Raw genomic sequence first — 218,230 nt, forward strand, 5'->3', positions numbered from 1 at the left:
CGAGGAGGCCGTCTCCGCCGACCTCGCGGAGCGTGACGGTACGACGGTCCGTACGACGGACGAGATCGGCGACGCGCTCGCGGTACGAGTAGCCGGCTGACCTGACGGTTCCACTGAAGCCGCCGGGTCGCATCAGCACCCGGCGGCTTCTCCTGTGCGGCCTCCGGGTGTCACCATCAACCCTGGACCGCATTCACCCCGTTTCTTGCACGGCCCCACGCGAGCGATAATCGACGTGGGCCGCGGCATGCGGGAAAGCTCGGACGTCCTAGCAGTCGCAGCGGCGTGAGCGCGGTCCGTCACAAACAACCGGTGAAGGACACTGCACTCATGACGACGCCCACGATCGAGCTCAAGCCTTCCTCGCACCCGCTGTCCGACGCGGAGCGCGAGGCGATCCTGGCCAACCCCGGATTCGGCCGCCACTTCACCGATCACATGGTGACGATCAAGTGGACGGAGGGGCGCGGGTGGCACGACGCTCAGCTCGTCCCGTACGCGCCGCTGTCGATCGACCCGGCCAATATGACGCTCCACTACGCGCAGGAGATCTTCGAGGGCCTGAAGGCCTACCGCCGTCCCGACGGCTCGGTCGTCACCTTCCGTCCCGAGGCGAACGCCCAGCGCTTCCAGAGGTCCGCGGCCCGGCTGGCGATGCCGGAGCTGCCGGTCGAGACCTTCATCGAGGCGTGCGACGCACTGGTCCAGCAGGACACGGCGTGGGTCCCGGCGCACGGCGGAGAGTCCTCGCTGTATCTGCGCCCCTTCATGATCGCGACCGAGGTCGGCCTGGGTGTGCGGCCCGCCAACGAGTACCTCTTCATCGTCATCGCCTCGCCCGCGGGCGCCTACTTCCCCGGCGGCGTCAAGCCGGTCTCCATCTGGCTGTCCGAGGACCGTGTGCGCGCCGTCCCCGGCGGCATGGGCGACGCCAAGACCGGGGGCAACTACGCCGCGTCCCTGCTCGCCCAGGCCGAGGCCGCCGAGAAGGGCTGCGACCAGGTCGCCTACCTCGACGCCGTGGAGCACAAGTGGGTCGAGGAACTGGGCGGCATGAACCTGTACTTCGTGTACGGGAACCGCATCGTGACCCCCGAGCTCACCGGCTCGCTGCTCGCCGGCATCACCCGTGACTCGCTGCTCCGGCTCGCCAAGGATCTCGGCTACGAGTCCGAGGAGGGCCGGATCTCCATCGACCAGTGGATGGCCGACACCGAGAACGGCACGCTCACCGAGGTCTTCGCCTGCGGTACGGCCGCGGTCATCACCCCGGTCGGCCTGGTCAAGTCCGCGAGCGGCGAATGGAAGCAGTCCGGCGGCCAGCCGGGCGAGGTCACGCTGCGGCTGCGCAAGGCGCTGCTGGACATCCAGACGGGCAAGGCGGAGGACGTCCACGGCTGGACCCACCAGGTGGGCTGACGCCGACCGCAGCTCTGCGTACGAAGGCCCGCCCCGGTTCACACCGGCGGCGGGCCTCCGTCGTCTCCGCGCCGTCCGTCAGGCGGTGACGTCGACCGTGGACGGTTCCGCCGCGGCGCCCGCGGCCGGGACCGGAGCCCGCAGGGTCAGCAGCGTGTACGTCAGGCCACCGACCATGCCGGAGAGGATGAAGCTGCAGTCCACTCCGCCCGTGAGGGCGAGCAGCGGGCCTTCGTAGACCGTCGTGGAGACCGCCGTCAGACCGACCGCCGCGCCCAGCGCCCAGGACGCCGTGGCCCGCACGTTCCAGCCCGCCCGGTACCAGTAGATGCCACCCCGGGCGCGGCGGTTGAAGACCTGCAGCGCGTCCGGGTCGTACTGGCCGCCGCAGCGCACGTGTCCGATCAGCGTGATCACCGCCCAGGGGGTGCCGATGGCTGTCAGCAGCAGCACGAAGGACGTCATGGCCGACTGCGCGTCCCATGCGAACGAGCCGAGGAACACGAACGTGGTCGCGACGACGGCGGCCATCACGGTGGCCTTGGCGCGGGTGGCCTTCGGCAGGATCGCGTCCAGGTCGAGGCCCATCGAGTACAGCATCAGGCCGGAGTTGCCGACGGAACCTGCCGAGGCCGCGAGGAGCAGCGGTCCCAGGTACCAGAAGGGCGCGGCGTCGACGAGCGGTCCCGAGTACTCCAGCCCCGCGCGGGCGGCGAGAGCCGTGTACGTACCGAACAGCTGCGGCACCAGCAGGCCCAGGAGGAGACCCAGACAGCCGGCCCAGTACACCTTGCGGGTGCTGTGGCGGCGCGGCGAGATGTAGCGCGTGTAGTCACCGAGCAGCGTGATGAAGGCGACCGGGCCGCTCAGCCCGGCGGCGACGGCCGCGAGCAGCCAGGTGGGCCAGAAGGAGCCGAGCAGGTACGGGGTGTCGGGGGGCGCGGCCGTCGTGAAGTCGCCCGCGTAGGCGAAGACGCCGACCAGCAGCAGGATGACCATGCCGATGGACAGCACCTTGCTGAGCCGGAGCAGCAGCCGGTAGCCGTAGATCGCGCCGACGACCGTGCAGCCCGCGAGCAGCGTGTACATCAGGGCGCGGGTGGCCCCGCCGTCGGGCAGCCCGATCAGCCGGGACAGGGTGCCGACCATCACGTCGCCGCCGATCCACAGCGTGAGGGCGGTGTACCCGAGCGAGAGCAGCAGGCCGACGACCGAGCCGACGAGCCGGCCGCGTACGCCGAACTGGGCGCCGCTGGACGTGGAGAGGTTGGTCGCCGTGTGCAGGGAAATCAGCGCGAGCGGGGCTGTGACCAGGATGCCGACCAGCGTGCCGATGACGATCGAGGTCACTGAGGGCCACAGGCCGAGCCCGAAGGACGGCGGCAGCCAGCCGAAGACGATGACGCCCAGGCAGAGGTTCGAGCCCAGCAGGATCGAGATGAGATCGCGTGGCGTACTGGTGCGCTCCACATCCGGGATGGTGTCGACTCCGCGCTGTTCTATCGGCATAGGGGTGCCCCTGAGACTCGGCTGTTTGAGTGGCGCTCAATGTGACTCAGGCATCGGTCCTCCGTCAATGCTTCCGTGAAAAGAAACTCGCAGTTAGAGTGACGTTCAAACAGGGAGGTGTGGTGACGTGCGACTGACCCCGACCGAGCGCGACCGGCTGCTGCTCTTCGGTGCCGCCGAACTGGCGCGGGCGCGCCGGGCCCGTGGCCTGAGGCTCAATGTCCCCGAGGCGACCGCGCTCATCGCGGACACCGTCTGCGAGGCGGCCCGCGACGGTCGACGGCTCGCGGAGGCGATCGAGGCGGCCCGCAGTGTGCTGGGCCCCGACGATGTCCTGCCCGGTGTGGCGGATGTGGTCACCGAGGTGCATGTGGAGGCCGTCTTCGACGACGGTTCACGGCTCGCCGTGGTCTCCGAGCCGATCGGAGGCGGCGGACTCGGCGACGGCGCTCCCGGCGCCGTACTGCCCGCGCCGCCGCACACCGAGCCCGAGCCCGCACTCAGGCTCACCGTGCGCAACACCGCGGCCGTGCCGGTCAGCGTCACCTCGCACTTCCACTTCTTCGAGGCCAATCCGCGACTCGACTTCGATCGCACCGCGGCGTACGGCATGCGGCTCTGTGTCCCCGCCGGGTCCTCCGTCCGCTTCGACCCGGGCGGCGAGGCCGAGGTCGGCCTGCTGCCCATCGGCGGCGACCGGATCGCGATCGGTTTCGCGGGCCTGGTCGACGGCCCGCTGGACGCGCCCGGCGCGAAGGAAGAGGCGCTGCGGCGTGCGGCGGCGTGCGGCTATCTGGGAGCGGAGCGTTGAGCGCCGCCTCGCGCCGTACGCAGTGCCGCACGCAGTTCCGTACGCCGCGCTGCGCGGCGGGCACCGCCCCGCGCCCCGCGTCGTACGCCCACCACGAGCTGGAGGTCCGCTCATGACCGGCACCGACAGGACCGGAATCGATCCGTACGAGTACGCGTCCGTGCACGGCCCCCGCGCCGGGGACCGGGTCGTGCTCGGCGACTCCGGGCTCGTGGTCCGCGTCGAGTCGGACACGCAGAAGCCGGGCGACGAGTTCCTGGCCGGCTTCGGCAAGACCGCGCGCGACGGGCTGCATCTGAAGGCCGCCGCCGTACGCGAGACCTGCGATGTCGTCATAAGCAACGTGCTTGTCATCGACGCCGCACAGGGCATCCGCAAGGTGTCGATCGGCATCCGCGAAGGCAGGATCCACGCCATCGGGCGGGCCGGGAACCCGGACACCCTCGACGGTGTCGACGTCGTCGTCGGCACGGGCACGAGCATCGTGCCCGGCGAGGGCATGATCGCCACCGCCGGAGCCGTCGACACCCATGTCCATCTGCTCTCGCCGCGCATCATGGAGGCCTCGCTCGCCTCCGGTGTCACCACCGTCATCGGCCAGGAGTTCGGCCCGGTGTGGGGCGTCGGCGTCAACTCGCCCTGGGCACTGCGCCACGCCTTCAACGCCTTCGACGCCTGGCCGGTCAACATCGGCTTCCTGGCGCGCGGTTCGTCGTCCCACGACGCGCCTCTGGTGGAGGCGCTCGCCGAGGGCGGCGCGTCCGGCTTCAAGGTCCACGAGGACATGGGCGCGCACACGCGGGCTCTCGACACCGCGCTGCGCGTCGCCGAGGAGTACGACGTCCAGGTCGCGCTGCACAGCGACGGTCTGAACGAATGCCTGTCGGTCGAGGACACGCTGCGCGTCCTGGACGGCCGCACGATCCACGCCTTCCACATCGAGGGCTGCGGCGGGGGACACGTACCGAACGTGCTCAAGATGGCGGGCGTACCGAACGTCATCGGCTCGTCCACCAATCCGACCCTGCCCTTCGGCCGGGACGCGGTCGCCGAGCACTACGGGATGATCGTCTCCGTACACGACCTCAAGACCGATCTGCCGGGCGACGCCGCGATGGCGCGGGACCGGATCAGGGCCGGAACGATGGGTGCGGAGGACGTGCTGCACGACCTCGGCGCGATCGGGATCACCTCGTCGGACGCGCAGGGGATGGGGCGCGCGGGCGAGACCGTACGCCGCACCTTCGCCATGGCCGGGAAGATGAAGGCCGAGCTCGGCCCGATGGAGGGCGACGGCGCGCACGACGACAACGCGCGTGTGCTGCGCTACATGGCGAAACTGACCATCAACCCGGCGATCGCACACGGCCTCTCGCACGAGATCGGCTCGATCGAGGTGGGCAAGCTCGCGGACATCGTGCTGTGGAAGCCGCAGTACTTCGGGGCGAAGCCGCAGCTCGTACTGAAGTCGGGCTTCCCCACATACGGGGTGACGGGCGACCCCAATGCCGCGACCGACACCTGTGAACCGCTCGTCCTCGGCCCGCAGTTCGGGGCGTACGGAGCGACCGCCGCGGACATCTCGGTGGCCTTCGTGGCGAGGGCCGCGACCGAACTGGGCTCCGACCTGATGCCGACGCGCCGCCGCCGGGTCGCGGTACGCGGCACGCGCGGCATCGGCCCGGCCGATCTGCGGCTCAACTCCCGGCTCGGCGAGGTCGGAGTGGACGCCGGCAGTGGCCTGGTCACGCTCGACGGCGACCCGCTGCGGTCCGAACCCGCCGACTCGATCTCCCTCAACCGCCTCTACTTCCTCTAGGAGTCCGACGATATGACCTTCCGTATGCCGCCCGAGTGGGCCCCGCACGAGCGCACCTGGATGGCCTGGCCGGGCCCCAACGCCACCTTCACCGGGGACGATCTCGCCGAGTCCCGCCGGGCGTGGGCGTCCGTCGCCCGGGCCGTACGCCGCTTCGAGCCGGTCACCATGGTCGTGAGCCCGGGCCAGGCCGGGGGCGCCCGCGCACTCCTCGGCCCGGACATCGACATCGTCCAGCGCGAGCTGGACGACGCGTGGATGCGCGACATCGGTCCGACCTTCGTCACCGACGGAACCCAACTGGCCGCTGTGGACTGGGTGTTCAACGGCTGGGGCGCGCAGGAGTGGGCCAGCTGGGAGCACGACGCGAAGATCGCCCGGCTTGTCGCGGACCTCGTCGGCGTGCCCTCGCACAGCTCACCGCTGGTCAACGAGGGCGGCGGCATCCATGTCGACGGCGACGGCACGGTACTGCTCACCGAGACCGTGCAGCTCGGCCCCGAGCGCAACCCGGGCTGGACGAAGGAGGAGGTCGAGACCGAGATCCATGCCAAGCTCGGCACGACCAGGGCGATCTGGCTGAAGCGCGGCCTGACCGCGGACTATCCCCCGCACGGCTACGGCACGCTCGGCCATGTCGACATCGTCGCCGCATTCGCCGGCCCGGGGGTGATAGTCGCCCACAGCCAGCCGGACCCGGCCCACCCCGACCACGAGCTCTGCAAGGAGAACGTGGAGATGCTGAAGTCCCAGAAGGACGCACGGGGCCGCCGTATCGAGGTTGTCGAGGTCCCGGCGCCGACCGTCGTACGGGAGGAGGACGGCGCATGGGTCGACTACTCGTACATCAACCACTACGTCTGCAACGGCGGCGTGGTGCTGTGCGCCTTCGACGACCCGCGCGACGAGATCGCGGCGGGCATCTTCCGCAGCCTCTACCCCGGCCGTACGGTCACCCTGGTCGACGCCCGCACGATCTTCGCCGGTGGCGGCGGCATCCACTGCATCACACAGCAGCAGCCCAGGGTCTGATGTCCGAGGCCCTGTGCTCGCGCAGGGCCGAGGACCGCTGGATCGTCCTCGGCGGCGAGTGGGATCAGGTAGAACATACGGGTGAATGTGTTCCTCAACGCGAGATGCGGCCGCCCTCCGAGCGTGCCGGTGGCCGCCGTATGAGCCCTGCCGCGCGCCGCCGCAACATCGCGCCGCCACGGGAGTCCGTCCTCGTCGCCGCCATGGCGACCATTGCCGAGCGCGGCCTCGACGGGCTCACCATGGCCGGGCTCGGCCGTGAGGTCGGGATGAGCAGCGGGCATCTCCTCTACTACTTCCGCACCAAGGACGAGCTGCTCCTGCAGACCCTCGAGTGGAGCGAGGGCCGTCTCGGTGCCGAGCGCAGTGCCCTGCTCTCCCAGCAGGCCTCCGCCGCCGAACGCCTCGACGCGTACGTCGATCTCTACATCCCCGACGGGCCCCGCGACCCTCACTGGACGCTCTGGCTCGAGGTCTGGAACCGCTCACAGAACGCCGAGGCCGACGCCCGTGCCCGGCAGGCCGCCATCGAGGGCGCCTGGCACCGGGACCTCGTCGCGCTGATCGCCGAAGGCATCTCGCGCGGCGAGTTCCATGCCGTCGACCCCGACCGCTTCGCCGCCCGGCTGCGCGCCCTGCTCGACGGTTTCAGCGTTCATGTCGCCGTCGGAATACCGGGTACAGGACGCGCCCAAGTCCTCGCCCACGTGCGGGAATTCCTCGACGAGACGCTGCTCGGGCCCGCCCGCTGACCGACCTCCCGGGAACGCAACGTACGCAAGTACTCCCGATCGTTGCCGCACGCCGTCTTGTTGCGGTTGTGCCCCTCCGGCACGGTTTCACCTCATGGGACGAGAGCACTGGAAGAAGATCTGGGTCGGTTCCGCCGGCAACATGGTCGAGTGGTTCGACTGGTTTGTGTACGCGAGCTTCGCGACCTATTTCGCGGGGGCGTTCTTCCCCGAAGGGAACGACACCGCCAAGCTCATGAACACCGCAGGCATCTTCGCCGTCGGCTTCTTCATGCGACCGGTCGGCGGCTGGCTGCTCGGCCGGGTCGGTGACCGCAAGGGCCGCAAGGCGGCGCTGACTCTGACCGTCAGTCTGATGTCCGCATCCGCGGTCCTGATCGCGATCGCGCCCACCTACGGCGTCGCGGGCTACGGCGGCGCGGTGGTGCTGCTGATCGCCCGCCTCCTGCAGGGCCTCTCCGTCGGCGGAGAGTACGCGGCCAGCGCGACCTACCTCACCGAGGCCTCCGCCCCGGAGCACCGCGGCTTCGCCTCCAGTTTCCAGTACGTGTCGATGACCGCGGGCCAGATCGTCGGCCTCGGTCTGCAGATCATCCTGCAGCGCACCATGTCCGACGACGCCCTGCACAGCTGGGGCTGGCGCATCCCGTTCATCATCGGCGCGCTCGGAGCGGCGATCGTCTTCTATCTGCGCCGCAACATGCTCGAGACCGATGTGTACGAGGAGTCCGGCGACGACACCCCCGCCGGGGACAAGGGCACGATCAAGGCCCTGTGGGCGCACAAGCGCGAGGCGTTCCTGGTCATCGCCCTGACGATGGGCGGCACCGTCGCGTACTACACGTACACGACCTACCTCACCAAGTACCTCTCCAACTCCGCCGGGCTGCCCAAGCAGACCGCGACCCTGGTCTCCTTCTGCGCGCTGATCGTCTTCGCCTGTCTGCAGCCGCTCGCGGGCAAGCTCTCCGACCGGATCGGCCGCCGTCCGCTGCTGATCACGTTCGCGGTCGGCTCGACCTTCCTGACCGTGCCGATCATGACGATGCTCAAGCACGCGGGCTCGTTCTGGCCGGCGCTGGGGCTTGCGCTGCTGGCCCTTGTGGTGATCACCGGCTACACGTCGATCAACGCGTGTGTGAAGGCCGAGCTGTTCCCGACGGGTATCCGCGCGCTGGGTGTCGCGCTGCCGTACGCCATCGCGAACGCGCTGTTCGGCGGCACGGCGGAGTATGTGGCGCTGTGGTTCAAGGATGCGGGGCTGGAGTCGGGCTTCTACTGGTACGTGGCGGGCTGCGCGGCGGTGTCGCTGGTGGTGTACCTGTCGATGCGCGAGACGCGTGACATCGACCTGAACCGGGTGGCGGCGACGGCGCCCGCGCGCCGCGAGGAGGTCTCGGCGACGGCCCCGGCCCGGGTGAAGTAAGAGGGGCCCTTTCCTCGCCGGCGGGGCTGAATTATCGGCCCCGGGCCATGCGCCCAATCGCCGGCGGGGCCTCTGTTGGGGCTCCGCCCCAAGCCCCGCTCCTCAAACGCCGGAGGGGCTGAAATGTCCCGCCGACGAGGCTGGGCTCCCGCCCGGAGGACCCCAGCCCGTCCGGCGATTGAGGACACGCCCGAAGGGCGTACGGGGGCCAGGGGGCGGAGCCCCGGGGGAGGCTTGGGGCCCTGGGGTGGCGCTCCAGGACGAGCAAGCGCAGGCGCCCGCATGGTGAGACCCCATCCCGCCCGCCGCACGGCGTATGGCAGACTGCGACCGTGCTTTCGTTCGCCATGATTATGGGCAGCAGGCGCGCCGGTCCTCAGTGATCGCCTCGTACCAACAACTACGACGCGACCACCGTGCCCCAGACCCGCGCGCAGACCTCTCGCACCCGCGAGGGGTTTTTTCGTTTTACGGCCCCACCTCGGCCGGAAGCGACCAGCGCGCGATGATGGGGGCAAGTGGAGCCAGTAATTCCGGGAGCCACTCATCCGACAGGAGTCAACACAGCCATGACCACACAGGCCACGGACACGGAGACCGACGACAGCTTCCATGTCTTCGACACGACGCTGCGCGACGGCGCGCAGCGCGAAGGCATCAACCTCACCGTTGCGGACAAGCTGACCATCGCACGGCACCTGGACGACTTCGGCGTGGGGTTCATCGAGGGCGGCTGGCCCGGCGCCAATCCCCGGGACACGGAGTTCTTCTCGCGTGCCCAGCAGGAGATCACCTTCCGGAACGCACAGCTCGTCGCCTTCGGCGCCACCCGCCGCCCTGGCGCCAAGGCGTCCGAGGACCCGCAGGTCAGAGCGCTGCTCGAGTCGGGTGCACCGGTGATCACGCTGGTCGCCAAATCGCATGACCGGCATGTGGAGCTGGCGCTGCGGACCACCCTCGAGGAGAACCTGGAGATGGTCCGCGACACCGTCTCCTACCTGCGCGAGCAGGGCCGCCGGGTATTCGTGGACTGTGAGCACTTCTTCGACGGCTACCGCGCCAATCCGGAGTACGCCAAGTCCGTCGTGCGCACAGCGGCCGACGCGGGCGCCGATGTCGTCATCCTGTGCGACACCAACGGCGGAATGCTGCCCGCCCAGATCCAGGCCGTTGTCTCCACCGTCCTCGCCGACACCGGCGCCCGCCTGGGCATCCACGCCCAGGACGACACCGGCTGCGCCGTCGCCAACACCCTCGCCGCCGTCGACGCGGGCGCCACCCACGTCCAGTGCACCGCCAACGGCTACGGCGAGCGCGTCGGCAACGCCAACCTCTTCCCGGTCGTCGCCGCCCTGGAGCTCAAGTACGCCAAGAAGGTGCTGCCCGAGGGCGCGCTGGCCGACATGACCCGGATCTCGCACGCGATCGCCGAGGTCGTCAACCTCACCCCCTCCACGCACCAGCCGTACGTCGGCGTCTCGGCCTTCGCCCACAAGGCCGGACTGCATGCCTCCGCCATCAAGGTCGACCCCGATCTGTACCAGCACATCGACCCCGAGCAGGTCGGCAACACCATGCGGATGCTCGTCTCCGACATGGCGGGCCGCGCCTCAATCGAGCTCAAGGGCAAAGAGCTCGGTATCGACCTCGGCGGTGACCGTGAGCTCGTCGGCCGGGTCGTCGAGCGGGTCAAGGAGCGCGAGCTCAGGGGCTACACATACGAGGCGGCGGACGCCTCCTTCGAGCTGCTGCTGCGTGCGGAGGCGGAGGGCCGGGCCCGCCGTTACTTCCGTACGGAGTCCTGGCGGGCCATCGTCGAGGACCGCCCCGACGGCACCCACGCCAATGAGGCCACTGTGAAGCTGTGGGCCAAGGGCGAGCGCATCGTCGCCACCGCCGAGGGCAACGGCCCGGTCAACGCGCTCGACCGGGCGCTGCGCGTCGGCCTGGAGAAGATCTACCCGCAGCTCGCCAAGATGGAGCTGGTCGACTACAAGGTCCGCATCCTCGAAGGCCGCCACGGCACCGAGTCCACCACCCGCGTACTGATCACGACGGGCGACGGAAGCGGCGAATGGGCCACGGTCGGCGTCGCCGAGAACGTCATCGCCGCCTCCTGGCAGGCCCTGGAGGACGCGTACACCTACGGTCTGCTGCGCGCCGGCGTCGAACCGGCCGAGTAGCCCTCGCAGGTCAGGACTGGAGCCGCCACTTCTGGTTGGCGGCTCCGGTGCACGCCCAGATCTGTGCGCGGGCGCCGTTCGCCGAGGAGTTGTCGGAGACGTCGAGGCACTTGTCCGCCGGGACGTTCACCAGATCACCGCTCGACGGTTCGTAGCGCCACTGCTGTGCGCCGGAGCCGTTGCACCCGTACAGCTGGACCTTCGCGCCGTTCGCGGTCGAGCCGGCGGTCACGTCCAGGCATGTGCCGAGCGCCTGGACGGTGCCGTCCGCGCGGACCGTCCACTGCTGGGCGGCGGAGCCGTTGCAGTCCCAGAGCTGGACGGCCGTGCCGTCCGCGCCGGCGCCGCCCGCCACATCGAGGCATTTGCCCGCCAGGCCGGTCAGGCTACCGGTCGGGTCCGAGCCGCCGGCCTGTGTGCCGGACCAGGTGAAGGTCGCGGATGTCTTGCCCGGCAGTGCGTAAGTGGCGTGCTGACCGCCCCAGTTGACGGTGATCGTCTGTGCTGCCGAGCCGTCGTTGTACGCGATCAGCGCCTTCGAGCCGTCGGGGTTGCGCCAGGCCACGTTCGGCACGGCCGAGCTCGCCGTCGAGGCGATCCGGTGGGCGCCGGGCCGCACGAACTTGGTGAGGTGGCCCATCGTGTAGTACTCGATCATGTAGTCGACCTGGCCGTGGCGACCGTCGCCGTTGTGCACCGTGACGAGTCCGTCGCAGACTCCGCAGCCGCCGTTGTGCGGGCCCCGGTTCTGGTCGACGGCGAGGGACCACTTGGTCACCGACTTCGCCCAGTTACGGGTGTAGTCGATGATGTTGGTCATGTCCTCGCGCTGCTGGTTGGCGATCCAGGTGCCGCCGGAGTGCTCGGTCTGGAAGGCGTCCAGCTGCGGATACTGGTTGTGCACCTCGGTCTGCTTGGAGATGTTCCCGCCGTAGCCGTGCCAGGCGATCCCGCCGAAGTTCGGGTGGCTGCGGACCGCCGCGTCATTCACCGTCGGGGCGGCGTACGCGTCGTAGGTGTCCCAGTTCCAGTCGTGCGCCAGCACCTTGGTCGGCAGGCCCGCCGCCTGGAGCTTCGGCAACAGCTCGCTCTTGGTGAAGTACGCCAGACCCGAGCCGTTCCAGCTCATCGACGGGTAACTGTCGCAGCAGGTCGGCTCGTTCTGCGCGGTGACGTAGTCGACCGGGATGCCCTGGTCGCGGTAGGCCTGGAGATACTTCACGAAGTAGTTCGCGTAGGAGCCGTAGTACTCCGACTTCAGCCAGCCGCCGTTGAGCTGCCCGCTGTCCTTCATCCAGGCGGGTGCCGTCCATGGCGAGGCCACCGTGGTGAGCGCCGGATTGAGCTGCTTGGCCTGCTTCGTCAGCGGCAGTACGTCGGCGAGATCGTGCGCGATCGAGAACTTCGACAGCGCCGGGTCGCTCTGGCCGGCCGGCACATCGTCGTACGTGTAACCGAAGCGGGCCAGGTCCGAGCCGCCCATCGGATTGCGGACGAAGGAGAGACCGATTCCCTCGGTCGGCGAGAAGAGCTTCTTCATCGTCGCGTCACGGGTCGCCTGGGACAGCGCTCCGCTGCCCTTCATCAGCCAGGCCGCGGTGTCCGTGAAGGAGGCGCCGCCGCCGGTGAAGGTCTGGAAGCGGATGTTCTCGTCGACGGTGACGTTGGTGCCGCTGCCGCCGCTGCCCGCCTGGAAGTTGACGGATGTCTGCTGCTGGAGGCCGCGGGTGACATGGCGGCCGCCGGCGTCGTCCGTCGTGGTCAGCCAGATGTTCACCTGCTCGCCCGCGGCCTGCGCCGAGCCCGTCGTCAGACCGGTGAGTCCGGCGGCGGCCAGGGCCGATGCGAGCAGGATTCTGATCGTTCCGGTACGTCGTGCCATGGGCTGGGCCCTCTCCGGCAGTGGTGTGGGGGGACGAGGCGTGAGTGAACTGCCACCGCGTACAGCCGTCAAGGGTTTGCGCTTTCAGACCCTGAACGCACAACACCCCGCACATGCCCGGAACTTGGGATTCGGCCGATCTCGGTGTGAAGTCTTGACGACAGGACCCGGTACGAGTTGACTCGCCGCGCACCACCGGTACCGGTTCCGGCACCGGTTCCAGACCTCGACGCGGAGGCCCCGGAATGCCCGTCACGATCGCCGATGTCGCACGTGAGGCTGGCGTCAGCAAGACCACCGTGTCCCGCGTCCTGAACACCAGGGGCGAAGTCGACGCCGGCACAGCTGCCCGCGTTCGTGAAGTGATCGCAAGCCTCGGCTATGTGCCCAGCCTGGGTGCCGTCGGTCTGGCCCGCGGCAGCAGCCGTACGGTCGGCATGCTGACGCCCCCGCTCACCTGGCCCTGGATGGGCGAAGTACTCCAGGGAGTCGTGGACACCGTCGAGGCCGCCGGATACGGGCTGCTGCTCTTCACCTGCAACCGTGGCGCCGAGTCCGTCGAGCACTTCACCAGTCAGGTCTCCGCCCGCGCCTTCGACGGCCTCCTCGTCGTCGAACCCGAGAACACCCTCGACACCATCACCGCGATGCACCGCAAGGGACTCCCGGTCGTCCTCATCGACGACCGCGGCCACCACCCGGAGTTCCCGTCCGTCGCCACCACCAACCGCGAGGGCGGTGCGTCGGCCGCCGGCCATCTGCTGGCGGCGGGCCGCAGCCGCCCCCTGATCGTCACCGGCCGCCGGCACTTCGGCTGCGTACAGGACCGGCTCGAGGGGTTCCTCGAGGTCCTGCCGACCGAGCTGATCGCGGAGGGGGACTTCACCGAACTGTCGGGGCGGCTCGCTGTCGAGCGGCAACTCGCCACGGGCAGGCACTTCGACTCGGTCTTCGCGCACAACGACCTCAGCGCCGCGGGGGCACTGCGGGCGCTGCGTGCCGCAGGCCGGTCCGTCCCGGACGACATCGCCGTCGTCGGCTTCGACGACATCCCCATGGCCCAGCACACCGAGCCCCCGCTGACCACCGTCCGCCAGCCCATGCGGGAGATGGGCGAGACGGCGGCGCGGATGCTGCTGATCCATCTCGGCGGCACGGCCGCTCCCCATGAACCCGTCATCCTGCCCACCGAGTTGATCGTCCGCCGATCCGCGCCGTCGTCATGACGACGGGCTTATTGAGCCCGTCCGGCGATTGAGGACACGACCGAAGGCCGTACAGGACCGCACGCAACCGTGACCCGCACTGAAGGAGCCGCAATGCCACGCCTCAGAACCAGAGCCGGAAGCGGAACCAGAACCAGAACCAGAGCCGGAACCGCCGTGCTCGCCGCGACCGCCGTACTCACCGGTCTCCTCGCCGCAGCCGTTCCGAGCGCCGCCGCCGACGACCCTGCCCCTGTCACCGTCGACGCCTTCGAGGGGGAGGTCCCCTTCGCCAACCCCCCGGCCGAGGGGATCTTCACCTGGGGCAGCGACGCCGACGACCAGCCCAAGCTGGAGTTCAAGGAGCGTGCCGACGCCCCCGAGGGCGCCAAGGTCCTCGAAGGCACCTACGACATCAGTGGCTGGGGCGGACTCACCCATGACTTCGCCTTCGACAAGCCCGCCCACGACTGGACCGCGCACAAAGGCATCCGTTTCTGGTGGTTCGGCCAGAACACCGCCCCGTTGCCGCCCGGATCCGGCAAGCGGATCAACTTCGAGCTGAAGGACGGCGGCGCCAACGGCGAGGCCTCCGAGCTGTGGACCACGTCCTTCACCGACGACTGGGAGGGCTGGCACCTCGTCGAGATCCCCTTCGCCGACTTCGTCTACCGCGCCGACTACCAGCCGGTCGGCGGCATCGACCACATCCTCGGCCTCAACGCGATGTGGGGATACGCGCTCACCCTGCCCACCGGCGCGCCCGGCAGGTTCGCCATGGACGGCGTGCAGCTGTACGGCAAGGCCGACCCGGCGCTGAAGGCGAACGTTGTCACCGACGCCGCCGTGTACCCGGTCGCCGAGGGCGGCACCGCACAGGTGAAGATCTCCGTCGCCACCACCGGATCCGGCCCGATCGACGAGCCCGTCACCGTGGCGTACACGACCGAGGGCGGCACCGCCGAAACGGGCACGGACTACACGCCGGTCTCCGGCACGGTCACCTTCCCGGCCGGTTCTGCTTCCGGCACGTCCCGGACCGTCGCCGTGACCACGAAGAAGGACCGCACGGCCGAGTCCGCGGAGACGATCCCGCTGAAGCTCACGGTCACCGGCGCCAAGCCCCCGGCCGAGACCCCGCAGGTCGTCGTGGACGCCCACGGCCTGCCGTATCTCGACCAGCGCCTCCCGGTGAAAAAGCGCGTCGCCGACCTCCTCTCCCGGATGTCGCTCGCGGAGAAGGCCGGTCAGATGACCCAGGCCGAGCGCAACGCCCTCAAGTCGCAGGGCGACATCGCCGGTTACGGCCTCGGCTCGCTGCTCTCCGGCGGCGGCTCGGTGCCCACCCCCAATGCCCCCGAGGCATGGGCGAAGATGGTCGACGCCTACCAACTGCGCGCCCAGGCAACGCGGTTCCAGATCCCGCTGATCTACGGCGTGGACGCGGTGCACGGCCACAACAACGTCATCGGGTCGACGATCATGCCGCACAACATCGGCATCGGGGCCACCCGCGACCCGTCCGTCGCCGAGAAGACCGGCGCGGTGACAGCGAAGGAAGTACGCGCCACCGGCATTCCGTGGGACTTCGCGCCCTGCCTCTGCGTCACCCGCGACGAGCGCTGGGGCCGTTCCTACGAGGCCTTCGGCGAGGACCCGGCCCTGGTCAGCGCCATGGAGACGGTGATCAAGGGCATGCAGGGCGCACCGTCCGGCAAGGACCTCGGCCGCAATGACAAGGTGCTGGCCACCGCCAAGCACTTCGTGGGCGACGGCGGTACGGAATTCGGCTCGTCCTCCACCGGCTCGTACACGATCGACCAGGGCATCACCAAGGTCACCCGGCAGGAGCTGGAAGCCGTACACCTCGCGCCGTTCGCGGAGGCGGTGAAGCGCGGCACCGGCACGGTCATGCCCTCGTACTCCTCGCTGGACATCCTCGGCGACGACCAGGGCCCGGTAAAGATGCACGCCGGCGCGGAAATGATCAACGGTGTGCTGAAGAACCGTATGGGCTTCAAGGGCTTCGTCATCAGCGACTGGCAGGCGATCGACCAGATTCCCGGCGACTACCCGAGCGACGTCCGTACGTCCATCAATGCCGGACTCGACATGATCATGGTCCCGACGAACTACCCGGACTTCCACAAGACCCTGCAGGACGAGGTCGACGAGGGCCGTATCTCCGAGGCCCGGATCAATGACGCGGTGTCCCGGATCCTGACCCAGAAGTTCGCCCTGGGTCTCTTCGAGAAGCCGTACGCGGACACCTCCAACCTGTCGGAGATCGGCTCGGCCGCACACCGCGCCGTGGCGCGTGAGGCCGCCGCCAAGTCCCAGGTCCTGCTGAAGAACGACGGCGCGGTACTGCCGCTGAAGCCGACCCAGAAGGTGTACGTCGCCGGGTCCAACGCCGACGACCTCGGCAACCAGGCCGGCGGCTGGACCATCACCTGGCAGGGCTCCTCCGGAAAGATCACCACGGGTACGACCATCCTGGAGGGCATCAAGAAGGCCGCTCCCGACGCGGTCACCTACTCCAAGGACGCCTCCGCACCCACCGACGGCCATGACGTCGGCGTGGTCGTGGTCGGCGAGACCCCGTACGCCGAGGGCGTCGGCGATGTCGGCAACGGCCACGACCTGGAGCTGAGCGCCGCCGACAAGGCAGCCGTCGACAAGGTCTGTGCCGCGATGAAGTGCGCGGTGCTGATTGTCTCCGGCCGCCCCCAGCTCATCGGCGACCGCCTCGGCGACATCGACGCCCTTGTCGCCTCCTGGCTCCCGGGCACGGAGGGCGACGGCGTCGCCGACGTCCTCTACGGCAAGAAGGCCTTCACCGGACAGCTCCCGGTCACCTGGCCGAAGTCCCAGGCGCAGCTGCCGATCAATGTCGGGGACAAGGCGTACGACCCGCAGTACCCGTACGGCTGGGGTCTCACCACGCTCAAGAAGCCGCCGATGGGCGGGGAGCTCACCCTGAAGGCCCTCGCCGTCGCGGCAAGGATCCTTGAGGCGGCGGGCCGGGCGGACTCCCCGGAAGCCCGTGCGCTGGTCTCCCAGGCCCGCCTGATCGCCCAGGAGAGGATGGGCCAGCACATCACCGAGGGTTCGGCGAAGCCCTTCGCCGAAGCGGACCACCTTCTGCTGACCGGGGACCTGACGGGGGCGGTGGCCAAGCTGACCGCAGCGTACAAATTCAGCCCCTCCGGCGTTTGAGGAGCGGGGCTTGGGGCGGAGCCCCGAAATGAGCCTCGCCGGCGATTGAGGCGCGGTCCGGGGCTGAGCCCCGCATTGAGGCTCCGCGCTTGTCCCGATTCGCGCCTATTCAGGTAGCGTCGAGTGTATGAAGACCAGGCTGTTCACCGCAGTGTCCGGTCTGCTCCTTGCGTTCTCGGCGACCGCCCTCGTGGCGGCGCCGGGAGCGCAGGCGGCCACCGGCCCCGAAACCGTGGCCGCGGCGCTGAAGAAGGGCCCCGTGTACGTGGACCCGCGCGTCTCCGGCCAGCTGTCCAAGGCCGACGCAAACGCCCTCGCCAAGAAGATCAAGGACGCGGACAAGCCGGTCTTCGTGGCGGTCCTGCCCAACACCGCGGAGTTCCCGCCGGGCTCGGTCCTGCGGAACATCCGTACCGAGACCGGCGTCACCGGCCTGTACGCGATCCGCCTCGGCAATGGATTCAACGCGGGCGCGGACCGCAGCGTCATGAGCAACCAGGCCGTGCAGAACCTGGTCACGGCGGTCAAGACGCCCCCGGGCGCCGACGCCGTCACCCAGCTGAACAACTTCGTCGACCAGGCCCTGCCCCAGGCACGCGGCAGCGCCCCCTCCTCCTGGGGCGCGAGCCCCGACCAGGGCTCGAACACCGGCTCCCTGATCACGCTCGGCGTGGTCCTGGTCGCCGGCGGCGCGGGCGCCTACACCGTCGTCCGACGCAATCGCCGGAAGAAGGCCGAGGAGGAGCGGGCCGCCCTCGACAAGCTCCGCGTGGTCGTCGACGAGGACATCACGGCTTTCGGCGAGGAGCTGGATCGACTCGACTTCCACCCCTCGGAGAAGGGCGCGACCGATGTCATGCGCGCCGACTACGAGCGCGCACTCGACTCGTACGACAAGTCGAAGTCGCTGATGGGAGCCGCCGAGCATCCCAGTGATGTACGCGGAGTCACCCAGGCCCTGGACGACGGCCGGTACTCGCTGGCGGTCCTGGACGCACGCCGTACGGGTGTGGCGGTGCCGGAGCGCCGGGCGCCGTGCTTCTTCGACCCGCGCCACGGCCCTTCGGTCGCCGACGTCTCCTGGACGCCGGCCGGCGCAGCCACCCGTGACGTCCCGGTGTGTGCCGCCGACGCCGCCCGTCTCGAGGACGGCGAGGACCCGATGGCCCGCACGGTCGAGACGGATTCCGGCCGCCGCCCGTACTGGGAGGCGGGACCGGCGTACGGCCCCTGGGCCGGCGGCTACTTCGGCGGCGGAATCCTGCCCGGCCTGCTGGTGGGCACGCTGCTCGGCAGCATGCTCTCCACACCGGCCTACGCGGCCGACTACGGCGGCGGGGACTTCAGCGGCGGCGACTACTCGGGCGCCGACTTCAACTCCTCCGACTTCGGCGGTGGCGACTTCGGGGGTGGAGGCGGCTTCGACGGTGGTGGTGGCGGGTTCGACGGCGGCGGCGGCTTCTAGCGCCCCGACGGCTCAGCGGCACGGTGCCTCCAGGGGCCGTGCCGGTGCCATGCTGGAAGTGAGCCACGGAGGTCGCGATGGGGTTCTATGCCCAGCGAATCGTGCCGCGGATCGTCGACGTCGCCTGCGGGACGAAGCTGGTCCAACCACTACGACGCCGAGTCTGCGAGGGCCTGCAGGGCGAAGTGATCGAGATCGGATTCGGTTCGGGGCACAATGTGCCCTTCTACCCGGCGGCCGTCACCAGCGTGACCGCGGTCGAGCCTTCCGATGTCGGATGGCAACTCGCCGGGGAACGCATCAGGGCGGCAACCGTCCCGGTGCAGCGCGCCGGTCTGGACGGCCAGGCGTTGCCCTTCGAGGACTACAGCTTTGACGCCGCGCTCTCCACCTGGACGCTCTGCACCATCCCCGATGCGGGGGCCGCTCTGCGTGAGGTGCGGCGCGTCCTCAAGCCCGGAGGGACTCTGCATTTCCTCGAGCACGGGCTGGCCCCGGAAGAGGACGAAAACGTGCGCCGCTGGCAACGGCGGCTCGAACCGCTGAACAAGCGGATCTTCGGCGGATGTCACCTCACCCGGCCGACCGTCGACATGCTGGCGACCGCGGGATTCACGATTACCGAAGTCGATGTCTTCTACGAGAAGGGCGCACCGAAGCCCATGGGCGCCGACTCCCTCGGCATCGCCCTGTCTCCCTAGTCAGCGCTCGGCGACGAAGGCGGCCCAGGCGGCCGGAGCGACGGTGAGGACGGGACCGGTGGGGTTCTTGGAGTCGCGGATGTGCACGGCGAGGGGATGGGCGGCCACCTCGACGCAGTCGCCGCCTTCGTCACCGCTGTAGCTGGACTTGCGCCAGTCGTAGGCGACTTCGATGCAGTCGCCGCCTTCGCTGCCGCTGTAGCTGGACTTGAACCAGGTCATTGCTGCGGGATTCATTACTCTCCTGCCAGATCGTCCAGCAGGCCCATGCTCTCCTCAGGGGTGAGGGCCTGTGACCGCAGCATCCCATATTTCTGCTGGAGGACACTGACCTCGTCAGGGTCGTCGACGAGGAAGCTGACCCGTTGCCCCTCGATATAGGCCAGTTGATCGTGGTTGGGGGTTTCCAGCAGCACTAGTGGCCCATTGAGCCCCGCGTGCTTCTGGCGATTCGTCGGCATGATCTGCAGCCCCAGGAAAGGGAGTTCGGCACAGCGCCGAAGGTGCAGGATCTGTTCGCTCAGTACTTCCCGGCCGCCGATGGGCCGATGCAGGATGACTTCCTCCAGCAGGAAGTTCATCATCGGCGGCCAGGGCTTCCGCTCGAAGAACTTCTGCCGGTCGATCCGAGCGGACAGCCGTTCCTCGGCGTCCTCCGGGCTGATCGGCGGATAGAGGCAGGAGAACACGGAGCGGGCATAGTCCTCGGTCTGGAGCAGTCCAGGGACGACCTGATTCTGGTAGGAGAGTAGGGTCAGCGCCTCCTGCTCGTGGTCGATGAAGTCCTGCGCGAACGCCGGATACCGCTCCCGCTCCGGCACCTTGTCCACCGCCGTCTGCAACGCCCTCTTCGTATCGAGCAGTTCATCGAGCGCGATCGCGAGATCCAGCTTGAGCGCCCTGCGCCCCTGCTCGATCGAGGCGATCGTGTCCTCGCCCACGCAGAACTGTGTCGCCAGCTCGGCCTGGGTCATACGGGCCGCCTTGCGGAAGGTCGCGAGCTGGGCGCCGATCACATGCCAAGAGGTGATCCTCTTGGTCCTTCTGGCTGGGTGCATGCGCTCCCCCTTCCCGTCGCGGGACGCGTACGACCCGTCACGAGTCGTACAACTCGGCTGTACGACCTGACGCACTGATCCATAGTAGTGACTCCCTGTGACAGTGGCCGCATGAACGACGAACCCCAACTTCCGTACTTCCGCGAGGCGTTCTACCGACGGGACCGCCGGTCCGTCTCCGCGGCCAGGGAGTTCACCCGGCAGGCGCTGACCGACTTGGCCACGGCGGACAGGGCGGACAGGGCGGACAGGGCGGACGACGTATTGCTCTGCGTGAGCGAGCTGGCCACCAATGCGCTGATGCACGGTGTGCCGCCGGGCCGCGGCTTCCGGCTGCACCTGTTCCTGCATGCGGACGGCATCCTGCGCGTCGAGCTCCACGACAGCGGCGACGGGTGCGTACGGCTGTCGCCGACGCACCCGGACGACGAGGGCGGCCGCGGTCTCCTCCTCGTCGCGGCGCTGGCGGACAAGTGGGGAGTGGGTGAGCGCAGCCCGGGCAAGACGGTGTGGTGCGAGTTCGCCCTGGTGGCGGATCCGTCCCAAATCCGCTACAGAAAGTCGCGAATCGCTACGCTGGGTAATTGATTATGATCGTCTTTCTGTGTTTCCTCGTGCCCATGCGCAAGAGAACGAGGCTCACAGCCTTCGCGGCGGCCGCCCTCACCGCTGCCTTGGTGGCGGCCGGACTCATGTCCGCGTCTTCCCAGTCCGCCCAGGCGTCCGACGAGCATGCCGCCCCCGCCGCCCTGTACCGCTCGGCGAATGCCGTGCCGGGTCGCTACATCGTGACCCTCGGCAAGGGCGTCGACTCGGAGTCGATGACGGGCCGGGCCGGCGTGGAGCCGCTCTTCACCTACAGGTCGGCGATGCGCGGATTCGCCGCCGCGCTCAGCCCGCTTCAGCTCGACCAAGTGCGCTCCACCCCCGGGGTCGTGGCGGTCGAGGAGGACGCCGCGGTCTCGGTGCTGGGAACCACGGGCAGCGACACCCGGGCAGCGGCCCCGCCGACGACGGCCTTGTCTGCACCGGCGTCCTGGGGCCTGGACCGTATCGATCAGCACAACCTGCCGCTCGACAACCGTTTCACCGCGAAGAGCAGTGGCCGGGGCGCCACCGCGTACATCCTCGACACCGGTATCGACTTCGACCACACCGAGTTCGGGGGCCGCGCCAAGCTCGGCTACGACTCCGTCGGGGACGGATGGGAAGGGCGGGACTGCCACGGCCACGGCACCCATGTCGCGGGCACGGTCGGAGGCAAGACGTACGGCGTGGCGCGCGCGGCCTCCCTCGTCAGCGTCCGGGTCCTCGACTGCCTGGGCTCGGGCACCTGGTCGAGTGTGATCGCCGGACTGGACTGGGTGGCGGCCCACGCCAAGCATCCGGCCGTCCTCAACGCCTCCATCGGCGGTGAGAAGTCGGTCGCGGTGAACAAGGCCGTCACCGCCGTCTCGGACAGCGGTGTCCTGCCGATCGTCGCGGCGGGCAACGAATCCGCGGACGCCTGCGACGTCTCGCCCGCGTCCGCGGACCGCGTGGTGGCCGTCGGCGCGACCGACCGCGACGACGACGAGACCGACTTCTCCAACTTCGGCGAGTGCCTGTCGCTCTACGCGCCCGGCGTCGACATCGTCTCGGCCAACTTCTTCGGCGGCAGCGTCGCCCTGACGGGCACGTCCATGGCGTCTCCCCATGTCGCCGGTGTCGCGGCTCTCTACGCGGCGAAGCACCCGAAGGCGCTCCCGAAGGAACTGGCCGCCTGGCTCGAAGACGGGTCCACCAAGGACGTTCTCGGCAACGCCGGCCAAGGCTCGCCCAACCGGCTCCTCTACACCAACGGCCTCTGAGTGAGCGTCGCAGATCAGAGCCGACGCCGGGTCAGGGAGTGGCCGGGCGGATCAGTCGACGCACCCACGGTGGGGACCAAGTGAGCGGTGGTGGGGCTCTGGAACGCGGTCCCTGGGGTGGGTAGCCTCTGATCCCCAAGAACCGCGGATCGCGGCGGGGAGACCACAAGCGCACAGGGGGCACATGCGTACCGTCATTACGGTGTGGGCGGACGGGCGCCCGGACGGGGCCGAGGCGCTGCGCGGCTGGCTGTTGGACGTGCCGGAACTGCGCGGCCGTATCCATCGGGAGGAGCCCGCGACACCTCCGCCGGGCGCCATGGGACCGGCGACCGACGCGCTGGTCGCCCTGCTGGAGCCGGGTGGGGTCGCCGCGGTCTTCGCCGGGGCGACTGTCGCCTGGGTGCAGAGCCGCCGCAGCAACCACACCATCACCGTCACCCGTTCCGACGGAAGCAAGATCGAGATTTCGACTCGGCAGACCCGCAACCTCAGTCCGCAGGAGCTCGCCGAGTTGGCCGAACGGCTCGCGCGGCCGCCACGCGAGGACCCGCCGCAGGTGCCGCAGGAGGACCCGCCGCAGTGACCGGCGACCTGGCGACTCCCGGTGCCTGCGCGGTGCTGATCGGCACGGGCACGTACGTCCCCGGATCCGAGCTCTCCAACCTGCCCGCTGTGGACACCACGCTGGACGATCTGGAGAAGGCGCTGCACGAGGTCTGCGGCATGGCGCCCGGACGCGTGACGCGGGTCCCGGGCGGGGCGGACCCGGCCGAGGTGGTGGCCGCCGTCGAGGAAGCGGCCGCGCATGCGGCCGGGCCGCTGCTGCTCTACTACGTCGGACACGGCCTGCTCGGCCCCGGTGACGAGCTGTACCTGGCCACTCGCTTCAGCGTCTCCGAGCGGAACATCGCGCGCGCCGTCCCCTACCGCACTCTGCGCGACCTGCTGGGGGAGGAGGTGGCACAGGGCAGCCTGGTCGTCCTCGACTGCTGCTTCTCCGGGCGGGCCGGGGTGCCGCGGTCGGACGGCGGGGTACGGCAGCCGTTCGTCTCCGCCCGGCCCCGGGGCAGCTTCCTGCTCAGCTCGGCCTCGCACTACGAGTTGTCCTTCGCGCCCGAGGGCGAGCGGCACACCCTGTTCAGCGGGCGGCTGCTGGGACTGCTCACGGAAGGTGACCCCGCCGGGCCGCTGTGGCTGACGGCGGACCGCCTCCACGCGGCGCTGGACCGGGAGTTCGCCGACGACACGCGCGTCCACCCGGCCCGGCAGAGCGAGGGGACGCTGGGCGAACTGGTCGTCGCCCGCAACCGCGCCTACCACGCCCCCGACGGCCGCGGCGCCGTTGAGCCGCCCGCCGACGTGCCCTGCCCCTACCCGGGCCTGGCACCGTTCCTCGCGGAGGACAGCGGTCACTTCTTCGGCCGCGACGACCTGGTGGAGCGGCTGCTGACGGCCGTCGGGCGGCCCGCGAGCGAACCGGGTCAACCGGTCGTGGTGGTCGGCGCCTCGGGGGCGGGCAAGTCCTCCTTGCTGCGGGCGGGGCTGCTCGCGGGCCTCGAACGCGGCCACGCGGCCGGCGACAGCGAGGCCCCGTGGCCCGCGCTGCTGCTGCCGGCGCCCGGATCCCACCCGATGCGTGCGCTGGCCGAAGCGTGGGCCCGGGCCACGGGGCGCGAGGCGCGCGAGGTGCGCACGGCACTGGAGGCAGGCCGCTTCCCACCACCGCTGGACGGGCGCGAGGAGTGCCGATTACTGGTCGTCGATCAGTTCGAGGAGCTGTTCACGCACTGCCGTGACGGCGGGGAACGGGCCGCGTTCGTCGCGGCCCTGGCGGGCGCCGGCTCGACCCCCCGCCCCCGGGTCGTGCTCGGACTGCGCGCCGACCACTACGGCAGCTGCCTGGCCCACCCGGAACTGGAACGCGCCCTGGAGCGCGGCCAGTTGACCGTCTCGCCGATGCGGGAGGACGACCTGCGTGCCACCGTGGAGGAGCCCGCCGCCGCGGTCGGGCTGAGCCTGGAACCCGGACTGGCCGACCGACTGCTGCAGGACCTGAGTGAGGGCCGCTTCGGCGACGACGAGACCGGCGCGCTGCCGTTCCTGGCCCACGCCCTGCGCGAGACCTGGCTGCGGCGCAGCGGCGCCCGGCTCACCCTCGCCGGATACCAGGCCACCGGGGGCATCTGGCGGTCGGTGGCCACCACCGGCGAGGCCCTGTACCAGTCGCTGGACGAGGACGGCCGCGCGGCGCTGCGGGAACTGCTGCTGCGCATGGTGCACCTGCCTCCGGACGGCGCCGGCGCCCGGGCCGGGATCCGTCATCCGGTCCCGCTCGCCGCTCTGTTGGACGGCCTGCCGCCCGGCGCGCGGAGGATCCGCGACCGGCTGGCCGAGGGCCGGCTGATCACCGTGGGGCAGGACACCGCCCAGATCGCCCACGAGGCACTGCTGCGCGCATGGCCCCGGTTGCAGGGCTGGATCGAGCAGGACGCCGCCACGCTGCTGCTGCGGCAACAGGTGCGCACGGCCGCCGACGACTGGCACGCCGCCGAACGGGACGCCGCGTTCCTGTTCCTGGGCAGCCGACTCCAGGCCGCACTGGAGCTGCGGAACCCGAGCGGCCATGGGCCGATGACGGAGCGGGACTCGGAGTTCCTGGCCGCGAGCGAGGCAGCGGCCGAGAGCGCGCGCCGCCGCGAGCAGCGCCGGGTCAGGGTGCTGAAGACGGCAGTTGTGGCGCTGGTGGTCGGCCTGGTGGTGTCGATCGGGTCGGCCGTGGTGGCCGTACGGCAGGAGGAGAAGGCGCAGGAGCAGCGCAGGAGCGCGCAGAAACAGCGGGAACTGGCCACCTACCGGGCCTTGATGGCGGAGGCGGAGAATCTGCGCGGGACCGATCCGCGCAGCTCGCTGGACCTCGGACTGGCCGCGAACGCGCTGCATCCGTCCGCGGAGTCCCGGCGGGTCATCTTCGAGACGCTGGCGGAGAGCCCGTTCCGGAGCAGCAACGTGCTGCCGACGAACGCCGATGACGCCGTTCTTGGCCCCGACGGGCGGACACTCGCCGCGGTGGGGGACGACAAGGGCATGACGTTGTGGGACGTGGGCGGCGGGTCCCCTCGCCGCACCCCGCTGGCCCGGCTGGACTGCCGTCCCTCCTTCGCCGGGGACGTGTCCTTCGGCGGCCCGGCCGGCCGGATCCTCGTCGCCCGCTGCGCGGGGGCCGACCTGTCGCTCTGGGACCTCAGCGGCCTGCGCACCGGCACCCGGCCGCGACGCCTGACCACGCTGCACGCCGACGGTCTGCCGGGCACACCGGACGCGGTGGACCTGAGCGACGACGGCAAGAGGCTTGCCGCGACCGGCTGGTGGAGCGAGGACGAGGCCGTGGCGGCGAAGAACGGCGGCGCACTCGTCCTGTGGGACGTTTCGGACCCCCGGCGGGCGCGGCGCGTCTCGGTCACCAAGGGCGTGTACGAGGCGGACGGCGTGGCCTTCGGCCCGGACGGCCGTACGCTCGCCACCGCGGCAGGGATGGTCCGGGCCCGCGGAATCCTTGACGTGGGGAACGCCTACGTGGTCAGCGGTGTGCGCACCTGGGACGTCTCGGACCCGAGCCGGCCCCGACGCGGCGACCGGGTGATCGGGTCCGAGGGCGAAGTGGCGTTCAGCCCGGACGGCAAGCTCCTGGCCACGATCGACGACCGGGCCGCCAAGCTGATCGACATCGCCGAGCCGCTGGCCCCGGAAGAACTGGTCCATTGGCCCGTCCACACCGGCGATGTGCAGAGTTTTGCCTTCTCGCGGGACGGCCGCCGACTGGCCACCGCGGGCGCGGACGGAGTCGTCGCCGTATGGGACCTGAGCGACAGGCGCGCACCCAAACGTCAGGACCGCCTGGTGGGGCACGTGAGCGTGAAGGCCAAGATCGACCGAGGCGTGGACATCGGCGCCCTGGGGTTCGGGCCGGACGGCCGCTCCGTGGTCTCAGTGAGCACGTACGGCCGCGAGTGGGAGGTCATTCACTGGAACCTGGGACGCACCCAACGGGCCCATGTCGTGGGGAAGCTGGACAGCGGCGGAGCTCATGCGCAAATGGCGCTGACACCGGACGGCAAGACGCTGGCCGCCAGCGGAAACACCTCCGTCCGCCTGTGGGACCTGACCGACCACACCCACCCCGAGGCGGAGGGCACGCTGCACGGCCCCACCAGCATCGTCGCCGACATAGCCCTGAGCGCCGACGGCACGCTGCTGGCGAGCGCTCACGTCAACGGGACGGTCGTGCTGTGGAACGTGACCGACCGCACCCGGCCGCGCATCGTCGGCAGGTTCACCACGGAGGCGTCGAACGCGAAGGACCTCGCCTTCGCGCCCGGCGCGCCGCTCCTCGCGGTCCACGACGAGGATCTCGGCCTCTGGAACGTCGCGAACCCCGCCAGACCGTCGCGAATTGCTCACCTCCGTGAGGTGAGCCCCCTCACCGACATGTCGTCTCCTGACCTCAACGGGCCGGGTCGCCAAAGGCGTCAGCCTGTGGGACCTGAAGAGCGGCAAACAGGACTTCGTACCCCTGGGCTCACTGGGTATCGAGACGATAGGCCTGTACGGCAAGACGGCGTTCAGCCCGAGCGGCACGACGGTGGCGATCGCGGGCGCAGGCAGCAACCGCGACAACGGAGCCCTGGTCCTCTTCGACGTCAGCGACCGGCACCACCCTCGACGGGTGGGCAACGTGGCCCGTGAGGACGAGAAGGAGGTCTCCTTCGAGCACGCGGCCTTCCACCCCGACGGAAAACTGGTGGCAGCCGCCGGCAACGACGGCACCGCCTGGCTGTGGAGCGTGGCGGACCGCACGGCATCGCATCTGGCGACCGCCCTGGGCGGGCACCCGGACAAGGTGGACGACCTGCTCTTCGGACCGGACAGGCAGACCCTGGTCACCTCCAGCGGCGGCACCGTCTACATCTGGGACCTGGGCGAATACCCGCAGATCGCCGCGGACGCCGTCGGCATGGCCTGCCGCGTCGCCGGCGGCGGCCTCGTTGACTGGGAGTGGTGGGTTTATGCGCCCGATGTCCCGTTCCACACGTCGTGCCCTTCCGACTGAGAAGGTCATCCAGCGACTTGGTCGTTTTGAGGTGCCGGGGTTATGTCTCGTCGGGCACGCCGGCAAAGGAGACATGACCGAGCGCCCGCCCGGCCGTGGGGACGGCAGGACGGGCGCGCTCGTGGGGCAGACCGGTCGGGTCTACGGGGTCAGACCTGCGGGATCAGGCCCGCGGGGTCAGACCTGCGGCGCGGCCTTGATCGCCGAGATGTCGAAGGTGAGCTTGACCTTGTCGCTGACCATCACGCCGCCGGTCTCCAGCGCCGCGTTCCAGGTCAGGCCCCAGTCGGAGCGGAGGATCTCGGCGCTGCCCTCGAAGCCGACGCGCTCGTTGCCGTACACATCGGTGGCGGAGCCGTTGAACTCCAGGTCGATGGCGAGCGGGCGCGTGACGTCCTTGATCGTCAGGTCACCGGTGATGCGGTACGAGTCGCCGCCGAGCTGCTCCGCCTGCGTCGAACGGAACGTCATCAGCGGGTACTTCTCCGCCTCGAAGAAGTCGCCGCTGCGCAGGTGGCCGTCGCGGTCGGCGATCCCGGTGTCGATGCTGGTGATCTTGACGTCGATCTCGGCGGTGGAGTGGTGGGGGTCGGTGCCGTTCAGCTGCAGGCTGCCGGAGAAGTCGCCGAACGAGCCGCGGACATTGGTGACCATGGCGTGGCGCACCGTGAAGCCGATGCTGCTGTGGGCGGGGTCGACGCTGTACTCGCCGGTCAGGGCGGCGAGCGCCGGGTCCACCGCGGTGGTGGCGGTCGCGGTGGTGGTGGTGTCGGTCTTGCGGTTGAAGAGACCCATGACGCACTCCTTGGGGGACGTGGTGGCGTGTTGTTTAAGGTTCAACGACATCGACAGTAGACCTATTCCGTTCAAAGTTCAACATCTTCTCGAGAGGTTCACTCCACCGACGCGGCAGCCCTCTGGCGGACGCGCGTAGATCTCGGGCACCATCTCCCTGCGCCACCTGCACAGCCGTCCCACCGGAGAGCACGGTCACAACGGTCATCAGCAGGAGGGATCCCCCGCCATGAAAGTCCGCTCCGCTCTGAGCGCACTCGCGCTCGTCTCAGGTGCGCTCTTCGCGCCCGGATTCGGTGTCATCAGCGGCGCGACCGAAGCGAACGCCGCCACCAAGATCAGCCATGCCACGGCGACCTCGATGTTCCGCTCGTCCGGGATCACGTGGTCCTCGTCCGGAGGCTGCTCCGACCGCAACAATCCGACGTGTACGTCTTTCGAGCAGCTCAACCTCGCGACGGCGAAGGGAGCCCAGACCCTCAAGAGCGCGACCGGCTGTGCGCTCAACATCACCGGCGGCACCGAGACCGGGCACGCGGGTGGTACGTACTCGCACTGGAACGGCTACAAGCTCGACTACGCCAAGTCGACCTGCGTCACGAACTACATCAAGAACACCTTCAGCTACATCGGCGCGCGTCCTGGTGACGGCGCCCCGCAGTGGAGGTCCGGCTCCGGGAACGTCTACGCGGACGAGGGCAACCACTGGGACGTCATCTACTACAACTGCGGCGGCTGCTGAACCTGGGGCTTCGCCCGGGCAGGTGTCCGGCCGTCCCCCCATGGCGGCCGGACACCCGCACCTTCCCGTAACCGGGGCTGCGCCCGAGGTCTCGTACGCCCTTGAGGCGCGGGGTTCGGGGCGGAGCCCCGACGGGACCCGAGTCGTCAGGAACCGACCGTCAGCGTGAAGCGCCGCGGGTTGCCGTCGAACGCCGCGCCGGAGACATCCGGCTGGCCGTCCGGACGGACGTCGTCGTACGGGAAGGCGTAGCCGATCGGGGTGTTGGCGTGCAGCACGCGCGACCAGTGGTTGGTGGCCGGGTCCCGGTAGTAGTCGGCCGAGGTCGCGCTGTTCGGCTGGTCGGGGTGGGTCAACAGGGTCGTCCGGTTGAAGCCCGCGGCGAGCCTGGCCAGCAGGCCCTTCTTGTCGTCCGGGTCGCCGGGGTTGTTGGCGAACGGGCCGTGATTGCAGGTGAAGATGTCCTTCGAGGTCGGCTTGGCGAAGGTGTGGCCGCCGGTGAACGTCATGACGTCGCCGTTGACGCGCCCGGTGCGTACGCCCCGCCCGCCCTGCAGGTCGATCCGCAGATCGGTCGAGCGGTACTTCTGCCAGACCTGGTTGATGTAGTTGTCGAAGACGTTCCGGAAGGGCATCTCCGCCGGGCGGTCGAAGTACGGAGCCATCAGGTTCTGCGGTGAGATCACCCGCAGCACCTGGCCGTCGGAGCCGCGGATGACCAGCTTGTCCCAGGGCTGGCCGTCGCGGGCCGCCTGGGCGACAAGGCCGTCGGCGATCTTCTGCAGCGCACCGTTCGGGAGAGCCGCGACGTTGTGGGTGGCGTCGCCGGTCAGCGTGAGACCGATCGGGAGTGCGGTCACCAGGTCGACATAGCTGATGTTGGCGTACAACTGCGTCGGGTTGAAGGTGAACTCCGCGAAGGACCAGGTGCGGCCGTAGTTGGCGTCGGTGGGGGTCGCGAAGGCCGGCTCGACCAGGGCGGGGCCGGGGTTGACGAAGAAGTTCAGCTTGTTGTCGCGTACGAAGTAGACGCGGGCGCCGAACATCTGCGGCAGGGTCAGCACCACCGGGCCCGCGCCGGCCGGGCGGAGCGGGATGGCGCAGTCGACGGGGAGCGGGGTCTGCGGCGCGGACGGGGACTCGGGGTAGTAGACGCCGCCGCCCGGACGGAGCAGCACCCAGCGTCCGGTGCCCTGCTCATGGCCGGTGACGTACGCGTTGACCGTGCCGGGCAACGACTTGTTCTCCAGGGCCAGTTCGCAGGTGGGGGGAGCGGCCTTGGCGTGCGGGCTGAGAGCGCTTCCCCAGGTGGGGTAGGTGAGCGCTGTCGCGGCAGCCGCGGTGCCGGAAAGGAACATTCGGCGGGATATCACGGATGAACTCCTGTACTCGTGGGGGGTGTCCACCACTCTCGCCATGGCCGGGACGGGCGTCAATAGTTGTGACTGAGAGCGCTCTCAAAATCTTGGTCGATTTCATAAGTTGACGCTGCCGTGGGCGACTTGGACTAACGCGCCGGGGTTGTTGGACTACTGGTCGCCTCGGCGCACGACTTCGTTGACGGTCGTGAGAGCGGAGGACTACGCAGTCCCCATGCCACGAAGACTCCATGCGGCGTGCGCGCTCGTCGCCGCCTCATCCGCCGTGCTCGCCCTGGCCGGGCCCGCACTCCCGGCCGCCGCTGTCCCCGCGGCGGCGACGGCCGCGGCCGAGGACGAAGCCCCCGTCGTCATCGGCTCCGCCCAGCTCTCGGTCGCAGTAGCCAAGGACTTCCCGAGGGTGGTCTCGTACACCGACCGTGCCGGCGGAGCCGAGCTTCTCGGGAGTACGGCTCCGGTGACCGCGGTCACCCTCAACGGCAAGGCGTACACCGTGCGGTTGAAGGGCGAGCCCGCCGTCACGGCGTCGAGCGTCGCGTACACCCTCGCCTTTGCCGAGCTGCCCGGCGTCGAGATCGACGCGACGCTCTCCGTCTCCGGCCGGACCACTGCCTTCAAGGTCACCGCCGTCCGGGACACCGAGGCCTTTCGCGTCGGCACCATGGACATCCCCGGCCATGATCTGGTCTCGGTCGGCAGTACGGACGCCGGCGCCGAGACCGCCTTCACCCGGCTCGACCCGGACTCGACGAGGACCGCCGACGTCTTCGGCAAGGTGACGGCGGAGACGGCGCCGGACCCCGCACCGGTCGGGGCCTCGTACGCACTGGTCAACACGGGACGGCTGGCGGCGGCCGTCGAGTCCAACTCCAGCTACGACAAGCCGAGCGGCGCGACCGGCGGCGACGACGCCCGCTTCTGGCACCAGGCTCGCAAGGCAGTCGACGGCAGCACGCGCGTCGGCGTCTGGTCCGGACAGTGGACATACCGGGGGAGTGGCGCTGCGCGCCCGGAGAGCGGCAAGGACCTGCCCTGGGCGAAGGTCGTCGTCACGCCCGACGCCAACGGCGACCACAAGGTCGACTGGCAGGACGGCGCGGTCGCCTTCCGCGCGATCGGGGTCAAGGCACCGGGCAGCGGGCAGACGCCCGACCGCGTGATCACGCATATCCCCTTCAACTTCGCCAGCCAGGGCACGCACCCCTTCCTGCGAACCCTCGACGACGTCAAGCGGATCTCGCTCGCCACGGACGGGCTGGGGCAGCTGGCGGTGCTCAAGGGGTACGGCTCCGAGGGCCATGACTCGGCGCACCCGGACTACGGCGGCAACTACAACAAGCGCGCCGGCGGCCTCACGGACCTCAATACGCTGCTCAAGGACGGCAAGAAGTGGGGCGCGACCTTCGGCGTGCATGTGAACGCCACCGAGTCGTACCCCGAGGCGCACCACTTCAGTGAGAGCCTCGTCGACAAGACCAAGCCCGGCTGGAACTGGCTGAACCAGAGCTACTACATCGACCAGCGCCGGGACATCAACAGCGGTGATCTGGCGCGCAGATTCCAGCAGTTGAGGAACGAGACCGACCGCAATCTCTCCTTCCTCTACATCGACGTCTACTACACGCACGGCTGGATCGCCGACAGGACGATGCAGGCCGTGCAGGCGCAGGGCTGGAACGTCGGCACCGAGTGGGCCGACAAGTTCGAGCGGGCCTCGCTCTGGTCGCACTGGGCCAATGATCTGGACTACGGCGGGCCCACCAACAAGGGCCTCAACTCGCAGATCATCCGGTTCATCCGCAACGGTGAGAAGGACGTCTGGAACAACCATCCGGTCCTGGGCCAGACGGCCCTCGAGGACTTCGAGGGCTGGACCGGCGAGACCGACTGGAACGCCTTCTACGGCAATGTCTGGCAGCGCGATCTGCCCGCCAAGTACCTCCAGCATGAGCGGATCACCCGCTGGACCGGCAATGACCTGGCCTTCACGGGCGGCCTGCGCGGCACGGTCGAGGACGGCCGCCGCACGTTCTACGACCACGGCCGCAAGGTCCTGGACGGCGACCGCTATCTGCTGCCGTGGGACGGCGGCAAGAAGCTGTACCACTACAACAAGGCCGGTGGCAGCAGCAGTTGGGCCGTGACCGGCGCGGCGTCGTACACCGTGTACAAGCTGACCGACAACGGGCGCGTGAAGGCCGGCACCGTACGGCCCGTGGACGGCCGGATCACGCTGACCGCGGCCGCCGGACAGCCGTACGTCCTCTACCCGGACCGCGCGCCCGCCCCGCGGGACCCGCAGTGGGGCCAGGGCGGCCCGGTCGCCGACCCAGGCTTCAACGACGTCGGGACGGCCGCCTGGACCAAGCGGGGCACGGTCGCCCGCCACACCGACGACCAGGGTCGCAACAGCGGCGTACTGAGCGGCAGCGGCACTGCCTCCGTCTCCCAGCGGCTGACCGGACTCACACCGGGCGCCCGCTACACCGCGTCCGCCTGGATCGAGGTCCAGCCGGGCAAGGAGCGCCGTACGACCCTGTCCGCCGGAGGCGCGTCCGTGGCCGTCGAACGCTCGACCGCGAAGGACCAGGTCGCCGCCTCCGACCGGCACGGCACCTACTTCCAGCGCGCCAAGGTGAACTTCACCGCGCCGCGCGGTTCTGCCGCCACTCTCAGGATCGAGGCGGCGGGCGGCAGTACGGCGACCGTTCGCGTCGACGACGTACGCGTGGTCAGGAACGCTCCGGCGGCCGGACCGGGCACGGTCGCGTACGAGGACTTCGAGGCTGTCGACCAGGGCTGGGGCCCCTTCCTCAAGGGCGACGCGGGCGGCGTCACCGACCCGCGCACGCACATCGCGCAGAAGCACGCGCCGTACACCCAGGCCGGCTGGAACGGAAAGCTCGTCGACGACGTGCTGAGCGGCGCAGAGTCCCTCAAGTCCCACGAGGAGAACGCCGGTCTCGTCTACCGCACCGCGCCCTGGACCGTGCCGATGAGGAACGGGCACAGCTACCGGGTGGAGTACGACTACCAGTCGAGCCACGCGGGCGCGTACGAGTGGGTCACCGGCTACGACCGGATCGGCGCCGACGGGGTCCCGGCCACCGTCGAGACCCGCCGTACACCGATCGGACAGCAGGGGGCACCTCCCAGCGGTAGCCGGGGGGAGGCCACGGGCCACTTCACCGAGACCGTCACGGCGGGCTGTGGCGACACCTGGACCGGACTGCGCAAGCGCGGCGACGCCCCGGACGGTGCGGACTTCGTCCTCGACGGCTTCACCGTGACCGACCTCGGTCCGGCCGCCGAGCAGGCGGCGTGCGGGACGCTCACCGTCGAACCGGCCGCCGAGACGCTGGAACCCGGCCGGAAGAACGAGGTCAAGGCCACGTTCACCAACTACGAGGCGCAGCCCGCGACCGGTGTCGCACTGAGCCTCGCACTGCCCGAGGGCTGGACGGCCGAGCCCGCGGGCCCGGTCTCCGCCGACTCGGTGGCGCCCGGAGCCAAGGCCACCGGCAGCTGGCAGGTCACACCGCCGGCGGACGCCAAGTACCAGACGTACACGCTCGGTTCGCAGGCTTCGTACACGGTCGGCGGTACAGCGCGGAAGCTCGGCGCGGAGACGTCTGTACGCACCCTTCCGCCGCCGCCCACCGCGGATGTCTGGGCGAGCGACATCGACTGGACGGCCACAGAGAACGGCTGGGGCCCGGTCGAGCGCGATCTGTCCAACGGTGAGACGGGGACGGGCGACGGCAGCCCGCTGAGGATCGGTGGAGTGGCGTACGCCAAGGGCCTCGGCTCGCACGCCCCGGCGAAGGTCCGCTACTACCTGGGCGGGAAGTGCACCTCCTTCACGGCGGAGGTGGGCGTGGACGACGTCCAGACGGCGCACGGCAGCGTGCAGTTCAGCGTGTTTGCCGACGGCGCCGAGAAGGTGAAGTCGCCCGTCCTGAAGGCCGCCGACGCCGCCTGGTCGCTCACCGCGGACCTCACCGGCGCGTCCTATGCCGACCTGGTCGTCGGCGACGGCGGCGACGGGAACGGCAATGACCACGCCGACTGGGGGAGTGCGCGCTTCCGGTGCGGTAGGTAACTGAGGCGCACCGCGGGCTGGACCCTTCAGCCTCGCCGGCGATTGAGGCGCGGGTTCCGGGGCGGAGCCCCGGCGTGTCCCTTGAGCGGCGCTTGTCCCTCGTGTGGAATACGGAAACCGAGGGGCAAGCGCTTTCCATCTCTTCTGTCATGCCCATTGAATGCGCGGGGAAGTGCGTGCTAGACCAACGGGCAGCCGGTCTACGCCACTTCCGCTCCGGAGGCTCTCGTGCCGCTGCCGCCCGCATGGTCCCGCCGAATGTTTCTCGCCACCGCCGGAGCAAGCGCTCTTGCCTTCACCTCTCCGGGACACGCGATGGCCGACGAGTACGACGACGAGTACGAGACCCTGCGGCTGCGCTGGCTGGAGATCGGCCTCGGCACCGGCTACGACCCGACCGCCGAACCGTACGCCTCCCGCCTCGCCGAGACCGGAAGGCTCGCCGCCGGATTCCGCGCCTCCATGGCCCCCACCGACACCTCGCTGTGGCCCGGCTACCGCTTCAACCCGCCCTCCGGGATCACCCAGAGCTACAGCCGCCTGTGGACCATGACCCAGGCGTACGCGCAGCAGGGCACCGGCCTCACCGGCGACGCCGGGCTCCTCGCCGACATCATCCGCGGACTCGACCATCTCGCCGCGAGGATCTACAACCCCTCCACCACCCGCTACGGCAACTGGTGGGAGTGGCAGATCGGCAGCCCCCGCCTCCTCATGGACATCGTCGCCGTCCTCCTCGACCAGCTCACCGAGACCCGGCGGGCGCAGGCCTTCGCCGCCGTGGACCACTTCATCCCCGACACCGTGCTCGGCGACTACACCGGCACATCCACCGGCGCCAACCGCGTCGACCTCTGCCGCTCCGTCACCCTGCGCGGCGTCCTCGGCAGGGCCCCCGGGAAGATCGCGCTGGCCCGCGACGCCCTCTCGCCCGTCTTCCCTTACGTCATCAAGGGCGACGGCCTCTACGCCGACGGCTCGTTCGTCCAGCACACCTGGGTCGCCTACTCCGGGACGTACGGACAGGTCATGCTCGACGGCCTCGGCCGCCTCTTCGCACTGCTCGCGGGCTCGACCTGGGCCGTCACCGACCCGAACCGGCAGATCATCCTGGACAGCGTCGAGTACGCGTACGCGCCACTGATCTACAACGGGCTGATGATGGACAGCGTCAACGGCCGTGCCATCAGCCGCGGTTACCTCAAGAGCGACGAGCGCAGGATCATGCGCAGTGACCACTTCCACGGGCAGGGGCTGATCGCCGCCATCGCGCTCCTCGCGGGCGGGGCCTCCGCCGCCGAGCGGGACCGCTGGCACGCCCGGATCAAGGGCTGGATCGAACGGGACACCACCACGCCGATCCTCACCGGCCGGCAGTTCGGCGTCGCCGACCTCTCCCGGCTCCACGCGGTCGCCGCCGCATCCGTGCCCGCCGCGCCCGAGCCGGTCGGCCATCAGCTCTTCGCCTCGATGGACCGGGCCGTGCACCGCCGGCCCGGCTGGGCCGCGAACATCTCCATGGCCTCGGAGCGGATCGCGTACTACGAGTGCGGCAACGGCGAGAATCCGCGCGGCTGGCACACCGGCGCCGGAATGCTCTACTGGTGGCCGGGCGAGGCGGCGGGGGACCAGTACACCAACTGGTTCTGGCCCACCGTCGACCCTTACCGGTTGCCCGGAACGACCGTGTCGACCAAGCGACTTGCCGACCGGGCGGGTGGCGAATGGGGCGAGCCCAAGCCCGCCGCGAAATGGGTGGGCGGCGCGAGCGACGGCGAGTTCGCGGCCGTCGGCCAGCATCTGCTCGGCCTCGGCTCCACCCTGCAGGCCCGTAAGTCCTGGTTCTGCGTGGCCGACGCGGTCGTCTGCCTCGGCGCGGGCATCTCGAGCACCGACGGCGTGCCCGTCGAGACAGTCGTGGACAACCGCAACCTCGGCGCCGACGGTACGAACGACTTCACGGCCGGGCGCGGCTGGGCACACCTCGAAGGCCACGGCGGCTGGATCTTCCCGGACGGTACGGAGCCGCTGCGCACCCTGCGCGAGGACCGGACCGGCGCCTGGAGCGACATCAACACCACCAGCTCCACCGAGCGCGTCACCCGCCGCTACCAGACCCTCTGGCTCGACCACGGCACCGACCCGGCGGACGCGTCGTACGTGTATCTGCTGATGCCCGGCGCGAGCCGCCGCACCCTCGACGCCCGCGCCCGGGACCAGCACTGGCTGGAGATCCTCGCCAACACCCGGGCATGCCAGGCCGTGTCCGTCCGCTCCCTGGGACTGACCGCGGCGAACTTCTGGCAGCCCGGTACGGTGGGCCGGCTCACCTCAACGGCCGAGGCGAGTGCCCTCGTACGGAGTAATCGCCACACCGCAACCCTCCACATCAGTGAGCCGCCGCGTACCGGAGCGCCCGTGGAGATCACCTGGAATCATGCCGTGCGCAAGGTGACCAGCAAGGACGCGTCCGTCGAAGTGCTCGCCACCGGCCGGTCGCTGCGGCTGCGGATCGCTGCCGGGACCGCCGGAGCCACCCAGCACTGTGAGGTGGCTCTCAGGTGAACGGCTTGTTGAACCTCCACAAAGCTTGGTGGTCCTGAGCTGGTAGTTGGGCTGCAGTGCGAAATGGTTCTGTTCAAGGCCGACAGGAGATGGCTCCGGAGACTGTACGGAGTCGACGGCAGGGTTTTCTTGGTCGGATCCGTAGGGTCGATGCATGACCGTTTTGGACGAGACCTCCAGCGAGCCGAGCGACGCGCGTGGGCGTGTGGCCGAGCTGCACGATCTGCGCGAGCAGGCCCGGCGCGGGCCGAGCGAGCGTGCCACCCAGGCGCAGCATGCCAAGGGCAAGCTGACCGCCCGTGAGCGCATCGCGCTGCTGCTGGACGAGGGTTCGTTCAGGGAGGTCGAGCAGCTGCGCCGGCACCGGGCGAGCGGCTTCGGCCTGGAGGCCAAGAAGCCGTACACCGACGGTGTCATCACCGGCTGGGGCACGGTCGAGGGCCGGACGGTCTTTGTCTACGCGCACGACTTCCGGATCTTCGGCGGCGCGCTGGGCGAGGCCCACGCCACGAAGATCCACAAGATCATGGACATGGCGATCTCGGCCGGTGCGCCGCTGGTATCGCTGAACGACGGCGCCGGTGCCCGTATCCAGGAGGGCGTCTCGGCGCTGGCCGGCTACGGCGGCATCTTCCAGCGCAACACCCGCGCGTCCGGTGTCATCCCGCAGATCAGCGTGATGCTCGGCCCGTGCGCGGGCGGCGCGGCGTACTCGCCGGCGCTGACGGACTTCGTGTTCATGGTCCGTGAGACCTCGCAGATGTTCATCACCGGACCGGATGTGGTCAAGGCCGTCACCGGTGAAGAGATCACGCAGAACGGGCTCGGCGGCGCGGATGTGCACGCCGAGACCTCCGGCGTCGCGCACTTCGCGTACGACGACGAGGAGACCTGCATCGCGGAGGTCCGCTACCTGCTGGCGATGCTCCCCTCCAACAACCGCGAGAACCCGCCGGTCGCACACGCCGAGGACCCCGCCGACCGGCGCTCCGACGTACTCCTGGACCTCGTACCGGCGGACGGAAACCGCCCGTACGACATGCACAAGGTGATCGAGGAGCTCGTCGACGACGGCGACTACCTCGAGATCCACGAGCGCTGGGCCCGCAACATCATCTGCGCACTGGCCCGTCTCGACGGCCAGGTGGTCGGCATCGTCGCCAACCAGCCGCAGTCCCTGGCCGGTGTCCTGGACATCGAGGCCTCCGAGAAGGCAGCGCGCTTCGTGCAGATGTGCGACGCCTTCAACATCCCGATCATCACCCTTTTGGACGTCCCCGGCTTCCTGCCGGGCGTCGACCAGGAGCACGGTGGAATCATCAGGCACGGCGCGAAGCTGCTGTACGCGTACTGCAACGCGACGGTGCCGAGGATCTCGCTGATCCTGCGCAAGGCGTACGGCGGTGCCTACATCGTCATGGACTCCCAGTCCATCGGCGCGGACCTCACCTACGCCTGGCCGACCAACGAGATCGCGGTGATGGGCGCCGAAGGTGCCGCCAATGTCATCTTCCGCAGGCAGATCGCCGAAGCCGAGGACCCCGAGGCCATGCGGGTGCGCATGGTCAAGGAGTACAAGGCCGAGCTGATGCACCCCTACTACGCCGCGGAGCGCGGCCTGGTCGACGACGTCATCGACCCGTCCGAGACGCGCGAGGTGCTGATCGCATCCCTCGCCATGCTCCGCACCAAGCACGCCGACCTGCCGTCGCGCAAGCACGGCAACCCCCCGCAGTAACCCTGCGAAGAGTCTGGAGCCCGAACAGCCATGAGCACTCCTGCAGAGGCCTCTGCTTCCTCCTCCCTGCTGCGCGTGGAGAAGGGTCATGCCGACCCCGAGGAGCTGGCCGCGATCACCGCGGTGCTGCTCGCCCGCGCGGCGGCCCAGCCCGACGCTGTCCCGACCCACCGCGGCCGCTCCGCGGCCGGCTGGCGCCGTCTGGAGCGCCAGTCCGGCTTCCGCACGGCCCACAGCTGGCAGGGCTGATCCAGCCCCCTCGCCGCGTACGAAGACCCCAGCGCCCTGTGCGGGTGCTGGGGTCTTTTTCGTTCCCCCACCCCGCCCCTTCCCGAACTGGGGGCAAGCCCCCAGACCCCCGAACGCCCTTCGGGCGTGTCCTCAATCGCCGGACGGGCTGGATTTTCCCGCCCGTCCGGCGGGAAACCCAGCCTCGCCGGCGATTGAGGCGCGGGGTCTGGGGCGGAGCCCCAGTTACGGGAAGGGGCGGGTAGGGGACAAACCCACCCCCAGGCGCCCCGCACACGCGGAAAGCCCCCGCAACTCCCATAGGAGCGCGGGGACTTCCCCAGAGACAGGCGACCGCGGTACCGGCTACCGCAGGCGGGCCATCAGGGCGTGCTCGACCAGGGTGATGAGCGCGCTCTTGGCGTCCGCGCGGTGGCGGGCGTCGGTGGTGATGATCGGGGTGTCCGGGCCGATCTGCAGGGCTTCGCGTACTTCTTCGGGGTTGTAGGGCTGATGTCCCTCGAAGCCGTTGAGGGCGATGACGAACGGCAGCCCGCTGTTCTCGAAGTAGTCGACGGCGGGGAAGCAGTCGGCGAGGCGGCGGGTGTCGACCAGGACGATGGCGCCGATCGCGCCGCGGACCAGGTCGTCCCACATGAACCAGAAGCGGTCCTGGCCGGGCGTGCCGAACAGGTACAGGATCAGGTCCTGGTCCAGGGTGATACGGCCGAAGTCCATGGCCACCGTGGTGGTGGTCTTGTCCCCGGTGTGGGTCAGGTCGTCGATGCCCGCGGACGCAGACGTCATCACGGCCTCGGTACGCAGCGGGTTGATCTCCGAGACGGCGCCGACGAACGTGGTCTTGCCCACGCCGAAGCCGCCCGCCACCACGATCTTCGCGCTGGTGGTTGAGCGGGCTGCACCGCCGCTAGAGCTTGCGAAGTCCACTGAGCACCCTTTCGAGCAGTGTCACGGCTGGCTGGCCGCCGGCGGACTCGTCGCCGCCGGGCTGGTGAATGGCGACAAGTCCGGCCTCCGCCAGGTCGGCGACGAGGATCCGGGCAACGCCGAGGGGGATGGTGAGAAGTGCCGAGATCTCGGCGACCGACTTGATCTCGAAGCACAGTCGGCAGATCCGCTGGTGCTCGGGCAACTGCCCTTGCAGCCGGGCGGGATCGGCCGTGGTGCTGACCAGTGCCTCGATGGCGAGCTGGTAGCGCGGCCGGGTACGGCCGCCGGTCATGGCGTAGGGGCGCACCAAGGGGTTGTGCGCCGCGGGAGCGGGCTCCGGCGCCCGTCGCGGCTGCACCGGCTGGATGCGCGGCTGCGGCTGGTCGTACGACGGGTCGTACGGCTGCTGCGGCTGCTGGTAAGGCTGTTGGGTGCCCTGTCTGCTCGGCGTGGAGGGGAAGTTGAAGCGGTTCTGAGAGTGATCACCCGGCGTCTGGTGAGCACCGTCATACGGGCGTCCGCCTGGGGGTGTTGCCACGTTTCCTCCTCCGACTGCCGGTCGCCGGTCCATGTCCCTGTGGAGCCGCGCCACCGCACCCTACGATGCGGTGGCGTGAAACGCACTGTCTGCCTGTTAGTTGAGAAGACTTCCCTGGAGCTCTGCACGCAGGTCCGGGGTGAGCACACTGCCCGCCCGGTCCACGAGCAGAGCCATCTCGTAACCCACCAGACCGATGTCGGCCTCGGGGTGTGCGAGTACGGCCAGCGAGGAACCGTCGGAGACGGACATGAGGAAGAGGAAGCCTCGATCCATCTCCACCACCGTCTGGTTGACCGCGCCGCCTTCGAAGATCCGGGAGGCTCCCGCGGTGAGCGAGGTCAGCCCGGAGGCTACGGCCGCCAGCTGATCGGCGCGGTCACGCGGGAAACCGTCGGACATCGCCAGCAGGAGTCCGTCGGCGGAGACCACCACGGTGTGGGACACCCCAGGGGTGTTGTCCACGAAGTTGGTGATCAACCAGTTCAGATTCTGCGCCGCCTGGCTCATCGGGCTCACACTAACGCTCCTGGTTGTAGGTACTACTGCCCGGGCCGAAGCCCGATCCGTTCGTGTCCGTCCCCGCGTTGCGTCCCTGCTGGACACCGCGCCGCAGGTTGCTCAACCTGCCACGCACGTCCTCAGGGGCGCGGGAGACCTGAGGTCCGCCCTGCGGGGTCTGCTCAGCCGTGCCCTCGACGAGGTTCGCCTTGGGCACCCGCCGCGGAAGACCGGAGGAGGTGACCCCGCCCGCCTTCGGCTCGCGGAGCTTCTCCGCCCGCTGCCAGCGCTCGTCGTTGGTCGAGCGCCAGTCCTCGGAGCCGGCACCGTTGCTGCTGCTGCCGTCCACCTCGGCCTGAGTGCCCTGCGGAGCCTGTTGGGCCTGCTGGGCGGGCTGCTGCCACTGCTGCTGGGGCTGCGACTGCTGATTGCTGCCGCGCCGCGGCAGACCGGCGTTGGTCGTTGCGTGGCTGCTGCTCGGAGAGGGTCCCGGACGTTCGAAGCCTACGCGCTCGGAGACGTTCGTGGGGACGCTGGGTGCAGATTCCGGTTCGCTCCGGTAATCCGGCTCGAACCCACCCTGGTACGTACCTTGATTCGACCAGTCTCCCTGGTGGGACTGGGTGTCGAACTGGTCGTCGTACTGTGGCTCCGGGGTCTGCGGAGCCTGGTAATTGGCTTCCGCATATGCCGACTCGTGGTGCTCCTGGGGCTCCGGGTAACCGCCGGACTGCTGGTAGCCGTCGTACGCCTGCGGCTGCTCCTGGGCGTACTCCTGCGAGTAGTCCTGGCCGTACTCGGAGGCGTACTGCTGCTGCCCCTGCGAGTAGTCCACCTCGTCGCGGTAGAGCGGGTGCTCGCCGCCCTGTGCCTGCGCCTCCAGCGCGGCACGGCGCTCCTCACGCATCAGCGAGCGGCCCACCGGGTCGAGCTGCGGAGAGGCGTCCGAGGGATCGTCGTACCGGGAGTCGTCGAAGCCGAGTTCCGCGGCGGTGCGCATCGGCGCGGCCTGGATCGGGGCGGGCTCGAACGACTGCTGCTCCGGAATGATCTGGGAGACCGTGAAGTCGTCCTCGGGCAGCGCCTCGCCACCGCCACCGTGGGTGATGGCGTCGGGAAGCATGACCAGCGAGGTGGTGCCGGCCTGCTCGCCCGAGGGGCGCAGCTGGACGCGGACGCCGTGCCGGTCGGCGAGGCGGCCGACCACGAACAGGCCCATGCGCTGCGAGACAGCGGCGTCCACCGTCGGCGGGTTGGCCAGCTTGTGGTTGATGTCGGCGAAGTCCTCGGCGGTCAGGCCGATGCCCTTGTCGTGGATCTCGACCATGACGCGACCGTCGGGCAGCCGGGTGGCTGTCACGCGGACCTTGGTCTGCGGCGAGGAGAACGTCGTGGCGTTCTCCAGCAGCTCGGCCAGCAGGTGCACAAGGTCGGTCACGGCCTGGCCGTGGATGTCCGTCTCCGGGACGCCCGTCATCTCGATGCGCTCGTAGGACTCCACCTCCGAGGAGGCGGCGCGGAGCACGTCGACCAGCGGCACCGGCTGGTTCCAGCGGCGCCCCGGCTCCTCGCCGGCGAGGACCAGGAGGTTCTCGCCGTTGCGGCGCATACGGGTCGCCAGGTGGTCCAGCTTGAAGAGGTTCTCCAGCTGGTCCGGGTCGGCCTCGTTGTTCTCCAGGTCGGTGATCAGGGTCAGCTGGCCCTCGATCAGCGACTGGTTCCGGCGCGAGAGGTTGGTGAAGATCGCGTTGACGTTGCCACGGAGCATGGCCTGCTCGGCGGCGAGCCGGACGGCCTCGCGGTGGACCTGGTCGAAGGCGCGGGCGACTTCGCCGATCTCGTCCAGGGTGTCGATCGGGATCGGCTGCACACGGGTGTCGACGCGGCCCGGCTCCGTACGCGAGAGCTGGTCGACCAGCATCGGCAGACGCTGCTCGGCGATGCCGAACGCGGCGGTACGCAGCTGGCGCATCGAGCGGCTCATCTGGCGGGCCATGAGACCGGCCAGGATGAAGGCGGTGAGCAGGGCAATCACGACGATGGCGCCGTTGACGATGGCGTCCTGCTTGGCGTCGTCGGAGATCTGGGCGGCCTCGGTCACGGCCTTGTCGACGAGGTCGTTCTCGATCTCGGTGTAGCCGTCGAACTTGGCGGTGGACGCGCCCATCCAGGTCGTGGGCGTGACGTCGATCTTCTTCAGCTGCTTGGGGGTCAGCCCCTGGCCGATCTTGGCGGCCATGCCGGGCAGGACGTTGCCCTTCGGGTCCCGCGGCGGGTTGAGACCAGCGGCCTTCAGCTGCTTCTCGCCCGCGACGGCCTTGCCCGCCATGATCTGCTGCAGGTTGTCGGTGTCTTCCTGCGTACCGCCGGAGACGTACTCACCGAGCGCGATCTGCTCGAGGTAGTTGTACGAGTTGAACGCGATGGTCTGCTTGGCGCGGGTCGTGTCGTCCCCGCTGGGACGGATCAGCAGGTGCAGGCCGATGGAGCGCTGCAGCGACGCGGCGGCCTTGGCCAGCTGGATCGCGTAGACCGTACGGCCGTAGCTGGTGATGTTGCCGGTGCCGAGGCCGAGCTCGTTGGAGAACTCCATCAGCGAGTGCTGGACCTTGACGTAGCCCTCTTCGGTGCCGACCGCGGACTTGGACTCGATGCCCTCGATGTACGCGGTCTTGCGCAGGTCGGCGAGGCTGGGCTCCTCGGCCCGGAAGAGACTCAGACGGCGCTCCAGGCCCTGCTTCTCGGGCAGGTCCTGGACGGCCACGTCGAACTTCTGCTTCGCGTCGTCCGTGGTCGCGTACGCCTTGGTGACGGTCGGATGCTTGCGGGCATTGGCGAGCAGATACGGCGCCGTGAGGTCACGCTCGTTGAGCAGTGCCTGGCCGTACTCCGAGGCGGCGCGCACGATCAGCGCCGTCTTCTCGGCGTCCTGCGCCTCGTTCCAGGTGTTGATGGAGGACTTGACCTGGAAGCCGCCCATCACCAGCCCGACGAGCACGGGGATGAGGAGGATCGCGTTCAGGCGGGTGGGCACCCGCCAGTTGCGCGGGGACAGCCGGCTTGAGCTGCCGGCGGCCGGGGCCGGCGGACCGGGCTCAATCGCAGGCGACGCCGCTGCGCGCTGCGGCGGGGTGAAGTTGCCCCGCGCCTGCTGCTCTGCGGAGCTCGTCATGCTTCGCCTCACTCGACCAACAACCTCTCGGCGTCGGCACCTACGCTGTGCCGTGTGTTTCGTTCAGAGCTCTACTACTGGGGAGTTCGCCGAATTCCAGCACGTGGATGGGGTCCGTTCCAAACAGTTGGAATCAGCCATTCCGAGTGGCGTACGCCTCAGATAAAACGGGCATAAATGCCAAGTCGCATCAAATGGCTAGGCCAATATGAGCGCAGCGGTACCAGCCGTATGCGGCGGGTGTCCGAGGCGCGTTAATTCTCTCTCGAAATGTTATGAACACGAAGGCGGGCCGTGTCAAAGGACACAGCCCACCCCCATACAACTACGACAACTGCCGTATCTCGTCGTCTACTTGAGCCGGGCCATCAGGGCGTGCTCGACCAGGGTGATCAGCGCACTCTTGGCGTCCGCGCGGTGGCGGGCGTCGGTGGTGATGATGGGCGCGTCCGGGCCGATCTGCAGGGCTTCGCGTACTTCTTCGGGGTTGTAGGGCTGATGTCCCTCGAAGCCGTTGAGGGCGACGACGAACGGCAGCCCGCTGTTCTCGAAGTAGTCGACGGCGGGGAAGCAGTCGGCGAGGCGGCGGGTGTCGACCAGGACGATGGCGCCGATCGCGCCGCGGACCAGGTCGTCCCACATGAACCAGAAGCGGTCCTGGCCGGGCGTGCCGAACAGGTACAGGATCAGGTCCTGATCCAGGGTGATACGGCCGAAGTCCATGGCCACCGTGGTGGTGGTCTTGTCCCCGGTGTGGGTCAGGTCGTCGATGCCCGCGGACGCAGACGTCATCACGGCCTCGGTACGCAGCGGGTTGATCTCCGAGACGGCGCCGACGAACGTGGTCTTGCCCACGCCGAAGCCGCCCGCCACCACGATCTTCGCGCTGGTGGTTGAGCGGGCTGCACCGCCGCTAGAGCTTGCGAAGTCCACTGAGCACCCTTTCGAGCAGTGTCACGTCCGGCGTGCCGCCGGCCTCTCCGTTGCCCGGCTGATGGATCGCCACCATGCCCGCCTCCGCCAGGTCGGCCACGAGGATCCGCGCGACCCCGAGCGGCATCGACAGCAGCGCCGACACCTCTGCCACCGACTTGACCTCACGGCACAGGTGACAGATCCGCTGGTGCTCGGGGAGCAGGGTGCCGAGGTGCGCCGGGTCGGCCGTGGTGCTGACCAGTGCCTCGATGGCGAGCTGGTAGCGCGGCCGGGTACGGCCGCCGGTCATGGCGTACGGACGGACCAGCGGCTGATCGCCTTCAAATCCGTACGACGCGTCGACTGAGGCGCCGTACGGATCGTGAGAGGCGGGTGGCGGGGTCATGAATCCTCCGGGCGTGACAGCAAGTGGTCTGCGTGCCGTCTGACTGGGCCGGTGGGGGGCCTTGGCGACCTGACAGTGGCGGTGCGGTGGCGCGTACCTGAATTACCTGTGGGGGGAGGCGGTTCAGTGCAAAAGGCTTCCCTGAAGCTCGGCGCGCAGGTCCGGAGTGAGGACACTGCCGGCCCGGTCCACCAGAAGTGCCATCTCGTAGCCGACGAGGCCGATGTCGCAGTCGGGGTGCGCGAGCACGGCCAGCGAGGAACCGTCCGAGACGGACATGAGGAAGAGGAAACCGCGCTCCATCTCGACGACGGTCTGGCTGACCGGACCGCCTTCGAAGATCCGGGACGCCCCCGCGGTCAGCGAGGTGAGTCCGGACGCCACGGCCGCCAGCTGGTCGGCGCGGTCGCGGGGGAAACCTTCGGACATTGCCAGCAGTAGACCGTCGGCGGAGACCACCACCGTGTGAGACACCCCAGGGGTGTTGTCCACGAAGTTGGTGATCAACCAGTTCAGATTCTGCGCCGCCTGGCTCATCGGACTCAACTAACGCTCCTGCTGGTGAGTGGGGCCGAGATCGAAGCTGCCGGTCGTCGAGCTGTTCTGCTGACGACCCTGCTGAATGCCCCGACGGAGATTGGTCAGCCGGCCGCGTACGTCATCGGGAGCACGCGAAACCTGCGGACCGGCCTGGTGGTTCTGCTCCTGCGCGGTGCCCGGCACAAGGTTGGCGCGCGGGACCCGGCGAGGCAGACCGGAGGTGGTGACGCCGCCCGCCGCGGGCTTCCTGACCCGCTCGGCCTGGCGTACCAACTCGTCATTGGGCGAGGTGCGCCAGGTGGCACCACTCGCGTTGGGCGCGTTGCCCGGGGTCACCGGGGTCGGCGCCGGGGTGCGCTGCGGCATCGGCGGAGCGGGACGCTCCGTCGGCTGCGGCGGGACGGCGGGAGCCTGCGGCTGCTCGGCGGGCTGACCGCTCTGCGGGCCGTGGAACCAGTTCGTCTCAAGGGTGTCGTACAGCGGCGTACGGCCGTCGCCGGGACCGGCCGGCGGCAGTGCCTCCGGCTGAGGCTGCGGCGGCAGTGCGTTGTGCGCCGGACGCGGCACTCCGTAGTCGGCGGTGTCCCGGCCACCGCGCCGACGCGGGTTGGGGGAGGGGGCCGGCGGCTGCGGGGCGCCGGTGTTCGGACGGGCGAACTGACCCGAGGACGAGGAGTCCTGGGCGCCGAACACATCCGGACGTACGAACTGCCCGGTGGAATCGGCACCGGAACCTGCGCCCCGGTCACCGCCGCGCGGCGGCGGCCCGTTGAAGTCGGGCCGTGCGAACTCGGCCGTGGAGCCGGGACCACGGGTGGACTCGTTGTCCTCGTGGCCGCGCGGCGCATCCGCGGACGGACGCTGCTGCGGGGCGGGCGGCTGCTCGCTGCCCCAGCTGGTGGCCTGCGGACGCTGCGGCCGCTGCGGCTCCTCCCGGCGGTGCGAGGAGCTGCCACCGGGCAGCTCGGCGCGCGGGCCGCCGGAGGGCGGCAGCTGACGGCCGCGGTCACCCGCGCCCGGAGCACCCTGCTGGAAGCCGTTCTGGCGAGCCTCGTTGCGCACCGGAGCGCTCGGGGCGCCCCGGCCCGCGCCCGAGCCGAAGGCGCCGGCGAGACCGCCGCCCTGACCCTGGCTCTGACCGCCCTGCTGACCCTGACCCTGTCCCTGGCGGGGCGGCAGCGCGGCACGCGGAGCCGCGCCCGCACCGACCTGGCCGCGCGGCGCACCGGCGCCGAACCGGCCGCCGGCCGGAGCACCGCCCAGTCCACCCGCGGGAGTACCGCCGAGACCGGGACGGCCGCCGCCGTTCGCACCGGGACCGCCGCCCGGACGGCCGCCGAGTCCCGCGGGACCGCCGGGCGCCGAGGGAACGGCGCCCTGGCCGCCCGCACCGGGCATGTTCGGGACCTTCTTGCCGCCGTTGGCGACATCGACGGGCAGCATGACCAGCGCGGTCGTACCGCCGGAGTCGGAGGGACGCAGCTGGATACGGATGCCGTGTCGCAGGGACAGCCGGCCGACCACGAACAGACCCATCCGTCGCGACACCGAGACGTCCACGGTGGGCGGCGAGGCGAGCCGCTCGTTGATCGCCGCGAGGTCCTCGGGCGAGAGGCCGATACCGGTGTCGTGGATCTCGACGAGCACACGCCCGTCGGGCAGCGCGTGACCGGTGACACGGACCTTGGTCTGCGGGGAGGAGAAGGAGGTCGCGTTCTCGAGCAGCTCGGCGAGGAGGTGCACAAGGTCGTTGACGACGCGTCCCGCGACCTCGGTCGTCGGGACCGAGGCGAGTTCGATGCGCTCGTACTGCTCCACCTCGGAGGCGGCGGCACGGAGCACGTCGACGAGCGGGACGGGCCGGGTCCAGCGGCGGCCCGGCTCCTCGCCCGCGAGGACGAGGAGGTTTTCGCCGTTCCGGCGCATACGGGTCGCGAGGTGGTCCAGCTTGAAGAGCGAGGACAGCTGGTCCGGGTCGGCCTCGCGGGACTCCAGCTCGGAGATGAGCGAGAGCTGACGCTGGATAAGACCCTGGCTGCGGCGCGAGAGGTTGGTGAACATCGCGTTGACGTTGCCTCGCAGCAGCGCCTGCTCGGCGGCGAGGCGGACAGCCTCGCGGTGCACGTCGTCGAAGGCCGCGGCCACCTGGCCGATCTCGTCCCTGGAGTGCACACCGACGGATTCCACCGAGGTGTCGACGTCCTGCGGGTCGGCCTCGGAGAGCTGCTTGACCAGCTCGGGCAGCCGGTCCTGGGCGACCTTGGTGGCGGTGTCCTGCAGCCTGCGCAGCGAGCGGATCATGGAGCGGGCCACGACGAAGGCGCCGACGAGCGAGACGCCGAGGACGACGAGGATGAGCGCACCGTTGATGATCGCGTCGCGCTGCGACTGCTGGCGCAGCTCGCGCGCCTTGGCCTCCATCTGGCCGAGCAGTGTGGCCTCGATGGTGCCCATCGCCCTGATGCGGACCGAGTAGTCGTCGGTCCAGTCCAGGTGGGAACGCTTGGGCTGGGTGGCCAGACCGCCCTTGGTGTCGAGCACGCGCTTGGCGTAGAGCTCGGACGCCTTGATGGTGGGGTTGCCGTTCTCCAGCGGGTCGGTCAGTTCATCGGCGTTGCCGCCGATGGACGAGTAGATCGCCCTGAAGGCCTTGATCTCCGTCTTGCCGTTCTCCAGGTTGGCCAGACCGTAGAGCCGGTCGGGCTCGCTGAGGCCCGGGGCCTTCGCGTCAGCACCGCCAGGGAGAGCGGCGGCGATGACCGCACGCTGGATGGAGGCGAACTCCTTGGCGGAGGAGAAGGCCGCCAGGGCACGCGTCCTCTTGATCATCTCAGGGTTGCTGGTCGCCTGGGCCATGTCCTGAGAGAGGCTCAGCAGCGACTGGATCAGCCGGCTGTAGGCCTCGATGGTCTGGGAGTGCGGGGCGCCCGGGGCGTAGGCAGTCTCGCGGATCTTGGTCAGCGCGTTGACCTGGACGGCGATCTCGTTCGCGTTGGCGCGGATGCTCTCCAGCGCCTGATCGTTGTCCGTGTTGGGGATGCCGCGGGTGGTCTCGAGGAAGGAGGTCCTGGCCCGGTCGGTCGCCGCTCGTGGTTCCGAGACCTTGAAGTCGGCGACGCTCGCGCCGTTGGCCAGCGGGCCCGCGGACAGGTCGCGCTCCGCCTGGAGCTTCTCCGCCAGCGCGGTCGCCTGCTTGGTCATGTCCGTCAGCAGCTGCATGTGCTCCAGCTGCTTCATATCGTCCATGGACTGATTGATACGGAGTCCGCCCAGCGTGGTCGCCGCGACGACCGGCAGGGTGAGCAGGGACACCAGACGCGTGCTGATGCGCCAGTTGCGCAGGGCTATTCGCGAACCGGTGTCCGTGGGTCCCTTGGATTTCAGCGGGGGCTTGGGCCCGTCGCCGCCCGGTGCGGCCGCACCGGGGCGCGCGGCACGGTCACCGCTGTCGCCGGGCGCTGCCGATCCCTGGTTTTGGGTGTGCTGGGGCGAGGAACCGCGGTCGGTCCCGCCACGCGGCTCCTGTTCCGCCGCAGCGCTGCCATCCCTCTTGAAACGTCCCTGCACTAGCGTCGCAACCTCTGGACCAGGCGTCCCTCCGCGTGAACGGCGAGACGGTGTCGGCGTCGTGGGGCGAAGAACGCGCCCCATGGTGGTCGTCAGTGACCGGCGCTGATCCCCCTTCCCCGCCGCCACTCGGCGCTGCGTTGCGCCCTTGCGCGCCGGCCTGAAACCCGCGGCGGTGCGTGGAATTCCAGCACAGAGCAGGACCTCCAACAAGGGCCGCGTACCGGGCTGTGACCTGGGTGACACGGTGTGATCGTTGTGTCACAAGACGTAGAAAGAGGGTGCGGAGGAAACGGACTTTTCCTTACGAGTCACTCGGGGTGGGGGGTGTCCCAGTCGCCATGATCAGGAGCGGAATGATGGCTTCAGTGGGGCAATGTCCGTTTCCTTGAAAGTGGTTGCCCGTCTGGAATGACCGAATTGGCCGTCAACTCGTGAGGAAACTCACACGTAGATCGCTGAGTCTTCCGGGCTTTCGCAGGGAATTGAATGTTTAGCCTGACGCTTTACAGGGATGGGCAATCCGTCAACCGGCGCTCACCGAAGCGCCCGCACCCCGACAAGGTCTGAAACAACAGATGAAGACGACGATGATGTTCCGCAACATAGCCAACCCCCGGCGCACCACGCTGGCGCACCTCGAGGACGCCGACGAACTGCAGACGCCGGAGCAGCCGGAACACGCACTCGATCTTCCCACGCAGACGGCGAACCCGCGTCGTACGGTCCTGATGGACGCCCCCGCCCAGTAATACGCGAGGCGGTGCCCGCACCCGCGTTAGCCTGGAGCGTCAGACTCCAGCCAGCGCAATCAGCAGAGGGGCACCCGCATCCCGTGCGCATCGCCAGGTTCTCCATCGACGGCAATGTCGCCTTCGGCGCGGTCGAGGGCGAAGGCCCCGACGACCTCGTCCTCGACATCATCAAGGGCATCCCGTTCGCCGACTTCGAGCTCTCCGGTACGAAGGTCCCGCTGGCTCCGCAGTCGCAGGACCGGGTCCGGCTGCTGCCGCCCGTGCTCCCCAGCAAGGTCGTGGCCTTCGGCCGCAACTACGCGGAGCACGCGGCGGAGCTCGGCAACGAGGTGCCCGACGCGCCGTTCGCCTTCTTCAAGCCGTCCACCTCGGTGGTCGGACCCGGCGACCCGATCGCATACCCCTCCTTCTCCCAGGAACTGCACCACGAGGCCGAACTGGCCGTGGTCATCGGCCGGATGTGCCGCGAAGTGCCGCGCGAACGCGTCAAGGACGTGATCCTCGGCTACACCTGCGCCAATGACGTCACCGCGCGTGACGTCCAGAAGCGCGAGAAGCAGTGGGCCAGGGCCAAGGGCTTCGACAGCTCCTGCCCGCTCGGCCCCTGGGTGGAGACCGACCTCGACCCGAGCGACCTGGCCATCCAGTGCACGGTCAACGGAGAGCAACGCCAGCTCGGCCGTACGAGCCAGATGATCCACTCCATCGAGGATCTGATCGTCAACATCTCCGAGGCGATGACGCTGCTCCCCGGCGACGTCGTCCTCACGGGCACCCCGGCCGGGGTCGGCCCCCTCAACGTCGGCGACGAGGTCGCCGTCACCATTCAAGGCATCGGCACTCTCACCAACAAGGTGATCAAGCGTGGCTAACGCGAACGTCCGCGTACGTTTCTGTCCCTCGCCGACCGGCAACCCCCATGTGGGTCTGGTCCGCACCGCCCTGTTCAACTGGGCGTTCGCCCGGCACAACGGCGGCACCATGGTCTTCCGCATCGAGGACACCGACGCGGCCCGCGACTCCGAGGAGTCGTACAACCAGCTGCTCGACTCGATGCGCTGGCTGGGCCTGGACTGGGACGAGGGCCCCGAGACCGGCGGCCCGCACGCGCCCTACCGCCAGTCGCAGCGGATGGACCTCTACAAGGACGTCGCCGAGAAGCTCCTGGCCGGGGGTTACGCGTACCACTGCTACTGCACCGCCCTTGAGCTGGAGGCCCGCCGCGACGCCGCCCGCGCGGCCGGCAAGCCCTCCGGTTACGACGGCAAGTGCCGCGACCTGACCGCCGAGCAGAAGGCGGCGTACGAGGCCGAGGATCGCACCTCCATCGTCCGCTTCCGGATGCCCGACGAGCCGATCACCTTCACGGACCTGGTCCGCGGCGAGCTCACCTTCACTCCGGAGAACGTCCCGGACTACGGCATCGTCCGCGCCAACGGCGCCCCGCTGTACACGCTGGTCAACCCGGTCGACGATGCGCTGATGGAGATCACCCACGTGCTGCGCGGCGAGGACCTGCTGTCCTCCACCCCGCGGCAGGTCGCGCTCTACAAGGCGCTGATCGAGCTGGGCATCGCCAAGGAGATCCCGGTCTTCGGCCACCTGCCGTACGTGATGGGCGAAGGCAACAAGAAGCTCTCCAAGCGCGACCCGCAGGCGTCCCTGAACCTGTACCGCGAGCGCGGCTTCCTCCCCGAGGGCCTGATCAACTACCTCTCGCTGCTCGGCTGGTCCTACTCCGCCGACCAGGACATCTTCTCGGTCGCCGAGCTTGTCGAGAAGTTCGACATCGCGGACGTCAACGCCAACCCGGCCCGCTTCGACCTGAAGAAGGCGGAGGCGATCAACGCCGACCACATCCGCCGGCTCGATGTGAAGGCCTTCACCGAGGCGTGCCGCCCCTGGCTGCAGGCCCCGCACGCCAACTGGGCGCCGGAGCAGTTCGACGAGGAGGCCTGGGAGGCGATCGCCCCGTACGCCCAGACCCGGGTCACCGTCCTCTCGGACATCACGGCCAACGTCGACTTCCTCTTCCGGGACGCGCCGGTCGAGGACGAGGCGTCCTGGACGAAGGCGATGAAGGAGGGCTCCGACGCCCTGCTCCGTACGGCCCGCGAGAAGCTGGAGTCCGCGGACTGGTCCAGCGCGGAGTCCCTGAAGAACGCGGTCCTGGCGGCCGGCGAGGAGCACGGCCTGAAGCTCGGCAAGGCCCAGGCCCCGGTCCGCGTCGCGGTCACCGGCCGCACGGTGGGCCTGCCGCTCTTCGAGTCCCTGGAGATCCTGGGCAGGGAGAAGACCCTGTCCCGTATCGACGCGGCACTGGCGAAGCTCACGGCCTGAGCTCGCGGCATGCCGATCCGCGCGGTTCTCTGGGACATCGATGACACGATCTTCGACTACGCCAGCGCCGACCGCGTCGGCATGCAAAGGCATCTGAACGCCGAGGGCCTGCCCGACGGATACGACTCCGTCGGGCAGGCCCTCGATGCGTGGCGCGAACTCACCCAGCTGCACTGGGCCCGGTTCGCCGGCGGCGAGACCGATTTCCAGGGGCAGCGCCGCGACCGCGTCCGGTCCTTTCTCCATAGGGAGCTGAGCGACGCGGACGCGGACGCCTGGTTCGAACGGCACGTCGCCCACTTCGAGGCCGCCTGGTCCCTCTTCCCCGACACCGTGCCCGTCCTGGACGTGCTGGCGGACGAGTACCGCCACGCCGTCCTGTCGAACGCCAGCATTCACAACCAGGACCGCAAGCTGCGCGCCCTGGGTGTACGGGACCGGTTCGAAGCCGTCGTGTGCGCCGTCGAACTCGGGGTCTCCAAGCCCGACGCCGGCGCCTTCCACGCCGCCTGTGACGCGATCGACCTCACGCCGCAGGAGGTGGCGTATGTGGGGGATCATCCCGATATCGACGCTCGCGGCGCCGTCGCCGCGGGGCTCACCGGCATCTGGCTCGATCGCACCGGCCTCGGTGGGCACCCTGAGCTCACTCGTATCACCGGCCTCGACCAGCTTCCTGGCCTGTTGCGGGGCGATACCCGTTTTGGAGCGCCGGACACCTTCAGGTAATGTTCTTCCTGCGCCGCCCGAGAGGGCCGAGAGGTCCGGCCGGGAAGCGCAAACCAAACAAACCCCCACCTGGGGGTTGAGTTTTGGTGGGCTATGGTGTAATTGGCAGCACGACGGTTTCTGGTTCCGTTAGTCTAGGTTCGAGTCCTGGTAGCCCAGCGCAGATCTCATCTGTAACAAGCCCCCGTTGTGTAGCGGCCTAGCACGCTGCCCTCTCAAGGCAGTAGCGCCGGTTCGAATCCGGTCGGGGGTACAGATCCATCCCGTTGATCATCAGGGTCGCACCCGATGATCGTGCGGTGACATCACCCGGCTCTTGCCGGGTGGGATCGCTAGGGCCCCCGTTGTGTAGCGGCCTAGCACGCCGCCCTCTCAAGGCGGTAGCGCCGGTTCGAATCCGGTCGGGGGTACTGGTCTATACCATGGGCTATGGTGTAATTGGCAACACGACGGTTTCTGGTTCCGTTGTTCTAGGTTCGAGTCCTGGTAGCCCAGCGCGGTCGAGTGATCGACCTGCAAGTAGCTAGCCCCCGTTGTGTAGCGGCCTAGCACGCCGCCCTCTCAAGGCGGTAGCGCCGGTTCGAATCCGGTCGGGGGTACGCATCGAGAAGGCCCTTCGCGAACCGCGGAGGGCCTTCTCGCGTCTGTTGCCTTCCTCTGCCTTCCTCCTGCGGCCGCGTCGGCGGGATACTCCGCGTATGGATGCTGCCGGCGCGGAACCCCTCGTACGCACCGCGGAGTTACGCATCACGCGCATCCGCCGACCGCCGGGCCTGAGCATCGAGGGCGTGGTTGACGTCCACACCCACCGCCATCTGCGTACCGCGCTCGAAGCGATCGCCTCGACCGACGGCGATGTCCAACTCGAGCTCTCCGGGCTCGAGTTCCTCGATCTCGGCGGACTGCGCATGCTGATTGCCTTCGCCGGAACGCGAGATGGGGGCCACCATGTGGAGCTGACCGGCCTCGCCCCGCATCTGCGGAATGTGATTGCTCTGGTCGGCTGGGACGACACTCCCGGTCTTCGGCTGGGAGCCCACCGTGTCAACTGACGCCCGGCCCAACGGTTTTGTGCACCATGCCTGTCTGTACCACGACGACGAAGAATTCCTGGCGATGGCAGTGCCGTTCGCCGAGGAGGGGCTGGACGCTGGGGAGCCCGTGCTGGCCGCGACGACGCCCGCCAACATCCAACTCCTGGGGGACGCCCTCGGGGAGCGGGCACACGCACTCGACACCGCGGACAGCGCCTACTTCGGCCGTCGCCCGGTGGAACGGGTCTCCGCGCTCCTGCGGTACGCGGACCGCGGCCGGATGTCCGGGCGTCCGGTGCGGATGATCGCCGAACCGGTCTGGGCCGGAAAATGCGCGCGGCAGATCGCCGAGTGGAAGCGGATGGAGTCCGGGCTCAATGTGCTGCTCGCGCACACCGACTCCCGGCTGATCTGCCCGTACGACACCCGGACCCTGCCCGGCCATGTCGTGGAGGCCGCCTGGGCCACCCATCCCGGCCATGTGGTGGGCGATCTGGTGCTGCCCTGCGGGACGTACACGGACCCGGAGGCTTATGCGGCGGCCGGTGAGCGGCCGCTCCCGCCGCCGCCTGCGAGCGCCGCGCTGCTCGCGCTGCCCGTGTCACTCGCCGCGGTACGGCGCTTCGCGCGGCTGCGGGCCGAGACGGCCGGGCTGCCGGGGGAGCGGGTGGCGCTGGCCGAGACACTGGCGAACGAGGCACTGACGTGGCTGGTGGCGCGGGGTGCGGCGGCCGGTGCGGAGCTACGGGTCTGGGAGGAGCCGGGCGCGGTGGTGTGGGACGTGCTGGCCACGGGGGCGGGGGCGGCCCTGCCTGGCCGCTTCGCGGGCTTCGCGCCGCCGGGGCCGGAGTCGTCCGCGGACGACGCGCTGTGGCTGCTGCGGACGCTGTCGGAGTCGCTGGACGTCCGCGTGGAGCCTGGAGGGGGCTTGCGGTTGCGCGCGGTGTGCGCGGGCCCACGGGTGCTCACCCAGGGCTGAGGCCGTGACCTGGGGCTCCGCCCGCGCCTCAATCGCCGGCGGGGCTTGTTTTCCGGAGGGGCTGGAAAATTCAGCCCCTCCGGCGATTGAGGAGACGCCCGAAGGGCGTGCCGCTTCAGCTGGTCCGGCGGAGCGCCTCGCTCAGGCGGCCCGCCGCGTCGATGACCGCCTGGGCGTGCATGCGGCCCGGGTGGCGCGTCAGACGCTCGATCGGCCCGGAGACCGAGACGGCGGCGACCACGCGGTTGGACGGGCCGCGTACGGGCGCGGAGACCGACGCGACGCCCGGCTCGCGCTCGCCGATCGACTGGGCCCAGCCCCGGCGCCGTACGCCGGACAGCGCCGTCGCCGTGAAACGGGCGCCCTGCAGTCCGCGGTGCAGCCGCTCCGGCTCCTCCCAGGCCATCAGGATCTGGGCCGAGGAGCCGGCCTTCATGGTGAGCGTGGAGCCGACCGGCACGGTGTCCCGCAGTCCGGACAGCCGCTCGGCCGCCGCCACACAGATCCGCATGTCTCCCTGCCGGCGGTAGAGCTGCGCGCTCTCGCCGGTCACATCGCGCAGATGCGTGAGTACGGGTCCGGCCGTGGCCAGCAGCCGGTCCTCGCCCGCCGCGGCGGCGAGCTCCGCCAGCCGCGGGCCGAGAATGAACCGGCCCTGCATGTCCCTCGCCACCATCCGGTGGTGTTCCAGTGCCACGGCAAGGCGATGTGCCGTGGGTCGTGCAAGCCCTGTCGCCGCGACCAGCCCGGCGAGGGTGGCCGGACCGGACTCCAGTGCGCTCAGTACCAGAGCTGCCTTGTCGAGAACGCCGACGCCGCTAGAGTTGTCCATGCAACGATATTCACGTCTCACACTGTGAAACGCAAGTTCAATTTTCCCAGGAACTTGCGACGCTGTAGTTGCGGCCCGCGGACCAACGGGCTCTGCACGAGATCTCTAGTTGTGTCGGCGGACCAGTCGGCCGGAGGGAAAGCGATGGGTAGGACACTCGCGGAGAAGGTCTGGGACGACCATGTCGTCCGGCGCGCGGAGGGCGAGCCCGACCTGCTCTTCATCGATCTGCATCTGCTGCACGAGGTGACCAGCCCCCAGGCCTTCGACGGGCTCCGGCAGAACGCCCGCCAGGTCCGGCGCCTCGACCTCACCATCGCGACCGAGGACCACAACACCCCGACGCTGGACATCGACAAGCCCATCGCGGACCCGGTCTCGCGCGCCCAGTTGGAAACGCTCCGTAAGAACTGTGCCGACTTCGGTGTCCGTCTGCACCCGCTGGGCGACATCGAGCAGGGCGTTGTCCACGTGGTGGGCCCGCAGCTGGGCCTGACCCAGCCCGGTACCACCGTGGTCTGCGGCGACTCGCACACCTCCACGCACGGCGCTTTCGGCGCGCTGGCGTTCGGCATCGGCACCTCCCAGGTGGAGCATGTGCTGGCCACCCAGACGCTGCCGCTGGCCCGTCCCAAGACCATGGCCATTACGGTCGAGGGTGAACTGCCCGACAGCGTCACCGCCAAGGACCTGATCCTGGCGATCATCGCGAAGATCGGTACCGGCGGCGGCCAGGGCTACATCCTGGAATACCGCGGCTCCGCCATCGAGAAGCTCTCGATGGAGGCCCGGATGACCATCTGCAATATGTCGATCGAGGCGGGCGCCCGGGCCGGAATGATCGCCCCGGACCGCACCACCTTCGACTATCTGCAGGGCCGCGACCACGCCCCCAAGGGCGCGGAGTGGGACGCCGCTGTCGCGTACTGGGAGACCCTGCGTACCGACGACGACGCCGTTTTCGACGCCGAGGTGTTCATCGACGCCGCCGAACTGGCGCCGTTCGTCACCTGGGGCACCAACCCCGGCCAGGGTGCGCCCCTGACGGCGAACGTCCCCGACCCGGCTTCGTACGAGGATGCTTCGGAGCGGCACGCCGCCGAAAAGGCCCTGGAATACATGGGGTTGAGTGCCGGCCAGCCGCTGCGCGACATCAAGGTCGACACCGTCTTCGTAGGCTCCTGCACCAACGGCCGTATCGAGGACCTGCGCAACGTGGCCGCCATCGTCGAGGGCCGCAAAGTCGCCGACGGCGTACGGATGCTGGTGGTCCCCGGCTCCGTACGGGTCGCGCTGCAGGCCGTCGAGGAGGGCTTGGACAAGGTCTTCACCGCCGCGGGCGCCGAATGGCGGCACGCCGGCTGCTCGATGTGTCTGGGCATGAACCCCGACCAACTGGCCCCCGGCGAGCGCTCCGCGTCCACCTCCAACCGCAACTTCGAGGGCAGGCAGGGCAAGGGCGGACGCACCCATCTGGTCTCGCCCCAGGTCGCCGCGGCCACAGCGGTACTGGGCCATCTGGCCTCTCCCGCCGATCTGTCCGACGCCGACGCCCGTACGCCCGCTGGAGCCCGATAACCATGGAAGCTTTCACCGCACACACCGGCCGGGCCGTACCGCTGCGCCGCAGCAACGTCGACACCGACCAGATCATCCCGGCCCACTGGCTGAAGAAGGTCACCCGCGACGGCTTCGAGGACGGCCTGTTCGAGGCCTGGCGCAAGGATTCGTCCTTCATCCTCAACCAGCCCGAGCGCAAGGGTGCCACGGTGCTGGTGGCCGGCCCCGACTTCGGCACCGGATCCTCCCGTGAGCACGCCGTATGGGCCCTGCAGAACTACGGCTTCAAGACCGTCATCTCCTCCCGGTTCGCCGATATCTTCCGCGGCAACTCGCTCAAGAACGGCCTGCTGACGGTGGTTCTGGAGCAGAAGGTCGTGGACGCGCTCTGGGAGCTGACCGAGGCCGACCCGACTGCCGAAATCACCGTGGACTTGGAGAAGCGACAGGTTCTGGCCACGGGAATCACGGCTGACTTCGAGCTTGACGAGAACGCCCGCTGGCGGCTGCTGAACGGTCTCGATGACATCAGCCTCACCCTTCAGAACGAAGCAGACATCGCCGCTTACGAGGCGTCCCGACCGGCCTTCAAACCCCGCACAATTGACGTCTGAGCAGCGGTTTTCCTGTACTGCGCCCCCCACCGTCCGGTGGGGGGCGCAGTCGCTTGTTGAGACCCTGTCGGGCGACAACTCGCCCCAGATGGCACAATCGGTGCATGGAACGCGACAGCCAACTCGAGCTCTACGAGGCAGTCGCCGCCCGATTGAAGGAAGCGCACACAAGGGTGCGTGAACTGCAAGTCCCGGAGGGCGTAAGGATGGCGCTGTCCCGGAAGCTGCTGGTCGTCACGGCCGCGGCGAAGCACGATCTCCCGGATGCGGCAAGGCGTCTGGACCGCTTGATGAAGGACCTCGACGAGGGCCGATTCCCTGCAGGCGACTGACACCCGGAGTTCCGCGACGGTCGACTTCGTTGCGGCACTAGGGTGATTAGCCCGTTTCGTGTTTGATTTGCGGTATATATCTGCCTAACGTGCGAAAAAGCCTGGACGCATTCGTTCCGGCAATGTCTCCGAAGGGGAAGACGTGAACAAGGCGCAGCTCGTAGAAGCGATTGCCGACAAGGTCGGAGGCCGTCAGCAGGCCGCCGAGGCTGTCGACGCGGTACTTGACGCGATCGTCCGCGCAGTTGTCGGCGGAGACCGGGTTTCGGTCACCGGCTTCGGCTCGTTCGAGAAGGTCGACCGTCCGGCCCGTTACGCCCGCAACCCGCAGACGGGTGAGCGCGTACGGGTCAAGAAGACCTCCGTTCCGCGCTTCCGTGCGGGACAGGGCTTCAAGGACCTGGTGAGCGGCTCGAAGAAGCTCCCCAGGGGTGGCGAGGTCTCCGTCAAGAAGGCTCCCAAGGGAAGCCTCTCGGGCGGTGCTTCCACTCGTACAGCGGTCAAGAAGGCCGCCGCCAAGAAGGTCGCGGCGAAGAAGGTCGCGGCGAAGAAGGCGACGACGAAGAAGACCACGGCGGCAAAGAAGACGACCGCCAAGAAGACCACGGCGAAGAAGGCCACGGCGAAGAAGGCCACCGCCAAGAAGGCGGCTCCGGCGAAGAAGACCACGGCCAAGAAGGCGGCGGCCAAGAAGACCGCCCCCGCCAAGAAGGCCACCGCCAAGAAGGCGCCCGCCAAGAAGACGACGGCGCGCAAGACGACCGCCAAGAGGACCGCTGCCAGGAAGAAGTAAGCGGCAAAGGGTCACAGGGCCACTCACGCGCCGGGCCGGACTCCCCCAGGGGAGCCCGGCCCGCGGCGTTTCCGTGGCGTTCGCAGTGGTCAGAGGGTCTGCAGCGTCACCAGCGTGATGCGGAGGGACGTGCCCTCGCCCTCGGTCTCGATACGGACCCGCTGGCCCGGCCGGAGCAGTCGCAGACCGCCCGCGTCGAAGGCCGCGGCATCGAACTCCACCGGCGTGCCGTCGTCGAGCAGCACGCTCCCGCTGCGGGTTTCGGAGTCGTATGTGTACGAGGTCGCCTGCATACGCGCCAGCCTATCCGCCTCTTCGGCCGTCCACGGCGTGGGCTCAGCCGTCCATGACGTGGGCGCCGGACTGCCAGCGCTCCGCGGTACGCGGCCCCACGCCGAGCACGAGCGCGGCCTTCAGATCGTCCCCGGTGTCCACGTCCTGCCGTACCGAATCGACCCCGTCGAGCAGGATTTCCGCAGCCCCCGAAGCCCAGTGCCGGCGCCGCGAGCGGTCGCCGAAAGCAGGACGCAATTCCACGCCGGGCGCTGCCGAGAGGAATGTCGTGCCGATTCCGGCCGCATCCGTCAGAAATGCCCGGGGAAATACCGAAGCTGTCGCCAGGACCCGCGCCAATTCCGCGGGACGCAATGCGGGCAGATCGGCGTTGAGTGCGGCGACCGCCGCGGCGGGCCGTACCGCCCGCACCGCTTCCGCCCCGTGCGCCAGCGCCGCGTTGAGCCCCGCCGCAGGAGCGTCCGGCACGATCCGCGCACCCAGTGCGGCCAGCTCGACCGCCGCCGCGGGATCGTCCGTGACGACCGCCACATCCCGCACCGCCGGGCAGGCCAGCGCCGCCGCCACGGTGTCCTGGGCGAAAGCGAGTGCCAGATGCGGCCGCAGAATGTCGTCCGCCGCCTCCGCGAGCCTGCTCTTGGCCAGTACGAGGGGCTTCAGCGGGACGACCAGGGACCAGAGGGGCGTCGGGTCGGTGTTCGTGGCGGGCTCTCCGTCCGTGCGCATCGGGTGCCCATTGTCGCCTGAGCCCGCGAAGATCCGGAGGGCTGGGCCTGTGGCCGGGGCGTACGGTGTTCTCGACAGACCAGGGGCCTGGGGCGACACTTGACCCCCAGCAGCCAGGCAGCATGCCCGGTGATAGAGGAAGGTGTCCGAGTGTCCCGCCGTACAATCGGCTTCTGGTACCGCCTGGCGGCGGTCATCACTAAACCGCCGCTGTTGCTTCTGTTCAGGCGGGACTGGCGAGGAATGGAACACATTCCGGCTGACGGCGGATTTATCACCGCCATCAATCACAACTCGTATCTCGACATGTTCTCGTACGGTCACTTCCAGTACAACACCGGACGTGTACCCCGATTCCTGGCCAAGGCCGCGCTCTTCAAAGCGCCCGGTGTGGGGATCCTTCTGCGAGGTACCGGCCAGATTCCCGTCTATCGCGAGTCCTCCAACGCCTTCGGCGCCTTCCGCGCCGCCGTGGAAGCCGTGGAGCGCGGTGAATGCGTCGCCTTCTACCCCGAGGGCACTCTCACCCGCGATCCCGGCCAATGGCCGATGACTGCGAAGACCGGAGTGGCGCGTGCGGCACTGCTGACCAAGGCGCCGGTGGTGCCTGTCGCCCAGTGGGGCGCCAACTTGGCGATGCCGCCGTACGCCAAGGAGAACAAGGTCCGCTTCTTCCCCCGCAAGACGCTCCAGGTGAAGGCGGGGCCGCCGGTCGACCTCACGCCCTTTTACGACAAGGAGCCGACGCCGGAGGTGCTGAAGGAGGCGACCGAGATCATCATGTCCGCCATCACCGGCCTGCTGGAGGACCTGCGCGGCGAGCGGGCACCCGAGAAGCCGTACGATCTGCGCGAAATCCGCGCTCAGGAGCGCCGCAAGGCCGCCGAGGAGGGCACCAAGTGACGCGCGCAGCCGCCAGGGCAGCAGTATTCGGAACCGGCTCGTGGGGCACGGCGTTCGCCATGGTCCTCGCCGACGCGGGCTGCGAGGTGACCCTCTGGGCCCGCCGCCCCGAAGTCGCCGAAGCCGTCAACACCACCCGCACCAACCCCGACTATCTGCCGGGAATTGAGCTTCCGGAGTCGGTACGCGCCACCACCGACCCCGCCGAGGCCGCGGCCGGCGCCGACTTCACGGTCCTCACCATCCCCTCGCAGACCCTGCGCGGCAACCTCGCCGACTGGGTGCCCCTGCTGGCGCCCGACACCGTGCTCGTCTCCCTCATGAAGGGCGTCGAACTCGGCACCGCCAAGCGGATGAGCGAGGTCATCGAGGAGGTCGCCAAGGTCTCCGCGGACCGGGTCGCCGTGGTCACAGGACCCAACCTCGCCAAGGAGATCGCCCAGCGCCGGCCCGCCGCGGCCGTGGTCGCCTGCCGCGACGAAGCCGTCGCACAGCGCCTCCAGTCCGCCTGCCACACCCCGTACTTCCGCCCGTACACCAACACCGACGTCGTCGGCTGTGAACTCGGCGGCGCGGTCAAGAACGTCATCGGTCTCGCCGTCGGCATCGCTGACGGCATGGGCCTCGGCGACAACGCCAAGGGCTCGCTCATCACCCGCGGCCTCGCCGAGACCACCCGCCTCGGCCTCGTGATGGGCGCCGACCCGATGACCTTCTCCGGCCTCGCCGGACTCGGCGACCTGGTCGCGACCTGCTCGTCGCCGCTCTCCCGCAACCACACCTTCGGCACCAACCTCGGGCGCGGCATGACGCTCCAGGAGACCATCGCGGTCACCAAGCAGACCGCTGAAGGCGTCAAGTCCTGTGAGTCGGTGCTCGATCTGGCGCGCCGGCACGGGGTCGACATGCCGATCACCGAGACGGTCGTCGGCATCGTCCACGACGGCAAACCGCCGGTGGTCGCGCTCAAGGAGCTGATGTCACGCAGTGCCAAGCCGGAGCGCAGCTGACGTGGCCCGTTGTGCCCTGTGGGGGGAATCCCCCCGCGCCTTCCAAGCGGGTAGTCTCATCGCGATATGAGCAGCGAGAACCTCCCCCAGAGCCCTGAGCAGCAGCTCCGCAAGCCGCGCGTAGCCGTCGTCTTCGGCGGTCGCAGCTCCGAACACGGAATCTCCGTGGTCACCGCCGGTGCCGTGCTGCGGGCCATCGACCGTACGAAGTACGACGTACTGCCGATCGGCATCACGACGGACGGCCGGTGGGCGCTCACCGCCGACGACCCGGACCGGATGGCCATCGCCGACCGCAGGACGCCCAGCGTCGAGCAGCTGGCCGAGTCCGCCGACGGTGGTGTGGTGCTCTCCGTCGATCCGGCCAACCGCGAGGTCGTCTACAGCGAACCCGGCTCCGTGCCCAAGGTGCTCGGCGAGGTCGACGTCGTCTTCCCGATGCTGCACGGTCCGTACGGCGAGGACGGCACCCTCCAGGGCCTGCTGGAGCTCTCCGGCGTCCCGTACGTCGGCTCCGGCGTCCTCGCCTCGGCCGTCGGCCAGGACAAGGAGTACATGAAGCGGGTGTTCATCTCCTTCGGGCTGCCGGTCGGTCCGTTCGAGGTCATCCGCCCCCGCGAGTGGGAGCAGGACCCGTCCGCCGCCCGCAAGAAGATCATCGACTTCGCCGGTGAGCACGGCTGGCCGCTCTTCGTGAAGCCCGCGCGCGCCGGCTCCTCGATCGGCATCACCAAGGTCGACGACCTCTCCGGCCTTGACGACGCGATCGCCGAGGCGCAGCGCCACGATCCCAAGATCCTGGTGGAGTCGCTGCTGCGCGGCCGCGAGATCGAGTGCGGAGTGCTCGAGTTCGAGGACGGTCCGCGCGCCAGCGTGCCGGCCGAGATCCCGCCGGTCACGGCGCATGAGTTCTACGACTTCGAGGCCAAGTACATCGACTCGGCGGCCGGTCTCGTGCCCGCGCCGCTGACCCCGGAGCAGACCGCCGAGGTGCGGCGGCTCGCGGTCGAGGCCTTCGACGCCGCGTCCTGCGAGGGACTGGTCCGCGCCGACTTCTTCCTGCAGGAGAACGGCGAGTTCGTGATCAACGAGATCAACACCATGCCGGGCTTCACGCCCATCTCGATGTACCCGCGGATGTGGCAGGAGAGCGGCATCAGCTACTCGGAGCTGGTGGACAAGCTGATCCAGGCGGCACTGCGCCGCCCGACCGGCCTGCGCTAGGGCACGTTTGAGAAGGAGCGCCGCTTAGAGGCAGCGCCGCCCGACCGGCCTGCGCCAGAGGTCAAAGGCTGGCCGGGACCGTCTTCTTGACGGGCCCGGCCAGATCTGTGAGCGGTCCGATGTCATGGGCGTACTGCTTCCCCAGCGTGACCTCGACATAGGTCTTGCGGTAGGTGGTGGTGAACCGGGGCCCGGCTTCCCGCTGCTCCAGCAGCCAGTTGACCCCGTTCACCTCCACGCCCTTCGACTGGGGGTCGCTCATCTTCTCCGGCCGGGGGACGCCGCAGCGCAGTACGATCGCGGCATCGCCCCAGCCGGCGGTCAGTTCGGAAGCCGGTTCGGGGTCGTTGCGGTCCTGTCCGGCGACGGAATCGGGCAGCTCCTTGTGCAGCGCACGGCACAAGGAGGCCTCCTCCGGCGGGGGGCTGGGAACCGTGATCGACGCCGCTGCGTCCGTGGAGGAGCAGCCCGCGGCAGCCAAGAGCACAACGGCGGCTGCGGACAGGCAGAAGGGCCGGCGTCGGTATGAAGTCACCGGCCAAGCGTAGACGGGGGCTACAGGTGCACGACCGGGCAGGTCAGGGTGCGGGTGATGCCGTCCACTTGCTGGATCTTGGCGACCACCATGCGACCGAGATCATCGACCGTCTCGGCCTGGGCGCGCACAATCACGTCATAGGGACCGGTTACGTCCTCGGCCTGTATCACTCCCGGAATCTTGCCGATGGTCTCGGCGACGGTCGACGCCTTGCCCACCTCGGTCTGAATAAGGATGTACGCCTGTACCACGGAACCTCCAGGGCGGCCACGAGGATCATGTGGGGAGAGAAGAAACGCCACGGTATCGCGTCGCCGCGGGCTGCGGGGAGACCTGCGCGCCGGGCGATGTCCGCAGCGTGGCGTACGAAATGCAGAAGTTGGCGTATGTCTTGACGGTACGTACCGCGAAGACGGCTCGCGACCGCAAGCAAGCAGCACTGCCGGGCGTTCCGGCAGGACGACGGAGAGGTGAGACTCGGTGAAGGGCACTGTGGGCGAGTTGGGGGAGTTCGGGCTCATCAGGGAGCTCACCTCCCGGCTCACCTCCACCCCCGCGGTACGGCTGGGGCCCGGCGACGACGCCGCGGTCGTGGCCGCACCCGACCGCAGGGTTGTGGCAAGTACGGACATCCTGCTCGAGGGACGGCACTTCCGCCGCGACTGGTCGACGGCGTACGACGTAGGCCGCAAGGCCGCCGCCCAGAACCTGGCCGACATCGCCGCGATGGGCGCGGTCCCGACCGCGCTGCTGCTCGGCCTGGTCGTCCCGGCCGAACTCCCGGTCACCTGGGCCACCGAGCTGATGGACGGCATCCGGGACGAGTGCCAGGTCGCGGGCGCGGCGGTGGTCGGCGGCGATGTCGTACGAGGCGACCTCATCACCCTCGCGATCACCGCGCTCGGCGATCTGCGCAACCACGAGCCGGTCACCCGGGCCGGCGCCCAGCCCGGCGATGTCGTCGCGTACACCGGCTGGTTGGGGTGGTCGGCGGCCGGGCACGCGGTGCTCTCGCGCGGCTTCCGCTCGCCGCGCGCCTTCGTCGAGGCGCACCGGCGGCCCGAGCCGCCGTACCACGCGGGCCCGGCGGCGGCCGGCCTCGGCGCCACCGCCATGACCGATGTCAGCGACGGACTCGTCGCCGACCTCGGGCACATCGCGGATGCCAGCAAGGTCCGTATCGACCTGCGGTCCGGCCTCATCGACATCCCCAGCCAGATGAACGACATCGGCCAGGCGGTCGGCGTCGATCCGCTGCAGTGGGTGCTGACCGGGGGAGAGGACCATGCGATCGTCGCGACCTTCCCTCCGGACGCGAAGCTGCCGGCCCGCTGGAAGGTGATCGGCGAGGTGCTCAATCCCTCGGCGCTGCCACAGGTGACCGTCGACGGTGCGCCGTGGACCAGCAAGAGCGGCTGGGACCACTTCGGGGACATCGAGGACGGCAAGTAGATTCGGGGGCATGGACATACCCCCTCGCGTGCTCACCGTCGCCGGGTCCGACTCCGGCGGCGGTGCCGGCATTCAGGCCGACCTGAAGACCATGCTGGCGCTCGGAGTGCACGGCATGAGCGTGCTCACCGCCGTCACCGCGCAGAACTCCCTGGGGGTGCAGGGCGCGTGGGAACTGCCCGTCGAAGCGGTACGGGCCCAGTACCGCAGCGTCGTCGACGACATCGGCGTCCAGGCGGTGAAGACCGGCATGCTGGCGTCGGCGCCACTCGTCGAGACGGTCGCCGAGCTGCTGGCCGGCACGGACGCGCCGGTGGTCGTGGACCCCGTGGGCGTCTCCAAGCACGGGGACCCGCTGCTGGCCGCCTCCGCACTCGACTCCGTACGCACCAAGCTCCTGCCGCTGGCGACCGTGGCCACGCCCAACCTCGACGAGGTGACCCAGCTGACCGGCGTCGCGGTGAGCGACGAGGACGGGATGCGCCGGGCCGCGGACGCCGTGCTCGGTTTCGGACCGCGCTGGGCACTGATCAAGGGCGGGCATCTCGCGGGCGACGCGGTGGATCTGCTGACGGACGGCGTGGAGGAGCACTGGCTCCGCGCGCCTCGGCACGACAACCGGCATACGCACGGGACGGGCTGCACGCTGGCGTCCGCCGTCGCCGCGGGGCTGGCGAAGGGAATGGAGGTCCCTCGGGCCGTACGGGCCGCTAAGGAGTACGTCACGGGCGCGATCGCGGCCGGATTCGCGCTGGGAGGCGGGATCGGTCCTGTGGATCACGCGTGGCGTCTGCGCTGACGGGCGCGAGGGGTGCGCCGGATGCGGCGGGGCGGGGCGGGGAGTGCGCGGGAACGGCGAAAAGCCGGCCCACCGAGGTGGACCGGCTTTCAAGGCAACCGCAGGGGCTGCGCTACGACGAAACGTCGCGGTTAGCGCGAGACCTTGCCGGCCTTGATGCACGAGGTGCAGACGTTGAGCCGCTTCGGCGTCCGACCGACCACGGCACGCACGCGCTGGATGTTCGGGTTCCAGCGACGGGACGTACGGCGGTGCGAGTGCGAAATGTTGTTGCCGAAGCCCGGCCCCTTGCCGCAGACGTCGCAGTTGGCAGCCACGGGTCACTCCAAAGACTTCAGATGCACTTACAGTGAATTCCGGCGCACCGGATCAGTGATCTGATTTGGTGACTTTGCCGGGGGAATGGCCCGACTTTCATCGGGCAACCGGAGCAGCATACAACGACTGCGTCCGAGATACGAAACTACCATGGCTTCTCCCGCACCCGCCCCGGCCCTTGGCCCCGACCGGGGTCTACCCTGCGGTGCAAACCCCGCAGCCCACGGCCCTGTCCGGCCGCTCAAGGAGGATCACCAGGTGCCAGAGAAGGAGGCGCGGCCCGCGGGGCCTCCCTTGAGGGCGGCGGTGGGAGACGGGCGGGCCCTCGACGCCGCAACGGTGCGTGCCTGGTGCTCACTGGCGCTGGAGGCCCTGGGCCGGGAGCGCGAGGCGATCGACGCGATCAATGTCTATCCGGTCGCGGACGGGGACACCGGCACGAATCTGTACTTGACCGTGGAGTCCGCGGCCCAGGCCGTTGAAGCGGTCTTCGCCGCTCATGAGACCGGGTCCTCCCTGCCCTCGTCGGCCGATGTGCTGCGGGCGATGGCGCACGGGGCGCTGATAGGGGCACGCGGGAACTCGGGGACGATCCTGGCGCAGCTGCTGCGGGGCATGGCGGAGCGGATCGGTGACGGTGATCATCCGGCCGCTGCGCTGCGGCGGGCGGCCGGGCTGGCGCGTGAGGCGGTCGCGCATCCCGTCGAGGGCACGATCCTGAGCGTGGCCGGTGCGGCGGCGGACGCGGCGGAGGCCTCCCCGGACGATGCCGTGCGCGCGGCGTACGCGGGGGCGCGGGCCGCCCTGGACGCGACGCCGGATCAGCTCGAGGTACTGGGGCGGGCGGGAGTCGTCGACGCGGGCGGACGCGGGCTGCTCGCCGTGCTCGGGGCGCTGGTCGAGGCGGTGTCGGGCGAGGCCCCGGTGCTCCCGGCGCTGGCTCATGTGCGGCCGGAGCCGGCGGCCCGGACCGTGGAGCCGTGCGCCGACGGGGGCCCGGCCTTCGAGGTCATCTACCTCCTGGAGGCGGACGACGCGGCCGTGGCCCGGCTGCGGACCCGGCTCGACAAGCTCGGCGACTCGCTCGTCGTCGTCGGCGGCGACGGACTGTGGAACATCCACGTGCACGTCGACGACGCGGGCGCGGCGGTGGAGGCGGGCGTCGAGGCGGGGCGGCCGTACCGGATCCGTATCACCCACTTCGACACCGCGGCGGCGGTGATGCGCGAACAGGTACAGCGGGCGGTCGTCGTGGTCGTCCCGGGGGAGGGACTGGCGGGCCTGTGCTCCGAGGCCGGAGCGACCACGGTCCTCGCCCGCCCCGGCGAACCCCCGGCCAGCGGCGAACTGGTCGAGGCGATCCGGCACGCCCACGCGCGCGAGGTGGTCCTGCTGCCGAACTCCGCGGAGCTGCGGCACACGGCTGCGGCCGCCGCGGAACAGGCCCGTACGGAAGGTGTGCGGGTCGCTCTCATCCCGACCCGCGCCGCTGTCCAGGGCATCGCGGCGCTCGCCGTCCACGAGCCGGACCGGCGCTTCGACGAGGACGTGGTCGCGATGACCGCGGCGGCGGGCGCGACCCGCTACGCCGAACTGGCTGTCGCGGAACGGCAGTCGTGGACGACGGCCGGCATCTGTCAGGCCGGCGACGTACTGGGCCTGATCGACGGCGACGTGGCAGTGATCGGCGCCGACGTGCCGGCCACGGCGGAAACGGTCCTGGACCGGATGCTCGCGGCGGGCGGCGAGCTGGTGACGCTGGTACTGGCCGAGGAAGTACCGGACGCGGTGGCCGAACGCCTGGAGAGGTACGTCCGGGACGGCCACCTGGCCGTGGACACGGTGGTCTACCGGGGCGGCCGCCAGTCGTCGCCGCTACTGATCGGGGTCGAGTAGCGAGGCCGGCATGAGGCTCGCGGCACAGTTGTGACCAGGGGATATCCACAGGTACGCGACGACTGTCAGTGGTGTGGTGTGCAATGGATCGCGTGTCCGCGCTCGACGAACCCCTGACGAAGACGCTCGGTGCCGCCACCGCGAAGGTGATGGCCGAGCACCTCGACCTGCACACCCTCGGTGATCTGCTCCACCACTACCCGCGGCGGTACGCCGAGCGGGGCGAGCTCACACCCCTCTCCGAGCTGCCCCTGGACGAGCACGTCACGGTCGTCGCCCAGGTCGCGGACGCCCGCGTGCTCACGTTCAACCAGGGCCGCGGCCGACGGCTTGAAGTCACCATCACCGACGGCAGCGGACGGCTGCAGCTGGTCTTCTTCGGCAAGGGGGTCCACAAGCCGCACAAGGACCTGCTGCCGGGCAGCCGCGCGATGTTCGCCGGCAAGGTGTCGATGTTCAACCGCAAGCTGCAGCTCGCCCATCCCGCGTACGAGCCGCTGGGCGCCGCCAGTGCCGAGGACGCGGTGGACGCCTTCGCCAACCAGCTGATCCCGATCTATCCGGCCTGCAAGCAGCTGGAGTCCTGGAAGATCGCCAAGGCGGTGGACGCGGTCCTGCCGCGCGCCACGGAGGCCGCCGACCCGCTGCCGCCCTCGCTGCGTGAAGGCCGTGGATTCGCCACGCTCCCCGATGCCCTGCGCAAGATCCACCGGCCGCGCACAAAGGCGGACATCGCCGAGGCCAGGGACCGCCTCAAGTGGGACGAAGCGTTCGTGCTCCAGGTCGCGCTCGCCCGGCGGCGGTTCGCCGACAGCCAACTGCCCGCCGTGGCACGGAAACCCAGACCGGGCGGCCTGCTCGACGCCTTCGACGCCAAGCTTCCGTTCACTCTCACCGAAGGCCAGCAGAAGGTCACCGAGGAGATCTTCGACGACCTGGCGACCGAGCACCCCATGCACCGCCTGCTCCAGGGCGAAGTCGGTTCGGGGAAGACCGTGGTCGCGCTGCGGGCGATGCTCACCGTCGTCGACGCGGGCGGCCAGGCCGCGATGCTCGCGCCCACCGAGGTCCTCGCCCAGCAGCACCACCGCTCGATCACCGAGATGATGGGCGAGCTCGCGGAGGGCGGAATGCTCGGCGGCTCCGAGCACGCCACCAAGGTGGTGCTGCTGACCGGCTCCATGGGCGCGGCCGCGCGCCGACAGGCGCTGCTCGACCTGGTGACGGGCGAGGCCGGGATCGTCATCGGTACGCACGCGCTGATCGAGGACAAGGTGCAGTTCCACGATCTGGGGCTGGTCGTCGTCGACGAGCAGCACCGCTTCGGCGTGGAGCAGCGCGACGCCCTGCGCTCGAAGGGCAAACAGCCGCCGCATCTGCTGGTCATGACCGCCACACCCATTCCCCGTACGGTCGCGATGACCGTCTTCGGCGATCTGGAGACCTCGGTCCTGGACCAGCTGCCGGCCGGCCGCTCGCCGATCGCCAGCCATGTGGTCCCCGCCCAGGACAAACCGCACTTCCTGGCGCGCGCCTGGGAGCGCGTGCGCGAGGAGGTCGGGAACGGACACCAGGCGTACGTCGTCTGTCCCCGTATCGGCGACGGCGAGGACGAGCCGAAGAAGAAGTCCGCCGAGGACGACGCCGAGAAGCGCCCGCCGCTGGCCGTGGTCGAGATCGCCGAGCAGCTTGCCAAGGGCCCCCTGAGCGGCCTGCGCGTCGAAGTGCTGCACGGCAGGATGCAGCCCGACGACAAGGACGACGTCATGCGCCGCTTCGCCGCGGGTGAGGTGGACGTCCTGGTCGCCACCACCGTCATCGAGGTCGGTGTCAACGTCCCCAACGCCACCGCCATGGTGATCATGGACGCGGACCGGTTCGGTGTCTCCCAGCTGCACCAGCTGCGCGGCCGGGTGGGCCGTGGCACGGCACCCGGACTCTGTCTGCTGGTCAGCGAGATGCCCGAGGCGAGCCCTGCCCGGTCCCGGCTGGGTGCGGTCGCCGCCACGCTCGACGGCTTCGAGCTCTCCCGTATCGACCTCGAACAGCGCCGCGAGGGCGATGTGCTCGGCCAGGCCCAGTCCGGCGTGCGCTCCTCGCTGCGGATGCTCACGGTCATCGAGGACGAGGAGGTCATCGTGGCTGCCCGAGAGGAGGCCGTCGCGATCGTCAGCGAGGACCCGGAGCTGGAGCGGCTGCCCGAGCTGCGTACGGCGCTGGACGCGTTGCTCGACACGGAGCGCGAGCAGTACCTCGACAAGGGCTGAGAGACTGACGGCAAGAGATTCGCTCACCGAGCTCACGAGAAGGACTGAGATGACCCGCGTGATCGCCGGCGCGGCCGGCGGACGCCGCCTCGCCGTCCCGCCCGGCAACGGCACCCGCCCCACCTCCGACCGCGCTCGTGAGGGGCTCTTCTCCAGCTGGGAGTCGCTTCTGGGAACGCTCAGCGGCATCCGTGTCGCCGATCTGTACGCCGGCTCGGGCGCTGTCGGCCTGGAGGCGCTCTCGCGCGGCGCGGCCCACGCACTCCTTGTCGAGGCCGATTCCCGCGCGGTCCGAACCGTCCGTGAGAACGTCCGCGCGCTCGGACTGCCCGGCGCCGAGGTCCGTACCGGCAAAGCGGAACAAATCGTGACGGGTCCCGCTCCCGAAGTCCCCTATGACGTGGTTTTTCTCGACCCTCCGTACTCCGTCACCGACGACGATCTTCGCGAGATTCTGCTCACACTCCGCACTCAGGGCTGGCTCGCGGACGATGCGCTCGCCACCGTGGAGCGCAGCACCAGAGGTGGCGAGTTCGTGTGGCCACCGGGTTTCGAGCCACTGCGGGCCCGTCGTTACGGCGAGGGCACGCTTTGGTACGGTCACGCCGCCTCTACGTGCGAAGACGCACGATGACCGGACCGGAGAGCGAGGGACTTCAGTTGCGCCGCGCAGTCTGTCCGGGGTCATTCGACCCCATCACCAATGGACACCTCGACATCATTGCCCGCGCCTCCAAGCTGTACGACGTCGTATACGTCGCGGTGATGATCAATCAGTCCAAGCAGGGGCTGTTCACGGTCGAGGAGCGGATCGACATGATCCGCCAGGTGACCAGCGAGTACGGAAACGTCGAGGTGGAGTCCCACCACGGCCTCCTCGTCGACTTCTGCAAGCAGCGCGACATCCCTGCCATCGTCAAGGGTCTGCGCGCCGTCAGCGACTTCGACTACGAGCTGCAGATGGCCCAGATGAACAACGGCCTCTCGGGTGTCGAGACGCTGTTCGTCCCGACCAACCCCACCTACAGCTTCCTCTCCTCCAGTCTGGTGAAGGAGGTCGCCGCCTGGGGCGGCGACGTCTCCCATCTGCTGCCTCCCGTGGTGAACCAGGCGCTCACCAAGCGCCTCGCCGAGAAGTCACGAACTCAGTGACTACTCGGTGACGACTCACCGACGACGCGGTGACGCACTGAGTGACGAACGGGGTGGCGAGATGACAGTCCGTCACCCGGTGTCGGACGGGCACCGACTGCCCGTACAGTCGTCCACGTCCGTCTCCCATCAGCTGTAGAGAGTGGCGAACACACGGTGGACGTCCAGAAGAAGCTCGACGAGATCGTCGAGGCGGTCGGCAACGCCCGGTCCATGCCCATGTCGGCCTCCTGCGTGGTCAACCGCGCCGACCTGCTCGCCATGCTCGAAGAGGTCCGCCAGGCCCTGCCGGGCTCGCTGGCCCAGGCCCAGGAGCTGATCGGCGGCCGTGAGCAGCTGGTCGAGCAGGCCCGCCAGGAGGCCGAGCGGATCATCGAGACCGCCCACGCCGAGCGCGGCTCGCTGATCTCGGACACCCAGGTCGCCCGCCAGTCCCAGGACGAGGCCGACCGGATCCTCGCCGAGGCCCGCCGTGACGCCGAGGAGATCCGCGCCGAGGCCGACGACTACGTCGACTCCAAGCTCGCCAACTTCGAGGTCGTCCTCACCAAGACCATCGGCTCCGTCGACCGCGGCCGCGAGAAGCTGCTCGGCCGCGGCCCCGCGCTCGATCAGCAGGGATACATCGACCCGGCCGAGGACGACGCCCCCGAGTACAGCGCGGACCCGCAGACCCTGATCCAGCGCGCGGACGAGTACGTCGACGCCAAGCTCGGCGCCTTCGAGGCCGTGCTCTCCAAGACCCTCGACGCGGTGGGCCGAGGTCGGCAGAAGCTGCACGGCCGGACCACCAGCGACGCGCTCGGCGAGCACATGGCCGCCCAGGACGCGGCGGGCACGCAGCAGCACGCCAGCGACGCCGACTATCTGGCCGGCCTCGCGGAGCTGGCCGAGCCGCAGCCGCAGGTCCAGCAGCAGCCGCAGGTCCAGCCCCAGCACCAGTACCAGCCGCAGACTGAGCCGCAGCCCCAGATCCCGGCTCAGCTGCCGGCTCAGCAGGATCCGTACGCCTACCAGCCGCAGCAGCCGCAGGAGGTGTACGCCGCATATCAGCAGGATCCGTACGCCGCCTACCAGCAGCAGAGCTACGACCAGCAGCAGTACGCCCAGCAGGACCCGTACGCCTACCAGCAGCAGGTCCAGCCCCAGCATCAGCCTCAGCAGGCGCAGCAGCAGGGCGCCGCTCTCGACGAGACCAGCCTCTTCGACACGAGCATGATCGACCTCGAGCAGCTGCGCCGGTACGAGCAGGGCCGCTGAGTATCAGGCCGCCGAGGACCGGATTGGGTCTACGGCGGCCCGTCCAGTATCCTGGCTCTTCGGTCGCGCGTATTTTCGCGATCCCGGCTGCCCGCTTGGACTCCGAGTCGGGGCGGCCCCTCCCCACGATCCGAAAGCAGGAACAGCTCTGAACGCGCATCTCGACCACCGCAACCCCCTCGTGTTCGACACACACGAGCTGGGGCGGCGTCCTGGTGCGCTTCAGCGGCTGACCCGCACGGTCACGGCCCCCAAGGACTTCGGTATCGAAGGGGTCATCGGCGTGCCCTTGGGTGCACCGATAGAGCTCGAGCTCCGCCTCGAGTCGGTCATGGAAGGTGTGCTTGTCACAGGCACCGCCCGTGCATCGGTCGAGGGGGAGTGCGTAAGGTGTCTGGAGCCGTTGCACCAAGAGGTTGCGGCGGACTTCCAGGAGCTGTTCACGTACCCCGACGCCGACGACCGGGGCCGCACTGCGGAACCCGTCGACGACGCCGAGGACGAGGACAGGCTCTATCTCGAGGACGGCCTGTTCGACCTCGAGCCCGTGCTGCGTGATGCGGTGGTGCTCGCACTGCCGATGCAGCCGGTGTGCCGGGAGACCTGTGCCGGCCTGTGCCCCGAATGCGGGATCAGGCTGGATGAGAACCCGGACCACCACCATGACGCCGTCGACATTCGTTGGGCGGCGTTGCAGGGACTCGTCGGAACCGTCAAGGACGACGAGAAGGACAACATGGGCGGCGCCGAAGCGGGCGTCGACGAGAAGCAGGAGAAGTAGCCGTGGCTGTTCCGAAGCGGAAGATGTCGCGCAGCAACACGCGCCACCGCCGGTCGCAGTGGAAGGCTGCGGTCCCCACCCTGGTTTCGTGTGAGCGTTGCCAGGAGCCGAAGCAGCAGCACATCGCGTGCCCGAGCTGCGGCACCTACAACAAGCGCCAGGTCCTCGAGGTCTGAGCGGCTGGTGAGAGGCACGATGTCTGAGTTGTCCAACGCCAAGAAGCAGGCAGACAACGTCAACGCAGCCTCGTCCCACACGCTTCTGGAAGGGCGGCTCGGGTATCACCTCGAGTCCGCCCTTCTGGTGCGTGCGCTGACCCACCGTTCGTACGCGTACGAGAACGGCGGTCTGCCCACCAACGAGCGGCTCGAATTCCTCGGGGATTCAGTGCTCGGCCTGGTGGTCACCGACACGCTGTATCGCACCCACCCCGACCTGCCCGAAGGCCAGCTGGCCAAGTTGCGGGCCGCGGTGGTCAATTCGCGTGCGCTGGCGGAGGTCGGCCGTGGCCTCGAACTCGGTCTCTTCATCCGGCTCGGCCGGGGTGAAGAAGGCACGGGCGGCCGGGACAAGGCGTCCATCCTCGCCGACACCCTTGAAGCGGTGATCGGTGCGGTCTATCTCGACCAGGGCCTCGACGCGGCCTCGGAGCTGGTGCACCGGCTCTTCGACCCGCTGATCGAGAAGTCCTCGAACCTCGGCGCCGGCCTGGACTGGAAGACCAGTCTCCAGGAGCTCACCGCTGCCGAGGGGCTCGGAGTCCCGGAGTATCTCGTCACCGAGACCGGCCCGGACCACGAGAAGACCTTCACTGCTGCCGCCCGCGTCGGTGGTGTCTCGTACGGCACCGGCACCGGCCGCAGCAAGAAGGAAGCGGAGCAGCAGGCGGCGGAGTCCGCGTGGCGGGAGATCCGTGCCGCCGCGGACGAGCGCGCGGCTGCCGACAAGGCCGCCGCCGAGGTGGCAGCCTCCGCGGAGGCTGCCGCTGATGCGGCGACCGACGCGGCAGGCGAAGAGGCCGCCGACACCTCTTCGTCCACGGAGTCCGCGGACCGGGCCTCGGCCTGAGTCCACGCTTCCGCTTTCCGCCGTGAGGCCCCTCGCTCCCTGGGAGCGAGGGGCCTCACGGATTTCGGTGGTGGGCGGAGCGGTACGCTGCGGGCGTCGCCGCGAAAGTTCTGAAGGAGCCCCGTGCCCGAGCTGCCCGAGGTCGAAGTCGTACGTCGCGGACTCCAGCGCTGGGTCAGCGGACGCACGATCGCCGAGGTGCAGGTGCTGCACCCGCGTGCGGTCCGCCGGCATCTCGCCGGCGGCGAGGACTTCGCGGCCCGGCTCAAGGGTCACAGCGTCGGTGTGGCCCGCCGCCGCGGCAAGTACCTCTGGCTGCCGCTGGCGGACACGGACGCCTCGATCCTCGGCCACCTCGGCATGAGTGGCCAGCTCCTCGTGCAGCCGGAAGCCGCACCGGACGAGAAGCATCTGCGCATCCGTATCCGCTTCGACGACACCCTCGGCACCGAGCTGCGCTTTGTCGACCAGCGCACCTTCGGCGGGCTTTCGCTGCACGACAACACCCCTGAGGGACTGCCCGACGTCATCGCGCACATCGCCCGCGATCCGATCGACCCGGCCTTCGACGACGCGGCTTTCCACACCGCGCTGCGGCTGCGCCGTACGACCGTCAAGCGCGCGCTGCTCGACCAGTCGCTGATCAGCGGTGTCGGCAACATCTACGCGGACGAGGCGCTCTGGCGCGCGAAGCTCCACTACGAGCGCCCCACCGCGACCCTCACACGGCCGCGCTCGGTCGAACTCCTCGGCCACGTACGGGGCGTGTTGGTCGCCGCCCTCGCCGTCGGGGGCACCAGCTTCGACAGCCTGTATGTGAACGTGAACGGCGAATCAGGCTACTTCGCACGGTCGTTGGACGCGTACGGCCGCGAGGACGAGCCGTGCCGTCGCTGTGGCACGCCGATGCGCCGCCGCCCCTGGATGAACCGGTCCAGCTACTTCTGCCCGCGCTGTCAGCGGCCGCCGCGCACCTCGTCGTAGGTGTCGCGCGCCGCCAGTACCTCGGGCATCCGCCCCTCCACGAATCGGATGAGGGTCAGCAGCCGCTCCGCGACCTGGCGTCCCAGCGGGGTGAGTTCGTAGTCGACCCGCGGCGGATTGGTCGGCTGCGCGTCCCGCCGTACGAGCCCGTCGCGCTCCAGGGCCTGCAAGGTCTGGGACAGCATCTTCTCGCTCACACCGTCGATCCGCCGCCGCAGCTCGTTGAAGCGGAACGTGCCTTCGTGAAGCGCTCCCAGCGTGAGGCTGCCCCAGCGGCCGGTGACGTCCTCCAGCGTGTCGCGCGACGGGCACTGGCGGGAAAACACGTCAAAGGCGAGGTCGCGGTCCGGACAGACCCCGGTGCTCTCTTCCTGCGCACTGGTCTCCATGTCGACACCATACTCCGATGCAGCGCTAACCAGTGGGTTGCGCTAACTAGAAGTTAGTGCTTTTCTGGTGCCACCACCGACGAGCACACCGCTTTCGAGGAGACCCCTACCGTGACCACGCCTGTTGTCTCGATTGCCTACCACTCCGGCTACGGCCACACCGCCGTCATTGCCGAGGCTGTCCGCGAAGGAGCGGCCGCCGCCGGCGCCACCGTTCACCTGATCAAGGTCGACGAGATCGACGAGGCCCAGTGGGAGCTGCTCGACGGCTCCGACGCCATCGTCTTCGGGTCGCCCACCTACATGGGGACCGCGTCCGGCGCCTTCCACCAGTTCGCGCAGGACACCTCCCAGCGCTGGTTCACCGACTCCTGGAAGGACAAGCTGGCGGCCGGCTTCTCCAACTCCGCCTCCAAGAGCGGCGACAAACTGCACACCTTGCAGTTCTTCGCGACGCTCGCCGCCCAGCACGGTATGCACTGGGTGAACCTCGGGCTCAAGCCCGGCTGGAACTCCACCGAGGGCTCCGAGCACGACCTCAACCGCCTGGGCTTCTTCTCCGGCGCCGCAGCCCAGACCAACTCCGACGAGGGCCCGGAGGGCGTGCACAAGGCGGACATCGCGACCGCGGAGCACCTCGGCCGTCGGGTGGCGGAGACCGCCCGCACCTTCATCGCGGGGCGGGCAGCCGCCGCCTGACCCCGCATGACCTTGCCTCACCCGCCTGGCAAGGAAGAAGGCCCCGTCACCGAGGTGACGGGGCCTTCTCGCGTACGTACGACCGGCTAGAAGCCGAAGTCCTGCGTCCACCAGGGGCCGCCGGCGCCCAGGTGCACGCCGACGCCCATGGTCTTGTAGTCGCAGTTCAGTATGTTCGCGCGGTGACCGTCGCTGTTCATCCAGGAGGTCATCACCGCAACAGCGTCGGCCTGCCCGCGAGCGATGTTCTCGCCGCCGAGCCCCTGCACACCCGCCTTGTCGGCGCGGTCCCAGGGCGTCGCCCCTTCGGGGCTGGTGTGGTCGAAGAAGCCACGCGCGGCCATGTCGTCGCTGAAGTTCCCGGCCAGCGCCGCAAGCGGTGCACTGGCCTGCACCGGGCTGCACCCCACCTTCGCGCGCTCTTCGTTGACCAGGCGGAGCACCTTGGCCTCGGCGGCCTCGGCGGTCTCCGCACCCGAGGAGACGGGGGGCTTGGCCGCCGCGGACGGCCGCTCGGGCGCAGGCGACTTCGTACGGGCCGGGGCGGCGCTCTTCGTCTGCTTCTGCGCCTCGGGGGCCTTCGCCTCAGGGGCCTTCGTCTGCTTCGAGGGCGTCGCCGACGGCTTGGTCGGCGTGGGCGAGGGAGTCTTCGACGGCGCCTGTGGGCGTGGGGCGATCTGGCGCGCGGGGGCCGATGCCCCGTTCGTCGGCTCCGCGCTCGCGTCGCCCTGGGTCTGCAGCTGCGCGGAACCCTCGGCGCGTACCCGTTCGGCGGAGTCGTTGCCGTGACCGACGGTGAACTTGTCGCCGCCAGGGAGCAGGCCGGTCGTGACGGCCACGGCGCCTACGGCCATGGCTGCGGAGGCGCCGAGCAGCCCGGTGCGTACGGGTACAAGGCCCCGCTTCTTCCGGCGTGCACCGCCCCGGTGCCGGCCTGCCGAGCCGTCCGCGTAGTCATCTGCGACGGGTGTGGCGGCGGAGCGTCGATGGCGTCCCATGCGCTGTGCCTTCCTGGTACTCGACGGTCAATCGTCAACATGACTCACCCATACGAGTGAGGTTCATTGCGACGGGACTGTAGCCCATGTGGCGAGGGGGTGAAGTGATCGGAAATCTATTGGCCAGTTAGCGTGCACGCATGAACGATGTTGCGCGGCTCACCGCGTGGGTACGCGGCCGAGTACAGGGAGTGGGCTTCCGCTGGTTCACCAGGGCAAATGCATTGGAGATCGGCGGCCTGACCGGCTTCGCACTCAATCTTGACGATGGCAGGGTGCAGGTTGTGGCAGAGGGGCCACGTGAGAATTGCCACCGTTTGCTGGAATGGCTTCGCTCCGACGACACACCCGGCCGGGTCGAAGGTGTCACCGAGATCTGGGACACGCCCCGCGGTGGATACGAGGACTTCGCGATCAGGTGATGATCACCGCACAATTCGGCGCAACGAAGATCACCGCGTATGCCGACGGCACCTGCCGCGATGGAAATGGCCTGGTGGTTGCCAAGAACGGCTTGTCGTGCCAGGCTGCGGCAGTAAGGATGATCTCTACGCCCCCAGGGCCCCGCAGTGTGGCTCCGCCGCTTCTTTCGCGGCCGTGAGCCCCGGGTTGGCCCGTTGATACGGGGCGTGATCGTGTTGACCGTCAAACTTTTTGGTGAGACTCTGGAAGCCCCGCGCACCTTAGCTGTTTGGCAGTACAAACCGCAGCGCTAGCAAGTAACAATCACTGTCGAGCACCGCGGGTGCGAATCCCTCACGACCCACACCGCATTCGGTCGGTCACTCAGTGTGGAGGACCATCCATCATGGCAAAGGCGCTTCTCGGTTACGTCGGCGGTTCCGACCCGCGACTCCTCGCCGAGATGCGACGGCTGCAGCAGCGCGTCCAGGACCTCGAATCCGAGCTTGTACGGATCCAGTCCGAGAATGACGCGCTCAACGCTGCCGTTGCTCAGCACCCTGGAGAGTCGCTGCTCAACGGCATCGACATCGACGTGCACCAGCCGGAGCCCGCGCTCACCTGAGCAGGGGCGATCAGCTGGAGTTCATCGCGCAAGATATGCAAGGGACGCTTCGGCGTCCCTTCTTTCTTTTCCCGCCCTGCCTCGCCCCTTACAGTCCTTCCCTTACCGTCTGATCTGCCCTGCACTCTCATAGGTGAAACCGGGAGCGCTCTGTCTTCCGGGGTGACAACTCCCGGACCTTCAGTCGAAAATCCCACGTGGCAGGCCGGAGTGGAGCAGCTCCGGCGGTCCGAGCGAAGCGAAAGGTAGAGTCCGGCGGCGTGCACCTCAAGGCCATGACCCTGCGCGGGTTCAAATCCTTCGCCTCCGCCACGACGCTGCGCTTCGAGCCCGGCATCACCTGCGTCGTGGGCCCCAACGGCTCCGGCAAGTCCAATGTGGTGGACGCGCTCTCCTGGGTCATGGGAGAGCAGGGGGCCAAGTCGCTGCGTGGCGGCAAGATGGAGGACGTCATCTTCGCCGGGACGACCGGGCGGCCTCCGCTCGGCCGCGCCGAGGTCTCCCTCACCATCGACAACTCCGACGGCGCGCTCCCCATCGACTACGCCGAAGTCACCATCACGCGGATCATGTTCCGCAACGGCGGCAGTGAATATCAGCTCAATGGCGACACCTGCCGGCTTCTCGATATCCAGGAACTCCTCTCCGACTCCGGCATTGGCCGCGAGATGCACGTCATCGTCGGACAGGGCCAGCTCGACTCCGTACTGCATGCCGATCCGATGGGGCGACGGGCCTTCATCGAGGAGGCCGCCGGTGTTCTCAAGCACCGTAAGCGCAAGGAAAAGGCGCTGCGGAAGCTGGACTCGATGCAGGCCAACCTCGCCCGCGTGCAGGATCTGACCGACGAACTGCGCCGCCAGCTCAAGCCGCTGGGACGGCAGGCCGCGGTGGCCCGGCGGGCCGCCGTCATCCAGGCCGATCTGCGCGATGCCCGGCTGCGGCTGCTCGCCGACGATCTCGTACGGCTCCGGGAGGCACTGCGCGGTGAGATCGCCGACGAGGCCGCGCTCAAGGAACGCAAGGACAGGGCTGAGGCGGAGCTCAAGGCCGCGCTGACACGCGAGGCGGAGCTCGAGGACGAGGTACGGCGGCTGGCGCCGCGGCTGCAGCGGGCCCAGCAGAGCTGGTACGAACTCTCCCAGCTGGCCGAGCGGGTGCGCGGCACGATCTCACTGGCCGACGCGCGGGTGAAGAGCGCGACCGCGGCCCCGGCGGAGGAACGGCGCGGCCGCGACCCCGAGGACATGGAGCGCGAGGCCGCCCGGATCCGTGAGCAGGAGGCGGAGCTGGAGGCCGCGCTGGAGGCGGCGGAGCACGCGTTGGAGGACACCGTCACGCACCGCGCCGAGCTGGAGCGGGAGCTGGCGGTCGAGGAGCGTCGGCTCAAGGACGTCGCGCGGGCGATCGCCGACCGGCGCGAGGGGCTGGCCCGGCTCAACGGCCAGGTCAACGCGGCCCGTTCGCGGGCGGCCTCCGCGCAGGCCGAGATCGACCGGCTGGCCGCGGCGCGCGACGAGGCCCAGGAGCGGGCCGTCGCGGCTCAGGAGGAGTACGAGCAGCTCAAGGCCGAGGTCGACGGTCTTGACGCGGGCGATGCCGAGCTGGGGGAGCGGCACGACGCGGCCAAGCGTGAACTGGCCGAGGCGGAGGCGGCGCTGAGCGCGGCCCGCGAGGAGCTCACCGGCGCCGAGCGCAAGCGGGCAGCCGTCGCCGCCCGCCGGGAGGCGCTCGCCCTGGGGCTGCGCCGCAAGGACGGCACAGGTGCGCTGCTCGGCGCGAAGGACCGCCTCACGGGGCTGCTCGGGCCGGCCGCGGAACTGCTCGGCGTGACCCCGGGCTTCGAGGTTCCGGTGGCAGCGGCGCTCGGCGTGGCGGCGGACGCCATCGCCGTGGCCGACCCCGCGACCGCCGCCGAGGCGCTGCGGCTGCTGCGCAAGACCGACGCCGGACGCGCCGCCATACTGCTCGGCGGCGCCCCCGAATCCGTACCGCAGGCGCAGCGCTCCGACGGTCCTCCGTACGCTGCCGACCTGGTGCGCGGGCCCGCGGAACTGATGCCCGCCGTGCGCCGGTTGCTGCACGGCATGGTCGTCGTCGGGACGCTGGAGGACGCCGAGGACCTGGTCTGCTCGCGGCCCGAGCTCACCGCCGTGACCGCAGAAGGAGACGTCCTCGGAGCGCACTTCGCGCAGGGCGGCTCCGCCGGGGCGCCGAGCCTGCTCGAGGTGCAGGCCTCCGTCGACGAGGCCGCGGCCGAGCTGGAGGAGCTGGCCGTACGGTGCGAGGAGCTGTCGGCGGCCCAGCAGCAGGCTGCGGGACGGCGCGGTGAATGCGCCGCGCTCGTCGAGGAACTGGGAGAGCGCCGCCGGGCCGCCGACCGTGAGAAGTCCGCGGTGTCCGGGCAGCTGGGGCGGCTGTCCGGACAGGCGCGCGGTGCTGCGGGCGAGGCCGAGCGGACGACCGCGGCCGCCGCCAGGGCCCAGGAGGCGCTGGAGCGGGCGCGCGAGGAGGCCGAGGAGCTGGCCGAGCGGTTGCTCGTCGCCGAGGAGGCGCCCGCGGAGGAGGAGCCGGATACGCATGTACGGGACCGGCTCGCGGCCGACGGCGCCAACGCCCGCCAGACCGAGATGGAGGCCCGCCTCCAGGTCCGTACGCATGAGGAGCGTGTGAAGGGGCTCGCGGGGCGTGCTGACGCGCTCGACCGGGGAGCGCGCGCGGAGCGCGAGGCTCGGGCACGCGCCGAACAGCGGCGCGCCCGGCTGCGTCACGAGGCGGAGGTCGCCGCCGCGGTGGCGAGCGGCGCCCGCCAGCTCCTGGCGCATGTCGAGGTCTCGCTGGTGCGGGCCGAGGCGGAGCGGGTCGCCGCCGAGGCGGCCAAGGCCGAGCGCGAGCAGGATCTGAGCGCCGCCCGCAATCAGGGACGCGACCTCAAGAGCGAGCTCGACAAACTCACTGATTCAGTTCACCGGGGCGAGGTACTCGGGGCCGAGAAGCGGCTGCGGATCGAGCAGCTGGAGACCAAGGCCCTGGAGGAACTGGGTGTGGAACCGGCCGGGCTGGTCGCCGAGTACGGCCCCGACCAGCTGGTGCCGCCGTCCCTGCCCGCAGAGGGAGAGGAACTGCCCGATGACCCGGATCACCCGCGCAACCAGCCGAGACCCTTCGTACGAGGGGAGCAGGAGAAGCGTCTCAAGTCCGCCGAACGGGCGTATCAGCAACTCGGCAAGGTGAATCCGCTCGCCCTGGAGGAGTTCTCGGCGCTGGAGGAGCGGCACAAGTTCCTCTCCGAGCAGCTTGAAGACCTGAAGAAGACCAGGGCCGACCTACTGCAGGTGATCAAGGAGGTCGACGAGCGCGTCGAGCAGGTCTTCACGGAGGCGTACCGGGACACCGCCCGCGAGTTCGAGGGTGTCTTCTCGCGGCTCTTCCCCGGTGGCGAGGGCCGGCTGATCCTGACCGATCCCGACAACATGCTCACCACGGGCGTGGATGTCGAGGCCAGACCGCCCGGCAAGAAGGTCAAGCGGCTGTCGCTGCTGTCGGGCGGCGAGCGGTCGCTGACGGCCGTCGCGCTGCTGGTGTCGATCTTCAAGGCCCGGCCGAGCCCGTTCTATGTGATGGACGAGGTCGAGGCGGCGCTCGACGACACCAACCTCCAGCGGCTGATCCGGATCATGCAGGAGCTCCAGGAATCCTCGCAGCTGATCGTGATCACGCACCAGAAGCGGACGATGGAGGTCGCGGACGCGCTGTACGGCGTCTCCATGCAGGGTGACGGCGTCTCCAAGGTCATCAGCCAGCGTCTTCGCTGACAGGTCTTCAACTCTTCAACTCTTCAACTCTTGAACACAAGTCCCTCACACGCCTGCCTGGAACTTCTTAAGGATCAGGTCTTGACTTCGAAACTTGAACGAATAGTCTCTGCAGCGTTGCTTTTACCTTCAAGTGGTGGGTGGCAGGAAGTTGTGCGCCACTTGAAGGGCTCGCCCCCCACGCCCGGCGACGCTGCCGGACGGCCCCAGGAGTACACGTGACCAGCACTGAGCAGCCACCGCCGGCATCGCGAGGCCGACAGGCCCACCCCGAACATATCGGCCATGTCATCTTCATCACGGCCGCCGCCGCGATGGGCGGCTTCCTCTTCGGTTACGACAGCTCGGTGATCAACGGCGCCGTCGAGGCCATCCGGGACCGCTACAACATCGGCTCGGGAACGCTCGCCCAGGTCATCGCCATCGCACTGATCGGCTGCGCCGTCGGCGCCGCGACCGCCGGCCGGATCGCCGACCGTATCGGCCGCATCCGTTGTATGCAGATCGCAGCCGTGCTCTTCACCGCCAGTGCCATCGGCTCCGCTCTCCCGTTCGCCCTCTGGGACCTCGCCTTCTGGCGCATCATCGGCGGCTTCGCCATCGGCATGGCCTCGGTCATCGGCCCGGCCTATATCGCCGAGGTGTCGCCGGCCGCCTACCGTGGTCGGCTCGGCTCCTTTCAGCAGGCCGCGATCGTCATCGGCATCGCCATCTCCCAGTTGGTGAACTACGCCATCCTGCAGCTCGCCGACGGCAAGCAGCGCGGCGAGATGCTCGGTATCGAGGCCTGGCAGTGGATGCTCGGCGTCATGGTCGTCCCGGCGGTGCTCTACGGACTGCTCTCCTTCGTGATCCCCGAGTCGCCCCGCTTCCTGATCTCCGTCGGAAAGGTCGACAAGGCGAAGGAGGTCCTCGGCGAGGTCGAGGGCCACAAGATCGATCTGGACGCCCGCGTCGCCGAGATCGAACACGCGATGCGCCGCGAGCACAAGTCGACCTTCAAGGACCTGCTGGGCGGCCGCTTCAACTTCCTGCCCATCGTCTGGGTCGGCATCGGACTCTCCCTCTTCCAGCAGTTCGTCGGCATCAACGTCGTCTTCTACTACTCCGCGGCGCTGTGGCAGTCGGTCGGCATCGACCCGGCCAGCTCGTTCTTCTACTCGTTCACCACATCGATCATCAACATCATCGGCACCGTGATCGCTATGGTCCTGGTCGACCGGGTCGGCCGGCGTCCGCTCGCCCTCGTCGGCTCGGCCGGAATGGCGATCGCTCTCGCCTTCGAGGCCTGGGCCTTCTCCGCCGACCTCGTCGACGGCAAGCTGCCCAGCACCCAGGGCGCCGTCGCCCTGATCGCCGCGCATGTCTTCGTGCTCTTCTTCGCCCTCTCGTGGGGCGTCGTGGTCTGGGTCCTCCTCGGCGAGATGTTCCCGAACAGGATCCGCGCCGCCGCGCTCGGCGTTGCCGCCTCCGCGCAGTGGATCGCCAACTGGCTCATCACCGTGAGCTTCCCGAGCCTGGCGGACTGGAACCTGTCCGGCACGTACATCATCTACACATTCTTCGCCGCGCTCTCGATCCCCTTCGTACTTCTGTTCGTCAAGGAGACCAAGGGCAAGGCGTTGGAGGAGATGGGCTAATCCCCGCTGCCCCGCTCCTCACCACGGAACTGCCCCGGCTCAGCTCTTGAGCCGGGGCAGTACCGATTCGCTGTGCCGGGAGGGGTGCAAGGTCACCGTTCACGGGTGGTGACTGCCCTCGGCTCAGCCCTTGAGCCGAGGGAGAACGCGCTCCGCGAAGAGGTGAAGGCTGCGCCAGCCTTCATCCAGTGGCATCCCGCCGCACAACGGGTGCAGCACCAGACTCTCCCCGACGACCTCCGCACACTCGTCCGGCGTGACGACCCGGTAGACACCCTCGCGCCGCAACTCCTCGACGGTGGTGGCCTGCGAGCGCACCGCCGACCGGATGTCCTTGGACTGCCAGGAGGCGTACATCCGGGCCTCGTGCAGGAAATGCTCGCCGTACGCGGCCCAGGTGCGGTCCGGGTCCTCCGCTATGTGCAGCAAATGGGTCTTCGCTGCCGGCATCATCGTCCAGCCCTCCGTCCCGTACTCCGCGCGCCGCTCGTGGTAGTACGCCTCCAGCTCCGGCAGATGCGCGCTCGGGAAGAAGGGCAGTCCGAACCGGGCGGCGCGACGGGCCGCGGCCTGCGAGGAGCCGCCCACCAGCAGCAGCGGATGCGGCTGTGTGTACGGGCGCGGAGTGACCAGGACGGTGCGGCCGCGGTACTCGAACGGCTCACCCGTCCATGCCTTCAGCAGCGTCTCCAGGAGCTCGTCCTGGAGTTTGCCGCGTCGGCTCCACTCGACGCCCAACTGCTCGTACTCCTCGGGCCGGTAGCCGATGCCGGCCACCGTGACCAGCCGGCCCTTGCCGATCAGATCGAGTACGGCGATGTCCTCGGCCAGCCGCAGCGGATCGTAGAGCGGGCCGATGATCGCGGAGACGGTGACTGCGATACGGCGCGTGGAGCCGAGCACCGAGCCGGCGAAGACGAAGGGGGAGGGCAGCCAGTTGTTGGTGGCGCCGTGGTGCTCCTCGGTCTGGATGCTGTCGATGCCGCGGTCGTCGGCGTACGCGGCCATCTCGAGCGCGGCGCGATAGCGGGCCGCGAGGGTCTCGGGCGTCGCGTCGGGATCGACGAGATTGAAGCGGGCCACTGTGAAGGCCATGGGAACGGTCCCCTCCGCCGGGTGTGCTGTGTCTTCCCGGGGACAACCCCGGGACCGCCGGCCGAAGAACAGGTCGGCGGGGCTGAACGGACAGCGGAGGGAGACGGTAGCTGACGAAGCGTCAGATGGACAGGGGTGCGGGCTCCGGTTCTGCGACCGGTGCGGCCGGAACCTGCTCCTGCGTCCGAGGCAGCGCCGCGTACAGCACCGCCGCGACGACGATCGTGGCCGCCCAGCCCAGCCCGTTCTTCCCGACCCACGACGCAGCGAGCGGACCGGCGAACCAGTCGATCTCGGTGAAGAGCAGGCCGGTCAGCAGCGCGACGCCCCACGAGACCATCGCCTGCCAGGCGAAGCCGCCCCGGTACCAGTAGGCGCTGGTGCGCGTGGTGTCCATCAGTGCCTCGCCGTCGTACGTACGCCGACGCAGCATGTCCACGCCGAAGACGCCGATCCACGCCGAGAACGCCACCGCCAGCAGCGTCAGGAAGGCGACGAACGAGCCGATGAAGCTGGTCGCCACGACCATCAGCAGAAAGCCGAAGACCAGGCTGATGACGGCGTTGATGCTGACCGCCCAGGCGCGCGGGACCCTGATGCCCAGGGTCTGCGCGGTGAAGCCGGCCGAGTACATCGACATGGAGTTGATCAGCAGCATGCCGATCAGCGCGATCGTCAGATACGGAACGGCGATCCACAGCGGCAGAATCTCGCCGATGAACGCGACCGGGTCGCTCGCGCCGGCCAGGTCCGGTGTGGAGACCGCCATCACGGCGCCCATCAGCACCATCGGGAGTACGACGATCCCGGCACCGCCGACCGTAGAGCCGACCATCGCCGGGCTGGAGGCAGTGCGGGGGAGGTAGCGGGTGAAGTCGGGGCCCGAGGGGACCCAGCTGATACCGCCCGCCGCGACGGTGCCGATGCCCGCGACCATCATCGCCGTCGACCCGGCCGGCTCGTCGAAGACCGCGGACCATTCGGTGTGGGCGATCAGGTGGGCCAGCACCAGGACGCTGAACGCGCCGAAGAGATACGTCGACCATCTGCAGCAGGCGCGCAGGGCGTTGATGCCGAGGCCGGAGACCAGGAAGGTGCAGGCGACAAAGAGCAGCAGCGTGACGACGACCAGCGCGGTGTTGCCCTTGATGCCGAAGAGCAGATCCAGCACGGTCAGTACGGCGTAGGCGCCGGTGACCGCGTTGATCGTCTCCCAGCCCCAGCGGGCGACCCAGATGAGCGAGCCGGGGAAGAGGTTTCCGCGCTGGCCGAAGACCGCCCGGGACAGAGCCATACCGGGGGAGCCGCCGCGCTTGCCGGCGATGGAGATCAGGCCAACGATCCCGTACGAGAGGACCGGCGCCGCGGTGGCGACGACCAGCACCTGCCAGAAGTTCAGGCCGTTGAAGACGATCATCCCCGCGCCCATCGTGAGCAACAGCACACTGATGTTGGCGGCGACCCAGGTGGGGAAGAGTTCGCGGACGTCGCCGGTGCGCTCGCCGTCAGGGACGGGTTCGAGGCCGCGGGTCTCCATCGCGCCTTCGGATTCGGAGGCGTGCGGCATGAAAAAGCCCCGTACAGGGGTGTCGGACTCCGGGGTTTCCGGGTCTCCGGGGACGAGGCGGCTGGGTAAAGCCAGAACCACCAGCATCGTACGTATCCCCCAAAGGGTTCAAATGGAGTCCGTCGTCCTTGTGTGATCCTCTGAGGCCGCTGTGTGTGAGCGGTCGTGGCCGATACTGGGTGGGTTATGGAAATCGTCATCCTTGCTGTAGTCATCGCCCTGGTCGCGGTCGGCGTGATCAGCGGGCTCGTGGTCAGCAGCCGCAAGAAGAAGCAGCTGCCGCCCTCGGCACCGTCGAGTACGCCGACCATCACTGCCCCGCCCGCCGAGCCTCAGGTCGGTGAGGACGCCGCACCGACGGTCGAGGAACCGCGCCGCACGATCGAGGAGGTCGACCTCCCCGACACCGCAGAGGCGGTCGGGACCCCGGCCGCCGTCGAGGATCCGGTCGTCGCGGCGCCCCCCGTCCCCGAGATCGAGATCCCCGAGCCGACCGCGGGCCGGCTGGTCCGGCTGCGCGCCCGCCTCGCCCGCTCCCAGAACTCCCTCGGCAAGGGGCTGCTCACGCTCCTGTCGCGCGAGCACCTCGACGAGGAGACCTGGGAGGAGATCGAGGACACGCTGCTCACCGCGGATGTCGGCGTCGCGCCGACCCAGGAGCTGGTCGAGCGGCTGCGCGAGCGCGTACGGGTGCTCGGTACGCGTACCCCCGACGAGCTGCGCTCCCTGCTGCGCGAGGAGCTGCTGCACCTCCTCGGTACCGACTTCGACCGCGCGGTGAAGACCGAGAGCGGTCTGGACACCCCGGGTGTCGTCATGGTCGTCGGCGTCAACGGCACCGGAAAGACGACGACGACCGGCAAGCTGGCGCGGGTCCTGGTCGCGGACGGCCGCTCCGTGGTGCTCGGCGCGGCGGACACGTTCCGCGCCGCGGCCGCGGACCAGCTCCAGACCTGGGGTGAACGGGTCGGCGCACGCACGGTGCGCGGCCCCGAGGGCGGTGACCCGGCATCGATCGCGTTCGACGCGGTCAAGGAGGGCATCGCCGAGGGCGCCGATGTCGTACTCATCGACACGGCGGGCAGGCTGCACACCAAGACGGGCCTGATGGACGAGCTCGGCAAGGTCAAGCGTGTCGTCGAGAAGCACGGCCCGCTGGACGAGATCCTGCTGGTCCTGGACGCCACGACCGGTCAGAACGGCCTGGTGCAGGCGCGGGTGTTCGCGGAGGTCGTGGACATCACCGGCATCGTGCTGACCAAGCTGGACGGTACGGCCAAGGGCGGCATCGTCATCGCGGTCCAGCGTGAACTGGGTGTACCGGTGAAGCTGGTGGGCCTGGGCGAGGGGCCGGACGATCTGGCGCCGTTCGAGCCGGAGGCGTTCGTCGACGCGCTGATCGGCGAGTAGTTGTCCCTGGGTGGGCCCGCTTTTCGTACCGGGGCTCCGCCCCGGACCCCGCGCCTCAATCGCCGGCGGGGCTGAATTTCAGCCCCGCCGGCGATTGAGGACACAGGGCGTACGGGGTCCCGCTGCGCGAGAGAGACGCGCGTCAGGGAAAGGTGCGGTGGCAGACGTACGCCAAGGTCCCCAGCAGCAGCCGCGCCTCCGGCGGAGCCGTTGCCGTGTCCAGGGACGGGGGCCGGAGCCAGCTCACCGGCCCCAGGCCCGCCTGGTCGGACGGCGGAGCAATGATGTGGTCACCGGCGCCCAGGCAGTACAGGTCCAGGTCCGCGTCGTCCCAGCCCATCCGGTAGAGCAGCTCCGGGAGTTCGGCCGCCGCGCCGGTGGCGACGAAGAACTGGCAGCGGCCGTCGGGCGTCGCCGAGACCGGGCCGAGCGGGAGGCCCATCCGCTCCAGGCGCAGCAGTGCGCGGCGGCCGGCCGGGGCGGCGACGTCGAGGATGTCGAAGGTGCGGCCGACCGGCAGAAGCAGGGACGCGCCCGGCACCTCCGCCCATGCCTTGGTGACCTCGTCCAGGGTGGCGCCGGCGGGGACCTCGGCGGCGAAGTCGAGAGGGTGGGCGCCCGGGGACGTACAGTCCGGGGCGCCGCAGGAGCACCGGCCTGACGCGGCTCGCGCGCCAGGGACCACGGCCCAACCCCACAGCCCCGTGTACTCGGCCACCACTGTGCACTCCGTGGTACGGCCGCGGCGCCGTGAGCCGGGCCTGATCTCCCTGGTCCCCCGGCTGCCGCCGATCGTGAAGCCCATGCCCCCTCCAACGGGTCGTCATCCCAACGGGTCGTCATCGCCGGTGGTTACGACCCGAAGTCTCCCCGTAACACTGCGTCGCAGTCGGTGAAGCTCCGGCGGCGTGTGGTAGCGCGAGGGGTGGTGCGGACCGTGCCGCGCGCCTGTGCGTGCAACGCTCCGCTGCCTCCTGATCGTCGTATGTCAAGTGAATCGCGCCCGACAGTAAGCGAGTTCATTCGAAGGGGTGGCGAATGGTGGCGTTTCTGGAATCTCCCTCGCTGGAGGGGTGATCGTAGGACTACTTTCAGTACACGAATCCTGGAGTTCTGCGCAATCGTGGGTATGCCGGAGGCAACTCGGCTTCCTGTTCGATGGGGCGCAACCTCCGTACAGACGGTCTCAACTCACGGCATTCTGGTAGGGGTTCGAGTACCAAGGCTTTCAGTGGATGGGGGCGTTCCCGTGGGCGGCACCGGCGCAGACGGTACGAATACCGACAAGCGCCCGAACGAGCAGTTGAGTTCGTGGTTCGTGCGCAGTGGTTGGTCGAAGGGCGAGCTCGCGCGCCAAGTGAACCGCCGGGCACGCCAGATGGGCGCACACCACATCAGCACGGACACCTCACGTGTGCGCCGCTGGCTCGACGGCGAGCAGCCGCGTGAGCCGATTCCGCGCATCCTTTCCGAGCTGTTCTCCGAGCGTTTCGGCAGCGTCGTCGCCATCGAGGACCTCGGACTGCGCTCGGCGCACCAGTCACCCTCGGTGTCCGGAGTGGATCTGCCCTGGGCGGGCCCGCAGACCGTCGCACTGCTCAGCGAGTTCTCGCGCAGCGACCTGATGCTGGCGCGGCGCGGCTTCCTCGGGACCTCGCTCGCACTGGCCGCGGGACCCGCCCTCGTCGAGCCGCTGCAGCGCTGGCTGGTGCCGTCGCCGGTCGGCGAGCCGGGACAGCCGGCGCCGGCGGCCATGCGCAGGGCCTCCCGGCTCTCCAAGCCCGAGCTCGAGCTGCTGGAGTCCACCACCGCGATGTTCCGCCAGTGGGACGCGCAGTGCGGCGGCGGGCTGCGCCGCAAGGCGGTCGTGGGCCAGCTCCACGAAGTCACCGATCTGCTCCAGGAGCCGCAGCCCGGGTCCACCGCCCAGCGGCTGTTCAAATGCGCCGCCGAGCTCGCGGAGCTGGCCGGCTGGATGAGTTACGACGTCGGCCTGCAGCCCACGGCGCAGAAGTACTTCGTACTGGCCCTGCACGCCGCCAAGGAAGCGGTCGACAAGCCGCTCGGCTCGTACATCCTGTCTTCGATGAGCCGCCAGATGATCCACCTCGGACGGCCCGAGGACGCCCTGGAACTCATCCATCTGGCGCAGTACGGCAGCCGCGACTGCGCGACCGCGCGCACCCAGGCGATGCTGTATGCGATGGAGGCCCGCGCTTACGCCAATATGGGCCAGCCCAGCAAGTGCAAGCGAGCCGTCCGGATGGCCGAGGACACCTTCGCCGACGCCGGTCTCGACGGCGAGTCCGAGCCCGACTGGATCCGCTTCTTCTCCGAGGCCGAGCTCAACGGCGAGAACGCCCACTCGTACCGTGATCTCGCCTATGTGGCAGGACGAAGCCCTACGTACGCCTCGCTCGCCGAGCCGGTGATGGAGCGCGCCGTAGACCTCTTCGGCAAGGACGAGGAGCACCAGCGGTCGTACGCACTCAATCTGATCGGCATGGCCACGGTGCATCTCCTGAAGAAGGAGCCTGAGCAGTCCATGGTCCTGGCCGGACGGGCGCTCACCGTCGCCAAGAAGGTCCGCTCCGAGCGGGTCAACACCCGACTGCGCAAGACCGTCGACACGGCGGCCCGGGACTACGGAGACGTAGCCGAAGTCGCACACTTCACCGACGAGCTCACAGCCCTGCTCCCCGAAACCGCGGAAGCGGTCTGAGCGGACGGCGCCCACCGGACCCCGGTCGCGACGATCACCCCGGACAACCCGACTCGGCTCCCCCCGCGCCAGGTCAGCCGGGTGGCCGTCGCGGCCGGTCGTGATGTGCGCAGAGGATACTCCCGGGCCCCTCACCCGACCCGCCTGTTCATGGGGGCGTAACACGCGGGACCCCTTCGTCACTGCGGCGAAACATCGAGCGGCATCGACGGAAACCGCGCTGCGCCAACCTCATGGCGCATAACCGGCCCGCCCGTATCCGCACAGGCTTCGCCCGCACGCGGCCGCACAACATCGAGGAGACGCCGATGCCTCCAGGCATCTCGACGCTTGCCGCAGACACTCCCACGCTGTCTGCCGCCAACACCGGCTTCATGCTCATCTGCTCCGCCCTGGTGATGATCATGACTCCGGGCCTGGCCTTCTTCTACGGAGGCATGGTCCGGGTCAAGAGCACCCTCAACATGCTGATGATGAGCTTCATCAGCCTCGGCATCGTCACGATCCTGTGGGTGCTGTACGGATTCAGCGCCGCCTTCGGCACGGACAAGGGTGGCTTCATCGGCTGGACCTCGGACTATGTCGGACTGAGCGGCATCGGCATCACCCAGCTGTGGGACGGCTACACCATTCCGGTGTATGTCTTCGCCGTCTTCCAGCTGATGTTCGCGATCATCACGCCGGCGCTGATAAGCGGTGCGCTCGCGGACCGCGTGAAGTTCACCGCCTGGGCGCTGTTCGTGGCGCTGTGGGTCACCGTTGTCTACTTCCCGGTCGCGCACTGGGTGTGGGGCGCCGGCGGCTGGCTCTTCGAGCTCGGTGTCATCGACTTCGCCGGCGGTACGGCCGTCCACATCAACGCGGGTGCCGCGGCCCTCGGTGTGATCCTTGTCATCGGCAAGCGCGTCGGCTTCAAGAAGGACCCGATGCGGCCGCACAGCCTGCCGCTGGTGATGCTCGGTGCCGGGCTCCTGTGGTTCGGCTGGTTCGGCTTCAACGCCGGCTCGTGGCTCGGCAACGACGACGGCGTCGGCGCGGTGATGTTCATCAACACCCAGGTCGCCACCGCCGCCGCGATGCTCGCCTGGCTGGCGTACGAGAAGATCCGGCACGGCGCCTTCACCACGCTGGGCGCCGCCTCCGGCGCAGTCGCGGGTCTGGTCGCCATCACCCCGTCCGGCGGCTCCTGCTCGCCGCTCGGCGCGATCGGGATCGGCGCCATCGCCGGTCTGCTCTGCGCCATGGCCGTCGGTCTGAAGTTCAAGCTCGGCTACGACGACTCCCTCGATGTCGTCGGCGTCCACCTCGTCGGCGGTGTCGCCGGCTCGCTGCTGGTCGGCTTCTTCGCCACCGGCGGTGTCCAGTCCGACGCCAAGGGCCTCTTCTACGGCGGCGGACTCGACCAGCTCGGCAAGCAGGCCGTCGGTGTATTCGCGGTGCTGGCCTACTCTCTGGTGGCATCGGCGATCCTCGCCTTCCTCCTCGACAAGACCATCGGTATGCGGGTGGACGAGGACGTCGAGGTATCCGGGATCGACCAGGACGAGCACGCCGAAACCGCGTACGACTTCAGCGGTGCCGGCGGCGGTGCCGGCTCCCGCAAGGCCGCAACCGCGCCGGGCGACTCCGTGGCAGCCGCAGCTCAGACCAAGAAGGTGGACGCATGAAGCTCATCACCGCAGTCGTGAAGCCACACCGGCTGGACGAGATCAAGGAGGCCCTGCAGGCCTTCGGCGTCCAGGGGCTCACGGTGACGGAGGCCAGTGGATACGGCCGCCAGCGCGGCCACACCGAGGTCTACCGCGGCGCGGAGTACACCGTCGACCTGGTCCCGAAGATCCGTATCGAGGTACTGGTCGAGGACGGCGACGCCGAACAGCTCATCGATGTCGTCGTCAAGGCGGCCCGTACGGGCAAGATCGGTGACGGCAAGGTGTGGAGCGTCCCGGTCGACACGGCGGTACGGGTGCGGACCGGCGAACGCGGACCTGACGCACTGTAAGCGCTCGACAGAACTGGAGCTGCTGGGTGACGAGCCTCGAAGTGACCACCGAAGCGGAAGACTCGGGACCCAGCGGCTATGCGGCGGCCCGGCTGCGCCTTCTCAGCGAGAAGGAGCGGCCCGGGCCGCCGCGCCGTGCCGCCCTGGCGAAGCTGACCGACGACTGGCTGTCCGCGCTGTTCACCACCGCCTGTCTGGAGGCCGGGGTGCGGGGCGCGGCGCTCGTCGCAGTCGGCGGCTACGGGCGCGGTGAGCTGTCGCCGCGCAGCGACCTCGATCTGCTCCTGCTGCACGACGGCGGCGCGGATGCCGGCGCGATCGCCACTCTCGCCGACCGGATCTGGTACCCGGTGTGGGATCTGGGGCTGGCCCTCGACCACTCCGTACGCACCCCGGCCGAGGCCCGCAAGACCGCGGGCGAGGACCTCAAGGTGCAGCTCGGGCTGCTGGACGCACGCCCGGTCGTGGGCGATCTGGGGCTGGTGGCCGGGCTGCGCACCGCCGTACTGGCCGACTGGCGCAACCAGGCGCCCAAGCGGCTGCCCGAGCTGGACGAACTGTGCCGTGAACGGGCCGAGCGCCAGGGCGAGTTGCAGTTCCTCCTCGAACCCGACCTCAAGGAGGCGCGGGGCGGGCTGCGGGATGCCACCGCGCTGCGCGCCGTCGCCGCTTCCTGGCTCGCCGACGCGCCGCGCGAGGGCCTGGCCGAGGCCCGCAGGCGGCTGCTGGACGCCCGGGACGCGCTGCATCTGACCACCGGCCGGGCCACCGACCGGCTCGCGCTCCAGGAGCAGGACCAGGTGGCCACCGAGCTCGGTCTGCTGGACGCCGACGCACTGCTGCGGCAGGTCTACGAGGCGGCGCGCACCGTCTCGTACGCCACGGACGTCACCTGGCGTGAGGTGAACCGGGTGCTCAGGGCACGGTCCCTGCGGCCGCGGCTGCGGGCGATGCTGAGCGGCGGGCGCACTCCGCAGCCCGAGCGCAGCCCGCTCGCCGAGGGCGTCGTCGAACAGGACGGCGAAGTGGTGCTCGCCCGCGCCGCACGGCCGGAACGCGACCCGGTGCTCCCGCTACGGGCCGCTGCAGCCGCCGCCCAGTCCGGGCTGCCGATCTCCCTGCACGCCGTACGCCGGCTCGCGGCCGCTGCCCGACCGCTGCCGGTGCCGTGGCCCGCCGAGGCTCGCGAGGAGCTCGTCACCCTGCTCGGCGCGGGGGAGTCGACGGTCGCGGTCTGGGAGGCGCTGGAGGCCGAGGGCCTGATCACCCAGCTGCTGCCCGACTGGGAGCGCGTACGCTGCCGGCCGCAGCGCAATCCCGTGCACACCTGGACCGTCGACCGCCACCTCGTCGAGGCTGCGGTCAAGGCCTCGTCCCTCACCCGCCGCGTCGGCCGCCCCGACCTGCTGCTGGTCGCGGCCCTGCTGCACGACATCGGCAAGGGCTGGCCCGGCGACCACTCGGTGGCCGGCGAGACCATCGCCAAGGACCTCGCGACCCGGATCGGCTTCGACCGCGCCGACGTGGCCGTCATCGCCACGCTCGTACGCCACCATCTGCTGCTCGTCGAAACGGCGACCCGGCGCGATCTGGACGACCCGGCGACCGTCGCCTCGGTCGCCTCCGTCGTCGGCTCGGCGGGCACCCTCGAGCTGCTGCACGCCCTCACCGAGGCCGACGCCCTCGCCACCGGACCCGCGGCCTGGTCGTCCTGGCGCGGTTCGCTGGTCGCCGACCTGGTCAGGCGGGTCGCCGCGGTTCTCGCCGGCGACGCCCCGCCCGAGCCGGAGCCCGCCGCGCCCAGTGCCGAGCAGGAACGGCTCGCCATCGAGGCACTGCGCACCGGTGAACCGGTGCTCGCGTTGCACGCCCACACCGAGCGTCCCGAGCAGCCGCAGGAACCGGACCAGCCCGAACCCGTCGGCGTGGAACTGCTGATCGCCCTGCCCGACCAGCCGGGTGTGCTGCCCGCCGCGGCCGGCGTGCTCGCTCTGCACCGGCTGACCGTCCGCGCCGCCGACCTGCGCTCCATCGACCTGCCCACCGAGCTCGGCGAGTCCGCAGGCGTACTGCTGCTGAGCTGGCGGGTGGCGGCCGAGTACGGATCGCTGCCACAGGCCGCCCGGCTCCGCGCCGATCTCGTACGGGCGCTGGACGGAACACTCGACATTCCGGCCAGGCTCGCCGAACGCGAGGCCGCGTACCCGCGCCGGCGCGGGGTCAAGGCCCCGCCGCCGCGGGTGACCGTCGCCGCCGCGGGCTCCCGGCTCGCGACGGTGATCGAGGTCCGCGCCCAGGACGCGCCCGGACTGCTGCACCGGATCGGCCGCGCGCTGGACGAGTCGGCGGTACGGGTCCGCAGCGCCCATGTCTCCACACTGGGCGCGAACGCCGTCGACGCCTTCTATGTCACGGGCCTGGAAGGCGCGCCGCTGCCCCCGGAACAGGCCTCCGAGACCGCCCGTACGCTCGAGGCGATGCTGCGCGCCTGAGGTGAGACCGGCCACGGGGCATACCCCACCGCGCGCGGCCGGATACCCTGGGGGACACTGTCCGCCCGCTCCCGACCCGAGGATCCGCGACCACCGTGTTCGACACCCTCTCCGACCGCCTTGCCGCGACATTCAAGAATCTCCGGGGCAAGGGCCGCCTGTCCGAGGCGGACATCGACGCCACGGCGCGCGAGATCCGTATCGCGCTGCTCGAAGCGGACGTGGCGCTGCCCGTCGTCCGGGCCTTCATCAAGCAGGTCAAGGAGCGTGCCGCCGGCTCCGAGGTCTCGCAGGCGCTGAACCCGGCGCAGCAGGTCATCAAGATCGTCAACGAGGAGCTCATCGGCATCCTCGGTGGCGAGACCCGCCGCCTCCGTTTCGCCAAGCAGCCGCCGACCGTGATCATGCTCGCGGGTCTGCAGGGTGCAGGTAAGACGACGCTGGCCGGAAAGCTGGGTCTCTGGCTCAAGGGCCAGGGGCACTCGCCGCTGCTCGTCGCCTGTGACCTGCAGCGTCCCAATGCCGTCAACCAGCTGGCCGTCGTCGCCGAGCGCGCGGGCGTTTCGGTGTACGCGCCGGAGCCGGGCAACGGCGTCGGCGACCCGGTCAAGGTCGCCAAGGACTCCATCGAGCACGCCAAGGCCAAGCAGTACGACGTGGTCATCGTCGACACCGCGGGCCGCCTCGGTATCGACCAGGAGCTGATGCAGCAGGCCGCGGACATCCGCGACGCCGTCAGCCCCGACGAGGTCCTCTTCGTCGTCGACGCGATGATCGGTCAGGACGCGGTCAACACCGCGGAGGCCTTCCGCGACGGCGTCGGCTTCGACGGCGTGGTGCTCTCCAAGCTCGACGGTGACGCCCGCGGTGGTGCCGCGCTCTCCATCGCGCATGTCACCGGCCGCCAGGTCATGTTCGCCTCCAACGGCGAGAAGCTGGACGACTTCGACGCGTTCCACCCGGACCGCATGGCGTCCCGCATCCTCGGCATGGGCGACATGCTCAGCCTGATCGAGAAGGCCGAGCAGACCTTCAGCCAGGAAGAGGCCGCCAAAATGGCCTCCAAGCTGGCGAGCAGCAAGGGCAAGGACTTCACGCTCGACGACTTCCTGGCGCAGATGGAGCAGGTCAGGAAGATGGGCTCCATCTCCAAGCTGCTCGGGATGCTGCCCGGCATGGGGCAGATCAAGGACCAGATCAACAACATCGACGACCGGGACGTGGACCGTATCTCCGCGATCATCAAGTCGATGACCCCGGCCGAGCGCCATGACCCGACGATCATCAACGGTTCACGCCGGGCCCGTGTCGCCAAGGGTTCCGGTGTCGAGGTCAGCGCCGTGAAGGGCCTGGTGGAGCGCTTCTTCGAGGCCCGCAAGATGATGTCGAAGATGGCCCAGGGCGGCGGGATGCCGGGTATGCCCGGGATGCCGGGCATGGGTGGCGGTCCCGGCCGTCAGAAGAAGCAGATCAAGCAGGCCAAGGGCAAGCGCAAGAGCGGTAACCCCATGAAGCGCAAGGCCGAGGAGCAGGCGGCAGCGGCGCGCCGCGAGCAGGCGGCGCAAGGTGGGGCGTTCGGGCTTCCGGCCGGTGAGCAGGGCAGGGACTTCGAGCTGCCCGACGAGTTCAAGAAGTTCATGGGCTGAGATTTCGTCTGGTTGTACGTCGGTGTGGGCACCCGCCTGAGCGGGTGCCCACACCGCTTTTCTGACTTAACGTCCGGATATGAGCAACCCCGTGCCGCCGCGTCAGACCCCGGACAAGCCGTGGCGCTCCGAGGGCGCGCCGCCGCCCTCTCCGCCCAGGAAGAAGATGCCCGGCGGCTGGGGCGCACTGATCCTCACCGCGCTCGCCGTCTATGTGATCGCCAACCTGCTGCTGTCCTTCTTCGGCAACGGCGGCGAGCCGACCGTCCCGTACACGGAGTTCAGCAAGCAGGTCGCGGCCGGGAACGTCTCGAAGATCTACGCCAAGGGCGACTCGATCCAGGGGCAGCTCAAGAAGGAGTCGCCGCTTCCCGACGGCAAGGGTGAGTACACGAAGTTCGGAACCCAACGGCCGGCCTTCGCCGACGACAAGCTCTGGGAACAGCTGAGCAAGCACAAGGTCACCGTGACGGCGGAGCCGGTCCTCGTGCAGCGCAGCTTCCTGGCCAATCTGCTGCTCTCGCTCGTGCCGATGGCGCTGCTGATCCTGCTGTGGGTGTTCGCCGCCCGTCGGATGGGCGCGGTGATGGGCGGCGGCGTGTTCGGACGCAGGGGCCCGCCCAAGCCGGTCGAGGCCGAGCCGGGCAAGCGCACGACTTTCGAGGATGTCGCGGGGATCGACGAGGTGAAGGGCGCGCTCAATGACGTCGTCGACTTCCTCAAGAACCCGGAGGCGTACCGGCGGATGGGCGCGAGGATGCCGGGCGGGGTGCTGCTGGCAGGGCCGCCCGGGACCGGTAAGACGCTGCTCGCGCGGGCGGTGGCGGGCGAGGCCGGGGTGCCGTTCTTTTCGGCGTCGGCGTCGGAGTTCATCGAGATGATCGTCGGAGTCGGCGCGAGCCGGGTGCGCGAACTCTTCGCCGAGGCGCGCAAGGTGGCGCCCGCGATCATCTTCATCGACGAGATCGACACGATCGGGCGCGTGCGCGGCGCCGGCGCGGGTCTGGGCGGGCACGACGAGCGCGAGCAGACGCTCAACCAGATCCTCACCGAGATGGACGGCTGCACCGGCTCCGAGGACGTGGTCGTCCTGGCCGCGACCAACCGGGCCGATATCCTCGACCCCGCCCTGACCCGGCCCGGCCGCTTCGACCGGATCGTCCAGGTCTCGCCGCCCGACCGCGCCGGCCGCGAGGCCATCCTCAAGATCCACACCCGGCGGATGCCACTGGCCAAGGACGTCGACCTGGGCGAGATCGCGGGTGTGACACCGGGGATGACGGGCGTGGATCTGGCCGATCTGGTCAACGAAGCGGCACTTCTCGCGGTCAAGCGCAAGCAGCCGGAGGTCACCTGGGCCGATCTCTGGGCCGCCCTGGAGAAGGTCCAGCTCGACGCGGAGCGCCCGCTGGTCATGCCGGAGGAGGACCGCCGGCGCACCGCCTACCACGAGAGCGGCCACGCGCTCCTCGGCATGCTCCAGCCGGGCGCGGACCCGGTCCGCAAGGTCACCGTCGTGCCGCGCGGCCGGGCGCTGGGCGTCACGCTCTCCACCCCCGACGCGGACAGGTACGCGTACACCGAGGAGCATCTGCGCGGCCGCATCGTGGGTGCGCTGGGCGGCATGGCGGCCGAGCATGTGGTCTTCGATGTGATCACGACGGGCTCGGAGAGCGACCTGGAGCAGGTCACCCAGTTGGCCCGGGGCATGGTCGGCCGCTGGGGCATGAGCGAGCGGGTGGGCAGACTGACCGCGATCCCGGCCGACGTCCAGCAGCCGTACGGACTGAGCGCGGCACCCGCCACGCTGGACACGGTGGACCACGAGATGCGCCGCATCGTCGACGAGTGCTACGAGAGCGCGTGCCGCCAACTCCGCGAACACCGCGGCAAACTGGACGCGCTGGCAGGGGCACTGCTGGAGAGCGAAACCCTGGACGAGGACGCGGCGTACCGCGCGGCGGGCATCCCGCGCGTCGACAAGGAGATGTAACGCTTCCGGCGCGCTCCGGGTCGGTCTCCTGCGGCGGGCATCCCGCGTGTCGACAAGGAGACGTAACGCGCGCGCTCCGGGTCGGTCGACGCGATGTGGGTGAGCGCCCACGGGCGACGGCTCCGGGTTGGGTCCGGTGGTGGTGGCGGTGGGCTTTTGCCGGGCGAGTCGCGGGGGCAGCGGCTGAGGTGGGGGCACGGGCGAGGGGTGGTGGCCTCGCCCGCGGTGCCTGCGGGCAGCGGCTGGGGGTGGGTGCCGTGCCCTGGGTTGGGTCCGGTGGTGGTGGCGGTGGGCTTTTGCCGGCGAGTGCCTGCGGGTAGCGGCTCGGGGTGCGGGGCTCGGGTCCGGTTGCGGCGACGCAGCGGCGGGCCGCGGCCGGGTGAATGCCTGCGGGTAGCGACTCCGGCAGGGTGCCCGCCCTACGGGTCCGGCTGCCGCTGCGCAGCGGGCGGCGGCGCGAAGCTGCCGCCTCCGGGGTCCGGGGCTTGCCCCGGTTGCGGGAAGGGGCGGGTAGGGGAAAGGCCCCGCGCAGCGGCCCCGCACCCGCACCCCGCCTCCACCTCAGGGCGCACCCGCACCCCGCCTCCACCTCAAGGCGCACCCTCACCCCGCCTCCACCTCAAGGCGTACGCGCGATCAGATACCGGAACACATTCGGCATCCAGACCGTCCCGTCCCGCCTCCGGTACGGATGCAGCGCCTCCGTGATCTCCTTGTCCACCTGTGCCTGGTCCGTCGCCCGCACCGCCGCCGCATACAGCCCCGTCGACAGCAGCCCCCGCACCGCGCTCTCCATGTCCGCATAGCCGAACGGGCAGGCCACCCGCCCCGAGCCGTCCGGCTTCAGGCCCGCCTGCGACGCGACGTCCTCCAGGTCGTCCCGCAGTGCCGGACGCCAGCCGCCCGCCGACCGCATGCGGTCGGTCAGCCGGCCGGCCACCCGGAGCACTCCCGACGTGGCGCAGCGCTCCGGCGGGCCCCAGCCGGTGAGTACGACCGCAGCGCCGTGCTCCGACCGCTCGACCGCCGCCTCCAGCGCCGGCCCGAGCCCCTCGGAGTCGCCCGCCGCACAGCCGATCGGCTGAAACGCAGTGATCATGTTGTACAGCGGCCGACGCACGTCGGCCGCTGCCGACGCGAGGTTGTCCAGCAGCTCGGCATCCCGCGTCCGGCCGTCACCGTCCCGGGCCTCCCGCCCACCCTGAGCCTCCGGAGCCATTCGCTCCCGTGCCAGCGCGAGCCGCTCGCGGTCCGCGTCGACCCCGGTCACGCCCGCACCGCGCGACGCGGCGATCAGCAGGGCGAGGCCGGAGCCGCAGCCGAGGCCGAGCAGCCGCGTCCAGGAGCCGACCTCCAGGCGCTCGTACACCGCCTCGTAGAGCGGCACGAGCATCCGTTCCTGGATCTCGGCCCAGTCCCGAGCACGCGCACACGCCTCCGCCGGAGACGGAGCCGCCGATGCCGCGTGGGGTCGGTGCTGGACGAGCGTTGGTGTCATCGAAGCGCCCCAATCCGCCAAGAGGTCAGCCGAGCCCTGAAGGACAGCCCCCCGTGTGCGTACGCCTGCGCTCCCCCGTATGCCAGAGAACTGCGCATGCGTCCCCAAGTCCAGGGGGCGTATGGCAATGCTTGTGTGCCCCGCGCGTGCGCCCCCGGGTAGCTGGCCGATTCACGTCTCGCACCCGTGTCGCCGTACGATGCGCGCCATGGCAAAGGCACCCGTTCTCACGCCCCAGGCGGAAGATTTCCCACGCTGGTACCAGGACCTGATCAACAAGGCCGAACTGGCGGACAACGGCCCGGTGCGCGGCACCATGGTCATCCGACCGTACGGATACGGCCTGTGGGAGCGGATGCAGCAGGAGATGGACGCCCGCATCAAGGACGCGGGTGCCCAGAACGCCTACTTCCCGCTCTTCATCCCTCAGTCTTACCTGACAAGGGAAGCTGAGCATGTCGAGGGCTTCGCGCCCGAGCTCGCGGTCGTCACGCACGGTGGCGGAAAGGAGCTCGACGAGCCCGTCGTCGTGCGCCCCACCTCCGAGACGATCATCAACGAGTACTTCTCGAAGTGGATCCAGAGCTACCGCGATCTGCCGCTGCTGATCAACCAGTGGGCCAATGTGGTCCGTTGGGAGATGCGTCCGCGCGTCTTCCTCCGTACGACGGAGTTCCTCTGGCAGGAGGGCCACACCGCCCACGCCACCTACGAGGATGCCCGTGACTACGCCGCATACATCCACCAGGATGTGTACGCGGACTTCATGATCAACGTCCTCGGGATCGATGTGGTGCTCGGCCGCAAGACGCCCAAGGAGCGCTTCGCCGGAGCCATCAACACCCTCACGCTCGAAGGCATGATGGGCGACGGCAAGGCCCTGCAGATGGGTACGAGCCACGAGCTCGGCACCAACTTCTCCAAGGCGTTCAACACCACGTATCTGTCGAAGGACGGCAAGCAGGAGCTGGCCTGGCAGACCTCCTGGGGCACTTCCACCCGGATGGTCGGCGGCCTGATCATGTCGCACGGCGACGACAACGGACTGCGCGTCCCGCCGCGTCTGGCGGCCGTCCAGGTCGTCGTCATGGCCATCAAGGGCGACGAAGCGGTCGCCAAGGTCCGCGAGATCGGCGACCGGCTGAAGGCCGCGGGCCTGCGCGTCCAGGTCGACGACCGTACCGACACGCCCTTCGGCCGCCGCGCGGTCGACTGGGAGCTCAAGGGCGTTCCGGTACGGGTCGAGATCGGCCCGCGCGATCTGGAGGCGGGCACCGCGATGCTGGCCCGTCGCATTCCGGGCGGCAAGGAGCCGGTACGGATCGAGGCACTGGCTGAGTTGCTGCCGAGGGTTCTCGAGGAGGACCAGGCGCAGTTGCTGAAGGAATCGCGTGACCGTCGCGAGTCTCGTACGACTGATGTGACAACGATCGAGGAGGCCGCCGAGGCCGCGGTCGCCGGCGGCTGGGCCCGTATCCCGTGGTCGACGCTGGGCCACGAGGGCGAGGCCAAGCTCGCCGAGCAGGCCGTGTCCGTACGGTGTCTGGTCGCCGAGGACGGGTCGGTTCCCGACGCCGACGACGCCCCGGGTACTGTCGCGATCGTGGCCCGCGCCTACTGACGCGCACGCGCCCCGCGGAGCAACTGACGCCCCGGCGCACGGACTTCGTCTACGCGCTGGGGCGTACGCGCCGCTACGTACCACCTTGATGCGAGCTGCGAAGCTTCTCCGCAGATCAGCGCACCCGCCCTCGTCAGGGCGCATCGATGGCAACTGACGGGTACGTGCAAATTATTTGGGATGCCCCGGAATGGAACCCGTGAGCGTTCCGGCTCGTTATCACGACGTGAGCACGACACCACCTGTTCTCGCCGCAGAGCTGGCACAGGCGTGGGCCGATATTCAGCGGCACCACCCCGAGCTGCCGGATCTTGCCGCGCCCGAGTCCCTGATCGGAGAGTCCTCGTCCGCCTGCGGCGCCGAGCTCTCCTTCGAGCGACTGCTTCACGAGGCAGTCCACGGCATCGCCGCCGCCAGAGGTGTCCGCGACACCTCACGCGCCGGCCGCTACCACAACCGCCGATTCCTGGCGATCGCCGAGGAGATGGGCCTGGACCATGTTGATGAGCCGCATCCCAGCAGTGGCTTCTCGCTGGTCGCGCTCAATCCCGAGGCGAAGCGGCGGTACCGCCCCACCATCGAGAGACTTCAGCGCGCCCTCAAGGCGCACACGGTGGCCACGGCCGCCGACACCAAGCGCAGCTTCCGCGGGCCCGCTGCCCGCCACGGCTCCTCCGGCGGCGGGGTGCGCGTCAAAGCTGTCTGCGACTGCGGCCGCAATGTCCGGGTCGTACCCTCGGTCCTCGCCCAGGCGCCGATCGTCTGCGGTGGCTGCGGCAAGCCCTTCCGTATCCCGGAGGTAGTGGGCGCGGCGAGCTGACCGCGTCCGCCCGCCGGGATCGCGCCGCCGACGGGGGCAGTGCGACGCAGGCGGGGCGAGAGCGCACCGCAGGTGTGTGGCACAATGGCTAGCTGTACTCGACAGCCGCACAGGAACCCTCTCGCCTCCGGCTGACGCGTCCATCGGGCACCCGAGTACCGCAACCCCACGTGGCATCTCGTTGTGCCCAACCACGTCAAGACCAGGAGACACCACTCCAGTGGCAGTCAAGATCAAGCTGAAGCGTCTGGGCAAGATCCGTTCGCCTCACTACCGCATCGTCGTCGCCGACTCCCGTACCCGCCGTGACGGCCGGGCCATCGAGGAGATCGGTCTGTACCACCCGGTGCAGAACCCCTCGCGCATCGAGGTCAACTCGGAGCGTGCGCAGTACTGGCTGTCCGTCGGCGCCCAGCCGACCGAGCCGGTCCTCGCGATCCTGAAGCTCACCGGTGACTGGCAGAAGCACAAGGGCCTGCCGGCCCCGGCGCCGCTGCTGGTCGCGGAGCCGAAGGACAAGCGCGCCGCGTTCGAGGCCTTCAGCAAGGCCCTCGAGGGCGACGAGCCGAAGGGTGAGGCGATCACCCCGAAGGCGAAGAAGGCTGACAAGAAGGCAGACGCGGCCGAGGCTGCGTCCACCGAGTCGACCGAGGCCTGAGCATGCTCGAGGAGGCTCTCGAGCACCTCGTGAAGGGCATCGTCGACAACCCGGACGATGTGCAAGTGGCCTCGCGCAATCTGCGCCGTGGTCGCGTGCTCGAGGTCCGGGTACACCCCGACGATCTCGGTAAGGTGATCGGCCGTAACGGCCGCACCGCACGCGCCCTGCGCACCGTCGTGGGCGCCATCGGCGGCCGTGGCATCCGCGTCGACCTTGTCGACGTGGACCAGGTTCGCTGACATACGCAACACCGGCACGGGCCGGGGAGGGCCTTCGGTCCTTCCCGGCTCGTGGCTGTTTGCGGGCCCGTGGCTGTTTGCGACCATGAGCCCACGACCGCAATCATCAATCGAGGAACCACGACGGTGGGAACCCGGTCCGCGAGAGCGGCGGCGGTTCAGCCGCAAAGGAGTGCAGTGCAGCTGGTAGTCGCGCGGATCGGCCGCGCCCACGGGATCAAGGGCGAGGTCACCGTCGAGGTGCGTACGGACGAGCCGGAGCTGCGGCTCGGGCCCGGAGCCGTACTGGCCACCGACCCGGCCTCCGCCGGACCGCTGACCATCGAGACCGGCCGGGTGCACAGCGGCAGGCTGCTGTTGCGCTTCGAGGGCGTACGGGACCGCAATGCCGCCGAAGCCCTGCGCAACATCCTGCTCATCGCCGAGGTGGACCCGGAGGAGCTCCCGGAGGACCCCGAGGAGTTCTACGACCACCAGCTGATGGACCTCGACGTGGTCCTCGCGGACGGTACCGAAATCGGCCGGATCACCGAGATCATCCATATGCCCTCGCAGGACCTGTTCATCGTCGAACGGTCGGACGGCAGCGAGCTGATGATCCCCTTCGTCGAGGCGATCGTGACCGAGATCGACCTCGAGAAGCAGCGCGCCGTCATCAGCCCGCCGCCGGGGCTGATCGACGAGAGCGAGGCCGAGATCGCTTCGTCGAGGGACGCGTCGGAGGACGACGCCTGATGCGGCTCGACGTCGTCACGATCTTCCCCGAGTACCTGGAACCGCTGAACGTCTCGCTTGTCGGCAAGGCACGCGCGCGTGGGCAGCTCGATGTCCATGTGCACGATCTGCGCGAGTGGACGTACGACCGGCACAACACCGTCGACGACACCCCCTACGGCGGCGGCCCCGGCATGGTCATGAAGACCGGGCCCTGGGGCGACTCCCTCGACGAGGTGCTGGCGAGCGGCTACGAGGCCGGCGCGCACGGCCCCGTCCTGGTCGTCCCCACCCCCAGCGGCCGCCCCTTCACCCAGGAACTCGCCGTCGAGCTCTCCGAGCGGCCGTGGCTGATTTTCACCCCCGCCCGCTATGAAGGCATCGACCGCCGGGTCATGGACGAGTACGCGACCCGGATGCCCGTCCACGAGGTGTCCATCGGCGACTACGTCCTGGCCGGCGGCGAGGCGGCCGTACTGGTGATCACGGAGGCAGTGGCCCGGCTGCTGCCCGGTGTCCTCGGCAACGCCGAGTCGCACCGGGACGACTCCTTCGCACCCGGCGCGATGGCCAATTTGCTGGAGGGACCCGTCTACACCAAGCCGCCCGAGTGGCGTGGGCGCGCGATTCCGGACGTGCTGGTCAGCGGGCACCACGGCAAGATCGCGCGGTGGCGGCGGGACGAGGCGTTCCGTCGCACAGCCCTCAACAGGCCCGATCTGATCGAGCGTTGCGACCCGGCTGCCTTCGACAAGAAGGACCGGGAGATCCTCTCCATCCTGGGATGGTCACCGGAGCCCGGCGGCCGATTTTGGCGCAGGCCCGAGGCCGTGGAAGAATAGGCCGCTGCTGTACGTCCAGTCGGCGCCCCTGCCACAGGGGGAACGACGCCCGCTCGACGCGAACAGCACCCTGACTCTCATCTCGATCATTCCGCTGATGACCTGTGGCATCGGCGAGGAAGCAGACCAACATGGCTCACCTGCTCGACAACGTCAACGCCGCTTCGCTGCGCAGCGACGTCCCCGCCTTCCGTCCCGGCGACACCGTGAACGTCCACGTGCGCGTCATCGAGGGCAACCGCTCGCGTATCCAGCAGTTCAAGGGCGTTGTCATCCGCCGCCAGGGCTCGGGCGTCAGCGAGACCTTCACGGTCCGCAAGGTCTCCTTCTCCGTCGGCGTCGAGCGCACCTTCCCGGTGCACAGCCCGATCTTCGAGAAGATCGAGCTCGTCACCCGCGGTGACGTCCGTCGCGCCAAGCTCTACTACCTGCGCGAACTGCGCGGCAAGGCTGCCAAGATCAAGGAGAAGCGCGACAACTGAGCTCCGGCTCACACTTCGCGCTCAGCTTGGGAGCAACCCAGTCACAGGGCGGCCGGATAGGCTCTGGGCCGATGGACACCGAAGCGAAGCACACGGAGCGCGACCGCTCTTCCGCCCCCGAAGCCGGGGGAGCGGGAGAGGGGTCGCGCTTCGCGCGTTCCGCGCGCCCCTCCGGGCGGCGTTCCTCGCGGCCATCCGGAGGGCTGGGTGGACGCCTCTCCGGGCTGTCCTGGCGTACGGCGGGGCTGCTCGGCGTCGCGTGCACGGTGCTCGTGCTGCTGTTCAGTCATTTCGTGCTGCAGCCCTTCCAGATCCCCAGCCGCTCCATGGAGCCCACCCTGCAGGTCGGTGACCGGGTGCTGGTGAACAAGCTGGCGTACCGTTTTGGTTCCCAGCCCGAGCGGGGGGACGTCGTCGTCTTCGACGGCACGGGATCCTTCGTACAAGAGGGCGTGAAAGAGAATCCGGTCAGCACGCTGACGCGCGGGGCGCTCGCGGCGCTGGGTCTGGCCGAGCCGGCCGAGACCGACTTCGTGAAGCGCGTGGTGGGTGTGGGTGGTGACCGTGTGGTTTGCTGCGACAAAGGGGGCAGGGTCGAGGTGAACGGCGTACCGGTCGACGAGAGATATCTGCACCCCGATGACGTGCCTTCGGAGGTTCCCTTCGACATCGTCGTCCCCGAGGGCACGCTGTGGGTCATGGGAGACCACCGGAGCAACTCCCGCGACTCCCGCGACCATCTCGGCGAGCCGGGCGGTGGCATGGTGCCCGTCGACAAGGTGATCGGGCGGGCGGACTGGATCGGCTGGCCGGTCGGCCGCTGGACCTCGCTGGAGCCGGCCGGGGCCTTCTCCCGCGTACCGGATCCGGGTCGAATGCCGGGCGGAGCCCATGGGTAGCCGCGGGCGTAGTCCGAGCCACCGGGCCGACACCCGGCTGCCCACCGGGACACGGCCCACGGACGGCGCCAGGCCGTTGCCGGGCCGCGCGGAGCGGCGCAGGCTGGCACAGAAGGTGAAGCGCAAGCGCCGCCGGTCGGCCGTGAAGGAAATACCCCTTCTGATCACCGTGGCGCTGATGATCGCCCTGGTCCTGAAGACATTTCTGGTGCAGGCCTTCGTGATCCCGTCGGGCTCGATGGAGCAGACGATCCGGATCCAGGACCGCGTGCTGGTGGACAAGCTCACGCCGTGGTTCGGCTCGAAGCCGCAGCGCGGTGATGTCGTCGTCTTCAAGGACCCTGGCGGCTGGCTGCCGCCGAATGAGCAGCAGAAAGAAGACCCGATCGGCGTCAAGCAGGTCAAGCAGGGGCTGACCTTCATCGGCCTGCTGCCTTCGGACGACGAGCAGGACCTGATCAAGCGGGTGGTCGCGGTCGGCGGGGACACCGTCAAGTGCTGCGACAAGGACGGTCGGATCACTGTCAACGGCGTACCGCTCATCGAGCCGTATCTGAACCCCGGCAACGTTCCCTCGACGATCAAGTTCGAGGTCAAGGTGCCGGCCGGGCGGATATTCGTGATGGGTGACCACCGGTCCAATTCGGCCGACTCGCGCTTCCACCTCGACGAGAAGGACCGCGGCACGGTTTCGGAGGGCGAGGTCGTCGGCCGCGCGGTCGTCATCGGCTGGCCCATCGGCCACTGGCGGAAGCTGGAGGAGCCGGAGACGTACACATCCGTGCCGAACGCGCGCGCCGGGGCGACTTCGGCACTCCGTGGGTCGAATAGTGTGTCCCCTCAGGATCTGAACGGAATGATCCTGCTCCCGAGCCCTGCGGAACTCCCGCTCGTTATGGGAGTGGTGGGCCTGTTCCGACTTCGGGGCAGGCGGTTCGCACGGAGTGAGGAGTGGATGTGGGGGATGTGGCGGTCGGCGCACGATCCGGACACGACGAGCCCGAGGAGAGGCCCGGGAATCTCGACGAGTCAACCCCGGCCGTGACACACGATTCGGCCGGGACACCGGGGACCGCCGGGGCGACGGGTGCTGAGGGCACCGAGAGGGCTGATGACGCCGAGATGGCTGAGGGCGGACCGTCGGTGGGCAGTGGTACGGGACAGAAGAAGCAGCGATCCTTCTGGAAGGAACTGCCGCTCCTGATCGGTATCGCGCTGCTTCTCGCGCTCCTGATCAAAACGTTCCTGGTGCAGGCGTTCTCGATCCCCTCGGACTCGATGCAGAACACCCTGCAGCGGGGCGACCGGGTGCTGGTGGACAAGCTCACCCCGTGGTTCGGCTCGGAGCCCGAGCGCGGCGAGGTCGTGGTCTTCCACGATCCGGGCGGCTGGCTGGACGGTGAACCCACCCCCAACCCGAACGCCGTGCAGAAATTCCTCAGCTTCATCGGCCTGATGCCGTCGGCCGAGGAGAAGGACCTGATCAAGCGGACGATCGCGGTTGCCGGCGACACGGTGGAGTGCAAGAAGGGCGGCCCGGTCAAGGTCAACGGGAAGGCGCTGGTCGAGCCGTACATCTTCCCCGGTGACACTCCCTGTGACGACCAGCCCTTCGGCCCGTTCAAGGTGCCCAAGGACCGGATCTGGGTGATGGGAGACCACCGCCAGAACTCCCAGGACTCCCGGTACCACATGGCAGATGCGCGCGGCGGCTTCGTCCCGGTCGACAAGGTCGTCGGGCGCGCTGTCGTGGTCGCCTGGCCGGTCAACCGCTGGGCCACCCTGTCGGTGCCGGACACCTTCGACCAGCCCGGAATCAACGCCGCTACGGCTGTTCTGCCTGCGGCTCCTGCGGCGATGGGCCTCGCGGGAGCGCTGCCGATCGTGCTCTGGCGCAGGAGGAGGCTGACCGGCGGGCGTACCGCCGGGTAGGGTGCCGTCCCAGATCGCCGCTCTCCGAGGTTGACTCGACCCTCGGGGACCGAATCTCCGAAGTGGGGAGCGCTGGGATGAGCAATACAGGACGTACGGAAGACGGCCGCGGTCGGCTCGGCAATGCACTGTCGGGCCTGGCCGTGGCCGTCGGCTGTGTGCTCTTCCTCGGAGGGTTCATCTGGGGAGCAGTGGTGTACCAGCCGTACACCGTGCCGACCGACTCGATGTCGCCGACCGTCGCGGCGGGCGACCGGGTCCTGGCGCAGCGGATAGACGGCGAGGAGGTACGGCGCGGGGACATCGTGGTCTTCCGCGACAAGCAGTGGGGCGATATGCCGATGGTGAAGCGTGTCGTCGGCGTGGGTGGTGATGCGATCGCGTGCTGCGGCGACGGTGGCCGGCTGACCGTCAACGGCAAGGCGATTGAAGAACCGTATTTGCGCGCCAAGGGGCCGGCCTCGAACAGCTTCACGGCGACGGTGCCCAAGGGGCAGCTGTTCCTGCTCGGTGACGAGCGTATGGGCTCGCTGGACTCGCGCGTACACCTCCAGGACCCGGGACATGGGTCGGTGCCGCGCTCGGCGGTCACGGCCCGGCTGGACGCCATCGCCTGGCCGCTGGACGGCGGCCTGCTGGACCGGCCGCAGGGTTTCGCGGCGCTGCCGGGCGGGGTGTCGCAGCCGGGGCCGGTGAAGCTGGTGTTCGGTTCGGTGATGATCGGCGCCCTGCTGATCGTGGGCGGGGGGGCATACGGTCCGATCACCCGGCGGCTGTCGAAGCCGCGGCGGGGGGCCTCGGGCAGTGGCGGCAGCGGACGCGGGAAAGCGACTGCCGGTGTCGGATGAGCGGCGGAAGGTCGCACGGGTGGTTCTGCTCGACCCGCAGGACCGCATTCTGCTGATGCACGGATACGAGCCCGAGGACCCGGCCGACAGCTGGTGGTTCACCCCGGGCGGCGGCCTGGAGGGCGACGAGACCCGGGAAGAGGCCGCGCTGCGCGAGCTGGCGGAGGAGACCGGGATCACAGAGGTGGAGCTGGGGCCGGTGCTGTGGCGCCGGACCTGCTCGTTTCCGTTCGACGGACGCCGCTGGGACCAGGACGAGTGGTACTTCCTGGCACGTACGACGCAGACGGCGACCGCCCCGGGAGGGCTGACGGAGCTTGAGCAGCGCAGTGTCGCGGGGCTGAGGTGGTGGACCTCCGCCGAACTGTCGGCGGCGCGTGAGACGGTGTATCCGACCAAGCTCGCCGAGCTGCTGCGTACGCTGCTCGACGAGGGTCCTCCGAGCGCGCCGGTGGTCCTGGCCCCCGAAATCGCCTAGGGGCGCGGGGGGCTGGCGCACAATAGGGGGACGCAAGGCTGAAGGGGAACATGCCATGAGCGCCGAGGACCTCGAGAAGTACGAGACCGAGATGGAGCTGAAGCTCTACCGGGAGTACCGAGATGTCGTCGGGCTGTTCAAATATGTAATCGAGACCGAGCGTCGTTTCTACCTCACCAATGATTACGAGATGCAGGTGCACTCGGTGCAGGGCGAGGTCTTTTTCGAAGTCTCGATGGCGGATGCCTGGGTCTGGGACATGTACCGACCGGCGAGGTTCGTCAAGCAGGTGCGGGTACTCACGTTCAAGGACGTGAATATCGAGGAGCTCAACAAGAGCGATCTCGAGCTTCCGGGTGGCTGATCCCCGGGTGGCTGAGTTATCCACAACGGGCGGGTTGTCCACCAAGATCCACTGGTGAGGATCTGACGCGTCACAGTCGGTGCCGGAGGTGGTGCCGAGATGAACGCGACGGGGGCACTGGGGCGGTACGGCGAGGAGCTGGCGGCGAGGCTGCTGGCAGAAGCCGGTATGACGGTGCTGGCGCGCAACTGGCGCTGCGGGCGGGCCGGTGAGATCGACATCGTCGCCCGGGACGGCGACGCGGTGGTCGTCTGCGAGGTCAAGACCCGCAGGGCGGGCTGCTTCGAGCATCCGATGGCCGCGGTCACGCCGAGAAAGGCGGAGCGGCTGAGGCGGCTGGCTGAGTGCTGGCTGGAGAGTCACGGCGGGTCGCCGCCCGATGGGGTCCGCATCGATCTCGTGGGAGTGGTGCTGCCCCGACGTGGTGCGCCGCGCGTCGAGCATGCGCGGGGGGTGGCCTGAGATGGGGTTCGCGCGGGCGTGTTCCGTGGCGCTGGTGGGTGTCGAGGGCGTGGTGGTCGAGGTCCAGGCGGACCTGGAACCGGGCGTGGCTGCGTTCACGCTGGTGGGGCTGCCGGACAAGAGCCTGGTGGAGAGCCGGGACCGGGTCAGGGCGGCGGTGGTGAACTCCGGTGCGGAGTGGCCGCAGAAGAAGCTCACGGTGGGGCTCAGCCCGGCATCCGTGCCCAAGAGCGGCAGTGGATTTGATCTCGCTGTGGCTTGCGCTGTACTGGGGGCGGCGGAGCGCATCGACCCGAAGGACATCGCCGATCTGGTGCTGATCGGGGAGCTTGGCCTGGACGGTCGTGTGCGGCCGGTGCGCGGAGTGCTGCCGGCCGTCCTCGCCGCGGCCGAGGCCGGCTACCGGCAGGTGGTCGTCCCGGAGCAGACCGCTGGGGAGGCCTCACTGGTACCGGGGGTCTCCGTGCTCGGCGTACGGAGTCTGCGACAGCTCATCGCCGTACTGACCAATGAACCGGTGCCGGAGGAGGAGCCGGCTCCGGAAGGCAGTCCGGACGCGATGCTGGCCGGGCTGATGGTGCCCGGCGCGGGGGTGGGCACCGGGCTCGCGTTGGAGCCGGTGGACGGCCCCGACCTGGCCGATGTCGCCGGGCAGCACAAGGCACGCACGGCGTTGGAGGTCGCCGCGGCGGGCGGCCACCATCTGCTGCTGCACGGACCGCCGGGCGCCGGCAAGACGATGTTGGCGGAGCGGCTGCCCGGGGTGCTGCCACCGCTGAGCCGGCGGGAGTCCCTGGAGGTCACCGCGGTGCACTCGGTAGCGGGCATTCTGCCGCCGGGTGAGCCTCTGGTGCGTACGCCGCCCTATTGCGCGCCGCACCATTCGGCGACGATGCAGTCGCTTGTCGGCGGCGGCAACGGACTGCCGCGGCCCGGCGCGGTGTCGCTGGCGCACCGGGGCGTGCTGTTCCTCGACGAGACTCCCGAATTTTCCGGCAAGGCGCTGGACGCTCTGCGGCAGCCGCTCGAATCCGGGCATGTGGTGGTGGCGCGGAGCGCGGGAGTGGTGCGGCTGCCCGCCCGATTCCTGATGGTCCTCGCGGCCAACCCATGCCCTTGCGGACGGCACACCCTGCATGGCGCGGGGTGCGAATGCCCGCCGTCGGCGATCCGCCGCTACCAGGCGCGGTTGTCCGGACCGTTGCTCGACCGCGTCGATCTGCGCGTCGGAGTCGAGCCGGTCGACCGCGGCGATCTGCTGGGCCAGGGCGTTCGCGGCGAGCCGACGGCGGCCGTTGCGGCACGGGTACGGGCCGCGAGGGAGCGCACCGCGGCCCGGCTGCAGGGCACCCCGTGGACCGTCAACAGTGCGGTACCCGGCCATGAGCTGCGTACGCGCTGGCCGGTCGCGGCCGGGGCGCTGGCCGCGGCCGAGCGGGACATGGAGCGCGGCCTGCTCACGGCCCGCGGGCTGGACCGGGTGCTGCGGGTGGCGTGGACGATCGCGGACCTCGCCGGGCGGGACCGGCCGCAGGAGTACGACGTGGATCTGGCCCTGGAGCTGCGTACAGGCATCTCGCGAGGCGTACCCATGGCGGTCGGCGGGGGAGAGAAGTGATGCCGGGCTCGGGAGCGGGGGACGAGGAGCGGGTGGCGCGGGCAGCGCTGACTCGGGTGATCGAGCCGGGTGACGAGCACGGCGGGCGGTGGCTGCGCGAGATCGGGGCCAGGGAGCTCATGGCCAGGCTCACCTCGCCGGAGTACGAGGAACCGGCACTGACCGGCGCTTCGGCGCGACGGCTGGCGGGCTACCGGATACGGGCGACGGGGGTCGAGCCCGACCGCGATCTGGCGGAGGTTGCCGCGGTCGGCGGCCGCTTCATCTGCCCCGGCGACCAGGAGTGGCCCACCCAGCTCGACGACCTCGGTGCCGCCAGACCCATCGGGCTCTGGGTGCGTGGGCGTTCCGACCTGCGGAAATGGGCGCTCCGCTCGGTCGCAGTCGTCGGGGCCAGGGCCTGCACGCCGTACGGCGCTCATATGGCGGCCAGCCTCGGCGCGGGGCTCGCCGAGCGCGGCTGGGTCGTGGTGTCGGGTGCCGCCTTCGGGGTCGACGGCTCGGCGCACCGAGGCGCACTGGCCGCGGGCGGGGCCACCGTCGCCGTGCTCGCCTGCGGGGTCGATGTCGTCTATCCGCGCGGTCATGCCGAGTTGATCGGGCGCATCGCGGAACAGGGCCTGGTCATTGGGGAGTTGGCGCCGGGCGACCACCCGACACCCAGCAGATTCATCCTCCGGAACCGGGTGATCGCCGCGCTCACCAGGGGCACTGTCGTCGTGGAGGCCGAGTACCGCAGCGGTTCGCTGGTGACCGCACGCAGTGCACAGAAGCTGGGCCGCTTCACGATGGGAGTCCCGGGGCCCGCCACCAGCGGGCTCTCGGCCGGCGTGCATGCACTGCTGCGGGGTGAGGGCGTGCTGGTCACCGACGCCGCCGAAGTGGCGGAGCTGGTGGGCGACATCGGAGACCTCGCTCCCGACCGCCGGGGACCCGTGCTTCCCAGGGATCTGCTGGATCCCGTCAGCGCACGGGTTCTTGAAGCGCTGCCGGCCCGCGGCGCGGTCGCCGGAGCGCAGGTGGCCCGTGGCGCGGGGACGACGGCAGACGAGACGCTCGGCAGGCTGTACGAACTGCACTCGCTGGGTTTTGTCGAACGGCACGGCGACAGCTGGCAGTTGACGCGGAGCGCGATCCGCGGCTCGAACGCGCGGCGAGGCGGTACTTGACCTGGAGCATTCGGGTGAAAAGGTGATGCCGATGACCTTTGGAGCCCTGTCGATGGCACCTGAGGGGCCGACGCGCGCGGTGTCGGCCCCGGTTCGAAGGTGTGGCCGACGGCAGATACCCGCACAGGTTCGTTCCCCCGTCCTTCGCCCACCGCGACACCGCAGTCACGCTACGCTCACCAGAATTCCGGCCCAGACGCTCGTCCCCTCCCCATCACAGCAGAACGGCTCAAGGCAACGCATGCCCCAGCACACCTCCGGGTCTGACCGCGCGGCAGTGCCACCCGCTGCCCGTGGCACGGTGCGGCCCCCCGCTCCCTCGTCGCTCGAGGAGCTGTGGCGGTCGTACAAGGCCACGGGTGACGAGCGGCTGCGGGAGCAGTTGATCCTGCACTACTCGCCACTGGTGAAGTACGTCGCGGGTCGGGTGAGCGTGGGGCTGCCGTCCAATGTTGAACAAGCGGACTTCGTCTCCTCCGGAGTATTCGGCCTCATCGACGCCATCGAGAAGTTCGATATCGACCGGTCGATCAAGTTCGAGACGTACGCCATCACCCGCATCCGCGGCGCGATGATCGACGAACTCCGCGCCCTGGACTGGATCCCGCGCTCCGTTCGGCAGAAGGCCAGGGCCGTGGAGCGCGCTTATGCCACGCTCGAGGCTCAGCTGAGGCGTACGCCCTCCGAGTGCGAGGTCGCCACCGAGATGGGCATCGCCCTCGAGGAACTCCACGCGGTTTTCAGCCAGTTGTCGCTGGCGAACGTCGTCGCGCTGGAGGAGCTGCTGCATGTCGGCGGCGAAGGCGGCGACCGGCTCAGCCTGATGGACACCCTTGAGGACACCGCCGCTGACAACCCGGTGGAGGTGGCCGAGGACCGGGAACTGCGGCGGCTGCTCGCCCGCGCCATCAACACCCTGCCGGAGCGCGAAAAGACTGTCGTCACCCTCTACTACTACGAGGGCCTCACCCTCGCCGAGATCGGCAATGTCCTCGGCGTCACGGAGAGCAGAGTCAGCCAGATCCACACAAAGTCGGTTCTGCAACTCCGCGCGAAGCTGGCCGACGTCGGGCGCTGACGCGAATCTTCCCTGCCACGTCCGCAGACATCCGTAGAGTGGAGGCGTGCCCAGGATTCGAGCGGCCTCCGTGGCCGAGCACCGGACGATGCAGCGAGGCGCCCTGCTGGATGCCGCGCGCTCTCTCCTGTCCGAAGGCGGTACGGAGGCGTTGAGCTTTCCCGCCCTCGCCGAGCGCACCGGCCTGGCCAGGTCCTCCGTCTACGAGTACTTCCGCTCGCGCGCCGCGGTCGTCGAAGAGCTCTGCGCGGTCGACTTCCCCGTCTGGGCGGCGGAGGTCGAGGCCGCGATGGAGCGGGCGGACACGGCCGAGGGCAAGGTCGAGGCGTACGTGCGCCAGCAACTGGAGCTCGTCGGGGACCGCCGCCATCGGGCCGTCGTCGCGATCTCCGCCAGCGAGCTGGACGCGGGGGCGCGGGAGAAGATCCGTGCCGCGCACGGCGGACTGATCGCCATGATCGTCGAGGCGCTCGGAGAGCTGGGCCAGGACCAGCCCCGGCTTGCGGCGATGCTGCTGCAGGGCGTCGTGGACGCCGCGGTCCGCCGTATCGAACTCGGCGCGGCAGAGGACCCGGCGAAGATCGCCGACGCGGCCGTGTCCATGGCGCTGCGGGGCGTACGGGGCTGACCCCGCGCGGGCGCCCACTCCACAGCCGCCGATGTGTCACGGCGGCCGTGACCAGGAGCAGTACCGCTTGGAACGCGTCCCCGGGCCCCGCGCCTGCGGTCCTCGCGCCCCCGGGCTCCGCCACCGCAGCCCCCGCGACCGCAGGCGCGGCAAGCCCCGCCGATGGGGCCGCTTCCAGTGCCGGGACGCCGATGACCGGGAGCAGCCGGGACGGGCCGCGGCGCAGCAGCCAGGGCGGCAGCAGGGACAGCGGATCCAGATATTCCGTGCCGCGCAGCAGACCCCAGTGCAGGCAGCCCGCGGCACAGTGCGACGGTCCCGGGGCGACCGTGGCCACCACTTGGCCGGCGCTCACCGCCGTGCCCTCCGGCAGGAGCGGGCGGACCGGCTCGTATGTCGTGCGCAGCGGCGGCTCACCTGTACCGGTGAGGACGATGGAGAGCACTCCGCGGCCCGCGACCAGGCCCGCGAACGAGACCCGGCCGGCTGCCGCGGCCCGTACCGGGGTGCCCGGCGGCGCGGCCAGATCCACTCCGCGGTGCCCCGGCCCGTACACGGACGCCGGCGGCTCCCAGCCCCGTACGACCGCGGGGCGCGGCGGCCCCAGCGGCCAGCCCCGGTCGCGGTCGGCGGCCGGGGCCACGCCCGCGCCCACGACGAGCAGGGCCAAGGCGAGCAGCGGGACGAGCAGTCTGCGGTCCTTGAGGCGGTCCATGAGGCGGTCCATGAGGCCGTCCATTGAGTGGTCCATGACGCGGTAGATGACGCGGTACATGGCACAGACCGTCCCGCGGAACACCGCCACCGCGCTGATCATGGTCCGGATCTGTGGAGTACTGACGGGTTGTGGACAGCGCCGTCACCCGGCACCGCCCCGGTCCCGTACACTTCTCATGGCGATCCGGGTCACCGGGTCGACTTCGCACGCCCCGCCACCACACCCTCAGCGGTCGGTGGCCGCGCTCCTCGGTCCCTTGTGGCACGGCGCGTCGGGGCGTCAGGACATAACCGAGAATCCAAGGAGATACGGCCATGGCCGTCGTCACGATGCGGGAGCTGCTGGAAAGCGGCGTCCACTTCGGTCACCAGACCCGTCGTTGGAACCCGAAGATGAAGCGATTCATCTTCACGGAGCGCAACGGCATCTACATCATCGACCTGCTCCAGTCGCTGTCGTACATCGACCGCGCCTACGAGTTCGTCAAGGAGACCGTCGCCCACGGCGGCTCCATCATGTTCGTCGGTACCAAGAAGCAGGCCCAGGAGGCCATCGCCGAGCAGGCGACGCGCGTTGGTATGCCGTACGTCAACCAGCGTTGGCTGGGCGGCATGCTCACCAACTTCTCCACCGTCTACAAGCGCCTTCAGCGTCTGAAGGAGCTCGAGCAGATCGACTTCGAGGATGTGGCCGCGTCCGGCCTCACCAAGAAGGAGCTCCTGGTCCTCTCCCGCGAGAAGGCCAAGCTGGAGAAGACCCTCGGTGGTATCCGCGAGATGCAGAAGGTGCCGAGCGCCGTCTGGATCGTCGACACCAAGAAGGAGCACATCGCCGTCGGTGAGGCGCGCAAGCTCCACATCCCGGTCGTCGCGATCCTCGACACCAACTGCGACCCCGACGAGGTCGACTACAAGATCCCGGGCAACGACGACGCGATCCGCTCCGTCACCCTGCTCACCCGCGTGATCGCCGACGCCGTCGCCGAGGGCCTCATCGCCCGTTCCGGCGTCGCCACCGGTGACTCCAAGCCGGGCGAGAAGGCCGCCGGCGAGCCCCTCGCCGAGTGGGAGCGCGACCTCCTCGAGGGCGAGAAGAAGGCCGACTCCGACGAGGCTGCCGAGGCCGAGAAGCCGGCCGAGGCTGCTGCTGAGGCCCCCGCCGCCGAGGCTGCTGCTGAGGCCCCCGCGGCCGAGGCTGCTGCTGAGGCTCCGGCCGCCGAGGCCCCGGCCGCGGACGCCGAGCAGGCCTGACCTCACAGGTTCGGTAGTTGACGGCGGGGGACGGTGCCATGCGCCGGCCCCCGCCGCTCACCCGTAGATCTTCGACTTTCGACTTTCGAGAGAGATTCAAGGACATGGCGAACTACACCGCCGCTGACGTCAAGAAGCTCCGTGAGCTCACCGGCGCCGGCATGATGGACTGCAAGAAGGCCCTGGACGAGGCCGACGGCAACGTCGACAAGGCCGTCGAGCTGCTCCGCGTCAAGGGCCAGAAGGGCGTCGCCAAGCGCGAGGGCCGCAGCGCGGAGAACGGCGCCGTCGTCTCCCTCATCTCCGAGGACAAGACCTCCGGCGTTCTGCTCGAGCTGAAGTGCGAGACGGACTTCGTCGCCAAGGGCGAGAAGTTCCAGGTCGTCGCCAACACGCTCGCCGCGCACGTGGCCAAGACCTCCCCGGCCGACATCGAGGCGCTGCTCGCCTCCGAGATCGAGGCCGGCAAGACCGTCCAGGCGTACGTCGACGAGGCCAACGCCAACCTCGGCGAGAAGATCGTCCTCGACCGCTTCGCGCAGTTCTCCGGCGGCTACGTGGGTGTGTACATGCACCGCACCATGCCCGACCTCCCGCCGCAGGTCGGCGTCCTGGTCGAGCTGGACAAGGAGAACGCAGAGATCGCCAAGGACGTCGCGCAGCACATCGCCGCCTTCGCGCCGAAGTACCTCTCCCGCGACGAGGTTCCGGCCGACGTCGTCGAGAACGAGCGCCGCGTCGCCGAGGCCACCTCTCGCGAGGAGGGCAAGCCCGAGGCCGCCCTGCCGAAGATCGTCGAGGGGCGCGTCAACGGCTTCTTCAAGGAGGTCACCCTCCTCGACCAGCCGTTCGCCAAGGACAACAAGAAGTCCGTCCAGAAGGTTCTGGACGAGGCTGGTGTCACGCTGAAGCGCTTCTCGCGCATCCGCGTCGGCGCCTGAGCCGTACGCGATCGACACGGGAGCCCGCTAGGGTTTCCCACGCAGTCATCGGCCGCGTAGGCGCCGGACGACCGCAGATCTGACGAGGAGGCCATTGCCGACAGGGACACCAGCACCCACCGGCAATGGCCTTCTTCGTATGTGCACGAGGAGATCTCCATGAACAAGGGCGCGCACGCCAACCAGGCTGCCGACGACAAGAGCGACGACCAGGACGGCAAGAAGATCGGGCGCTTCATGCTGAAGCTGTCCGGTGAGGCCTTTGCCGGCGGCGGGGCGCTCGGCGTCGACCCCGACGTCGTACACGCCATGGCGCGCGAGATCGCGGCGGTCGTCCGCGACGGCGCGGAGATCGCGGTCGTCATCGGCGGCGGCAACTTCTTCCGCGGGGCCGAGCTCCAGCAGCGGGGCATGGACCGGGCCCGCTCCGACTACATGGGCATGCTCGGTACGGTGATGAACTGCCTCGCTCTCCAGGACTTCCTGGAGAAGGAGGGCATCGACTCGCGCGTCCAGACCGCCATCACCATGGGCCAGGTCGCGGAGCCGTACATCCCGCTGCGCGCCGTGCGTCACCTGGAGAAGGGCCGCGTCGTCATCTTCGGCGCCGGTATGGGCATGCCGTACTTCTCCACCGACACCACCGCCGCCCAGCGCGCCCTGGAGATCGACGCCGAGGCCCTGCTGATGGGCAAGAACGGTGTCGACGGGGTCTATGACTCCGACCCCAAGACCAACCCCGACGCGGTGAAGTTCGATGCGCTGGAGTACGGCGAGGTGCTCTCCCGCAACCTCAAGGTCGCCGACGCCACCGCCATCACGCTCTGCCGCGACAACAACCTTCCGATCCTTGTCTTCGAACTGCTCACCGCAGGCAATATCGCTCGCGCCGTCAAGGGTGAGAAGATCGGCACTCTCGTGAGCGACCAGGGCACCCGGGCCTGACTCGGGCGAGTCCCTCGAGGGATGGACAAAGCCCTGCCGGTCGGACACCGTGCAGGGGAACGCGACACAGGTTCCGCCGGCCCTGTTGCACGCCGGGCCTACTCAAGACACGCAGGAGCAAGTGGTGATCGAAGAGACCCTCCTCGAGGCCGAGGAGAAGATGGAGAAGGCCGTCCTGGTCGCCAAGGATGACTTCGCCGCGATCCGCACCGGACGTGCGCACCCGGCGATGTTCAACAAGATCGTGGCGGACTACTACGGTGCGCTGACCCCGATCAACCAGCTGGCCTCGTTCTCGGTTCCCGAGGCGCGCATGGCCGTGGTGACCCCGTTCGACAAGACCGCGCTGCGCAATATCGAGCAGGCGATCCGCGACTCCGACCTCGGCGTCAACCCGAGCAACGACGGCAATATCATCCGGGTGGTGTTCCCCGAGCTCACGCAGGACCGCCGCAAGGAGTACATCAAGGTCGCCAAGACCAAGGCCGAGGACTCCAAGATCTCGATCCGCTCCGTCCGCCGCAAGGCCAAGGAGACGATCGACAAGCTGATCAAGGACGGCGAGGTCGGCGAGGACGAGGGCCGCCGCGCGGAGAAGGAGCTCGACGACACCACCGCGAAGTACGTCGCGCAGGTGGACGAGCTGCTCAAGCACAAGGAAGCCGAGCTGCTCGAGGTCTGATGAACGACTCTTCCTGGGGGGCCCCGCCGAGAGCCGGTTACTGGGGGCCGCCCGACCAGGGGCCTGCCCCGGCGGGTCCCGCATACGATGAGCATGACGCACAGCAGACTCGGCCCATGCCCATCGTGCCGGACTTTCCCGACGCAGGTAGAGACGCCGATGACCGTAACGACGGCGACGACCGCAACGACCGCGACCGGGGGGCCGCTCGGCTGAGCGGCCCCCTGTCCCGTGACGAGATGCCGCAGGAGCCCATGCCCACCCCGCCGCCGGCGGCACCCGAGCCGCCGCAGAAGAAGCGGGCCGGCCGTGATCTACGGGCGGCCATAGGGGTAGGCGTCGGCCTCGGCGCGGTGATCGTCGCGTCGCTCTTCATCGTCAAGGCCGTGTTCGTCGGCGTGATAGCGGTCGCCGTCGTGGTCGGGCTGTGGGAACTGACGTCGCGGCTCGAGGAGCGCAAGCAGATCAAGGCACCGCTGGTGCCCCTCGCGGTCGGCGGCGCGGCGATGGTTGTGGCCGGCTATGTGCGCGGTGCGGAGGGCGCATGGGTCGCCATGGCGCTCACGGCGCTCGCGGTGCTGGTCTGGCGGATGACCGAACCGCCCGAGGGTTATCTGAAAGACGTCACAGCGGGCGTCTTCGCCGCGTTCTACGTGCCTTTCCTGGCGACGTTCGTCGCGATGATGCTCACCGCGGACGACGGGCCGCAGCGGGTGCTCACCTTCCTGGTGCTGACGGTGGTCAGCGACACGGGTGCGTACGCCGTCGGCTGGCGCTTCGGCAAGCACAAGCTCGCGCCGCGCATCAGCCCCGGGAAGACCCGCGAAGGCCTGCTCGGCGCGGTGGCGTTCGCAATGGCGGCGGGCGCGCTGCTCATGCAGTTCGTGATCGACGACGGCACCTGGTGGCAGGGGTTGCTGCTGGGCTTCGCGGTCGCGGCCAGCGCCACGCTGGGTGACCTGGGCGAGTCGATGATCAAGCGAGACCTGGGCATCAAGGACATGGGCACGCTGCTGCCGGGCCACGGCGGCATCATGGACCGGCTCGACTCGCTGCTGCCGACGGCTCCGGTCGTCTGGCTGCTCATGGTGATCTTCGTAGGTGGCGGCTGACCAGCGCGTTCGTATGTGAGGCGTTGATGAGGGGCTCGTTGTCCACAGGGCGGCGGGCCCCTCTTCGTATCTCTGCGACACTGGTAGGACCATGCCCAAGCCCGGAGAACTCACTTTCGTCGCGCCCCGCGGAGCCAAGAAGCCCCCGCGGCATCTCGCCGACCTCACGCCCGCCGAGCGCAAGGACGCCGTCGCCGCGATCGGCGAGAAGCCGTTCCGCGCCAAGCAGCTCTCGCAGCACTACTTCGCGCGGTACGCCCACGACCCGGCCCAGTGGACCGACATCCCCGCCGCCGCGCGCGAGAAGCTCGCCTCGGAGCTGCTGCCCGACCTGATGTCCGTCGTACGGCATATCTCGTGCGACGACGACACCACCCGCAAGACCCTGTGGCGGCTGCACGACGGCACGCTCGTCGAGTCCGTGCTGATGCGCTACCCGGACCGGGTGACGATGTGCATCTCGTCGCAGGCCGGCTGCGGGATGAACTGCCCCTTCTGTGCGACCGGTCAGGCCGGCCTCGACCGGAATCTGTCGACCGCCGAGATCGTGCACCAGATCGTCGACGGCATGCGCGCCCTGCGCGACGGCGAGGTGCCGGGCGGACCGGCGCGGCTGTCCAACATCGTCTTCATGGGGATGGGAGAGCCGCTCGCCAACTACAAGCGGGTCGTCGGCTCCATCCGCCGGCTCACCGACCCCGAGCCGGACGGCCTCGGTCTCTCGCAGCGCGGGATCACCGTCTCCACCGTCGGCCTGGTACCCGCGATGCATCGCTTCGCCGACGAGGGCTTCAAGTGCCGTCTCGCCGTCTCGCTGCACGCGCCGGACGACGAGCTGCGCGACACCCTGGTCCCGGTCAATACGCGCTGGAAGGTCCGGGAGGTGCTGGACGCCGCCTGGGAGTACGCCGAGAAGTCGGGCCGCCGGATCTCCATCGAGTACGCGCTCATCCGCGATATCAACGACCAGGCGTGGCGGGGTGATCTGCTGGGCCGGCTACTCAAGGGCAAGCGGGTCCATGTCAATCTGATCCCGCTCAACCCGACGCCGGGATCGAAGTGGACGGCTTCGCGGCCCGAGGACGAGAAGGCCTTTGTGGAGGCCATCGCGGCGCACGGGGTGCCGGTCACCGTCCGGGACACCCGTGGCCAGGAGATCGACGGAGCGTGCGGACAGCTGGCCGCTTCGGAGCGTTAGCGCCCGTGTAACCTGGCTTGAAACATCTACATATTCCGACAGGGGAGCGCCACAGCGCTGAGAGTGCGACGCGGGCTTGGTAAATCAAGCCCAGTGGTCGCAGACCCTCTGAACCTTGCCCAGGTCATTCTGGGTAGGAAGTTCGGTCATTACTCACAAGCTGTTGCGCCCTGCCCGGATTCCTTTCGAGGGATCCGGGCAGGGCCGCGTCTCTTCCTGGTCATCCCAGGAGGAATTTCAGTGAGCACCACCAAGAAGATCACGGTCACCGCGCTGGCCGCGGCGCTCGGCGTCACAACGCTCGCGGCCTGCGGCGGTGAGTCCAAGGACTCGTCGGCCCCGGACGGCGGCTCGAAGCCGAAGAGCGTGACGCTCGTCAGCCACGACTCGTTCGTCGCCTCCGCCTCCGTGCTGAAGGAGTTCACCAAGGAGACCGGCTACACGGTCAAGGTGCTCAAGAGCGGCGACGCGGGCGCGGCCCTCAACAAGGAGATCCTTACCAAGGGCTCCCCGCAGGGCGATGTCTTCTTCGGCGTCGACAACACCCTGCTCTCGCGTGCTCTCGACAACGGCCTGTTCACGCCGTACGAGGCAAAGGGCCTGAGCCAGGTGAACGACGAGGTGCAGCTGGACAAGGACAAGCACCGGGTCACGCCCGTCGACACCGGCGACATCTGCGTCAACTATGACAAGAAGTACTTCGCCGACAAGAAGCTGGCGCCGCCGCAGTCCTTCGACGACCTGGCCAAGCCCGCGTACAAGAACCTCCTGGTGACGGAGAACGTCGCGACCTCCTCGCCCGGCCTCGGCTTCCTCCTCGGCTCGGTCGGCAAGTACGGCGAGGACGGCTGGCAGGACTACTGGAAGAAGCTGAAGGAGAACGGCGTCAAGGTCGTCGACGGCTGGGAGCAGGCGTACAACGAGGAGTTCTCCGGCTCCGCGGGCGGTAAGAAGGCCAAGGCCGACCGGCCGCTCGTCGTCTCGTACGCTTCCAGTCCGCCGGCCGAGGTGCTCTTCTCCAAGCCTCAGCCGACCGAGGCGCCCACCGGGGTCGCGACCGGAACCTGCTTCCGCCAGACCGAGTTCGCGGGTCTGCTCAAGGGCGCGAAGAACGAGGCGGGCGGCAAGGCCCTGCTGGACTTCCTGGTCTCCAAGAAGTTCCAGGAGGACATGCCGCTGAACATGTTCGTCAACCCGGTAATCAAGGACGCGAAGCTGCCCGAGGTGTTCACCAAGTTCGGTGCGGTGGCCGTCAAGCCCCAGACCGTCGCTCCCGACAAGATTGCCAAGAACCGTGAGCAGTGGGTCCAGTCATGGTCCTCGCTCGTACTGAAGTAACGAAGTCCGTCCGCGGGAGTGCGGCGCGGCTCGGGCTGATGGCCGGGCCCGCCGTGTTCTTCGCGGTCTTCTTCGCCTATCCGGTCGTCGCGATCGTCGGCCGGGGCCTCGAGATCGACGGGGTCTGGCAGTTCGGGCGGATCGGTGAGGTGCTGAGCCGCCCCGACATCCTGCGGGTGCTGTGGTTCACCACGTGGCAGGCGCTCGCCTCCACAGCGCTCACACTGCTGATAGCCCTGCCCGGCGCATATGTCTTCGCCCGTTTCGACTTTCCCGGAAAGCGACTGCTGCGGGCGGTGGTCACCGTTCCGTTCGTGCTGCCGACCGTCGTCGTCGGGACGGCGTTCCTGGCGCTGCTCGGGCGCGGCGGGCTGCTCGACGAGCTGTGGGGCGTACGGCTGGACACGACGGTGTGGGCGATTCTGCTCGCGCACGTCTTCTTCAACTACGCGGTGGTCGTACGGACCGTGGGCGGTCTGTGGTCGCAGCTCGACCCGCGCCAGGAGGAGGCCGCCCGGGTGCTGGGCGCCGGGCGGTTCGTGGCCTGGCGGAGGGTGACACTGCCGGCCCTCGGGCCCGCCGTGGCTGCCGCCGCGCTGATGGTCTTCCTCTTCACCTTCACCTCCTTCGGTGTCGTACAGATCCTCGGCGGACCGACGTTCTCCACGGTCGAGGTGGAAATTTATCGACAGACGGCTCAGCTGCTGGATCTGTCCACGGCAGCGGTGCTGACGCTGGTGCAGTTCGCCGCGGTGGGCGCGGTCCTCGCCGTACACGCGTGGACGGTACGGCGGCGGGAGGCCGCGCTGAAACTGGTGGACCCGGCGCAGACCGCGCGGCGACCACGCGGCCCCGGACAGTGGGCGCTGCTCGGCGGGGTGCTGGCCACGATTCTGCTGCTGGTCCTGGCGCCGCTCGCGGTGCTGGTCGAGCGTTCCCTCGACGGGCCCGGCGGCTACGGCTTCGACTACTACCGGGCGCTGACCGCGATGGACGCGAGCGGAGGAGCCTTCCTCGTACCGCCGATCGACGCGGTGTGGAACTCCCTGCGGTACGCCCTGGTCGCGACCGCCATCGCGCTGGTCGTCGGCGGCCTCGCGGCGGCGGCGCTGACCCGGAAGGCCGGCCGGCTGCTGCGCGGCTTCGACGCGCTGCTCATGCTGCCGCTCGGCGTCTCCGCTGTGACCGTCGGCTTCGGCTTCCTCATCACCCTCGACAAGCCGCCGCTTGATCTGCGGGCGTCCTGGATTCTGGTGCCGCTCGCGCAGGCCCTGGTCGGCGTCCCCTTCGTCGTACGGCTGATGCTGCCGGTCCTGCGAGCGGTGGACGGGCGGCTGCGCGAGGCGGCGGCGGTGCTGGGCGCCTCGCCGCTGCGGGTGTGGCGGGAGGTCGATCTGCCGCTGGTGCGGCGGGCACTGCTCATCGCCGCAGGCTTCGCCTTCGCCATCTCGCTCGGCGAGTTCGGCGCGACGGTCTTCATCGCCAGGCCCGACAATCCGACGCTGCCGGTGGCCGTGGCGCGGCTCCTCGGCCGGCCCGGCGAGCTCAACTACGGGCAGGCGATGGCGCTGAGCACCATCTTGATGGTGGTGTGTGCGGTGGCGCTGCTGGTGCTCGAACGAATCCGTACCGACCGATCGTCCGGGGAGTTCTGATGGCTTTGCTGCGACTGGAGGACGTGACCGTACGGTTCGGGGCGCGCGCGGCGCTCGACGCGGTTGATCTCGAGGTCGCCGAGCACGAGATCGTCTGTGTGCTGGGGCCCAGCGGCAGTGGAAAGTCCACCCTGCTGAGGATCGTCGCCGGACTGCAAGCAGCCGACGGCGGGCGGGTGTTGCTGTCCGGCGCGGACCAGGCCGGGGTTCCGGTGCACCGGCGCGGGGTGGGCCTGATGTTCCAGGACCATCAGCTCTTCCCGCAGCGCGACGTCGGCGGCAATGTCGCCTTCGGCCTGCGGATGCACGGCACAGGACGGGACGAACAGGCCCGCCGCGTCGGCGAGTTGCTGGAGCTGGTCGGGCTGCCGGCGGCGCAGCGGCGGGCCGTGGCCTCGCTGTCCGGTGGCGAGCAGCAGCGAGTGGCGCTGGCCAGGGCGCTGGCGCCGCAACCCCGGCTGCTGATGCTGGACGAGCCGCTCGGCCAGCTGGACCGAGGGCTGCGGGAGCGGCTGGTCGTCGAACTGCGCGGGCTGTTCGGGCGGTTGGGCACGACGGTGCTCGCCGTCACTCATGACCAGGGCGAGGCCTTCGCGCTCGCCGACCGTGTCGTCGTCATGCGGGACGGCAGGATCGCCCAGGCGGGCACGCCGCTCGAAGTCTGGCAGCGGCCCGCGTCCGAGTTTGTCGCGCGCTTCCTCGGCTTCGACAACGTCGTCGCGGCGACGGTGAGCGGCGCGGCCGCGGACACCCCGTGGGGCAAGGTGCCGGTGCCGGAGGACGCGCCGCAGGGCGCCCGACAGGTGCTGGTGCGACCGGCGGGCGTCCGACTTGTCCCGCCGGCTGAGGGGCTGCGCTGCACGGTGGAGGCGCGTACGTTCCGGGGCAGCCACGTCGCCGTACAGCTGCGACCCGACGACGGGCCGCAGCTGGAGGCGGAGTGCTCCTTGCTGGATGCGCCGGAGGAGGGCGCGACGGTGGGAGTCGTCTTCGCCGCCGAGGACGTGGTGGTGCTGGCCCCGGCCGGCTGACTCGGTCGCCGCTGCCCTGAACGCTGCCGGCCTTGCCGGTCGCCCGGACCGTGCCCGCCGGCTGGGTCCGTGAGCATCGCTTCCGGACCGCCCACGACGTTCATGACGACCGTCGTGGCGTCGGGATCGGGCGCCCGGCCGTCGGCCAGGGCCGGAAGTGGTCCGCGCCATCGGCGCGCGTCGAGCGGGGGCGGATCCAGGGGACGGTCGGGTCCTTGGCGATCTCCCAGTCGACCTGTTGCGCGAACAGCGCGGCGATGCGGTGGACGGCCTCTAACGGGCGGGGGTGAGCTCCTCAGGACGTGGCTCCTGTGACCCCGACTCCGAGCCCGGCTCCGGTTCCGGCGCCGTGCCGTGCGCCTCCGGGGCGCCGAACCAGGCCACCGCGACCGCGCCCGCCACCGCCAGTACGAAGCCGAGGATCGCCATCCAGGCGAAGCCGGCGCGCGAGGAGTCGCCCAGCCACAGCACGCCGATCATGCCCGGAAGCACGGTCTCGCCGACCACCAGCGCCGCGGTGGCGCCGTTCACCGAACCGATCTGCAGCGCAACGGTGTGCAGATACATGCCGCCGATACCGGCCACCAGAATCGCGTACAGCGCAGGATCCGAGAGCAGCGCGCCCAGGTCGAAGGGGTCGATGCCGTTCAGCACGCGTACGCCGACGCCCAGCGCGCCGAAGCCGAGGCCCGACAGCAGACCCGCCAGGATCGCGGCGCGTGCGCCCAGGAGACGTACGACAACGGTGCCGCCGACCATCAGCAGCAGAGAGATCGCCAGCAGCCACCAGTGGGTGGCGATCGGGGTGTGGCCGCTGCCCTCCGGGCCCGCCGCCGTGGCCAGCAGCACGAGTGCGGAGCAGACGACGGCGATGGAGGTCCACTCGGCGCGGTTCAGCCGGATGCCCAGCAGTTTGACGCTCAGCACCGCCGTGATCACCAGATTGGCGCTGATGACGGTCTGGGAGAGGAAGAGCGGGAGCAGGCGCGCGGCGAGTGCGCCGAGGCCGAACCCGATGAAGTCCAGGATCGTGCCGACGATGAACTCCCAGGTCATCGCGGCCTTGGCAGTCGAGGAGAGGCTCGGTCCGCCGTGCTGCGTGACTCCGGCCGCGGCCGCCTCGCGCCGGGCGGACTTGCGTGAGCCCACGGCTTGCAGCACCGACCCCGTGCCGTAACAGATCGAGGCCGCGACAGCGGTCAGTAGGCCGATCAGCACCAGGGGCTCCGTTCACATGAGGTCAGTCCAACTCCCGCTGGAATACCAGACGTGTCTTCGGCCTCTGAAGTTGCTTCTTGCGGACTACTTGTCGCCGGTCAGCAGCTTCAGCGCCGCCGGGGCCTCGCCGATCGAGTCCACGAGCGCGATACGGGACTCCATCGAGCGGCCCGCCGCCAGCGACTGGAGCAGCGGCCAGGTGGGCAGCCGCTCCGTCCAGTGCTCGCGGTTGACGAGGACCATCGGGGTCGGTTCGCCGCGGGACTCGTAGTAGTTCGGGGTCGCGTTGTCGAAGATCTCCTGGACCGTGCCGGCGGCGCCGGGCAGGAAGATCACGCCCGCGTTGGAGCGGGCAAGGAGGCCGTCTTCGCGGGTGGCGTTGGCGAAGTACTTGGCGATGTGGCCGGCGAAGGCGTTCGGCGGCTCGTGGCCGTAGAACCAGGTCGGGATGCCGACGGAGTCGCCGCCGCCGGGCCAGCGGTCGCGCACCTCGAAGGCGGCGGCGGCCCAGTCGGAGATCGACGGGATGAACGAGGGGGCCTTGGCGAGGAGTTCGAGCGCCTCGGCGAGCATCTCGTCGGGGTGCGGCGCGGCATACGCGCCGAGGTTCGCGGCTTCCATGGCGCCCGGGCCGCCGCCGGTCGCGATGGTGAACCCGTCGCGGGCGAGGGACTGGCCGAGGCGGGCGGCACCGGCGTACGCGTCCGTGCCGCGGGCCATCGCGTGGCCGCCCATCACGCCTACGACGCGGGCGCCGACGAGGAGTTCGTCGAGAGCGTCGGAGATCGCGTCGTCGTGGATCGAGCGGAGCATCGAGGCGAAGACGTCGCCGTCGGCCTTCGTCTCCTGGAGCCAGGCGTAGGCGAGGGCGTCGGGGGTGGCGTCGTATCCGCCGGCGGTGAGGCCTTCGAACAGCTCGTCGGGGGAGTAGAGGAGCCCGCGGTACGGGTCGAAGGGCAGGTCGGGGACGGGCGGGAAGACGAGCGCGCCGTCGGCGCGGACCTTGGCGGCGGCGTCGGGCTGCATGGGACAGCCCAGGAATATGGCGCCGGTGGTGTCTGCGGAGAGCAGGGCGAAGGTGCGGTCGGTGAGGTCGACGGACTGGACGCGGTGTCCGGCGAGGGAGCCGCGGGTGACGACGTCGTCGAACTCGTCGAGGGACTCGATCTCCCGGTCGCTGCGGTGCCGGTGTCCGGGTGCCATGCCGACACGATAGGCGCTGGGTGCGGGGGTGCACGGGCCCGGGGGTGGCCGGGCCCGGGGGTGGCCGGGCCCGGGGATCGTTCCCCCACGGGGGCTGACACCCCCGCCCCCCGTGCGCCTGCTTCGCCGCGCGAGGGCTCCCCACCCGGTACGCCCGGGCAGCGCGCCGCCGCGGTCGGCCTCTGGGCCGGCCCCGGTTCCTCAGGCCGAGAAAGGAAGCGCCGCCAGGGCCGCGACCCCCCATGTCAGCGGGGCGAAGACCGTCAGCAGGGTTACCGCGCGGAGAGCCGTCGCGTTGCGGAGGGTCGCCGTGGGCGTGCCCAGGCGGCGCAGTGACTTCGTCGTGTCGGCGCGGGCCTGTTTGGCCTCCAGGGCCGCGGTGAGCAGCGTCGCCGTCGTACAGATCATCACCAGGGCCGCGCCCAGGCCGGTCAGCGGGCCGAAGGGGTGCGGGTCGGTGTCCTGGAGGTTCGAGGCCGCGATCGCCGCCGAAGCCACCGCACACACCACGCCCAGCGGGCGGCCGATGCGGCCGGACTCCTCCATCAGGATGCGGCCGGCCAGCAGACGTGTCGCGCCCGGGCGGGCGGACTGGAGTGCGCGGCCGCAGAAGCGGGTGATGCCCGGGCCTGCCAGAGCGAGGCCCAGCGCCGTGAGTGCCCAGCCGGCGAGGACGCCCGACGAGCTGCCGTCGAAATGCCCCGGGAGGGGGAGCGGTGAGCCGGGCGCGCCACGGCCCGCATACGTCTCGACGGCGAGGCCCGCCGCGATCAGTGCGACGCCCCACGGCAGGCCCGACGGCGCGGCGGACGGGGCGTCCGGCGCCTCGGGATCGGCACCCGGCCTGGCACGCCGCGGGCGCAGCGCCAGCGCCGTCGCCGTCGTGGACGCCAACGGCACCAGCGCGAGCAGCGTCAGCGCTGCCGCCAGCGGCAGCGGCCGGCCCGCGGCGAGCAGCTCGGCCGCCGCGCCGTCGAACGGAAGGCCCGTCAGATCGCCGCGCAGATGGAGGAAGAGCAGCAGGGCGAATGCGCTGCCGAGCGTTCCGGCGACGGCGGTCGAGACCGCCGCCAGCACGCCGAGGCGGGCGGGACCGAGACCGACCGCCGAGAGGCCGGCCCGCGGTCGCGTGCTCGGGTCCGTACGGGCCACCGCCACCGCGAAGTGTGCCGTCGCGGCCAGCGGGATCAGGCACCAGAGCAGGCGCAGTCCGGAGCCGGAGTCCGTGGGATGGGCCAGCGCGTACGTCAGCGTGCACAGCAGCAGAAAGCCCACGCCCGCCGACGCCGCCGCCACCATCAGCCGGCGCAGCAGGACCAGCGGGTGCGTGCCGCGGGCTAGACGGAGAGCGAGCACTCGGCCCGGCCTTCCGCGTCGGCGCCCGCGAGGGAGTTCACGCGCCGGCCGTCGATGAGCGTGAGTGAACGGTCCGCGAGCGCCGCCACCTCCTCGTCATGCGTGGCGAGTACGACGGTGATCCGGTGCGAGCGGGCCGCGGTCGTCAACGTACGCAGCACCAGCGCCTGGTCCGCGCGATGCAGCGTCGCCGTCGGTTCGTCCGCGAAGATCACCGACGGCGTGGCGACCAGCGCCCGCGCGACGGCGACCCGCTGGCGCTGCGACTGCAGCAGCGCATGCGGCCGCAGCCGGGCGCACGCACCGATGTCGAGTCGCTCCAGCCACTCCATGGCGGTGTTCTTCGCGCCACGGTGCGAGGAGCCGCGCAGCAGCAACGGCAGCGCGGCGTTCTCCCAGGCGGTCAGCTCCGGGACGAGCGTGGCCTCGGGGTCGATCCAGCCGAACCGGTCGCGCCGCAGCCGTTCCCGCTGCAGCGGGCTCATCGTGTGCACGGGGGAGCTGTTGAACCACACCTCGCCCTGCTGCGCGACGAGTTGGCCGGACAGACAGCGCAGCAGCGTGGTCTTGCCGCTGCCGCGCGGGCCGCACACGGCGAGGATCTCGCCGTCCCGTACGCCCAGCGAGACGCCGACGAGTGCGGGCGAGCCGCTGTGGGAGTGGCGCAGGGAACGCGCCCAGAGCACATCGTTGTCCGGCGGGGCCACCATGACGTACACCTCGGTTCTGATCAGATTTCCCTTCCCCCGTACGGGGGAACGAAGACAGGGCCGATCGGTCACTCGGCACGCTAAGGATTCAGAACCGGGGTGTCGGGAAGCACGCGGCCCGGGTGCACCCCATCTCACTCGTACGGCCGAATGATTGGCCGAGTGAGTGTCCGGGTGCCCCGGGCCGTACGAGGCCGGTGAAGCCGGCCGGTGAGGCTAGAGCTTTGTCCATGCCTCCGTGAGGACGCTGCGCAGAATGCCCTCGATCTCGTCGAAGGTCTGCTGGTTGGAGATCAGCGGCGGCGCCAGCTGAACGACCGGGTCGCCACGGTCGTCGGCACGGCAGTACAGGCCGTTGTCGTAGAGCGCCTTCGAGAGGAAGCCGTAGAGCACACGCTCGGTCTCCTCGTCGGTGAAGGTCTCCTTGGTGGCCTTGTCCTTCACCAGCTCGATGCCGTAGAAGAAGCCGTTGCCGCGGACGTCGCCGACGATCGGCAGGTCGTGCAGCTTCTGCAGCGTGGAGAGGAACGCGCCCTCGTTGTCGAGGACGTGCTGGTTGAGGCCTTCCTTCTCGAAGATGTCGAGGTTCGCCAGGCCCACCGCCGCGGAGACCGGGTGGCCGCCGAAGGTGTAGCCGTGCAGGAAGGTGTTGTCGCCCTTGTAGAACGGCTCGGCGAGGCGGTCGGAGATGATGCACGCGCCGATCGGGGAGTAGCCCGAGGTCATGCCCTTGGCGCAGGTGATCATGTCCGGCACATAGCCGAACTTGTCGCAGGCGAACATCGTGCCGAGACGGCCGAAGGCGCAGATGACCTCGTCCGATACGAGCAGTACGTCGTACTGGTCGCAGATCTCACGGACCCGCTGGAAGTACCCGGGCGGCGGCGGGAAGCAGCCACCGGCGTTCTGCACCGGCTCGAGGAAGACCGCCGCGACCGTCTCGGGGCCCTCGAAGAGAATCTGCTGCTCGATCTGGTCGGCGGCCCAGCGGCCGAAGGCCTCGGGGTCGTCGCCGTGGATCGGCGCACGGTAGATGTTGGTGTTCGGCACCTTGTGCGCGCCGGGGACCAGCGGCTCGAAGGGGGCCTTGAGGGCCGGCAGGCCGGTGATGGACAGGGCGCCCTGCGGGGTGCCGTGGTACGCGACCGCGCGCGAGATGACCTTGTACTTGGTGTGCTTGCCCTGCAGCTTGAAGTACTGCTTGGCGAGCTTCCAGGCGGTCTCGACCGCCTCACCGCCACCGGTGGTGAAGAAGACCTTGTTGAGGTCGCCAGGGGCGTGCTGCGCCAGCCGCTCGGCCAGCTCGACCGCCTTCGGGTGGGCGTACGACCACACGGGGAAGAAGGCGAGCTCCTGAGCCTGCTTGTAGGCGGTCTCGGCGAGCTCGTGACGGCCGTGGCCGGCGTTGACCACGAAGAGGCCGGAGAGGCCGTCGAGGTAGCGCTTGCCCTTGTCGTCGTAGATGTAGGTGCCCTCGCCACGCACGATGGTGGGCACGGGTGCGTTCTCGTACGACGACATGCGGGTGAAGTGCATCCACAGGTGGTCGTAGGCGGTCTTGGAGAGGTCCTTGCTCACGGCTATCGGGTTCCCCACATATAGGTCTGCTTCTTCAGCTTGAGATAGACGAAGCTCTCGGTGGAGCGCACGCCGGGGAGCGCGCGGATCCGCTTGTTGATCACTTCGAGCAGGTGGTCGTCGTCCTCGCAGACGATCTCCACCATCAGGTCGAAGGAGCCCGCGGTCATCACCACGTACTCGCATTCGGCCATGGCGGTGAGCGCGTCCGCGATCGGGTCGACGTCGCCCTCGACCGTGATGCCGACCATCGCCTGCCGTCGCAGACCCACGGTGAGCGGGTCGGTGACGGCGACGATCTGCATCACGCCCTGGTCGAGCAGCTTCTGGACGCGCTGACGCACGGCCGCTTCGGAGAGGCCGACGGCCTTGCCTATGGCGGCATACGGGCGACGCCCGTCCTCCTGGAGCTGTTCGATGATGGCGAGGGAGACGGCGTCGATCGTCGGGGACGATCCGTTCCCGTTCCTGGACTCTGCGCTACGACTGGCCACGAGCTCACTCTGCACTGCGACTCGTCTGTCTGGCAACCCTTGAGCAATGAAATTCGTTGTTCTTGAGTCCTAATCACACTGAATCCGAAGTTGGGGAGGGTCGGGTCTGTCGAAAGCGTCACCTGAGCGATTAGGGTTGGTGGTCTCACCCATCGGACATCTGACAGGAGGGGTGGCAACAGTGACCACCGAGCTGCGTCGTCTGCGCAACTACATCAACGGGGAGTTCCGGGACGCTGCCGACGGGCGGACGATCGAGGTCATCAACCCGGCCACGGGTGACGTGTACGCCACGTCTCCGCTCTCCGGGCAGGCCGACGTCGATGCCGCCATGGACGCTGCCGCGGCCGCCTTCCCCGCCTGGCGCGACACCACCCCGGCCGAGCGCCAGAAGGTACTGCTGAAGATCGCGGACGCCTTTGAGGAGCGGGCCGAGGACCTGATCGCGGCCGAGTCGGAGAACACGGGCAAGCCGCTGGAGCTGACCCGTACCGAAGAGATTCCGCCCATGGTGGACCAGATCCGCTTCTTCGCGGGCGCGGCGCGGATGCTCGAGGGCCGTTCGGCCGGCGAGTACATGGAGGGCTTCACCTCCATCGTCCGGCGCGAGCCGGTCGGCGTCTGCGCGCAGGTCGCGCCGTGGAACTACCCGATGATGATGGCCGTCTGGAAGTTCGCGCCGGCGCTGGCGGCGGGCAACACCGTCGTCATCAAGCCGTCCGACACGACGCCGGCGTCGACCGTGCTGATCGCCGAGATCATCGGCTCGATCGTGCCCAAGGGCGTCTTCAACGTCATCTGCGGCGACCGGGAGACCGGCCGCGCGATGGTCGAGCACCCGACCCCGGCGATGGCCTCCATCACCGGTTCCGTACGGGCGGGCATCCAGGTCGCCGAGTCCGCGGCCAAGGACGTCAAGCGCGTTCACCTCGAGCTGGGCGGCAAGGCGCCGGTCGTCGTCTTCGAGGACACGGACATCGCCAAGGCCGTCGAGGACATCGCGGTGGCGGGCTACTTCAACGCCGGTCAGGACTGTACGGCCGCGACGCGTGTCCTCGTACACGAGTCGATCCACGACGAGTTCGTGTCGGCGCTGGCGAAGGCCGCGGCCGACACCAAGACGGGTGCGCCGGACGACGCCGATGTGCTGTACGGCCCGCTCAACAACGCCAACCAGCTGGCGCAGGTCTCCGGCTTCGTCGACCGGCTGCCGGCACACGCCAAGGTCGAGGCGGGCGGTCACCGGGTCGGCGACAAGGGCTACTTCTACGCCGCGACCGTCGTCTCCGGCCTGAAGCAGGACGACGAGATCATCCAGAACGAGGTCTTCGGCCCGGTCATCACCGTCCAGTCCTTCACGGACGAGGCGCAGGCGCTGGAGTGGGCGAACGGCGTGGAGTTCGCGCTGGCCTCTTCGGTGTGGACCAAGGACCACGCGCGGGCGATGCGGATGTCGAAGGCGATGGACTTCGGCTGTGTATGGATCAACACCCACATCCCGCTGGTCGCGGAGATGCCGCACGGCGGCTTCAAGAAGTCGGGTTACGGCAAGGATCTGTCGGCGTACGGCTTCGACGACTACACACGCATCAAGCACGTGATGACGTCGCTCGACGGCTGACATCTGCTCTTGCAAAGCAGCGCTATGAGTACGGGGCGCGGGACACTTCCCGCGCCCCGTACTCGTGCCGTCTCACGCCGCCTCACGCCGTTTCATGTCGTCGGTGTGCGGTGCAGTGCCAGCAGCAGGCGCCAGACCTGGGCTGTCATGGCCTCGGGAGTCGCGTCGATCAGGCCGTGGAGCCAGTCCGCCAGGAGGCCCGCGAAGGTGGCCGCCACCGCGGAGGCGATCAGGTCGGGCGCCGGGGCGCCGGCCAACTCCCTTTCCCTGCGGCTGCGTTCGCGCAGTTCGTGGTGGAGCAGATCGCCCAGCGGGCCGCTGCCGCCCTCGCGCAGCAGGGTCCGGTAGAGCGGTGCGTGTGGCGCGAGGCCGGTGAAGAAAGCCGTCAGTGCGGGCGGCGGAGCGGCCGGGTCCGGAGTGCCGCGCCAGGCGTGGAGAGCCTCCACCGCCTCCCGTACGACCTCCGCGCACGCGTCGACCGCGAGCGCCTGCAGATCCGTGTAGTGCAGATAGAACGTGGCCCGGCCCAGACCCGCCCTGCGCACCAGCGCCGCGACGCTGACCTCTTCGAGGGGGCGCTCGGCGCACTCCTCGAGCAGTGCCTCGCGCAGCCTGGCGCGGGTGCGCTCCGCCCGCGGATCGCCGGTCGCGGCGCTCATCCAGCCACCAGGACGGCCGCCAGCGCGAGAGCGCCCGGGAGCGCCTGCGCCACCAGGATGCGGCGGTTGGCGGTGGCGCCGCCGTAGACACCGGCGATGACCACGCAGCTCAGGAAGAAGACCTGCACCCGGTACCCCGTCGGGTCCGCGGCGATCAGGCCCCATACCAGGCCGGCGGCGAGGAAGCCGTTGTACAGGCCCTGGTTCGCGGCGAGCGGGGCGGTCGCTCGGGCCATCTCCGCGTCGAAGCCGGAGAGTTCGCGGCCCGGCCTGCGCTGCCACAGGAACATCTCCAGAACCAGGATGTAGGCGTGGAGCGCGGCCACCAGGCCGACCAGGACTTGGGCGGTTGTGTTCATGAGCGACTCTTCTCGTGACTGCGTGACTGCGTGACTGCGTGACTGCGTGACTGCGTGACTGCGTGCTTCTTGACTTCGCGAATCGACTTCTTGGACAGCTGTCCAAGAAGTATAGACATATGTCCATGATCGACAGGGTGTCGGGCCGGGCCCGTACGGATCGACGTAGCGTCCATTGCCGCGCACACGCGCCGCCCGGCATCCTGCGGACGTGCCCGCGACCCGGATGAACCCCATGTCAAGGCGGTCCCTCCTGCTCGGCCTCGCCGCCGGCGCCGCACTCACCGGCTGCGGGGTGCCCGCCGCGTACGTACAGCCCGGGGACCGTGCCCGGCGCGATGTCTCGGAGGGCGACAGAAGCGTCGACTTCGCCAACTGGCCGCTCTACATCGACACCGACGACGAGGACACCTCCAAGCGGCCCACCCTCGACTCCTTCACCGAGCGCACCGGGATCTCGGTGCGCTACACCGAGGAGATCAACGACAACGACGAGTTCTTCGGCAAGGTCAGCCCCGCGCTGATGAACCACCAGGAGACCGGCCGGGACCTGATCGTCGTCAGCGACTGGATGGCGGCCCGGTTCGTACGGCTCGGCTGGGTGCAGGAGATGGACCGGGCGAAGCAGCCCAATGTCGCCAAATACCTTGACCCGCAACTGCGTTCACCCGCCTTCGACGAGGGCCGGCTGCACAGCGTCCCCTGGCAGTCCGGGATCACCGGCATCGCGTACAACCGCAAGAAGCTCGGCCGCGAGATCAGGCACACCAGTGATCTGTGGGCGGACGATCTGCGCGGCCGGGTCACGCTCCTCTCCGGACTCGACGAATCCTTCGCCCTGCTGATGCAGGGCAACGGCGTGGACGTCACCCGCTGGACCTCGGAGGACTTCCACGAGATCTGTGAGCAGGTGGAGAGGCTGGTGAAGTTGAAACACATCAGGCGCTTCACCGGCAACGACTACATCAAGGACCTCTCCACCGGGGACGTGCTGGCCTGTCAGGCGTACTCCGGCGATGTCATCCAGCTCCGGGCCGACAACCCCGACATCGAGTTCGTGGTGCCGCAGGAGGGCGCGGAGCTGTGGGCGGAGAGCCTGATGGTCCCCAACCTCGCCCGGCACAAGCGCAACGCCGAGGCGCTCGTCGACCATTACTACGAGCCGGAGGTCGCTGCGGAGCTCGCGGCCTGGGTCAACTACGTCTGCCCGGTGCCGGCCGCCCGTGACGTACTGGCCTCGTCGAAGGACGAGGAGACGGCCGCGCTCGCCGAGGACCCGCTGATCTTCCCGGACGACACGATGCGCAAACGCCTCGCGATCGCGCGCGACATCACCTCCGAGGAGCGCACGCCCTTCGCAAAGCGGTGGAACGCGATCGTCGGGCTGTAGCAGACTCGCGATCATGAGCGATGATCACGTGAACTCCGCGGTGACGTACGGTCTGTTCGCCGCCTGGCTGCTGCACGACGCCGAAGAACTGGTGGCCGGTCCGCGCTGGATACGCGAGAACGTGCCCGTACTGCGCAAACGCTTCCCGGGCGTCCCCGAGCGTGTATGGCGTGCCATGGAGGCCGTCGACGAGCGCGAATTCGCCGTGGCCGTCGGGGTGATGGGCGCGATCGTCGCCTCGGCCGCCGTCGCGGGCGGGCGTTCCGGTGGCCGGTCCGCCTTCTACCAGGGAGCCCTGGACGGTTTCGGGCTGCACGGGCTCGTCCACCTCGCGCAGGCCGCTGCCGTACGCGGCTACACCCCGGGCTCGGCGACCTCGCCACTGATCGTGGTGCCGTTCACGCTCTGGGCGCGCGGCCGGCTGAGGCGCGCCGGTGTGCTCCGGCCCGCGCGGGCGCGCGACGCGGCGGCCGGTCTGGCGCTGGCTGCAGGCGCCACCATCGTCTCGCACGCGATCGCCCGCAGAGTCACCGGGGGCCGGTAAAGGGCGCGTAAACCCGGGCGTACGCTGCGGATATGAGCGAGCGAAGAGTCCTCTTGCGGCGCATACGCGTGTGGTTGGCCGTCTTCATTGTGTGTCTGGTGCTGAGCGGTCTCACCGCCTTCCCGCTGGTGCATGAGCTGCACTGGGTGGAGGATCTGCTGAAGTCCTCGGCCTCGCCGGTCCCGGATCATCTCCCGGGCCTGATGGAGTGGATCGAGCGGGTACGGGCCGGGCTGGACGCCACCGACACGAAGTACCCCTTCGTGCTGTACGGCACGGACTGGCTGGCCTTCGCGCACCTCGTGATCGCGGTCGCCTTCTACGGCCCGTACCGCGATCCCGTACGGAACATCTGGGTCGTCGAGTTCGGGATGATCGCCTGCGCCGGGATCATCCCGCTCGCCCTGATCTGCGGTCCGATCCGCGGAATCCCCTTCTGGTGGTCGGTCATCGACATGTCGTTCGGGGCCTTCGGGGTGATCCCGCTGTATGTCGTGCGCCGCAAGATCAAGCGACTCGAGGCGCTGACGGAGCCGGTGGACGGGTCGGAACCGGTCGCCGCCGCGGCGTAGGTCAGTCGGCGAGGCCGTCCGGCTCCGCGCGGTCCTGAGTCTCCAGCGGTGCTCCAGGCGCCGGCGTCCGGCTCTACGGCTTGCGGCCGACCGCGCCGAACTGCGCCACCTGGGCCGTCTCGCCCTCGGTCTCCGGATCGTGGCGCCAGCGGGCGCACGACACGATGCCCGGCTCCAGGACCTCCAGACCCTCAAGGAACGAGGCGAACTCCGCGTGGCTGCGGGCCGTGATCGGCGGCGTGGCGTTCTCGTTCCAGAACCGCATCGCCGCGGCATTGCCCTCGCCGCCCAGCTCCAGCGTCGGATGGGTGAGCACCAGATGGCTGCCGGACGGCACGGCGTCCATCAGCTGCCGCACGATCGACCGGGCCTCGTCGGTGTCCAGTACGAAGTTCAGGATGCCGAGCATCATCACTGCCACCGGCTGCTTCAGATCCAGCAGCGGCTCGACGGCGCGGAGGATCCGGTCCGGGTAGTGGGCGTCCGCATCGATGTACTCGGTCGCGCCCTCCGGGGAACTGGTGAGCAGCGCTCGCGCGTGCGCCAGTACGATCGGGTCGTTGTCGACATAGACGATCCGTGCGTCGGGGGCGATCTGCTGCGCCACCTCATGGGTGTTGTCGACCGTGGGCAGGCCGGTGCCGATGTCCAGGAACTGCCGCATGCCCGCCTCGCCGGCCAGGTAGCGCACGGTGCGGCCGAGGAACGCGCGGTCCGCGCGTGCCACCTCGCCGATGCTCGGGTACATCCCGGTGACCTGGTCGCCCACCGCGCGGTCGACCTGGTAGTTGTCCTTGCCGCCCAGCCAGTGGTTCCAGACCCTGGCGTTGTGCGCTATGTCGGTGCGGATCCTGTCGGTCATGTTCTGCTCCTCGGCCGGCTGCGTGGGGCCCATCATGCCGGACGGATCAACGACCGTTGCCGACGGGTGAGTTGGGCCGTGGGGACAGTACGCGGTGCAGCGCGTCCACGCGATTGGTCGTGATCGAGTCCACGCCGTACCCGACCAGGCGGCGCATGGTGCGGCGGGTGTCAGCCGTCCAGGCGGAGACCAGCACGCCGTCCCGGTGGAGACGGTCCGTCAACTCCTCGCCGAGCAGACCGAAACGGTAGTTGAGCCAGCGCGGTCGCACCGCGTCGAGCAGCGCCGGGCGCGGCGGGGCCAGCGTCGTCCAGGTCATCGCGATCTCGGCCGAGGGATCGGCGGCGCGGACCGCGAGCATGGCGACGGGGCCTGCGCAGTAGTACACCCGCTCGTCCGCCTCGCACTCATGGACGGTGCCGACCACCGTGCGTACCGACTCCTCCGAGGCGCCGGGCAGATCGATCATCACGCGGTGCGCGCCGACCGCGAGCAGCGCCTCGCGCAGGGTCGGCACTCCGCCGTCGGTCCGCTCGTGCAGTTCCTTCGCGGTGAGATCCGCGAGCGGTCGGTCGTGTCCCCACAGCCGCTTCAGCGAGTCGTCGTGCAGCAGCACGGGCACGCCGTCACGGGTGAGGCGTGCGTCGATCTCGACTGCGTCCGCGCCCCGCTCGAGGGCCGAGCGGAGCGAGGGCAGGGTGTTCTCACGGACGCGGTAGGGATCACCACGATGGCCCACGACACGGACAGCGCGCATGGGGCCATTGTCGCTGCCGGTCAGCGGGCGAGCCAGGCGGCGGTGTACGAGTCGATCTCCGCGATGATCCGCGCCTTGCCGGCCTCGTCGAGGAAGGACGCCTCGACGGCGTTCTTGGCGAGGGCGGCGAGGCCACGCTCGTCCAGCTCCAGCAGCCGTGCGGCGACCGCGTACTCGTTGTTGAGGTCGGTGCCGAACATCGGCGGGTCATCGCTGTTGATCGTCACCAGCACACCGGCCTCGACCATCTCCTTGATCGGGTGCTCGTCGAGGTCGGCGACGGCGCGGGTCGCGATGTTCGAGGTGGGGCAGACCTCCAGCGGAATGCGGTGCTCGGCGAGGTACGCCAGCAGCGCCGGATCCTGCGTGGCACTGGTGCCGTGGCCGATGCGCTCGGCGCCCAGCTCGTTCAACGCGTCCCAGATGGTCTGCGGGCCGGTCGTCTCACCGGCGTGCGGCACGGAGTGCAGGCCCGCGGCGATGGCCCGGTCGAAGTACGGCTTGAACTGCGGCCGCTCCACCCCGACTTCGGGGCCGCCCAGACCGAAGGAGACCAGGCCCTCGGGGTGCAGATCCACCGCGAGGCGGGCCGTCTCCTCTGCGGCTTCGAGTCCGGCCTCGCCCGGAATGTCGAAGCACCAGCGCAGTAGGACACCGAGCTCGGCCTCGGCCGCCTTGCGGGCGTCCTCGATCGCCACCATGAAGGCATCCTCGTCGATGCCGCGACGGGTCGAACTGAACGGCGTGACGGTCAGCTCGGCATAGCGGATGTTCTGCCGGGCCATGTCCCGGGCGACCTCGAACGTGAGCAGCCGTACGTCCTCAGGGGTGCGGATCAGATCCACCACCGAGAGATAGACCTCGATGAAGTGCGCGAAGTCGGTGAAGGTGAAGTAGTCGGCGAGCGCCTCGGGGTCGGTGGGGACCTTGGAGTCCGGGTGGCGGGCGGCCAGCTCGGCGACGATGCGCGGCGAGGCCGAGCCCACATGGTGAACGTGCAGTTCCGCCTTGGGAAGCCCCGCGATGAAGGGGTGCAGATCGGTCATCGGGGTCCTCCGTGTTCAATGGGCCGCTCGGGTCAGGGATCATCGTAGGCGGCCGTTCGAGGACTGTGCGAAGGCCGTAGCATGACGGCGAACCACGATGGGGGAGAACATGTCTGACAACCAGGCCCAGCCGCCCGGCGCGCCCGAGCCGCGCGACCCGTGGGCTGCGCCGGAGAGCAGCGCGGCACAGAACAAGGTCCCGCTGGACAAGCCCGCCGACACCCCGAGCCCGTCGGCGCCGTTCCTGCACAGCGAGCCGACGGTCACCTCGATGCCCGGCGTAGGACCCGCTGCCCAGACCGGCGCCGTGCCGCCGCCCCCGATAGCTCCGGGCGGACCGGCTCAGCCCGCCGCGGGTCCCTACGGCTACCCGGCCGCTCCGGGCGGACCGGCCCAGCCCGCCGCGGGTGCCTACGGCTACCCCGCCGCCCCGAGCCTCCCGCAGCCCACCTCCGGTGTCGGTGATCCGTACGGCGGCTATCCCGGATACCCCGGATACCAGGCCTACGGCCAGAACGGCTGGCAGAGCGCCCCGGCGAACGGCATGGGCATCACCGCGATGGTGCTCGGCATCCTCTCCGTCTGTCTGTTCTGCCTGTACGGCGTTGTCGGGGTCGTGCTGGGCGTGCTCGCCCTGATCTTCGGCATCATCGGCAGGAAGCGGGCGCAGCGCGGCGAGGCCACCAACGCCGGCATGGCCCTGTCCGGCATCATCCTCGGCATCATCGGCATCGTCATCGGCCTCGTCTTCATCGGCTTGATGGTCTGGGGGCTCACCAACGCGTTCAACAAGGACAGGACCGAGGACACGGAAGACGTCTACGGCGACTACTCCAACTCCCTGGTGATCGACAACGCACTGCCGGCGATCGAGCGCGTCAGCCGCTAGCCGCAGCCGTCCCCGCCCGCAACTCCTCGCGCGCCTCCATCAGCGCGAACCCCAGCAGATTGAGCCCGCGCCAGCGCGCGGGATCCTGCGCCCGTTCGTCGTCAGCGGCCAGCCCGATGCCCCAGATCCGGTCCATCGGGCTGGCCTCGACGAGCACCCGGTCCCCCGTGGCCAGCAGAAAGTCGCGCAGCTCGGCGTCCTGCCCGAACTTGTGCACACTGCCCGAGCGCACGATGCCGAACCGCTCGCGCTCCCATATCGCGTCGTCGAAACCGCGCACCAGCCGCCCGGCCCTCTTGGCCTCCGCAGGCGTGCGCGCCTCCAGCGCCCGCTGCTCCGCATCCGCGTCGCCGAAGAGCCGCGCCTTGGACGCCATCATCCAGTGCTCCGCGGTGGCGTACTGAATTCCGTCGACCACGAAGAGCGACGGCCACCACTGGCTCAGGCAGCTCGCGCCGATGCTTCCGTCCCGGCGCGGCGCATGCCCCCAGAACTGCAGATACTTGATTCTGTTCCCGTCGCTGACCTGCTTGATCAGCTCATCCATCCCCATGCACGCGAGTCTTGCATCCACCACTGACACTCCGTACCGGGATATGCGGGCCGACGCGACACATGGTCGACCGATTCCGTCGCGTAATCAAAAGGCAACAACGGAATCCCTTGTTGAGTGCGTCACCCTCTGCCAGGATCGGCAGTCAACTCGAGCTGGAACGACGGAGTGAGTTTCATGGACAACCGCTTCCAGGTGCAGGACCGCTACGCGGACGGTGCACAGTTCATCGGCGGGCGGCTGCAGCCCGGCACCTCAGGACATACGCAGGACATCGTGAACCCGGCGACCGGCGAGCTGATCCACGGCTACGAGCTGGCGGGGACCGCCGACGTCGACGCGGCCGTGGCTGCCGCCCGCGCGGCCTTCCCCGGCTGGGCGGGCGCCACCCCGGGCGAGCGCTCCGACGCCCTGCACCGCTTCGCGTCCGTGCTCGCCGACCAGGAGGCCGACTTCGCCTATGCCGAGTCCCTGCAGTGCGGCAAGCCCATCAAGCTCACCACCGAGTTCGACGTGCCCGGCACCGTCGACAACACCGCCTTCTTCGCCGGCGCGGCCCGCCATCTCCAAGGGCAGTCCGCGGGCGAGTACAGCGGTGACCACACCTCGTACGTACGCCGCGAGGCGATCGGTGTCGTCGGCTCCATCGCGCCCTGGAACTACCCGCTCCAGATGGCCGCCTGGAAGGTCCTGCCGGCCATCGCCGCGGGCAACACCATCGTGCTGAAGCCCGCCGAGATCACCCCGCTCACCTCGCTGATGTTCGCCGAGGCGGCGAAGGAGGCCGGGATTCCCGACGGCGTCGTCAATATCGTCAACGGCGCGGGCCGGGAAGCGGGCGAACACCTGGTGGGCCACCCGGACGTCGTCATGACCTCCTTCACCGGCTCCACCCCGGTCGGCAGGCGGGTCGCCGAGATCGCCACCGCCACCGTCAAGCGCCTCCACCTCGAGCTGGGCGGCAAGGCCCCCTTCGTCGTCTTCGACGACGCCGACCTCGAGGCCGCGGTCAACGGAGCGGTCGCCGCCTCACTCATCAACTCCGGCCAGGACTGCACTGCCGCCACCCGCGCCTATGTCCAGCGGCCCCTGTACGACGCCTTCGTCGCCGGAGTCGCCGATCTGATGGCGACCGTCCGCCTCGGCGACCCCTTCGACCCGTCGACCGACCTCGGCCCGCTCGTCTCGCACCTCCAGCGCGACCGCGTCGCCGGCTTCGTCGACCGGGCACGCGCGTACGCCACCGTCGTCACCGGCGGCGAAGCGCCCCAGGGAGAACTGAAGAGCGGCGCGTACTACCGCCCCACCCTTGTCGCGGGCGCCGCCCAGGACAGCGAGATCGTCCAGTCCGAGATCTTCGGCCCGGTCCTGGTCGTGCTGCCCTTCGACTCCGACGACGAGGGCATCGCGCTGGCCAATGACACCCCCTACGGCCTTGCCGCCTCCGCCTGGAGCCGCGACGTCTTCCGCGCGAACCGCGCCACCCGCGAGATCAAGGCGGGCTGCGTCTGGGTCAACGACCACATCCCGATCATCAGCGAGATGCCGCACGGCGGCTACAAGGCCTCCGGCTTCGGAAAGGACATGTCGGCGTATTCCTTCGAGGAGTACACGCAGGTCAAGCATGTGATGTACGACAACACGGCGACAGTCTGCAAGGACTGGCACCGCACCATCTTCGGCGACCGCTAGCAGCTCAGCTCAGCTCAGGTCAGCCACCCCAGACCAGTCCAGCCCAGCGCCGCCCGACCAGCGGCACCATCCCGAAAGGGCACAGCGCATGGATCAGCACGAGCCGGACGTCCTGTCCGCGGCGCAACTCGCGGCGATGCGACGGAGCATCACCAGCGGCAGGGGCGCCCTCTCCCGGCGTGCGATGCTGCGCGCCGGCGGCATAGGCGCGCTCACCATTGGCGGACTCGCCTCCCTGAGCGCCTGCGGCATCCCGCCCGCCAAGCGCGAGGGCGGCGCGGAGGCCTCGGACGACCACTCGGACCAGGAGAAGCAGATCAGCTTCTCCAACTGGACCGAGTACATGGACGTCAGTGAGGACGAGAAGAGCCGTCCGACGCTCAATGAGTTCACCAAACGCACCGGGATCAAGGTCAAGTACACCGAGGACATCAACGACAACGTCGAGTTCTTCGGCAAGATCCAGCCGCAGCTCGCGGCGGGCCAGGACACCGGCCGTGACCTGATCAATGTCACGGACTGGCTGGCTGCCCGCATGATCCGGCTCGGCTGGGTGCAGAAGCTGGACTCGTCGCTGCTGCCGCACGCCTACGCCAATCTCTCCCCGCAGTTCCGCAGCCCGGACTGGGACCCGGGGCGCGCCTACTCCTACCCCTGGACCGGAATTCCGGCCGTCATCGCCTACAACGTCAAGGCGACCGGCGGCAAGAAGGTCGACTCCGTGACCCAGCTGCTGGACGACCCCACCCTCAAGGGCCGGGTCAGCTTCCTCACCGAGATGCGCGACACGGTCGGCATGACCCTGCTCGACCTGGGCAAGGACCCGGCCAAGGTCACCGACGCCGACTACGACGCCGCCATCAACCGGCTCCAGAAGGGCGTCGACAAGAAGCAGATCCGCCGCTTCACCGGCAACGACTACACCTCGGACCTGGACAAGGGCGACATCGCCGCCTGCGTCGCCTGGGCCGGTGACCTGATCCAGCTGCAGGCCGACAACCCCGACATCAAGTTCGCGATCCCGGCCGCCGGTTATATGACGGCCACCGACAATCTCCTGGTCCCGGCGCACGCCAGGCACCAGAAGAACGCCACCCGGCTCATCGACTACTACTACGAGCTCCCGGTGGCCGCACAGCTCGCCGCGTACATCAACTACGTGTGCCCGGTCGCCGGAGTCGGCCCCGAGCTCGCGAAGATCGACCCGGAGCTGGCCAAGAACCCGCTGATCATCCCGGACGCGGCCATGGCGGCCAAGTCCCATTCCTTCCGCTCGCTGAGCAGCAAGGAAGAGACGGCGTACGAAGAGAAGTTCGCCAAGCTCATCGGCGCCTGACCTGCCCTTCTCCCTCCGACACCACTGGGATCGCGACCCATGACTGAAAAGACAGAAGGCGGCGACGTCCGCCTCTCCGGGATCAGCAAGACCTATGGCTCCTTCACGGCCGTCCACCCGCTGGACCTGACCGTCCCGCAGGGCTCCTTCTTCGCCCTGCTCGGCGCCTCCGGCTGCGGTAAGACCACCACCCTGCGGATGATCGCCGGACTGGAGGACCCGAGCACCGGGAGCGTCTTCCTCGGCGGCAAGGACGTCACCCACCTGCCGCCGTACAAGCGCCCGGTCAACACCGTCTTCCAGTCGTACGCGCTCTTCCCGCACCTCGACATCTACGAGAACGTCGCGTTCGGGCTGCGCCGCCGCGGCATCAAGTCGGTGAAGAAACAGGTCGGCGACATGCTCGACCTCGTCGAGCTGGGCGACTTCGCCAAGCGCAAGCCGCATCAGCTCTCCGGCGGTCAGCAGCAGCGCGTCGCCGTCGCCCGCGCGCTCATCAACCACCCGCAGGTGCTGCTCCTCGACGAGCCGCTCGGCGCCCTCGACCTCAAGCTGCGCCGCCAGATGCAGCTGGAGCTCAAGCGGATCCAGACCGAGGTCGGCATCACGTTCGTCCATGTCACCCACGACCAGGAAGAGGCCATGACCATGGCCGACACCATCGCGGTGATGAACGGCGGACGGGTCGAGCAACTCGGCGCACCTGCCGAGCTCTACGAGAACCCGCAGACCACCTTCGTCGCCAACTTCCTGGGCACCTCCAACCTCATCGAGGCCGAGGTCGCCCAGAACAGCGGCGGCGAAGTCGTCGTCACGGCCGCGGACGCCAAGCTGCGGCTGCCCGCCGAGCGCTGTGCCACCCAGCCCCGTACCGGCGGAAAGCTGCTGGTCGGCGTGCGCCCGGAGAAGATCTCGCTGGCGCACGCGGACGACGCGGGCACGATAGCCGACGGCCGCAACCGGTTCACCGGGAAGATCGCCGACTCCAGCTTCATCGGCGTCTCCACGCAGTTCGTCATCGACAGCCCGGTCTGTCCGGAGCTCGAGGTGTACGTACAGAACATCGAGCGGGACCCGCGCCTGGTCCCCGGCGCCGAGGTCGTCCTGCACTGGAACCCCGAGCACACCTTCGGTCTCGACGCGGCCCAGGACATCGACGCCGGTGTGGAGACGGTGGAGGAGACGCCATGACGGTCACCGAGGCACCGCCCGCCGCGCCGGTCCCCGAGCCGGTCGAGCCGGTCGTCCACAAACAGTCCGTCCGCCGGAAGCTGATCCCGTACTGGCTGCTGCTGCCCGGCATCCTGTGGCTGGTCGTCTTCTTCGCGCTGCCGATGGTCTACCAGGCCTCGACCTCCGTGCAGACGGGCTCGCTGGAAGAGGGCTTCAAGGTCACCTGGCACTTCCAGACCTACTGGGACGCGCTCACCGAGTACTACCCGCAGTTCCTGCGCTCGGTGCTGTACGCCGGCACGGCCACGATCCTGTGTCTGCTGCTCGGCTACCCGCTCGCGTATCTGATCGCGTTCAAGGCGGGCCGCTGGCGCAATCTGCTGCTGGTCCTGGTCATCGCGCCGTTCTTCACCAGCTTCCTGATCCGTACGCTCGCCTGGAAGACGATCCTCGCGGACGGCGGACCGGTGGTGGACGTCCTGAACAGCGTCGGCTTCCTGGACGTCACCAGCTGGCTCGGAATGACCGAGGGGAACCGGCTGCTCGCCACCCCGCTCGCGGTGGTCTGCGGACTCACGTACAACTTCCTGCCGTTCATGGTCCTGCCGCTGTACACCTCGCTGGAGCGGATCGACCCGCGGCTCCACGAGGCGGCGGGCGATCTGTACGCGAAGTCGTCCACCACTTTCCGCAAGGTGACCTTCCCGCTGTCCATGCCGGGCGTCGTCTCCGGAACGCTGCTGACCTTCATCCCGGCCAGCGGCGACTACGTCAACGCCGAACTGCTCGGCTCCACGGACACCAAGATGGTCGGCAACGTCATCCAGTCGCAGTTCCTGAGGGTGCTCGACTATCCGACCGCGGCCGCGCTGTCCTTCATTCTCATGGCGGTCGTGCTGATCATGGTCACCGTCTACATCCGCCGGGCCGGGACGGAGGATCTCGTCTGATGCGTTGGATACGACAGAACCTTGTGGTCATCGCGGGACTGCTCACGCTCGCGTACATGATCCTGCCGAACATCGTCGTGATGGTGTTCTCGTTCAACAAGCCGGCCGGCCGCTTCAACTACGCCTGGCAGGAGTTCTCCACCGACGCCTGGAAGGACCCGTGCGGTGTCGCCGATATGTGCGGCTCGCTCTCGCTCTCCCTCCAGATCGCCCTCTGGGCGACGATCGGCTCCACCGTCCTCGGCTCGATGATCGCCTTCGCGCTGGTCCGCTACCGCTTCCGGGCGCGTGGCGCGATCAACTCACTGATCTTCCTGCCGATGGCGATGCCCGAGGTGGTCATGGCCGCCTCGCTGCTCACGCTCTTCCTCAACCTGGGTGCGGAGCTGGGCTTCTGGACCATCCTCATCGCGCACACCATGTTCTGCCTGAGCTTCGTGGTGGTGGCGGTCAAGGCGCGTGTGCTGTCGATGGATCCCCGCCTCGAGGAGGCGGCCCGCGACCTCTACGCCGGACCTGTGCAGACGTTCGTACGGGTCACGCTGCCGATCGCCGCTCCCGGCATCGCCGCCGGTGCGATGCTCGCGTTCGCGCTCTCGTTCGACGACTTCATCATCACCAACTTCAACTCGGGCAACACCGTCACCTTCCCCATGTTCGTGTGGGGCTCGGCCCAGCGCGGTACGCCCGTCCAGATCAACGTCATCGGCACGGCCATGTTCGTCATCGCCGTACTGGTCGTGGTCACCGGCCAGCTCATCAGCAGCCGGCGGAAGAACAGCGCACTGCTCAAGTAGCCCCTGAAGGAGTGGAAACCATGGCCCCAGCTGCCATGACCTTTGCCTCATCACTCTCCGACGCCCAGCCCGTCTCCTATTGGCTGGACGACCCCGCAAAGCCGGGAGCACTGCCCGCACTCACCGGCGACGAGCGCTGCGACCTCCTTGTCGTCGGCGGCGGCTACAGCGGACTGTGGACCGCGCTGCTGGCCAAGGAGCGCGACCCGGGGCGGGATGTCGTACTGATCGAAGGGCGCGAGGTGGGCTGGGCCGCCTCGGGCCGCAACGGCGGCTTCTGCGCCGCCTCCCTCACCCACGGCTTCGGCAATGGACTCGCCCGCTGGCCCGGTGAGCTGGCCAAGCTCGAGGAGCTCGGCGACCGCAATCTCGACTCCATCGAGGCAGCGGTCGCCAGGTACGGCATCGACTGTGACTTCGAGCGCACCGGTGAGATCGACGTCGCCACCGAGCCGTACCAGCTCGAAGAGCTCCACCAGATGTATGAGGAGGCGACCGGGCTGGGCTTCACCGGCCTCGAATTCCTCGACCAGGACGCGCTGCGCGCCGAGGTGAACTCCCCGACCTTCCTCGGCGGGCTCTGGGACCGGCGCGGCGTCGCCATGCTGCACCCGGCGAAGCTCGCCTGGGGTCTGAAGCAGGCCTGTATGGACCTCGGCGTACGCGTCTACGAGAACACCCGCGGCCTGGACCTCACGGCGTCCGGTGCCGGCATGACGGTCCGCACCCCGTACGGCCGGGTCTTCGCCCGCCGGGTCGCGCTCGGTACGAACGTCTTCCCGTCGCTGGTCAAGCGGGTGCGCCCGTACACCGTCCCGGTCTACGACTACGCCTTGATGACCGAACCGCTCAGCGCGGAGCAGCTCGACGCGATCGGCTGGAAGAGGCGGCAGGGACTCGGCGACAGCGCGAACCAGTTCCACTACTTCCGGATTACCGCCGACCACCGCATCCTGTGGGGCGGTTACGACGCGATCTATCCGTACGGCGGCAAGGTCAGCGCCGAAATGGACCACCGGCCGGAGACCTATCTCAAGCTCGCCGAACACTTCTTCCGCTGCTTCCCGCAGCTGGAGGGGCTGCGCTTCAGCCATGCCTGGGGCGGCGCGATCGACACCTGCTCGCGTTTCTCCGCCTTCTTCGGGACGGCGCACGGCGGCAAGGTCGCCTACGCCGCCGGGTATACGGGACTCGGCGTCGGCGCCACCCGCTTCGGCGGGGATGTCATGCTCGACCTCCTCTCCGGCGAGCGGACCGAGCGCACCGAGCTGGAGATGGTGCGCAGCAAGCCGCTGCCGTTCCCGCCCGAGCCCGTCGCCTGGGCCGGTATCGGACTCACCAAATGGGCGCTGGCCAGGGCGGATGCCAACGGTGGCCGCCGCAACGTGTGGCTTCGGACCATGGACAGGCTCGGCCTCGGCTTCGACAGCTAGGCCGTCTCGATCGATGCGATCGCGCTTTCCACGATCGTGCGTGCCCCAGTACGCGGCCGGGGCCGCAAAAAGAAGGGGCCCCGGCCAGCAGTTCGGCGTCCAGCACGGTGGGGTAGCGGAGGGCGGCGGCGATGGTGGCCGGCGCCGGGAGCCGGCAGCGAAACGGCTCAGGCGGCCGGCTCGGGTTGAGTGAAGGGCGGGAGCGCCGCCAGAGGTCTTGACAACCGCATTGGTCTGGACCATGTTGTGCGCGTCGCTCCCCCTCCATTCCCCCCATGCCCGGAGGCAGTTGTGCACCGCACCAGACTCTTGGCCGCCCTGTCCGCGGCCGCCCTCGCCATCAGCGGACTCGTCGCCACAGCATCGTCCGCCGGAGCGGCCGACACCGAACTCGCCCGCAACGGTGGCTTCGAGACCGGCCTCACCGGCTGGAGTTGTACGGCGGGCAGCGGCGCAGCCGTCAACTCACCGACCCGCAGCGGCAGTTCCGCACTCAAGGCCACCCCGGCGGGCAGTGACAACGCCAACTGCAGCCAGACGGTCACCGTCAAGCCGAACTCCGACTACACGCTCAGCGGCTGGGTCCAGGGCAGTTACGTCTACCTCGGCGCAGCCGGCACCGGCACCACCGACGTCTCTACCTGGACCTCCTCGGCACCCAGCTGGCAGCGGCTGTCGACCACGTTCCGTACGGGCGCGTCGACCACCTCGGTCACGATCTACACCCACGGCTGGTACGGCACCCCCGCCTACTACGCCGACGATCTCTCGCTGCTCGGGCCGGGCGGCGACCCGGTCCAGATACCGGCCGCCCCCACCGGCCTGTCCGCCGGCGCCCCCGGCTCCACCTCCGTACCGCTGACCTGGTCCGCATCCTCGGGCGCCACCTCGTACAACGTCTACCGGGGCGGCGCCAAGGTCCTTGGCGTCAGCGGGACTTCGGCCACCGTCACCGGTCTCGCGCCCTCCACCGCGTACAGCTTCCAGGTGTCCGCGGCCAACGATGCCGGCGAGTCCGCGAAGTCGTCGGCGGTCACCGCGACCACCACGGCGGGTGGCGGGGGCAGCGGCGGCGAACTCCCCGCCCATGCTCTCGTCGGCTATCTGCATGCCAGCTTCGCCAACGGCTCCGGCTATACGCGCATGGCCGATGTGCCCGACTCCTGGGACGTCATCAACCTGGCCTTCGGCGAACCGACTTCGGTCACCTCGGGCGATATCCGCTTCAGCCTCTGCCCGGCCACCGAATGCCCGAACGTCGAGTCCGCCGCCGACTTCAAGGCGGCCGTCAAGGCCAAGCAGGCCGCGGGCAAGAAGGTCCTGATCTCCATCGGCGGCCAGAACGGCCAGGTGCAGCTCGCCACCACGGCCGCCCGTGACACCTTCGTCTCCTCCGTCTCGAAGATCATCGACGAGTACGGGCTCGACGGCCTGGACATCGACTTCGAGGGCCACTCCCTCTCCCTGAACACCGGCGACACGGACTTCCGCTCGCCGACTTCGCCGGTGATCGTCAATCTGATCTCGGCGGTCAAGACTCTCAAGGCCAAGTACGGCTCGAAGTTCGTCCTCACGATGGCCCCGGAGACATTCTTCGTCCAGCTCGGCTACCAGTACTACGGCTCGGGCCCCTGGGGCGGCCAGGACCCGCGCGCCGGCGCGTACCTCCCGGTCATCCACGCCCTGCGCGACGACCTCACCCTGCTGCATGTCCAGGACTACAACTCGGGCTCGATCATGGGTCTGGACAACCAGTACCACTCCATGGGCGGCGCGGACTTCCACATCGCCATGACCGACATGCTGCTGACCGGCTTCCCGGTCGCCGGCGACACCACCAAGGTCTTCCCCGCCCTGCGCCCGGAGCAGGTGGCCATCGGTCTGCCCGCCTCCACGCAGGCGGGCAACGGCCACACCGCGCCCGCCGAGGTGAACAAGGCGCTGGACTGCCTGACCAGGAAGACCAACTGCGGCTCGTACCAGACCCATGGCACCTGGCCGGCCCTGCGCGGCCTGATGACCTGGTCGATCAACTGGGACCGCTTCAACCAGTGGGAGTTCTCGAAGAACTTCGACGCGTATTTCGGAGGCTGAACGGGAGCAGGATCATCCCACAGAGGCACCAGCTGCCGATGACGTCCAGCGGCCAGTGATAGCCGCGCAGGACAAGTCCGATGCCCGTCGCCAGGGTGAGCGCCAGGGCGACGGGCATCGCCCATCGGCGCTTCAGATCCGGGCTGAGGAGCAGCGCGGCGCCGCAGTAGGCCACCATCGCGGTCGCCGTATGGCCGGACGGGTAGAAGCCGCCCGCCTCGGTGAGCGGGCCCTGGCGGTCGATCAGCGCCTTCAGCGGCGAGACGAGCACTGGGACCGTGACCATGGCGAGGACGGCGTACAGCGCCGCGAAGCGCCGGCCGCGCCACAGGGCGTACGCCACGGCCGCGGCCAGAACAGGAAGCGCGACCTGCGTACTGCCGAGGTCGGAGAGATGATCGGTCAGTACCCGGGGCGCATGGCCGACGATCCGCAGTTCCACGCGCTCATCGAGGGACCGCAGCGGACCGTCGGCAGCCACCTGCCAGGTGATCACAGCGAAGAGAACGGCACACAGCGCCAGAACAACCGGCGGGGCCGCAAGAAAAAAAGTCGGCCGCCTCGGAACAGGGGGGGTGGTTCCGAGGTGACCGACTGGACCGGTTTGCCGCGCGCCCCGGGGGGTTTGGGGCGGGCGGCCATCCGATCGGTGAGGAGTTCCGGAGCCGGAGGCCCCAGTGGTGTGCGCGAGGGCACGTCCGAGGCGAGGCTGGGGAGGCTCCGCCCTGGAGTCGCCCGCAGTCCCCTGCGAGCGGGGTGTTTCTCTCATCTGCGAAAACCGTACGGCAGGGGCGGGGGGACCGACAGGCGGATCTCCATCCCGCCATCGGCCCCCCACAGAGTCTTCACAGGCCCCGACCGTTCCCCTTGGTCACACGCCCGCGAAGGCCTGCTCGATGATGTCCAGACCCTCGTTGAGCAGGTCTTCACCGATCACCAGCGGGGGCAGGAAGCGCAGCACATTGCCGTACGTACCGCAGGTGAGCACCAGCAGACCCTCGGCGTGGCAGGCCTTGGCGAGCGCGGCGGTCGCGGCCGGGTTCGGCTCCTTGGTGGCGCGGTCCGTGACCAGCTCGATCGCGATCATCGCGCCGCGGCCGCGGATGTCGCCGATGATGTCGTACTTCTCGGCAATCGCGGTGAGGCGGCCCTTCATGACCTCCTCGATGCGCTTGGCCTTGCCGTTGAGGTCGAGCTCCTTCATCGTCTCGATGGCGCCGAGCGCACCGGCGCAGGCCACCGGGTTACCGCCGTAGGTACCGCCGAGGCCGCCCGCGTGCGGGGCGTCCATGATCTCGGCGCGACCCGTCACGGCGGCGAGCGGCAGACCGCCCGCGATGCCCTTGGCGGTGGTGATCAGGTCCGGGACGATGCCCTCGTCCTCACAGGCGAACCACTGGCCGGTCCGGCAGAAGCCGGACTGGATCTCGTCCGCCACGAACACGATCCCGTTGTCCTTGGCGAACTGCGAGATGGCCGGCAGGAAGCCCTTGGCCGGCTCGATGAAACCGCCCTCGCCGAGGACCGGCTCGATGATGATCGCGGCGACGTTCTCGGCGCCGATCTGCTTGTTGATCATGTCGATGGCCTGCGCGGACGCCTCGGCGCCGGCGTTCTCCGGACCGGTGAGCCAGCGGTAGCCGTACGCGACGGGGACGCGGTACACCTCGGGCGCGAACGGCCCGAAGCCCTGCTTGTACGGCATGTTCTTGGCGGTCAGCGCCATCGTCAGGTTGGTGCGGCCGTGGTAGCCGTGGTCGAACACCACGACCGCCTGGCGCTTGGTGTAGGCACGCGCGATCTTGACGGCGTTCTCGACGGCCTCGGCGCCGGAGTTGAACAGCGCCGACTTCTTCGCGTGGTCACCCGGCGTCAGCTCGGCCAGAGCCTCGGCGACCTCGACGTAGCCCTCGTAGGGCGTGACCATGAAACAGGTGTGGGTGAAGTCGGCGAGCTGCGCGGAGGCGCGGCGTACGACGGCCTCGGCGGAGGCGCCGACGGAGGTCACGGCGATGCCGGAACCGAAGTCGATGAGGCGGTTGCCGTCCACGTCCTCGATGACACCGCCGCCGGCGCGGGCGGTGAAGACGGGCAGCACGGACCCCACACCACCGGCGACCGCGGCGGTACGGCGGGCCTGCAGCTCGATCGACTTCGGGCCGGGGATGGCGGTGACGACGCGGCGCTCCTGCGGGATTGCGGTCATGAGGGGCTCCTGGGGGTGTTCCGGACGCAACTTCTCTTTCTCCGCAGGCTAGGCGCGAGGAAGGGGGCCGGGCATGCTCCGTTCGGGAGTGTTGAGCACAAGCCGTTGTCCCCGACGGACAAGGACACCCGTGGCTCGGTCATCCGTACCTGCCGGGTCCCGGCACCGCGACACCACCCGGATCGGTGAACTCCCCTCAGTGGGGCACTAGATTGGCCGGTGCACAGAGCGGGCCTGGCTGGTCAGGGGGCAGCAGTTCATGGATTCCGAAGGCACTTTCGACGCACGCGGCGCACGGTCCGATCCGGTGCCACGTCCCGCCGGTCCGCCACCCTCCGTGCCGCCCGCCGCGGCGCCCGGGATCCCCGCGCTGCCCGGTCACGCTCCCACCACCCGCCCCGCAGTCGTCGACTGGCTGCGTACCCCCCGCCCGGCCGCCGACCCCGGCATCTGGCGCCTCGGCCACCGCGCCCGCCCCGACGAGGAGCCCGAGCTCGTCCCCGCCCGCCGTCTCTTCGCCGGCGCCGTCATCGCGCTGCTCAGCGGCTGGCTGCTGTGGTCGCTCCTGTGGAACGGTTACCTCGGCCGCTACTGGATCTGGCCCCTCCTCGTACTGACCCCGGACTCCTGGCGCTCCGACCCGCCCACCTGGGCCACCGCCAGCTACATCTACTACGCGATCGTCGGCGGCGGCCTGCTGGTGTTCTTCGCCCGGATCGGCCATGTACCGGAGATCTGGAACCGGTACGTGCGCCGCGCCGACAAGCCCGTCACCGCCCCGCCGCCCCGGCCCGAGGCCGACCCCGCCGACTGGCCCGACCTGCGCACCGCGGGCCTCATCGATGCGGCAAAGAGCCTCGCCGAGGCCACCCGCGCCGGTTCGCTCGGCGATGTCGACTACGCCAGGATCCGGCGCGCCTGGCAGGGCGTGCACACCAGGCCCGAGCGGCTCGCCGCCTTCACCGACACGGTGCGCGAGCACGGCGCGGCCGCCTGCGCCCACCCCTCAGGCGTACGCGACCTGCCGCTCCGTACCGCCACCCACGATCTCGCCACCGCGCAGGTCAAGATCGGCACCGCGGTCGACGACGTCCGCAACCCCTATCCGCGCCGCACCACCGGCGTGGCTCTGGAGCCCGCGCTGCTCGGCACCTCGCTGCTCGCCGTCGGGCCCTCCGGATCCGGCAAGAGCGTGCGCCTGGTGCGGCCCGTCGTCGAGTCGATGTGCCTGCTCGCGCTCGCCAACCGCGCCGCCGTCGTCGCCGTCACGGCGTACGGCACCGGCCTCGCCCCGGACGACGCCTTCGACCTCGTCATCGCCGTCGGCCGCCCCGACTCCACCCACGACCTCGACCTCTACGGCGGCGCCGACGACCCCGACGAGGCCGCCAGGATGCTCGCCGAGGCGCTCGTCGGCGATCTCGCCGCCACCCTTCCCGGCGGCGACAGCAGGCGCGCCGCCACCGCGCTGGCCCAGCTCATCGGGCCGTACCAGTGCGTCCACGGCCACTTCCCCGCCGTTCCGGAGCTGCGCGAACTCCTCGGCGGCGCACCCGCCGCCATCGGCGCGCTGCGCACCGCCCTGGAGACCGGGACCGACCCCGGCGCCGCAGCCCAGCTGCGTGAACTGGACGCCCGCGAGCGGCAGTCGGCCCGCGCCGACGACATCGGCGTACTGCTCGCCGAGCGGATTGCCTTCCTGGACCGGCCCGCGTTCGCGCACTTCTTCCGTACGGACGGCGGCGGCCGGCAGTTCTCGCTGCGCGCCATCGAGCACCCGCTGCGGGTCCGTGTCGACCTGCCCGAGCGGGGCCACGCCGAGGCCTCACGGATCGTCGCGCGCCTGGTACTCGCCCAGTTCACCGAGGCCGCGCTCAGCCGCTCGGACAGGTCGCTCTTCGCCTGTCTGGTGCTGGACGACGCGACGTACACCGTGACCGCCGACTCGGTGCGCTCGGTCCAGCGGCTGCGCTCCGCCAACGCCGGGGTGGTGCTGGCGCTGCGCACCCTGGAGGACGTGCCGGAACCGCTGCGCGGCCCGCTGCTCGGTGCGGTCGGCTGCCGGATGGCGTTCGCCGGCCTCGCTCCCTGGGACGGCGGCCGGTTCGCCGAGACCTGGGGCACCGAATGGGTGCAGACCCGGGACGTCACCAACCGGCAGATCATCTCCGACGAGCCCGTCACCAAGGCGCTGCACATCATGCGGCGCCTGGTCACCGGCAAGGCGGCCACCGCCGAGGCGATCACGGTGCGGGAGGTCGAGCGCGCCCGCTGGTCGGCGTCCGACCTCGCGCACGCCGTGCCCGCCGGGCACGCGGTGCTCTCGCTGACGACCGTACGAGGCGAACACGCGCCGCCCCTGCTGGTGGATCTGCGCACCTGACCGGCTCCCGGAACTGCTACGCCCTGGCAGAATCGGTGTACGCCGTTCATACGGGACGGCGAAATCCTCCGCGCTTCTGCCTCTGCGCCTCTGCTCGAAGGGCCTACGGTCCCCATGCCGCCCACGCTCGCCTCGCTTGTCCAGCACTCGGCGCTCAAACTCACCGTGCGTGCCGGGGAGGACCGGCTCGAGACGCCGGTGCGCTGGGCGCATGTCAGTGAGCTCGCCGACCCCGTGCCGTACATGGAGGGCGGCGAGCTGCTGCTCGTCACGGCGATGACGCTGGACGCCGAGGACCCTGAGGCGATGCGCCGCTATGTGCGCAGACTGGTCGGCGCGGGCGTCGTCGGGCTCGGTTTCGCGGTCGGCGTGTACTACGAGGACATCCCGGAGGCCCTCGTCGAGGCGGCGAAGGAGGAGGGGTTCCCGCTCCTCGCCGTGCCACGCCGCACTCCCTTCCTCGCGATCAGCAAGGCGGTCTCCGCGGCGAACGCGGCCGACCAGTACCGGGCGGTGACAGCCGGTTTCGAGGCGCAGCGAGAGTTGACGCGCGCCGCCCTCGCCGAGGGCCCCGACGCGGTCGTCGCCCGTCTCGCCGCGCATATCGACGGCTGGGCGGCGCTGTACGACGCCTCCGGCGCGGTCGTCGCCGCCGCGCCCGAATGGGCCACGCGCCGGGCCGCCAGGCTCACCGGCGACGTGGAGCGGCTGCGCGAGCGGTCCGCGCCCGCGAGCGCCGTCGTCGGCGACACGGAGGACCGGGTCGAGCTGCAGTCGCTCGGCAGCGGCCGACGGGTGCGCGGCGCGCTGGCCGTCGGCACGGGCGCCCCGCTGGGCACGGCCGAGCGGTATGCCGTGCACTCCGCCGTCGCCCTGCTGACCCTCTCCACGGAGCGCTCGCGCGCGCTCCAGGCGGCGGAACAGCGACTCGGCGCGGCCGTGCTGCGGATGCTGCTCTCCGGCCAGCAGGACCACGCCCGTGCGGTCGTCGGCGACCTGTACGGCGGCCTGCTCGACGCGCCCTTCCGGCTGGTGATCGCCGAACCCGCCGGAGAGCCGGACCCCGCGAGCGAGCATCCGCTCCACGCGTTCGCCGAGTCACTGGAGTCGGCGGCGGCGCGGGCCGGCGAGGCGGTGCTCGTGGTACCGGACAGCGACGACCGGCTGGTGGTGCTGGCCGCGGACGGCGGCGCGGTCGTCGCGGCGTGCACCTCCGCCTACGCCGACAAGGAGGCCGAGGACGCCGAGGTCGTTGTCGGCCTCTCGGCGCCGACCGGACCCATAGCGGCGGCGGGCGCCTACAAACAGTCCGAGCAGGCGCTCTCGGTCGCCCGGCGACGTGGCCGCGCCCTGGTCGAGCACGAGGAGCTGGCGGCAGGATCGATCCTCCCGCTGCTCGCCGACGACGCCGTACGCGCCTTCGCGGACGGAATGCTGCGCGCGCTGTACGAACACGACGCGACCGGCCGCGGAGACCTCGTCGCCTCGCTGCGCGCCTGGCTCTCGCGCCACGGCCAGTGGGACGCTGCCGCCGCCGACCTCGGCGTACACCGCCATACGCTGCGCTACCGGATGCGCAGGGTCGAGGAGATCCTGGGCCGCTCGCTCGACGACCCGGACGTCCGGATGGAGCTGTGGCTGGCGCTGAAGACGACATCGGCGACCGCGGCCGAGTAGCAGGCCGGCGCAGGGTTTTTCCGTTTTCGTGCCCGAAGTCGGGCAAAAGCATTGGTGATTGACCGCTGGACTGCCTAAGGTCCTGCCTCGTGGCCACCAACTCCAGCACTCCTGAGGCCGGCACCTCCGCCGTCGGTACCGCTGTCGCACCCCCGCCCGAGCGCCGGACATCCGGAGCCGTCTGGGGCGCGCTCGCCATCGTGTACGTCGTCTGGGGCTCCACCTACCTCGGCATACGCATCGTCGTCGAGACCATGCCGCCGTTCCTCTCCGCCGGAGGCCGCTTCATCCTGGCGGGCCTGATCCTCGCAGGGCTCGTGGCCTGGCGGCAGGGGACCTCGGCGCTCAAGGTCAACCGCGTCCAGCTCGCCTCGGCCGCCGTGGTCGGGCTGCTGCTCCTGCTCGGCGGCAACGGCCTCGTCGTGCTCGCCGAGACCTCCGTGCCCTCCGGGCTCGCCGCCCTGCTGATCGCCGTCGTGCCCGCCTGGGTGGTCGTGCTGCGCAGGGCCTTCGGCGAGCGGCCCGGCCTCGGCGCGTACCTGGGCGTCCTCCTCGGCCTGGCGGGCCTCGCCGTGCTGACCCTGCCCGGCCTCAGCGGCGACGTACGCCTGTGGGGCGTTCTCACCGTCATCGCGGCGACCGTCATGTGGTCGGTGGGCTCCTTCTCCTCCTCGAAGATCCCCATGCCGAAGAACCCCTTCGCGGCCAGTGCGTACGAGATGGTCGCGGGCGGCATCGGCTGCCTGCTGGTGGGACTCGGCCGCGGCGAGCAGCACGGCTTCGTACTCGGCGAGGTCTCCGCCCGTTCCTGGACCGCCCTCGGCTATCTCGTCGTATTCGGCTCGCTCGTCGCGTTCACGGCGTACGCCTGGCTGCTGCACTCCGCGCCGCTGTCCCTGGTCGCGACCTATGCGTACGTCAACCCGGTCGTCGCCGTCCTCCTCGGCGCGCTCATCCTCAACGAACAGCTGAGCTGGCCGATCGCCGTCGGCGGCGCGGTCGTGGTGGCGGGCGTCTGCCTGATCGTGTCGACGGAACGCCGCCGCTGAGGCAACTCCGGGGGCCGCCCCCGCAACCCCGTACGGCCTTCGGCCGTGTCTTCCACCGCCGGACGGGCTGGAAATGCCGGCCCAGCCGCACTCAGCCTCGTCGGCGTTTGAGGCGCGGGGTCCGGGGCGGAGCCCCGGTTGAGCGCATCGCACGCCAAAGCGGCGGACCCGCCCCGCCCACCACTCCACCCCGGACAAACGCCAGACCGCCCTCCCGCCCCTACCGTGGGGCAGACACACCCCCATTTACATCTACTTCGGAAGGGCCGGGACATGACCTCCACCCACGCCTTCTGGCTCGCCGGCCGCCAGGCCACCGGCGAGGCCACCTTCGATGTCACCTCCCCCTGGGACGGACGCCTCGTCGGTCAGGTCGCTGTCCCGACCGACGCCCAGATCGAGGAGGCCGTCGCCGCCGCGCACGCCGTGCGGGACGAGTTCGCCGCGACCCCGGCACACGCACGCGCCGCCGCCCTCGACCATGTGTCGCGCCGGCTCGTCGAGCGCACCGAGGAGATCGCCCAGCTGATCTCCGCCGAGAACGGCAAGCCCGTCAAGTGGGCCCGCGGTGAGGTCGGCCGCGCCGTCTCCGTCTTCCGCTTCGCCGCCGAAGAGGCCCGCCGCTTCAACGGTGGCGAGGCACAGCGCCTCGACACCGACGCCGGTGGCGTCGGCCGGCTCGCGCTGACCCGCCGCTTCCCCAAGGGCGCAGTCCTCGGCATCGCGCCGTTCAACTTCCCGCTGAACCTCTGCGCCCACAAGATCGCCCCGGCGATCGCGGTCGGTGCACCGATCATCCTCAAGCCCGCACCGGCGACGCCGCTGTCCGGCCTGATCATCGGCGAGCTGCTGGCCGAGACCGAGCTCCCCGCGGGCTCCTGGTCCGTGCTCCCGGTCCCGAACGACCGGATGCCCGCCCTCGTCCAGGACGAGCGCCTGCCGGTCATCTCCTTCACCGGCTCCGACAAGGTCGGTTACGCGATCATGGACTCGGTGCCGCGCAAGCACTGCACCCTGGAGCTGGGCGGCAACGGCGCGGCCGTCGTCCTCGGCGACTTCGCGAGCGAGCAGGACCTGGACTGGGCGGCGACCCGTATCGCCACCTTCTCCAACTACCAGGGCGGCCAGTCCTGCATCTCCGTGCAGCGCGTGATCGCCGACGCCTCGGTGTACGACCGCCTGCTGCCGAAGATCGTCGCGGCCGTCGAGACCCAGGTCACCGGCGACCCGTCCGACTCCGCCACCGACGTCGGCCCGCTGGTCAGCGAGGACGCGGCCAAGCGCGTCGAGTCCTGGGTCGACGAGGCCGTAGAGGCGGGCGCCAAGCTGCTCGCGGGCGGCAAGCGCGACGGTGCCTCGTACGCGCCCACCGTCCTCGCCGACGTCCCCGCGGACACCACCCTCGCCTGCGAGGAGGTCTTCGGACCGGTCCTCACGGTGAAGAAGGTCGACGGCGAGGCGGAGGCCTTCGCCGCCGTCAACGACTCCAAGTACGGCCTGCAGGCAGGCGTGTTCACGCACGATGTGCAGACCGCCTTCCGCGCCCACCGCGCCCTCGAGGTCGGCGGCGTGATCATCGGTGATGTGCCGTCGTACCGCGCGGACCAGATGCCGTACGGCGGTGCCAAGCAGTCCGGCGTCGGCCGCGAGGGCGTGCGGTACGCGATGGACGACTACACGTACGAGCGGGTCCTGGTCCTCACCGGTCTGGCCCTGTAGAGCCCGTACGCCAAGGACGACGGCCGGAGCCCACTGTGCGGGGGCTCCGGCCGTTTTTCTGTGTTACGGAGTCACCGCTGTGTGCGCACTGGTGGAGTGGGCAGGAATCGGGTACTACGGACGAGTAGCACCGGTCGGTACGGCGATCTCGCCCCGGCCCATGCCCTTGGATGTCCCCGACTCGCGGCGAGGTGAGCCTCATGTCCGCACCACTCGACAAGACACATGCTCCGAAGGTCAGTGAGCGCGAAGCACGACAGGTCGCCGAGGCCGCGCGCGAACAGGACTGGCGCAAGCCCAGCTTCGCCAAGGAGCTGTTCCTGGGCCGTTTCCGCCTGGACCTGATCCACCCGCACCCGATGCCCGCCGACGAGGACGCCCAGCGTGGCGAGGAGTTCCTGGCGAAGCTGCGCGACTTCTGCGAGACGCGGATCGACGGCGCCCGTATCGAACGCGAGGCGCGTATCCCGGACGAGGTGATCAACGGGCTCAAGGAGCTCGGCGCGCTCGGCATGAAGATCGACACGAAGTACGGCGGGCTCGGCCTCACCCAGGTGTACTACAACAAGGCGCTGGCCCTGGTCGGCTCGGCGAACCCGGCGATCGGCGCGCTGCTCTCCGCGCATCAGTCGATCGGCGTACCGCAGCCGCTGAAACTTTTCGGCACGCAGGAGCAGAAGGACATCTTCCTGCCGCGCCTCGCCCGTACCGACATCTCCGCCTTCCTGCTCACCGAGCCGGATGTCGGCTCCGACCCGGCCCGCCTCGCCACCACGGCCGTCCCGGACGGCGACTCGTACGTCCTCGACGGTGTGAAGCTCTGGACGACGAACGGCGTGGTCGCCGACCTCCTCGTCGTCATGGCCCGCGTTCCCAAGTCGGACGGCCACAAGGGCGGCATCACCGCGTTCGTCGTCGAGGCCGCGAGCGAGGGCATCACGGTCGAGAACCGCAACGCCTTCATGGGCCTGCGCGGCCTCGAGAACGGCGTCACCCGCTTCCACCAGGTGCGCGTCCCCGCCGCGAACCGCATCGGCCCCGAGGGCGCCGGCCTCAAGATCGCCCTCACCACCCTCAACACCGGCCGTCTCTCGCTGCCCGCGATGTGCGTCGGCGCCGGCAAATGGTGTCTGAAAATCGCCCGCGAATGGTCGTCGGCGCGCGAGCAGTGGGGCAAGCCGGTCGCCAGGCACGAGGCCGTCGGCGCCAAGATCTCCTTCATCGCGGCGACCACTTTCGCCCTGGAAGCTGTGGTCGACCTCTCCTCGCAGATGGCCGACGAGGACCGCAACGACATCCGTATCGAGGCGGCGCTGGCCAAGCTGTACGGCTCCGAGATGGGCTGGCTGATGGCCGACGAGCTGGTCCAGATCCGCGGCGGCCGCGGTTTCGAGACGGCGGACTCGCTGGCGGCCCGCGGCGAACGGGCCGTCCCCGCCGAGCAGATCCTGCGTGACCTGCGCATCAACCGCATCTTCGAGGGCTCGACGGAGATCATGCATCTGCTGATCGCCCGCGAGGCCGTCGACGCTCACCTCGCCGTGGCCGGGGACATCATCGACCCCGACAAACCCCTGTCCGCAAAGGCGAAGGCAGGCGCGAACGCCGCCGGGTTCTATGCTCGCTGGCTCCCGAAACTGGTCACGGGACGGGGTCAACTCCCGCGTACGTACAGCGAGTTCCACCCGTCCGGCCATCCGGACCTCTCCGGGCACCTGCGCTACGTCGAACGCTCGTCCCGCAAGCTCGCCCGCTCCACCTTCTACGCCATGTCCCGCTGGCAGGGCCGGATGGAGACCAAGCAGGGCTTCCTCGGCAGGATCGTCGACATCGGCGCGGAGCTGTTCGCGATGAGCGCGGCGTGCGTACGCGCGGAACTGCTGCGTACGTCCGAGGATTACGGCCGCGAGGCGTACCAGCTGGCCGACGTCTTCTGCCGGCAGTCCCGCATCCGCGTCGAGGAGCTCTTCACCCGCCTGTGGTCCAACACCGACGACCTCGACCGCAAGGTGGTGGAGGGCGTCCTGTCCGGTACGTACACCTGGCTGGAACAGGGCATCGTCGATCCCAGCGGGGAGGGCCCCTGGATCGCGGACGCGACCCCGGGCCCGGCCGAACGGGACAACGTCCACCGCCCGATCCGCTGAGAGACTCCGGGGCGTCCACGGACGCCCCGGAGCAACGTCCGCGGTGTGATGACCGCTGCCGTCGTGCTGTCCCTAGGACATGGCGCGGCTGCGCGAGCGCTTCGGCGTCACCACGCACTTCTGGAACCTTCTCGACCGCACCGGTCCCCGTGCCCGACAATCGACCCTTGATCACGGTCAACACGGAATCGGGGCGGGGATGTTCGGGGCGGGAAATCAGGGCGTTCGGCGGCGGGTAGCTGCCCTCCTTGTAGCGGCCGTGCTCAGCGGCGTCGCCGCGTGCGGCAGCGGTGACGACAAGGGCAAGGAGAAGAAGGCCGACGGCAAACCCACCGCCTCCGCCCCCAAAGCCCTCACCGAGGCCCAGCTCAGGGCCGCCTCCTTCACCGACGGCGAGAAGGTCGGCAGCTACACCGCCTCCGAGTTCACCCTCGGGGCGCCGCTCGGCGAGGACTACACCGCCGATCCCGCCACCTGTCAGCCCCTCGTCAGCCTCGCCAAGGGCGCCACCAGCCACGACCCGGCCGCCGAGGTCAACCGCCAGGTCGACGTGCCCGACGAGCTGGCCGGGCTCAGCGTCGCCGTACAACTGCGCTCGTACGCGAACGGCGAGGCCGCCGCCGTCATGAAGGCCCTCGGCACCGCGGGGACCCGGTGCGCCGGCGGGTTCACCGAAGAACGCGCCATCGCGATGGCCAAGTACCTCAAGGTGGAGCCCGCCAAGGCGCCCGCCTTCGGGGACGAGGCGAAGGCGTTCCGCTTCACCATCCTCGATGTGAAGGGGAAGCTGAAGCTCTACGAGTACCTGACCGTCGTCCGCTCAGGCTCCACCACGCTCTCCTTCCGCGCCGAGATCATCGGCACCAAGGACATCGGAGGAGTGCCCGAAGAGGTCATGAAGGCCCAGTGGGAGAAGTTCCGGGCGGGCTCGAACACCGGCGCGTAGGGACGCACTGTCCAGTCGGACAGGAGTTACGGCCACAATAGGGGGATGAGCGACAGCCCATCCCCCCTCGCCGACCCGCATCTCGTCTTCGACGCGACCGAAGGCCGCCGGGACATCGTCGTCCTCGGCTCCACCGGGTCCATCGGCACACAGGCCATCGACCTGGTGCTGCGCAACCCCGACCGCTTCCGTGTCACCGCGCTCTCCGCCGCCGGCGGCCGCGTCGGACTCCTCGCCGAGCAGGCACGGCAGTTGCGGGTCGACACGGTCGCGGTGGCCCGCGAGGACGCCGTGCCCGCGCTGCGCGAGGCACTCGCGGAGCAGTACGGGGCCGAGCCCCTGCCCGAGATCCTGGCCGGACCCGACGCCGCCACCCAGCTCGCCGCCTCCGCCTGCCACACCGTGCTCAACGGCATCACCGGATCCATCGGTCTCGCCCCCACCCTCGCCGCCCTCGAAGCCGGCCGGACGCTCGCCCTCGCCAACAAGGAGTCGCTCATCGTCGGCGGGCCGCTGGTCAAGGCCCTCGCCAAGCCCGGCCAGATCATCCCGGTCGACTCCGAGCACGCCGCCCTCTTCCAGGCGCTGGCGGCCGGGACGAGAGCCGACGTACGCAAGCTGGTGGTGACGGCCTCCGGCGGGCCGTTCCGTGGCCGTACGCGCGCCGAGCTGGCAGATGTCACCCCCGAGGACGCCCTCGCCCACCCCACCTGGGCCATGGGCCCGGTGATCACGGTGAACAGCGCCACACTCGTCAACAAGGGGCTCGAGGTCATCGAGGCGCATCTTCTCTACGACATCCCCTTCGACCGCATCGAGGTCGTCGTACACCCCCAGTCCTACGTTCACTCCATGGTGGAGTTCACGGACGGCTCGACCATCGCCCAGGCCACCCCGCCCGATATGCGCGGCCCGATCGCCCTCGGCATCGGCTGGCCCCAGCGGGTGCCCGACGCCGCCCCCGCCTTCGACTGGACCAAGGCTTCGAGCTGGGAGTTCTTCCCCCTCGACACCGAGGCCTTCCCCTCGGTGGGACTCGCCCGGCAGGTGGGGGAGCTGGGCGGAACGGCCCCGGCGGTGTTCAATGCCGCGAATGAGGAGTGCGTGGACGCATTCCTCGCCGGACGGCTGCCGTTCAACGGAATCATGGATACGGTCACCGGAGTCGTCGCCGAGCACGGCGTTCCCGCCTCGGGAACCTCACTTACGGTGGCAGACGTCCTGGAAGCGGAGACCTGGGCCCGGGCGAGGGCCCGGGAACTGGCAGTGAAGGCGACAGCGGAGGCTCGCGCATGACGATTCTGTTGACGGTCCTCGGCATAGCTCTTTTTGCTGTGGGACTGATGGTCTCGATCGCCTGGCACGAGCTGGGCCATCTGTCGACGGCCAAGCTCTTCGGTATCCGCGTGCCCCAGTACATGGTCGGCTTCGGACCGACCGTCTGGTCCCGGAACAAGGGCGAGACGGAGTACGGCATCAAGGCCATCCCCATGGGTGGCTACATCCGCATGATCGGGATGTTCCCGCCGGGGGAGGACGGCCGGATCGAGGCACGGTCCACCTCGCCCTGGCGCGGGATGATCGAGGACGCCCGCTCGGCGGCCTTCGAGGAGCTGAAGCCCGGCGACGAGAACCGGCTCTTCTACACGCGCAAGCCGTGGAAGCGCGTCATCGTGATGTTCGCGGGACCGTTCATGAACCTGGTCCTCGCCGTCGCGATCTTCCTCGGGGTGTCGATGTCCTTCGGCTTCGCCACCCAGACCACCCAGGTCGCCGGGGTCCAGCAGTGCGTCATCTCGCAGAGCGAGGACCGCGACAAGTGCCGGAAGGGCGACCCGGTCTCGCCCGCCCAGGCCGCGGGCCTGAAGAAGGGCGACAAGATCGTCGCCTTCAACGGAGCGCCCGTCGCCGACTGGTCCGAGCTGTCGAACCACATCCGCGAGACGATCGGCCCCGCCACCATCACCGTCGTGCGGGACGGCCGGCAGCAGGTGCTCAAGGCCACGCTCGCCAAGAACATGGTCGCCAAGAAGGACGCGCAGGGACAGGTCGTTCCCGGCAAGTACATCGCAGCCGGCTATCTCGGCTTCGCCGCGCAGACCGAGATCCAGCCGCTCTCCTTCGGCGATTCCGTGAACCGCATGGGCGACATGATCGAGAACAGCGTCGATTCGATCGTCGCGCTGCCGTCCAAGATCCCCGACCTGTGGAACGCGGCCTTCAGCGACGGCGAGCGCAAGGCCGACTCCCCGGTGGGTGTCGTCGGCGCGGCGCGCATCAGCGGTGAGGTGCTGAACCTGGATGTCCCGACGCAGAGCATCATCGCGACCTTCCTGATGCTGCTCGCCACCTTCAACCTCTCGCTGTTCCTGTTCAACATGCTGCCGCTGCTGCCGCTGGACGGCGGGCATATCGCAGGCGCGCTCTGGGAGTCCGTACGCCGCAGCATCGCGAAGGTGTTCCGGCGTCCCGACCCCGGTCCCTTCGACGTGGCCAAGCTGATGCCGGTCGCGTACGTCGTGGCGGGAATCTTCATCTGCTTCACGCTGCTCGTGCTGGTCGCCGACATCGTCAATCCGGTCAAGATCAGCTGAGCGAGTCCCTTTCGTGGCGGCCGGACACCCTTTGTGTCCGGCCGCTCACCTTTGAGTGGACTTCGGGCAGCGATGTGCTGGGCCCAACCTCAGTGCCGTAATCTCGGAGGCTGGAGCCCGCCGATCTCGGGACCTCGATCCACACCTTGGGGTTGCACAGCAGATGACTGCAATTTCGCTCGGAATGCCGTCCGTTCCGACCAAGCTCGCCGACCGGAGGGTCAGCCGCAAGATCCAGGTCGGCACCGTGGCCGTCGGCGGGGACGCCCCCGTATCGGTGCAGTCGATGACGACCACGCGCACCTCCGACATCGGCGCGACGCTGCAGCAGATCGCCGAACTGACCGCGTCCGGCTGCCAGATCGTACGAGTCGCCTGCCCGACCCAGGACGACGCGGACGCGCTGGCCACCATCGCGCGCAAGTCGCAGATTCCGGTGATCGCGGACATCCACTTCCAGCCGAAGTATGTCTTCGCTGCGATCGACGCCGGCTGCGCGGCCGTCCGGGTCAACCCGGGCAACATCAAGCAGTTCGACGACAAGGTCAAGGAGATCGCGCGCGCGGCCAACGAGACCGGCACCCCGATCCGTATCGGAGTCAACGCCGGATCGCTCGATGCCCGGCTCCTCGCCAAGTACGGCAAGGCGACCCCTGAGGCGCTCGTCGAGTCCGCGCTGTGGGAGGCGTCCCTCTTCGAGGAGCACGGCTTCCGCGACATCAAGATCTCGGTCAAGCACAACGACCCGGTCGTGATGGTCAACGCCTACCGGCAGCTCGCCGCCCAGTGCGACTACCCCCTCCACCTCGGCGTCACCGAGGCAGGCCCCGCGTTCCAGGGCACCATCAAGTCCGCCGTCGCCTTCGGCGCCCTGCTCAGCGAGGGCATCGGCGACACCATCCGGGTCTCGCTCTCCGCACCGCCCGCCGAAGAGGTCAAGGTCGGCATCCAGATCCTGGAGTCGCTCAACCTCAAGCAGCGCCGGCTGGAGATCGTCTCCTGCCCCTCCTGCGGCCGCGCCCAGGTCGACGTCTACAAGCTCGCCGACCAGGTCAGCGCCGGTCTGGAGGGCATGGAGGTGCCGCTGCGCGTCGCCGTCATGGGCTGCGTCGTCAACGGCCCCGGCGAGGCCCGCGAGGCCGACCTCGGCGTCGCCTCCGGAAACGGCAAGGGCCAGATCTTCGTCAAGGGCGAGGTCATCAAGACCGTCCCCGAGTCGAAGATCGTCGAGACCCTCATCGAAGAGGCCCTGAAGATCGCCGAGCAGATGGAGAAGGACGGCATCGCGTCCGGCGAGCCCGAGGTCTCCATCAGCTGACATATCCGTACCGGCCCCGCCACGCCCCCTGGCGCGCGGCGGGGCCTTGTGCTGAGCTCGGCACCCCGCAGACCTGCCAGGTACAGTGCGGAGATCAGCAGACCGTATGGTGAGGCCCCCTCGTGTTGACGCAGACCACCACCCGGGTCCTCGAACCCAGCGACCTCGGCGCAGCGCTCGCCATCCTCGAGAGCGAGCCCGTAGCGAATGCTTTCGTCACGTCCCGCGTCCAGGTTGCCGGGCTCGACCCCTGGCGCCTCGGCGGCGAGATGTGGGGCTGGTACGCGGGCGGGCAGCTGCGCTCGCTCTGCTACTCCGGCGCCAATCTCGTGCCGATCTGCGCCACCCCCGAAGCCGTACGCGCCTTTGCCGACCGGGCCCGCAGGACCGGTCGCCGCTGCTCCTCCATCGTCGGCCCGGCCGAGCCCACCACCGAGCTGTGGCGGCTGCTCGAGCCCAGCTGGGGCCCGGCCAGGGACGTACGCGCCCAGCAGCCGCTCATGGTCACCGAGCAGCCGCCCGGCGACATCGAGGCCGATCCGTACGTCCGCCGCATCCGCAAGGACGAGATAGAGGTGATCATGCCGGCGTGTGTGGCGATGTTCACCGAGGAGGTCGGCATCTCGCCGATGGCCGGTGACGGCGGACTGCTCTACCAGGCGCGCGTGGCCGAACTCGTCGGCGCGGGGCGGTCGTTCGCCCGTATCGACGACGGCAAGGTCGTCTTCAAGGCCGAGATCGGCGCGGCCACCAGCCAGGCCTGCCAGATCCAAGGCGTCTGGGTCGCACCGGAGTTCCGCGGCCGCGGGCTGTCCGAGACGGGCATGGCGGCCGTGCTGCGCTATGCCCTGCAGGACGTCGCACCGGTCGTCAGCCTGTACGTGAACGACTACAACACCGCGGCCAGGGCGGCGTACCTGCGGGTCGGCTTCCGCGAGGTCGGCGCCTTCATGAGCGTGCTGTTCTGACTGCGCGCAGCGGGAAGTAGGGTTTCGCGCATGGCTGCACTTTCAGGAGGCGGACCCCAGACCCCCAGCGTTGTGGTCGGGCCGGTCAATCTCGCCGCGCGGATCGACGAAGCCCTCGCGGTGCAGGCCCTCGCCTTCGGGCTCACCGACGACGAGATCGAGGTGCGCCGTCATATCGTCTACCGGCATCTCCTGCACCCGGGGGCCCGTGCCCTCGGTGCGCTGACGAAGTCGGGCAGCCTTGTGGGCTTCGTCTACGGCATGCCCAACGACCGCACGCACTGGTGGTCCACCGTCGTCGAGCCGTATCTGCGCAGCACCGGCTCCGACGGCTGGCTCGACGACTCGTTCGTGATCACCGAACTCCATGTCCACCCCGGCTTCCAGGGCCGGGGCATCGGCCGCTCGCTGATCACCACGATCACCGACAGTGTCGAGCAGCCGCGCTCCATCCTCTCCGCGATCGACATCGAGAGCCCGGCCCGCGGGCTGTACCGAGCGCTCGGCTACCAGGACCTCGCGCGGCAGGTCGTTTTCCCCAGCGCACCCAGTCCGTACGCCGTGATGGGCGCCCCGCTGCCGCTGCTGCGCGGGAACTGATTTCCGCCTGCCGGTGCCCCCCGGCTAACCTCCTGCTCATCACACGTTCCGAGCAGGAGTTCACCATGGCCCAGGTCCAGCGCATGTCCCGTCTGATGGTCAAGACACTGCGCGACGACCCGGCGGACGCCGAGACGCTCAACCACAAGCTGCTCGTGCGCGCCGGCTATGTGCGCCGTACGTCCGCCGGCATCTGGAGCTGGCTGCCGCTCGGCAAGAAGGTGCTGGAGAACATCACCCGCGTCGTCCGCGAGGAGATGGACGCCATCGGCGGCCAGGAAGTGCTGCTGCCCGCGCTGCTGCCCAAGGAGGCGTACGACGCGAGCGGGCGCTACGAGGAGTACGGCGACCTGCTCTTCCGCCTCAAGGACCGCAAGGGCGCCGACTACCTTCTCGGCCCCACGCACGAAGAGATCTTCACCCAGGTCGTCAAGGACCAGTGCTCGTCCTACAAGGACCTGCCGGTGATCCTCTACCAGATCCAGACGAAGTACCGCGACGAGGCCCGTCCGCGCGCGGGTGTGCTGCGCGGCCGCGAGTTCCAGATGAAGGACTCGTACTCCTTCGACACCACCGACGAGGGTCTCGTCGAGTCGTACCAGCTGCACCGCGACGCGTACATCCGGATCTTCGAGCGCCTCGGCCTCGACCACCGCATCGTCTCGGCGGTCTCGGGCGCGATGGGTGGCTCGGCGTCCGAGGAGTTCCTGGCCCCTGCCCCGGCCGGCGAGGACACCTTCGTGGACTGCCCGGCCTGTGAGTACGCGGCCAACACGGAGGCCGTGACCTTCACCGCGGCCGCGGTGGACGCCACATCCCACGGGCCCGTCGAGGAACTGGACACCCCCGACACCCCCACCATCGAGACCCTCGCCGCGCACCTTGGCGTCCCGGCCTCGGCGACCCTGAAGAACCTGCTGGTCAAGGTGGACGGTGAGATCGTCGCGGTCGGTGTCCCCGGTGACCGTGAGGTGGACCTCGGCAAGCTCGGGGAGCACCTGGCCCCGGCGGAGGTCGAGCTGGTCACCGCGGAGGACTTCGTGGACCGCCCCGATCTCGTACGCGGCTATGTCGGCCCGCAGGGCCTCGGCAAGGTCCGCTACATCGCCGACCCGCGCATCGCGCCCGGCACGGCCTGGGTGACCGGCGCGAACAAGCCGGACACGCACGCGAAGAACGTCGTCTGCGGCCGCGACTTCGAGGTGGACGACTACCTCGACGTGGTCGTGGTCCAGGACGGCGACCCCTGCCCGAAGTGCGGCACGGGCCTCAAGCTCGACCGCGCGATCGAGATCGGCCACATCTTCCAGCTGGGCCGCAAGTTCGCGGACGCCTTCCAGCTCGACGTCCTGGGCCAGAACGGCAAGCCGGTCAGGGTGACGATGGGCTCGTACGGCATCGGCGTCTCCCGCGCGGTGGCTGCCCTGGCCGAGCAGACGGCTGACGACAAGGGCCTGTGCTGGCCGCGTGAGATCGCCCCGGCGGACGTCCACGTGGTGGCGGCGGGCAAGGCACTCCAGACGGAGCTGGCGCTCGAGGTCGCGGAGAAGCTGTCCGCGGTGGGCCTGCGCGTGCTGGTCGACGAGCGCCCCGGAGTCTCGCCGGGCGTGAAGTTCACGGACGCGGAACTGATCGGCGTCCCGAAGATCCTGGTGGCGGGCCGCCGCTCGGCCGAGGGCGTGGTGGAACTGAAGGACCGCCGCACGGGCGAGCGCGAAGAACTGACGGTCGCCGAGGCGATCACGCGCCTCAGCGCCTGACCCTGGGATCGCACCTTGCGCCGCGAGGCGGCCGTGGGGGCCTGAGCGCCCGTGCCGCGGGGCTGGGTTCCTCGGGTGTGGGCCCTGAGGCCCCCACGCCAGGAGGTTGGCGTCTCTGGGGTGTAGGGCCTTGAGCGCCCACGCCGCGAGGCTGGCATCTCTGGGCTGTTGGGGCCCGAGCCCCCCGTGCTGTGGGGCTGGGATCCCTGGGGTGTGGGCCTGAGCGTCCACGCTGCGGGGCTGGCGCCCTGCGGATGTGGGGCCTGGCCTCCACGCCGTGAGGATGGCGTCCTGCGGATGTGGGGCCTGAGCGCCCGTGCTGCGGGGCTGGATCCCTGGGCTGTTGGGGCCGAGCCCCCTGCGCCGCGAAGCCGGCGTCCCTGGGGTGTGGGGGCGTCAGCCCCCACGTGTCCCTCCCCCCAGGGGGCCCGGGGGCACAGTTTCGGGAAGGGGCGGGTAGGGGACAGCGCGCCGCAGGCGGCCCCGGCCCGCGCCCCGGAGCCGGTGCACCGACGGGACCCGCGGGCTACAACAGCCAGCCCGCGAACTCCAGCGCCAGTTCGCCCTCCCCGCGCCGCCCCGCCGCAATCGCCCGCGTGCCCGACTCCACCGCCCGGAACAACGTCCAGCCGCGCAGGCGTTCCCGGTCCACCTCCAGCGAGTCCGCCAGCTTGTTCACCCGGCGGCGGGCCGCAGACGCACCGGACGATGCCGCGATCAGGTCCTCGACCCGGTCGCGGACCAGGCGCGCCAGGTCGTAGGCGCGTTCACCCACCAGCGGCTCCGGGCCGACCGAGAGCCACGGCGTGCGGTCGCCCGCGAGGACCTTGCCCTGGCGGAAGTTGCCGTGCAGCAGCAGGAGTTCGGGCGACAGGTCCGTGAGCTCGTCGCGCGCGTCAAGCGCCGCGGCGACCACTGAAGCCGCCGCCGGATCCGCGAACGCACGCACCGCGTCCGCCTGCCGCGCCGTCCGCTCCGCCACCGTCTCGAAGCCATGGTCCGCCGGCGGCTCGACCCACAGGCGCCGCACCGTCCCCGCCGCCTCCAGCAACGCCTTCGCCTCCGGCAGCGACCGCAGGGACACCTCCGGATGCAGCCGCTCCAGCAGCAGCGCGTCCTCCGACGACGCGAGCAGCCGCACCGCGCCCCAGCCGTCCCAGTGCTCCAGCGCCGCCCGCTCCAGTGCCGGCGCGGCGAAGGACGGGGCGGCCTTGAGCGCGGCGGCCGTACCGTCGGGCTGTCGTACGAGGACGACCAGACTGCTCCTGCCGCCCGGCGCCACCATCCGCTCGACGTCCAGCTCCCACCGGTCCACCGACTCCTGGACGGTCTTGGGCAGCTGCCCGAGCCAGTCGTCCGCGGCCGTGTCCCCGTAGGTCTCACCGAGTGCCCGGACGAGCCGCTGCGGCGGTTCGAAAGCCATACGTCCGTTGTTCCCTTTCCGCTTCAGCGCGCTGGACGCCCACTCCGCTCGGCGAGCCCAGGAAAGGCTACGCCGCTGCCGCGCCAGCGCACCGCACGGACGGCCGCCTCGCGCAGCGAGCCCGCGGCCTCCCGCCGCAGCGGCCCTTCCGCGGCCCGTACGAGATCGGAGTAGACACCCGCGACCCGGTCCTCGAGCACCGCGGCGAGGCGCACCGCCGAGGCCGCGTCCGGCACCGGGAAGGGCAGCGCGTACGCAGGGGCCGCCGCAGCCGGCGCCCCGCCCAGATCGCGCACGGTGCGCACCAGCGCGTCCCGCTGGGCCCGGTGCGCGGCGTACGCGGCCTGGGCCTCGTCCTCCCGGTCGTCGCCGATCCGGCCGCCGACGACCCCGTACCCGTACACCGCCGCATGCTCCGCGGCGAGCGCGGCCTGTACGGCCTCCAGCGTGGCCTGTACGGCCTCCGGCGCGTCCGGCGTGCTCATCGCGCGCCACCCTTCGTCAGCAGATACGCATGCGCGGCGCCGGCCGCCGCGACCGAGGCGAGCAGCCGGGCCAGCTCGGGCTCCGCATCGACAAGGGCGGCCGTGTGAGCGTCGGAGGTACGGCGCTCAGCCGCGGCCAGTGCCTTGACCGCGGCCCCGGCATCGGCCGGAACCGGCACCGGTGGTGCCACCCGCGTCGTCCCCCCGAGCGCCGTCACATGCTCGGCGACCGCCGCCCGCAGAGCGGTCAACTGCCCGGTCAGCGCTGGATGTTGCCTGATGACGGCGTCGTACTGGTCACGCAGCGCGCCGCTCGTAGCGGCGAGCCTGCGCCGCAGTGCCGCCTCCGCGCGCGCCGGATCGGGCGCCGAGCCCGCCGTACGCAGTCCCTCGGGCTCATCCGTCGAACAGCCCGTCAACAGTGCGGTCGCCGCTGCCCCCGTCAGGATGAGCGCACGCCTCCGTGTTGTGCCCGTGCGCCCCACGTGTCTCTCCCTCGGGCCCGCAGTGATCATCGCCGCAGGCGAGCGTACCTGCGGGTCCGGCGCAGGTGGACGGCAACACCCCCCGGGACCGGATACCCTTTGATCTGACACGAGACGATCCCACAACAGCACACGCGGCCGAGGAGTCACCCGGATGAGCACCACCCAGAGCGAGAGGCTGCGCGGGCTGCTGGAACCGCTCGTCAGCGCCGCGGACCTGGATCTGGAAGAGATCGAGGTGTCCCGGGCGGGCAGGCGCCGCATGCTGAGGATCATCGTGGACTCCGACGAGGGCGTGGAGCTGGACGCCTGTGCCGAGCTGAGCCGCGCGATCTCCGAGAAGCTGGACGAGACGGACGCGATGGGCGAGGGCGAGTACGTCCTCGAAGTGAGCTCGCCGGGCGCCGACCGCCCCCTGACCCAGCACCGCCACTACGTACGCGCCGTCGGCCGACTGGTGAAGCTCCAGTTGCACGTTGGCGGAACGGCCGAAGAGCTGGTGGCCCGCATCCTCACCGTGGACGACGAGGGACTCGACCTCGAAGTCCCGGGCGTGAAGGGGCGCAAGCCCACCGCCCGCCGTGTCACCTTCGCGGACATCGCCAAGGCACGGGTGGAGATCGAGTTCAACCGCAAGGACAAGAAGGAAGAGGAGGCGTAGCCGTGGACATCGACGTAAAGCTCCTGAAGGGCTTGGCACAAGAGAAGGAGATCCCCTTCGACCTGCTGGTCGAGGCGATCGAGTCGGCCCTCCTCATCGCGTACCACCGCACCGAGGGCAGCCGACGCCACGCGCGCGTCGTGCTCAGCCGGGACACCGGCCATGTGACGGTGTGGGCGAAGGAGGACGCGGCCGACCTCGAAGAGGGGCAGGAGGCCAAGGAGTTCGACGACACCCCCTCCGACTTCGGCCGTATCGCCGCGACCACCGCCCGCCAGGTCATCCAGCAGCGGCTGCGGGACGCCGAGAACGACGTCACCTTCGGTGAGTACGCCCGCCGTGAGGGCGATGTCGTCGCCGGCATGGTGCAGCAGGGCAAGGACCCGAAGAACGTCCTGGTGAGGCTGGACGACAAGCTCGAGGCGATCCTGCCGGTGCAGGAGCAGGTGCCGGGCGAGGAGTACACCCACGGTCTGCGGCTGCGTACGTACGTCGTCCGGGTCGCCAAGGGTGTGCGCGGCCCGTCCGTGACCCTGTCCCGCACTCACCCGAACCTGGTGAAGAAGCTCTTCGCACTCGAGGTCCCGGAGATCGCGGACGGCTCGGTCGAGATCGCGGCAATCGCCCGCGAAGCCGGCCACCGCACCAAGATCGCCGTTCGCTCGACCCGCTCGGGCCTGAACGCCAAGGGCGCGTGCATCGGCCCGATGGGCGGCCGCGTGCGCAATGTCATGGCCGAGCTGCACGGCGAGAAGATCGACATCGTGGACTGGTCGGACGACCCGGCAGAGATGGTGGCCAACGCCCTCTCGCCGGCCCGCGTCAGCAAGGTCGAGGTCGTCGACATGGGCGCGCGTTCCGCACGGGTGACCGTCCCCGACTACCAGCTGTCGCTGGCGATCGGCAAGGAGGGGCAGAACGCCCGTCTGGCCGCCCGTCTCACCGGCTGGCGTATCGACATCCGCCCCGACACGGAGCAGAGCGACGACCAGGGTCCGGACCGGGACTCCGACCGGGGCTCCGACCGGCACCGGGGCTCCGACCAGGGCTGAGGAATGCTGTGTCCTCCCGGGGGACACCCCCGGACCGTCGGGGCGGGCGGGATCCCGTTGCGCTGACGGCGGGATGTCACCTGGATCAAGACAACAACCGTTCGATTTTTGCCCCAAAGGGGTGAGGTCGGTCCGGGGAGGTAGACTTAGACGTGTCTGGCCGGACGCATGCCCGCGTATGCCCTGAGCGAACCTGTGTGGGATGCCGGGAGCGAGCGGCCAAGAGCGATCTGCTGCGCATCGTGATGACCGGAGACGCCTGCGTCCCCGATGATCGCGGTACGCTGCCCGGCCGGGGTGCGTATGTACACCCCGCCTTGGTCTGTCTCGACCTGGCGGTCCGCCGCCGAGCGTTCCCACGGGCCTTCAGGGCCAAGGGACCGCTCGATACCGCGGATGTACGCCGGTATGTCGAGCAGGCAGCACCGTAAGAAGAAGTACGGCACGGAACCCCGTGCGGTCAGGTACCTCGCGAGTTGGAAGTAGGTCGAGATTGCGATGAGCACTCGATGAGTACGCGATGAGTACGCCCATGAAGTAGCGACGGTCCGGCGGTAACCCGGACCTAAAAGGAGCGAAGTGGCTAAGGTCCGGGTATACGAACTCGCCAAGGAGTTCGGGGTTGAGAGCAAGGTCGTCATGGCCAAGCTCCAAGAACTCGGTGAATTCGTCCGTTCGGCGTCCTCGACGATCGAGGCGCCGGTTGTACGCAAGTTGACTGACGCACTGCAGGGGCCCGGCGGCAACGCCGGCAAGTCCGCTGCGAAGCCCGGCGCGCCTCGTAAGGCCGCGCCCGCCAAGCCCGGCGCGCCCTCCCAGGCGTCGTCGGCCCGTCCCGCTGCCCCCAAGCCCGGCGCCCCGGCCCCCAAGCCGGCCGCAGCCGAGGTTCCGGCGAGCAGCACCCCCAGCACCCCCAGCACCCCGTCCGCCGCCCCGGCCTCTCCGGGTCCGCGTCCGGGTCCCAAGCCTGCACCGGCCAAGCCCGCTCCGGCGGCTCCGGTGCCCGCGGCCGAGTTCTCGGCCCCGGCTCCGGCCCAGCCCGCAGCGCCGCAGGCCCCCTCGCGTCCCGCGGGTGCCACCCCCGGGCCTCGTCCTGCCGGTGGCTCCGCCCGTCCGGCTCCGGCCGGCGGTCAGCGCGACGGCGGCCGTGACGGTGGCCGTGGTGGCGATCGTCCGGCGCGTCCCGCCGGTCAGGGCGCCCCGCGTCCCGGCGGCAACCGTCCGGCGGGTCCCCGTCCGGGCAACAACCCCTTCACCTCTGGTGGCTCCACCGGCATGGCGCGCCCGCAGGCGCCCCGTCCGGGTGGCGCTCCGCGCCCCGGCGGCGGTCAGGACCGTCCCGGTGCCCCGCGTCCGCAGGGTGGTCCCGGCGGCGCTCCCCGTCCGCAGGGTCAGGGCGGCGCCCGTCCGAGCCCGGGCGGCATGCCCCGCCCGCAGGGCGGCGCTCCGCGTCCTGGCGGTGCCCCCGGTGGTAACCGTCCGAACCCCGGCATGATGCCGCAGCGTCCTGCTGCCGGTCCCCGTCCTGGTGGCGGCCCCGGTGGCGGCGGTCGCGGTCCCGGTGGCGGCGGCGGTCGTCCCGGCGGCGCCGGTGCCGGTCGTCCCGGTGGCGGCGGCGGTTTCGCCGGTCGTCCCGGCGGCGGTGGCGGTGGCGGTCGTCCCGGTGGCGGCGGCGGTTTCGCCGGTCGTCCCGGTGGCGGTGGCCCCGGTGGCGGCGGCGGTTTCGGTGGCGGCGGTGGCCGTCCCGGCTTCGGCGGACGTCCGGGTGGTCCCGGCGGCCGTGGTGGCACGCAGGGCGCCTTCGGCCGTCCCGGCGGCCCGGCGCGTCGTGGCCGTAAGTCGAAGCGGCAGAGGCGCCAGGAGTACGAGGCCATGCAGGCCCCGTCGGTCGGCGGTGTGATGCTGCCTCGCGGCAACGGCGAAGCCATTCGCCTGTCGCGCGGTGCGTCCCTCACCGACTTCGCGGAGAAGATCAACGCCAACCCGGCGTCGCTCGTCGCCGTGATGATGAACCTCGGCGAAATGGTCACCGCGACCCAGTCCGTCTCCGACGACACGTTGGAGATGCTGGCGACGGAGATGAACTACACCGTCCAGATCGTCAGCCCGGAGGAGGAGGACCGCGAGCTTCTCGAGTCCTTCGACATCGAGTTCGGCGAGGACGAGGGCGGCGAGGAAATGCTCGTCTCCCGTCCGCCGGTCGTGACCGTCATGGGTCACGTCGACCACGGTAAGACCCGACTGCTGGACGCGATCCGCAAGACGAACGTCGTTGCGGGCGAGGCCGGCGGAATTACGCAGCACATCGGTGCGTACCAGGTCGCCACCGAGGTCAACGGTGAAGAGCGCGCCATCACCTTCATCGACACCCCGGGTCACGAGGCGTTCACCGCCATGCGTGCGCGTGGTGCGAAGTCCACCGACATCGCGATCCTCGTGGTGGCGGCGAACGACGGTGTGATGCCGCAGACGATCGAGGCGCTGAACCACGCCAAGGCGGCCGACGTGCCGATCGTGGTCGCGGTCAACAAGATCGACGTCGAGGGTGCCGACCCGACCAAGGTGCGCGGTCAGCTCACCGAGTTCGGTCTGGTGGCCGAGGAGTACGGCGGCGACACGATGTTCGTCGACATCTCCGCCAAGCAGGGCCTCAACATCGAGAGCCTGCTGGAGGCCGTGGTCCTCACCGCGGACGCCTCGCTCGACCTGCGCGCCAACGCGGAGCAGGACGCGCAGGGTATTGCGATCGAGGCCCACCTCGACCGCGGCCGCGGTGCCGTCGCGACCGTCCTGGTCCAGCGAGGCACGCTGCGCGTCGGCGACACGATGGTTGCCGGTGACGCGTACGGCCGAGTCCGCGCGATGCTCGACGACAAGGGCGAGAACGTGGAAGAGGCGGGTCCGTCGACCCCGGTCCTCGTCCTCGGTCTCACCAACGTCCCGGGCGCGGGCGACAACTTCCTGGTGGTCGACGAGGACCGTACGGCCCGTCAGATCGCCGAGAAGCGCGCCGCCCGTGAGCGCAACGCCGCGTTCGCCAAGCGCACCCGCCGGGTGTCCCTCGAGGACCTCGACAAGGTGCTCAAGGCCGGCCTGGTGCAGGACCTCAACATCATCATCAAGGGCGACGCGTCCGGTTCGGTGGAGGCTCTCGAGTCCTCGCTGCTCCAGCTCGACGTCGGCGAAGAGGTCGACATCCGCGTGCTGCACCGCGGCGTGGGTGCGGTCACCGAGTCGGACATCGACCTGGCGATGGGCTCCGACGCCATCGTCATCGGCTTCAACGTCCGCGCTGCCGGGCGTGCCCAGCAGATGGCGGAGCGCGAAGGCGTCGACGTCCGGTACTACTCGGTGATCTACCAGGCCATCGAGGAGATCGAGGCGGCCCTCAAGGGCATGCTCAAGCCGGAGTACGAAGAGGTCGAGCTCGGTACGGCGGAGATCCGCGAGATCTTCCGCTCGTCCAAGCTGGGCAACATCGCGGGTGTTCTCATCCGCTCCGGCGAGGTCAAGCGCAACACCAAGGCGCGCCTCGTCCGCGACGGCAAGGTCATCGCGGAGGACCTCAACATCCAGGGTCTGCGCCGCTTCAAGGACGACGTCACCGAGATTCGCGAAGGCTTCGAGGGCGGTATCAACCTCGGAAACTTCAACGACATCAAGATCGACGACGTCATCGCGACGTACGAGATGCGCGAGAAGCCGCGCGGCTGACGCAAGAGCTGACGCACGGCATCCGGTCCGGGGCCGGTCGGCGGAGAGTATTTCCGTCGATCGGCCCCGGCCGTTCCGTGTACGGTTCTTGTGTCCCTGCCAAGAGCGGGCAGGGCCCTCTAACCCGTACCGGCGGGACATCCGGACATACATGTATGTGGGGACACTGTCCTTCGATCTGCTCCTCGGCGACGTACGTTCGTTGAAGGAGAAACGCTCCGTGATCCGCCCGATCGTTGCCGAGCTCCAGCGGAAATACGCGGTGAGCGCGGCGGAAGTGGGCGGTCAGGATCTTCACCGCCGGGCCGAGATCGGCCTGGCCGCGGTGTCCGGGGACACGGGGCACCTCACAGATGTACTCGACCGGTGCGAGCGCCTTGTCGCCGCCCGGCCGGAGGTGGAGCTGCTGTCGGTTCGACGCAGGCTCCACAGCGACGAAGACTGATTGAGCAAGGCAAAGAAGGAGAAGGACCAGTGGCCGACAACGCGCGGGCGAAGAAGCTGGCAGACCTCATCCGGGAGGTGGTCGCCGAGAAGCTGCAGCGCGGCATCAAGGACCCGCGCCTGGGTACGCACGTGACCATCACGGACACCCGTGTCACCGGCGACCTGCGGGAGGCCACGGTCTTCTACACGGTGTACGGCGACGACGAGGACCGGGCGAGTGCGGCAGCCGGGCTGGCGAGCGCCAAGGGCGTTCTGCGCTCGGCGGTCGGAGCGGCGGCGGGGACGAAGTTCACGCCGACCCTGACGTTCGTGGCGGACGCCCTCCCGGAGAACGCCAAGACGATCGAGGACCTGCTCGACAAGGCGCGTGCCTCCGACGCCAAGGTGCGTGAGGTGTCCTCGGGCGCCAAGTACGCCGGCGATGCGGACCCGTACCGCAAGCCGGAGGACGAGGACGCAGACGGGGACGAAGCCTCCGAATGACACAGCAGAACAAGACGCCGGACGGCCTTGTCATCGTTGACAAGCCGTCCGGCTTCACTTCGCACGACGTCGTCGCCAAGATGCGCGGGATCGCCAGGACCCGCCGCGTCGGACACGCGGGGACGCTCGACCCCATGGCCACCGGTGTACTGGTGCTGGGCGTGGAAAAGGCCACCAAGCTTCTCGGCCATCTCGCACTCACCGAGAAGGAGTACCTCGGCACCATCAGGCTGGGGCAGAACACCGTCACGGACGACGCGGAGGGTGAGATCACCTCCTCGGCCGATGCGTCCGCGGTCACCCGGGAGGGCATCGACGCGGGCGTCGCCAGGCTGACCGGCGCGATCATGCAGGTTCCGTCGAAGGTCAGCGCCATCAAGATCGACGGAAAGCGGTCGTACGCCCGCGTCCGCGGCGGCGAGGATTTCGAGATCCCGGCCCGCCCGGTGACCGTTTCGTCGTTCCAGGTGTACGACGTCCGGGAGGCCGTTGCCGAGGACGGGACGCCGGTCGTGGACCTGGTCGTCTCGGTGGTCTGCTCGTCCGGTACGTACATCCGCGCCCTCGCCCGTGATCTCGGCGGCGATCTGGGCGTCGGCGGGCATCTGACGGCGCTGCGGCGCACTCGGGTCGGTCCGTACGGACTCGATGCGGCGAAGACGCTCGACCAGCTCCAGGAGGAGCTGACGGTGATGCCGATCGCCGAGGCCGCCGCGGCCGCGTTCCCGCGCTGGGACGTGGACGAGAAGCGGGCGAAGCTCCTGACCAACGGCGTACGGCTGGACATGCCGGCGTACGACACCGCGCCGGTGGCGGTCTTCGGACCCGACGGGCGCTTCCTGGTGCTGGTGGAGGAGCAGAAGGGCAAGGCCAAGAGCCTCGCCGTCTTCGGCTGAGCTCGCGCGGCCTGTGGCCGCACCGTGGAACGGGCAGGGCCGCTGCCCGTTCCACGATCCCCCTCCGAAGGTGTCTATCCACCGCGGCCCCCGGATTCACCCCATCGGGCGGGCGCTCGGAGTGAACCGCGGGTGTATTCGGGGGCGCTTTCGGTACGCGTCCTTCTCCCGCTGATCACTGCCGACCTAACGTCGACAGCATGGGACGCGGGGACCTGGCGACGCTGGTACGTATCTGCGATCCGGCGGGGCGGCCGCGCGGGACCGGGTTCGTCGCCGACGACCGGGGCACGGTCGTGACCAGTCATGAGGCGGTCGACGGGCTGGTCCGGGTCGTGCTGCACGCGCCCGGCGGGCGTACCTGCCTCGCCGAGGCCGACGCAGTCGTTCTCCTGCCCAAGGCCGGTCTGGCACTGGTACGCACCGAGGGGCTCGGGGTACGGCCGCTGCCGATCAGCACGCGGGAGCGGGTCGAGACGGGGACGTATGTACGGCTCGCGGCCCATGGCTGGCGGGAGGCGCGAGTGCTCGGTGCGGCGCAGGTGACGTACATCGCGACCGATCGCCTCCATCTGGTCGGCGACGCGATGGAGTTGGCGATCGGGACGGACGGCAGAGATGCCCTGCGGCTGGGTGGCGAAGCCGTCGGGGGGCCGGTGCTGGACGCCATGACAGGTGCGGTGCTGGGCGTCCTTGGCACCGCGCTGCAGGCGGGGCACCGGGCGGCGGGGTTCGCGCTGCCGCTGCGGGCCCCGGGCTTCCGGTCGGACGGGCCGCTCGCCGAACTGTTGCGGCGCAATGCGGCGACCGTTCCCGGGTACGGGCACGACCTCAACCTGGCCGGCGTGCTGGAGCTCACCGCGACGTCCACGGGGTCGGCCGGCGGGCCGAGCGTCTGGCCCGATCCCGTTGAACGACCCGACAGCGTAAGGGAGTTCGCGTCCTTCACCGGGCTGGTCATGGGCCTGGTCGGCGATCCCGGGACAGGCCGTACGACCGAACTCTCCGCGCTCGCCGCCCGCCGCTCCCGCGGTACGGAACCGGCGCCCACCGTGTGGCTGCGCGGCGCCGATCTGCACGCCGACGACACCTCCGTCGCCGACGCGGTCGCCCGCGCCATCCGGCAGGCAGGACGCATCCTCGCCGCGTCGGGAGCGCGCGGGGACATGGAGCTCGTCACCCCGGACCGGGTGGCGCGGCTGGCCCGCGAGGCCGGGCGGCCACTGCTCGTCCTGCTGGACGGGCCCGAGGAGATGCCGCCCGTACTGGCCCATCGGCTGCCCGACTGGACAGCGGGGACGGTGAGTTGGCTGAGCTCCTCCGGTGTGCGGTTGGTCGTCGGCTGCCGTCCCGAGCACTGGGAGCAGGCCTGCGCGCTCTATCCGCCGGAGGCGCTGCACCGGCCGGCCGTACCCGCGCACCGGCTGCCGCCCGCGCTGCGGATCGGCGACCTGTCCGCGGGTGAGGCGGAGCGCGCGCGTGAGCGGTACGGGCTCCCGGCCGGAGCGATCGCCGCCGCGGACGAGCGGCACCCGCTCGCGCTGCGGCTGCTCGCGGAGGTGCGGGAGGCGCTGCCCGGCGAGGTACCGGGGCGGTCCGATGACGCACCGGGGCGGCTCGGTGACGTACCGGGGCGGCTCGGCCGCGAGGACGTCTTCACCGCCCATCTGGACCTGATGTGCCTGCGGATCGCGGTCCGTGTCGCCGCGGCGTCCCGCCCGCCGCTGCGCGGTACCGCGGTCCGCCGACTGGCGGCGAGGGTGACGGGCCAGGTCCATGAGGCGGCGCGGCGCTGCCTCGGCCCCGGACAGGGGGAGCTGGACCGCGAGTCCTTCGAGGAGATCTTTCCGTGGCGTACGGGCTGGGCCTCCGCGGTCCTCGCCGAGGGCCTGTTGGTCCCGGCGGGCGAGGGCTACCGCTTCGGGCACGAGGAACTCGCGGACTGGCTCCAGGGTGCGCACCTGGACCTCGACGCGGCGCTCCACTCGCTGGTCCACCGCTGGCACGCGCGGGCGCCGGTGAGCCTGCCGTGGCGACCGGGGACGAACGGCCCAGGCGCCCACGTCCCCCCGCCCCCGGGCTCGCACGAGCGCTGCCTCCGCGCCCTCCCGGTCCCCCGCCACCGCATCGGCCCGGTGGTCCAGGCCCTGCTGCTTCTGGGCAGGGAGGGCGGCCCGCCGGAACTGGCACGCAGGCTGGAGGAGTTGATCGACGCACTGGACCACCTGGAGCCGACGCGGGGAGAGTGCGTCGGGGTGGTGCCGGCCGACGAGGTGCCGGGCCCCGGGCACGCCTGCGGCTGCCCACGGTCGCCTGCGGCCGAGGCGGGTGGTGCCCGGCCAGGCGGGGGCGTAACGGGCGGTCTTGGGGGAGCGTGCTCCGTGCGCGAGGCGTGCGAGGCGTGCGGGGCTGCTGCCGGCGGTTGGGCTGAGCCCGGTGGTGCCCTGGCAGGTGGGCACGCCCCCGGCTGCCCGTGGGCGCCGGTCTCCGGAGCCGGAGCGGGCAGTGGTGCGACCGGCGGTCCGGCCGTGCCGGGGACTCGGGCTGAGCCCTGTGATGCTCCGGTGGGCGGGGCCGCACCCGGCCCCGGTGGTGCCCCGGCAGGCGGTCCCGAACCCGGCTGCCCGTGGGCAGCGGGTTCCGCGGCCGAAGCAGGCGCGCAGAAGCTCGACGACGCTCAGTGGTGGGGTGCCCATCTCCTTGGGGAGGTCCTGTTGCGGGTGCCCGACGCCGGGACGTATCTCCCCACTCTGCGGCTGCTCGCCGAGCGGATCACCCAGCGTTCCGTACGCGAAGGCGGTCCCCAACACCTCGGTTCACTTGGCGAGTTCGGGCCCTGGTTCTGGGAGCGGTTGAGGGTGACCGAGGAGGAGCGGATCGATTTGTTGCGGCGGCTGGTGCCCGCCGACGGAGTGCCCGGGGGCCGGACCGGGCGCCGTTACCTCGATGCCGTCGCCGCGCGGCTCACCGCGGACCCCGTCGTCGTACAGCCGCTGCTGTGCCGCTGGTTCACCGACGGGACACCGCTGCCCTCGGGCCCGAACGCCGGCATACGGCCCACTGTCGCCGTCGCCGCGCAGGCGCTGCTGTATGCCTGCCGGGGCCTCGCACCCGACGACCTCGCCGAGGCCCTCGTCGCCACCGCCCACCCGCGCGCCGACGAGCTCCTCGCCGTGCTCGTGGAAGAGGAGCCGTCCGTCCTGTGCCGGACCCTCGACCGCTGGGCCCACGACCCGCGGCCCGAGCGCCGCGCCGCGGCCGCCGCATACGGACTGGCCACCGCTCCTCGTCCTTGATCCGGGAAACCGCGCCAGGTATCTCGACAAGGCGCTCGCGGCATTCCGCGGCGGCGACCCGGGCTGCCCGCGAGCGCACTCGTGGCCGCGCCGCGCTCACCACTCACCCCGAACCCGTCCTCGCCGCCTTCCAGGCCAGGCTGCCACCACCCGGGCGAGGGCGTCCCCGATGTGCTGCATGCCCTCGCGGAGGTCAGCATTCCGGCTCTCGCCCGCCGTGCCGCCGCGCTGGTCGGTGAGTACATCGACCACCGGCCCGACGGCGCGGCACAGGCCGCCGCGTACGTCGACCGACGCCTCAATCAGGGCCCGGCCGCCCGCGCCGTACTGTTCCCGCTGGTCACCGGCCTGCTGCGCGGAGCGCTCGCGCCCGCACTCGTCGCGTCCGGCAGCCCCGCCTCGCGGTTGCTGCGGGCCGAGCTCCCTCGACGTACTGCTGGAGGAGTACGAGCGTGCACACCCGCGAGCTTGTGTACCGGACCGGCCTGCTCCTCGTCCGTACCCCCGAGGGCGCGACCTGCTACGACCGGCCGCTGGTGAGAGCCGGCCCGCGAGGTCCCCGACAGTCGAGAGGCTCGGCAGTCCGGTGCCGATGCGAACCGACAGCGACGGGCATGGCAGTCTTAGACCTGCGTAATCGGCAATCACGTACACAGGTTCGGGCGAGGAGCGGTCACAGTGCAGCGCTGGCGTGGCTTGGAGGACATCCCCCAGGACTGGGGACGCAGCGTCGTCACCATCGGCTCCTACGACGGCGTGCACCGTGGGCACCAGCTGATCATCGGGCGGGCAGTGGAGCGGGCGCGCGAGCTCGGCGTGCAGTCGGTCGTCGTCACCTTCGACCCGCACCCGAGCGAGGTCGTACGGCCCGGCAGCCACCCGCCGCTGCTCGCACCGCACCACCGGCGGGCCGAGCTGATGGCGGAGCTCGGCGTCGACGCGGTGCTGATCCTCCCCTTCACCACCGAGTTCTCGAAGCTGTCGCCGGCCGACTTCATCGTGAAGGTGCTGGTCGACAAGCTCCACGCGTGCACGGTCATCGAGGGGCCGAACTTCCGCTTCGGCCACAAGGCGGCCGGGAATGTCGCGTACCTGGCCGAGCTCGGCGCGACGTACGACTACGAGGTCGAGGTCGTCGACCTGTTTGTGAGCGGCGAGGCCGGCGGCGGCGAGCCGTTCTCCTCGACCCTTACGCGCCGCCTCGTCGCGGAAGGCGACGTCGAGGGCACCGCCGAGATCCTCGGCCGCCCGCACCGCGTCGAGGGCGTGGTGGTGCGCGGCGCGCAGCGCGGCCGCGAGCTGGGCTACCCGACGGCGAATGTGGAGACGCTGCCGCATACGGCGATCCCGGCGGACGGGGTGTACGCGGGGTGGCTGACGGCGGACGGCGAGCGGATGCCGGCGGCGATCTCGGTGGGCACGAACCCGCAGTTCGACGGCACGGAGCGAACGGTGGAGGCGTACGCCATCGACCGCGTGGGTCTTGATCTGTACGGGCTGCATGTGGCGGTGGACTTCCTGGCGTATGTGCGGGGCCAGGAGAAGTTCGACTCGATCGAGGCGCTGCTCGAGGCGATCGCCGATGACGTGAAGCGCTGCCGCGAGATCATCGGCGTCGCCTGAGGACTCCTGTCCGGTGACCCGGGGCCCTTACCCCGGACCACCGGACAGTTTCCAGTCCCGCCCTGCCCAGTGACAGGCCACCTGGGCGCCCGCGGCACTCGCCAGTACCGGAAGGTCCTTCGTACGGCAGCTGTCCGCGACCCCTGCCCGCTCCGCCTCGCCCGACGCCAGCACCTGGCAGCGCGCGTGGAAACGGCAGCCGGGCGGGATCCGGGACGGGTCCGGCGGCTCGCCCGTCAGCACCACAGGCGCACCGTCCGATTCCGGCAGTACCGACAGCAGGGCCTGTGTGTACGGGTGTTGAGGGTTCGTCAGTACGTCCTCGACCGAGCCCGACTCCACGATCCGGCCCAGGTACATCACCGCGACCCGGTCCGCGATGTTCCACGCGAGGCCCAGGTCATGGGTCACCACCAGTGCGGACAGACCCAGGTCGTCCCGCAGGCGCAGCAGCAGCGCCAGGATCTCGCCGCGTACGGACGCGTCCAGTGAGGCCACCGGCTCGTCGGCGACGATCAGCTCGGGCTGCAGAACCAGCGCGCCGGCGATGACGACGCGCTGGCGCTGGCCACCGGAGAGCTCGTGCGGGTACCGCAGGAAGAAGCGCTCGGGAGGCCGCAGCCCGGCCCGGGAGAGCGCCTCGGCGACGGCCTCGCGCTCGTCCCCGGCGTACCCGTGGATCCGCAGGCCCTCGGCCACCGCGTCGTACACGGTGTGCCGTGGGTTGAGGGAGCCGCTCGGATCCTGGAGCACCAGCTGGACGCGCTTGCGGTAGGTCTTGAGCGCGCGTGAGCCGTAGTCGAGCGGCTTGCCGCCGAAGGTGACCCGCCCCGACGTGGGTGGCACCAGGCCGAGCAGCGAGCGTGCCAGCGTCGTCTTGCCGCAGCCGGACTCGCCGACCAGCGCGACGATCTCGCCCGCGCCGATGTCCAGGTCGACGCCGTCGACGGCACGGGCAGAAGGACCGCCGCGCCGCCCGGGAAACGTGACGTTCAGACCGGCGGCCGAGAGCAGGGGAGTGGTGATCACGACTGGCTCCTGACGGCGCTGGGGGTCGGGCGAGTACGGCAGCTCGGGCGAGTTCGGCAGGTCTGGTGACTTCGGCAGCTCGGGCGATGTCACAGCCGCTCCTCCGCTCCCGCCGCGGCGCCCACGCGCACGCACGCCGCCCGATGCCCGTCCCCCGTCGTGGCCAGCACCTGGTCCTCCTCCGCGCACGCGTCCAGCGCGACCGGGCAGCGCGGGTGGAACGCACAGCCGCCCGGCAGCGCCGACGGGTCCGGCGGATCGCCGGGCAGGCCGCGCGGCGCCCGGCGCGACGCGGGATCGCCGATGCGTGGGAAGGCCGCGGACAGGGCCTGTCCGTACGGATGCTCCGCCGCGCCGTACACCCTCTGCGCCGGGCCCTCCTCCACGACCCGGCCCGCGTACATCACCGCCAGCCGGTCGCAGGTGTCGGCGAGCACCGCCAGATCGTGGCTGATCATCAGCAGGCTGATGTCCTGCTCGGCGACCAGCTGCTCGATCAGCCGCAGGATCTGCGCCTGGATCATCACATCCAGCGCCGTGGTCGGCTCGTCCGCCACGATGAGCTGGGGGTCGCAGGCGAGAGACATCGCGATCATGACGCGCTGGCGCTGGCCGCCGGACAGCTCGTGCGGATAGGCGTCAGCGCGGGCGGCGGGCAGGCCCACCTGGTGGAGGAGTTCGGCGACACGCTTCTTCGCCGCTGCCGGGGTCGCCCTCCGGTGCAGCAGGATCGGCTCGGCGATCTGGTCGCCGATCCGGTGCACCGCGTTGAGCGAGTGCATAGCGCCCTGGAAGACGATCGACGCGCCCGCCCACCGCACGGCCCGAAGCCGCCCCCACTTCATGGTGAGGACGTCTTCCCCGTCGAGCAGGATCTCGCCGGTCAGCCCGGCGGATGCGGGCAGCAGCCGGAGCAGGGCCAGGGCGAGCGTCGACTTGCCGCAGCCCGACTCGCCCGCGATGCCCAGCTTCCGGCCGGCCTCCAGGCTGAGGTCGACGCCGCGTACGGCGGGCACCGCCCGCGCCCCGGAGCCGTACGTCACATGCAGGTTCCTGACCTCGAGCAGGCTCAACGAGCCACCCCCAGCTTCGGGTTGAGCACAGACTCGATCGCGCGCCCGCACAGCGTGAAGGCGAGCGCCACCAGCGCGATGGCGATACCGGGCGGCGCCAGATACCACCAGTGGCCCGACGAGACCGCGCCCGCCTCCCGCGCGTCCTGGAGCATGCCGCCCCAGGAGACGATCGTCGGATCACCGAGGCCGAGGAACGCGAGCGTCGCCTCGGTCAGGATCGCGCTCGAGATACCGAGCGTCGTCTGGGCGAGGACCAGCGGCATCACATTGGGCAGCACATGACGGCTCATGATGTGGCCGTGTCCGCCGCCGAGCGCCCTCGCGCGTTCGATGTACGGGCGGGACTCGACCGCGATGGTCTGTGCGCGCACCAGCCGTGCCGTCGTCGGCCAGCTGGTCACGCCGATCGCGATGACGACCGTCCACACGCTCCGGGACATCACGGTCGCCAGCACGATCGCCAGCACCAGCGTCGGCATCACCAGGAACCAGTCCGTGATCCGCATCAGGACGGTCGAGAACCAGCCGCCGTAGTGACCGGCGATGATGCCGACGAGGGTGCCGATGGCCACCGACAGGGTGGCCGCCAGCAGTCCCACGGTGAGCGAGATCCTCGCTCCCCACACCAGCAGCCCGAGCAGTGAACGCCCGAACTGGTCGGTGCCCAGGGGGAATTCACCGCTCGGCCGCTCCAGCGCCGTCCCCGGTGCGTTCGTCACGCTCTGCACATCGGCGCCGACGAGCAGCGGAGCGGCCAGCGCCACCACCGCGATGAGTGCCAGCGCGCCGAGGCCGAAGAGTCCCGTCCGGTGGGTGCGGTACGAGCGCCAGAAACGCGCCACCGAGTCGCGGCGGCGCGCCCAGGAGAGCGAGGACGCGGTCTGTGTGGTCTTGGTGACCGGGGTCGTCGTCATCGGCCCACCCGGGGATCGAGCAGTGGATAGAGCAGGTCGGCGAACAGGTTCATCAGGATCATCGCGCCGGCGAAGACCACGAAGAGGCCCTGGACAAGCGGCAGATCGGGCACGCTCAGCGCCTGGTAGAAGAGCCCGCCCAGGCCCGGCCAGGAGAAGACCGTCTCGACGAGGATCGAACCGGCCGCCACATGGCCGAGGTTGATGAAGACCATGGTGACGGTGGGCAGCAGCGCGTTCGGGACGGCATGCCGGCGGCGTACGACATCGTCCCGCAGCCCCTTCGCCCGGGCCGTCGTCAGATAGTCGCTGCCCATCTCGTCCAGCAGCGAGGACCGTGTCACCAACAGCGTCTGGGCGTATCCGACAGCGACCAGGGTGGTGACCGGCAGCACCATGTGGTGCGCGACATCGGTGACGTACGCGAAGCCGGTCCTGTCACCGGACTCCATGCCGCCGGTCGGGAACATTCCGGGGACCGGACCGACGCCCACCGAGAAGGTGATGATCAGCAGCAGGCCGAGCCAGAAGGCCGGCACGGACCACAAGGTGAGCGCCACACCGGTGTTGAGCTTGTCGCCGAGGCTGCCGTGGCGCCACGCGGAGCGGGTGCCGAGCCAGAGCCCGAGCGCCGAGTAGATCATCACGGCGGCACCGGTGAGCAGGAGCGTCGCCGGCACCTTCTGTGTGATCAGCTCGCCGACGGGCGCGTGGAACTGGTACGACGTACCGAGATCGCCCGTCAGCGCCTTGGCGCAGTAGTCGGTGAACTGCTGCCACATCGGCTGGTCGAGACCGAACTGGCGGCGCAGGGTCGCCAGTTGCTCGGCGGACGTCGGCATGCCATGGGTCATGGCCTTCACCGGGTCGCCCGGGATGATCCGGAAGAGGAAGAAGCTGGTGACGAGCACCGCGAGCAGCGAGATCGCCGCGCCACCCAGCTTGCCCGCCACATAGAGGAGATAGGCGCGTACGTTGCCGCTCGCGGCGCGGGCCTCGGGGACCCGCGCCACAGCGGTGGTGCTTGTCGTGCTCGTAGTGCTCATCGACTATTCACGGTCCTCCGCGCTGGAACGGCGGCGCATCATGACGAAGAGCCCGAGTCCGGCGGCGAGGGCGACAGCCGCGCCGATGCCGATCACGACGCCCTTGGAAGCGCCGCTGTCGGAGCTGCCGTCACCGGCGGCCGGCTCGGCCGACCACCAACTCCAGTAGCCGTCCTGACCCCAGAGATTGCCCGCGGCCTCCGGCATCGTCTTGATGGACCCGATCTGGTCGGTACGGTACGCCTCGACGGCGTTCGGATACGCGAGGACATTCATGTAGCCCGTGTCGTACAGCCGGGATTCCATCTGCTTGACCAGGCCGGTCCGCCTGGCGGCGTCGTACTCCGCGGTCTGCTGCGCGTAGAGCCCGTCGAACTGCTTGTCGCAGATGAAGTTGTCGGTTGCGCCGGTGTCCTTGGGCGTGGCCGGCAGCGCGGAACAGGTGTGGATGGAGAGGACGAAGTCCGGGTCCGGGTTGACGGACCATCCGTCGAAGGCCAGGTCGTAGTCGCCCTTGACCCACGGGTCGGAGACATTGTCGAGACAGTCGACCTTGAGCCCGATGCCGAGCTCGCCCCACCACTCCTGCAGATACTTGCCGATTGCCTTGTCGTTGGGGTCGGTGGCGTGGCAGAGGATACGGAAGTCGAGCGCCTTGCCGTCCTTGCCGACGCGCTTGCCGCTGCCGTTCTTCCTGTAGCCGGCCTGGTCGAGGAGCGTGGCAGCCTTCGCCGGGTCGTACGCGATCTTCTGGCTCGCGTCCGGCTTCCAGAAGTACGACTCGAAGCGCGGCGGGATATAGCCCTCGCCCTCCACGGCGTGCCCCTGGAAGACCTTGTCGACGATGGTCTTGCGGTCGGTGGCGTGGAAGAGGGCCTTGCGGACGGACGGGTCGAGCAGCGCCGTATGGCCGCTGCCGAAGGTCTTGCCATCCTTCGACCTGGCGCCCGGGTTGGTGGCCAGGGCGAAGAAGCGGCGGCCCGGCGCGTCGTTGACCTTGATGTTGTCGGCGCTCTTGAGGGCGGTGGCCTGGGCGGGCGTGAGGCCCTGGACGAAGGAGACCTCGCCCTTCTGCAGCGCGGCGACCGCCGCGTCACCGTCCTTGTAGTACTTGAATACCAGCTCGTCGAACTTGGGCGTCCCACGCCAGAAGTCCTTGTTGGGCTTGAGCTTGACGAACTGGTCGACCTTGAAGTCGGTGACGATGAACGGGCCGTTGCCGACGATGGGGAACTTCTTGTCGTTGTTGAACTTCGAGAAGTCGCCGACCTTCTCCCAGACATGCTTGGGCACGATCGGGACGTCGAGCGCCGCCATGGTGGCCTGCGGCTTCTTCAGCTCGATGACCAGTGTTTCGGGGTCCGGCGCGGTGACCTTCTTGAAGTTGGCCGTGAAGCTGCCATTGGCGGTGGCCGCGTTCTCGTCCGTCATCATCTTGTTGAAGGTCCAGGCGGCGTCCTCGGCGGTGGCCTGCTTCCCGTCGGACCACTTGGAGTTCTTCCGGATGGTGTACGTCCACGTCAGCTTGTCCGGGGACGGCTTCCACGCGGTGGCGAGTCCGGGGATCGGGTGGGCGTCCTTGACGTCGTAATTCGTCAGGTACTCGTAGGCCAGTCGGTGGATGGTGGTGCTGACCAACTTCTGCGCCAGGAACGGGCTCAGGGAGTCCACGCTCTGCGAGACGGCGACGGTGAGGACTTTCTTGCCGCCGTCGTCGGCGGCTTGGGCCGAGGGGGTTGCCGAGCCGACCACCAACAGGGCGGCGGCGCCGGAGGCCAGAAGCAGTCGGATGCGGGGTGGAACCTTTGTGGCCATGGGACGGGAACCTCGCGTCATCAGTCGCTCGGAGAAGGTGAAGCGAAGGTTTATCAGCGGTGGCGAGTTGCGTCAACGATCCGTCAAACCCCGTGTGGGCTGCGGGAATGCAATGAGGGCCCGCACCGTGGAGACGGTGCGGGCCCTCATTGGTTTAGACCTCTGTCGCGCTACTGCTGAGGGGCTGGCGGTGCCTGTGGAGGCTGCTGCTGCGGCCATCCGGCGGGCGGTACGGGCCCCTGCAGATCCGGTTGTCCCGGACCACCCGGCTGGCCCTGCGGACCGGGCTGTCCGTGGACAGGTGCGGGCGGACTCGCGGGGGACTGCGCCTGGGAGGGCAGCGACTGCTGCCAGCCCTGCGGCGGATAGGGCTGCTGACCCTGCGGCGGCTGCTGGCCACCGTACGGCTGCTGCGGCTGACCCTGCGGGTACGGCTGCTGCGGCGGGTACGGCTGCCCGGGCATGGGCTGTCCGGGGGCGGGCTGTCCGGGCATCGGCTGCCCCGGCGCCTGCTGGTGCCCCGGCATCGGCGGCGCCAGGTGCGGCGGCGGGTTGCCGTCCGCGGTCCACAACCCCTGCTGCTGCTGAGCGCGTACGAAGTCCTCGGCGATCAGCGCGGACAGGTTGAAGTACGCCTCACGGGTCTTGGGGCGCATCATGTCGAGGTCGACCTCGGCGCCGGCCGACAGGTGCTCGTCGAACGGCACCACGATCACACCGCGGCAGCGCGTCTGGAAGTGCTGAACGATGTCATCGACCTTGATCATCTTTCCGGTCTCGCGGACCCCGGAGATGACCGTGAGGGAACGCTGCACCAGCTCGGCGTACCCATGGGCGGAAAGCCAGTCCAGTGTCGTCGACGCACTGCTCGCGCCGTCCACGGACGGCGTCGAGATGATGATCAACTGGTCGGCCAGATCCAGCACTCCGCGCATCGCGCTGTAGAGCAGACCGGTACCGGAGTCGGTCAGGATGATCGGGTACTGCTTGCCCAGTACGTCGATCGCACGCCGGTAGTCCTCGTCGTTGAACGTCGTGGAGACCGCCGGGTCCACGTCGTTGGCGATGATCTCCAGACCCGAGGGCGCCTGCGAGGTGAACCGGCGGATGTCCATGTACGAGTTGAGGTACGGGATCGCCTGGACCAGGTCACGGATGGTGGCCCCGGTCTCGCGCCGCACCCGGCGGCCGAGGGTGCCGGCGTCCGGGTTGGCGTCGATCGCCAGGATCTTGTCCTGCCGCTCGGTGGCCAGGGTCGAGCCGAGCGCGGTGGTCGTCGTGGTCTTGCCGACGCCGCCCTTGAGGCTGATGACCGCGATCCGGTAGCAGGACAGCACCGGTGTACGGATGAGGTCGAGCTTGCGCTGCCGCTCCGCCTCCTCCTTCTTGCCGCCGAGCTTGAAGCGGGCGGCGCTGGAGGGATTGCGGCTGCTCTTGGCCTTCTGCTTGCCCCGGACCAGGCGGTCGGAGGAGAGCTCGACGGCGGCGGTGTACCCGAGCGGGGCGCCGGGCACGGAACGCTCGCGCTGGTCGTGTGTGACCGGCGTGGGCCAGGCGGCACCGGTCCGCGGGTCGATGGGCCCGGCCTGCGGGGGAGCCTGTGGCTGGCCCTGCTGTGCGGGCAGATAGGGCGTGGCGGGGGCGGGCAGGTTCGGCGTCTGCGGCGGTACGGGCGCGTGGGCTGCGGGCTGCCCGGGCTGTCCGGGCTGGGGGAAGCCGTAGCCGCCGTGCGGGGCCTGTGCATTGGGGCCAGGGACGGCCGGGGGCAGCGGCGCGGCGGGCCCGGGCGACGGCGGAACGGGCTGGCCCTGCTGCGGGAACCCGTAACCGCTCTGCTGCGCGGCGTGAGGGGGTGTGGCGGGCGCGGGCAGGTTCGGCGTCTGCGGCGGTACGGGCGCGTGGGCTGCGGGCTGTCCGGGCTGCGGGAAACCGTAGCCGCCGTGCGGGGCGGGCTGTCCCGGCACCGGCTGTCCGGGCTGGGGGAAGCCGTAGCCGCCGTGCGGGTTCTGCGCGTCGGGGCCAGGGACGGCCGGGGGCAGCGGCGCGGCGGGCGCGGGCTGACCGGGCCGACCCTGCTGCGGGAACCCGTAACCGCCCTGCTGCTCAGGAACAAAGGGAACGGACGGGGCTGCCGGGGCGGGTGTCTGCCACGCGGGCGCGGCCTGAGGACCGTTCTGCGCCGGCAGCTGAGCCTGCGGCGGGGCGGACTGGTCGTTGGTCTGCGCGGATACCGGCCACTGCGGCGCGGACGTCGGTGCGGCCGGCTGGAAGGCGGGCGGCAGCGGCGGCAGTCCGGTGCTCTGTGCCGGGGGCGTCGGGGACCACGGCTGAACCGGTGCGGGCGCGGGCGGAGTGTCCTGCGGAGTGTCCTGGGGTACGGAGTCGGCCGGAGCGGCGTCCTGGGGTACCGAGTCGGCCGGCTCCTCGGCCGGAACCTCCGCGTCTGCCGGAACCTCCGCGCCCGCCGGGGCGGCCTCGTCACGGGGCTCGGCCTCGTCGCTGTCGGAGTCCTGCGGCTCGTCGCCGACCGAGTCCGCGGTGTCATCCGCGGAGGCGGCCGCGGACGCGTCGGCTTCGGCGGCACCGGCAGGAGCCTCGCCCTGGGGTTCGGCTTCGGCCTCGGCGGAATCGTCCGCTGCGCCCTCCGAACCAGTGCCGGAACCAGAACCAGAACCAGAACCAGTGCCGGGACCGGAGTCGGAACCGATACCGGAGCCGGACTCCTCCGTCTCCTTGGCCGCGGCCCGCTCCTCCATCTCGCGCTTCAGCGCGGCCGGGGAGAACCGCATGGTCGCCCCGCTCTCGATATCGCCGCCCCCGAAAGGCTGCGGCGCGGGCTCGGCGGCCGCCTCAGCAGCCGGAGCCGGCGGCACAGCAGCGGGCGCAGGGGCAGGAGCCGCTTCAGGTGCAGGGGCAGGGGCAGGCACCGGGGCAGGAGCCGGCACGGGTGCCTGAACCTGTGCCGGAGGAGGCGGCGGTGTCGGCGCCCAGCTCGGCTCGAAGCCACTGCCTGCGGGCAGCCCCGGCACCGCCACCGGCGCACCGTTGGGCGGCGCGGGAGGAGGCGTGAGCCCCTGCTGGCCCGCACCGCCGCCCGACGTATCGCCCGACGCGTTCTGCGTGTACCAGGCCGGCGGGGTGTAGTCGATGGTGAACTCACCCGTCATCTCGGCGGGCTCCGCGTCGGACTGATCATCGACGGGAATGTTCCAGCCCCCGTGGATCTCGTCCCGATCGCCGTTCACTTTGCCTCCTGGTGTGGTCGAGCACCCTTGTGCCGTGGTGGGTGGGGGCGACCTGTTCGTCCGATCGGCCCGGCTCTCCCCCTGTAGGACGCGGCCAACATGCCCGCAGGTTCTTCTGCCGCGCCCTGTCCCACCCTAATCGTCAACAACCTCGATACGGCAGGCCCGACCACGCGTCGGCGACTGTCCCGTACGTCACGCGCTGCCCCCAAGTGAACTGAGTGCGGCAGAGCGTAAGAAGTCGATAGGTCAAAATGGTACAACTGCGTACGGACTGATGGCCGCTCAGTCCATCCGGCGAGCGCTGCCCAACAATCCGGTCTCGGCGTCCGTGGCCTGCGTCATGACGAACTGCCGGTCCCGCGCAGTGCACCAGAGCGTGACGCCGTCCGCAAGAGTGGACAGCGCCTCAGTCTCGGGCCGCGGGAGATGCATGATGCGCCCGATCTGCGCGGCCTCGTCCGGCGAGACGCGCTGTATCCCGACCAGACCGGACTTCTCCATCAGCCGCGGTGCCACCGGGCTCAGATACGGCAGCAGCGTCACCACCGACTGCCAGGGACCCGAGACCACCCGCCCGCGCGGCGGCCGCATCCCGCAGTCCCGCACCACCACGACCGGACTGCCGGCCGAAGCGCCCTGCGGCGGCACCCGCCCCACATCGTGCAGCGATATGCACTGCTGTCCGCCGCCCGCCGCCTGGGCCAGCGTCGTCCAGGCGTGCGCCCGGCCCGTCTCCACGGTGACCCGCGCACCCGTCGCGGCCGCCCGCAGCGCGAGCACCTGCGCCGTCCACAGGCCGCCGATCAGCGTGACGTCGTACGCCGTGGGGCGGTTGATGCCCAGCACCGCGGGCTTGCTCTCGGCATCGACGCCGACGACCACTCCGTCGTCGCCGACCGGCAGCGCCAGCGAGGACAGTTGGTCCATCGAGAGCGCATGCCGGTCCCGGCGCGGTCCGATCAGTCCGAAGCCGATACGAGGCTTGGCGGCAGGCACAGACATCAGCGGGCTCCCCCGAGCGGCAGTGTGGCGAGCATGCCGGGCAGTTGCTCCCGGTCGAGCCGCACCAGCCCGGTCTTGACCCCGCGAGCGGCGCGCTCCAGTTCATGGCGCGCGGCAACCAGTTCCTCGTCGCTGCGCCCCGTGATGCGGACATGCCCGCTGACCGTCACGCCCTGCCGGTCACCGTGCCCCAGCGTGAGGCTGAAAGTGGTGGCCAGCGCGGGGATGGAGGTGAGCAGGGCGACGAGCTGCGGCATCGGGGCCCCGCCGCCGCCCAGTTGGGGCCAGCGGCTCACCCAGTACGTGGTGTGGCGGCGGTCGTCGACGCGCCAGGTGCGCGAGGTCTCCTGGGTGCGCGACGCGGGTGTCTCCGCCCGGCTCGCCTGTGCGATGGCCATCGGGCTGGCGCAGCAGGAGGTGGCGATGGCCGCCGTCAGCTCTTCCTCGGTCAGCACGGTGGCCCGGAATCCGGCGCCGGTCAGCCGGCTCGCCAGCTGGTCGGCGGTCCGCACGAGGCACTTCTGCGCGCCATCGAGGCCGCCGCCGCGCGCCGCCACCGCTTCCGGGCAGAGTTCAGGGTCGAGCTTGAGCGCGATCCAGGTGATCCGTATCGCGGGTGACCCGGTCTGCGCCTGCAGTGGTGCGTAGTTGCGCGCGGCGACCGACTGCTGCGGCAGATGCGGTGCGGGCGCGGGCTGGGTGTGCTGGACGATCTGTGCCGACTCCAGCCGGATGCCGTCGACGTCGAGCACATCGCGCAGCAGGGCCATCGGCAGCGGCCTGGCGGTACGGTCCGGCCGCAGGGCCGTGGCGTCCGACTCGACCTGCAGCACGGCCGTCAGGAAGGTCCCGTCGCCGATCATGCCCACCGGTCGCCGGTCGCGGTCGCTGAAGGTGTACGTCCGCAGGGCGGGGTCGCACTCGACGGCGGGCGCGAGCCCCGGTTCCGTGTCGGGCGGGAGGACCAGCGATGCGGCCCTGCGCCTGCGCGCGCGGAGGGCGAAGACGGTGGCGAGCCACTCGGGCATCGAGCGCCGGTGCCTGCGCAGCAGGGCCAGCAGCACCAGCAGCGCGGCGACCACAAAAGCGGGAACCAGCATCAGCGGATCGATCACCCAGGCCACAAGGAGCAGCGCCGCGGCGATCTCGATCAGTACGAGCTGTTGCAGTCGGAACGAACCGAAGTGCCCTGGTCGTGCCTGGAGTCGGGGTGCCGCCGGTCCCTGGGACGGTGCAGTGGGCCGTGCCGAGGCCTGCCCGTGGGGTGCCGGCCGCACCCGCGTCGCGGAAGCCATTAATCCGCCACCCCCCAGTTCATTAGGCCCCAATTCATCCCGATCACCCCTGTCCGGCCCTGCGCAGCAAGGCTCCTGGCGGCTGGATCACCCTACCCGCCCCGCAAGCACCGTCGATCAACAGGCATAGTAGGGGGCCGGTCCGACAACGAGGGCCCGGGGACCGTGCTCATCACAAGGTCCCCGCGGGGAGAATCAGTGCCTTCTTTACCAATGGGGACTCATGGCATCACGGCGGGATGAGCTCAACGCGTACACCTTTGCGAAGAAGCGCACGGTGGCGGCATTCCTCCAACCGTCCACCACGGGTACGGAGGAGGGGGCACCGCGCCCGATGCGCGCCGTCGTCCCCAGCATCATCGTCGGTGCGCTGGTCGTGGCGGGATTCGGCGCCTTCGGCATGTTCAAGCCCAAGGCTCCCAAGGACTGGGCCCAGCCCGGCACCAAGGTGATCGTCGGCAAGGACTCCACCACGCGCTATGTCGTGCTCGCCACCGGCAAGGGCAAGAACCAGAAGGTCCTCCTCCACCCCGTTCTGAACCTCGCGTCCGCGCGACTGCTGCTCACCCCCCAGCAGTTCAAGGTGATCCAGGTCAGCGACGACATCCTGGACTCGGGCAAGCCCCCGCGCGGCCCGATTCTCGGCATTCCGTACGCACCCGACCGACTGCCGTCCGCCAAGGAGGCCGCCGAGTCCAAGCGCTGGGCGGTCTGCGAGCAGCCCGGCGGCGGTAAGGGCGGCACCGTGCAGAAGGCGACCTTCGTCCTGGGCGACCGCGATCTGAAGCGGACCGAGGGCGAGCAGCGCCTCAGCGGTGGCCAAGTCCTGTACGTCAAGGGCCAGAACGGGCTGCGCTACCTCGTGGACGCCGGCGGCACCAAGTACCTGGTGCGTGGCAGCCAGAGCGATGCCGGGTTCCTCACCCGCGCCCTGGTCGGCAGCAAGGAGCCGCAGTCCGTCACCGACGACTGGCTGGCGACGCTGCACGACGGCACCCCGGTCGACTTTCCCGCCATCCCCGGCCAGGTCGGCGCGAGCGCGGGCATCGGCGGCGGGCTGACGAGGGAGCAGGACCAGGTCGGCATGGTCCTCCAGGCCCAGACCGGCTCCGGGCCGCAGCACTACGTCGTGCTGCCCGGCAAGGTCCAGCCGGTCTCCGACTTCACCGCCTGGCTGCTCATCAGCTCCCCGCTGACCGACAAGCTCAACATGCGCGGCGAGGCAGTCAGCGTCGACGCGGCGTCGTTTGCCCCGGAGAGCGACTTCTTCGGCGCTCAGTACCACTGGCCCTCGCTCAGGTCGAAGCAGGTCAACTCCCGGGACGGCGACCGCGACACCGTCTGCAGCGTGCTGCGCAAGGTCGACGACAAGGGCCGTACGACCCTGTCCACCTGGGCCGGCTCCGAGTACCCCGCGGAGATAACCGCAGGCGGCACCAGCACCTATGTCACCCCCGGAACCGGCCTTCTCTACACGCAGGTCCAGGGCAAGCAGACCAAGCCCGACGGCTCGCTCTTCCTGGTGACCGACACCGGACTGCGGTACGCCGTCCAGGCGAACGGCGACAGCGACGCGAACCGCTCCGACATCGGCACGGGCGACCAGCAGAAGCAGCAGGACGGCCGCCCCGAGCCCAGCCAGGCGCAGATCCGGCTCGGATACGAGAAGGTCACTCCGACCCTCGTGCCGATCAACTGGTCGGAGTTCCTGTCCAAGGGACCCCGGCTCGACACCAACAGCGCGCGTCAGCCGCAGGGTTCGTAGGGGAGTGCGACCGATGCTGCACCTGCGCAGGAAGACCGCGCTGCTGACCGCCGCAACGGCGCTGACGGGTCTGTCGGCGATGTCCCCGGCCGCATACGCCGACGAAGTCCCGCACCAGCTGGGCATCAACGGCAGCGGCGAGTGCACCTTTCCGATGAAGAAGCAGATCGAGGGGATCCCCTGGCCGCTCCAGCGGGTGCTGCTCGACGAGTTGTGGCAGGACACCAAGGGCAAGGGCGTCCGGGTCGCGGTCATCGACACCGGCGTGGACAACGCCAACGTCCAGCTCAAGTCCGCCGTCGACGCCTCCGCGGGCAAGGACCTCCTCAAGCCCGACAAGAACAGCTCGAGCGACGACAAGCGCGGCAAGACCGACGGGACGGTCGACGAGGTCGGCCACGGCACCAAGGTCGCCGGGATCATCGCCGCGCGCCCCCGCAAGGGCACCGGCTTCGTCGGGCTGGCACCCGAGGCCACGATCATCCCCATCCGCCAGAACGACGAGAAGAACAGCGGCAACGACAAGACGATGGCCACGGCGATCGAGCACGCCATCGCCAAGGGTGCCGACGTCATCAACATCTCCCAGGACACGACGAAGCCGCTCTCGCTCGACTCGACCCTCAACAAGGCGATACAGCAGGCGATCCAGAAGAAGATCGTCGTGGTCGCCTCCGCCGGCAACGACGGTATGGACGGCAAGCTGAAGGACACCTACCCCGCCGCGTTCCCGGGCGTTCTCGCCGTCGCCTCCTCCGACCGCAACAACGAACGGGCGGTCTTCTCGCAGGCGGGCGGCTTCGTCGGCATCGCCGCCCCCGGAGTCGACGTCGTCTCCACCGTCCCCGGCAACGGGCAGTGCGTCGACAACGGCACCAGCTTCTCCGCGCCGTACGTCGCCGGTGTCGCAGCGCTGCTCAAGGCCAAGTACCCCGGCTGGACCGTGCCGCAGATCATCGCGCAGATCGAGCAGACCGCCGAGCGCAGCATCAACGGCAAGGACAGCTTCGTCGGTTGGGGCGTGATCGACCCGGTGCGCGCGCTCAGCGGCGACGGCCGCCCGATCGACGCACCGCACGCCGACCCCGGCCCGCCGAAGCCGCCCGCGCCGGAGCCCGCGCATCTTGCGATGACCGAGACCGCTCAGGAACGCAAGGAGCGGTACTCAACCTACGCGTTGGGCATTGGCGTCGTACTGGTGGCAGTGGTCGCGGGGGCGGCAACGGTCATCCGGGACACCCGGCGCAAAAGGGCCCAGTGAGCCAAGTCTCCATACGGGACTTTGCAGTTGGAACTGTCGTATCAAGTGGATAGAGTGGCTGTAGGACTCAGTGAGGACTGTGTCCGTACGGGGGCGGCATCCAATCGGCTTCCGTCTACAGCACCGTAGTAGGAAGAAGGGGCACGATGTCGGGTAGCGGCAAAGACCTGAATGTAACAAGTGGCGATATCACCGGTCTGTCCAAGCAGATCGACAAGTTCCAGACCGAGCTGAACAGCCGGATCACGTCGCTCAACAGCGTGGTGGACCAGATCCAGACCGGCTGGAAGGGTGCGGCGAGCCAGGAGTACGACCGGGCTCAGAAGGACCTGAACCTGCGTATGCGGAACGTGCAGCGCGACCTGGAGAACCTGCAGAACCTCGTGAAGATGAGCGCCGACGGCTTCGATGCACAGGAGACCGAGCGCATCCAGACCTTCCGCAAGATGGAAGCCTCGCAGGGCAGCAGCGCCATCCTCAGCATCTGAGCCGTCCGGATCCTCCGCAGAATCGCCACTAGGAGTAAAGCATGACGACTGCTGTCAACTACGACACAGTGACCACCGCGGCCGGTGACGTCCGCGGCACCTCGAAGTACCTGAACGAGCAGCTCCGGGACCTGCTGACGCACGTCAAGAACGTCGCGGGCAACTGGGACGGTGACGCCAAGCAGGCCTACATCGAGGTCCAGGCCAACCTGGCCCGGGACATGGACGGCCTGAACGCGGACCTGGCTCAGATCGCGCGTCTGCTCGACCAGTCCGTTGTCGGCTACCAGGACACGGACAAGGACAATGCCACCCGTTTCCGCATGATGCACTGACGAGCATCGAGCGAACGTCCAAGGGGGGTTGCCCGCGCAGGCGGGCAACCCCCCTTGCCGTACAAGCTCCTACCTGAGATCGAACTCGCCGTCACGCGCGCCGAGTACGAACGCGCGCCACTCGGCCTCCGTGTACCGCAGAACCGTCTCCGGCTCCAGCGACGAGCGCATCGCGACCGCCCCGCCCGGCAGATAAGCGATCTCGACGCGCTCCTCGTCCTTGCTGGTGCCGGGCGCGCTGAGCCACTCCACACCGGAGATGTCGAGGGCGTACAGCTCTTCCTTCTGGCGTTCCTTCTCGCTTGCGTCAGCCATCGGCGCGGTCCCTCCCAGGTGCGATGAACGAGGTGCGCAACCACACTACTTGGTGCGTCCCGGCAGCCTTGACGGCTGCCGGGACGTGTGCCGGGACGTGCCGGGACGTGTGCCTCGAGGGACTACTGATCCGGCAGCCAGCCCACCTGGACCAGCGGTGCGCCCCGCTTGCGGGACACGAAAGTGCCACGTCCCGGCGGCATCGGACGCGCCCGGACATTGCCGAGGATGTCTCCCTCGCCCGGGTCGCCGGAGAGGATGACGCCCTGCGCGCCCAGCTCCTTGATCCGCTGCATGAACGACTCGTACATCGCCCGTGAAGCTCCGGCCGCGCTGCGCGCGATGATGAAGCGGATGCCGACATCACGCGCGAACGGCAGATTGTCCACCAGTACCGACAGCGGATTGCCCGAGTTGGTGGCGACCAGCTCGTAGTCGTCGATGAGGACGAAGAGCTGCGGCCCGGTCCACCAACTGCGGTCGCGCAGCTGCTGCGGTGTGATGTCCGGCTTCGGCGCGCGCTTGCCCATCACCGTGTTGATCGCGTCCATGTGCATTTCCATCGCGGACGTCATCGGCGCGTACTCCAGCAGATGCGAGGCCGGTACGGCCTCCAGCATCGTGCGCCGGTAGTCGCCGACCACGATCCGCGCCTGCTCCGGGGTGTAGCGCTCGGAGATCTGCTTGGCGATCAGCCGCAGCAGCGCCGTCTTCCCGGACTCGCTCTCGCCGAAGATCAGGAAGAACGGGTCGCTCTCGAAGTCGACGAACACCGGCTCCAGGTTCGTCTCGTCGATGCCGATCGCGATGCCGTGCTGCGGATACTCGAAGCCCTTGGGCAGCTGCTCGGCGGGCAGCCGGCGCGGCAGCAGCCGGACGGTCGGCGCCGCAGGCCCCGCCCAGTTCCCCTTGACCGCCTGCACAAAGGCGGCCGTGCCCTCCGACAGATCGCCGGAGCTGCTGATCGAGTCGATACGCGGCAGAGCCGTCATGAAGTGCAGCTTCTCCGGGACCTGGCCACGGCCCGGCACACCGGCCGGGACGTTCGCCGCGACCTTGCGGTCGAACTCCGAGTCCATGACGTCACCGAGCCGCAGCTCCAGCCGCCCCAGCATCTGGTCCTTCAGGGCCGCACGTACCTCCATGTAGCGGGCGGCGGTGATGATGACATGGATGCCGTAGCCCAGGCCGCGCGCCGTGAGGTCGGCGACGACCGGCTCCAGCATCTCGTAGTCGTTCTTGAAACCGCCCCAGCCGTCGATGACCAGGAAGACATCTCCCCAGGCCTCGCCGGGCAGCTCGCCGGCGGCGCGCCTGCGCCGGTAGGTGGCGATGGAGTCGATGTTGTTGGCGCGGAAGAACTCCTCACGCCGGTTGAGTACGCCCATCACCTCGGCGACCGCACGGCGCACCCGCTCAGGGTCGAGCCGCGAGGCGATACCGCCGACATGCGGCAGGTCGGAGAGCGAGGACAGACCGCCACCGCCGAAGTCGAGCGCGTAGAACTGCACTTCGGCCGGGGTGTGGGTGAGCGCGAACGACGAGATCAGCGTCCGCATCAGCGTCGACTTGCCGGACTGCGGACCGCCGACGACCATCATGTGGCCCGCTGCTCCGGAGAAGTCCCGGTACAGCACCTCGCGGCGCTGCTCGAAGGGCTTGTCGATCAGGCCGAGCGGGACGGTGAGACCGCCCGGACGCGTGTACTCGGTCGCGGTGAGACCGCGGTCCGCGGTCGGCGCGAGACCGGGCAGCAGCTGGTCCAGCGTGGGCGCCTGGTCCAGCGGCGGCAGCCACACCTGGTGGGCGGGCACACCCTGACCCTCCAGCTTGCGCACGATCACATCCAGCACCGTGTCGGCGAGCGCCTCGTCCTCGGCGGCGTTGGCGGCGGCCAACGCGGCGGGATCGGGTGCCGCGTACACCACCGGCACCGGAGTCGCGGTGAAGACCACGGGCCGCCGCTCGATGGGCAGCTGGCCCACCGACAGATCAGGACCACTGGTGCGGTACGTACCGGAGACGTACGCCGCCTTGAAGCGGGTCATCTCGTCCGTACCGAACTTCAGATAGCCGGAACCGGGCACCGACGGCAGGTGGTACGCGTCGGGCACACCCAGCGCCGTGCGCGACTCGGCCGCCGAGAAGGTCCGCAGACCGATCCGGTACGAGAGATAGGTGTCGAGGCCGCGCAGCTTGCCCTCCTCCAGGCGCTGCGAGGCCAGCAGCAGATGCACACCCAGCGAACGGCCGATACGGCCGATCTGGATGAACATGTCGATGAAGTCGGGCTTGGCGGTGAGGAGTTCGGAGAACTCGTCGATGACGAGGACGAGCGAGGCCAGCGGCTCCAGCGGGGCTCCCGCCGCGCGCGCCTTCTCGTAGTCGTGGATGTTGGCGTAGTTGCCCGCCGAGCGCAGCAGCTCCTGCCGGCGCTGCAGTTCACCGCGGATCGCGTCACCCATGCGGTCCACCAGCGTGAGGTCGTCCGCCAGGTTGGTGATCACGGCCGCGACATGCGGCATCTGCGACATTCCGGTGAACGTCGCACCGCCCTTGAAGTCCGCGAGGACGAAGTTCAGCGTCTCCGACGTATGTGTGACCGCGAGGCCGAGCACCAGGGTGCGCAGCAGCTCCGACTTACCGGAACCGGTGGCGCCGACGCACAGACCGTGCGGGCCCATGCCCTCCTGCGCGGCCTCCTTGAGGTCCAGCATCACCGGCTGGCCGTCCTCGCCGACACCGATCGGTACCCGCAGCCGCTCGGCGACCGACCGCGGCCGCCAGGTGCGGGCCACGTCTATGGACCCGGCGTCCCCCAGGTTCAGCAGATCGGTGAAGTCCAGGTTGGCGAGCAGCGGTTCGTCGTCGTCGCCACCGCCCATCCGCAGCGGCGCGAGCTGACGTGAGAGCGCCTCGGCGGCCGGCAGCGAAATCCCGTCAGGCACACCCTCGTACGCCACCCGTGAACCGGACTCGAGACGCAGCCGCGCCGGTCGTACGACCACCGAAAGACCGCCGCGCGGCTCGTCCAGATCGCCGGCGACGACCTCGACGATGGTCACGCCCTGCAGACCCTCGGCCGCCGCGAACAGCGAGTCCGGCGGCACCATCCCGCCGTCCAGTACGACGACGACATGCGGCTGGTCCAGGACCGGCTGGTTCTCCCGGCTGAACCGCGGCCGCCCGTCGAGGCGGCTGTGGAGCAGCTGCTCCAGCTCACCGAGGTCGTCGCCGAACAGCCGCTTCGTACCGGCGCCGTCCACCTGACCGGGCACCTGCGTATGCGGCAGCCACTTCGTCCAGTCCCAGCGCGGGACGGCTCCCGGCGCAGCCACCACGGCGACCATCAGGTCCTCGGGGGAGTGCAGCGTCACCAACTGGGAGACCAGCGCCCGCGCCGTGGACTGCGCCGACTCCGGCTCACCGGAGACCGTCACGTGGTAGAAGGCGCGGATCGAGACCGCCATCGGCAGCCCGTCCAACGAGCCGTGCACCGCGAGGAACTGCTGCATCGCACCGGCCGAGAGCGGCTCCAGCTCGTCCACCGGCGCGGTGTCCGGCGCCACGAGCGGCGTGGCCAGCTGCTGCGCGCCGAGACCGATGCGCACCTGCCCGAAGTCGTTGTCGCCCACACGCCGTTCCCAGACCCGCGAGCCCTCGGCCACCACGGACCAGAGCTGCTCGGGGGAGGGGTGCAGATAGAGCTGGGCATCGCGCTGCTTGCGCGCGGTCTTGCGCACCGTACGCCGGGTCTGTGCGAGGTATTTGAGGTAGTCGCGGCGGACATCTGCCATTTGCCCCTGCGTACCCTTGCGGAACCTGACGATCTGGGCGACGACCATCCCGACGGTCGAGACCAGCATCATCACGCCCATGATGCGCATGAACGGAGGCGCCTGCGGCGAGAAGAAGAAGACCACCGAAGAGCCCATGCCGAGGACCGGCAGAATCTGCATCAGCATGCCCTCCGACTGACCCCGCGGCAGCTCCGGAGGAGCCTCCAGAGCCAGCTCCTCCGTGGGCACTTCAGGCGGCAGCGACCTCGGCGGGCGTTTCACGACGATCTGGCTCACCGGAGCATCAATCCCTCGATACGGACGGGAGACGGACGGGCTGATTCCGCACCGGCGCCCCCGTGACTGCCTTTGCTGCGGACTTCCCTCCGCGCGACGGTGATCCTACTTGCAGGCCCCTGCCCCGTGTCCCGGTAGGGTGTCGCGCGCACCGTGCGCAACCGCGAATCAGGGCGAACCAGGGGGTCCAGACAGTGAGTACGACCGCAGCGACCGGCTTCTGCCGCGTCACCGTCGTGGCGCCGGACAGCCGAATCGATGTTGCCCTCCCGGAGGACATCGCCGTCGCCGACGTCTACCCGGAAATCCTGCGGCTGACCGGCCAGACGCAGTCCCCGGGCGCCCCGACCGGCTACCACTTGGTACGCCGCGACGGGACCGTACTCGAGGGCGCCCGCTCGCTCAGCGCCCAACAGGTGCTGGACGGCGAGGTCTTGAGCCTGCGCCCCTTCGCCGAGTCACTGCCGCCCGCCGTCTTCGACGATGTCTCCGACGCCGTCGCCTCCGCGGTCACCCGCGACCGCCATCTGTGGAGCGACGACCTGTTGCGCGGTGCCGGCCTGGTCGGCGGTGTCCTGCTGCTCGTCCTGATGGGCTTCGTGCTCTGGTTCGCCGACCCGGTCCGCCACGACATGCACAGCCTGCCGGGCATCATCGCGGGCGCGGGCGGTCTGCTGCTCACCGCCTTCGCGGGCGTACGGGCCAGGGTGTACTCGGACCGCGCCACCGCCGTCGCTCTCGGACTCGGCGCGCTGCCGCTGCTGCTCATCGCGGGCTCCGGAATCATCGGCCCGGACGCCGGTGCCGGCCCCGGTCGGCTGCAGTTCCTGCTCGGCTGCGTCACCGTGCTGGTCGCCTCGGTCGCCCTGGTCGCGCTCACCCCCAGCGGCGACGCCCCCTTCGTCGCGGCCACCTTCCTGGGGGCCACCGGCACCCTCGCGACGTTCCTGATGATCCTCACCGAGGCCTCCGCCACCGAGACGGCGGCCGTCGTCGCCCCGGTCGCCATCGGCCTCGTCGCCTTCCTGCCCGGCCTCTCCGCCCGCTTCGCCCGGCTGCCCATCGGCTACGCATCCCCGCGCAGCGCAGCCGAGGGCTACGACGACTCCTTCGCCGACCCCAACGAGACGCCCGAGGCCCAGCCCGTCGACGCCGAGCGGATCGCGGCCCAGGCGCGCCGCGGCCACGAGATGCTGCTCGGCCTGGTCGGCGGCTGCGCCGCTGTCGTTGTCGGCTGCGCCGCCGTACTCGGCTTCTCCAACAGCATCTGGGGTCAGTTCCTCGCGCTGGCCGCCGGCCTCGCGATGCTGCTGCGCGCCCGGCTCTTCCGCTACACCTCGCAGGTCGCCTGCACCCTGGTGGCGGGCATCGCCGCGATCGCGCTGCTGGTCCTCGGCCTCTCCCTGAACCCGCCCGTCGACCTGATCAAGGACCTCCTGATGTACGGGGACCGAGGCGGCCTGGACATCCGTACGATCTGGCTCACCGCTGCCGTCGCCGCCGGCGCGGCCGTGATCACCGCGATCGGCCTGGTCATCCCGAGGAAGGGCCTCTCGCCCTTCTGGGGCCGGCTGCTCGACCTCACCGAGAGTCTGGTGCTGCTCTCGCTGGTCCCGCTCTGCCTCGCCGTACTCGACATCTACAGCGCGGCCCGCTCGCTGACCAGCTAGGAGCATCCGCCAGAGGCGGCGGTGGCACGCGCCAGAGGCGCCGCCGCGGGCTGGTACGCTGTGTGACGGCCGTTTGTGTACGCGACCTCCGGAGTTTCTCTGAAACTCTGCGGTCTGCGCTCATCGGACCTTCGCCTCCGAGTCACGGAAGCTCCCCTGAGATCAAGACCAGGGGCACTCGTGGGCGCATCGAACATCAAAGAGGAGTACCGAGTGTCTCTCGACGCCGCTACGAAGAAGCAGATCATGACCGAGTTCGGCACCAAGGAGGGCGACACCGGCTCCCCCGAGGTCCAGGTGGCGATGCTCTCCCGCCGTATCTCGGACCTGACCGAGCACCTCAAGACGCACAAGCACGACCACCACTCCCGCCGTGGTCTGCTGATCCTGGTCGGCCAGCGCCGCCGTCTGCTGCAGTACCTGGCCAAGAAGGACATCCAGCGCTTCCGTGCGCTCGTCGACCGCCTCGGCATCCGCCGTGGTGCGGCCGGCGGCGCCAAGTAAGACGTTGGTGGAGGGAGCGGTTCCCACTCTTAGGGGGCCGCTCCCTTTGCTGTACGTGCGCTACGTACCGGACGCCAATTAGTCTGGATCGCGTAGAGCAAAACTGAACGAGCGAGAAGCCGTCTCCCCGCCGCCGGTCCTCGGTAGTGGCCCCCGGAGAACAACCCCCCGGGTGCTTCGATCGAAGACCGGCCCGCAGAACGAGAGCTTCTCCGCCACGTCCTCCGCCACACGGGCGAGGGGACGAAGACGAGGAGAAAACGCTAGTGGAGAACGAGACCCACTACGCCGAGGCCGTTATCGACAACGGAACCTTCGGCACCCGCACCATCCGCTTCGAGACGGGCCGCCTGGCCAAGCAGGCCGCCGGTTCCGCCGTGGCGTACCTGGACGACGACACCATGGTGCTGTCGGCCACCACCGCTTCCAAGAAGCCCAAGGACCAGCTCGACTTCTTCCCCCTGACGGTGGACGTCGAGGAGCGGATGTACGCAGCCGGCAAGATTCCCGGCTCCTTCTTCCGTCGTGAGGGCCGGCCCTCCGAGGACGCGATCCTCACCTGCCGCCTGATCGACCGCCCGCTGCGCCCCTCCTTCAGGAAGGGCCTGCGCAACGAGATCCAGATCGTCGAGACGATCATGGCGCTCAACCCCGACCACCTGTACGACGTGGTCGCGATCAACGCCGCCTCCTGCTCCACGCAGCTGGCCGGCCTGCCCTTCTCCGGCCCGATCGGCGGCACCCGTGTCGCCCTGATCAAGGGCCAGTGGGTCGCCTTCCCGACGCACACCGAGCTCGAGGACGCCGTCTTCGACATGGTGGTCGCCGGTCGCGTCCTCGAGGACGGCGACGTCGCGATCATGATGGTCGAGGCCGAGGCCACCGAGAAGACCATCGAGCTCGTCAAGGGCGGCGCCGAGGCGCCGACCGAGGAGATCGTCGCCGCCGGTCTCGAGGCCGCGAAGCCCTTCATCAAGGCGCTGTGCAAGGCCCAGTCGGACCTCGCCGCCAAGGCTGCCAAGCCCACCGGCGAGTTCCCGGTCTTCCTCGACTACCAGGACGACGTCCTGGAGGCCCTGACCGCCGCCGTCAAGGGCGAGCTCGCGCAGGCGCTCACCATTGCCGGCAAGCAGGAGCGCGAGGCCGAGCTCGACCGCATCAAGGAGATCGCCGCCGAGAAGCTGCTCCCGCAGTTCGAGGGCCGCGAGAAGGAGATCTCCGGTGCCTACCGGGCGCTGACCAAGAAGCTGGTCCGCGAGCGCGTCATCAAGGACAAGGTCCGTATCGACGGCCGTGGCGTCACGGACATCCGTACGCTCGCCGCCGAGGTCGAGGCCATCCCGCGCGTGCACGGCTCGGCGCTGTTCGAGCGTGGCGAGACCCAGATCCTGGGCGTCACCACCCTCAACATGCTCCGTATGGAGCAGCAGCTGGACACCCTTTCCCCGGTGACCCGCAAGCGCTACATGCACAACTACAACTTCCCGCCGTACTCCGTCGGTGAGACCGGCCGCGTCGGTTCGCCGAAGCGCCGCGAGATCGGCCACGGTGCGCTCGCCGAGCGCGCCATCGTGCCGGTGCTGCCGACGCGCGAGGAGTTCCCGTACGCGATCCGCCAGGTCTCCGAGGCGCTGGGCTCCAACGGCTCGACGTCCATGGGCTCGGTCTGCGCCTCCACCATGTCGCTGCTGAACGCCGGTGTGCCGCTCAAGGCCCCTGTCGCCGGTATCGCCATGGGCCTGATCTCCGAGGAGATCGACGGCAAGACCCACTACGTCGCCCTCACCGACATCCTCGGTGCGGAGGACGCCTTCGGTGACATGGACTTCAAGGTCGCCGGTACGAAGACCTTCGTCACCGCGCTCCAGCTCGACACCAAGCTCGACGGCATCCCCGCCTCGGTCCTGGCCGCCGCGCTGAAGCAGGCCCGCGACGCCCGCCTCCACATCCTCGACGTGATGAACGAGGCCATCGACGTCCCGGACGAGATGTCCCCGAACGCCCCGCGGATCATCACCGTCAAGATCCCGGTGGACAAGATCGGTGAGGTCATCGGCCCCAAGGGCAAGATGATCAACCAGATCCAGGAGGACACCGGCGCCGACATCACGATCGAGGACGACGGCACCATCTACATCGGTGCCGCCCAGGGCTCGCAGGCCGAGGCCGCCCGCGCCACGATCAACGGCATCGCCAACCCGACCATGCCGGAGGTCGGCGAGCGCTACCTGGGTACGGTCGTCAAGACCACCACCTTCGGTGCGTTCGTGTCCCTGCTCCCGGGCAAGGACGGCCTGCTGCACATCTCGCAGATCCGCAAGCTCGCCGGTGGCAAGCGCGTGGAGAACGTCGAGGACGTGGTCGCGGTCGGCTCCAAGGTCCAGGTCGAGATCGCTGAGATCGACTCCCGCGGCAAGCTCTCCCTGATCCCCGTGATCGAGGGCGAGGACGCCGAAGACAAGAAGGACGACACCGACAAGTGACGTCGCGTAGTTCCACGACGACGGCCCGCACCTCCTCGGAGGCGCGGGCCGTCGCCCGTACCCAAACGCTTCTCAAGGGCGAGCACGGCATCGGCACGGTCCGCCGCACCGTCCTCCCCGGCGGCCTGCGCGTCGTCACCGAGACCCTGCCATCCGTACGCTCCGCCACCTTCGGGATCTGGGCGAACGTCGGCTCCCGAGACGAGACGCCGTCGCTGGGCGGCGCCACGCACTACCTCGAGCACCTCCTCTTCAAGGGCACGCACAAGCGCTCCGCCCTCGACATCTCCTCGGCGATCGACGCGGTCGGCGGCGAGATGAACGCCTTCACGGCGAAGGAGTACACCTGCTACTACGCACGGGTGCTCGACACCGACCTGCCGCTCGCCATCGACGTGGTCTGCGACATGCTCACCGGCTCGCTGATCCAGCAGGAGGACGTCGACGCCGAGCGCGGTGTCATCCTCGAGGAGATCGCGATGACCGAGGACGACCCCGGCGACTGTGTGCACGACCTGTTCGCGCACACCATGTTCGGAGACACGCCTCTCGGCCGCCCGGTCCTCGGCACGGTCGACACCGTCAACGCGCTCACCGCGGACCGCGTCCGCCGCTTCTACAAGAAGCACTACGACCCGACCCATCTGGTCGTAGCCGCCGCGGGCAACATCGACCACGCCACGGTCGTACGCCAGGTCCGCCAGGCCTTCGAGAAGGCCGGCGCCCTGTCCCGTACGGACGCGGCCCCGACCCCGCCCCGCGACGGACACCGCTCCCTGCGCACGGCCGGCCGCGTCGATCTGCTCAACCGCAAGACCGAGCAGGCCCATGTGGTCCTCGGCATGCCGGGCCTGGCCCGCACCGACGAGCGCCGCTGGGCGCTGGGTGTACTGAACACGGCCCTCGGCGGCGGCATGTCGTCCCGCCTCTTCCAAGAGGTACGGGAGAAGCGCGGCCTCGCCTACAGCGTGTACTCGTACACCTCGGGCTTCGCCGACACCGGCCTCTTCGGCGTCTACGCAGGCTGCCGGCCCAGCCAGGTCCACGACGTCCTCAAGATCTGCCGCGACGAGCTCGACCGCGTCGCATCGGACGGTCTGTCGGACGAGGAGATCGGCCGCGCCGTCGGCCAGCTCTCCGGCTCGACAGTGCTGGGCCTCGAGGACACGGGCGCGCTGATGAACCGTATCGGCAAGAGTGAGCTGTGCTGGGGCTCGCAGATGTCGGTCGACGACATGCTCGCGCGGATAGCCGCCGTCACCCCTGACGAGGTGCGCGCGGTGGCCGGCGAGATCCTGGGACAGCGCCCGTCGTTGTCGGTGATCGGCCCGCTCAAGGACAAGCAGGCGGACCGACTCCACGAAGCGGTCTCCTAACCGTAAGGAAGAGAGCAATGAGCAAGCTGCGCGTGGCCGTTCTCGGCGCCAAGGGCCGTATCGGCTCGGAAGCGGTACGAGCCGTCGAGGCCGCCGACGACATGGAACTGGTCGCGGCACTCGGCCGGGGCGACAAACTGGAAGCCCTGGTGGATTCCGACGCCCAGGTCGTGGTCGAACTGACCACGCCGGCCTCGGTGATGGGCAATCTCGACTTCTGCGTACGCCACGGCATTCACGCGGTGGTCGGCACCACAGGCTGGACCGACGAACGCCTCGCGCAGCTGAACACCTCGCTCGCCGCATCGCCAAGGACCGGCGTGCTCATCGCGCCGAACTTCTCCATCGGAGCGGTCCTCACCATGAAGTTCGCGCAGCAGGCGGCGCGTTACTTCGAGTCCGTCGAGGTCGTCGAGCTGCACCACCCGAACAAGGCCGACGCCCCCAGCGGCACCGCCACCCGCACCGCCCAGCTCATCGCGGCGGCCCGCGCCGAGGCGGGCTGCCCACCGCAGCCCGACGCGACCGTCACCGCGCTGGACGGCGCCCGCGGCGCGGACGTCGACGGCGTCCCCGTGCACGCCATCCGGCTGCGCGGACTCCTCGCCCACCAGGAAGTCCTGCTCGGCGGCGAGGGCGAGACGCTGACCATCCGGCACGATTCCCTGCATCACAGCAGCTTCATGCCGGGCATCCTGCTCGGCGTCCGCCGTGTGGTGTCCACTCCAGGCCTCACCTTCGGCCTGGAAAACTTCCTCGACCTCGGCTGACGGCCATGGGCGGAAAGATCACGTACTTCTTCCTCGCCACGGTGCTGGTCATCGTCTTCGGCGTGGTGGCGCTGGAGGGGGTGCTGCTCATGCTGACCGGTGAGCCGGCCGCCATGGGGATGGGCGCGGTGGCCTTCCTGCTGCCGTGCATCGGCGTCTGGTTCCTCTGGCACAACACGCGCTTCGCGCGCAATGCCCATCGGCTGGCCCGTGAGCTGGAGGCCGAAGGCGGCCTGCCAGCAGATGAGTCGAGGCACACGCCCGGCGGCCGTATCGACCGGGACTCCGCGGACGCCGTGTTCGCCAAGCGCCGCGCCGAGACCGAGGATTCACCGGACGACTGGCGCAGCTGGTTCCGACTCGCCGTCGCCTACCACGATGCCCGTGACACCCCGCGCGCCCGCAAGGCGATGCAAAGGGCGATCGCGCTGCACGATCGCCCGGCCACGACAAGCCCCTCCACATCAAGCCTCTCCGGCGATTGAGGAGCGGGGGTCCGGGGGCGGAGCCCCGAAGCGGGTTCCGGGGCGTAGCCCCGAAAGGCTCCCGGACTCACCGCCCCCGGTCAGGCGCGGCGGTACTCCGCCCCCCACGCCTCGACCGTGTCCGCCGCCCGGTCAAACGCCTCGGCGCGCGACAGGAAGTCCGCGTTGTGGTCGGTGAGCAGCGGCAGCGGCTCGGCGCCCTGTCGTACAACGACGAGCGCCTGGCCCTGCACGGTGCGCGGCAGCCCGAGCCAGCGCACCGGCTGCTGCACGGTGCGCACCGCGGAAGCGCGGTTCCACGGCACCGTGGTGGTCGAAAGGAATCCCACGCGCCGCACCCCGTGCCGACTGACCCAGACACCCGCGCGCAGCAGCCGCAGTGCGGCGGCGACCAGCGCGAGCCCCACGCCCAGGCACAGTCCTGCTCCCGGCAGCGCAACCGCGAACGCGATGATCATCGCCGCGATGAGCACGAACGAGGCGAGCAGCAGCAACAAAGCCGCCGCCGCGACCCGCCAGGGGCCCGGACGGTACGGACGCCGCCAGTGGTCGTGATCGTCGAAGGGCAGCGCGACATCGTCGGCGTTCTCGGCGTCTGTGCCAAATGCGCGGTCGGCTGTCAGAAAGGGCAGGGGCACGACTGATCCTCACTCACCAGCACACTCGATTGGGCTGTGCCTGGTGAGGCTACCGAGGACGCCTCTGACCGACCACTCCAGGGGGGCCGTACGAGTCAGCGGCTGTCGGACGCCTGGGACTGCTGCGAATGCCCCGCCGCCCGGCCGGTTTCCAGCGAGGGAAGCCCGAAGAGCAGCGAGCCGACCAGGCCACAGGCGATGGTCAGCCCGATCAGCGTACGGCCGGCGAGCTGCGAGACGCTGGGGCGTTCGCGGGGCGGGGGAGCGACGTTACTGCGGAAGCGATCGGCCTCGGCGACGAACGCGAAAGGGACGGCCTCTCGCCGGCGGAACATCAGGGAACTCTCCTTGACTGTTTATGACGGAACACTGCTGTCGGTACAGACGAGCGGAAGGCCACATCGGTGCCCGATTTCGCCGAAATAGCTGAAGATTGTCGATGCGCAAGGTGGTCTAGAGTGGGCGCCGCCCGAGCGAAGACGTTGGAAGGACCCTGTCGGTGACCGACACCCCCGCCGAGACCGCCACGCCCAGTTTCCGCAGCGATGTCACCGTTGAACTGGTGAAGCACACCGCCGGCGACTCCGACGTGCTGTGGGCCGCCCGAGTCTCCACGGCGGGCGAGCAGTCTCTGGAGGAGCTCCAGAGGGACCCGGAGCGCTCCAAGGGACTCATCAACTTCCTGATGCGGGACCGCCACGGCAGCCCCTTCGAGCACAACTCGATGACCTTCTTCATCAGCGCCCCGATCTTCGTCTTCCGTGAGTTCATGCGGCACCGTGTCGGCTGGTCGTACAACGAGGAGTCCGGCCGCTACCGCGAGCTGCAGCCGGTCTTCTACGTCCCGGGCGCGGACCGCAAGCTGGTCCAGGAGGGCCGCCCCGGCAAGTACGTCTTCGTCGAAGGCACGTCGGAGCAGCAGAAGATCGTGACCGAGTCCATGGAGGACTCGTACCGCCGGTCGTACGAGACGTACCAGGAGATGCTGGCCGCGGGCGTTGCCCGCGAGGTCGCCCGTGCCGTCCTCCCGGTGGGCCTGTTCTCCTCCATGTACGCCACCTGCAACGCCCGCTCACTGATGCACTTCCTCGGCCTCCGCACCCAGCACGAGCTGGCAGCGGTCCCGTCCTTCCCGCAGCGGGAGATCGAGATGGTCGGCGAGAAGATGGAAGCGCACTGGGCGAAGCTCATGCCGCTCACCTACGCAGCCTTCAACGCCAACGGCCGCGTCGCTCCGTAGGGCACAGATGTACGGCCAGTCCGATGAAGTGTCCGGATTGCGGCGTTTCGAGAACTTCATCTAGGCTGATCAAACGGACCCGGCACTGCTTGAACCCCCGAGCAGGCAGTGCCGGGCTCCGCTTGTCAGGTTGTACGTCACGTCCCCCCGAGGGGACACTGCGTACTGAGCAGCGAGTAGCGTGTTACCCATGGCTCCGATCTCCACTCCGCAGACCCCGTTCGGGCGGGTCCTCACCGCTATGGTCACGCCCTTCACGGCGGACGGCGCACTCGACCTCGCCGGCGCTCAGCGACTGGCCACCCATCTGGTGGACGCAGGCAACGACGGCCTGATCATCAACGGCACCACCGGTGAGTCGCCGACCACCAGCGACGCGGAGAAAGACCAGCTCGTAAGGGCTGTACTGGAAGCGGTCGGAGACCGGGCCCATGTCGTGGCCGGCATCGGCACCAACGACACCCGCCACAGCATCGAGCTCGCCCGCACCGCCGAACGCTCCGGCGCGCACGGCCTGCTGGCTGTGACGCCGTACTACAACAAGCCCCCGCAGGAGGGCCTGTTCCGGCACTTCTCGGCCATCGCGGATGCCACGGAACTGCCCGTGATGCTCTACGACATCCCTGGCCGCAGCGGCGTCCCGATCGACACCGAAACTCTCGTGCGCCTCGCCGAGCACCCGCGTATTGTCGCCAACAAGGACGCCAAGGGTGACCTGGGCCGCGCCAGCTGGGCCATCGCCCGCAGCGGTCTCGCCTGGTACTCCGGCGACGACATGCTCAACCTCCCGCTGCTCTCGGTCGGCGCAATCGGCTTCGTCTCCGTCGTCGGCCATGTCGTCACCCCGGAGCTCCGCGCCCTCATCGACGCCCACCTCACCGGTGACGTCCAGAAGGCCACCGAGATCCACCAGCAGCTGCTTCCGGTGTTCACGGGCATGTTCCGTACGCAGGGCGTCATCACCACCAAGGCGGCACTGGCCCTCCAGGGCCTCCCGGCCGGACCGCTCCGGCTCCCCCTGGTGGAGCTCTCCCCAGAGGAAACCGCGCAGCTCAAGATCGACCTCGCTGCCGGTGGGGTACAGCTCTAAACACAGACTTCACAACTGAATACGCAGAGAAACCCGACCGAAACGGTCGGACCCAAGACAACAGCAAGTGCACGAATGTCATGTACGCCACGTGCCTCAGCGGTACGTGGCGTGCGTGGTGAGGAGAGTCTTTTGAGTCATCCGCATCCTGAACTCGGCGCCCCGCCGAAGCTGCCCAAGGGCGGCCTGCGTGTCACCCCGCTCGGCGGCCTCGGCGAGATCGGCCGCAATATGACGGTCTTCGAGTACGACGGCCGGCTGCTGATCGTCGACTGCGGCGTCCTCTTCCCCGAGGAGGAGCAGCCCGGTATCGACCTGATCCTGCCGGACTTCACCACCATCCGGGACCGTCTCGACGACGTCGAGGGCATCGTGCTCACGCACGGCCACGAGGACCACATCGGCGGCGTCCCGTTCCTGCTCCGGCTGAAGCCCGACATCCCGCTGATCGGCTCCAAGCTGACCCTGGCCCTGATCGAGGCGAAGCTCCAGGAGCACCGCATCCGCCCGTACACCCTCGAGGTGACGGAGGGCCACCGCGAGCGCATCGGCCCGTTCGACTGCGAGTTCGTCGCGGTCAACCACTCCATCCCGGACGCGCTGGCAGTCGCCATCCGCACTCCTGCGGGCATGGTGGTCCACACCGGCGACTTCAAGATGGACCAGCTCCCGCTGGACCGCCGCCTCACGGACCTCCCGACCTTCGCCAAGCTGGGCGAAGAGGGCATCGACCTGCTGCTCTCGGACTCCACCAACGCCGAGGTCCCGGGCTTCGTCCCGCCCGAGCGGGACATCTCCAACGTCCTGCGGACGGTGTTCGCGAACGCCCAGAAGCGGATCATCGTGGCGAGCTTCGCCAGCCACGTCCACCGCATCCAGCAGATCCTCGACGCGGCCCACGAGTACGGACGCCGCGTGGCATTCGTCGGGCGCTCCATGGTCCGCAACATGGGCATCGCCCGTGACCTGGGATATCTGAAGGTTCCGGCCGGCCTCGTCGTCGACGTCAAGACGCTCGACGACCTTCCGGACGACGAGGTCGTACTCGTCTGCACGGGCTCTCAGGGCGAGCCGATGGCGGCGCTCTCCCGGATGGCCAACCGCGATCACCAGATCCGCATCGTCCCCGGCGACACGGTGATCCTGGCGTCGTCCCTCATCCCGGGTAACGAGAACGCGGTCTACCGCGTGATCAACGGCTTGACCAGGTGGGGTGCGGACGTCGTCCACAAGGGCAACGCCAAGGTCCATGTCTCGGGCCACGCTTCGGCCGGCGAGCTCCTGTACTTCTACAACATCTGCAAGCCGAAGAACCTGATGCCGGTCCACGGCGAATGGCGCCACCTCCGGGCCAATGCCGAACTCGGCGCACTGACGGGTGTGCCGAAGGACCGCATCGTCATCGCCGAGGACGGCGTCGTCGTCGACCTCGTCGACGGCAAGGCCAAGATCGTCGGCAAGGTCCAGGCGGGCTATGTGTATGTCGACGGCCTCTCGGTCGGCGATGTCACCGAGGCCTCCCTGAAGGACCGCCGCATTCTGGGAGACGAGGGCATCATCTCGGTCTTCATCGTGGTCGACAGCACCTCCGGCAAGATCGTCGGCGGCCCGCACATCCAGGCCCGGGGCTCCGGTATTGACGACTCGGTGTTCAGCGGCGTCGTGCCCAAGATCGAAGAGGCGCTCAACAAGTCCGCACAGGACGGCGTCGTAGAACCCCACCAGCTGCAGCAACTCGTCCGCCGCTCGGTGGGCAAGTGGGTCTCCGACACCTACCGCCGGCGCCCGATGATCCTCCCTGTCGTCGTCGAGGTCTGACGCGTCAACCACGGGGCGGGGCCCTCGATTTGCATCGGGGCGCCCCGCTCCAGTACGTTTACGTCTCCACCTGAACGGGAACCAAACGCACTTGTGCGCTCGGTTGCAGTCCCCGAACTGGTCGGGAATTCCGACTCAGAATCTCTGATAAAGTCGGATCAGCCGAAAGGCAAAAGGCTCCCAACGGCCACTGGAAACGAATTCCGAACCGGAAACGGAACGGGAAAAGGATCTGGTAAGGTTGGAAACACGAAGGGAAGCGCCCGGAGGAAAGCCTCAGACAATGTTCTGCGGGTGAGTACAAAGGAAGCGTCCGTTCCTTGAGAACTCAACAG

General features: G+C 69.7%; 186 protein-coding genes, 5 tRNA genes, 2 pseudogenes and 1 riboswitch (1 of these 194 cut by a window edge). Of the genes and pseudogenes, 137 read left to right on the forward strand and 56 right to left on the reverse strand.

Annotation, left to right across the window (positions count from 1 at the left end; genetic code table 11):
• Positions 1-100: the 3' portion of a 3-isopropylmalate dehydrogenase gene (locus ACFYXH_RS19750; protein WP_389564347.1), read on the forward strand. 944 nt of this gene lie to the left of the window's left edge; only the last 100 of its 1,044 coding nucleotides appear in the window; its start codon lies beyond the left edge, outside the window; its stop codon occupies positions 98-100.
• A 230-nt stretch (positions 101-330) separates the two neighbouring features.
• Complete coding sequence (locus ACFYXH_RS19755) at positions 331-1,419, forward strand: branched-chain amino acid aminotransferase (protein ID WP_389564351.1); 1,089 nt, start codon at positions 331-333, stop codon at positions 1,417-1,419.
• A gap of 78 nt (positions 1,420-1,497) precedes the next feature.
• On the opposite strand, the gene ACFYXH_RS19760 is transcribed toward ACFYXH_RS19755, so the two are convergent.
• Positions 1,498-2,928: a cytosine permease gene (locus tag ACFYXH_RS19760; RefSeq protein ID WP_389564354.1), complete on the reverse strand. Its 1,431-nt coding sequence runs from the start codon at positions 2,926-2,928 to the stop codon at positions 1,498-1,500.
• Between the two features lie 127 nt (positions 2,929-3,055).
• Between ACFYXH_RS19760 and ureA the strand changes: the two genes are divergently transcribed.
• The 6 genes from ureA to cimA all read left to right on the forward strand — a co-directional run bounded on the left by ureA (position 3,056) and on the right by cimA (position 10,951).
• On the forward strand, positions 3,056-3,739 hold the full coding sequence (gene ureA / locus ACFYXH_RS19765; RefSeq protein ID WP_389564356.1) for an urease subunit gamma: 684 nt from the start codon (positions 3,056-3,058) through the stop codon (positions 3,737-3,739).
• A gap of 112 nt (positions 3,740-3,851) precedes the next feature.
• Entirely contained in the window at positions 3,852-5,558 is a 1,707-nt protein-coding gene (locus ACFYXH_RS19770; protein ID WP_389564359.1) for an urease subunit alpha, read from the forward strand.
• Between the two features lie 12 nt (positions 5,559-5,570).
• Complete coding sequence (locus ACFYXH_RS19775; RefSeq protein ID WP_389564362.1) at positions 5,571-6,590, forward strand: agmatine/peptidylarginine deiminase; 1,020 nt, start codon at positions 5,571-5,573, stop codon at positions 6,588-6,590.
• Between the two features lie 140 nt (positions 6,591-6,730).
• Positions 6,731-7,342 carry a TetR/AcrR family transcriptional regulator gene (locus ACFYXH_RS19780; RefSeq protein ID WP_389564761.1) on the forward strand — a complete coding sequence of 204 codons (612 nt, stop codon included), beginning with the start codon at positions 6,731-6,733 and terminating at the stop codon, positions 7,340-7,342.
• A gap of 94 nt (positions 7,343-7,436) precedes the next feature.
• Positions 7,437-8,768: an MFS transporter gene (locus ACFYXH_RS19785; RefSeq protein ID WP_389564364.1), complete on the forward strand. Its 1,332-nt coding sequence runs from the start codon at positions 7,437-7,439 to the stop codon at positions 8,766-8,768.
• Between the two features lie 569 nt (positions 8,769-9,337).
• On the forward strand, positions 9,338-10,951 hold the full coding sequence (gene cimA / locus ACFYXH_RS19790) for a citramalate synthase (RefSeq protein WP_385305545.1): 1,614 nt from the start codon (positions 9,338-9,340) through the stop codon (positions 10,949-10,951).
• A 10-nt stretch (positions 10,952-10,961) separates the two neighbouring features.
• On the opposite strand, the gene ACFYXH_RS19795 is transcribed toward cimA, so the two are convergent.
• A complete protein-coding gene (locus tag ACFYXH_RS19795; protein ID WP_389564368.1) occupies positions 10,962-12,833 on the reverse strand; it encodes a ricin-type beta-trefoil lectin domain protein in 1,872 nt (623 codons plus the stop codon).
• 245 nt (positions 12,834-13,078) lie between these two features.
• Between ACFYXH_RS19795 and ACFYXH_RS19800 the strand changes: the two genes are divergently transcribed.
• From ACFYXH_RS19800 to ACFYXH_RS19815, 4 genes are all read left to right on the forward strand, one after another.
• Positions 13,079-14,059: a LacI family DNA-binding transcriptional regulator gene (locus tag ACFYXH_RS19800; RefSeq protein ID WP_389564371.1), complete on the forward strand. Its 981-nt coding sequence runs from the start codon at positions 13,079-13,081 to the stop codon at positions 14,057-14,059.
• A 93-nt stretch (positions 14,060-14,152) separates the two neighbouring features.
• Complete coding sequence (locus tag ACFYXH_RS19805; RefSeq protein WP_389564374.1) at positions 14,153-17,257, forward strand: glycoside hydrolase family 3 N-terminal domain-containing protein; 3,105 nt, start codon at positions 14,153-14,155, stop codon at positions 17,255-17,257.
• A 127-nt stretch (positions 17,258-17,384) separates the two neighbouring features.
• Positions 17,385-18,722 (forward strand): hypothetical protein, encoded by a 1,338-nt coding sequence (locus ACFYXH_RS19810; RefSeq protein WP_389564377.1) that lies wholly within the window; start codon positions 17,385-17,387, stop codon positions 18,720-18,722.
• A 77-nt stretch (positions 18,723-18,799) separates the two neighbouring features.
• Complete coding sequence (locus ACFYXH_RS19815; RefSeq protein ID WP_389564380.1) at positions 18,800-19,423, forward strand: class I SAM-dependent methyltransferase; 624 nt, start codon at positions 18,800-18,802, stop codon at positions 19,421-19,423.
• On the opposite strand, the gene ACFYXH_RS19820 is transcribed toward ACFYXH_RS19815, so the two are convergent.
• On the reverse strand, positions 19,424-19,660 hold the full coding sequence (locus tag ACFYXH_RS19820) for a DUF397 domain-containing protein (RefSeq protein WP_389564383.1): 237 nt from the start codon (positions 19,658-19,660) through the stop codon (positions 19,424-19,426).
• Positions 19,660-20,481, reverse strand: coding sequence for a Scr1 family TA system antitoxin-like transcriptional regulator (locus ACFYXH_RS19825; protein ID WP_389564386.1), 822 nt, complete (start codon positions 20,479-20,481; stop codon positions 19,660-19,662). Before ACFYXH_RS19825 ends, ACFYXH_RS19820 begins: the two co-directional genes overlap by 1 nt.
• 111 nt (positions 20,482-20,592) lie before the next feature.
• Here ACFYXH_RS19825 and ACFYXH_RS19830 point away from each other — a divergent pair, with 111 nt between their 5' ends.
• The 5 genes from ACFYXH_RS19830 (at position 20,593) to ACFYXH_RS19850 (ending at position 27,441) form a co-directional block, all read left to right on the forward strand.
• On the forward strand, positions 20,593-21,069 hold the full coding sequence (locus ACFYXH_RS19830) for an ATP-binding protein (RefSeq protein ID WP_389564389.1): 477 nt from the start codon (positions 20,593-20,595) through the stop codon (positions 21,067-21,069).
• Between the two features lie 32 nt (positions 21,070-21,101).
• A complete protein-coding gene (locus ACFYXH_RS19835) occupies positions 21,102-22,331 on the forward strand; it encodes a S8 family peptidase (RefSeq protein WP_389564392.1) in 1,230 nt (409 codons plus the stop codon).
• Between the two features lie 184 nt (positions 22,332-22,515).
• Positions 22,516-22,917, forward strand: a complete 402-nt coding sequence (locus ACFYXH_RS19840) for a hypothetical protein (protein WP_389564395.1) — start codon at positions 22,516-22,518, stop codon at positions 22,915-22,917.
• Positions 22,914-27,077, forward strand: a complete 4,164-nt coding sequence (locus ACFYXH_RS19845; RefSeq protein ID WP_389564397.1) for an AAA family ATPase — start codon at positions 22,914-22,916, stop codon at positions 27,075-27,077. Before ACFYXH_RS19840 ends, ACFYXH_RS19845 begins: the two co-directional genes overlap by 4 nt.
• The gene (locus ACFYXH_RS19850; RefSeq protein ID WP_389564400.1) at positions 27,058-27,441 is read left to right on the forward strand and encodes a WD40 repeat domain-containing protein; all 384 of its coding nucleotides are present in this window, start codon (positions 27,058-27,060) and stop codon (positions 27,439-27,441) included. Before ACFYXH_RS19845 ends, ACFYXH_RS19850 begins: the two co-directional genes overlap by 20 nt.
• 177 nt (positions 27,442-27,618) lie before the next feature.
• Here ACFYXH_RS19850 and ACFYXH_RS19855 read toward each other — a convergent pair whose 3' ends face one another.
• Positions 27,619-28,236 (reverse strand): YceI family protein, encoded by a 618-nt coding sequence (locus tag ACFYXH_RS19855; RefSeq protein ID WP_389564402.1) that lies wholly within the window; start codon positions 28,234-28,236, stop codon positions 27,619-27,621.
• A 229-nt stretch (positions 28,237-28,465) separates the two neighbouring features.
• Here ACFYXH_RS19855 and ACFYXH_RS19860 point away from each other — a divergent pair, with 229 nt between their 5' ends.
• On the forward strand, positions 28,466-28,978 hold the full coding sequence (locus ACFYXH_RS19860) for a hypothetical protein (protein ID WP_389564404.1): 513 nt from the start codon (positions 28,466-28,468) through the stop codon (positions 28,976-28,978).
• Between the two features lie 146 nt (positions 28,979-29,124).
• On the opposite strand, the gene ACFYXH_RS19865 is transcribed toward ACFYXH_RS19860, so the two are convergent.
• Complete coding sequence (locus ACFYXH_RS19865; RefSeq protein WP_389564764.1) at positions 29,125-30,336, reverse strand: glycoside hydrolase family 64 protein; 1,212 nt, start codon at positions 30,334-30,336, stop codon at positions 29,125-29,127.
• A gap of 235 nt (positions 30,337-30,571) precedes the next feature.
• On the opposite strand from ACFYXH_RS19865, the gene ACFYXH_RS19870 reads away from it, so the two are divergent.
• From ACFYXH_RS19870 to ACFYXH_RS19885, 4 genes are all read left to right on the forward strand, one after another.
• The gene (locus ACFYXH_RS19870; protein WP_389564407.1) at positions 30,572-34,459 is read left to right on the forward strand and encodes an endo-alpha-N-acetylgalactosaminidase family protein; all 3,888 of its coding nucleotides are present in this window, start codon (positions 30,572-30,574) and stop codon (positions 34,457-34,459) included.
• A 258-nt stretch (positions 34,460-34,717) separates the two neighbouring features.
• A complete protein-coding gene (locus ACFYXH_RS19875; protein ID WP_389564410.1) occupies positions 34,718-37,024 on the forward strand; it encodes a polysaccharide lyase 8 family protein in 2,307 nt (768 codons plus the stop codon).
• A 154-nt stretch (positions 37,025-37,178) separates the two neighbouring features.
• Entirely contained in the window at positions 37,179-38,762 is a 1,584-nt protein-coding gene (locus tag ACFYXH_RS19880) for an acyl-CoA carboxylase subunit beta (RefSeq protein WP_389564413.1), read from the forward strand.
• A gap of 30 nt (positions 38,763-38,792) precedes the next feature.
• Positions 38,793-39,011, forward strand: coding sequence for an acyl-CoA carboxylase subunit epsilon (locus ACFYXH_RS19885; protein WP_362687737.1), 219 nt, complete (start codon positions 38,793-38,795; stop codon positions 39,009-39,011).
• Between the two features lie 345 nt (positions 39,012-39,356).
• Here ACFYXH_RS19885 and ACFYXH_RS19890 read toward each other — a convergent pair whose 3' ends face one another.
• From ACFYXH_RS19890 to ACFYXH_RS19925, 8 genes are all read right to left on the reverse strand, one after another.
• Positions 39,357-39,938: an ATP/GTP-binding protein gene (locus ACFYXH_RS19890; protein ID WP_108152792.1), complete on the reverse strand. Its 582-nt coding sequence runs from the start codon at positions 39,936-39,938 to the stop codon at positions 39,357-39,359.
• Entirely contained in the window at positions 39,919-40,479 is a 561-nt protein-coding gene (locus ACFYXH_RS19895) for a DUF742 domain-containing protein (protein WP_362687734.1), read from the reverse strand. The genes ACFYXH_RS19890 and ACFYXH_RS19895 overlap by 20 nt, the downstream gene beginning before the upstream one ends.
• Before the next feature lie 96 nt (positions 40,480-40,575).
• Entirely contained in the window at positions 40,576-40,989 is a 414-nt protein-coding gene (locus ACFYXH_RS19900) for a roadblock/LC7 domain-containing protein (RefSeq protein ID WP_389564767.1), read from the reverse strand.
• 10 nt (positions 40,990-40,999) lie between these two features.
• Positions 41,000-44,164: a nitrate- and nitrite sensing domain-containing protein gene (locus tag ACFYXH_RS19905; protein ID WP_389564417.1), complete on the reverse strand. Its 3,165-nt coding sequence runs from the start codon at positions 44,162-44,164 to the stop codon at positions 41,000-41,002.
• Positions 44,165-44,503: 339 nt separating this feature from the next.
• The gene (locus ACFYXH_RS19910) at positions 44,504-45,085 is read right to left on the reverse strand and encodes an ATP/GTP-binding protein (RefSeq protein ID WP_385305516.1); all 582 of its coding nucleotides are present in this window, start codon (positions 45,083-45,085) and stop codon (positions 44,504-44,506) included.
• Entirely contained in the window at positions 45,066-45,473 is a 408-nt protein-coding gene (locus ACFYXH_RS19915; RefSeq protein ID WP_327326297.1) for a DUF742 domain-containing protein, read from the reverse strand. Before ACFYXH_RS19915 ends, ACFYXH_RS19910 begins: the two co-directional genes overlap by 20 nt.
• Before the next feature lie 123 nt (positions 45,474-45,596).
• A complete protein-coding gene (locus ACFYXH_RS19920) occupies positions 45,597-46,010 on the reverse strand; it encodes a roadblock/LC7 domain-containing protein (protein WP_005311457.1) in 414 nt (137 codons plus the stop codon).
• Between the two features lie 9 nt (positions 46,011-46,019).
• Complete coding sequence (locus tag ACFYXH_RS19925; RefSeq protein ID WP_389564421.1) at positions 46,020-49,580, reverse strand: nitrate- and nitrite sensing domain-containing protein; 3,561 nt, start codon at positions 49,578-49,580, stop codon at positions 46,020-46,022.
• 578 nt (positions 49,581-50,158) lie between these two features.
• On the opposite strand from ACFYXH_RS19925, the gene ACFYXH_RS19930 reads away from it, so the two are divergent.
• The 11 genes from ACFYXH_RS19930 (at position 50,159) to ACFYXH_RS19980 (ending at position 55,417) form a co-directional block, all read left to right on the forward strand.
• Positions 50,159-50,332 carry a hypothetical protein gene (locus tag ACFYXH_RS19930; RefSeq protein ID WP_362687721.1) on the forward strand — a complete coding sequence of 58 codons (174 nt, stop codon included), beginning with the start codon at positions 50,159-50,161 and terminating at the stop codon, positions 50,330-50,332.
• 83 nt (positions 50,333-50,415) lie between these two features.
• Positions 50,416-51,207, forward strand: coding sequence for a fumarylacetoacetate hydrolase family protein (locus ACFYXH_RS19935; RefSeq protein ID WP_385305509.1), 792 nt, complete (start codon positions 50,416-50,418; stop codon positions 51,205-51,207).
• Positions 51,200-52,675, forward strand: a complete 1,476-nt coding sequence (gltX, locus tag ACFYXH_RS19940) for a glutamate--tRNA ligase (RefSeq protein WP_389564425.1) — start codon at positions 51,200-51,202, stop codon at positions 52,673-52,675. The genes ACFYXH_RS19935 and gltX overlap by 8 nt, the downstream gene beginning before the upstream one ends.
• Positions 52,676-52,684: 9 nt before the next feature.
• A complete protein-coding gene (locus ACFYXH_RS19945; protein ID WP_389564428.1) occupies positions 52,685-53,404 on the forward strand; it encodes an HAD family hydrolase in 720 nt (239 codons plus the stop codon).
• An 87-nt stretch (positions 53,405-53,491) separates the two neighbouring features.
• Positions 53,492-53,563, forward strand: a tRNA-Gln gene (locus tag ACFYXH_RS19950).
• Positions 53,564-53,584: 21 nt separating this feature from the next.
• Positions 53,585-53,657, forward strand: a tRNA-Glu gene (locus tag ACFYXH_RS19955).
• A gap of 84 nt (positions 53,658-53,741) precedes the next feature.
• A tRNA-Glu gene (locus ACFYXH_RS19960) sits at positions 53,742-53,814 on the forward strand.
• Between the two features lie 13 nt (positions 53,815-53,827).
• Positions 53,828-53,899: transfer RNA gene (locus ACFYXH_RS19965), tRNA-Gln, on the forward strand.
• A gap of 31 nt (positions 53,900-53,930) precedes the next feature.
• A tRNA-Glu gene (locus ACFYXH_RS19970) sits at positions 53,931-54,003 on the forward strand.
• Positions 54,004-54,102: 99 nt separating this feature from the next.
• Entirely contained in the window at positions 54,103-54,456 is a 354-nt protein-coding gene (locus ACFYXH_RS19975; protein WP_389564431.1) for a lipid asymmetry maintenance protein MlaB, read from the forward strand.
• Positions 54,446-55,417: an anti-sigma factor RsbA family regulatory protein gene (locus ACFYXH_RS19980; protein WP_389564433.1), complete on the forward strand. Its 972-nt coding sequence runs from the start codon at positions 54,446-54,448 to the stop codon at positions 55,415-55,417. Before ACFYXH_RS19975 ends, ACFYXH_RS19980 begins: the two co-directional genes overlap by 11 nt.
• A 115-nt stretch (positions 55,418-55,532) precedes the next feature.
• Here ACFYXH_RS19980 and ndgR read toward each other — a convergent pair whose 3' ends face one another.
• Positions 55,533-56,249: an IclR family transcriptional regulator NdgR gene (gene ndgR, locus ACFYXH_RS19985; RefSeq protein ID WP_030361934.1), complete on the reverse strand. Its 717-nt coding sequence runs from the start codon at positions 56,247-56,249 to the stop codon at positions 55,533-55,535.
• Positions 56,250-56,393: 144 nt separating this feature from the next.
• Between ndgR and leuC the strand changes: the two genes are divergently transcribed.
• From leuC to ACFYXH_RS20005, 4 genes are all read left to right on the forward strand, one after another.
• Positions 56,394-57,827, forward strand: coding sequence for a 3-isopropylmalate dehydratase large subunit (gene leuC / locus ACFYXH_RS19990; protein WP_385305497.1), 1,434 nt, complete (start codon positions 56,394-56,396; stop codon positions 57,825-57,827).
• A gap of 2 nt (positions 57,828-57,829) precedes the next feature.
• Complete coding sequence (leuD, locus tag ACFYXH_RS19995; RefSeq protein WP_327326307.1) at positions 57,830-58,423, forward strand: 3-isopropylmalate dehydratase small subunit; 594 nt, start codon at positions 57,830-57,832, stop codon at positions 58,421-58,423.
• A gap of 104 nt (positions 58,424-58,527) precedes the next feature.
• A complete protein-coding gene (locus ACFYXH_RS20000) occupies positions 58,528-58,755 on the forward strand; it encodes a hypothetical protein (protein ID WP_389564437.1) in 228 nt (75 codons plus the stop codon).
• A 142-nt stretch (positions 58,756-58,897) separates the two neighbouring features.
• The gene (locus ACFYXH_RS20005) at positions 58,898-59,548 is read left to right on the forward strand and encodes an HU family DNA-binding protein (RefSeq protein ID WP_389564439.1); all 651 of its coding nucleotides are present in this window, start codon (positions 58,898-58,900) and stop codon (positions 59,546-59,548) included.
• Between the two features lie 89 nt (positions 59,549-59,637).
• Here ACFYXH_RS20005 and ACFYXH_RS20010 read toward each other — a convergent pair whose 3' ends face one another.
• Together ACFYXH_RS20010 and cofC are read right to left on the reverse strand one after the other, a co-directional pair.
• A complete protein-coding gene (locus tag ACFYXH_RS20010; RefSeq protein ID WP_327326309.1) occupies positions 59,638-59,841 on the reverse strand; it encodes a hypothetical protein in 204 nt (67 codons plus the stop codon).
• A gap of 43 nt (positions 59,842-59,884) precedes the next feature.
• A complete protein-coding gene (gene cofC / locus ACFYXH_RS20015) occupies positions 59,885-60,568 on the reverse strand; it encodes a 2-phospho-L-lactate guanylyltransferase (RefSeq protein ID WP_389564442.1) in 684 nt (227 codons plus the stop codon).
• A gap of 150 nt (positions 60,569-60,718) precedes the next feature.
• On the opposite strand from cofC, the gene ACFYXH_RS20020 reads away from it, so the two are divergent.
• The 3 genes from ACFYXH_RS20020 (at position 60,719) to ACFYXH_RS20030 (ending at position 63,705) form a co-directional block, all read left to right on the forward strand.
• The gene (locus ACFYXH_RS20020) at positions 60,719-61,471 is read left to right on the forward strand and encodes a lysophospholipid acyltransferase family protein (RefSeq protein WP_389564445.1); all 753 of its coding nucleotides are present in this window, start codon (positions 60,719-60,721) and stop codon (positions 61,469-61,471) included.
• Positions 61,468-62,481, forward strand: coding sequence for an NAD(P)H-dependent glycerol-3-phosphate dehydrogenase (locus tag ACFYXH_RS20025; RefSeq protein WP_389564448.1), 1,014 nt, complete (start codon positions 61,468-61,470; stop codon positions 62,479-62,481). The genes ACFYXH_RS20020 and ACFYXH_RS20025 overlap by 4 nt, the downstream gene beginning before the upstream one ends.
• A gap of 66 nt (positions 62,482-62,547) precedes the next feature.
• Positions 62,548-63,705, forward strand: coding sequence for a D-alanine--D-alanine ligase family protein (locus tag ACFYXH_RS20030; protein ID WP_389564451.1), 1,158 nt, complete (start codon positions 62,548-62,550; stop codon positions 63,703-63,705).
• Between the two features lie 61 nt (positions 63,706-63,766).
• Here ACFYXH_RS20030 and ACFYXH_RS20035 read toward each other — a convergent pair whose 3' ends face one another.
• Both ACFYXH_RS20035 and ACFYXH_RS20040 read right to left on the reverse strand, forming a co-directional pair.
• Complete coding sequence (locus tag ACFYXH_RS20035; RefSeq protein WP_389564453.1) at positions 63,767-64,240, reverse strand: DUF3515 domain-containing protein; 474 nt, start codon at positions 64,238-64,240, stop codon at positions 63,767-63,769.
• 20 nt (positions 64,241-64,260) lie between these two features.
• Positions 64,261-64,494: an Lrp/AsnC ligand binding domain-containing protein gene (locus ACFYXH_RS20040; RefSeq protein WP_327326315.1), complete on the reverse strand. Its 234-nt coding sequence runs from the start codon at positions 64,492-64,494 to the stop codon at positions 64,261-64,263.
• Positions 64,495-64,723: 229 nt separating this feature from the next.
• Between ACFYXH_RS20040 and ACFYXH_RS20045 the strand changes: the two genes are divergently transcribed.
• Together ACFYXH_RS20045 and thiD are read left to right on the forward strand one after the other, a co-directional pair.
• Positions 64,724-65,695 carry a thiamine-phosphate kinase gene (locus tag ACFYXH_RS20045; RefSeq protein WP_327326316.1) on the forward strand — a complete coding sequence of 324 codons (972 nt, stop codon included), beginning with the start codon at positions 64,724-64,726 and terminating at the stop codon, positions 65,693-65,695.
• A gap of 10 nt (positions 65,696-65,705) precedes the next feature.
• Positions 65,706-66,494, forward strand: coding sequence for a bifunctional hydroxymethylpyrimidine kinase/phosphomethylpyrimidine kinase (gene thiD / locus ACFYXH_RS20050; RefSeq protein WP_389564455.1), 789 nt, complete (start codon positions 65,706-65,708; stop codon positions 66,492-66,494).
• Between the two features lie 131 nt (positions 66,495-66,625).
• On the opposite strand, the gene rpmB is transcribed toward thiD, so the two are convergent.
• Complete coding sequence (gene rpmB, locus ACFYXH_RS20055) at positions 66,626-66,811, reverse strand: 50S ribosomal protein L28 (RefSeq protein ID WP_003957616.1); 186 nt, start codon at positions 66,809-66,811, stop codon at positions 66,626-66,628.
• Between the two features lie 307 nt (positions 66,812-67,118).
• Between rpmB and ACFYXH_RS20060 the strand changes: the two genes are divergently transcribed.
• From ACFYXH_RS20060 to mutM, 9 genes are all read left to right on the forward strand, one after another.
• Positions 67,119-68,708 (forward strand): DAK2 domain-containing protein, encoded by a 1,590-nt coding sequence (locus ACFYXH_RS20060; protein WP_389564770.1) that lies wholly within the window; start codon positions 67,119-67,121, stop codon positions 68,706-68,708.
• Positions 68,709-68,791: 83 nt separating this feature from the next.
• On the forward strand, positions 68,792-70,975 hold the full coding sequence (recG, locus tag ACFYXH_RS20065; RefSeq protein WP_389564457.1) for an ATP-dependent DNA helicase RecG: 2,184 nt from the start codon (positions 68,792-68,794) through the stop codon (positions 70,973-70,975).
• Between the two features lie 49 nt (positions 70,976-71,024).
• Positions 71,025-71,609: a 16S rRNA (guanine(966)-N(2))-methyltransferase RsmD gene (gene rsmD / locus ACFYXH_RS20070; RefSeq protein WP_327326319.1), complete on the forward strand. Its 585-nt coding sequence runs from the start codon at positions 71,025-71,027 to the stop codon at positions 71,607-71,609.
• On the forward strand, positions 71,606-72,127 hold the full coding sequence (gene coaD / locus ACFYXH_RS20075) for a pantetheine-phosphate adenylyltransferase (RefSeq protein ID WP_362687669.1): 522 nt from the start codon (positions 71,606-71,608) through the stop codon (positions 72,125-72,127). Before rsmD ends, coaD begins: the two co-directional genes overlap by 4 nt.
• Before the next feature lie 156 nt (positions 72,128-72,283).
• Positions 72,284-73,387, forward strand: coding sequence for an ATP synthase F0 subunit B (locus tag ACFYXH_RS20080; RefSeq protein ID WP_389564460.1), 1,104 nt, complete (start codon positions 72,284-72,286; stop codon positions 73,385-73,387).
• 148 nt (positions 73,388-73,535) lie between these two features.
• A complete protein-coding gene (locus tag ACFYXH_RS20085) occupies positions 73,536-74,168 on the forward strand; it encodes a YceD family protein (RefSeq protein ID WP_389564773.1) in 633 nt (210 codons plus the stop codon).
• A 2-nt stretch (positions 74,169-74,170) separates the two neighbouring features.
• The gene (gene rpmF, locus ACFYXH_RS20090) at positions 74,171-74,344 is read left to right on the forward strand and encodes a 50S ribosomal protein L32 (RefSeq protein ID WP_026165248.1); all 174 of its coding nucleotides are present in this window, start codon (positions 74,171-74,173) and stop codon (positions 74,342-74,344) included.
• Positions 74,345-74,363: 19 nt separating this feature from the next.
• On the forward strand, positions 74,364-75,236 hold the full coding sequence (gene rnc / locus ACFYXH_RS20095) for a ribonuclease III (RefSeq protein ID WP_389564463.1): 873 nt from the start codon (positions 74,364-74,366) through the stop codon (positions 75,234-75,236).
• 123 nt (positions 75,237-75,359) lie between these two features.
• Positions 75,360-76,220 carry a bifunctional DNA-formamidopyrimidine glycosylase/DNA-(apurinic or apyrimidinic site) lyase gene (gene mutM, locus ACFYXH_RS20100; protein WP_385305470.1) on the forward strand — a complete coding sequence of 287 codons (861 nt, stop codon included), beginning with the start codon at positions 75,360-75,362 and terminating at the stop codon, positions 76,218-76,220.
• On the opposite strand, the gene ACFYXH_RS20105 is transcribed toward mutM, so the two are convergent.
• A complete protein-coding gene (locus ACFYXH_RS20105; protein WP_389564469.1) occupies positions 76,193-76,609 on the reverse strand; it encodes a winged helix-turn-helix transcriptional regulator in 417 nt (138 codons plus the stop codon). The genes mutM and ACFYXH_RS20105 overlap by 28 nt on opposite strands.
• 111 nt (positions 76,610-76,720) lie before the next feature.
• On the opposite strand from ACFYXH_RS20105, the gene ACFYXH_RS20110 reads away from it, so the two are divergent.
• Entirely contained in the window at positions 76,721-77,308 is a 588-nt protein-coding gene (locus ACFYXH_RS20110) for a flavodoxin family protein (protein ID WP_389564472.1), read from the forward strand.
• An 86-nt stretch (positions 77,309-77,394) separates the two neighbouring features.
• Here ACFYXH_RS20110 and ACFYXH_RS20115 read toward each other — a convergent pair whose 3' ends face one another.
• Positions 77,395-78,306: a CAP domain-containing protein gene (locus ACFYXH_RS20115; protein WP_389564475.1), complete on the reverse strand. Its 912-nt coding sequence runs from the start codon at positions 78,304-78,306 to the stop codon at positions 77,395-77,397.
• 140 nt (positions 78,307-78,446) lie between these two features.
• On the opposite strand from ACFYXH_RS20115, the gene ACFYXH_RS20120 reads away from it, so the two are divergent.
• The 4 genes from ACFYXH_RS20120 to ACFYXH_RS20135 all read left to right on the forward strand — a co-directional run bounded on the left by ACFYXH_RS20120 (position 78,447) and on the right by ACFYXH_RS20135 (position 84,788).
• Positions 78,447-78,728 (forward strand): acylphosphatase, encoded by a 282-nt coding sequence (locus ACFYXH_RS20120; protein ID WP_327326327.1) that lies wholly within the window; start codon positions 78,447-78,449, stop codon positions 78,726-78,728.
• A gap of 386 nt (positions 78,729-79,114) precedes the next feature.
• Positions 79,115-79,333, forward strand: coding sequence for a hypothetical protein (locus tag ACFYXH_RS20125; RefSeq protein ID WP_327326328.1), 219 nt, complete (start codon positions 79,115-79,117; stop codon positions 79,331-79,333).
• Between the two features lie 260 nt (positions 79,334-79,593).
• Positions 79,594-83,148, forward strand: a complete 3,555-nt coding sequence (gene smc, locus ACFYXH_RS20130) for a chromosome segregation protein SMC (protein ID WP_389564480.1) — start codon at positions 79,594-79,596, stop codon at positions 83,146-83,148.
• 218 nt (positions 83,149-83,366) lie between these two features.
• Positions 83,367-84,788 carry a sugar porter family MFS transporter gene (locus tag ACFYXH_RS20135; RefSeq protein WP_389564484.1) on the forward strand — a complete coding sequence of 474 codons (1,422 nt, stop codon included), beginning with the start codon at positions 83,367-83,369 and terminating at the stop codon, positions 84,786-84,788.
• Positions 84,789-84,911: 123 nt separating this feature from the next.
• Here ACFYXH_RS20135 and ACFYXH_RS20140 read toward each other — a convergent pair whose 3' ends face one another.
• Positions 84,912-85,883: an LLM class flavin-dependent oxidoreductase gene (locus ACFYXH_RS20140; RefSeq protein WP_389564487.1), complete on the reverse strand. Its 972-nt coding sequence runs from the start codon at positions 85,881-85,883 to the stop codon at positions 84,912-84,914.
• 121 nt (positions 85,884-86,004) lie between these two features.
• Positions 86,005-87,450 (reverse strand): cytosine permease, encoded by a 1,446-nt coding sequence (locus ACFYXH_RS20145; protein WP_389564489.1) that lies wholly within the window; start codon positions 87,448-87,450, stop codon positions 86,005-86,007.
• A gap of 186 nt (positions 87,451-87,636) precedes the next feature.
• Here ACFYXH_RS20145 and ftsY point away from each other — a divergent pair, with 186 nt between their 5' ends.
• Entirely contained in the window at positions 87,637-88,860 is a 1,224-nt protein-coding gene (ftsY, locus tag ACFYXH_RS20150; RefSeq protein WP_389564492.1) for a signal recognition particle-docking protein FtsY, read from the forward strand.
• Positions 88,861-89,002: 142 nt separating this feature from the next.
• Here the strand turns inward: ftsY and ACFYXH_RS20155 are convergent, their stop codons facing one another.
• Positions 89,003-89,665, reverse strand: a complete 663-nt coding sequence (locus tag ACFYXH_RS20155; protein WP_389564495.1) for a bifunctional DNA primase/polymerase — start codon at positions 89,663-89,665, stop codon at positions 89,003-89,005.
• 444 nt (positions 89,666-90,109) lie between these two features.
• On the opposite strand from ACFYXH_RS20155, the gene ACFYXH_RS20160 reads away from it, so the two are divergent.
• From ACFYXH_RS20160 to ftsH, 6 genes are all read left to right on the forward strand, one after another.
• Positions 90,110-91,582: a hypothetical protein gene (locus tag ACFYXH_RS20160; RefSeq protein WP_389564498.1), complete on the forward strand. Its 1,473-nt coding sequence runs from the start codon at positions 90,110-90,112 to the stop codon at positions 91,580-91,582.
• Positions 91,583-91,890: 308 nt separating this feature from the next.
• On the forward strand, positions 91,891-93,249 hold the full coding sequence (locus ACFYXH_RS20165; RefSeq protein ID WP_389564500.1) for an ammonium transporter: 1,359 nt from the start codon (positions 91,891-91,893) through the stop codon (positions 93,247-93,249).
• Positions 93,246-93,584: a P-II family nitrogen regulator gene (locus ACFYXH_RS20170; RefSeq protein WP_030351756.1), complete on the forward strand. Its 339-nt coding sequence runs from the start codon at positions 93,246-93,248 to the stop codon at positions 93,582-93,584. Before ACFYXH_RS20165 ends, ACFYXH_RS20170 begins: the two co-directional genes overlap by 4 nt.
• 26 nt (positions 93,585-93,610) lie before the next feature.
• Positions 93,611-96,076: a [protein-PII] uridylyltransferase gene (locus ACFYXH_RS20175; protein WP_389564504.1), complete on the forward strand. Its 2,466-nt coding sequence runs from the start codon at positions 93,611-93,613 to the stop codon at positions 96,074-96,076.
• Positions 96,077-96,171: 95 nt separating this feature from the next.
• Complete coding sequence (ffh, locus tag ACFYXH_RS20180; protein ID WP_389564507.1) at positions 96,172-97,722, forward strand: signal recognition particle protein; 1,551 nt, start codon at positions 96,172-96,174, stop codon at positions 97,720-97,722.
• A gap of 79 nt (positions 97,723-97,801) precedes the next feature.
• Positions 97,802-99,715, forward strand: a complete 1,914-nt coding sequence (gene ftsH / locus ACFYXH_RS20185; protein WP_389564509.1) for an ATP-dependent zinc metalloprotease FtsH — start codon at positions 97,802-97,804, stop codon at positions 99,713-99,715.
• 619 nt (positions 99,716-100,334) lie between these two features.
• On the opposite strand, the gene ACFYXH_RS20190 is transcribed toward ftsH, so the two are convergent.
• Positions 100,335-101,213, reverse strand: coding sequence for a methyltransferase domain-containing protein (locus ACFYXH_RS20190; protein WP_389564512.1), 879 nt, complete (start codon positions 101,211-101,213; stop codon positions 100,335-100,337).
• Positions 101,214-101,421: 208 nt separating this feature from the next.
• On the opposite strand from ACFYXH_RS20190, the gene proS reads away from it, so the two are divergent.
• The 18 genes and pseudogenes from proS to ACFYXH_RS20280 all read left to right on the forward strand — a co-directional run bounded on the left by proS (position 101,422) and on the right by ACFYXH_RS20280 (position 116,068).
• Positions 101,422-102,834: a proline--tRNA ligase gene (gene proS, locus ACFYXH_RS20195; protein WP_389564515.1), complete on the forward strand. Its 1,413-nt coding sequence runs from the start codon at positions 101,422-101,424 to the stop codon at positions 102,832-102,834.
• A gap of 226 nt (positions 102,835-103,060) precedes the next feature.
• Entirely contained in the window at positions 103,061-103,654 is a 594-nt protein-coding gene (locus ACFYXH_RS20200; RefSeq protein ID WP_327326342.1) for a hypothetical protein, read from the forward strand.
• 220 nt (positions 103,655-103,874) lie between these two features.
• On the forward strand, positions 103,875-104,312 hold the full coding sequence (gene rpsP / locus ACFYXH_RS20205) for a 30S ribosomal protein S16 (RefSeq protein WP_327326343.1): 438 nt from the start codon (positions 103,875-103,877) through the stop codon (positions 104,310-104,312).
• Between the two features lie 2 nt (positions 104,313-104,314).
• Positions 104,315-104,554: an RNA-binding protein gene (locus ACFYXH_RS20210; RefSeq protein WP_005311361.1), complete on the forward strand. Its 240-nt coding sequence runs from the start codon at positions 104,315-104,317 to the stop codon at positions 104,552-104,554.
• A gap of 177 nt (positions 104,555-104,731) precedes the next feature.
• A complete protein-coding gene (gene rimM, locus ACFYXH_RS20215; RefSeq protein WP_389564517.1) occupies positions 104,732-105,289 on the forward strand; it encodes a ribosome maturation factor RimM in 558 nt (185 codons plus the stop codon).
• Positions 105,289-106,110, forward strand: coding sequence for a tRNA (guanosine(37)-N1)-methyltransferase TrmD (trmD, locus tag ACFYXH_RS20220; RefSeq protein ID WP_389564520.1), 822 nt, complete (start codon positions 105,289-105,291; stop codon positions 106,108-106,110). Before rimM ends, trmD begins: the two co-directional genes overlap by 1 nt.
• A 131-nt stretch (positions 106,111-106,241) precedes the next feature.
• Positions 106,242-106,592 carry a 50S ribosomal protein L19 gene (gene rplS / locus ACFYXH_RS20225; protein WP_327326346.1) on the forward strand — a complete coding sequence of 117 codons (351 nt, stop codon included), beginning with the start codon at positions 106,242-106,244 and terminating at the stop codon, positions 106,590-106,592.
• A 71-nt stretch (positions 106,593-106,663) separates the two neighbouring features.
• Complete coding sequence (lepB, locus tag ACFYXH_RS20230) at positions 106,664-107,491, forward strand: signal peptidase I (RefSeq protein WP_389564524.1); 828 nt, start codon at positions 106,664-106,666, stop codon at positions 107,489-107,491.
• Positions 107,484-108,534: pseudogene (gene lepB, locus ACFYXH_RS20235) on the forward strand (signal peptidase I); the annotation flags it as partial. The gene lepB (ACFYXH_RS20230) and the pseudogene lepB (ACFYXH_RS20235), both read left to right, overlap by 8 nt.
• Positions 108,458-109,423: a signal peptidase I gene (gene lepB, locus ACFYXH_RS20240; RefSeq protein WP_389564776.1), complete on the forward strand. Its 966-nt coding sequence runs from the start codon at positions 108,458-108,460 to the stop codon at positions 109,421-109,423. The pseudogene lepB (ACFYXH_RS20235) and the gene lepB (ACFYXH_RS20240), both read left to right, overlap by 77 nt.
• Positions 109,424-109,500: 77 nt before the next feature.
• Positions 109,501-110,271: a signal peptidase I gene (gene lepB, locus ACFYXH_RS20245; protein ID WP_389564526.1), complete on the forward strand. Its 771-nt coding sequence runs from the start codon at positions 109,501-109,503 to the stop codon at positions 110,269-110,271.
• Positions 110,261-110,749, forward strand: a complete 489-nt coding sequence (locus tag ACFYXH_RS20250; protein WP_389564529.1) for an NUDIX hydrolase — start codon at positions 110,261-110,263, stop codon at positions 110,747-110,749. Before lepB (ACFYXH_RS20245) ends, ACFYXH_RS20250 begins: the two co-directional genes overlap by 11 nt.
• Positions 110,750-110,804: 55 nt before the next feature.
• Positions 110,805-111,113 carry a DUF2469 domain-containing protein gene (locus ACFYXH_RS20255; protein WP_003965949.1) on the forward strand — a complete coding sequence of 103 codons (309 nt, stop codon included), beginning with the start codon at positions 110,805-110,807 and terminating at the stop codon, positions 111,111-111,113.
• Between the two features lie 99 nt (positions 111,114-111,212).
• Entirely contained in the window at positions 111,213-111,575 is a 363-nt protein-coding gene (locus ACFYXH_RS20260) for a YraN family protein (protein WP_389564532.1), read from the forward strand.
• 1 nt (position 111,576) lies between these two features.
• Complete coding sequence (locus ACFYXH_RS20265; RefSeq protein ID WP_389564534.1) at positions 111,577-113,193, forward strand: YifB family Mg chelatase-like AAA ATPase; 1,617 nt, start codon at positions 111,577-111,579, stop codon at positions 113,191-113,193.
• Positions 113,193-114,362 carry a DNA-processing protein DprA gene (gene dprA / locus ACFYXH_RS20270; protein WP_389564536.1) on the forward strand — a complete coding sequence of 390 codons (1,170 nt, stop codon included), beginning with the start codon at positions 113,193-113,195 and terminating at the stop codon, positions 114,360-114,362. Before ACFYXH_RS20265 ends, dprA begins: the two co-directional genes overlap by 1 nt.
• Positions 114,363-114,603: 241 nt before the next feature.
• Entirely contained in the window at positions 114,604-115,440 is an 837-nt protein-coding gene (gene whiG / locus ACFYXH_RS20275) for an RNA polymerase sigma factor WhiG (RefSeq protein WP_389564539.1), read from the forward strand.
• Positions 115,441-115,510: 70 nt separating this feature from the next.
• On the forward strand, positions 115,511-116,068 hold the full coding sequence (locus ACFYXH_RS20280) for a TetR/AcrR family transcriptional regulator (RefSeq protein WP_389564783.1): 558 nt from the start codon (positions 115,511-115,513) through the stop codon (positions 116,066-116,068).
• Positions 116,069-116,378: 310 nt separating this feature from the next.
• Here the strand turns inward: ACFYXH_RS20280 and ACFYXH_RS20285 are convergent.
• Positions 116,379-116,885: pseudogene (locus tag ACFYXH_RS20285) on the reverse strand (peptidoglycan DD-metalloendopeptidase family protein); the annotation flags it as partial.
• A 215-nt stretch (positions 116,886-117,100) separates the two neighbouring features.
• Here ACFYXH_RS20285 and rpsB point away from each other — a divergent pair.
• From rpsB to ACFYXH_RS20330, 9 genes are all read left to right on the forward strand, one after another.
• Positions 117,101-118,036: a 30S ribosomal protein S2 gene (gene rpsB, locus ACFYXH_RS20290; RefSeq protein WP_389564542.1), complete on the forward strand. Its 936-nt coding sequence runs from the start codon at positions 117,101-117,103 to the stop codon at positions 118,034-118,036.
• Positions 118,037-118,140: 104 nt separating this feature from the next.
• A complete protein-coding gene (tsf, locus tag ACFYXH_RS20295) occupies positions 118,141-118,977 on the forward strand; it encodes a translation elongation factor Ts (RefSeq protein WP_389564545.1) in 837 nt (278 codons plus the stop codon).
• A 159-nt stretch (positions 118,978-119,136) separates the two neighbouring features.
• A complete protein-coding gene (gene pyrH / locus ACFYXH_RS20300; protein WP_327328512.1) occupies positions 119,137-119,922 on the forward strand; it encodes a UMP kinase in 786 nt (261 codons plus the stop codon).
• Positions 119,923-120,046: 124 nt separating this feature from the next.
• The gene (gene frr, locus ACFYXH_RS20305) at positions 120,047-120,604 is read left to right on the forward strand and encodes a ribosome recycling factor (protein ID WP_326652908.1); all 558 of its coding nucleotides are present in this window, start codon (positions 120,047-120,049) and stop codon (positions 120,602-120,604) included.
• A complete protein-coding gene (locus ACFYXH_RS20310) occupies positions 120,604-121,716 on the forward strand; it encodes a phosphatidate cytidylyltransferase (protein ID WP_389564549.1) in 1,113 nt (370 codons plus the stop codon). Before frr ends, ACFYXH_RS20310 begins: the two co-directional genes overlap by 1 nt.
• Before the next feature lie 91 nt (positions 121,717-121,807).
• Positions 121,808-122,914 (forward strand): 23S rRNA (adenine(2503)-C(2))-methyltransferase RlmN, encoded by a 1,107-nt coding sequence (gene rlmN / locus ACFYXH_RS20315; RefSeq protein WP_327326360.1) that lies wholly within the window; start codon positions 121,808-121,810, stop codon positions 122,912-122,914.
• A 30-nt stretch (positions 122,915-122,944) separates the two neighbouring features.
• Positions 122,945-123,072: riboswitch (TPP riboswitch) on the forward strand.
• Positions 123,073-123,154: 82 nt separating this feature from the next.
• Entirely contained in the window at positions 123,155-124,252 is a 1,098-nt protein-coding gene (locus tag ACFYXH_RS20320; protein ID WP_389564552.1) for a thiamine ABC transporter substrate binding subunit, read from the forward strand.
• A 38-nt stretch (positions 124,253-124,290) separates the two neighbouring features.
• A complete protein-coding gene (locus ACFYXH_RS20325; RefSeq protein ID WP_389564786.1) occupies positions 124,291-125,907 on the forward strand; it encodes an ABC transporter permease in 1,617 nt (538 codons plus the stop codon).
• Entirely contained in the window at positions 125,907-126,938 is a 1,032-nt protein-coding gene (locus tag ACFYXH_RS20330; RefSeq protein WP_389564555.1) for an ABC transporter ATP-binding protein, read from the forward strand. Before ACFYXH_RS20325 ends, ACFYXH_RS20330 begins: the two co-directional genes overlap by 1 nt.
• 273 nt (positions 126,939-127,211) lie before the next feature.
• Here ACFYXH_RS20330 and ACFYXH_RS20335 read toward each other — a convergent pair whose 3' ends face one another.
• From ACFYXH_RS20335 to ACFYXH_RS20360, 6 genes are all read right to left on the reverse strand, one after another.
• Entirely contained in the window at positions 127,212-128,156 is a 945-nt protein-coding gene (locus tag ACFYXH_RS20335) for a hypothetical protein (RefSeq protein ID WP_389564558.1), read from the reverse strand.
• An 84-nt stretch (positions 128,157-128,240) separates the two neighbouring features.
• Complete coding sequence (locus ACFYXH_RS20340) at positions 128,241-129,359, reverse strand: LOG family protein (RefSeq protein ID WP_389564560.1); 1,119 nt, start codon at positions 129,357-129,359, stop codon at positions 128,241-128,243.
• 201 nt (positions 129,360-129,560) lie between these two features.
• A complete protein-coding gene (locus tag ACFYXH_RS20345) occupies positions 129,561-130,715 on the reverse strand; it encodes a hypothetical protein (RefSeq protein WP_389564562.1) in 1,155 nt (384 codons plus the stop codon).
• Complete coding sequence (locus ACFYXH_RS20350) at positions 130,697-131,425, reverse strand: ABC transporter ATP-binding protein (RefSeq protein ID WP_389564565.1); 729 nt, start codon at positions 131,423-131,425, stop codon at positions 130,697-130,699. The genes ACFYXH_RS20345 and ACFYXH_RS20350 overlap by 19 nt, the downstream gene beginning before the upstream one ends.
• Before the next feature lie 216 nt (positions 131,426-131,641).
• Positions 131,642-133,021 (reverse strand): aspartate aminotransferase family protein, encoded by a 1,380-nt coding sequence (locus ACFYXH_RS20355; protein WP_389564567.1) that lies wholly within the window; start codon positions 133,019-133,021, stop codon positions 131,642-131,644.
• Positions 133,006-133,497 carry an Lrp/AsnC family transcriptional regulator gene (locus tag ACFYXH_RS20360; RefSeq protein ID WP_326652921.1) on the reverse strand — a complete coding sequence of 164 codons (492 nt, stop codon included), beginning with the start codon at positions 133,495-133,497 and terminating at the stop codon, positions 133,006-133,008. The genes ACFYXH_RS20355 and ACFYXH_RS20360 overlap by 16 nt, the downstream gene beginning before the upstream one ends.
• Before the next feature lie 181 nt (positions 133,498-133,678).
• Here ACFYXH_RS20360 and ACFYXH_RS20365 point away from each other — a divergent pair, with 181 nt between their 5' ends.
• Positions 133,679-135,118: a gamma-aminobutyraldehyde dehydrogenase gene (locus ACFYXH_RS20365; protein WP_389564789.1), complete on the forward strand. Its 1,440-nt coding sequence runs from the start codon at positions 133,679-133,681 to the stop codon at positions 135,116-135,118.
• A 92-nt stretch (positions 135,119-135,210) separates the two neighbouring features.
• Here the strand turns inward: ACFYXH_RS20365 and ACFYXH_RS20370 are convergent, their stop codons facing one another.
• Positions 135,211-135,777 (reverse strand): TetR/AcrR family transcriptional regulator, encoded by a 567-nt coding sequence (locus ACFYXH_RS20370; RefSeq protein WP_362687546.1) that lies wholly within the window; start codon positions 135,775-135,777, stop codon positions 135,211-135,213.
• Positions 135,774-136,136: a DUF1304 domain-containing protein gene (locus ACFYXH_RS20375; RefSeq protein WP_389564571.1), complete on the reverse strand. Its 363-nt coding sequence runs from the start codon at positions 136,134-136,136 to the stop codon at positions 135,774-135,776. Before ACFYXH_RS20375 ends, ACFYXH_RS20370 begins: the two co-directional genes overlap by 4 nt.
• 235 nt (positions 136,137-136,371) lie before the next feature.
• Here ACFYXH_RS20375 and ACFYXH_RS20380 point away from each other — a divergent pair, with 235 nt between their 5' ends.
• The 3 genes from ACFYXH_RS20380 to ACFYXH_RS20390 are packed head-to-tail and all read left to right on the forward strand — an operon-like array spanning position 136,372 to position 138,642.
• Positions 136,372-137,526: a spermidine/putrescine ABC transporter substrate-binding protein gene (locus ACFYXH_RS20380; RefSeq protein ID WP_389564574.1), complete on the forward strand. Its 1,155-nt coding sequence runs from the start codon at positions 136,372-136,374 to the stop codon at positions 137,524-137,526.
• A 13-nt stretch (positions 137,527-137,539) separates the two neighbouring features.
• On the forward strand, positions 137,540-138,070 hold the full coding sequence (locus tag ACFYXH_RS20385) for an HXXEE domain-containing protein (protein WP_389564577.1): 531 nt from the start codon (positions 137,540-137,542) through the stop codon (positions 138,068-138,070).
• A 32-nt stretch (positions 138,071-138,102) separates the two neighbouring features.
• Complete coding sequence (locus tag ACFYXH_RS20390) at positions 138,103-138,642, forward strand: hypothetical protein (protein ID WP_389564579.1); 540 nt, start codon at positions 138,103-138,105, stop codon at positions 138,640-138,642.
• A gap of 73 nt (positions 138,643-138,715) precedes the next feature.
• On the opposite strand, the gene ACFYXH_RS20395 is transcribed toward ACFYXH_RS20390, so the two are convergent.
• The 3 genes from ACFYXH_RS20395 to ACFYXH_RS20405 are packed head-to-tail and all read right to left on the reverse strand — an operon-like array spanning position 138,716 to position 141,307.
• Positions 138,716-139,504 carry an SAM-dependent methyltransferase gene (locus tag ACFYXH_RS20395; protein ID WP_389564582.1) on the reverse strand — a complete coding sequence of 263 codons (789 nt, stop codon included), beginning with the start codon at positions 139,502-139,504 and terminating at the stop codon, positions 138,716-138,718.
• Between the two features lie 46 nt (positions 139,505-139,550).
• Positions 139,551-140,261 carry a glycerophosphodiester phosphodiesterase gene (locus ACFYXH_RS20400; protein ID WP_389564584.1) on the reverse strand — a complete coding sequence of 237 codons (711 nt, stop codon included), beginning with the start codon at positions 140,259-140,261 and terminating at the stop codon, positions 139,551-139,553.
• Positions 140,262-140,281: 20 nt separating this feature from the next.
• Positions 140,282-141,307 carry an adenosine deaminase gene (locus ACFYXH_RS20405; RefSeq protein ID WP_389564586.1) on the reverse strand — a complete coding sequence of 342 codons (1,026 nt, stop codon included), beginning with the start codon at positions 141,305-141,307 and terminating at the stop codon, positions 140,282-140,284.
• A gap of 109 nt (positions 141,308-141,416) precedes the next feature.
• Between ACFYXH_RS20405 and ACFYXH_RS20410 the strand changes: the two genes are divergently transcribed.
• A complete protein-coding gene (locus tag ACFYXH_RS20410) occupies positions 141,417-142,196 on the forward strand; it encodes a DUF4190 domain-containing protein (RefSeq protein ID WP_389564589.1) in 780 nt (259 codons plus the stop codon).
• Here ACFYXH_RS20410 and ACFYXH_RS20415 read toward each other — a convergent pair.
• Positions 142,186-142,749: an NADAR family protein gene (locus tag ACFYXH_RS20415; protein ID WP_389564592.1), complete on the reverse strand. Its 564-nt coding sequence runs from the start codon at positions 142,747-142,749 to the stop codon at positions 142,186-142,188. The two genes, ACFYXH_RS20410 and ACFYXH_RS20415, sit on opposite strands and share 11 nt — an antisense overlap.
• A 177-nt stretch (positions 142,750-142,926) precedes the next feature.
• Here ACFYXH_RS20415 and ACFYXH_RS20420 point away from each other — a divergent pair, with 177 nt between their 5' ends.
• The 7 genes from ACFYXH_RS20420 to ACFYXH_RS20450 all read left to right on the forward strand — a co-directional run bounded on the left by ACFYXH_RS20420 (position 142,927) and on the right by ACFYXH_RS20450 (position 152,224).
• Positions 142,927-144,441, forward strand: coding sequence for a gamma-aminobutyraldehyde dehydrogenase (locus ACFYXH_RS20420; protein WP_389564594.1), 1,515 nt, complete (start codon positions 142,927-142,929; stop codon positions 144,439-144,441).
• An 88-nt stretch (positions 144,442-144,529) separates the two neighbouring features.
• The gene (locus ACFYXH_RS20425; protein ID WP_389564597.1) at positions 144,530-145,777 is read left to right on the forward strand and encodes a PotD/PotF family extracellular solute-binding protein; all 1,248 of its coding nucleotides are present in this window, start codon (positions 144,530-144,532) and stop codon (positions 145,775-145,777) included.
• Between the two features lie 39 nt (positions 145,778-145,816).
• A complete protein-coding gene (locus ACFYXH_RS20430) occupies positions 145,817-146,968 on the forward strand; it encodes an ABC transporter ATP-binding protein (protein ID WP_327326380.1) in 1,152 nt (383 codons plus the stop codon).
• A complete protein-coding gene (locus ACFYXH_RS20435) occupies positions 146,965-147,900 on the forward strand; it encodes an ABC transporter permease (protein WP_362687510.1) in 936 nt (311 codons plus the stop codon). The genes ACFYXH_RS20430 and ACFYXH_RS20435 overlap by 4 nt, the downstream gene beginning before the upstream one ends.
• On the forward strand, positions 147,900-148,697 hold the full coding sequence (locus tag ACFYXH_RS20440) for an ABC transporter permease (protein WP_389564601.1): 798 nt from the start codon (positions 147,900-147,902) through the stop codon (positions 148,695-148,697). Before ACFYXH_RS20435 ends, ACFYXH_RS20440 begins: the two co-directional genes overlap by 1 nt.
• A 20-nt stretch (positions 148,698-148,717) precedes the next feature.
• Positions 148,718-150,130, forward strand: coding sequence for an NAD(P)/FAD-dependent oxidoreductase (locus ACFYXH_RS20445; RefSeq protein WP_389564604.1), 1,413 nt, complete (start codon positions 148,718-148,720; stop codon positions 150,128-150,130).
• Between the two features lie 291 nt (positions 150,131-150,421).
• The gene (locus ACFYXH_RS20450) at positions 150,422-152,224 is read left to right on the forward strand and encodes a chitinase (RefSeq protein WP_389564607.1); all 1,803 of its coding nucleotides are present in this window, start codon (positions 150,422-150,424) and stop codon (positions 152,222-152,224) included.
• Here the strand turns inward: ACFYXH_RS20450 and ACFYXH_RS20455 are convergent.
• On the reverse strand, positions 152,175-152,720 hold the full coding sequence (locus ACFYXH_RS20455) for a phosphatase PAP2 family protein (protein WP_389564609.1): 546 nt from the start codon (positions 152,718-152,720) through the stop codon (positions 152,175-152,177). The genes ACFYXH_RS20450 and ACFYXH_RS20455 overlap by 50 nt on opposite strands.
• Positions 152,721-153,095: 375 nt before the next feature.
• Positions 153,096-154,430 (reverse strand): 4-aminobutyrate--2-oxoglutarate transaminase, encoded by a 1,335-nt coding sequence (gene gabT, locus ACFYXH_RS20460; protein WP_389564612.1) that lies wholly within the window; start codon positions 154,428-154,430, stop codon positions 153,096-153,098.
• 259 nt (positions 154,431-154,689) lie between these two features.
• Between gabT and ACFYXH_RS20465 the strand changes: the two genes are divergently transcribed.
• From ACFYXH_RS20465 to ACFYXH_RS20520, 12 genes are all read left to right on the forward strand, one after another.
• Positions 154,690-156,813: an ATP-binding protein gene (locus ACFYXH_RS20465; RefSeq protein WP_389564615.1), complete on the forward strand. Its 2,124-nt coding sequence runs from the start codon at positions 154,690-154,692 to the stop codon at positions 156,811-156,813.
• 114 nt (positions 156,814-156,927) lie between these two features.
• On the forward strand, positions 156,928-158,490 hold the full coding sequence (locus ACFYXH_RS20470; RefSeq protein ID WP_389564618.1) for a PucR family transcriptional regulator: 1,563 nt from the start codon (positions 156,928-156,930) through the stop codon (positions 158,488-158,490).
• Positions 158,491-158,579: 89 nt separating this feature from the next.
• Complete coding sequence (locus tag ACFYXH_RS20475) at positions 158,580-159,539, forward strand: EamA family transporter (protein ID WP_389564621.1); 960 nt, start codon at positions 158,580-158,582, stop codon at positions 159,537-159,539.
• 273 nt (positions 159,540-159,812) lie between these two features.
• Positions 159,813-161,258 carry an aldehyde dehydrogenase family protein gene (locus tag ACFYXH_RS20480; RefSeq protein ID WP_389564624.1) on the forward strand — a complete coding sequence of 482 codons (1,446 nt, stop codon included), beginning with the start codon at positions 159,813-159,815 and terminating at the stop codon, positions 161,256-161,258.
• Positions 161,259-161,458: 200 nt separating this feature from the next.
• The gene (locus tag ACFYXH_RS20485; protein ID WP_389564628.1) at positions 161,459-163,405 is read left to right on the forward strand and encodes an acyl-CoA dehydrogenase family protein; all 1,947 of its coding nucleotides are present in this window, start codon (positions 161,459-161,461) and stop codon (positions 163,403-163,405) included.
• 259 nt (positions 163,406-163,664) lie between these two features.
• The gene (locus ACFYXH_RS20490) at positions 163,665-164,351 is read left to right on the forward strand and encodes a hypothetical protein (RefSeq protein ID WP_389564631.1); all 687 of its coding nucleotides are present in this window, start codon (positions 163,665-163,667) and stop codon (positions 164,349-164,351) included.
• A gap of 45 nt (positions 164,352-164,396) precedes the next feature.
• Entirely contained in the window at positions 164,397-165,647 is a 1,251-nt protein-coding gene (gene dxr, locus ACFYXH_RS20495; RefSeq protein WP_327326392.1) for a 1-deoxy-D-xylulose-5-phosphate reductoisomerase, read from the forward strand.
• Positions 165,644-166,945, forward strand: coding sequence for a M50 family metallopeptidase (locus ACFYXH_RS20500; protein WP_389564635.1), 1,302 nt, complete (start codon positions 165,644-165,646; stop codon positions 166,943-166,945). The genes dxr and ACFYXH_RS20500 overlap by 4 nt, the downstream gene beginning before the upstream one ends.
• Before the next feature lie 163 nt (positions 166,946-167,108).
• A complete protein-coding gene (gene ispG / locus ACFYXH_RS20505) occupies positions 167,109-168,263 on the forward strand; it encodes a flavodoxin-dependent (E)-4-hydroxy-3-methylbut-2-enyl-diphosphate synthase (protein WP_389564638.1) in 1,155 nt (384 codons plus the stop codon).
• Positions 168,264-168,385: 122 nt separating this feature from the next.
• On the forward strand, positions 168,386-169,231 hold the full coding sequence (locus ACFYXH_RS20510; RefSeq protein ID WP_389564641.1) for a GNAT family N-acetyltransferase: 846 nt from the start codon (positions 168,386-168,388) through the stop codon (positions 169,229-169,231).
• Between the two features lie 30 nt (positions 169,232-169,261).
• The gene (locus ACFYXH_RS20515) at positions 169,262-169,831 is read left to right on the forward strand and encodes a GNAT family N-acetyltransferase (RefSeq protein WP_327326396.1); all 570 of its coding nucleotides are present in this window, start codon (positions 169,262-169,264) and stop codon (positions 169,829-169,831) included.
• A 65-nt stretch (positions 169,832-169,896) separates the two neighbouring features.
• On the forward strand, positions 169,897-171,591 hold the full coding sequence (locus ACFYXH_RS20520) for a proline--tRNA ligase (protein WP_389564644.1): 1,695 nt from the start codon (positions 169,897-169,899) through the stop codon (positions 171,589-171,591).
• Between the two features lie 526 nt (positions 171,592-172,117).
• Here the strand turns inward: ACFYXH_RS20520 and ACFYXH_RS20525 are convergent.
• From ACFYXH_RS20525 to ACFYXH_RS20535, 3 genes are read right to left on the reverse strand one after another with little or no spacing between them, the layout of a single operon-like run.
• The gene (locus ACFYXH_RS20525; RefSeq protein WP_389564648.1) at positions 172,118-173,014 is read right to left on the reverse strand and encodes an aminoglycoside phosphotransferase family protein; all 897 of its coding nucleotides are present in this window, start codon (positions 173,012-173,014) and stop codon (positions 172,118-172,120) included.
• A 23-nt stretch (positions 173,015-173,037) separates the two neighbouring features.
• Positions 173,038-173,499, reverse strand: a complete 462-nt coding sequence (locus ACFYXH_RS20530; RefSeq protein WP_389564651.1) for a ferritin-like domain-containing protein — start codon at positions 173,497-173,499, stop codon at positions 173,038-173,040.
• Entirely contained in the window at positions 173,496-173,984 is a 489-nt protein-coding gene (locus tag ACFYXH_RS20535; RefSeq protein WP_389564654.1) for a hypothetical protein, read from the reverse strand. The genes ACFYXH_RS20530 and ACFYXH_RS20535 overlap by 4 nt, the downstream gene beginning before the upstream one ends.
• Before the next feature lie 154 nt (positions 173,985-174,138).
• On the opposite strand from ACFYXH_RS20535, the gene rimP reads away from it, so the two are divergent.
• The 10 genes from rimP (at position 174,139) to ACFYXH_RS20585 (ending at position 186,156) form a co-directional block, all read left to right on the forward strand.
• Complete coding sequence (gene rimP, locus ACFYXH_RS20540; RefSeq protein ID WP_389564657.1) at positions 174,139-174,645, forward strand: ribosome maturation factor RimP; 507 nt, start codon at positions 174,139-174,141, stop codon at positions 174,643-174,645.
• Positions 174,646-174,647: 2 nt separating this feature from the next.
• A complete protein-coding gene (nusA, locus tag ACFYXH_RS20545; RefSeq protein WP_385308179.1) occupies positions 174,648-175,697 on the forward strand; it encodes a transcription termination factor NusA in 1,050 nt (349 codons plus the stop codon).
• A gap of 152 nt (positions 175,698-175,849) precedes the next feature.
• On the forward strand, positions 175,850-176,128 hold the full coding sequence (locus ACFYXH_RS20550) for a YlxR family protein (protein ID WP_327326403.1): 279 nt from the start codon (positions 175,850-175,852) through the stop codon (positions 176,126-176,128).
• A 148-nt stretch (positions 176,129-176,276) separates the two neighbouring features.
• On the forward strand, positions 176,277-179,411 hold the full coding sequence (infB, locus tag ACFYXH_RS20555; RefSeq protein WP_389564661.1) for a translation initiation factor IF-2: 3,135 nt from the start codon (positions 176,277-176,279) through the stop codon (positions 179,409-179,411).
• 151 nt (positions 179,412-179,562) lie between these two features.
• Entirely contained in the window at positions 179,563-179,856 is a 294-nt protein-coding gene (locus ACFYXH_RS20560; protein ID WP_327326405.1) for a DUF503 domain-containing protein, read from the forward strand.
• A gap of 29 nt (positions 179,857-179,885) precedes the next feature.
• A complete protein-coding gene (rbfA, locus tag ACFYXH_RS20565; RefSeq protein ID WP_327326406.1) occupies positions 179,886-180,341 on the forward strand; it encodes a 30S ribosome-binding factor RbfA in 456 nt (151 codons plus the stop codon).
• The gene (gene truB, locus ACFYXH_RS20570) at positions 180,338-181,237 is read left to right on the forward strand and encodes a tRNA pseudouridine(55) synthase TruB (protein WP_389564665.1); all 900 of its coding nucleotides are present in this window, start codon (positions 180,338-180,340) and stop codon (positions 181,235-181,237) included. Before rbfA ends, truB begins: the two co-directional genes overlap by 4 nt.
• A gap of 200 nt (positions 181,238-181,437) precedes the next feature.
• Positions 181,438-184,533: a trypsin-like peptidase domain-containing protein gene (locus ACFYXH_RS20575; protein ID WP_389564668.1), complete on the forward strand. Its 3,096-nt coding sequence runs from the start codon at positions 181,438-181,440 to the stop codon at positions 184,531-184,533.
• A gap of 171 nt (positions 184,534-184,704) precedes the next feature.
• The gene (locus ACFYXH_RS20580) at positions 184,705-185,073 is read left to right on the forward strand and encodes a hypothetical protein (RefSeq protein ID WP_389564671.1); all 369 of its coding nucleotides are present in this window, start codon (positions 184,705-184,707) and stop codon (positions 185,071-185,073) included.
• A 138-nt stretch (positions 185,074-185,211) separates the two neighbouring features.
• A complete protein-coding gene (locus tag ACFYXH_RS20585; protein WP_389564674.1) occupies positions 185,212-186,156 on the forward strand; it encodes a bifunctional riboflavin kinase/FAD synthetase in 945 nt (314 codons plus the stop codon).
• 27 nt (positions 186,157-186,183) lie between these two features.
• On the opposite strand, the gene ACFYXH_RS20590 is transcribed toward ACFYXH_RS20585, so the two are convergent.
• From ACFYXH_RS20590 to eccE, 8 genes are all read right to left on the reverse strand, one after another.
• Positions 186,184-187,185, reverse strand: a complete 1,002-nt coding sequence (locus ACFYXH_RS20590) for an ABC transporter ATP-binding protein (RefSeq protein ID WP_389564792.1) — start codon at positions 187,183-187,185, stop codon at positions 186,184-186,186.
• An 89-nt stretch (positions 187,186-187,274) separates the two neighbouring features.
• The gene (locus ACFYXH_RS20595) at positions 187,275-188,309 is read right to left on the reverse strand and encodes an ABC transporter ATP-binding protein (protein ID WP_389564677.1); all 1,035 of its coding nucleotides are present in this window, start codon (positions 188,307-188,309) and stop codon (positions 187,275-187,277) included.
• Positions 188,255-189,175, reverse strand: a complete 921-nt coding sequence (locus ACFYXH_RS20600; protein ID WP_389564680.1) for an ABC transporter permease — start codon at positions 189,173-189,175, stop codon at positions 188,255-188,257. Before ACFYXH_RS20600 ends, ACFYXH_RS20595 begins: the two co-directional genes overlap by 55 nt.
• Complete coding sequence (locus ACFYXH_RS20605; RefSeq protein ID WP_362687426.1) at positions 189,172-190,221, reverse strand: ABC transporter permease; 1,050 nt, start codon at positions 190,219-190,221, stop codon at positions 189,172-189,174. Before ACFYXH_RS20605 ends, ACFYXH_RS20600 begins: the two co-directional genes overlap by 4 nt.
• Positions 190,222-190,224: 3 nt before the next feature.
• Entirely contained in the window at positions 190,225-192,036 is a 1,812-nt protein-coding gene (locus ACFYXH_RS20610; protein ID WP_389564683.1) for an ABC transporter substrate-binding protein, read from the reverse strand.
• A 170-nt stretch (positions 192,037-192,206) separates the two neighbouring features.
• The gene (locus tag ACFYXH_RS20615; RefSeq protein WP_389564686.1) at positions 192,207-195,281 is read right to left on the reverse strand and encodes an SCO5717 family growth-regulating ATPase; all 3,075 of its coding nucleotides are present in this window, start codon (positions 195,279-195,281) and stop codon (positions 192,207-192,209) included.
• 285 nt (positions 195,282-195,566) lie between these two features.
• Positions 195,567-196,286, reverse strand: coding sequence for a hypothetical protein (locus ACFYXH_RS20620; RefSeq protein ID WP_362687417.1), 720 nt, complete (start codon positions 196,284-196,286; stop codon positions 195,567-195,569).
• Positions 196,286-197,581, reverse strand: coding sequence for a type VII secretion protein EccE (gene eccE, locus ACFYXH_RS20625; protein ID WP_389564689.1), 1,296 nt, complete (start codon positions 197,579-197,581; stop codon positions 196,286-196,288). The genes ACFYXH_RS20620 and eccE overlap by 1 nt, the downstream gene beginning before the upstream one ends.
• A gap of 223 nt (positions 197,582-197,804) precedes the next feature.
• Between eccE and eccB the strand changes: the two genes are divergently transcribed.
• The 4 genes from eccB (at position 197,805) to ACFYXH_RS20645 (ending at position 201,430) form a co-directional block, all read left to right on the forward strand.
• A complete protein-coding gene (gene eccB / locus ACFYXH_RS20630; RefSeq protein WP_389564692.1) occupies positions 197,805-199,346 on the forward strand; it encodes a type VII secretion protein EccB in 1,542 nt (513 codons plus the stop codon).
• A gap of 13 nt (positions 199,347-199,359) precedes the next feature.
• A complete protein-coding gene (gene mycP, locus ACFYXH_RS20635; protein WP_389564695.1) occupies positions 199,360-200,607 on the forward strand; it encodes a type VII secretion-associated serine protease mycosin in 1,248 nt (415 codons plus the stop codon).
• Positions 200,608-200,753: 146 nt separating this feature from the next.
• Positions 200,754-201,095 carry a WXG100 family type VII secretion target gene (locus ACFYXH_RS20640; RefSeq protein ID WP_389564698.1) on the forward strand — a complete coding sequence of 114 codons (342 nt, stop codon included), beginning with the start codon at positions 200,754-200,756 and terminating at the stop codon, positions 201,093-201,095.
• Positions 201,096-201,136: 41 nt separating this feature from the next.
• Positions 201,137-201,430, forward strand: coding sequence for a WXG100 family type VII secretion target (locus ACFYXH_RS20645; RefSeq protein WP_389564701.1), 294 nt, complete (start codon positions 201,137-201,139; stop codon positions 201,428-201,430).
• A gap of 69 nt (positions 201,431-201,499) precedes the next feature.
• On the opposite strand, the gene ACFYXH_RS20650 is transcribed toward ACFYXH_RS20645, so the two are convergent.
• Together ACFYXH_RS20650 and eccCa are read right to left on the reverse strand one after the other, a co-directional pair.
• On the reverse strand, positions 201,500-201,745 hold the full coding sequence (locus ACFYXH_RS20650; RefSeq protein WP_389564704.1) for a DUF397 domain-containing protein: 246 nt from the start codon (positions 201,743-201,745) through the stop codon (positions 201,500-201,502).
• A gap of 122 nt (positions 201,746-201,867) precedes the next feature.
• Positions 201,868-205,821 carry a type VII secretion protein EccCa gene (gene eccCa / locus ACFYXH_RS20655; RefSeq protein ID WP_389564707.1) on the reverse strand — a complete coding sequence of 1,318 codons (3,954 nt, stop codon included), beginning with the start codon at positions 205,819-205,821 and terminating at the stop codon, positions 201,868-201,870.
• A 194-nt stretch (positions 205,822-206,015) separates the two neighbouring features.
• Between eccCa and eccD the strand changes: the two genes are divergently transcribed.
• From eccD to ACFYXH_RS20685, 6 genes are all read left to right on the forward strand, one after another.
• On the forward strand, positions 206,016-207,491 hold the full coding sequence (gene eccD, locus ACFYXH_RS20660; RefSeq protein WP_389564710.1) for a type VII secretion integral membrane protein EccD: 1,476 nt from the start codon (positions 206,016-206,018) through the stop codon (positions 207,489-207,491).
• 213 nt (positions 207,492-207,704) lie between these two features.
• A complete protein-coding gene (gene rpsO, locus ACFYXH_RS20665) occupies positions 207,705-207,995 on the forward strand; it encodes a 30S ribosomal protein S15 (RefSeq protein WP_093600212.1) in 291 nt (96 codons plus the stop codon).
• A 266-nt stretch (positions 207,996-208,261) separates the two neighbouring features.
• Positions 208,262-210,478 (forward strand): polyribonucleotide nucleotidyltransferase, encoded by a 2,217-nt coding sequence (locus ACFYXH_RS20670; RefSeq protein WP_327326425.1) that lies wholly within the window; start codon positions 208,262-208,264, stop codon positions 210,476-210,478.
• Positions 210,475-211,854, forward strand: coding sequence for a M16 family metallopeptidase (locus tag ACFYXH_RS20675; RefSeq protein ID WP_389564715.1), 1,380 nt, complete (start codon positions 210,475-210,477; stop codon positions 211,852-211,854). Before ACFYXH_RS20670 ends, ACFYXH_RS20675 begins: the two co-directional genes overlap by 4 nt.
• A 17-nt stretch (positions 211,855-211,871) precedes the next feature.
• Positions 211,872-212,624 carry a 4-hydroxy-tetrahydrodipicolinate reductase gene (dapB, locus tag ACFYXH_RS20680; RefSeq protein ID WP_389564718.1) on the forward strand — a complete coding sequence of 251 codons (753 nt, stop codon included), beginning with the start codon at positions 211,872-211,874 and terminating at the stop codon, positions 212,622-212,624.
• Between the two features lie 5 nt (positions 212,625-212,629).
• On the forward strand, positions 212,630-213,109 hold the full coding sequence (locus ACFYXH_RS20685; RefSeq protein WP_389564721.1) for a hypothetical protein: 480 nt from the start codon (positions 212,630-212,632) through the stop codon (positions 213,107-213,109).
• 80 nt (positions 213,110-213,189) lie between these two features.
• Here ACFYXH_RS20685 and ACFYXH_RS20690 read toward each other — a convergent pair whose 3' ends face one another.
• Positions 213,190-213,747: a hypothetical protein gene (locus ACFYXH_RS20690; RefSeq protein ID WP_389564724.1), complete on the reverse strand. Its 558-nt coding sequence runs from the start codon at positions 213,745-213,747 to the stop codon at positions 213,190-213,192.
• A 95-nt stretch (positions 213,748-213,842) separates the two neighbouring features.
• The gene (locus tag ACFYXH_RS20695) at positions 213,843-214,082 is read right to left on the reverse strand and encodes a hypothetical protein (RefSeq protein ID WP_389564727.1); all 240 of its coding nucleotides are present in this window, start codon (positions 214,080-214,082) and stop codon (positions 213,843-213,845) included.
• A gap of 164 nt (positions 214,083-214,246) precedes the next feature.
• On the opposite strand from ACFYXH_RS20695, the gene thyX reads away from it, so the two are divergent.
• From thyX to ACFYXH_RS20710, 3 genes are all read left to right on the forward strand, one after another.
• Positions 214,247-214,987, forward strand: coding sequence for an FAD-dependent thymidylate synthase (thyX, locus tag ACFYXH_RS20700; RefSeq protein WP_327326431.1), 741 nt, complete (start codon positions 214,247-214,249; stop codon positions 214,985-214,987).
• A 190-nt stretch (positions 214,988-215,177) separates the two neighbouring features.
• Positions 215,178-216,077 carry a 4-hydroxy-tetrahydrodipicolinate synthase gene (gene dapA, locus ACFYXH_RS20705; protein WP_389564731.1) on the forward strand — a complete coding sequence of 300 codons (900 nt, stop codon included), beginning with the start codon at positions 215,178-215,180 and terminating at the stop codon, positions 216,075-216,077.
• A 132-nt stretch (positions 216,078-216,209) separates the two neighbouring features.
• Positions 216,210-217,895 (forward strand): ribonuclease J, encoded by a 1,686-nt coding sequence (locus tag ACFYXH_RS20710; protein ID WP_327326433.1) that lies wholly within the window; start codon positions 216,210-216,212, stop codon positions 217,893-217,895.
• Positions 217,896-218,230 lie beyond the last annotated feature (335 nt).

The organism is Streptomyces sp. NPDC002730 (assembly GCF_042888805.1).
Taxonomy (GTDB): domain Bacteria; phylum Actinomycetota; class Actinomycetes; order Streptomycetales; family Streptomycetaceae; genus Streptomyces.

Excerpts from the sequence above, each read along its gene's own strand:
- recG (WP_389564457.1), top strand. The coding sequence starts at position 68,792 with ATGGATCGCGTGTCCGCGCTCGACGAACCCCTGACGAAGACGCTCGGT.
- ACFYXH_RS20105 (WP_389564469.1), bottom strand. The coding sequence starts at position 76,609 with ATGGAGACCAGTGCGCAGGAAGAGAGCACCGGGGTCTGTCCGGACCGC.
- ACFYXH_RS20500 (WP_389564635.1), top strand. The coding sequence starts at position 165,644 with ATGACGATTCTGTTGACGGTCCTCGGCATAGCTCTTTTTGCTGTGGGA.
- ACFYXH_RS20600 (WP_389564680.1), bottom strand. The coding sequence starts at position 189,175 with ATGACGACGACCCCGGTCACCAAGACCACACAGACCGCGTCCTCGCTC.
- ACFYXH_RS20575 (WP_389564668.1), top strand. The coding sequence starts at position 181,438 with ATGGGACGCGGGGACCTGGCGACGCTGGTACGTATCTGCGATCCGGCG.
- ACFYXH_RS20525 (WP_389564648.1), bottom strand. The coding sequence starts at position 173,014 with ATGGCTTTCGAACCGCCGCAGCGGCTCGTCCGGGCACTCGGTGAGACC.
- ACFYXH_RS20480 (WP_389564624.1), top strand. The coding sequence starts at position 159,813 with ATGACCTCCACCCACGCCTTCTGGCTCGCCGGCCGCCAGGCCACCGGC.
- ACFYXH_RS19900 (WP_389564767.1), bottom strand. The coding sequence starts at position 40,989 with ATGAGCCAGGCGGCGCAGAATCTGAACTGGTTGATCACCAACTTCGTG.
- dapA (WP_389564731.1), top strand. The coding sequence starts at position 215,178 with ATGGCTCCGATCTCCACTCCGCAGACCCCGTTCGGGCGGGTCCTCACC.
- ACFYXH_RS20410 (WP_389564589.1), top strand. The coding sequence starts at position 141,417 with ATGTCTGACAACCAGGCCCAGCCGCCCGGCGCGCCCGAGCCGCGCGAC.
- ACFYXH_RS20125 (WP_327326328.1), top strand. The coding sequence starts at position 79,115 with ATGGCAAAGGCGCTTCTCGGTTACGTCGGCGGTTCCGACCCGCGACTC.
- ACFYXH_RS19755 (WP_389564351.1), top strand. The coding sequence starts at position 331 with ATGACGACGCCCACGATCGAGCTCAAGCCTTCCTCGCACCCGCTGTCC.
- thiD (WP_389564455.1), top strand. The coding sequence starts at position 65,706 with ATGGACATACCCCCTCGCGTGCTCACCGTCGCCGGGTCCGACTCCGGC.
- ACFYXH_RS20140 (WP_389564487.1), bottom strand. The coding sequence starts at position 85,883 with ATGGCCTTCACAGTGGCCCGCTTCAATCTCGTCGATCCCGACGCGACG.
- ACFYXH_RS20560 (WP_327326405.1), top strand. The coding sequence starts at position 179,563 with ATGTATGTGGGGACACTGTCCTTCGATCTGCTCCTCGGCGACGTACGT.
- ACFYXH_RS19835 (WP_389564392.1), top strand. The coding sequence starts at position 21,102 with ATGCGCAAGAGAACGAGGCTCACAGCCTTCGCGGCGGCCGCCCTCACC.
- cofC (WP_389564442.1), bottom strand. The coding sequence starts at position 60,568 with ATGCGCACGGACGGAGAGCCCGCCACGAACACCGACCCGACGCCCCTC.
- proS (WP_389564515.1), top strand. The coding sequence starts at position 101,422 with ATGGCAAAGGCACCCGTTCTCACGCCCCAGGCGGAAGATTTCCCACGC.
- eccB (WP_389564692.1), top strand. The coding sequence starts at position 197,805 with ATGGCATCACGGCGGGATGAGCTCAACGCGTACACCTTTGCGAAGAAG.
- ACFYXH_RS19945 (WP_389564428.1), top strand. The coding sequence starts at position 52,685 with ATGCCGATCCGCGCGGTTCTCTGGGACATCGATGACACGATCTTCGAC.
- coaD (WP_362687669.1), top strand. The coding sequence starts at position 71,606 with ATGACCGGACCGGAGAGCGAGGGACTTCAGTTGCGCCGCGCAGTCTGT.
- ACFYXH_RS20265 (WP_389564534.1), top strand. The coding sequence starts at position 111,577 with ATGGGGTTCGCGCGGGCGTGTTCCGTGGCGCTGGTGGGTGTCGAGGGC.
- ACFYXH_RS20000 (WP_389564437.1), top strand. The coding sequence starts at position 58,528 with ATGGAACGCGACAGCCAACTCGAGCTCTACGAGGCAGTCGCCGCCCGA.
- ACFYXH_RS19760 (WP_389564354.1), bottom strand. The coding sequence starts at position 2,928 with ATGCCGATAGAACAGCGCGGAGTCGACACCATCCCGGATGTGGAGCGC.
- ACFYXH_RS20325 (WP_389564786.1), top strand. The coding sequence starts at position 124,291 with ATGGCCGGGCCCGCCGTGTTCTTCGCGGTCTTCTTCGCCTATCCGGTC.
- ACFYXH_RS20190 (WP_389564512.1), bottom strand. The coding sequence starts at position 101,213 with ATGACACCAACGCTCGTCCAGCACCGACCCCACGCGGCATCGGCGGCT.
- ACFYXH_RS20515 (WP_327326396.1), top strand. The coding sequence starts at position 169,262 with ATGGCTGCACTTTCAGGAGGCGGACCCCAGACCCCCAGCGTTGTGGTC.
- gabT (WP_389564612.1), bottom strand. The coding sequence starts at position 154,430 with ATGACCGCAATCCCGCAGGAGCGCCGCGTCGTCACCGCCATCCCCGGC.
- dxr (WP_327326392.1), top strand. The coding sequence starts at position 164,397 with ATGAGCGACAGCCCATCCCCCCTCGCCGACCCGCATCTCGTCTTCGAC.
- ACFYXH_RS20425 (WP_389564597.1), top strand. The coding sequence starts at position 144,530 with ATGGATCAGCACGAGCCGGACGTCCTGTCCGCGGCGCAACTCGCGGCG.
- ACFYXH_RS19860 (WP_389564404.1), top strand. The coding sequence starts at position 28,466 with ATGAAAGTCCGCTCCGCTCTGAGCGCACTCGCGCTCGTCTCAGGTGCG.
- ACFYXH_RS19825 (WP_389564386.1), bottom strand. The coding sequence starts at position 20,481 with ATGCACCCAGCCAGAAGGACCAAGAGGATCACCTCTTGGCATGTGATC.
- ACFYXH_RS20115 (WP_389564475.1), bottom strand. The coding sequence starts at position 78,306 with ATGGGACGCCATCGACGCTCCGCCGCCACACCCGTCGCAGATGACTAC.
- ACFYXH_RS19875 (WP_389564410.1), top strand. The coding sequence starts at position 34,718 with ATGTTTCTCGCCACCGCCGGAGCAAGCGCTCTTGCCTTCACCTCTCCG.
- leuC (WP_385305497.1), top strand. The coding sequence starts at position 56,394 with ATGGGTAGGACACTCGCGGAGAAGGTCTGGGACGACCATGTCGTCCGG.
- ACFYXH_RS20420 (WP_389564594.1), top strand. The coding sequence starts at position 142,927 with ATGGACAACCGCTTCCAGGTGCAGGACCGCTACGCGGACGGTGCACAG.
- ACFYXH_RS19920 (WP_005311457.1), bottom strand. The coding sequence starts at position 46,010 with ATGAGCCAGGCGGCGCAGAATCTGAACTGGTTGATCACCAACTTCGTG.
- whiG (WP_389564539.1), top strand. The coding sequence starts at position 114,604 with ATGCCCCAGCACACCTCCGGGTCTGACCGCGCGGCAGTGCCACCCGCT.
- ACFYXH_RS19780 (WP_389564761.1), top strand. The coding sequence starts at position 6,731 with ATGAGCCCTGCCGCGCGCCGCCGCAACATCGCGCCGCCACGGGAGTCC.
- ftsY (WP_389564492.1), top strand. The coding sequence starts at position 87,637 with ATGGAAATCGTCATCCTTGCTGTAGTCATCGCCCTGGTCGCGGTCGGC.
- ACFYXH_RS20440 (WP_389564601.1), top strand. The coding sequence starts at position 147,900 with ATGCGTTGGATACGACAGAACCTTGTGGTCATCGCGGGACTGCTCACG.
- ACFYXH_RS20640 (WP_389564698.1), top strand. The coding sequence starts at position 200,754 with ATGTCGGGTAGCGGCAAAGACCTGAATGTAACAAGTGGCGATATCACC.
- ACFYXH_RS19805 (WP_389564374.1), top strand. The coding sequence starts at position 14,153 with ATGCCACGCCTCAGAACCAGAGCCGGAAGCGGAACCAGAACCAGAACC.
- ACFYXH_RS20465 (WP_389564615.1), top strand. The coding sequence starts at position 154,690 with ATGGATTCCGAAGGCACTTTCGACGCACGCGGCGCACGGTCCGATCCG.
- ACFYXH_RS20310 (WP_389564549.1), top strand. The coding sequence starts at position 120,604 with ATGAACGACTCTTCCTGGGGGGCCCCGCCGAGAGCCGGTTACTGGGGG.
- ACFYXH_RS20210 (WP_005311361.1), top strand. The coding sequence starts at position 104,315 with ATGCTCGAGGAGGCTCTCGAGCACCTCGTGAAGGGCATCGTCGACAAC.
- ACFYXH_RS20445 (WP_389564604.1), top strand. The coding sequence starts at position 148,718 with ATGGCCCCAGCTGCCATGACCTTTGCCTCATCACTCTCCGACGCCCAG.
- ACFYXH_RS20400 (WP_389564584.1), bottom strand. The coding sequence starts at position 140,261 with ATGCGCGCTGTCCGTGTCGTGGGCCATCGTGGTGATCCCTACCGCGTC.
- ACFYXH_RS20610 (WP_389564683.1), bottom strand. The coding sequence starts at position 192,036 with ATGGCCACAAAGGTTCCACCCCGCATCCGACTGCTTCTGGCCTCCGGC.
- ACFYXH_RS19885 (WP_362687737.1), top strand. The coding sequence starts at position 38,793 with ATGAGCACTCCTGCAGAGGCCTCTGCTTCCTCCTCCCTGCTGCGCGTG.
- ACFYXH_RS20485 (WP_389564628.1), top strand. The coding sequence starts at position 161,459 with ATGTCCGCACCACTCGACAAGACACATGCTCCGAAGGTCAGTGAGCGC.
- dprA (WP_389564536.1), top strand. The coding sequence starts at position 113,193 with ATGCCGGGCTCGGGAGCGGGGGACGAGGAGCGGGTGGCGCGGGCAGCG.
- ACFYXH_RS20350 (WP_389564565.1), bottom strand. The coding sequence starts at position 131,425 with ATGGTGGCCCCGCCGGACAACGATGTGCTCTGGGCGCGTTCCCTGCGC.
- rplS (WP_327326346.1), top strand. The coding sequence starts at position 106,242 with ATGGCTCACCTGCTCGACAACGTCAACGCCGCTTCGCTGCGCAGCGAC.
- dapB (WP_389564718.1), top strand. The coding sequence starts at position 211,872 with ATGAGCAAGCTGCGCGTGGCCGTTCTCGGCGCCAAGGGCCGTATCGGC.
- ACFYXH_RS20155 (WP_389564495.1), bottom strand. The coding sequence starts at position 89,665 with ATGGGCTTCACGATCGGCGGCAGCCGGGGGACCAGGGAGATCAGGCCC.
- ACFYXH_RS20620 (WP_362687417.1), bottom strand. The coding sequence starts at position 196,286 with ATGTCTGTGCCTGCCGCCAAGCCTCGTATCGGCTTCGGACTGATCGGA.
- ACFYXH_RS20375 (WP_389564571.1), bottom strand. The coding sequence starts at position 136,136 with ATGAACACAACCGCCCAAGTCCTGGTCGGCCTGGTGGCCGCGCTCCAC.
- cimA (WP_385305545.1), top strand. The coding sequence starts at position 9,338 with ATGACCACACAGGCCACGGACACGGAGACCGACGACAGCTTCCATGTC.
- ACFYXH_RS20255 (WP_003965949.1), top strand. The coding sequence starts at position 110,805 with ATGAGCGCCGAGGACCTCGAGAAGTACGAGACCGAGATGGAGCTGAAG.
- truB (WP_389564665.1), top strand. The coding sequence starts at position 180,338 with ATGACACAGCAGAACAAGACGCCGGACGGCCTTGTCATCGTTGACAAG.
- ACFYXH_RS20395 (WP_389564582.1), bottom strand. The coding sequence starts at position 139,504 with ATGACCGACAGGATCCGCACCGACATAGCGCACAACGCCAGGGTCTGG.
- lepB (WP_389564526.1), top strand. The coding sequence starts at position 109,501 with ATGAGCAATACAGGACGTACGGAAGACGGCCGCGGTCGGCTCGGCAAT.
- ACFYXH_RS20330 (WP_389564555.1), top strand. The coding sequence starts at position 125,907 with ATGGCTTTGCTGCGACTGGAGGACGTGACCGTACGGTTCGGGGCGCGC.
- leuD (WP_327326307.1), top strand. The coding sequence starts at position 57,830 with ATGGAAGCTTTCACCGCACACACCGGCCGGGCCGTACCGCTGCGCCGC.
- eccE (WP_389564689.1), bottom strand. The coding sequence starts at position 197,581 with ATGGCTTCCGCGACGCGGGTGCGGCCGGCACCCCACGGGCAGGCCTCG.
- ACFYXH_RS19865 (WP_389564764.1), bottom strand. The coding sequence starts at position 30,336 with ATGTTCCTTTCCGGCACCGCGGCTGCCGCGACAGCGCTCACCTACCCC.
- tsf (WP_389564545.1), top strand. The coding sequence starts at position 118,141 with ATGGCGAACTACACCGCCGCTGACGTCAAGAAGCTCCGTGAGCTCACC.
- ACFYXH_RS19915 (WP_327326297.1), bottom strand. The coding sequence starts at position 45,473 with ATGACCCCGCCACCCGCCTCTCACGATCCGTACGGCGCCTCAGTCGAC.
- ACFYXH_RS19975 (WP_389564431.1), top strand. The coding sequence starts at position 54,103 with ATGGATGCTGCCGGCGCGGAACCCCTCGTACGCACCGCGGAGTTACGC.
- ACFYXH_RS20415 (WP_389564592.1), bottom strand. The coding sequence starts at position 142,749 with ATGGGGATGGATGAGCTGATCAAGCAGGTCAGCGACGGGAACAGAATC.
- ACFYXH_RS19880 (WP_389564413.1), top strand. The coding sequence starts at position 37,179 with ATGACCGTTTTGGACGAGACCTCCAGCGAGCCGAGCGACGCGCGTGGG.
- ACFYXH_RS19840 (WP_389564395.1), top strand. The coding sequence starts at position 22,516 with ATGCGTACCGTCATTACGGTGTGGGCGGACGGGCGCCCGGACGGGGCC.
- ACFYXH_RS19870 (WP_389564407.1), top strand. The coding sequence starts at position 30,572 with ATGCCACGAAGACTCCATGCGGCGTGCGCGCTCGTCGCCGCCTCATCC.
- ACFYXH_RS20340 (WP_389564560.1), bottom strand. The coding sequence starts at position 129,359 with ATGGCACCCGGACACCGGCACCGCAGCGACCGGGAGATCGAGTCCCTC.
- rimP (WP_389564657.1), top strand. The coding sequence starts at position 174,139 with ATGAGCACCACCCAGAGCGAGAGGCTGCGCGGGCTGCTGGAACCGCTC.
- ACFYXH_RS20430 (WP_327326380.1), top strand. The coding sequence starts at position 145,817 with ATGACTGAAAAGACAGAAGGCGGCGACGTCCGCCTCTCCGGGATCAGC.
- trmD (WP_389564520.1), top strand. The coding sequence starts at position 105,289 with ATGCGGCTCGACGTCGTCACGATCTTCCCCGAGTACCTGGAACCGCTG.
- ACFYXH_RS20120 (WP_327326327.1), top strand. The coding sequence starts at position 78,447 with ATGAACGATGTTGCGCGGCTCACCGCGTGGGTACGCGGCCGAGTACAG.
- ACFYXH_RS19815 (WP_389564380.1), top strand. The coding sequence starts at position 18,800 with ATGGGGTTCTATGCCCAGCGAATCGTGCCGCGGATCGTCGACGTCGCC.
- ACFYXH_RS19820 (WP_389564383.1), bottom strand. The coding sequence starts at position 19,660 with ATGAATCCCGCAGCAATGACCTGGTTCAAGTCCAGCTACAGCGGCAGC.
- rsmD (WP_327326319.1), top strand. The coding sequence starts at position 71,025 with ATGACCCGCGTGATCGCCGGCGCGGCCGGCGGACGCCGCCTCGCCGTC.
- ACFYXH_RS19855 (WP_389564402.1), bottom strand. The coding sequence starts at position 28,236 with ATGGGTCTCTTCAACCGCAAGACCGACACCACCACCACCGCGACCGCC.
- mycP (WP_389564695.1), top strand. The coding sequence starts at position 199,360 with ATGCTGCACCTGCGCAGGAAGACCGCGCTGCTGACCGCCGCAACGGCG.
- rpsB (WP_389564542.1), top strand. The coding sequence starts at position 117,101 with ATGGCCGTCGTCACGATGCGGGAGCTGCTGGAAAGCGGCGTCCACTTC.
- ACFYXH_RS20520 (WP_389564644.1), top strand. The coding sequence starts at position 169,897 with ATGGCCCAGGTCCAGCGCATGTCCCGTCTGATGGTCAAGACACTGCGC.
- ACFYXH_RS19930 (WP_362687721.1), top strand. The coding sequence starts at position 50,159 with ATGAAGACGACGATGATGTTCCGCAACATAGCCAACCCCCGGCGCACC.
- ACFYXH_RS20170 (WP_030351756.1), top strand. The coding sequence starts at position 93,246 with ATGAAGCTCATCACCGCAGTCGTGAAGCCACACCGGCTGGACGAGATC.
- lepB (WP_389564524.1), top strand. The coding sequence starts at position 106,664 with ATGGACACCGAAGCGAAGCACACGGAGCGCGACCGCTCTTCCGCCCCC.
- ftsH (WP_389564509.1), top strand. The coding sequence starts at position 97,802 with ATGAGCAACCCCGTGCCGCCGCGTCAGACCCCGGACAAGCCGTGGCGC.
- ACFYXH_RS20165 (WP_389564500.1), top strand. The coding sequence starts at position 91,891 with ATGCCTCCAGGCATCTCGACGCTTGCCGCAGACACTCCCACGCTGTCT.
- ndgR (WP_030361934.1), bottom strand. The coding sequence starts at position 56,249 with ATGGACAACTCTAGCGGCGTCGGCGTTCTCGACAAGGCAGCTCTGGTA.
- ACFYXH_RS19810 (WP_389564377.1), top strand. The coding sequence starts at position 17,385 with ATGAAGACCAGGCTGTTCACCGCAGTGTCCGGTCTGCTCCTTGCGTTC.
- ACFYXH_RS19830 (WP_389564389.1), top strand. The coding sequence starts at position 20,593 with ATGAACGACGAACCCCAACTTCCGTACTTCCGCGAGGCGTTCTACCGA.
- ACFYXH_RS19785 (WP_389564364.1), top strand. The coding sequence starts at position 7,437 with ATGGGACGAGAGCACTGGAAGAAGATCTGGGTCGGTTCCGCCGGCAAC.
- ispG (WP_389564638.1), top strand. The coding sequence starts at position 167,109 with ATGACTGCAATTTCGCTCGGAATGCCGTCCGTTCCGACCAAGCTCGCC.
- ACFYXH_RS20470 (WP_389564618.1), top strand. The coding sequence starts at position 156,928 with ATGCCGCCCACGCTCGCCTCGCTTGTCCAGCACTCGGCGCTCAAACTC.
- ACFYXH_RS20605 (WP_362687426.1), bottom strand. The coding sequence starts at position 190,221 with ATGAGCACTACGAGCACGACAAGCACCACCGCTGTGGCGCGGGTCCCC.
- ACFYXH_RS20645 (WP_389564701.1), top strand. The coding sequence starts at position 201,137 with ATGACGACTGCTGTCAACTACGACACAGTGACCACCGCGGCCGGTGAC.
- ACFYXH_RS20405 (WP_389564586.1), bottom strand. The coding sequence starts at position 141,307 with ATGACCGATCTGCACCCCTTCATCGCGGGGCTTCCCAAGGCGGAACTG.
- ACFYXH_RS20685 (WP_389564721.1), top strand. The coding sequence starts at position 212,630 with ATGGGCGGAAAGATCACGTACTTCTTCCTCGCCACGGTGCTGGTCATC.
- ACFYXH_RS20695 (WP_389564727.1), bottom strand. The coding sequence starts at position 214,082 with ATGTTCCGCCGGCGAGAGGCCGTCCCTTTCGCGTTCGTCGCCGAGGCC.
- ACFYXH_RS19770 (WP_389564359.1), top strand. The coding sequence starts at position 3,852 with ATGACCGGCACCGACAGGACCGGAATCGATCCGTACGAGTACGCGTCC.
- ACFYXH_RS20380 (WP_389564574.1), top strand. The coding sequence starts at position 136,372 with ATGTCAAGGCGGTCCCTCCTGCTCGGCCTCGCCGCCGGCGCCGCACTC.
- ACFYXH_RS20435 (WP_362687510.1), top strand. The coding sequence starts at position 146,965 with ATGACGGTCACCGAGGCACCGCCCGCCGCGCCGGTCCCCGAGCCGGTC.
- ACFYXH_RS19800 (WP_389564371.1), top strand. The coding sequence starts at position 13,079 with ATGCCCGTCACGATCGCCGATGTCGCACGTGAGGCTGGCGTCAGCAAG.
- ACFYXH_RS20530 (WP_389564651.1), bottom strand. The coding sequence starts at position 173,499 with ATGAGCACGCCGGACGCGCCGGAGGCCGTACAGGCCACGCTGGAGGCC.
- ACFYXH_RS20010 (WP_327326309.1), bottom strand. The coding sequence starts at position 59,841 with ATGCAGGCGACCTCGTACACATACGACTCCGAAACCCGCAGCGGGAGC.
- ACFYXH_RS19775 (WP_389564362.1), top strand. The coding sequence starts at position 5,571 with ATGACCTTCCGTATGCCGCCCGAGTGGGCCCCGCACGAGCGCACCTGG.
- rlmN (WP_327326360.1), top strand. The coding sequence starts at position 121,808 with ATGCCCAAGCCCGGAGAACTCACTTTCGTCGCGCCCCGCGGAGCCAAG.
- ACFYXH_RS20390 (WP_389564579.1), top strand. The coding sequence starts at position 138,103 with ATGAGCGAGCGAAGAGTCCTCTTGCGGCGCATACGCGTGTGGTTGGCC.
- pyrH (WP_327328512.1), top strand. The coding sequence starts at position 119,137 with ATGAACAAGGGCGCGCACGCCAACCAGGCTGCCGACGACAAGAGCGAC.
- ACFYXH_RS20260 (WP_389564532.1), top strand. The coding sequence starts at position 111,213 with ATGAACGCGACGGGGGCACTGGGGCGGTACGGCGAGGAGCTGGCGGCG.
- ACFYXH_RS20030 (WP_389564451.1), top strand. The coding sequence starts at position 62,548 with ATGAGCAGCGAGAACCTCCCCCAGAGCCCTGAGCAGCAGCTCCGCAAG.
- rnc (WP_389564463.1), top strand. The coding sequence starts at position 74,364 with ATGTCTGAGTTGTCCAACGCCAAGAAGCAGGCAGACAACGTCAACGCA.
- ACFYXH_RS19795 (WP_389564368.1), bottom strand. The coding sequence starts at position 12,833 with ATGGCACGACGTACCGGAACGATCAGAATCCTGCTCGCATCGGCCCTG.
- ACFYXH_RS20370 (WP_362687546.1), bottom strand. The coding sequence starts at position 135,777 with ATGAGCGCCGCGACCGGCGATCCGCGGGCGGAGCGCACCCGCGCCAGG.
- ACFYXH_RS20650 (WP_389564704.1), bottom strand. The coding sequence starts at position 201,745 with ATGGCTGACGCAAGCGAGAAGGAACGCCAGAAGGAAGAGCTGTACGCC.
- ACFYXH_RS20145 (WP_389564489.1), bottom strand. The coding sequence starts at position 87,450 with ATGCCGCACGCCTCCGAATCCGAAGGCGCGATGGAGACCCGCGGCCTC.
- ACFYXH_RS20385 (WP_389564577.1), top strand. The coding sequence starts at position 137,540 with ATGAGCGATGATCACGTGAACTCCGCGGTGACGTACGGTCTGTTCGCC.